Here is a 228629-nt window from a genome sequence, read left to right as displayed (position 1 = left end):
CTACTGCACCGTCATTTCGACCGGGCGATCCGCAGCGGGTTTGCGCGGCTGCGACTTCTTCTCCTGTAGCGAATCAGGCGCGGGCGCGTCTATTGCGCCGAGCACTGGAGTAGCGCCCGGAGTCCCGGGGCCAATGAATACGTTACGGAGTGCCGGCCGGCCGCACACCGCACTGCGGGATGATCTTCGCGTCCGGCCGGATCGTCCTTACGGATGACGCTACGTGCTCCTGTCCGGCCCTAGCGGCCTCTCCCTGTCTCTCGTGGTGTCACGGTCACGAGTCGCGAGAGGTCGGTGCCTGGCGCGGCGAGTCGGTCCACGGTTTCGAAGACGAACTGTTGCATGGCCGCTGCCGCGGCCGAGGGTGGGACGTCGGTACGCCGGGCGAGGTTGACAGTTCGGGTCAGCTGGGGGCTCACCAGGCGGGTGCTGTCCAGCGTGGGGCGGTCGATGACCACCATGGCCGGAACCACGGCCACCCCCAGCCCCCGTTCCACGAATCGGAGCACTGCGTCCATTTCGGCGCCCTCGACGGCGATCGTCGGGGTAAGTCCTGCAGCGGAGAATGCCGCGTCCGTGGCCACGCGCAGGTCGTAGCTGCGGTTGAACGCGACTTGGGGGATCTCCGCCAGTTCCGCCAGGGTGAGCTCGGCCCGGGTCGGGCTTTCACCCCGTTGCTCCTGCCCGTGTCCTGGCATCGGGGAGCCTGCGGCTGAGATCACCACCAGTTCCTCGGAAAGCAGGGGGATCAGCTCGGTGCCGGGTACGGATGGTTCGGACCCGCGGGTGACCATCAAGGCAAGGTCCAGTGCGTTCTCGTTCAAAGCGTCCACCAGGGAGCGCGAGCCGCCCTCGGTGATGTGCAGATCCACTCCTGGATGCGCGGCCCGGAAGGCCGCCAGCACGTCGGCAACCAGTGAGACGCAGAGGGTAGGCGGGGCGCCGAGCCGGACGTGGCCGCGCCGAAGCCCGGCCAGTTCATCCATCTGCTCGCGGGCGAACCGCGCGTCACCCAGCATCCGCCGCGCGATGGGCAACAGCACCTCGCCTGCGTCGGTCAGCGTCACCCCGGCCGGTCCGCGGCGAAAGAGTTTGGTGCCGACGTCGGCCTCCAGCGCGGCGATCTGCCGGCTCAGGGACGGCTGGGCGAGGAAGAGCTCCTCGGCGGCACGGGTGAAGTGGCCGTTCCGGGCCACGGCCTCAAAGGACGACAATTGCTCGAGTTTCATCATAGCCTTTTCGCATCAGTTCTATCCAGACAATGCATTGGACTCATGATAGCCGCCTTCCTAGCATGGAGATATGAGCACAAAGCACGCCCCCGAGCGACTGTTGTCCACCTCTGTCCTCGTCATCGGTACCGGTGGCGCCGGATTGCGCGCCTCGATCGAACTGGCGCAGCGCGGGGTCCAGGTGCTGGCGGTGGGCAAGCGGCGCAAGCACGACGCCCACACCACGCTGGCGGCCGGCGGCATCAACGCCGCGCTGGCCACCATGGATCCGGAGGACAGCTGGCAGCAGCACGCCGCCGACACCTTGCGCGAGTCCTATTTCCTGGCCGATCCGGCCATCGTGGAGACCGTGGCGCGCAATGCCGCCGGCGGCATCGAGGACCTGGAGAGGTGGGGGATGCCCTTCGCACGGGAGGAAGACGGGCGGATTTCCCAGCGCTTCTTCGGCGCCCATAAGTACCGCCGAACTGCCTACGCCGGCGACTACACCGGCCTGGAGATCCAGCGCACCCTGATGCGCCGCGCCGCCGAACTGAACGTGCAGATCATTGACAGCATCTACATCACCCGCCTGCTGGTGGCCGACGGTACCGTCTTCGGCGCCTACGGGTTCGACGTCGTGGACGGCACGCCCGTACAGATCCACGCCGACGCGGTGATCCTGGCGGCCGGCGGACACACCCGCATCTGGCGCCACACCTCCTCCCGGCGCGACGAGAACACCGGCGACTCCTTCCGCCTGGCTGCCCTCGCCGGAGCCCGGATCCGGGACGCCGAGCTGGTCCAGTTCCACCCCTCCGGACTGCTGGAGCCCGACGACGCTGCCGGCACCCTCGTCTCCGAGGCAGCACGCGGCGAAGGCGGCATCCTCACCAACGCGCTCGGCGAGCGCTACATGGAGCGCTACGATCCCGAGCGCATGGAGCTGTCCACCCGCGACCGGGTGGCCCTGGCCGGGTATACGGAGATCGCCTCGGGCCGGGGAACCGAGAAGGGCGGGGTCTATCTGGACGTGTCCCATCTGCCCCGGGAGGTTATCCTGCAGAAGCTGCCCCGGGTCTACCGCACCTTGATCGACCTGCAGATGGTGGACATCACGACCACGAAAATGGAGATCGCCCCGACCGCGCACTACTCCATGGGCGGGGTTTGGGTGGCCCCGGAGGACCACGGCACCGGCGTGCACGGGCTGTACGCCATCGGCGAGGCGTCCTCGGGCCTGCACGGGGCGAACCGCCTGGGCGGAAACTCGCTGATCGAGCTGCTAGTCTACGGACGCATCACCGGCGGGCACGCCGCAGAGTACGCCGCCTCCCGCACCACTGTCCGCCGGGACCCCTCCGCCGTCGAGTCCGCCCGCGCCGAGATGCAGACCCTGCTCAGTGAGCGCGGGACCGAGTCAGCCCGGCGGCTGCAGCGCGAAGTGCGCAACCTGATGACCGAGCACGCCGGCGTCGTGCGCACCGGGCAGGGGCTGCAGGACGGCCTGAACAGGCTCGCCGCCCTCGAAGAACGCGCGCGGCACGTCACCGCGCACCCGGACATCGCCGGGTTCGACGACCTGGCGCACGCCTACGACCTGCTGGGCTCGCTCCTCGCGGCCCGGGCCACGCTCGAGTGCGCCCTCGAGCGGCGTGAGACGCGGGGCTGCCACAACCGTGCGGACTTCCCCGAGATGGATCCGTCACTGCAGGGCAACTTCGTTTGGTCCCCTAGCGAGGGAGTCAGCTTTGAGGCCCTGCCCCCTGCCCCGGACTCCTTCCGGTCCCTGGCCCAAGCCGACGCCGACGACTCGATGGCCGGCAAACTCGTCGAGTAGCCCTGACCTGCCGTCAGCCGTCATCAGTGGAGCGTTTTGGGGCATGAGTGTGCCGAGGGACGGACCTGGACGGCAGGCGCCAAGGACCTCCGGCCTCGGGCATGCCGGGGGCGGCGGGGCGAAGCCTACACCTGAGCCTTGGGGATCATGATCCACAGCGCGATGTACACCAGTTCCCCGATACCGACCAGTCCGAAAATCACGAACGCGAGACGCACCAGCAGTTTCGGCAGGCCGAAACGAGCGGCCAGGGCCGCGCAGACGCCGGCGATCAGCTTGCCGTTCCGGGGACGAACCAATACAGCAGCCATGGCCACAGTCTAGTAACCGGACCCGCTTTCCCAACAGCATCCCGCGGCGGAAACGGCCCGGAGGTACCGATCCCGCTTCCCGGATGTTTCCAGCACGGTCACTTCTTGCGGGCCGTGAACAACAGGTACTCCCATTCCATCCGGCCGCCGCCGAGATCGTACCGGCTGGCCAGTTGTTCGAGTTCCTCATCGAGGGCCTGGACCCGGTCCGGTTGGTCCGCGATGAACCTGTACGTGTTGATAGTGGGCCCGTAGCGGGCCTTGAAGAAGTCGCGGAACTCCCCGGCGGTGGCGAACCTGTCGACCGTCAGCTTTTCCCGCCGGGCGAGGACGTCGGTGGCCCGGTCCCCGAACAGGTCCAGCACGTGCTGCTGGTTGCCCCAGAGCGGCGGGGGTTGCGCCCCCGGAGGAGGCGGGGGTGCGTAAGGCCTCATGGTCGCAAACATCTGGCCAATGAAGCCTTCCGGCGTCCAGTTGGCGAGGGCGATCGTGCCGCCGGGCCGCAGCACGCGGACGAGTTCGTCGGCACTCGCCTGGTGGTTGGGGGCGAACATGATCCCCACGCAGGAGATCGCGGCATCGAAAGTACCATCCCCGAACGGGAGGTTCTCGGCGTCGGCCTCCAGCCAGTCCACGGAAACCCCTGCCTCTTCGGCCAATCGGCGCCCCTGCTCAAGCAGCTCGGGAGTGAGGTCCGCCGCGGTGACCTGGGCCCCGGCCTGGGCAGCGGGGATGGCCGCGTTGCCGGAACCGGCCGCAATGTCTAGAACACGGTCACCGGGCTGAATGCCGCTGGCCCCGACGAGAGCGGCGCCCAGCGCCGGGATAACCTCAGTAGCGACGGCGGGATAGTCGCCGAGGGCCCACATGGCCCGGTGCTTTGCCTTGATCCCCGAATCGTCTGGTTGATTGCTCATTGCCATTGGCTCCTGCGATTGAAGGCCCCTCGTTTTGGGGTTCTTCAAGGATGGGTCCGCGCCCGGGAAATTTCCAGCAAAAGATCCGGACGCGGGCGCCCGGTGGAGGCCGTGGGCGGAAGCGCCTAGGTCCGGGCCCGGCGCTGCTCGCGGGCGGCCGGGGCGGTCAGCAGCGAGGCGACCATCACCGCGGCCACGGCCAGCAGGGCGTTGCGGAGGCCCACCTGTTCGCCCAGGAACCCGAGGAAAGGCGGTCCGGCCAGGAACGCCACATAGCCCAGGGTCGAAACCACCGACACCCGTCCCGCGGCCCGGGCCGGGTCGTCCGCGGCCGCGGACATGCCCATCGGAAAGCCCAGGGCTGCGCCGGCTCCCCAGAGCACCGCCCCGGCAAAGGCCAGCGGCAGGTTCGGCGCCAGCACAAAGAGCAGCAGGCCGGCCAGTGCCGTGCCCAGGCTGACCCGCAGCACGGCGACGCGTCCCCAGCGGTCGATGAACCGCCCGCCGGCCAGGCGCAGCACCGTCATGGTGGCCACGAAGACCCCGAACATGACGGCGCCGGTCGCTTCGGTGGCGCCGAGCCCGACGACGGTCGCCTGGGCGATCCAGTCGTTGGCGGCGCCCTCGGTCAGGGCTGCCCCGAGGACGACGACGCCGATCAGCACCGTGCGCCGCTCCCGCCAGGCGGCGAAGCGGCCGGGGCGGGCACCGCCGTCGTCGTCATGCTGGGGGCGGTGGGGCAGGAAGGCCCGCGGCACCACCCAGGTCGCGACCGCTACCACCACGGACAGCACCGCCAGATGGGTGGCCAGCGAAACCCCGAGCACGGAGAGCCAGGCGCCGATCATGGCGCCTGCGAACGCGCCCAGGCTGAAGGCGGCGTGGAACTTCGGCATGATGGTGCGCAGCAGTTTCCGCTCCACGTCGGCGCCTTCGATGTTCTGCGCCACGTCCCACCAGGCCACGCCCACGCCGTAGCAGAACAGCGCCGCGGCGGCGGCGGGAAAGGAGCCGGCCGCCAACGCCGCGGCGAGGCCGGCCGCGCTGACCGCTGCGATCAGCCCGCCGGCCCGGACGCTGTTGGCCGTGCCGATCCTGGCGGCAAGGGGGCCGGCCAGGGGCAGCGAGATGACCGAGCCGAGGCCGAGGGCCAGCAGCAGCGCGCCGATGCTGCCGGCGCTGATGTCCAGCGTCGCCGCGGCGGCCGGGATGCGGGCCGCCCAGCTGGCGAAGACCAGCCCGTTGAGCCCGAAGATGGCGAAGGTCGCGTAGGTGGCGGCCCGGACCGGGCGCGGCGGTTCGTAGGGGCGGCGCTTCGCGGCCTTGCTCCCCTCGACGTTCCCCTCGACGCCGGGCGGTTCAGCGCTCCCGGACAACACGGTCCTCGTCCCACACCGGGGTATCGCTCTCGTAGACCCGGCCGTCGGAGCCGAACACCAGGAAACGGTCGAAGCTGCGCGCGAACCAGCGGTCGTGGGTGACGGCCAGCACCGTGCCCTCGAACGCGTCGATGGCCTTCTCCAGCGCCTCCGCGGAATGCAGGTCCAGGTTGTCCGTCGGCTCGTCGAGCAGCAGCAGGGTGGCACCGGAAAGTTCCAGCAGCAGGATCTGCAGCCGTGCCTGCTGTCCGCCGGAGAGCGAGTCGTACAGCTGTTCCGCCTGCCGGGCCAGGCCGTAGCGGTCCAGGACGGCGGCCGCGGCTTCGCGCCCCAAGCCGGAGCGGTGGTCGTCGCCGCGGTGCAGGATGTCCACCAGGGACTTGCCCAGCAGGTCCGGGCGGATGTGGGTCTGCGCAAAGAAGCCGGGGCGGATCCTGGCCCCGAGCTTCACGGTGCCGGTGTGCGGCACGTGGGCGATCCGGACTTCCGAGACGGGCAGGTGCTCTTTCTCCGGGTCGGTGCCGCCGCTGGCCAGCAGGCGCAGGAAGTGGGACTTGCCGGAGCCGTTGGATCCCAGCACGCCCACGCGGTCGCCGAACCAGATCTCGGTGCTGAACGGCTTCATCAGCCCGGTCAGCTCCAGCTTGGTGGCCACCACGGCCCGCTTGGCCGTGCGCCCGCCCTTCAGCCGCATCTGCACGTTCTGTTCGATCGGCACGGCCTCCGGCGGACCGGCCTCGAGGAACTTTTGCAGCCGGGTCGTGGCGGCGTGGTATCGATTGGCCATGTCGGAGCGGAACGCGGCCTTGTTCTTGTACATGTTCACCAGCTCTTTGAGCTTGGCGTGCTCCTCGTCCCACCGCTTGCGCAGTTCTTCGAAGCGGGCGTTGCGGTCGTCCCGGGCCTGCAGGTAGCTCTCGAAGCCACCGCCGTGGACCCAGGCGGTGGCCCCGAGGGCGCCGGGTTCGAGGGTGACGATCCGAGTGGCCGCATTGGCCAGCAGTTCACGGTCGTGGCTGACGAACAGCACTGATTTCCGGGATTCCCGCAGCTTTTCTTCCAGCCAGCGCTTGCCGGGCACGTCCAGATAGTTGTCCGGTTCGTCCAGCAGCAGCAGTTCGTCCGGGCCGGCGAAGAGCGCTTCCAGCACCAGGCGCTTCTGTTCGCCGCCGGACAGGGTCGATGCGGTGCGGTGCTGCGCGCGGTCGAAGGGCACGCCCAGGGCGGCCGTGGTGACCTCGTCCCAGACGGTCTCCTGCTCGTAGCCGCCGGCGTCGCCCCAGTCCGCGAGCGCCTGCGCATACCGCATCTGGGTGGGCTCGTCGTCGCGCTCCATCATGGCCAGCTCGGCTTCGTCCACGGCCCGTGCCGCGGCGGCGAGTGCCGGCGGGGCGGCGCCGACCAGGAGGTCGCGGACCGTGGTCCCGTCCCGGACCTGGCCGACGAACTGCCGCATGATGCCCATGGCGCCGGAGCGCGCCACGGCGCCTTCGTCCGGGGCAATGTCGCCGGCGATGATCCGCAGCAGGGTGGTCTTGCCGGTGCCGTTGGGTCCGATCAGCGCGGTTTTGGCGCCGTCGCCGACCTTAAAGCCGACGCCGTTGAGCAACTGGCGGCCGTCGGAGAGGAAATAGGTGATGTTGGAGACGTCGAGATGGGCCACGGACCCAGTCTGTCATGGTCGCGGGCATACGAAATGGCTCAAAGTCAGGCCTCCCCATTAGCCAACTCACTTCGAGCCATTTCGTGTGCGGCATCGGATCCACCGCCCTAAAGCGCGTCCCCCCAACTGGGATCCGGATGCCGCCGCCTCCGGTGTGGTCTCCCGTTCCGGTTGCTGACACCTTCAATCATGATCCCGGCGGCTTCGGTATGCCAGATCAATCCACCCTAGTTAGGAAACCCTAGGGTGCTGCGGGGCTAGCCCGGCAGCACCTCAGTCCTGCCGGTCCAGCACGGCCGCCAGGTCCTTGCGGGAGGCAATTCCCAGCTTGGCGAACGACCGGGACAGGTGCCACTCCACCGCCTTGATGGTGATGAACAGCTCCGCCGCAATCTTCCGGTTCGTGAGTCCCCTGGCCGCCAGGGAGCAGACCCGGTACTCGGCCGGCGTCAGCCGGTCGGCCTTGTTCTCCGCGACCAGCGGCAGGCGATGATCCTGCTGCGCCAGCAGGTGGGTCATGCGCCGTGCCACCGCGGCGGCCCCTATCCGGTTCCCCAGGACCAGTGCCTTGCGCGCCGCCGCCAGCGCTTCCGTCCGGAACGCCAGCAGCGCGTCGCCCTGCCCAGGCTGCAGGCAGATCTCGGCCAGGTCGGCCAGGGCCAGCGCCAGCTGGTAGCGGCCCTCATGGGCTTCGAGCAGGGCGATGGCTTCGCGCAGCATGACGACGGCGCTCGGCCCCGGCTGGGCCAGCGCGGCGGCCCGCAGCACGGTGCCGGTCAGGCGCGGGGCGCCGAAGGAGCGGACCTCCTGGAGCAGTTCCGCGGCCACCGCGGAGGCGTATTCGGTCTGCCCGGCGCGGGCGGCGGATTCAATGGCGCTGCGCGTCCACAGATTCAGCGTCGGGCCCAGGCCGGCGCCGAGGTCCATGGCGGTGGCGAAGTACTCGAGCGCCAACTGGTGGTCCCCGTGGCCGGCGGCCACCACTCCGTGCAGCTGCAGCGCCATGGCCTGCACCAGCGGCACGCGTTCTTCCGCCAGCGGGACCCGTTTCAGCAGGGCGTCGGCGGCGGCAAGATCGTCACGGGCCAGGTAGACCTCGGCCAGCGTCACGCAGGCTACCTCCAGATACGTCCGCCAGCCGGTGTCTGCCGCCTGCATGCTCGTTTCCAGGTCCATCTGGGCCAGCCGCAGCCGCCCCCGGTTCAGATGGATGGCCCCGCGGCAGTAGGTCAGGGTGGCGTTCGCCATGGGCGAGGAGTTGGCCCGCGCCTCGGCTATGGCGGCGTCCAGCAGCTCAAGGGCCGCGGCGTCCTGTTCGGAGCCGTTGAGCGCACCCGTCGCGTAGTTGATGATGTTGGACTCCGCGCCGACTTCCGCCAGCAGCTTTCCGCCGGCGCACGCCCGCAGCGCCAGCTCGCCGCTGCGCTTGGCATCCGTTCCGGTCACGGTCAGCCGCAGCGCCTCCTGCACCAACAACAGCCGGTCGCTCGGGCCGTCTTGCGCCGGGTCCTGCGCCAGGAGGCTCGCCAGCTCCTGGCCGTACTGCGTGGCGAACTGCAGTTGCTGGAACCCTGCCCCTGTCGCCAGCGCAACGACCCGGCGCCGGAGCTCGGTGTGCGGGTCGTCGTCGTTTTCCAATTCGCTCAGTGCCTGGCTGTAGTAACGCGAACTTTCCTCCACCCGGTTGATCGAATACCGGGCCTCGGCGAAATCCAGCAGCAGCTCCACGCGCGCCCGGGTGCCGTGGGTCATGGCCAGCGCCCGCCGTCCCAGGGCCTCCGCCTCCTTGAGGTGGCCGGCCGCCTGATGGGCCAGCGACGCTTCAATCACGATCCGCCGCTGCAGATCCGGTGCCAGCCCGTTCTCCGCCATGGCCCGTTCGATGAGCCGGACGGCAAGCTCCGCCGCGCCGATGCGGCGGGCGCCGCCGGCGGCATCGAGCAGGATTTCGGCCGAGGCGGGGTCGGTGCCAGGCCTGGTCGCCAGGAGATGGCCCGCCACTACTGCGCTCTCGCTGCCCTGCGCCATCAGGGCGGCCGCAGCCTGGCCGTGCAGTTCGGCCTGCCGGTCGGGCTCCAGCGTGGCGAGCACCGCTTCGGCCACCAGGGCGTGCTGGATCCGCGGACGGGGACGCAGGGAGCTCAGGAACCGCGCGGCGGCAAGGCGCTTCAGCACCGGGGTCAGTCCGGCCACCGGCAGCCCGGTCATGCGTGCCAGGAGCTGGTGGCTGGCGTCCTCCCCCAGGACGACGACGGCGTCCAGCACCGCGCGCTCGGTCGCCGAGAGCCGGTTGAGGCGGTCTTCGAGCACCGCGGCTTCCGCGCTGACCTTATTGACGCCCGCGCCGTCGAGCCCTGCCCCGGCGCCGTCCTCCAGGAGTTCGTGGACATAGAACGGCAGTCCTCCCGCCGCCGCATGGATGCGCGCCGCCACGGCATGATCCGCGGCGGGCCTCCGGTCGGCTGTCCACTCTGCCACGGCCTGGCGGTCCAGCGGTTCCAGCGGCCAGTGCACGCGCCCATCGGCACGGGAGGTACCGCCGCGGGCACCGCGGTCGTCGGCACCCAGCAGCAGGGAGTCCGCCCGGATACCGTCGCCGCGCTCCGCACCCTGGCCGGTACGCACCCCGCGCAGGAGCAGCAGCGGGGCGTCGATCAGCAGGCCCGCCATGTCGGACAGCGACTGGAGCGAGAGTTCATCGAGCCACTGGGCGTCGTCCACCACGGCGGCCACCGGTCCCTCCTGGGCCAGCGAGCGCAGTACCCAGGAGGCGGAATAGGTCAGGGCGTCCTTGTGCAGCGGGCCGCCCGCGTACGTCAGGAAGGTATGCAGCACCCGGCCCTGCCCGTCGAACGGCGGGCCCTGGTCCGGCACCTGCTGGGCCAGCGGCGCGAACCACTGCCAGAACATGGACCCGGGCAACGAGCGGCGGGCGGCGCCGGCGGCGCGCAGCAGTTTCCAGCCGCGCGCGGAGGCATCGGCGCACACCGTCTCCAGCAGGGATGTCTTGCCGATTCCGGACGGGCCGCTGACGGTCAGTTCGATGCTGCGCCCGGATTCCACAGCAGTGGCGAGGTCGCGCCACTGCGCCACCTCCCGGTCACGCCCAAACAGCCGTGTTTGTGCCACTCCTTGATCCTAGGACGCCGGCGGGACAAATTCGACGTTTCAGCGCCGTTCTTCGGCCACGCAGCGGTTGTGCAGCTCGCCGATTCCCTCGATCCGGGTCACCAGGTGCGCCCCGGCGGAAATCCATTCCCGCGGTTTCCGGGCCAGTCCCACGCCGGCCGGGGTGCCGGTGGCCAGCAGGTCGCCGGGTTCCAGGGTCATGAATTGGCTGACGTAGGACACGAGCTGCGCGCAGGAGAAGATCAGGTCCGAGGTGTTGCCCGACTGCTTGACCACGCCGTCCAGCTCGCATTCCACCGCCAGCCCCGCTTCCGGATCCAGCTCGTCTGCCGTGACGACGACGGGGCCCACCGGCGTCATCCGGTCCCAGTTTTTACCCTGGAACCATTCCGAGGTGCGGCCCTGCCAGTCCCGGACCGAGACGTCGTTCATCACCGTGTAGCCGGCGATCGCGTCCCGGGCTGCGGCCTCATCGGCGTGCCGGACGCGGGAGCCGATCACCACGGTCAGCTCGGCCTCCCAGTCGATCTTCGAGCTGGCCGCCGGCAGCACCACGTCGTCCGTGGGGCCGACCAGCGCGTTCGCGTACTTGGTGAAGATCGTGGGGTACTTCGGGACCTCCTGGCCCACTTCTTCGGCGTGGGCGTAATAGTTCAGGCCGGCGCAGAGGATCTTGCCCGGGTGCAGGATCGGCAGCTGAAGCTCCGACGCCGCGGGCGCCGGGCCCGGCTCCCCGGAGAGCGTGCGCCAGTCCCCGCGCTGCAGCAGCTCTCCGACGTCCCTGGCCGGCAGGTATTCGGTGGCGTCGCCGTCCTGCCGGAACGCCTGCGTGGTCCCGTTCCGCCGTACTGTCCCCAGACGCATCTGTACCTCCTTGCGGCAGCCGTGCACCGCCGTCGTTATGTTGTTGGGCTCCGATGGCAGCCCTCTTTGCACGATATACGGTGCCGCCACGGCTCACGGGAAGGCTGCGTCGGGACGGTCAGCCGGCATCCTGCACCAGCGGGCTACCTGCCCGCCCGGGTCCACTCGAGCAGGCGCTCCACCGGCCAGGTGGTGATGATCCGTTCGGCCGGGACGCCGTTTGCGGCCGCCCGTTCGGCGCCGTAGTGGAGGAAGTCGAGCTGACCGGGCGCGTGGGCATCGCTGTCGATGCTGAACAGGCAGCCGGCGTCGAGGGCCAACTGGATGAGCTCGTCCGGAGGGTCCTGCCGCTCGGGCCGGGAGTTGATTTCGACCGCAACGTTGTTCTCGGCGCACGCGGCGAACACGCGCCCGGCGTCGAACTCCGACTGCGGCCGCGTTCCCCGTGATCCCTTGACCAGCCGCCCCGTGCAGTGGCCCAGCACGTTGGTGCGCGGGTTCTCGATGGCGCCGAGCATCCTGCGGGTCATGGTGCCCCGGTCCGACCTCAGCTTGGAATGCACGCTGGCGACCACCACATCCAGCCGGTCGAGCATCTCCGGTGACTGATCCAGTTCGCCGCTCTCCAGGATGTCGGCTTCGATCCCGGTCAGCACCCGGAAGCCGTCCGCTCCGGCGTTGATCTCCGCGACCAGCTCGAGCTGCCTGGCCAGCCGCTCCGCGCTCAGGCCATTGGCAACCGTGAGGTTCGGCGAGTGGTCGGTCAGGGCGAGGTAGTCGCGGCCGAGCCAGCGGGCGGCATCGGCCATGGCTTCCGGCGGCGAGCCGCCGTCGGACCAGTCGCTGTGGCTGTGCAGATCACCGCGCAGGGCCTGGTGGAGCTCGCGGCCGCCCTCGGCCAGGGGCGCGGCGGCGCGCTCCCGCACCTTCGCCAGATAGTCGGGGACCTCGCCGTCGACCGCTTGCTGGATCACCACGAAGGTGCTGGAACCGATCCCTTTCATGCTCTTCAGCCGGCCGGTGCGCGCCCGCTCGGCGAGTTCGCCGGGATCCAGCCCGCCGGCGACCGCGGCTGCCCTCCGGAAAGCCTGCACTTTGTACGTTGGGGCGAGTTCGCGCTCCAGCCAGAAGGCGATTTCGTTCAAGGCGGCGACAGGATCCATGGGACCATCTTCCACTGGCACCGCCCGCTGATCCATGGCTTACGGTCTCAGGACCGGGACAGCCAGTCCGAATTGCTCCCGCAGGGCCAGCTCGGCGGCGCGGTAGCCGGCCATGCCGTGCACGCCCGGGCCCGGCGGTGTCCCAGCCGAGCACAAATAGACGCCGTGCAGCGGGGTCTGCCAGGGCTTCCGGCTCAGCACCGGACGCGCCGCGAGCTGCGGCAGGCTGACGGCCCCGGTCCCGAAGTCGCCGCCGACGTAGTTGAGATTGTAGGCCTCGTAGTCGGCCGCGGACATGCTGGCCGAATCCACCACGAGGTCGGTAAACCCGGGGGCGGCGCGCTCCAGCGCAGCGGTGATGACCGGCTCCATGTCCCGGGTGGAACCGCCCGGAACGTGGCAATAGGTCCAGAGCACGTGGCGCCCCGCGGGTGCCCGGGACGGATCGACCACGGCGGGCTGCGCCGTCAGGATCACCGGGTCCTCCGAGTGCCGGCCCCGGGCAATCTCCCGCTCGGAGGCTGCCATCTGTTCCCGTGTCCCGCCCAGATGCACGGTGCCGGCCCGGCGCAGGTCCGGATGGGTCCACGGAACCGGCCCGGACAGGATGTAGTCCACCTTGGCCGCCCCGGGTCCGTAGCGGAAGCGCCGCAGGGCGCGCGCATAGCGGGACGGGAGCCGGCCGCCGGCCAGCCGCAGCAGCTCGGTGGGTGAGGTATCCAGCATCACTGCCTCGGCGCCGGTCAGCTCGGCGAGCGACGCGACCCGGTGCCCGGTCTCCAGCCGGCCGCCGTGGGCCCGCAGGTCCTCGGCCATGGCGTCGATGATGGCCTGTGATCCCCGGGCGGGCAGGGGGAAGCCCACGGCATGGGCGAGCGCGCCCAGCATCAGCCCCGCACCAGCGGACGAGAGGCGGCGCACCCCGCCGGTCGTGTGTGCGGCGACGCCGGTCAGCAGCGCCGGTGCGAACTGTTCCTTGAAGCGCAGGTTCCAGGCGGGTGAGCCCTGCTCCAGGGCGCGGAGCCCGTACCGGAAGGCCGTGACCGGGCTCGCGGGCACCTGGAGGAGCTGGTCCATGGTGAACTCGAGCAGCGCGTCGGTCCGGGCGACGAGCGGCTCCATCAGCTGCCGGTACGCGCCGCCGTCGGCCCCCAACCCGTCCACGGTCCGGTCGAGGTCGCGATGGGCGACCGCCGCGGCGGCCCCGTCGATCACCTGGCCGTAGGAGACGTCCGGCACCAGCAGTTCGATCCGCTGGTCCAGCCCGAAGTCCCGGAAAAACGGCGAGGCCGCGGCCATCGGATGCACCGCGGAGCAGACGTCGTGCCAGTGGCCCGGCTCCATCAGCTCCAGCGTGCGCGAGCCGCCGCCGGGCGTGGCTGCCGCTTCGAAGACCGTGACGCCGAGGCCCGCGCGCGCCATGATGACGGCCGCCGCCAACCCGTTCGGCCCGGCGCCGACTACCGCTACGTCCGTCACGTTGGATCTCCTTCACGCTGTGGCTTCCACCTTGTGGCCTGCGCGGCCTCACCGGCAATGCCAGGCCAGATGGAAGGCCGCCGCCACGCTTTTATGCCTGGCGGCGCATATTCGCCCTGCCCGCTCGTCTTGGCGGCCGGCGGACCGGCACCGCGGCCCCTGGTGCCGCCCGGCAGCGGCAGCGTGAACCTGTCGGGCGCCCCGTTGTAACCCCCGCCCTGCGGGTCGTCGGTGCCCACGCGGCGGACCGGATCATGCTCCGGCGACCAGATGGCCCGCACCACCTTCCCCGCCATGTATGCCGTTGCTGCAACATGAGCGATGACGGCCAGCACGTAGTACGGGGCGTCCAGATTGCGCGCCGCTTCGCCGCCGCTCGTCACCTGGCCCAGATGCATCCAGACGGCCCACCAGTGCATGGCCTCGAAAAACTGCCAGATCAGGAAGTCGCGCCACCGGGGATGCGCGAGTACGGCCAGTGGCACCAGCCACACCACGAATTGCGGCGAGTAGACCTTGTTGGTGAGCACGAAGGCGGCCACCACCAGGAAAACCAGGGACGCCATCCGGGGCCGCCTCGGCGCCGCCAAGGCCAGGAGCGCGATGCCCGCGCAGGCGGCCGCAAACAGGAGGAAGGAGGCGGTGTTGATGAATTCGGGGCTGAGGACCGGCAGTTGCTGCCGTTGCGCCGTCAAGTTGTAGGCGTACCAGATCGACGAATGACCGGCTTCGCGTTGCCGGCTGTAGTCGAGGAAGTGGAACCAGCCGCCGAAGTCCCGCAGCATGAACGGAAGATTGACCGCCAGCCAGGTCGCGGCCGCCGCCAAGGCGGACCGGGCCAGGGGGCGGTACCTGCCGGTCCGCACCGCCAGCAGCAGGATGGGCCCCAAGATCAGCACCGGATACAACTTGAGCGCCGCGCCGAGGGCGATGAACACCCCGGCCAGGACCGGGCGGCGCCGTGCGAAGGCGAGCATCGCCAGGGCGGCCAGCATTGCGGCCCAGAGGTCCCAGTTGATCGTCCCGGCGAGCACAATGCCCGGGGCCAGCGCCACCATCGCCGCGTCCCAGGGCCGCCGGTGGCTCATCCGCGCCGTCGCGATGACGGTGACCAGCCAGACCACGGCCACCAGGGTGGCGTTGATATCGAAATAGGCCAGGGCCCGTTCCGGGGACGCGCCCTCGCCGGGAACCAGCCACGCCGTCGCCCCGGCCACCAGCCCCAGCAACACGGGGTACTCGAAGGAACTTCCCGCCGTGACGAACGGCATCACACCTTCGGCGAGGCCGCGGGACTCGAACAGCACCGGCCAGTCCGAATAGCAGCCCATGTAGAAATAGTCCGGCAACTCCCACCCGGCCAGCCGGCACGGCGTTTTGACCACGACGGAAAGCAGCGCGGCGAGCGTGGTCAAGATGATCAGCACGCGCTCCACGGTGAAAAATCCGGGCGAGACCAGGCCCGGGGCGCTGTGCCGGCCCAACGGTCCGCCCACCATTTCGGTGAACTGCCTCAGGAGCGGGTCGTTACGGCTGGGCACCACTATGCGCAGCGGCATGCGGCGCGAAGAGCGGGACCCGGGCATGGTCCAAGACTACTGTCGGCGGCACCATCGGCCACAGATCCGGGTCCGTGCGGCAGGTTACCCATTTCGTCCGCTGTTGCACGCCTTCCCGTAACCTGGTCCACCCCCGGCCGTTACCGGTGCTTCCTACCGTGACTCCAATGAGTTACAACGATCCGCAGGAAGTCCTGGTCGTCATCCCGGCCCGCGGCGGTTCCAAAGGGATCCCGTTCAAGAACCTGTTGCCCGTGGCCGGGCGGAGCCTCGTGGCCCGCGCCATCGACAGTGCGTTGGCGGCCCCGTCCGTGACCGACGTCGTCGTCAGCACCGACCATCCGGACATCGCGGCCGAAGCCGCACGCTGCGGCGCCCGCGTCGTCATCCGCCCCGCGGAGCTTTCCGGGGATACCGCCACCAGCGAATCCGCCGTGCTCCACGTGCTCGCCACGCTGCCCCGGCCCCCGGCGGTCACCGTCCTGCTGCAGTGCACCTCGCCGTTCATCGAACCGGAGCACCTGGACCGGGCCGTCCTGGACGTGCTGGAGGACCGCGCCGACGTCGCCTTCTCCGTCACCGAAAGCCACGCGTTCCATTGGACGCTTGACGACGACGGTGCCGTCACCGCCGTCGGGCACAGCGCCGACGTGCGGCCCCGCCGCCAGGACCGCCGGCCGCAGTACCGCGAAACAGGGGCGTTCTACGCCATGCGCACCGAGGGTTTCCTCGAACGCGGGCACCGCTTCTTCGGCCGGCTGAAGCTGCAGGAAGTGCCCGCCGGGCAGGCCGTCGAAATCGACTCGCTGGAAGACCTCGACGTGGTCCGGGCACTGTCCGGCCGGGCGGGCGCGCCGGTGGCCGGCGCGGTCGACGTGGACGCCCTGGTCATGGACTTCGACGGCGTCCACACCGACGACCACGCCTTCGTGAATGCCGAAGGCGAAGAGTTTGTCCGCGTCAGCCGCGAGGACGGCATGGGAATTTCCCGACTGCGCAGCACCGGCATTCCGCAACTGATTTTGTCCACCGAACGCAACAAGGTGGTCAGCGCCCGGGCCGGAAAGCTCGGCATCGACGTCCTCCAGGACGTCTCGGACAAGGCCGGAGCGGTCCGCCAGTGGATATCCGCCAACCGGCTGGATCCCGACCGGGTTGCCTACGTGGGCAACGACGTCAACGACCTGCCCGCCATGGGCGTCGTTGGTTGGCCGGTGGCTGTGGGCGACGCCCGCGCCGAGGTCAAGGCTGCGGCACGGACCGTGCTGCAGCATCACGGCGGCGAAGGTGCGGTCCGCGAAATCTGCGAACTCATCCTCGCCGCCCACAGCGGTGCCGCCGACGAGCGCCGCCGGCAACAAGCCACCACAGCAGCAACAACAGAGAGAGTGCACTGATGACTACCGAAGCTACCGTTTCCGCCAATGTTCCCGCCGGTTCCCCGGCGCCCGTCGCGATCGGCGACGTGCAGGTCGGTGCCGGACAGCCGGTTTACGTGATCGGCGAGATCGGCATCAACCACAACGGCGACATCGAGATCGCCAAGCAGCTGATCGACGTCGCCGCCGAGGCCGGCGCGAACGCGGTGAAGTTCCAGAAGCGCACCCCGGAGATCTCCACCCCCGCGGACATGCGGGACAAGATGCGCTCCACCCCGTGGGGCGAGATGACCTACCTGGACTACCGGTACCGGGTCGAGTTCGACATGCCGATCTACCAGAAGCTGATCTCCCACGCCGCCGACCGGGGCCTGCACTGCTTCGCCTCGCCGTGGGACGTGCCCTCCGTCGCGTTCATGGAGGAAGCCGGCGCGCTGACTCACAAGGTCGCCTCCGCCTCCGTGACCGACCTTGAACTGCTCACCGCGCTGCGCGAGACCGGCAAGCCGGTGATCCTGTCCACCGGCATGTCCACGATCGAGCAGATCGACAAGGCCGTGGAGGTTCTGGGCACGGACAAGCTGATCCTGATGCACGCCACCTCCACCTACCCGCTGCCGCCGGAAGAGGCGAACCTGCGGATGATCACCACGCTGCAGGAGCGTTACCAGGTGCCGGTCGGCTACTCCGGGCACGAACGCGGCCTGCAGATCTCGCTGGCCGCCGTGGCCCTGGGCGCCGTGACGGTGGAACGGCACATCACCCTGGACCGGACCATGTGGGGATCGGACCAGGCGTCCTCGCTGGAGCCCAAGGGCTTCGAGGCGCTGATCCGCGACATCCGGATCCTGGAAGAAGCCATGGGCGACGGCGTCAAGCGCGTCTTCCCGGGCGAACTGGCACCGCTGTCCCGCCTGCGCCGGGTGGACGGCTAACCACACGTCATGAACCAGCCATTACTGAGCGTCATCATCCCGGCGAAAGACCAGGCCCCTTTCATCCGCGACGCGATGACCAGCCTGACCCGCCAGTTCGATGATCCCTCGGTCATGGAAATCATCGTCGTCGATGACGGTTCCACCGACGGGACCGGGGAGCTGGCCGCCGCCTTCACCGGCCGGCTCCCCGGCCTGCGCATCCTCCGCAACGACGCCGCAACCGGCCTGGCCGCGGCCCGCAACAAGGGGCTGGACGCCTCCACCGGACGCTACATCGCCTTCTTCGACCCGGATGACTGGTACGCGCCCGGCCACCTGTCGCGCATCACCGCCGAGATCAGGGAGCTGGGGGTGGACTTCCTGCGCGTGGACCACATCCGGCACGCCAATGGAATCCGGACCATTCATCGCGCGCCGCAGGCTGTGCGCGGCGTTGCCCTCGATCCCCGCCAGGACATTGGTCCCATCGACGCCTCGAGCATGGTGGATTATCCGTTCGCGCCCTTCGGCATCTTCGACGGCGCGCTCAAGGAGGCCGGGCTGCTGCACTTTGTGGACGGCCTGCATACCGCCGAGGACCGTCCCTGGATCTGGCGCCTGCATCTGCAGGCAACCTCCTACGCGGTTTCGGACCAGTTGGGTGCTTTCTACCGCCGGGGCGTCGCCACGTCCTTGAGCCAGATATTCGACCGCAGGCAGTTGGATTTCCTGCGCAGCTACGCCGAGGTCTTCCGGCTGGTGGCCGCAGACCGCGAGGCAGACCGCTTTCGGCCGAAAGCGATCCGGCAATTCCTGGCCATCGCCTGCCATCATCTCGACCGGTCGGACTCGATGTCCAAAGCTGTCCGCCGGGAACTGACGTCCGGGATCCGCGCTGCCGTGGCCAGCCTTCCGACCCCCGCCGTCAGCGCCTGTCTGGCGGCCCTGGACAAGAACCGGCGTCAGAAGCTGGCAACAGCGATCGGAACAGTGAAGTGAAAGAACTCTTCGTCGTATCAACCCTCTACCAGGTCGTCTCGCTGGCCGCGGCCGTGGACGACGGGACCGTGCCCGAGACCGGCGCCGAACGCATCCTCGTGTTGACCAACAACGCCATGATTCCGGAGATCACTGTCCCGTTCCACGAGTCGCCGGGCTTCACCGAAGCCGCCCGCAGGTTCGACCGCGTGGTGGACCTCAGCAAGCTGCTCTGGCCCCGGCGGCCGGGGCAGTTCAATCCCCGCGAGCAAGACCTGGATCTATGGCAAAAGCTGCTGCGCTCGGAATGGGATCTGGGCGACGATCCGGTCCACCTTTATGTCGAGTCCATCCAGGTCAACCCTGCGGTTGCCCTGGCCCGGACCTTCGCCCGGGCCGCCGTCTCAGTACATTCGGACGGCCTGATGAGCTACGGCCCCACGCGCAACCCCGTCCCGCTGGCCGTGGCCCAGCGGCTCGATTCCCTGCTGTATGTGGACCTTGTTCCGGGGCTGCGCCCGCAGTTGTTGCGGGAGCACGATCCCAAGCTGCTGCCGGTGGATCCGGCCTCCCTGCGTCGCGCCATGGAGGAGTTGAACCGGTCGGTGCCGCCCATGGTGCTTCCGGTGTCCCAACCGGAGGCCGCCGGAAGCGCGCTGCTGCTGGGCCAGTACCTGTCCGAGCTCGGAATCCTGTCGGCCGAGGAAGAAGTGGCGCTGCACCGCCGGATGATCGAAAAGGCCATGGAGCGGGGGCTGCGGCACTGCATCTTCAAACCCCATCCCAGCGCCGGCCCGGGAGCCGTGCGCTCCGTCCAGTCGGCGGCCGGGGACCTCGGTGTACAGCTGGATATCCTGGAGTCCTCCGTTCCCGCGGAAGTAGTCATGCAGCGTCTTCAGCCGCAGTTGGTGGTCAGCTGTTTCTCCACCGCCCTCATGACCGCCAAGTACCTGTTCAACATCGATGCGGCGGCCGTAGGAACCGAGCTGCTGCTGGAGCGGCTGACTCCGTACGAAAACAGCAACCGCGTGCCGGTCACCATCATCGACGCGATCCTGGAACAAAACGTCCAAGCCCCGGACCAGGAGGCGGCAGACACTCCCCCGGCCCGCCGCCTGCAGCAACTGGTCGAGGCCGTCTCCTACTGCATGCAGGCCGATACGCTGGCAGCAGGCCGCCGGAGTGCGGAGACTTATCTGCACCACATCCAGGACGGACCCCATATGCGCTACTTCAAGCGGCGGCGGCTGACCAAGCTTCAGCTGCCGGGCGGATTGCCGCCGGCCGTGGCCGCCCACCCGCTGGCCAAAGTCGGGCGGCTGGGCCGGCGTGTGGTCCGCAAACTCCGGCCACGGGTCGCCCCGTGAGGCTGGCGCCATGACGGAAACAGCGATCACCGCGGCGTTCCTTCCCCAGCTCGGGCCGGCGGCGGACGGCCGTCCAACCCGTCCGCCCGCCAGGTCCAAGACGCAGTGGGGGCGGCGCCGGAGCGAACTGGTGCGCCCGCGCTTCGGCCGGGCTGCCGTCTGGGCCGAGTCCCCCTTGCAGTTGCTCAGCGCCGTCGAGGCACACGGTGCCGGCCTGCTGGGACAGGAAACGCTCATCTACCCCCGCAGCGATGCCGTAGGCATGGACAGCACACTGCAATCGTTGATGGAACAGGTGCCGAGCGGCGTCCGGTTCGCGCCGCCGTCGGCCGCCCTCCCCGCCGTGCGCAACAAAAAGCTCGACCGCTGGGTCACCGGCGACGCCTACTCCGGCAAGGTCCAGGCGGAACTGTTGCGCGGCGTCGGCGCGGACGAACTGGTCATCGTGGACGACGGCCTGGCGACGCTGAGCCTGCTGCACATGCTGGTCAGCGCGCGACCCGTCCCGCTGATCCGGCCGCGGGCCGTGCCGACCACCCGCCGCAAGGCGCTGGGCCTGGCCACCTGGTGGACCCTGCGCCGGATGGCCAGCCAGGGCCGGCTGCTGGTGTTCACGGCCTTGGCCGTGCAGCCGGCAGTGGAGAAGAAGTTCCGGGCCCTCGGCGGGCACTTGGAACGGCACCGTTTCGAGTGGCTGGGCACCCAGCCTGTCACCGAGAACATCAGCGAACCGACCATCGTGGTCGGTTCGGCCATGCCCGCCGACGGACTGATCCGGGCGGAGCCATACCTGGACTGGGTACGGTCACTGACCGACGACGGCCCGGTTGCGTATTTCCCGCACCGCCGGGAACAACCGGAACTGCTCAGCGTCCTGGCGGAGCATCCGCTGATCCACGTCAAGCAACACACGATCCCGGTGGAAATGCGCCTGCGCGGCCTGCGGCCCGGGCAGGCAGTCCGCGCCCTGCCCTCTACGGTACTGGCCTCGCTGCGCCTGATCCTTGCCCCTTCCGGCGTACCGCTGAAGGGGCAGCCGGTACCGCACGACTGGTGGCTGCCCGAGACAACGGAGGAACTGCGCCGGCACCTGAGCAGCTCCCTGTGTGACGGAGGCAAGCGATGACGGCGGATCCTCGGCAAGCCGCCGTACCCGCGGCCGACGGGCACCACCCGGTCCAGCCGTTCCGTCTGCTGGCAATTGCCGACAGCGACTCCTACCTGAAGTTCGCCTGCGCCACGCTGGAGACCGTCGGTGCCGGGTGGGAGCGAGAGGTGCTGCTGGTGCGCTCCCCCATCCTTCCGACACTGGAGCAGACCCAGGCTGCTACGGCCGGGACGTTCCTGGCCGGCAAGGCGCCGCGGGTGATCCCCGCCTCCGGCTTGCGGGCCGCGCTGGCCGGCGCCGACATCGTGCTGGCAGCAGCCACCGGACCCATCGTGGAAGAAATTTTCACCCAGGCGTCCCGGATGCCGCAGCGGCCGGCACTGGTGTCCGCGCTGCCCGGCGTCGCCTTCCCCGCGACCCGCAAGGCGCTGAACTACCGGGCGCTCGGCGACGCGTTCATCACCCACAGCCACGCCGAATGCCGGGCGTTCAGCGACTTGGCCGACGCCATGGGGCTGTCCCAACGGATCCTGGTTTCACGGCTGCCGTTCCTGGCCTCGCCCGGCCGTCCGGAGCCGCAGCAGAAGCCGCTGGACTCGGTGGTGTTCGCGCCCCAGGCCAAAGTCCCGGTGGAGCGCGAGCAGCGCGTCGCCATCCTGCAGGCCCTCGCGGCGTTGGCCAGGCGGCGGCCGGAGCTGTCCGTGCGGGTGAAGCTGCGGGCCTGGGCGGGCGAGCCGCAGACGCACATGGAGCAGTACCCGTTCGACCAGTTGTGGGCGGACCTGGTCGCGGCGCGGGCGGTGGGCGGGCACGAACTGCAGTTCTGCACCGGCCCCATGTCGGAACAGCTCAGCGCGGGAGCGGCCATGGTGACCGTCAGTTCCACCGCGGCCCTGGAAGCGCTCGACGCCGGCCTGCCGGTGCTCATCCTGGACGACTTCGGACTCTCCGAGCAGATGTTGAACAAGGTGTTCGACGGTTCCGGGCTGGTCGGCAACCTGCAGGACCTGGTGGCCGGCCGGTTCGGGCACCCCGACCCGCGCTGGCTGCGGGACAACTACTTCCACGCCCAGTCGGTGCGGCTGGATGAATTGCTGGCCAGCTTCGCGGCGCGCGCCCGGGCCGGGAAGCTGGCGACCGATCCGGAGCGCCTGGCCGCGGTGCAACGCCGCAAGCTGCGCGCCAGGCTGCGCACCGTCCTGCCCGCGCCGGCTCTGAGGCTGGTGCGCCGGCTGCGCAACGCCCGGCGGCAGCCCGCCTGAGCGCCCAAACCACTCCGCGCACCTGCCCGGGAATGGACAAACCCGCTGATGTGTTGAAACACGGCGTAGACTGGATAGGCTGCCCGCCATCGGCGCGGCGGCCATACAGAAGTGTTTCGAAGGAGAACCGTGGCAGAGAACCCCATCCGGGTAGCGATCGTCGGTGTTGGAAACTGTGCGGCCTCGCTGGTCCAGGGCGTCCACTACTATCGTGGCGCCGACCCGAGCGCAACGATCCCCGGCCTGATGCACGTCAAGTTCGGCGCCTACCACGTCGACGACGTGGAGTTCGTCGCCGCATTCGACGTCGACGGCAAGAAAGTGGGCCTGGATCTGGCTGACGCGATCGGCGCCAGCGAGAACAACACCATCAAGATCGCCGATGTTCCGGCCACGGGCGTCAAGGTCCAGCGCGGCCACACCCTGGACGGCCTGGGCAAGTACTACCGCGAGACCATCGTGGAGTCCGACTACGAGCCCGTGGACGTGGTCGCTGCTTTGCGCAAGGCCAAGGTAGACGTCATGGTCTGCTACCTGCCGGTCGGTTCCGAGAAGGCCGCCAAGTTCTACGCACAGTGCGCCATCGACGCCGGCGTCGCGTTCGTTAACGCCCTTCCGGTCTTCATCGCCGGCACCCAGGAATGGGCCGACAAATTCACCGCGGCCGGGGTTCCGATCGTCGGCGACGACATCAAGAGCCAGATCGGTGCCACCATCACCCACCGCGTGATGGCCAAGCTGTTCGAAGACCGCGGCGTGGTGCTGGACCGGACCTACCAGCTGAACGTCGGCGGCAACATGGACTTCAAGAACATGCTCGAGCGCGAGCGCCTGGAGTCCAAGAAGATCTCCAAGACCCAGGCCGTCACCTCCAACACTTCGGCCGTGCTCGGCGACGACGACGTGCACATCGGCCCCTCGGACTACGTGTCCTGGCTGGATGACCGCAAGTGGGCGTTCGTCCGCCTCGAAGGCCGCAACTTCGGCGACGCCCCGGTCTCGCTTGAATACAAGCTCGAGGTCTGGGACTCCCCCAACTCGGCCGGCGTGATCATCGACGCCATCCGTGCCGCCAAGATCGCCCTGGACCGCGGCGTCGGCGGGCCGATCCTCTCGGCTTCCAGCTACTTCATGAAATCCCCGCCGGAACAGTACGACGACGACACCGCCCGCGCGAAGGTCGAAGCCTTCATCCGCGGCGACTCCGACCGCTAAGACACCGTAAGAACCGGGGCCGGCCTGAGGCCGGCCCCGGTTCTTCTTTTTGCCAGCCGGCGGCGGCTTCCGGGTAGATTGGGCTCATGGCCGTCCCCTCCCTGTCCCCCGCCGGGAAGCTCGGAGGACCGACCCCCCTCCCCCGCCGCAACTACGCGCTGGACATCCTGCGCATTGTCAGCATCGTCGGCGTGGTGGCCATTCACTCGTTCGGTGAGCTGGCCGGCGACGATGACCGCCGCCATCAACCGGACTGGGTCTGGGCGGCGATCATCGACATTGCCTTCATCTGGGTGGTGCCGGTCTTCGTCGTCATTTCCGGCGCGCTGGTGCTGGCGCCGCGGACGCACGCGGAAGGCGCCATGGCGTTCTACCGCAAACGCGCCCTGCGGCTGCTGCCCGCCCTCGTGGCCTGGCACCTGGCCTACATCTTCCTCGGCAGCCACCTGATGCTCGGGCGCGAACTCGAACCGGTCGCCGTGCTGGTGTCCGTCTTCGACACCCACGTGTACCCGCACCTGTACTTCCTGTGGCTGATCCTGGGCCTGTACCTGGTGGCACCGCCGCTTGCCCGCTACCTGCAGCGGGTGACGTTACGACGGGCGGCCGCCGCGACCGGCGGCGTGCTGGTCCTGACGCTGGCGCTGTTCAGCCTCCAGGCCGCCAGCATCCAGTACGAGTGGGGCTGGCAGTACCCCTGGAACATCCTGACCCAGTGGTTTCCTTACCTGGGATACTTCATGGCCGGCTGGGTGCTCACCCAGGTGCGCCTCCCGCGCGGTGCGGTCGCAGCGGCGGGGGGCGCCGCCGTCGTGCTGTCCGTTTTCAACATCTGGCACTGGATCAACCAGGATTCCACGCCGCTGCTCAACATCATCACGCCGTCCAGCTACGTGGGGCTCGGTGTCACCGCGGCAGCGTTGTGCATCTTTGCCTCGGTATACCACCTGCTGGCCGGGTGGCAGCCGCCGGGCTGGCTGGGCCGGATGCTCGTCCAGCTGTCAAACGCCTCCTTCGGCGTGTTCCTGTGCCACTACCTGTTCCTGACGTGGCTGAGCTTCCACGTCTTCCCGGACCGCGAGCCGTCGCTGCCGCTCTTGTTCCTGAAGTTCTCCGTGGCCACGGCCTGCTCCTTCGCCCTGACCCTGGTTGCGTTGCGGACGCCCGTGCTGCGGCGGTTGTTCTAGGCCGATGCGGCGGTAGCAAGCCGAAGCGGCCGTTCCAGGCCGAGGTGCAGTGCCCGGCCGAAGCCGCGCAGGGGCTAGAAGAGTCCGGTGATGACGCCGTCGTCGTCCACGTCCATCCGGCCGGCCGCCGGTTCCTTCGGCAGGCCCGGCATGGTCATGACGTCGCCGGTCAGCGCCACGATGAAACCCGCCCCGGTCTTTGGGATCAGGTCCCGCACGGTGATGCTGAAGCCGCTCGGCGCCCCCAGGATCGAGGGGTTGTCGGTGAAGGAATACTGCGTCTTGGCCATGCACACCGGAAGCTTGCCCCACCCGTTCGCCTCGATTTCGGCCAGCCGCTTGCGGGCCGGGCTGGTGAACTCCACGTGGTCCGCCCCGTAGATTTGCTGGGCGATCGTCTCGATCTTTTTCTCCACGGTCAGGTCCAGGTCGTACAACGGGGAGAACGACTGCGGCTGCTGCAGGACGTGGGCCACCTTCGCGGCCAGCGCATCGCCGCCGGGGCCGCCGCCGCCCTGGCCCCAGACATCGGCAATAGCTGCTTCAACGCCCTTCTGCCGGCACCAGCCCAGCACCCAGTCGAGTTCTTCCGGGCTGTCGGTGGTGAACTTGTTGATGCCCACCACGGGCGTGAGTCCGAATTTGAGCGCGTTGTCCACGTGGCGCTCAAGATTGGCGATGCCGGCCTGCACGGCGTCCAGGTTCGGTTCCTTCAGCTGCTCCTTGGGGATGCCGCCGTGCATTTTCAGCGCCCGGATGGTGGCCAGCACCACGATGGCGGACGGCGCGAAACCGCCGGCGCGCGCCTTGATGTCCATGAACTTCTCGGCGCCAAGATCGGACCCGAACCCGGCTTCGGTCACCACGACGTCGGCGAGCCGGCGGGCGGTCTGCGTGGCCAGCAGCGAGTTGCAGCCGTGGGCGATGTTGGCGAACGGGCCGCCGTGCACGAAGGCGGGCGTGCCGGCGATGGTCTGGACCAGGTTCGGCTTGATCGCGTCTTTGAGCAGCATGGCAAGCGCGCCCTGCACACCCAGGTCTGCCACGGTGACGGGCTTGCGGTCGTAGGTGTAGCCGACGGTGATCCGTGACAGCCGGGCCTTCAGGTCGGCGAGGTCGGACGAGAGGCAAAAGACCGCCATGACCTCGGAGGCGACAGTGATATCGAAGCCCGCTTCCCGGGGCACCCCCTGCGTCGGCCCGCCCAGTCCGATCACTACCTGGCGCAGCGCGCGGTCGTTCATGTCCAGCACCCGCCGGAACGTCAGCCGGCGGGGGTCGATGCCCAGCGCGTTGCCCTGGTAGATATGGTTGTCCACCAGCGCCATCAACGCGTTGTTCGCCGAGGTGATGGCGTGGAAGTCTCCGGTGAAGTGCAGGTTGATGTCATCCATCGGGAGCACCTGCGAATAGCCGCCGCCGGTTGCCCCGCCCTTCATGCCCAGGATCGGGCCGAGGGAAGGTTCACGGATGGCCACCATGGTCTTGTGCCCGGCCCTGGCCAGGGCGTCCGCCAGGCCCACCGTGAGCGTGGATTTGCCTTCACCGGCCGGGGTGGGCGACATAGCGGTCACCAGGACCACCTGGCCGCGCGGTTCCTTGTGGCCCTCCCCCAGTTTGGCGGGATCAACCTTCGCCTTGTAGCTGCCGTAGAACTCGAGAGCGTCCGCCGGGATGCCCGCGGCGTCGGCTATGTCGGTAATGGGCCGCAAGGTGGCGCGCCGGGCAATCTCCAGGTCGGTCAGCGGAGCCGGTTCAGACATCGTCGTCCTTCTTCCTTCGCATAAGCCAAACAGGCGGCAGCGCCGCCACAGCCAACGTATCAGCCAAGAAGGCCGTCGTCACCGGTCTCGTCGGGGGAGAAGCGAAGCCGCAGAACGAAGCCTGGTGAGCTGGCAGGAAGCAATGATGCGAATCGCCGCACCTTGGATCTCCCAACTCTTCGGTCGCCAACAAAAATGGCCTGCCGCGCGATGATCGCGCGGCAGGCCATTTCCGTTTTTATTTGCAGCCGTTAGCGGCGGACAGCCCGACGACCGGACAGGCTTTCTGCTACACCGATCAGAAGCACCGCAGCAATGACGGCGACGATGAATCCAATCACGTTCAGTTCGAAGATGTCGCCGGTGCCCAGCAGGTTCGCGATGACACCACCAATGATTGCTCCGACTATGCCAAGCAGCAGCGTGGCCAGGAGCCCTAGGTTCTGCTTTCCGGGCTTGATAAGGCGGGCAAGTGCGCCGATAACCAGCCCTGCAATGATGAAACCGATCATGTTGCCTCCTCAGGTTGCGATGAAACCACAATAAGCATACTTAGTGATCGGTTGCAAAACGTTTCATCTGATCGGCATCGGTCAGGCGTCGCTCAGATGACGCTGCCGCGCTGCCTCCGGGACGGTGGTCATCAATGAAACACCGCAGCACTGAATCATCGACAAATGCTTAGGGCGGAGGTGATTAAAGGCCGAGGCCCGCGCCTCGGAGCAACCCGGGCGCGGGCCTGAAGCTACATCGGGTCCAATGCGACTCATCGGATCCTCCTCGCGGATGTGTCCCCTACAGGACGGCGTATTTATTTTGCACTTGCCGGCTGGAACTCAGCGGATGAACTGCCGGTGCGACAGCAATTCGTCGCGCACCTGTTCCAAGCGCTGTTCGTCAACACGCACGTTCTGTATTCGTTTCCACAGCGAGACGCTCTGGCGGAGCTTGCGGATCATGGCATTCACCTCCTGCCTGGCCAAGTAGCTCGGCATGCCCGCTTCTTCTGCGGAGCGCTTCCCGCTGTCCTGCGCCGGCCCGGCGGAACCCGGGCTCCCGGCATCGACACCGGCATCGCCGGGACTGTCGCCGCGGGTGTCCAGGTCGCGCAGGCTTCCGGCGGTGATCACCTCGCCGTGGCCGCGCTGCTCCCCTTCCCGGGCCTGCGTTGGCTCGGGTGGGCGGATGGATCGTTCCGGTGCAGGCAATACGGCTGCATCCAGCGGTTTCATGAGGGGTTCCTCTCTGGGATCGGCGGAATTTTCTTCGGATTGGGTTGGATTTCGGGCAGGACGCATGGCGGTATCCATGGGGATTGCCGTTGCCGGGGCGGGGCCCATGGCCGTGCTCGAAGCAGCAGCGGAGGTCGCCGCGGCGGCAGCGGGTAATGCGGTAAGAGTGCTATAGCGAAGTCCTCAAGGCAGAAGGTGAGGCCTCCGCGCGGGAGAGCTAGAGAAGAGCGGTGATCGACATACGGCAGCGGATCAAGACTTGAACCGGCCCAATCAGCGAAGTTCTAATGCGCAGAAATGGCGGAGGCGGGTCGTCGGAGCGCGGCGAAGGAGTTAAACACTCCGCCCGGCGTCTTGGTTATATTCACGATTCCCACCTCCCTTTCCTCATAGCGCCAATAGATGTGTCCGAGTTGAAGCCCCTGATTGAGAAAGTTCAATCGGACTCGTCCAACGTACCCGATTGCTGCTGCTTCTGCCTAGCCACGCCAGGGAACTTATTGCGCATTTCCCCGTTGCACCGGCGTGTCGCCCGCAACACGCCGCATAACGACGGCAGCGCCCCCCTTGAGACGGCGGGCTGCCCCTGTCAAAGGCCCACCGGTTCGGTTCTCGCCTTGGCTGGCTGCGCCCCCGGATTATCGCCCGTTCCGGAAGCCGGGCAGGGTTCCTAGACTGGACCCGGATGCGAGCACCCACCCCGACGGGACAACGGCATGGAAAATGGAGTTCCGCCAGGACCTGTTAACGGACCTGCGGCCTCGAAGGCCCCGGCCCGCATCAACGAACTTGATGCCCTGCGGGCCTTCGCGCTGCTGGGCATCCTGTGCGTGAACATCTGGTACTTCGCCGACCCGTACGCCGTCACGGGCGGCTCGAGCCCGGAGTTCCAATCCGCTGCGGACACCGCGGTGTGCTTTGCGGTCAGCCTCCTGTTCGAGGCCAAGTTCTACATCCTGTTCTCCTTCCTGTTCGGCTACAGCTTCGTCCTGCAGTGGGCTTCCGCCGTGGCGGACGGCCAGTCGGTTGTCACCAGGACCGTGCGCCGGGCAGCCGGCCTCGTGGTCCTCGGGCTGCTACACGGCCTGCTCCTGTTCCACGGGGACATCCTGCTCGCCTATGGCCTGCTGGGCCTGGTGCTGCTCTGTACCCGGACGCTTCCCGCGCCGGCCGCAGCCGCGGCCGGCGCGACAGTCATCGGCTGCATGGGAGTGTTCATCGTGCTGCTGGGACTGGTCTCGGCAGCCGCGGGGCCATCCGGCGGCAGTGCCGCGGCGGGGGCCGCCCCGGCGTTCGGGCTGGCCGGCTCTCCCGCCGACGTTCTGGCCCAGAACGCGTCGCTGTACCCGCTGTCGCAGCCCACTGCCGTGCTCCTCCAGGGCCCGATTGCCCTCGGCGCGTTCTACCTCGGCATGTCGTGTGCCAAAGCACGGCTCTTTGAGCACGGCATCGCAGAACGCACACTCCGCCGCATGGCTTTGGTGGCGTTGCCGGCCGGGCTGGCGGCTTCTGCGTTGCAGGCGTGGCTACAGCATTATGTCGGCGGTGCAGCCATGACCGTGGTGGCCTTCGGCATTTCCACGCTGACGGCGCCGCTGCTGACGGTGGGATACGTCGGTGCGCTGCTGCTGTCCTTCCGCACTGCGGCCGGACGTGCCCTGTGCACCGTGCTGGCCCCCGCCGGCCGCCTGGCGCTGACCAACTATGTGGGACAGTCCGTGCTGATGGGCCTGGTCTTCACGGGCTTCGGGCTGGCGTTGACCGGCCGGTTGGCCCCGCACGCGGTGCTCGGCGTGGCGGCGCTCCTCTTTGTGGCCCAACTGCTGGCCAGTGCCTGGTGGGTCAAGAGGTTTCGGTACGGGCCGCTGGAGTGGCTGCTGCGCTGCCTCACCTACTGGCGGCGTCCGGCCATGCTCCGTTAGAGGTTCCAGCCTGCGATCGCGGGCGTCTTCTTGTCCCAGCCCAACCGGCAGACGGCAGCGGTTTCCAGGACAAAGTGCCGGCCCGCGACGGGTTCCAGACCCAGCCAGCGGGCGGCAAGCACACGGAGGAAATGTCCGTGTGCCACCAGCAAGACCTGCCGGGGCCCTGGCGGTTCGGACGAAGGGGTCGGAAGCGAAGGCGTGGGAGCGGTGCCGCCCCCCGGATTCTGGCCGTCGAAGGGAGACCCTGCCGTGCTGTCCAGCACCTTGGCGATCACATGGTCGGCGCGATCTGCCACCTCTTGCAGGGACTCGCCGCCGCGGACGCCGTGGGTCCAGATCAGGTACGAGGGATCCTTGGCCCGGATGGCGGCGCTCTGAAGACCTTCATAGTCTCCGTAATCCCATTCATGCGCCTCGGCCACCACCTCAGCATCCGGGTAGCCGGCAAGTTCGGCCGTCCGGCGGGCACGCACCAAGGGGGAGGTCAAAACGGTGTGGAACCGGACTCCCGCCAGCTTCACCGCGGCGTCGCGGGCCTGCTGGACCCCGGCCGGAGTCAGCTCCAGGTCGGCCAACCCGGTGTACCGGTGGTCGCGCGACCACTCGGTTTCGCCGTGGCGCATCAGCCACAACACCGGAAAATCATGCGGACCATCCACAGTCATGGCTAAGCCTGCTCCGTGTATTCCGGCTGGCCGCGCCACCAGGCCAGCAGTTTTGCTTCTGCCTCTTCCTGCGCCGCCGGACCGTTCTCCAGCCGCTCTTCCAGCAGGAACTTGTAGGCGCGGCCGACCAGCGGGCCGGGCTTGATCCCGAGCAGCGCCATGATCTGGGCTCCGTCCAGGTCGGGACGAACGGATTCCAGTTCCCCCTGCTCCTTCAGCGTGGCAATCCGCTGCTCCAGGTCGTCATAGGCAAAGGCGAGCCGCTCCGCCTTGCGCTTGTTCCGCGTGGTCACGTCCGAGCGCGTCAGCCGGTGCAGCCGCTCCAGCAGTGGTCCGGCGTCGTTGACGTAGCGGCGGACGGCCGAATCCGTCCACCCCGCCTCCCCGTAGCCGTAGAAACGCATGTGCAGTTCGACCAGCCGGGACACCGCCTTGATGGTCTCGTTGTCGAAGCGCAGCTTCTTCATCCGCTTGGCGGTGAGTTTGGAGCCCACGACGTCGTGGTGGCGGAAGCTGACCGCACCGGAGGGTTCGAACCGACGGGTAGCCGGCTTGCCGACGTCGTGCATCAGGGCGGCGAACCGCAGGACGAAGTCCGGACCCGGCACCGCGCCGTCGTCGTCCGTCTCCAAGGTGCAGGCCTGCTCCAACACGGTGAGCGAATGCTGGTAGACGTCCTTGTGCCGGTGGTGCTCATCGATCTCCAGCCGCAGCGCCGCGACCTCCGGCAGCACGTAATCCGCCAGGCCGGTGTCCACCAGCAGGTCCACACCGGTGCGCGGGTCCTTGCCGTTGATCAGCTTGGTCAGTTCGTCGCGGACGCGTTCGGCGGAGATGATCTCGATCCGCCCGGCCATGTCCGTCATCGCGGCCGCCACCTCGGGTGCCACGGTGACGTTGAGCTGGGCGGCAAACCGTGCCGCACGCATCATCCGGAGGGGATCATCGGAGAACGACGCCGACGGCGCGCCCGGGGTGCGCAGCAGGCCAGCGTGGAGGTCCTTGACGCCGCCATACGGATCCACCAGTTCCAGCGACGGCAGCCGCAGGGCCATGGCATTCATCGTGAAGTCGCGGCGGAACAGGTCGTCCTCCAGGGACGTTCCGAACGCCACCACGGGCTTGCGGGAATCCGGGTCGTAGGCCTCGGCCCGGTAGGTGGTCACTTCGATCATGTGCTGGCCCTTGCGCAGGCCGATGGTTCCGAAGTCGCGGCCGATCTCCCAGAACTTGTCCGCCCACTTCTTGACGACGGCGATGGTGGCATCGGGATCGGCGTCGGTCGTGAAGTCGAGGTCCGGGGAGATCCGGCCCAGGAACAGGTCGCGCACCGGGCCGCCGACCAGCGAGAGTTCGTGGCCCGCTGCTGCGAACAGTTCTCCCAGTTCGATCACAACGTCCGGCAACGGCAGGGACGGGACGCTGGAACCGGGTGCTGATGCGAACTGCGAACCAAAAAGGTGAACCATAGTGACTTAAGCGTGCCAGATGCCGGGCGCGATGTTTAACAAAGTCCCGGCGGCTCGGCCCCGGCATCATCGGGCCGTTACAAAAATCGTTAGAGTGGACTGCATGGCACACCCGGTTCCGAGCGCCCCGAAGCGCACCCCGCTGACAGCGTCAGTGGGCAGCGCCGCGCCCGGACACCATTCGCTGCCCACCGTGGAGGAGATATCGGCCGGCGGCGTGGTGGTCGATACGTCGACCCCGGACCTGAACGTGGCGATCATCGCCCGCTTCAACCGCGGCGGCCGGCTTGAGTGGTGCCTCCCGAAGGGCCACCCCGAGGGCCGGGAGACCAACGAAGAGGCCGCAGTGCGGGAAGTCGAGGAAGAAACAGGGATCAAGGGGCGCGTGCTGGCCACACTGGGCAGCATCGACTACTGGTTCACCGTCAGCGGCCACCGGGTCCACAAGACCGTGCACCACTTCCTGCTCGAGGCCACCGGCGGCCTGCTGACCATCGAGAATGATCCGGACCATGAGGCCGTAGACGTGGCATGGGTTCCGCTGGCGGAGCTGGGCCGAAAGCTGTCCTTCCCCAACGAGCGGCGGATCGTGGACCTGGCCCGGGAAGTCCTGCCCGGGCACCTGTAAGCCCGTGCGCCGGGTCCGGCGATCCGCCCGGTTTCAGGTGAGAACATAGAGGACGATGTCCGAGACCCAGACCCCCTCCCCCAGCGCGCCCGCGCAGCACAGCACAGCCAAGTCCAGTGCCATCATGGCGGCCGGGACCATGGTGTCCCGCGTCCTGGGATTCGTCCGCACCGCCCTGCTGGCGGTCGCGATCGGCGCCAACACGACGATGGGCGACATCTTCGAGAAGGCCAACACCATCCCGAACATCATCTACCTGCTGCTGGCGGGCGGGGTGTTCAACGTGGTGCTGGTGCCGCAGATCATCAAGGCCAGCCAGAAGAGCGACGGCGGCGCGGACTTCGTCAGCCGCCTGCTGAGCCTGACGCTGCTGGTGCTGGCCGGGATCGCGCTGCTGGCGACGCTGCTGGCCGCGCCGATCATCACCGCCCTGACCCGGGACTGGACCCCGGTGATGCTGGAACTGGGCACCGTCTTCGCCATCTGGTGCCTGCCGCAGATCTTCTTCTACGGGCTGTACGCCGTGGTGGGCCAGGTGCTCAACGCCCACGGCCGGTTCGGCTGGTACATGTGGGCCCCTGCCCTGAACAACGTCGTCGCCATCGGCACGCTGGGGCTGTACATAGCCCTGTACGGCCGCTACCTGCCCGCCAAGGACGACCCGGAGCTTTGGACCAGTGACCAGACGATGGTGCTGGCCGGCGGCACCACTCTGGGCATCGTGCTGCAGGCACTCATCCTGTTGTGGCCACTGGGACGGCTGGGGCTGGGCCTGAAGCTCAAGCTTGGCTGGCGCGGCATGGGCTTCGCAGCCACCGGAAAGGTCGCGCTGTGGAGCCTGGCCACCATGGTCATCGCCAACTCCGCGTATCTCTTCTATGGGTCGATCGCCTCGGGCGCCACGGCCGCGCGCGCCGAGCTGGCCGGGTCCGGCGCCTCGGTCCCCGGCGAGTACGCCCTGAATACCGCCCAGCTGATCGCCATGCTGCCGCATTCGGTCTTCGTCCTCTCGGTGGCCACGGTGCTGTTCAACCAGTTGTCCCGCCAGCAATCCATCGGTGCGGTGGACGACGTCCGGCACACCGTGAACTCGGGGCTGCGCACCATCGGTGTCGCCAGCGTCTTCGGGTCTGCCGCTGTGGTTGTGCTGGCCGGGCCGCTGGCCCGGCTGTTTGCCGGATCGGGCCCGACAGCGGCGGCCTCCGCGGCGTCGATGGGTCAAGTCCTCGCCATCCTGGCGGCGGGCATGCCCTTCATGAGCATCTATTTCTTCCTGGGCCGCGTGTTCTATGCGGAGGAAGACGCCAGGACGCCGTTGATCATGCAGGCGATCTGCTCCGGCGCGTCGGTGGTGCTGGCCGTGCTGATCGCCTGGTTGATTGATCCCACCTGGGTGGTCTACGCGCTGGCGCTGCTGTTCACGGTGTTCCACGTGGTCTCGGCGGTCCTTGCCCACTACTTCGCCCGCCGCCGGCTGGGCGACTACGGCGCGGGCCGCGTCGTGGATACCTACATCCGCCTCGGTTATGCCGGACTGGGCTCCGGTTTAGCGGGTGCAGCAGTGCTGTGGCTGTTCGGCGGTTACGCTACCGGCGGATTCGCGTGGCAGTCCATCGTCGCCGCCATGGTGACCATCGCCGTCGTCGGAATGGTCATGGCCGCGGTTTACCTGCTGCTCCTGCGCGCGCTTCGGGTCGACGAGCTGCAGGAGTTCCTGCGGCCGATACTTAAACGGTTGCCCGGACGCGCCTGACAGAAGCGGGTATCGACTCCGGCACCGGCTAGCATGGAAACCAAATTATCTAGTCACGGGCACCTGCCCAGGACATTCGCCGGGAGGAACTAGTGCCGCAGCCAGTTGATGTGGGCATGCTGCTTGGTGGCCGTTACAAGGTCACTGCCCAAGTGCTTGCCTCCGCAGAAAACGATTTGGTCCTCGACGGCGTGGACCAGGTGCTCAACCGGCCCGTCAGCATCCTGGTGGCAGCACCGGAGAATGCCAGCCAGGTCGCCATGAGCGCCCGCGAAATCGCCACCGGCGAGCGGTTGGGAAACGTCCAGGTGCTGGACCTCGGCAATGCCGACGGGTTCACCTACCTGGTGACCAACGAGGCGCAGGCGGCCGACCTGCTGGACTTGGTCATTCAGCAGGACGCACCGTATGTGGAGCCTTTCTTCACCGACACACTCGGTTCCGAGATCTTCGGCCAGGCGCGCTCCACCGAGCCGGAGCCGTACGAGGACGAATATGAGGACTACGACGACGAGCCTCGGCAAAGCCTGCGCGAGAGGCTGAATAAACTCGACCTGCCCAAGTTGGGCAGGAACGGGGCCGAAGGGATCAAGACCCGGTTCGGCGCCCGTCCCGAAGCAGCGGCCCCCGGCGCCGGGTCCGCTGCCGGAGCTGCGGCCGCCGCGGCAGCTGCCGGCGCCAACGTGCCGCCGCCTCCCTCGGCGCCCCCGGCCCCACGGGTCGCGAGCCCCTCCACGGCTCCGGTCTCGCGGCAGGCTCCGGCGGCTAGCCGGCCGGCTGCCGCCCCGGCTCCGGCAGACAAGCCCAAAGTCAGCTTGTGGCCGGGGGACGACGACGAGACCGGTGTGCGGTCAGCCGGCATGTTCCCGTCTGCTGCCCGCACCGGCAGCGAACCTGCGGCGGACGACTACGAGTACGACGAATATGACGACGAGGAACGCAACAGCCCGCGGTCGTCCCGGTTGTTGGTGGGCGGATTGCTCGCCGTCTTGTTGGTGATCGCGATCGTGGTGGCGGTGAGCCAGCTGAATCTGTTCCGCGGCGGCCCGGTCGCCGGCGGCTCGCAGGCCGGAAACGAAACCGCGGCCGCGTCCGGCCCGGCAGAGACCGGCGCGGCAGAAGAAACGGCGGCTCCGGCCGACGAAGTCGTCGAGCCGGTCATCGCTGGACTCACGCGCCAAGTACCGGACCTGCCGGAACTGGACGTGGAGAACGACGGCAAGCTGCCCGAAGCCATCGACGGCAACCCCGCCACGTACTGGGCAAGTTACCAGTACGCGTCAGACCAGTTCGGCGGTTACGCCGGAAACATGGCGCTGGTTGTCGAGTTGGAAGAGTCCTCAAACATCAGTTCGGTGGTGTTGACGCAATTGAGCGGCACCGGAGGAAACTTCTCCGTGCTCCTGAACGATGAACCGACGTTGGACGGGGCCGACCAGGTCGCGCAGGGAAGCTTCACGGCACAGAAGACCACGATTCCGGTCCCTGAACAGGATGGCGCTGCCCCCAAGGCGCAGTACGTCCTGATCAACTTCACGCAGTTGCCGAGGCTGTCCAACCCCATGGGCGGCATGCCGTTCGGCATCCGCATGGCGGAGATCGAGGTCTCCTAGCCCGTCCGGGAGGCGGCTGCGCCGCCAGCGTGCGGAATAAGCCGGGGGCACGCGCCGTTGACACAAGTGCCGGGCTAACCGCCCCCTGGGGTGGCCGGCCCTTAGGTTTACATCAACATCAGAGGAAGAGGTTCGCAGGCAGTGAGCACAGATACCACACCGTCCGTCCGCGACGTCATCATCGTTGGGTCCGGTCCGGCCGGCTACACGGCAGCTGTTTACACCGCGCGTGCCAACCTCAAGCCGCTGCTCATCGCCAGCTCCGTGGAGGCAGGCGGCGAGCTGATGAACACCACCGACGTGGAAAACTATCCCGGGTTTCCTGGCGGCATTTTGGGTCCGGAGCTGATGGAGAACTTCCAAAAGCAGGCCGAGCGCTTCGGCACCGAGATCCTGTTTGAAGACGTCACAAGCCTTGAACTCGAAGGTCCGGTGAAGAAGGTCACCATCGGTACGGGCGAAACCTTTCTGGCACGGTCGGTGATTATCTCCACCGGTTCCGCGTACCGTGAGCTAGGACTACCGGACGAAAAGCGCCTCGCCGGCCACGGTGTCAGCTGGTGCGCAACCTGCGACGGTTTCTTTTTCAAGGGCCAGAACATCGCGGTGATCGGCGGTGGCGACTCGGCCATGGAAGAGGCCCTCTTCCTGACCAAATTCGCCGAGTCCGTCACGGTGGTGCACCGGCGGGACACCCTGCGTGCCTCTAAGATCATGCAGGACCGTGCCCTGGCACACGAAAAGATCAAGTTCGTATGGAACTCGGAAGTCGTAGGCCTCGAAGGCGACACGAAGGTCACCGCCCTGAACCTTAAGAACACCGTCGACGGCTCCGAGTCAGTGCTGCCTGTAACCGGGGTCTTCGTCGCCATCGGCAACGATCCCCGGGTTTCCCTGGTCAAGGATCAGCTGGAATTGACCCCCGAGGGAACCATCGCCGTCGAGGGCCGGTCGTCCCGGACCTCCCTGCCGGGCGTCTTCGCCGCCGGCGACGTTATTGACCCCACCTACCGCCAGGCCATTACCGCCTCGGGCAGCGGCTGCGCCGCTGCCATCGATGTGGAACACTATCTGGCCGAGCGCGCAGACACCTTGGCCGGCGTCGCCGAACCCGCAACAGTCTGATTTTGTTGGAGAAGGAGAAAACAGCATGAGCAACGCAAAAGATGTCACTGACGCTACTTTCGACGCGGATGTCTTGCAGTCCGCCAAGCCCGTGATCGTCGATTTCTGGGCAGAGTGGTGCGGCCCGTGCCGCATGCTCTCGCCGATCCTCGATGACATTGCTGCTGAGCATTCCGACAAGGTAGAGGTCGTCAAGCTCAACGTGGATGACAACCCCGCCACGGCAGCCCAGTACGGCATCACGTCCATCCCTGCTGTCTATGTCTTCAAGGACGGCGCGGTGGCCGCGACCTCCATCGGAGCCAAGCCGAAGCAGGTCATCGAGCAGGAATTCGCTGAGTTCCTTAACTAGCCAGATGGAAAACGACGCTGCGGACCAGAGCCTGCGCCGTTCAGACATAAGTCGACGCGTAGTAGCCCTTCGTGAAGGGCTACTACGCGCTGGCGTTTCCATGGCCTATTTGGCTCCGGATCAAGTAAACAACCCAACGGTCTTTGACGACCATGTGGATGCGGCCGTACGCACTTTCCAGCAACACCGGGGGCTGATGGTCGACGGGGTGGTCGGCCAGGAAACCGAGCGAGCCCTGGCGGAGGCTCAGTTCAAGCTCGGGGATCGTCCGCTGACGTTCACGTTGGATGCATCGCCTCTTCGGGGCGATGATGTCACCGAGCTGCAGCGCCAGTTGTCTTTCCTCGGCTTTTACTATGGTCACATTGATGGCGAGTACGGGGAACGGACCTACCACGCCGTCCGCGAACTGCAACTGAATCTGGGGCTCGAACCTTCCGGCGTCGCCGACCAACAACTGGCTGCCTCGATGGACCGAATTAATCGGACGATCAGTCCAAGCCAGGCGTTTTCACTCCGCGATTACGAACGACTCAACCAGGCCTCTGCGGCGCTGCGCGGCCGGACTATTACGATCGCTCCCGGCTCTGGCGTGGAGCACTGGGCTGACATCCCCGACGTTGCCTCGGGCCGCCGCCTGACGGAGAAACTCGTAGCCAGCGACATCGCCGGCCGCGTGAAGAAGATCCTGACCGAACTCGGCGCCAGTGTTGAAATTGTTGAAAAACAAGCACAAGACGGCGTAGACCGCACAGACCTCATCAAGAGGGCTTCCCCGAGCTTGAGCATTGCCATCCACTGTGACTGGTTGCCGCAAGAGGCAGCCAACGGCGTCAGTGCGTTCTTTTGGGGCCGTCCCGAATCAGGTGAAGTCCGGTCCCCCATTGGGCACCGTGCCGGTGAACTTATCCTGAAGGAGATCGTGGCTCGCACGGGGTCTACGAATCTGGGCATTCACGGTCGAAGCTGGGATATCCTGCGCCTCCCCAGCACACCGTCCGTTCAGCTCGATCTTGGTTACTTAAGCAGCCCTTTCGACTCCCCTCGCCTGGCTGATCCTATCTATCGGCAAGTCTTGGCCGACTCCATCGTCATTGCGATTCAGAGGCTCTATCTGCTGGAAGAGGACGACGAGCCGACGGGCACCCTGGCGCTCGATGACGTCCTGCGGTTTAACCCGGGCACCTGACACCCGGTCGGCTGCGTTGCCCTGTTTCACGTGGAACAAGGTCGGGTTTCATGTGGAACACGGGCGGGCGCTGTCTCCCTCTCGGCCACGTTTCACGTGAAACAACAGCATTGCTACAAGCCGCGGCATCGTCTTAACTCGCGCCCACCTGCCGCCGCATGTGTTCCCAAAGTTTTGGGCTCGCGTGGGGCCGCGCCAGCTACCATCAATCAGGGACGCATATTCGGCATATCCGGATACTTGGAGCAGCCGACCGGCCCGATTGGGGCTTGATCCTGGCCCACATGAGTCTCGACTTCTCCATGGAACTACGTCATCTTCCTTGACCGAAGTCAGGGCGCCGGATCCGGTCACTGAGCGTGGCTCACCCGCTCCCCAGAGCTGGGCGGTCCTAGTGGATACTGGCGCACGCGGTCATGCCGCCGCTAATCCTCACTTCGTCTAAGAAGGGCGCTGCCCCTTCACCGATCCGGTTACGCATCTACAGGCGAAAACCAGAACCGTACACGGATGCGTCACATCGTTCCGCGTGAAATTGTCACTAAGTGCGCCGGTGGGGGTATTCCCAAAGCCGCAGCATTTCAATCACTCACATGGTGGCACCGGTCGGTGTATGTCGAAGCTGCAGCCGGCGGCCTGGGGCTCGCAGTTTGGCTCGGTGCAGCGCGCGAACGTTTGCTTGTGGCTCGATCCTGCGCGCAGTCGTTCAAGATGAGTCAATAGGAGGGCCGACACCATGGGGTCGGCGACATCGCCTACGCGTCCAAACACGCCGTGAGTGCGCCCTGGCCTCAGCGGATTGATAATTGATCAGGCCAAACGGCGACAGATGGTAGCAAGTTTCACGTGAAACACCTGGCCCAGTCATGTGTGCGACTGCGAGACCTCCCCCGAAGAGTCGCAAAGCAGTGGCTCCGCCTTTCGGAAAGCCCTCCCCCGTGAGAACCTGGCGCTCCCGAAGCCCGGCCTTCCCCAACCACCTATGTACGATCCGACGCCAGCTGGAAGGCCGGTGTGTCCCACCAGTCCCCTTCTGTTTGGGCCCCGGCGAGCATCCCCTTCGTCCGCCACCCGCCGCGCTGCTGTGAAAGGCTTCCGGCCGCTGCACAATCCCTCCGCCGATACGACATGTGCATGACCTGTGAGGGTGCGGCCTGATACAACCGCGCCCGGATCGTAATCGACCTGCCGCTGGCGCGCGATCCAGCTAGATCCTGTGGCGAGTCGCTTGTTACACGTGAAACCATCCACCAAACAGCCGCTGGGGCGCCGTCGCAGCCACCTTGATACAGATACATCTCTGCCCAGTGGTGGTTTCACGGGAAACATCCCTCTTTCATACGACAGCAAGACGGATGACTTGTACCTCATCGTCAGGCCGCAGCAGCTGAATCCGAGAACGTCCTTTGTGCTGGAAGAGTCCCTTGGTCCTTTGGTCCGGCGGTCCGAGTCATTTGCCTGGGGCTTGGAGGAGATCACCGATCAATCACGAGACCACGTTCCCCGGTTTCACGTGAAACATTGGCCATGCGCAGCGGTTGGGTGAGTTGTGGGACGCGTTTACACTACTTCGACCACGCAACATGTGCTCGCACGTGCTGCCATGCCGCGATGATCTCGGTCTGGGGCAGGACAGGAGCGCGCATCTTTCTACCGGCTCCGGCACAAAACCGCGAGTGTGAGGTACCTGCGCCCCACTGTCCCCAGTTGGTTGGAAGGTCCGAACCCTCTGACCGCTCCTTTTGGTCGAAATGGATGGCCACGATCCAGGCTCTCTCCGATGACATCCCGAGTCCTGGGTACTGCAAGCGCACCTCCTGTAGCGACACCTCCGACGCGGTCTGGAGAGCTACCGGTTCCGGTGCGTGACAGCATCGACACTCGCGGCGGCGGTAGACATGGAGGATTGTAGCCCGTTGCCAGAACGACTCAGCCAGCAAGGGGCGGCGCCGCGCCGTTCTGGGAGCAGGTAAGCAGGTCCCACCTTCCCCTCCCGCTGGCGTCCATAGCCGAAGGCCGGCCACCTCTGTAAAGCTTCCCGTGAAACCCACCGTCCCCTTGCACTTAGTCGACACGAAAGCAGGAAACGAATAGCGCTGGCACAAGGTCACTGGGTGCCCTGCCCCGCATCCTAGGGAAGGGTGCCTCACGGACGGCAGGTGCTGGCGCTTCCATTGCCAAGCGTTGGTGCCCTACGGGCAGTGCAGTGCCGCTGCTCCTCCGGCGGACGGCTCGGCAGGTATACTTCCGGCACGCCTCAGGCGGACCGAACGCTAGACAAAGTGGCGATCATCCGTGCGCTTGCTAAGCCTCGAGACTGCAGAGGAGGCACTCCACGGAGGTGCCGGCAGTTTCACGTGAAACACGCCGAACCGTGTTCACTGACTGGCCGCGCGGCTGCCGCAAGCAAAAACGCGTAGTCCTGGCGATAGCCGGACGGACACGGGTGGGCCCCTTGTCCATAGCCACCTTCCACGCGGTCGGCGTGCCCGGGCCCGCGTCCCCCGTGCCCAAGCCACCAGCGAACCAAAACCGAAGGGTGGCCATGCCCCACAAGTTTCACGTGAAACACACTGTCCATCTGCGCTTTATCCCCCCGGCAAGTAGAACAGGATTAGCGCCGGCACTAAGTCACTCGAAGCGCATCCGTCTCTACGAAGGATTTCTCACCGACGGCCGGTGCTAGCGGTTCCACTTGCTGCGCGTTTGGGCCCTACAGGCTGTGCAGTGCCGCTGCTCCCCCCGGCGAACGGCTCAGCACGTGAACTCGCGCGCGCCGTGTGGCTGGACGCTGGGCACAGTAGCGATTTCTCGTCCGCGTGCTAAGCCTCGAGCCTGCAGAGGATCCTCGCCATGTGGGCCGGGCTGCTTCACGTGAAACCCGTTCTCTACGTTCTCTGGCTGGCCCCGAGCTCAATCGTGTGCTGAGATCAAAGCTTCATAAGGGGTTCATCGTCGGATCTCGTCCGAAGAAGTGTTTGACGCGGTCGAACGGGTTACCCAGTAGAGAGTGAAGGCCCTGGCGATAGTCGGACGGACAGTGTCGCCCCCTGTTCCCTAGCCACGATCCACGCGGTCGGCCTGCGCAGGCCAGCGTCCGCTGTGCACAAGCCACCAGCGAACCAAAACCGAAGGCTGGCCACGCGCCGGGGTTTCACGTGAAACACACTATCCATCTGCGCTTTATCCCCCCCGGCAAGTAGGACACGATTAGCGCCGGCACGAAGTCACCCGACGCCCATCCATCTCATGGCGAATGATGTATCGCAGACGGCCGGTGCTAGCGGTTCCACTGCCTTAGCGGTGAGGCTCCACGGGCAGTGCAGTGCCGCTGCTCCCCCGGAGAACGGCTCAGCACGTGAACTAGCGATGCGCGCCAGGTGGACTGGCCGCTAAGCACAGTACCGATCTCCCGTCCGCTTGCTAAGCCTCGAGTCTGCAGAGGATCCTCGCCAAGTTGTTCCGGGCGGTTTCACGTGAAACACGTTCTCTACGTTCTCTGACTGTACCCGAGCTAAGTCATGTGCTGGAACCAAAGCTTCATAAGGGGTTCATCGTCGGATCTCGTCCGAAGAAGTGTTTGACGCGGTCGAACGGCTTACCCAGTAGAGAGTCAAGGCCCTGGCGATAGTCGGACGGACAGGGTCGCCCCCTGTTCCCTAGCCACGTTCCACGCGGTCGGCGCGCGCGAACCCGTGGACGATACCGACTCTCTTCTGAACGGGGGTTAGCCGCGGTGGGTTTGGGAGGGGACCCTCACCCTCGTCCAAATCCAACGCTCCCCTACAGTTCCTATGCCTTGCGGTCGCTAAGAGCGATAGAAATGGGCCCCGTCCTGCGGAACGGAGCCCATTGTTTCACGTGGAACGCAGGCTATGACGCCGTGGGGTTCAGTACGTCCATGATGCGGTTCAGGTCGTCGACGCTGGCGAACTCGATGCTGACACGTCCCTTCTTGGCGCCCAAGGTGATCTTTACGCTGGTATCCAAGCGGTCGGACAGGGAGGTAGCAAGGTAGTCGAGCCGCTCGTGCCGAGCTCCTTCGCGCGGCTTGCTTTCCCGTTTGGGCCGGCGTACTCCGTCACTCAGGGAAACAATTTCCTCGGTCGCGCGAACGGAAAGGCCCTCGGCGACAATGCGCTGAGCCAGCTTTTCCATTTCTCCGGGATCGACGAGTCCCAGGAGGGCACGGGCATGGCCAGCGCTCAATACGCCGGCGGCAACTCGCCGCTGGACGAGCGGAGGAAGCTTCATCAACCGCAAAGTGTTGGAGACCTGCGGTCTCGAGCGACCGATGCGGTCCGCTAGTTCATCATGAGTACAACCGAAGTCATCAAGGAGTTGCTGATAGGCCGCGGCCTCTTCGAGCGGATTCAGCTGGCTCCGATGGAGGTTCTCGAGCAGCGCGTCCCGCAACAGGTCATCGTCGGAGGTGGACCTGATGATCGCAGGAATCGTTTCCAGGCCGGCGGCTTTGGTGGCGCGCCAACGGCGTTCACCCATCACCAGCTCGTACTGTGCGCCACCATCATCGGAGGGACGCACGACGATCGGCTGGAGGACGCCGATCTCGCGTATGGAGTGCACCAGCTCCGCCATGTCTTCCTCGTCGAAGACGGTGCGAGGCTGTTTACGGTTCGGCTGAATGGCGGAAACAAGGACTTCGGCAAAGGTAGCACCCGGAACCTCGACGAGGTCGACTGCTCCGGCCGTTTCACGTGAAACGGACACGACGTCCGAGCCTGAGTCAGACTCGAGTGCTTGCCTATCCTCCGACTCTGTCACATTCTTAGCCTTTGCGGACGTGTCCGGGTGCCCGGCAGCGCCGTTGCCGCCCGTCCGCAGAGATGCGCCTTCCGAATCGCCCTTTACGGTTTTCTTCGCCGCCGGCTTCTTGGCGGTGGTTGTCCCGACCTTGCGAGGGGCCCGCAGCACTTCGGCTACCTGTGCGGCGCTCGATCCTGTCACCGTCTCGGAGTCGGTCGTCGTGAGGACTTCGGTGTCCCCCTCTTCCCTCCTGCTGGAAGCGGGAAAGAAAACGTCTACGGGGCGCTGGGTCCGGCGCTTCGCGGAAGCGGCCTGCCCCTCCGTTGGCTCGGTCTCCTCACTTGCCGGAGCGCTGGGAATCAACGCGCCCAGGCCTCTGCCCAAGCCGCGACGTTTCTCACTCATCTGGACCCTCTTCCGTCATGCGCCGAGCTGGCATGCGCCAGCTCGCTTAAGGCGTAATTCTACCGTTGCGGTGCGGCTTCACAGTTACTTGCCGCGCTCGGCGATTTCGGCTGCTGCCTCTTGATATGACAGGGCCCCGCTGGACGACGGATCATAGGTGATCACCGTCTGCTGGTAACTCGGAGCCTCCGAGATGCGAACCGATCGCGGAACGACTGCACTCAAAACTTCGTTCGGGAAGTGCTCGCGCACCTCGGCTGCAACCTGGGCTGCAAGGTTTGTGCGTCCGTCGTACATCGTCAGCAAGATGGTCGAAACTACCAATCCAGCGTTTAGGTGCTTTTGGATCATCTCGATGTTCTTGAGGAGCTGGCTCAGCCCTTCCAAGGCGTAGTACTCGCATTGGATGGGAATCAGTACCTCTTGGGCTGCAACGAAAGCATTAACGGTCAGTAGGCCCAGACTGGGCGGGCAATCGATAAACACATAATCCAGCCTGGGCAGTCCGGCGGCCTCCCGTTCCTGCGCGTAAACCTCGATGGCGCGGCGCAGGCGTTGTTCACGGGCCACCAACGAGACCAATTCGATCTCTGCCCCGGCCAAGTGAATCGTGGCGGGTGCGACGATAAGGTGGGCGATATCGGGGCATTGCGCGATAACGTCCCCCAGCGGCATATCGTTGATCAGCACGTCGTAAATACTGTCGACTTCAGCGTGATGCTCGACCCCGAGGGCCGTTGAAGCGTTGCCCTGCGGGTCGATATCGATGACCAGTACGTTGAGACCGGCCGTAGCCAGGGCCGCTGCGATGTTGACCGTCGTCGTGGTCTTGCCAACCCCACCCTTTTGATTGCTGACAGTCAAAACCCTGGTATGAGCGGGCCGGGGAAGCTCCTTGGCCTTCAGCCTCTCGCGCCTGCGGTTTTCGCTCGCCAGTTCCTGCGCGAGAGGTGTGCTTTCGTCGATCGAATCCATAACGTTTGGAACCGTAGCCTCTATCTTCATGTTGGAGTTGGCTATTTCAGCCTCGTTCCCAGGGGAGGTTTCACGTGAAACAGGACCGCTATGGGGGTCAAGCGCAACCGGGTTCGGTTGTTTGGTTACTTCGTGATGCGACGATTCTTCGGCTTCGGTCCCCGTGAAACCCGACACCGTGTTGTTGATCGCCACTTGGATTCCGCCCGCTTTCTCTGTCCGCCACCGGCCACTCTTAGCCTATCGTTGCGCGGCCGGATTCACGGGTGTTCCGTGGGTGTGTGGAGCAATAGGTCAAGCAGCAACCCGGATGCGCACCACCGTCGTCGGCTCTTCCAAGAGATCGTCTCCTACGGTCAGGACCTCTGTTTCACGGCCGCCGAGCTTCCTGATGACCTTTTCAGCCTTCTGGACTTCATCAGCCGCGCTGCGGCCCTTGATGGCCAGCATCTCGCCGGTGCCGTGCAGCAGTGGAATGGAAAGGCGGGCGAGCTTGTCGAGAGCCGACACTGCTCGAGAAGTCACGACATCCGCTGCGACTTCGTCCCCCGCAAGTTCGGCTCGCGTCCGCAGCACTGCGACATTGTCGAGTCCGAGATCCTCAATGACTTCATTGAGCCAGGCGACCCTGCGCTCCAACGGTTCGATCAGCGTCAACCGCAGGTCAGGCCGCGCCAAGGCGAACGTCAGTCCTGGCAGGCCGGCCCCGCTTCCTACATCCGCAACCGCGGCGTCGCGCCCGATCAAGTTTGCGACGACGGCGCAGTTCAGGACGTGCCGGTTCCACAACCTCGGGACCTCCCGGGGGCCTAGCAAGCCTCGTTCGATGCCGGAAGTGGCCAAGTGCGCAACGTATCGCTCCGCCAGGCCCAGGCGTTCACCAAAAACGGCGTGAGCCGCTCTGGACTCCGCCACGCTCATTTCAACTACGGACATACCTCTGCCTATCAGACCGATCCGCCGGACAAGGTCAGGACTCCACCGACACCACGATGTGCCGGTTGGACCCCTCGCCCTCGGATTCACTGATCAGCCCGAGTTCAGCAACGGCGTCATGGACGATCTTGCGTTCGTACGCACTCATCGGCTCGAGCGCCACGTCACGGCCTGTTTCCTTGGCTTCGGCGACGGCGTCTTCGGCGATCTTAAGCAGTTCTTCGCTACGGCCTTCGCGGTAGCCGGTGATGTCCAGAACCAGGCGGGAGCGGTTGCCGGTGGTGGTTAGAACGGACAACCGGGCCAGCTCCTGCAGTGCTTCGAGGACCTCGCCGTCAGGGCCCACCAGAGCCTTGAGCGCGTCGTTGTCTTCCTCTTCGGAGACGATCGAGATGTAGGTGCGGCCGTTACGGACCTCAATGTCGATGTCCCCGTCGATGTCCGCGATGTCGAGGAGTTCTTCAAGGTAGTCCGCAGCTACATCTCCTTCTTCCTCCAAGCGCTTGGCGGAATTCGATACAGCGTCCTCCTGCTGTTCGTCCGCCGCAGCCGCGTCGTCGGAAAGTTCTTCGGTCACTTCGGATACGCTTTCGCTGCTCATTTTTTCTTCCTGTTCTTACGCTGTGGCTGCTGGCGCTGGCCTTTCACCTCTGCTGGGGAATCGGCCGCGGGCGCCTCGGTCTTCCGCTCGCCCAGCAGCGGTACCATCGGCAGGCCCTTCTTCGCACGGCGTTCGGCAAGTTCGCGGGCAGCCTGCGAACCCGGGGTGGGCATGCGCCGGATCACGAAGAACTGCTGCGCCATGGTCCATACGTTGGTGGTTGTCCAGTAGATCAGCACACCGATGGGGAAGTTGATGCCGCCGATGCCGAACACGAGAGGCAGGATGTAGAGCATCATCTGCTGCTGCTTCATGAACGGGGACTGCATTGCTTCGGCGGACATGTTCTTGGCCATGATCTGCTTCTGCGTGATGAACTGCGACGCAGTCATCGCCAGAATCATGATGATCGACAGGATGACCACAGAGACTTGCTGGGCGCCCCCTCCACCGTGCAGGAGGGACGCGGAAAGCGGCGCACCGAAAATGGACGAATCGTCGAACTGACGAATGAGGTCAGGTGATAGGGCGCCAATCCCCTCGCCGTTCTCGCTGGCGCGCGAAGCGTTGTTCAGCACGCTGAACAGCGCAAAGAAGAACGGCATCTGTACCAGCATCGGCAGGCAGGCCGAGAACGGGTTGGTGCCGTGCTTCTTGTACAGCGCCATTTGCTCCTGCGTCATGGCCTGACGCGAGAGCTGGTCGGTTTTTCCCTTGTACTTCTGCTGCAGCTTCCGGAGATCAGGCTGCAGTGCCTGCATCCCGCGCTGGGCCTTGATCTGCTTGACGAAGACCGGAATGAGGGCTGCGCGGATTACCAGCACCAACCCGATGATCGAGAACGTCCACGTCCAGCCGTTGGCCGGATCCATCCCAAGCCAGGAGAAGCCGGCGTGGAATGCCCACAGGATCCCGGAGACGACCCACGTGAACGGGGTCAGGATGGTGTTTAAGAAGTCCATTACTGATTTGCTCCTCGGGCCGCGCCGCGGCCTTCATCGTCGGCCGGAATGAGTGGGTGGTTAAGCTCCACGATCCGGGGGATTCTGGAAGGGTTCTCCTGCAGCCACAGGTTGAAGGATGCAGACGCCGGAACATGGTCTACGCCGCCCGGGTTCCAAGGATGGCACCGGAGCAGGCGGCGGACGGCCAGCCAACTGCCCTTGGCGGCGCCATGGACCGTCACGGCTTCCAATGCGTACGCGGAACAGGACGGGAAAAAGCGGCAGACCTGGCCGTACAGGGGCGAAACGAGTTTGCGGTACACCCGCAGCAGACCGATCAACGCATACTGCGCAGGACTCATGGTCCTCCTGGGCACGGAAGAATGAGCGGGAACAGGTACGTCATGGGCGCAGGCACTCATTCGGCTCTTCCCTTCTCTCCGTGCGCAGCTTCTGCTGTGGCGGTGCGCGTTAAGGTCAACTTGCCGAGGGCGGCCTTGAGAGCCTTCCGGTAATCCAGTTCCAAAGCCGTGAAGTCTGCGTTGGCAGCTGCCGGAAGGGCCCGCACAACCACGGTGATCCCTCGGGAATACTCATTCTCCCTTAACCCGGCTGCTGCCAGTTCCCGCAGTCTTCTTTTAACGCGGTTGCGGATGACGGCGTTCCCCACGGCCTTCGAGACGATGAAGCCAAAAGATGCCGGGCGGGCTGGGTCTGCTGCCGCCGCATATAACACTAAGTTCCGGCGCCCTGAGCGGGCGCCGGAACGTACAGTTGTTGAGAAGTCCGCCGATGCGCGCATCCGGTGCTGGCTGGGAAGCATGCGCTACCCAGCCGGCCGAAAAACACCGCTGCGGGAACTGAACCTCACAGCCGGGTCGACAAACTGGCTATTTAGGCCGACAGTTCGGTGCGGCCCTTGCTGCGGCGTGCGGCCAGAATGGCGCGGCCGGCGCGAGTGCGCATGCGAAGGCGGAAGCCGTGCTTCTTGGCACGACGGCGGTTATTCGGCTGAAAAGTCCGCTTGCTCACGGTGGTTACTCCAAGACGATCGACAGATGCGGTTGGACCCATTGCAACAAGGGGGAAGAACAGGTCGGCGCTCTATATGGGGTCTATTCCATTGCCAGGGCGTTGGACGCACGAGGACAACAAAGTAGACATGAAGGACTAGTCAACGTTAGGCGATGGCGGTGAGTACCGTCAAACCGGCTGTCTCGGCGCCCGGGCGTTTCCGTGGATAACGCCTGTGGACAACTCTACGCCAAGGGCGCTTTGAGTGGTCCTGGCGCCTCCCTGAAGTGGCGTCCACAGGGCCCTGCATCCCAACTGTCGTCCAGCAGATTCATGCTCTACTCTTGGCAGGAGCCCCTTATCCACTGTCTGTGAATAAGTCTGTGGATTTCGGGCGGGCTGTCGGCAAATGCCGAAGCATGCTGAGCATTTCTGAGGGGTACTACGTGGACACGGACCAGATAAATGACGTCGGAAGTTCCTGGCGCAAAGTGGTCCGGACGCTGGAACAAGACGACCGTGTCTCACCCCGGCAGCGCGGCTTCATCGTCTTAGCGCAGGCCAAAGGCCTGATCGGCACAACGCTGCTGGTGGCGGTCCCCAACGAACTGACCCGCGAAGTCTTTCAGTCGCAACAGCTCAAAGACCCGCTCCACGATGCACTGTTCGAAGTCTTCAAGGACGACATCCTCTGCGCTTTCAGCGTCGACACGGATATGGCTCCGCAGGCGGAACCGGAACCCGAACAAGAGCCCCGTCCGGCCCCGGCGGTCGTGCGGAGCGAGTCGCTGCCCCAGCCGGCGGCGCAGGCCGCTTCCCCGGAACTGGGCAGGCTCAACCCGAAGTACATTTTCGACACCTTCGTCATCGGTTCATCCAACCGCTTTGCCCATGCCGCGGCCGTCGCGGTGGCCGAAGCACCGGCCAAGGCGTACAACCCCCTCTTCATATATGGCGACTCGGGCCTCGGGAAAACCCACCTGCTGCACGCCATCGGGCACTATGCGCGCCATCTCTACAACAGCATCCGCGTCCGGTACGTGAACTCGGAAGAGTTCACGAATGACTTCATCAACTCCATCCGCGACGATGAGGGCGCCAGCTTCAAGCAGCTCTACCGCAACGTCGACATCCTGCTGATCGACGACATCCAGTTCCTGGCCAACAAGGATGCGACGCAGGAAGAGTTCTTCCATACGTTCAACGCCCTCCACAACCACAGCAAGCAAGTAGTCATTACTTCCGACCTTCCGCCGAAACAGCTCTCCGGTTTCGAGGAGCGCATGCGGTCCCGGTTTGAGTGGGGGCTGCTGACGGATATCCAGCCGCCGGAACTGGAGACCCGCATTGCGATTCTGCGCAAGAAGGCCATCAGCGAGGGGCTGTCCGTCCCCGACGAGGTCCTCGAGTACATCGCCTCGAAGATTTCCACCAACATCCGCGAGCTCGAGGGCGCCCTGATCCGCGTCACCGCGTTCGCCAGCCTGAACCAACAGGCAGTCGACATGGGTCTCGCCGAGATAGTCCTCAAAGACCTGATCACTGACGAAGGTGCCCAGGAGATCACGTCGGCCACGATACTTGGACAGACCGCCGCGTATTTCAAGCTCAGCATGGAGGAGCTGACCAGCAAGTCCCGGACCCGGACGCTGGTGACGGCCCGCCAGATCGCCATGTACTTGTGCCGGGAACTGACCGACATGTCCCTGCCGAAGATCGGCCAGGAACTCGGCGGCCGCGACCACACGACCGTCATCCACGCCGACCGGAAGATCCGCGAGTTGATGGCGGAGCGTCGGGCGATTTACAACCAGGTCACGGAACTGACCAACCGCATCAAGCAGCAACAGCGCGAAAGCTAGCCTCTCTGGGCCCGGCGGCCTCCTTCCGTGAACTACACCGATGAAATTAACAGGTGTGGATAAGGCTGTGGATTCTTAAGTGGAGAACCGGTGGTCTTAAGAGGAAAACCACCATGCACCCTGTGGACGCCCGAAATTCCAAGGATCTTCGTCCACAGGCACCCGGTGCCGGTTACGGACGCCCTGCACATGTTGTGAACAGCCAACTTCCGCCAAGGGGAAGGGCCAACCGGGGTTTTCCACAGTATCCACAGCAGTTATTAACACTACGAATCCCATTTCTTGAAGTTCTTCCAAATAACATTTGACCCTGTCCCGGTTCCCACGCATCGTGCCGAATCGGCTCTCCCGGACGTCGTCGCACTCTCGGTGCGCAATGACGGTTGCTGCGGCTAAGCTTGCACAAAGAATCGATGCCATCTGCTTCAACCCGGTGCTCGCAGTCCCACGCACTGCACCCGGCCAGACGCAGGCGGTCTTCCCCGGCATGTTCGTTGTGAAAGGTGGCTTACTTCAGTGAAGTTCAGAGTTGATCGGGATGTTCTGGCGGAAGCCGTGACATGGACAGCCCGTTCCCTGTCACCACGTCCGCCTGTCCCCGTTCTGTCGGGCCTGCTCATCCGGGCCGAAGGCGGCATGGTGAGTCTTGCCAGCTTCGACTACGAGATTTCCGCCCGGCTTCAGATTCCGGCGGACGTCACTGACGAAGGCACCATCCTGGTCTCCGGACGCCTTTTGGCCGACATCTGCCGAAGCTTGCCGTCGGCACCTGTCGATATCGAAACCGACGGATCAAAGGTCGCTCTCTCCTGCCGCAACAGCCGGTTCAACCTCGCCACCATGCCCGAAGGCGATTATCCGGAACTCCCTGCCCTGCCCGATGTCAGCGGCGTTGTGGACGGAGAGGCGTTCGCCCAGGCTGTCAGCCAGGTCATCATTGCGGCGAGCCGTGACGACACCCTGCCCATCTTGACCGGTGTCCGGATGGAAATCGAAGACGATTTGATTACTCTGCTGTCCACCGACCGCTACCGCCTGGCCCTCCGGGAGCTGTCCTGGCGCCCGACGACGCCGGGCATTTCCACCAGCGCGCTGGTCAAAGCCAAGACCCTGAGCGAAGTAGCCAAAACGTTGGGTGGTTCGGGCGACCTGAACATCGCGCTTTCGGACAATAGCGAACTCATCGGTTTCGAAAGCGGCGGACGCCGCACCACGTCGCTGCTGGTCGATGGTGACTACCCCAAGATCCGTTCGTTGTTCCCGGACAACACCCCGATCCATGCGACAGTCGAAACCACGACGCTGATCGAAGCCGTCCGCCGTGTTTCGCTGGTGGCCGAGCGCAACACTCCGGTCCGTCTGGCCTTCACTGATGGTCTCCTGACCTTGGACGCGGGAACCGGCGAAGACGCCCAGGCGTCGGAGGCGATCGAAGCGTCGCTCTCCGGCGACGAAATCACCGTCGCCTTCAACCCGCATTACCTGTCCGAAGGCTTGAGCGCCTTTGACAGCAAGTACGTCCGGTTTTCCTTCACCACGCCCCCGAAGCCTGCGGTCATATCGGCCCAGGACGACCTCGAGGGCGAAGACAAGGAAGACTACCGGTACCTGCTCATGCCAGTGAGGTTGCCCAACCAGTAATTTGATCCCACCGACCCATGGACGAGAGGAAAGAGTGACTGGGATGCACATCGGACTGATCGGCTTGGGCCGGATGGGTTTTAACATGCGGCAGCGGCTCCGGGACGGCGGCATCGAGGTGACCGGCTATGACCGGAACCCGGAGGTCAGTGACACAGCGACCGTTCATGAAATGATCCGGGCGCTGCCCGGTCCGCGCACCGTGTGGGTCATGGTGCCCGCCGGCGAGGTCACCGACACGGTCATCACGGAGCTGGCCGGTAAGCTCTCCGCCGGAGACCTGGTGATCGACGGCGGCAACTCGAAGTTCACCGAAGACCAGAAGCACGAAGCCCTCCTGGCCGAAAGCCGGATAGGTTTTATCGATGTCGGCGTGTCCGGCGGGGTCTGGGGCCTGGCGAACGGTTATGGCCTGATGGCGGGCGGAGCCAGCGAGCTTGTCCAGGCAGCGATGCCGGTCTTCGACGCACTGCGGCCGGAGGGCCCGCGGGAGGAAAGCTTCGCCCACGTGGGTGACGTCGGCGCCGGCCACTACGCCAAGATGGTGCACAACGGGATCGAATACGGGCTGATGCAGGCGTACGCCGAAGGGTACGAACTGCTGGAAGCCAAGGACATCATCAAGGATGTTCCGGGCACTTTCCGGGCCTGGCAGAAGGGGACGGTGGTCCGCTCCTGGCTGCTGGACCTGATGGTGAAGGCGCTCGAAGAGGACCCGGGGTTGAGCCAGGTCAGCGGTTACGTCGAGGATTCCGGCGAAGGCAGGTGGACCGTCGAGGAAGCCATCGAGCACGCCGTCCCGGCCCCGGCCATTACCGCTGCGCTGTTCGCACGGTTCGCGTCGCGCCAAGATGATGCGCCCGCGATGAAGATGGTGGCCGCCCTCCGGAATCAATTTGGCGGACACGCAGTCAGAAAGCCCGCACAAGACCAGTCCGGCCCCCGCAACGAGTCGAAGTAGCTGTAACGCATTGTTTGTTGAATACCTGTCCCTCACCGATTTCCGCACCTACCCGCAGCTGGACATCGCCCTGAAGCCCGGCATTACGGTGTTTGTCGGAGCCAACGGGGTCGGCAAGACCAACATCGTCGAGGCCATCGGCTATCTTGCGTCGCTCTCATCACACCGGGTCAGCAATGACGCACCGCTCATCCGGTTCGACAGCCAGCGTTCGCTGGTGCGGGCGCGGGTGGACCGCGGCGGGCGCAGCACCTCGCTGGAGCTGGAAATCACCGCGGGCAAGGCCAACAGGGCGCGGATTAACCGTGCCAACCCAGTGCGCGCCCGGGAGATCCTCGGGCACCTGCGCACGGTGCTCTTCGCCCCCGAAGACCTCGCGCTGGTCAAAGGCGACCCGTCCAGCCGGCGCCGCTTCCTGGACGAGCTGCTGGCCAGCCTGGTTCCGCACCACGCGGCCACCCGCAGCGATTTTGAACGCGTCCTCAAACAGCGCAATGCCCTGCTTAAATCGGCCCGCGCCAGCGGACGGTTCACCGCCGCCCACGAAGCTACCTTGGAGGTCTGGGACCAGCACATGGCACAGGCCGGGGCCGCCCTGCTGAAAGCACGGCTGGAACTGGTGGACCTGCTGCAGCCACACCTGGACGCCGCGTATGCCGCCCTCACCGATGGGTCCAAGCATGCGGCCGCCGTCTACCGATCCACCATCCACAGCCAGCTATCGGATGACGGCGAGGTGGAGAACGACGGCGGGGCGGGGCTTCCGCCGTTGGCAAGCCTGGGTATGGCCGAACTGGCGGACCTCTACCTTGCCGCCTTCAAACAGCAGCGCAAACGGGAAACGGAGCGGGGCGTCTCGCTGGTGGGACCACACCGGGATGAGTTGGAACTGTTGCTGGGACCGGCGCCGGCCAAGGGCTACGCCTCGCACGGCGAAACCTGGTCGCTGGCGTTGGCCCTCCGGCTGGCTTCGTACTACGTTTTCTGCGACGACGATGCGACTCCGGGCGCGACTCCTGTCCTGATCCTGGACGATGTCTTCGCCGAACTGGACAACCAGCGGCGGACCAAGCTCGCGGGCATCGTGGCCGGCGCCGAACAGGTGATCGTCACGGCTGCGGTGGCCGAAGACATCCCCGAGGCCTTGGCGGGAGAACAGTTCATGGTAGTGCCGGGAGGCGTGGCCAATGGCCAGGAAACCGCCTGACCGGGCCCAGCCGCAGGAGCCGGCAGAGCCGGTGGGACGTCGGCCGGACCTGCCCGATCCGGCGGTGCCTCCCCTGGCCGCGGGCCGGGCCGGAGCTGAGGCGTCACACGACGAAGGCGCTGTGGAAGACCTGGACGCCGCGAAAGCCGTCCTGAACCGGGTGCGCCTCGCGGCAGCGGCCCGCGGCGACGTGCGCACCCGGGCCAACAGCCGCCGTCGCCCGTCCAAGGGGGCACGGCCTGCCGGGGGGTCGCAGGATTTCGGCCGCGACCCCCAGGGGGTGGGGCGCGTGTTCGACCGGTTCGTCGCAGAACGCGGTTGGAACTCCCCGGTGGCAGTCGGGTCGGTCATTTCGCGGTGGGATGAATTGGTCGGCGCGGACATCGCCGCCCATTGCCGCCCGGAAAGCTTCGAGGAAACCACGGTGCAGGTCCGCTGCGACTCAACGGCCTGGGCCACGCAGCTGCGTTTGCTCAGCAGCGCCCTGCTGAAGCGCTTCGATGAAAAGCTGGGCCCCGGCGTCGTCACCAAAATCCAGGTCCTGGCGCCGGCAGCGCCCAATTGGCGCAAGGGCAAGAGGTCCGTCGGCGGCCGCGGACCGCGGGACACCTACGGCTGATTTCGCCCCTCACAGGATGCCCGCGGGAAGCAGCGGGCCCGCGCTTGCTTAGACGGCGTGTAGGGCGCTGGAGACGTCCGCGGACATACACCGTCCCATCGGGCACCCGGCGGCGGCGTCAAAACCCGGTTTCCGTGCCGCATAGAGCTATGTTCGTGCAGGATTCACCGCCCCGACACGGTAGAATTGACTAGGCGGCGCCCGTCCTCTTACCGGAAGGGCGCCGACACACGAGTCCCCCGGACGGAACACAAGGAGTCAACGGCAACTGTGGCAGAGGACAATGAGCTGGAAAACACCGGCGCAGAACCCCAAATGACAGAGGGCAACGACGGCAAGCACTACGACGCCAGCGACATCACCGTCCTTGAAGGCCTGGAAGCCGTCCGCAAGCGCCCGGGCATGTACATCGGTTCCACCGGTCCGCGCGGGCTGCACCACCTCGTTTATGAGGTCGTGGACAACTCCGTCGACGAAGCGCTGGCCGGCTACTGCGACACGATCAACGTGACGCTGCTGGCCGATGGCGGCGTCCGGGTGGTGGACAACGGCCGCGGCATTCCCGTGGACATGCACCCGACCGAGGGCAAACCGACCGTACAGGTCGTCATGACCATCCTGCACGCAGGCGGCAAGTTCGGCGGCGGCGGCTACGCGGTCTCCGGCGGCCTGCACGGCGTGGGCATCTCGGTGGTCAACGCGTTGTCGGCCCGCGTGGAGACCGAGATTCGCCGGCAGGGCTATGTCTGGCACCAGTCGTTCGCCAACGGCGGCCTGCCCGTGGGCGACCTGCGCCGCGGCGAGGAGACCACCGAGACCGGGACCTCGCAGACCTTCTGGGCAGACCCGGAGATCTTCGAATCCACCGAATTCGACTTCGAAACACTGCGCGCCCGGTTCCAGCAGATGGCCTTCCTGAACAAGGGCCTCAAGATCGTCCTGACCGATGAGCGCCACCCGGAAATCCACGCACCGGACGCCGAGGACGTGGACCTGGACACGACACCGGGCACCGAGGTCGAGACCACGGCGGAACACCGCCAGGTCGTCTACAAGTACGATCACGGCCTGCTGGACTACGTCACCCACTTGAACTCCTCCAAGAAGGTGGAAGTCATCCACCCCGAGGTGATCGCGTTCGAGACCGAGGACACGGACCGCAAACTCTCGGTGGAAGTTGCGATGCAGTGGACCACCTCCTACTCGGAGAGCGTCCACACCTACGCGAACACCATCAACACCCACGAAGGCGGCACGCACGAAGAAGGCTTCCGCGCCGCGATGACCTCGTTGATCAACCGCTATGCACGCGAGAAGAACCTGATCAAGGAGAAGGAAGAAAACCTCACCGGCGACGACATCCGCGAAGGCCTCACCGCCGTCATCTCCATGAAGCTGGGCGAACCCCAGTTCGAGGGCCAGACCAAGACCAAGCTGGGCAACTCCGAGGCCAAGGGCTTTGTGCAGCGCGTGGTCACGGACGAACTCGGCGACTGGCTGGAGCGCAATCCCGGACCGGCCCGCGACGTGATCCGCAAGTCGATCCAGGCCTCGCAGGCCCGGCTGGCCGCACGGAAAGCGCGCGAATCCACCCGGCGCAAGGGGTTGCTCGAATCCGGCGGCATGCCCGGCAAGCTCAAGGACTGCTCGTCCCGCGATCCATCCAAGTCGGAAATATACATCGTGGAGGGCGACTCCGCAGGCGGCTCAGCCGTCCGCGGCCGGAACCCGGAGACCCAGGCCATCCTGCCGCTGCGGGGCAAGATCCTGAACGTCGAGCGGGCCCGGCTGGACCGCGCGCTGGGCAACGCCGAGGTCCAGGCCATGATCACCGCGTTCGGCGCCGGCATCGGCGAGGACTTCGACGTGGAGAAGGCCCGGTACCACAAGATCGTGCTGATGGCCGACGCCGATGTGGACGGCCAGCACATCACCACCCTGCTGCTGACCCTGCTGTTCCGTTACATGCGCCCGTTGATCGAGAGCGGTTACGTCTACCTGGCGCAGCCGCCGCTCTACCGGATCAAGTGGTCCAACCACCCCCACGACTATGTCTTCAGCGACCGTGAGCGGGACGAAACCGTCCGCCGCGGCCTGGCGAACAACCAGCGGCTGCCCAAGGAGAACGGCATCCAGCGGTACAAGGGGCTCGGCGAAATGGACTACACGGAGCTGTGGGACACCACCATGGACCCGGAGCACCGGACACTGCTGCAGGTGACGATGGAGGATGCCGCCGCCGCGGACCAAACCTTCTCGATCCTGATGGGCGAAGACGTCGAATCCCGGCGCACCTTCATCCAGCAGAACGCCAAGGATGTCCGCTTCCTCGACATTTAGCCCCCGCCGCAGCCGGCCGGTGAACGGCGGCACGCGGCGGCCGACCGGGCCGCACCAAGGTTTTGACGCAAAGGAAACTTAAACGATGAGCGACGAAGAGACGCCCGACCTGCCCGAAGGCATCGGCGATGAGCCGATCGAGGGTGAAATCCTGACCGACCGGGTGGAGCAGGTCGACCTGCAGACCGAAATGCAACGGTCCTACCTGGACTATGCCATGGCGGTCATCGTCGGGCGCGCCCTGCCGGACGTCCGCGACGGCCTCAAGCCGGTGCACCGTCGGGTGCTGTACGCGATGTTCGACGGCGGCTACCGCCCCGAGCGTTCCTTTAACAAGTGCGCCCGTGTGGTGGGCGAGGTCATGGGCCAGTACCACCCGCACGGCGACATGGCCATCTACGATGCCCTGGTCCGCCTGATCCAGGACTGGACCATGCGTTACCCGCTGGCGCTGGGGCAGGGCAACTTCGGCTCGCCCGGCAACGACGGTGCAGCCGCCCCCCGGTACACGGAAACCAAGATGGCGCCGCTGGCGCTGGAAATGGTCCGCGACATCGACGAGGACACCGTCGATTTCCAGGACAACTACGACGGCAAGAACCAGGAACCGACCGTCCTGCCCGCCCGCTTCCCGAACCTGCTGGTCAACGGTTCCTCGGGCATCGCCGTCGGCATGGCCACCAATATTCCCCCGCACAACCTGCGTGAAGTCGCCGACGGCGTCCAGTGGTACCTGAACAATCCAACTGCCAGCCGTGAAGAACTCCTCGAAGCGCTGATCCAGCGGATCAAGGGTCCCGACTTCCCCACCGGCGCGCAAATCCTGGGCCATAAGGGCATAGAGGACGCCTACCGCACCGGCCGGGGCTCGATCACCATGCGCGCCGTGGTCAACGTGGAGGAAATCCAGGGCCGCACCTGCCTGGTGGTCACGGAACTTCCGTACCAGGCGAACCCGGACAACCTGGCCATGAAGATCGCCGAGCTGGCCAAGGAGGGCAGGGTCGCCGGCATTGCCGACCTGCGCGATGAGACCTCTGGCCGCACGGGCCAGCGCCTGGTGATTGTGCTCAAGCGCGACGCCGTGGCCAAGGTGGTGCTGAACAACCTCTACAAGCACACCTCGCTGCAGGAGAACTTCGCGGCCAACATGCTCGCGATCGTCGACGGGGTGCCCCGCACCCTGACCCTCGACGCGTTTATCCGCCACTGGGTCACGCACCAGTTGGAAGTCATCGTCCGGCGCACCCGCTTCAGGCTGCGCAAGGCCGAGGAGGAAGCGCATATCCTGCGCGGCCTGCTCAAGGCCCTGGATGCACTCGACGAAGTCATCGCCCTGATCCGCGCCTCGTCCACCACGGAAGAAGCCCGCGACGGCCTGATGCAGTTGCTGGACATCGACACCGACCAGGCCTCGGCCATCCTGAACATGCAGTTGCGCCGGCTGGCCGCGTTGGAACGGCAAAAGATCCAGGACCGCCACGCCGAACTCGAGCGGATGATCCAGGAGTTCAACCGCATCCTCGCCTCCGAAGAAGCCCAGCGCAACATCGTCAGCGAGGAACTGGCCGAGATCACCGGCAAGTACGGTGACGACCGCCGGACCCAGATCATGATGGGCTACGGCGGGGACATGAGCATGGAAGACCTCATCCCCGAAGAGGAAATGGTCGTCACCATCACCCGCGGCGGGTACGTCAAGCGCACCCGCAGCGACAATTACCGCTCCCAGCAGCGTGGCGGCAAGGGTGTACGCGGCGCACAGCTCCGGGGCGACGACGTCGTCGAGCACTTCTTTGTCACCACGACGCACCACTGGCTGCTGTTCTTCACCAACCTGGGCCGGGTGTACCGGGCCAAGACATACGAACTCGCCGAAGGCGGCCGCGACGCCAAGGGCCAGCACGTGGCGAACCTGCTGGCCTTCCAGCCGGACGAGCACATTGCCCAGGTCATGGACCTGAAGGATTACCAGCAGGCCCCCTACCTGGTGCTGGCCACCAAACGCGGCCTGATCAAGAAAACCCGGCTGGAGGACTACGACACGAACCGTTCCGCCGGCGTCATCGCGATCAACCTGCGCGACGGCGACGAGCTCGTCTCGGCGCGGCTGGTCGCCGAGACCGACGACATGATGCTGGTTTCCCGGCGCGGCCAGTCCCTGCGGTTCACCGCGACGGACGAGGCGCTCCGGCCGATGGGACGGGCCACGTCCGGCGTGACCGGCATGAAGTTCCGCGAGGACGACGAACTGCTGGTGGCCGGCGTGCTGCGCGAGGACTCCTACGTCTTCATCGTGACCGCGGGCGGTTACGCCAAGCGGACCAAGGCCGACGAATACCGGGTGCAGGGCCGCGGCGGCTTGGGCATCAAGGTGGGCAAGTACCAGGAAGAACGCGGGCATCTGGTCGGTGCACTGATTGTGCAGGAGGAAGACGAGGTGCTGGTGGTGATGGAAAGCGGCAAGGTGGTCCGCTCCTCCGTCGCCGGTGTCCCCGTCCGGGGCCGCGACACCATGGGCGTCATCTTCGCCAAGCCGGATAAGAAGGACCGCATCATTGCCGTGGCCAGGAACTCCGAACGCGGCCTGGGCGGCGACGAGGAAGACACCGAGGCGTCGGACACGCCCCAGGGTCCCGAAACCGGCGCCACAACCGACGCCGAATCTGCGCAGCAGGCAAACGATGAAGTACCGTTGGACGCAGACATGACGCAGTCCGCAGCCGAATCGCCGGCGCCGGAAAACGGAGGTAATGAGTGAGTACACCTAAAACGCCACGGCCGGGTACGCGCCCGCAGCCGGCCAACGCGCCTCGGGCTACCACTCGCAACGGCGGCACGCCGGCCCGCCCGGCCCAACGGCCGGCGGGCAGCGGGCAGCGGCCGGCCAACGGCGGGCAGCGCCCGGCCGGCCAGGCCGCCCGCCCGGGACTCGTGCGACCGGCCCCGAAGGCCAAGGTCCGCCGTGCCCGCCTGCTGGTCAGCAAGGTCGACCCGTGGTCGGTGCTGAAGATGGCCTTCCTGCTCTCCGTTGCCCTGGGCATCGTCACCGTGGTGGCCTCCATCGTCCTCTGGACTACGCTGGACATCACCGGCATCTTTGACCGGGTCAACGGGCTCCTGACGGAAGTAGCGGGCACCGAGGGCGGCGGATTCGATCTGCGGTCCTATGCTTCGCTGGGACAGGTCGCGTCCTTCGCCACCATCATCGCCGTCGTCAACGTGGTCTTGTTGACTGCTCTGGCGATGCTGTCCGCGGTGCTCTACAACATCTCGGCGACGTTGGTCGGGGGCATCGGGGTCACGCTGACGGACGACTGAGCCGATTTGAAGTTCCGGCCCGGCGTACTGTAAAGTCGTATCTCGGCCCGCAAGGGCAGGGGGCGTATAGCTCAGGCGGTTAGAGCGCTTCGCTGATAACGAAGAGGTCCCAGGTTCAAGTCCTGGTACGCCCACGGATTGACTGATCCCACCGATGTCGGGAGGACACCGTGAAGAAGTTGCTGCTGATGGCAGCCGCGGCCGCGGGTGTCTTCGTGTACAAGAAGTGGCAGGAATCCGAAGCGGAGAAAACCGCATGGAGCCGCGCGACCGATAAGGTCGAGTGACTCAAACATCGGCCGGGCTGACCGGCCGGACCCTCCGGGGGCATGGCGCAATTGGTAGCGCACCTGCTTTGCAAGCAGGGGGTTAGGGGTTCGAGTCCCCTTGCCTCCACCGGATTGAAGAATAGAGGAGCCAGGCGTTTAGAACGCCTGGCTCCTTTGTTTTCCCAAGTCAGAAGCGGTTTTGGCTGCAGTAAACCGGATCTTTTGGTCTCATGACACAACTCGGGGACAACGCTTACCTGTAGTGAAATGGTGAATTTTGGTAGTAGCAAGTGTTGGGTATTGTGTGCCCCGTGTGCCCCGGAATCCTGCGGAATGTGGTGCCTCGATTTGCCTCGGTGCGCCCAAGGTGCGGCCGACACAGACAGAAGCCCGAAGCTAGAGCTCGGGCGCGCCGACATCGACCCCGCGGGCAGATTGCAGAGCCGACATCAGGCGGTTGGCGTTCGCGGGGGAACTCAACAGGTAGCTTGTCTCCACCAGAGCGTCGAACTCGTCCTTCGACATCAAGACCGCGGATCCACGCTTGGACACGATCTCGATCTCGGTGCGGTCGAGGTTCTGCACCAGGTCTGATGAGGTCAACGGCGATGGCACCGACCCTGATGCGGTTGAAGGCGATGAACTGGTCCGGTTCTAGCAACTTCTAGCCGGTTACAGGAAAAACCCAATAACCCGCTATAACTTCCAATAACCTGTCGCAATGATGCGGTCCCCACCGCTGCGGGGCTCTAGAGCTCATGCGCGACGGTCTCGACCCCGCGGGCAGAGTACGTGGACCTTCATTCAAGGTACGAATCCTCGGCGGCCGTCAAGCCCTAGTCTTGGGTCACGTATTAGGGTGGCCGGGGCCTCCACAGCGGTCGGCCGGGTTGCTCGAAGCGAAAAGTGGCCCGCGTTCGCCGACGAACTCCATCGGTAGCCCGTTTCCATCCAAAGCATCTCGTGGATCTCGCCGTTGTAGAACCTGTGCTGTGGGCTGTTGCGCACGGTTATAGCCGAAAACATATCCACATGTGGAGAAGCTTGTGGAGAACGTGTGTTCGATAATGTCCGAGCTGCTGTCCTCAAATTGAGAGGCGTCGGTTCCGCAGATTCCTGAGCGTAGAACGCGAATGAGCGCCTCGCCGTCCGCACGCTCATTGGCGATATTGGGCGTTCAACATGCTTGGATTGTGGCCATGGCGCAATTCCCTAGTACTGCAATCGAGTATGCGGCCGGAAGGGGACACCCAGAACATCCGCTACTGTCCGCTTCGGACTCGCCAAATGCGCGAATACCTTGCGCAGACTTCAGCACATGGCTGCAACATCAATTGAGAAGCGGCGGTGAGAGAGCAGTAATTGCCTACGTGCTCCAGATCGTAGAAGCGAATCCTGGAGTGGGCTTTGCCTTCGGTAATGAGTTGTCTCGCAAGGAGGCAGAGGCGCTGCTTTTGATCCGGCGCGACGAACTACCCGCGACTCCCCCTTGGTGGGCCGAAAGTTGGATCGGGCAGATTAGGGCGCTGTTAGACGCACGGCTCGCAGGTCTGGCCGGCCTTGGGGCTGTAGCTGGTCTCGAACTGCGCACCACAATGGTGACCTTGCTACCCCGCGGGCCCGTCGGTAAGTTCGCCCTTCTTCCCGTCTCCGATCAGTTGGTGCCGTACCTCTCTGCCGCCATGTCTCCACACGAGGTGCAACTGACCGACGCGCCTTTCGCGGTCGACCGCGCTAATGACCATATTCGCAGGATGCAAGAATTCGCGCCCGCGTCGGATTGGACGTACGTCAATCCCCTGACAGCGGACGAAGCCATCCCTCCTCCTGTCCTCGACACCGCCATGGCTCGTCGCGTCGCTAGCTTGCCCCTGGGGACACGTGCCCATCTCGCTGACCTAGCACGCAGGGCTTCCCTACGTGGCCCCGCATGTGCATCCACGTTCAAGCCGTTCTACGAAACGCGAAGTCGCGGATACGATTCCGCCATAGGGATAAAGATCCTTCATCAACAGGGCCTCCTGAAAGTCGTGACCGACGCCGGGACGGTTAGAAGCGTTGTCGCCATGGAACGGTTGAAGTCGGACTTGCAAGAGATTCTGAACAAGGCGGGTGTCAAGTACGCCAAGTCAGCCCCCAAAAAGCGGCTCGTTGAACTCCTTGAAACCCACGCCCCTGAACAAATCGACATTCTCGTGGAAGCGCAGGATGGCGGGGTCTATGAGCTCACTGATACTGGCCGGACCCTTGCAGGTTGGATACTCGCGCGCGCGAAAGCTACGAGCCATATGTGGGCAGCGTGGCTGGCGGCTTACATTGCCCCGTCCGTTGAGGCGCAAAGTGACTGAGGCCTCACGCATGCTTTCTTTTGAAGCCCGCGGAGTGGTGGAGTGCGACATAGTTCAGAAGCCGTATTAGGGTCGACCATAGTCGACCAGAGGGGATATTGGATGGAACCGGGACTGCCAGAGTCTCAGGGAAGTTCGGCAGCAGGGATGCGAGTCAACTCGACGAAGACACAGTGCCCTGAGTGCGGCACCTCGACACGCATCAGCCGCAAGTCCGGCCGGCTCTACTCTCATCAACCGTTCGGCTCGCTGGAGGCATGCGCGGCTTCCGGAGCCCTGCTCGGGCCTGAGGAAAGAACCGAAGTTAGTGTTCCTCCCCTTAAATACCGGCCTAAGAGTCGGCCACCCGAGCCCTTAGCTGACATTCATGGTGAATCTAAGAGTGTTCGAACAGTGAGCGGCGGACTACCCGGAACGAAGCGACGTTGAGGTTACTGCCAACACGGCATCGGTCATCGCCGGCTGGGACCCCGACAGCACCTTCTGGGCGACGGACATCGCACGTGAATGGGAGGGCCCGCGACAGGCATGGCAACGAGAACCCGGCAGCGACTCCTGGACGCCCCTTTAATCCGACTAGTGGTTCCGGTTCATTTCCTGGGACCACCCAGAGGAACCGAGAGAATTCGTCTTAACAACGGGTCCTTAATCGAGACGCGGACGCCGCAAAGACGCCAGGGAATTTGCGGCGTCCCCGGGCTCTGCTGGGCATCAGTCCGACTGGATCGTTCTCCGTTACGAAGGCGCGGGAACCTGCGACCCCAGCGAGCTAGCCTATGCGGGCATCATCGACGGGATGTGGACAAGCCGATAGAGGCCACCGCGCCTCAATCGAGGTAGCCCGCTAAAGAGCCAGTCCGGGCACGCCCCTACATGGCGACCGGGCGATGCGTACGGGCATTCACGACGACAGGGCCCTCACCGGCCTTCAGGATTGCCGGGCTAGAAGGGTTCCTCTCCGACCAACCGAGCTAAGCCGATGCTTTGGCCGTCGTGGAATCGGGCATAAAGCACAAATCTTCGTCCGTCCGCCCTGTTATTGGCCCAGTCAAGGGCTTCATGAACGTCACGCACGCCGGTGAGCAGCCACTCGTCGCTTCCGTCAGCCACCACCCGGCCACCTCGATCCTTGATAGGCCCCCAAAAATCGACCCGGTAATCAGGGTTCGCTTCAAGGGATGGCTCAACTCGCGGATCGACTGGACTTGCCTCCATTTTTTGGGGTCCTGTTCTCGAGGGTGTTCACGGAAGCGTACTGGTGCGGCACCCGATGGGAAGAAAGGCGTAGCACTTGGAGTGCCCGTTTAGAGCCAGCACCGGCGGTTCCATGCAACCAAAGCCCCAGAGTCCCCAAAAGCATGGGATGGACCAGCGAGGCGGACTCGCCGACCGTGACAACTAAAAGGTAGAGGAAGCCGGCCCCGCACAGCGCCACACGGGGACCATGATTACGTGCAGATGGGGGCACCAGCACGTAACGCACGCAGCTAGACTTTCCGGCGCCGTTGGGCCCTGCAAGCAGATGCAGCAGCGGCATCAGCCGTGTGCCTGGCGCACGACGACGTTGCCTTCTTCGTCGAGTTCCGAGTACGACTCTCCGGCTGCCGTGAACTCCGCTTCGTAGTTTAGCCCCTCGCGCAGAGCCGTCACGCGCTCAGCCCATTCCTCGCGGACGATCGCCTGCTCCTGCTCGCCGAGCGAGTCATAGGATTCGGCGCCGGCGAGGACCTGGACAATCGCGCGGTGGTTCACCCGCGGTGGCATCTCCAGTTCGCGGCCGATGCGCGCCCAGTGCGCGATCTGCTGCGGCACCGTGCGCGAGGCGATATGCGCCGCCGCGACGGCGGGCTCATACACGTCCGCGGGGAGACGGATCGGCTGGCTGGCCCTGATCATAAACCCATGGTAGCTCCGTGCTACCGGTTCACCTGCCTGATCGCGACGCCAGCACCCTCCCGTGGGTACAGCGGCCGCCCGGGTTCATTACTTCACCGCCCATAACATAACGGACATTATGTTGTGGACGAACCTCTGAGAGAGGAGCGGAGCCCCGACCTATCATTGGCCTCGTTCGGACCGCTTGGGTAATCCTCCGCACACAGGTTCCGTCGCCTCTACTGCGACACGAACCCCGAACCCGAACCTGCTGCAGAAAATCAGAACGCTTCTCCTGCGCAGCGGCCCGCCCGCTGGACAGAATGAGCGCTCACTGAATGCGCCCGCTGCTCTTCGCGTAGGCCAGACCGCGCTCAAGCTGCAGGTTAGCAGTCTTGCTGCCCCTCTTCCGCCCGAACCGTTCCAAGACGCGACGCCGGAGCTCGGCGTCGAGCAGTGATCCGTCGTCTTTCAGAACGGACATCGCCGCATTCGCGATCTCCACGGGAGAGATCTGATCGAAGGAGCGTTGGGCCTCGCTGCTGGTGCGGTGGATCAGCCACTGCTCGCGGTTGATACCTTCAGCCCACACGAAACCGTCTGAATCCAACGCGACGGAAGCCTTGGGGATCTGTGCCAAGATGCGCTTCATGCGGGCCGGTGCTAGGCGAGAGAACCCGAATCCTAGGCCCACCAGACGAGCAACTCGGTCTTGGTGGACCGGCCCCTCTGCCTCAGCGATGTCTTCCACAAGGCTGCGTACGCTGTCCTTAACCCGGTTTGTGCGCATCGAATCGAGGTCTTCCTGCTCGCCGACGACAACGGCCGTCCAAGGTTCGTATTCAATGGCGCCATAGTACGACTCCGGAACGCGCCCGACACCTGCCGGCTCCTCCTGATTCGGCCCCGGAGACGGGACCTTTCCCTGCTCCGCCCCGGGAGACGTGGTTCCTCCGTCTGCTTCGAGCAATTCTTCGATAAGGGCTGTGCGAAGGTCTGATGCCTGCGCGGCGCGTTCCTCGTCCCCGATGTGCGCCAGGACGGTCCGGACTGTGTCGACGGCATGGAGCGCATCGAACACCTCGAACTCGCCGCCGTGGGACAACCTGTTGCGCACGATCCGCAGCACTGACCCGTACGAGCTCAACGTGCGGTTCCTGTCGCCCTCGTCGAACGGATAGCCCAAGCCACCCAGCCGTTCGGTGATCATACGCAGCTGCAGCGACGGGTCCTTCCGCGAGTAGGTCCAGTCGTCCTTGCCTCGCATCTTGTCCAGTTCCTGCAGGACCGAGGTCCATTCCAAGGACCCAAGAACCGGCTTCATTCGCTCTTCAATGAACGGATCAAGGCCACTGCCCAGCAGTTGCATGGCGTGGTGCACATATTTCGTCGACATTCGTCGTCCCCCATCTTTTGTGACCGTCTAGGTCGACACGGGCGCTCGGGCCCCTCACATCTAATATATTTCCTCTTACTCAGAATATATGTCAAATACATTGACCCTGTTCGAAAAGTGAGGCATGCTTAGAGCTATACAAGTACTACATGGAGAAGGTATGGAATACAGTCACAGGCCCATCAGGCTGCTGCTCAACGCACAGTTGATCCGCCGCGTCGACGAGGTCATAGCTTCAGGTGCGGGAGGATTCGCGACACGCGAAGAACTCATAGAAGAGGCCCTCAACTCCTACCTCTTGGAACTTCAAGACATGGACCGCTTATCTGTTGGATCCTCCAAGGAGATATCCCTTGGAATCGCTCTTCGAAAGGAGCCAGACATCCTGCGGGTGCAGGCCAGATCGGGAAGGGTACCCACTAGGATCTCATCGCCGCCGCCGGGATTTGCATCGAAGGGAGACGAGACCCTGGTGGAGGACGTTCCGCTGCTCGGACTGCACAATCGGGATTGGCCTTCCCTATGGGCCTTGAGTCGACTGGCGCACCTCGCGGCCAGCGGCCCTGTTTCCTTCCCCGACTACTTGGAAGCAGTTACTGCGGAAGCTTGGCAGCTAGCCGCGTCCCTGCAGGAGGAGTTGGGTGCCCATGCCAAGGCCGCTACCCAAATGCTGCCAAAAAACATCCTGAAGAAGCAGGCCGCTGACGCTGGATTCCAGAACTTCGCCATCGGTTCCCTATCCAATAAGCCTTTTCGGCAAGGGCTGCATAAGGCGACGGGTCCTTTGCCCGCATGGCGGGCCATTGCATTTTTTATAGGTGACGGGGAGGTTCAGGCTGCGCTGACAGAACAGGGCTGGGAACTCCTTCAGATCGTTGAGGGGCTAGACCCTGAACAACCTCACAACCGCCAAGTAGCTGAAGCCTTCTTCAGATACCTTCGAGCCAATTCCCCCGCCGACTGGTGGGGGTTCAAAACCGTGCTAGGCGAAGTATCACGGATGCCTACCCGTGATGCCCTTCTCGTGTCCATGGGCGCGGCCCGGGAGTGGACCCCTTCGATCGCCTCATCGGCGACGCAGGGATACATCGCCCGTTGCCGCGAATGGGGATTGGTTGAACCTAAACTCGTGAGCGGGACCTATCGCCTTACAGAATTCGGAAAGGAAACTCTTCACAATGTCTAGTGTTGCAATTCCGGCCTGGCGTTTCGTCAAGCACCATCCCGAGGCTAAGTCCCGGGATCCGCTCCAGTCGGAGCTGCTAAACCAAGAGTCGTTCAAGCCGGCTGATGCGCTCGTCAGGGAAAGCATCCAGAACTCCCTTGATGCCAAGCTCCCTGGGTGCGATCAGGTCCGCGTCCGGATCCACGTTTCGGGAACCGCCGGAAGTCTCAGCCCACTCGAGGCTTCCCCCTACTTCCAGGGCTTTTGGCCTCACGTTGCTGAGTGTGAAAACGGTGGCCAAGTCGCTTCCGATCTGGAAAAGGGTCGCTGCCGTTTCGTCGTCATCGAAGACTTCGGCACCTGCGGCCTCACGGGCGACCCCGCCGCAGCGCGCGTGCAGGAGGGAGAAACCAACAACTACTACTACTTCCTGCGGGCCGAGGGCATTTCTGGGAAGAGCGCAGGCAACCTGGGACGGTGGGGCGTGGGAAAGTACGTCTTTCCCAAGACCAGCGGCGTAAACGCCTTCATTGCACTGACCAACCGAGTGGACGATCCCGGCAATAGCTTGCTCGTCGGCCAATCGGTCCTGATGAACCACACCTTGGACGGAACCGACTACGACCCCGACGGATGGTGGGCGAAACCCGGAGAAGGCATCCAGATGCCGATCACCGATGCTGGACTCATCTCCGAGACGAAAAAGCGCTGGAACATCTCCCGTACCAACGAGTCCGGGCTGAGCATCGTCATCCCCTACGTGGAGGAGAGTCTCGGAGGCATCGACTTCCTCCGCGCCGTCATCCGGGCCTATTTTGGAGCGATTCTCGCCGGCGGCCTAGTTGTTGAGGTCGATGATGTGGAGACCGGGGACGCTGTGACGCTGACCAAGGACAACATCTCGGCTCTTGCGGAGACCTTCTTCGAAGGATCCGAACGCGACAAGATCGTCAGCGAAATCCAGCTGTTGAAAGCGCGGAACTCCATCCCGGCAGAGCGTCGCTTCACCACCGGGACCGTCTCGGGGCAGCTAGGCGGAGGATGGTCCTCGGCGACAATCGATCCGGAAACTGCCAATGCGATCCGGAAGCAGCTCGAAGGCGGCCAGCCCGTCGAAGTGACCGTCCCCCTCGAGTTGCGGTTGAAGGGACAGTCAGGCAATCCCACGTCCACCCATTTCCATGTCCTGTTGCAGCAGGACGAGACCCTGCGTCAGAAGCCTCTCTTCCTGCGTCGAGGAATCGTAATTTCCGATGCCTACCGCTTCAAGCTGCCAGGTGTCCGCGCCATCTGTTTGGTGGACGACGGGCCCCTCACCAAAATGCTCGGCGACGCGGAAAACCCGGCCCACACCACGTGGACCGACAACGACAAGATCAAGGCGCGCTACATCCGGGGTGCAGATGTCCTCAACTTGGTCAAGCAGGCCCCACATAAGATCCACCAGCTCGTTCTGGACGCCGCGCTGGAAGAACAACGCATCATCTTCTCGGACATCTTCGCCGCACCTCTCGAGAACCCCAAAACCGGACGCAAGAGCGGAGGCGGGCCCGGCAAACCAGGCACCACGACCAGGCGCAAGCCTCCGGGTGGCGGCAATCCTAAGCCGCGAGGCCAGTCGTTGATCGTCTTGGACCGCGAGGACTCCGGAGGATTCTCCATCACGCCCACCGAGCACGGACGCATGGGGGAGCTGAAAAGAGTGGAACTTGCCGTCGGTTACACAACACGACGCGGCGACGCGCTAGCCAAGTGGACAAAGGACGACTTCGAGTTGTCCGCGCTGTCGCCGGCCATCTCCGGTGGCAAGCTCGCCAAGATCAGTGGAAACACCTTGACCGCCATGGTCAGCGACGCGGCGAACTTCAGACTCACCGTCACGGGCTTCGACACCAATCGGGACCTGACCATCCGCACAAGGGGGTACTCCAAGTAATGGCGACGCTTAACTTCACCGGACGCCTAGAGATTGACCGGTCAAGGATCCGGCTCCGGCTCCGGGAAGACGATGGAAAGATCCTGTTGGATGTGCACTCCATTGATCTTTCCGACCTTAACCTGCCGTCCACAGCCGAAGTCGCCGTGGAAGCCTACCGACAGACAATCAAGGTCCGCGTATCCTGTGGGTCGATTGCAGCGCCCGAGCACCCCCAAGATGTCCACCTCGACGCTTTTGACGTCATCGACAACATCCAGTTGCGACTCCGTGTCATTGGAACGGAAGGTGATGCGCATGGGAAGGTCCTCGCCGTCGCCGACCGCCTTCGTGGCGCCGGAAACGACGACGAAGCTTCCGCCGAGCCGCTCTTGAAGCTGCAACGGGCGGAACTCGGAGAACGGGTTTGGAAGTTCGACCTCGACGACGACCAGCCGATCCTCTACATCAACAAGTACCTGGAAAACCACGACCAGCTGATCCATTCAGCTCAATTCAAGGCCCTGGTCCTCCCCGAGTTCTTCCGCCACGTCGCCCTATGGATCGCGCGGAACCGGGACGATGCCGACGATCCGAATTCCACGATCAGCCATTGGCTGCTTTTCTGCGAAAGCATCGGTGTGGACCCGTCAGATCTGGATTCGGAAGACGGTGACTTGGGTACCTCCGACGTCATCGACGAATGGGCGACGGAAGCCGCCACAACGTTCGCGTCCCACATCGGCGCCCTTTTCCTGTTGAACAGCCCCACGGAACCCGAGGAAGACGAAGAAAATGCGTGAGATCCGCCGCTTCAACGAGATGGGCTTGGCTGCGGCCCGAGAGCTGTTGGACAAACTCCGGCAGGGAGATAGCGCCGATATCGAGGCGCTCTTGAAGAACGATGAGTACACAACTCTGATCACGGATGCCGTCAGTTACGACGTCGTTCACTTCGAAAACAGGATGGAGGCAGCGCGGTTCTTCTTCGAACTCTTGGCGCCAGTTTTCGAGAAACAACCCGATCTGGAACTGGACGCGGGTTTGTGGTCTTGGCTGGCCTTTAAGTGGCTGCCCATACTTGCGCCGGCAGACCCGATCACCGGGGATCGGACGGTGCGAGCCGCGGCCTACTACATCCTTAACCCGCACGACTACAAGACCTACTACCGGCATTACTTCTCAGGACCGTACCGCATTTACAAGGCACATCAAGAGCATCCTGAGGAGGCTTTTGGTGTCTTGGCCACGCCGGTGAACAGCCCAGGCGAAGTGGTCGAACAAATCGCGTCGAATCAAGAAATCGTCAGCAACTCGACATTGCTGGGCGTGGTTACACGCCTGTACGTGGATACCAACACAAACAAGCTCAAGAGCGGGTCGGGCGGCAGCAAGGGGGGGTCTCCGCGCCGCCTAGCGGCAGTCTTGGCCCAGTTCGATCTGACGTGGGATACGTACGCCATGACACCGGACGAGATCATCAAGCTCCTCCCCAAAGAATTCGCCAAGTTCAAGTCCTGACCAAGCGTGGCAGACGGGCCACACTAGAAAGGTTGCAGCCGAATGGAAATGCGCCGTAGGGCCGCTGGGCCTCTCACGGCCGGTGAAGTCGCCGCCCGCATAGGTCTGCACACGAAAACATTGCGGCAAAAACTGCGCGATGGCGTTGTGGAAGGCCGTTTGGACCAAGGCCGTTGGGTCGTCGAAGAGGCTGAGCTCATGTCCTACGTGGCGCAGGCGGGATAGGCGACGCTCGGGGTGGTGAAGTAGCTGCCGACGAGGCCATCGATGGCCGAGCGGCAGGGAGAGCTTCATCTTCGGTTGTCGACGCGGAACCTATGGCGGAGCGGGAGACGGAGCGCAATAGTGCATGGCTCTCCTTGCTGTGGGAGAGAACCGCGCGTTTGGAAGTAACGACGGATACAAGGACGAACCTGAAAGACACTACAGGTGGGACGACACCGTGGCTAACCACGGCCTGCGGCAAGGCCCACATCAAGGAACGTAAGACGATGCGTTTGGAGGATCGGGGCCGGTCAGGACAGGCTGCTCCCCTCTAATCGGCCATGACCCAGGTCAATCAAACGTCCGCCGTTCACGGGCCTTGATTTCGATGAGAAAGTCGTCGAGGCCCAGCAACCACTGCTGCTGCGCCATGGTGAATCCCTGCTCATGCAGTTCGCGGGGGATAACGAGCTGGAGGCGCTCGGCCCGCATCTCCGCCGTCTGGTCTTCGGAGATGGCTGGTTGAAGGGTGAGAAGATGTTTGTCCGGGATGCGATCCGCCTCGTTCAGGACCTGCCGCCACCTGTCTTTGAGAGTGGTTTTTGATCCGAGCATCGCCAAGCGGGCGGGTGGAAAGCTCCGGTCCTCATAGGCCTCCTTCGAGGGAAACAGGAAGTCCGGTTCTTTTTTGCCTTCCGTTTTGGCTTTCTTCACATACTGGACTGCGTGGGCATCGAAAATTGCCGCGAGGTGTTCCTCAAGGGAGAGCCCGGCCCGTGACTTTCGCCGGTTGTGCACTGACAGGGAAAGCTTGAGAAAGGCATCAACATCCACGCTTCCGTCATCGCCCAGGAAGCCTTTGGCGATGCTTTCCCCGATCCGGTGCTTCTCTAAGGTCCGGAACAGCCGATGTTCCATAGTGACCCAACGCAGCAGAGTGCCATCCGGGTCTTGAACGGGGTCGGAATCCCTGACAATCGAGCGAGCGAAGGCAGCGAAATCCTGGGTTGAAGGCCACAGCGTCTTGGGGAATTTCGCCAGGATTGAATCTAGAAACCGGTCATCGCCTAAGTCAACGTCGATGCCCAGCAAGGCCAGCAGTTCCTCGCTCGCCACTTCCTCCCGCTCCGGTTGCTTACCCATATCCGTGGCCACGAACAGGGATTCGCTTGTGTTCTGGACGGCAAAGATCCATTGGAGCTGCCGAAGGATCGTCGAGCCTTCCCGTGCGATCACCAAGATAAGGTGCCCGCTTTCTTCCTTGGCCAGGAAGAGAGTGTCCCCCGCTTTGGCACGGTAGATGATATGTTCGGCCTCCGCGAGATACAGAAGCCGGTACTCCGACGAACGCGTGGGGTGGCTCTCACGCGTGTCGTACCAAGTCAAGGACGTTTCGAAAAGCTCCGGCATCTCCTCCACTTCGTCATCGAGGTACGCCATTCTAGTCGGCAGGTAATTCTTTCCGACGGGTGTGCCCAGCAGATCCCGGAAGGCCTTGCTGCCATTAAACTCGTGCTGATTGGACGAGAGTTTGTTGACGTCGACGTCGGCCAGGACCTTGACGGCGAAGCCTTGGAAATAGTCCCCAATGTTGATCATGGCTCAGGCTGCTGCCTCGGCCACAGCGGTTGTACGAGAATCCTGATGCCCGCCGACTGCTTCTAGTTCCGCCTGCTCGGCATCGAGGATGGCTTTGACCTGCATCAGGTGCGGTTTCATGATCCGGGCCACCTCTTGAAAGACAGGCATGACGACGCTGTTGCCGAACTGCCTGTATGCCTGTGTATCCGACACCGGGATGACGAAAGAGTCATCGAACCCCATAAGGCGGGCGCATTCACGCGGCGTGAGCCGGCGCGGACGCTGCCCTGGCTGCTCAACCAGGATTTCCGAGCCGTCCTTGTGGTAACGGGCGGATAGGGTGCGGGTCCGGCCTTCGGAGTTGACGAGCCCGAAGCCGAACCCGTTCCCAGCAGCTTTGTGCTTCTTGGCGTAATTCTGCAGGTACGCCCACAGGTTCTCTGTCAGCGTGAACTTGTCGTTGACCTTATTCTCTGCGTGGTTGAAGTATTTGTCGCCATCGTGCGGCAAGACAGGTTCGGTGCCGTCGGTGCGGTGCAGGATGTCTCCGAGTTTGTGGCTCGTCTTATCCGGCAGGACTAAGTCGTCCCAGGTGAACTCGGTCTTCCTCGCAAATCCGATGATGATGATGCGCTCACGGTGCTGCGGAGTGAAGTGTCCGCCGTCAATCACCTTCTCGTAGACGTCGTAGCCCAATTCGTCTCGGAGGACTTCCATGATGATCTTGAAGGTGTTGCCACGGTCATGGGACTTCAGGTTTTTCACGTTCTCCAGCACGAATGCCGCGGGGCGGGTCGTTTTGATGATCTCTTTGAGTTCGAAGAACAACGTCCCTTGGGTCGGGTCTTCGAAGCCATGGGGGCGTCCGAGTGAGTTCTTCTTGCTCACACCGGCGATGGAGAACGGTTGGCATGGGAACCCACCGAGCAAGACATCGTGAGGGGGAACGATGCCTTGCTGGCCGACGATATCCCCGATGAACTCATGCCCGTCGCCGAAGTTCACCGTGTACGTCTTCTTGGAAAAGGCATTCCATTCCGACGTGAAGACGCACTGGCCACCATGCTTCTCGAAGCCTTGGCGGATGCCGCCGATCCCGGCGAAGGTGTCGATGAAGGTGAAGTCCGGGTTCTCGTGGAGTTGAATCGAGGAGGGCGTCAGCAGCGACTCCAACGCCGCCCCAACGAAAGGTTTAGGGGTGTTCTCACCGGTAGCCCATCGGGCAATCGTCCGGGTGTCCACGCCAAGCGCTGAGGCCAGTTCGGTCTTCTTGAACCGCTCCAAAGCATGGTTAAGGAGAGCTTGAACCTGTTCCGGAGAATGTGTCGTCATGGCGACATGTTGTCAGGTTTCTGACCCAGAACGCGGGAGGCGCGCCGACCGAACATAAATTCGATTAGTGGGCTGAGCATACCCCTTCTCAGACCAACTGATTTCGCGAAGCATTGCGGGAACTCTCCTTCCCTCCGAGGCCCATCCAGCGCTGCGGGAGAGCAGCGAAGTGCAGCTGATCCTTCGACCAGGTCACTGCTTCCCATGAAGCAGGCAGCCGGGCGGCAACCGCTCCCTCGCCCCCTCGAGAAAGTCCGGGAGGATCGGAAGAGGTTCTTACCTTGCGGGGATCAGATGGAAGCCTATCCCCGTCGTGGCTGATGATGATGCGGTGGCCGACAGCATCCAAGGGTTCACGGCAGGGCAGGCCTTCCCTGCCCGGCTCAGTATCGGGGCCGTCGAGCTGTATCGGGGCTGTCGAGCAGGACACGGATCCTGTGGAGGACGGCCTCGCGCTGGGCTAGGTGAGGCGGTTGGCCCGTTCGGGCAGGATGAAGGGTCCGGCTTCGCCAAGAGGCACGGCTGCGTGGGCTACATTTCCAAATCAGCGGACAGTCGGCTCACCCTTCGCTTAAATCGAATATCTGTTCTATTTTTAACGCATGGATCGGGACGCCTTGGCCAAACTTGCGGCCCGTTACATTAAGCGGGCCGAGCCGGTGGCGCTGACCCCGGAGGAACTGGACCTCGAGCACTGCAAAGTGACCCGCGTGGTGCCCGGCATGCCGGTGTGGGCATGGATCAGGTTCCCTGGTTCGGCCGAGCTGGTCGCCGGCGAGGCCTTCGGCTGGACGCCGCGGGCGGTGCAGGTCACGTGGACGGACGCTGGGGTACGCCGGGTGACTTGGGTGTGGGCATCGGCCGTGCAGCGGCGAAACGATCAGGTACGGAAGACAGCTTTGGGAGACAGGACGGCAAGGGCCAATGAGGGCGCTACAGGAAAAAGCAGGCCAGCGAACGCTCAATGATCCGGTCGAAATTCGCTTCACGCCACGAGGCGTGCCGTTGGCGGTGCGCTGGCGGGGCCGCCTGTGGCCGGTGGCGGCCGAGCCGGTGCAGTGGTTTAGCCGCTGGAATTGGTGGGAATCCAATCTGCCTGCCGGGCGCGGGCAGGGCAACATTGTTGACATCGAATTCTGGCGCCTGCCGGTGCGCGCCACCTCGACGTCGCCATTGCGGACGCTGGAGGTACGCAAGCATCCGGGCTGGGATGGCTGGCATCTGGTTCATGTGTCCGACGAAGAGTAAGTGTCAACAACTCCAATCCTGCCACTGCGGCGGAGCAGCAGCGCAGTAACTATGCAGCAGTCATGCAGTTGAAGCGCACCACGAACATGGTTACAACGCAGTAACGATGCTGTGGGACCAGATTTGCCAAACACTAAGACTGCACCAACGCAGAAGCTAATGCGCAGTAGCTACGCGGGTGCAGCAGAGTAGCTACACACCAGCAACAGCTACTAAACGTATGTGCCCCTGGTTCCCCGGAGACTGATCGCGACCGCCGTGTCCCAGATTCTGATCCTCTGCAGCAAAGCCAACCAGTAACATGTCTCCAAGAACAGGAGGCAGACATGGCCGTCACAGCCAGCGAAGCCCGGCGGGACCTTGACCATCTCATTGAACGAGTCAACCTCGACCGCAATGCAGTAGAGATTGTGTCAAAGCGTGGGTCCGCAGTGCTGATGTCGAAAGACGAGTACGACTCGTTGGTGGAGACACGCTATCTGCTGGGGTCACCCAATAACGCCCGCCGTCTCATGCAGTCCCTGGAATCCGCCCGCGCGGCCGAAACCGTCGAGAACGAGCACACGGCTTGGCCCGGTTAGGCCGGAGGCCGCGCCGTGAACTGGACACGAACATGTTTGAGCTCCCCACGTGGAAGCACGGCGGTCAGTATGCCGCCGCCCGGTAATTCAGCGCCGATACCGTAAACGAACGGGTCTGTATCGACCTCCACGCCGGACACCTCGACTCCATCGACCAGAACCTTGACCTGCCCATTGATCATTCGGTCCGTCACTGGTGGCGCGGGATCTTCCCAGGGTCGGTCGCTCAGCCCCAGCTCCCGCCGGTACTGGTTCGTGAGGATGTAGTTGACGTGATCGACCAACACCTTGCGGGCCGAATAACGCTCGGAATAGTCGCGGTGCCAGGTGGTTCGCACGGCCTCCCACAACTGCGGGTACCGCATTCGCTCCACCTGCTCGACCAGCCAACCCGGCCGCGGCCAGGGCGGAATATCCTCGATCGCCCTGCGTGTCTCCTCGTCGAGGTCTGCAAGGTTAATGGCGTCGGAGCGGTCATACGGGTTCCGCCAGAGTGCATAGCTGACGGCAGCGGCCATCTCCGTGTATCCGTGCGCGTTCTGACCGTACGCCAGGGCGACGTCATTTGTGTCCTCCACCGAGGGCTGGGGCACCAGCCCCATCACCGGGATGGGCATGAGTTTCAGCTGCTCAGCCCTCTCGACACGAGGGTCGGGAGCGTCCTCCGGGAGAAGTCCAGACACATCCATGGGCCGATTATGTATCACGCTGAGTGCGTCCGGTAGGGCCAGCTTCTACGCATCCGGCACCACGGGCATTATCGTCACGGCGGAACTGCCTGACCAGTGGCGGCAGCGTCAGCCCGGACAGCAGCTTTACCCGCGGCGAGGACTCGCGCCCGAGCTTGTCATCCAAGGTGACTTTGAGCCGTGCCGCGAGGATTTCCCGACGCAGCGTGGAGAGCACCTGGGCCCTATCAGAGGGGTCGTACGACCTGCGAACAGACTTTGCAGTCCGCCCGACCGATGCAGACTCACCGTACTCGGCAACGCCAGCGCTGCGCGGAGACGCGTCCGTTGACTCTGAGGGGTTAATCAGGGCTCTGACGTCCTCGATCAGCTGGTCGATGGCCTCGTCTTGCATCCCCGTGGACGATGCCTGCCAGACTGCATCCAGCATCGCCTTTTCTTGGGTATCGGCCATCTCGCTCTTCGCCAGAGCGCCGAGCATCTTGAGGCCGTAGTCGTTCATCCTGACGTTCTCGGAGACTGTTGCTTCCAGCGCCCACTGCGTGCGCGTCCACCATTCAGAACTGGCGGCTGGGTCAACCTTCGGTTCCGGCATTACGGGTGTCTCCATCCGGGCCGTCAGCGCCCCTTTGGAGTGCCGGCGAGAGAACAAGCGAACAACGAAGACCACGACAACCGCCAGAAGTACCGTGCAGGCGCAGGCGGCTGCCCACGGCACCCACGACCCAGAAATTGACGACGTCAGTCCTTGCGCTGAAAAGGAAGTCCCGTTGGCTATTCTCGCTGTCCACTCTTCGTTCACGCCTTGCCGCCTTCGTGTTCGTTCCGGTCGTCATGACTGGATTTCGTCGTCCAAGATCTTCGTTATTGCCTCAAGCCGTTCTGGGTCCACCGGACCCAATGTCCTGGCGGCGAAAGCGCGTACTTCGGCCAGTCTCTTGAGCCGCACCTGTGGAAGCATCACTTCCACTTCTGCAGGAAGCTCTGCGTCCTCGTGGAGCAAGTACTCGGGGTCGATACCGAATACCGTCGCGATGGCCCGCAGGCACTCGTCCGGGACATACTGAACCTTGCCGTTCTTGAGCAGCGACCACCGGCTGCGGGAGACGAAAACGCCGGCCTTCCGGGCACCGTCCCGGATCGTGGAGTATTCAAACGGCTGCCCGGACTCGTCCATGATGGCGTCCAGAAGTAGATTGATCTTCTGTGCAAGCATTTGAGCTCGCCGGAGTTCCTCCTCTTGAGTGGGCTTTTGTTGGACAGCGGAGCGGGAGGTAGCGGTCGTGATGTTCTCCTCCACGGTCAGCGGTTCCTCTGTCGGCTGGTTGTGCAGTTGATGGAGGTCAACGGCGTCGATGTGAGCCGCTATGATCGGTCCGAGGTAGTCGGTGCCGGTGATTTGGAGGGTGCTTAGGATCTCCTTCAGCTTTGCACTCCTTTCCAAATCGAGCTTTACGGTGAACGTATGACGGGGACCCTTGTGAGGCCTGCCTATCGGTCTTTTCTGCTGTTTCTGTTGTTTCGCGTCGTCTTGCACGGCCCAAGTATTCCCAATTTCCGGCGTCGAAAATGGCCCCGTTCGGGGCTTGGTCGACCGCGTTAAGTACTCTTTCCTCATAAACCAGGCAGAAGCGGGAGACGGAGGTCACAAAAGTTCTGAGACGCCGTCCGCGTGTCTCGTCATGCACCGCACCGCCGTCAGCTGTTGTTGGTGATCCGCCCGGTGCCAATGGAAGTCTCACCTCTCATAGAGGGACCTTCGTGCTGGCGATGCAGGTCGGCAACCTGGCTGGAGAACTTCGCGGCGTCGATCTTCCTCTGCATCTTCAGACTCCGGTCCTTCCACTGCTCATAGCCGGGCCCGCTGTAGCGGCCAAGCGCCTCGCTGTCGCGGCGCTGGTGAGTGTTTTGAAGCAACCCGGAAAGTCATCCGACTAAAACCTCCCACGGGAAGAGCAAACGTCACTATGATGTTCGGGCGTTATAGCGTGACGGACCTTCTGCAAACCGTCAGAACGAACCATCGCGACTCGCGGCGCGGATGGCCGACGGCATCGCAGTCACGTGCGGGACGGAACTTTAGGACGCGAATCGGTCTGCCTTCAGTAGCCCAGCAGCGAGTGTTCTTCGCTCTGCTCCTTGGCCCGGATAGACTCGCCGAATATGCTTGATCAGCCGCAGCGCCCGGTCGCGGGCCGGTCTGCCGAAGCGATTGGAGTGGCCATGGGGCTGTTCGATGTCTTCCGAAACAAGTCCTGGGAAGAGGATGACGCCTATCACGGAGACACACCTCCGTGCCCGCGCTGCGGGACATCCTTGACCAAGCGCTACGTGTACTCCGAGATGTACTGCGAGAACTGCAGGTACGGGCTTGACGATGAGGGCGATGACCACAGCGGTGAGTCCTTGAGCGTGTACGACGCTGCGGACATCTGGGCGTCTCACGGGAAAGATGACGACTACACCTTCGGTTACTCCGAGGCTGCGCTCGAAGAGGCTCTGCGCAGCTGACCCACCTTTACGGGGTATCCACGATGGATGCGTCGTGTTTGTGTCGTAGCTCCTGACCACGGTCACGACGAGTGTCGCCGTCTACTGGCACACTGAGGTCATGCCTCGAATTACCCTCACCGCTGGAAACGACTTGGTCCAGCGTCTCGCTGGTGAGACTGATCCGGTACGAGCGGTCATCGAGCTCATCTGGAACAGCCTTGATGCTGACGCCAACGAAGTGTCGGTTACTCTCGACCGCAATGCCGCTGATGGCATTGTCGGCGTCACCGTTCGCGATGACGGCCTCGGTATGAGCCCGGAACGAGTCGAGCAAGACTTTAAGTGGGTAGGGAACTCCTGGAAGCTTGGTGCGCGCGTTACCGAGCGTGCGAAGCGGCCTCTGCACGGCAGGCTGGGTCAGGGGCGTCTGCGCGCCTTCGCGCTGGGAACCCGCATCACATGGGAGACCGTCGGTCAAGACGCAACGGGTGCGTTCAAGAAAACTCGTGTGTCGTCGACGATTGACCACCGCAATGACTTCTCGGGCCCCGATCCCGTCGATGCCCAAGGACCGACCTATACGGAGTTCCGAGCTGAAGGTCGAGACTCACTTGGAAGGCTCGAGGGAGACTCTGCGCGGCCGCGCATCGGTGCTGCCCTTGCTCTGCATCTGCTTACTTTCCCGACGATCGACGTCTCGTATGACGGCGTGAAGATCGACCCCGCCGCGAGCATCGAGCGCGAGACGACGCACGAGCTGAGCTGGTCCTATGACGGTGTTGAGCACCAAGCCGCGCTGAAGGTCGTTGAGTGGCGGGATGTGAAAGGCCGGACGCTATATCTCTGCGACGAGAAGGGCGTTCCGGTCGATGAGACGCCAATCGGGCGCTTCGCCGACTTCAACTTCGCCGCCTACGTGATGTGGGACAGCATGGCGCAGCATGCCAACGAGGTGCTGCTCGTCGATATGGAGCAGGAGACTTCATTGCTCGGTTCCCTGATGCAGGTCGTGGACTCTACTCTTGAGGATCACTTCGAGGCTCGCCGCGCTGAGCAGCGTCGCGAGCTCGTTGACCGCTGGAAAGAGACCAAAGCATACCCTTACGAAGGCGATCCCACCTCGGACGAAGAAGTGGTCGAGCGAGCCACCTTCGATGTCGTGGCAACCGCTGTACGCCGGCATATCCCCAAGAAGCGAGGTCAGGAGAAGCTGACGCTGGGGCTCCTCAAGGACACGCTCCAGCGGAACCCCGATGGAGTGAAGACGCTTCTTGATCAGTACGTCGGGCTCACCGAGGGCGAGAGTGAAGAGCTCGATCGACTGCTTGAGCGCACGCCGCTCTCACGGCTGATTCGGGCGACTACGGACGTGACCGACCGCCTGGACTTCCTGAGCGCTCTTCGTGAGATCGTCTTCAATCCCGAAACCAAGGGGCTTGTCAAAGAGCGAGACCATTTGCACAAGATTCTGGAGCGCGAGAGTTGGGTGTTTGGGGAGCAGTTCAACATGATGAGCTCGGAGATAGGTCTCACCCGAGCGCTCGAGCAACACCTCAGCATGCTTGGGCGTGAGCGGGAATCCTTCATGAAGGTCACGAAGACCGACGGCAGTCAGGGCCGGCTCGACCTGATGTTCTCGCTGGCGGCACCCGAGCACGAAACGAAGCGGCACCTCGTTGTAGAGCTGAAGGCCCCATCTGTGGTTGCGTCGTATAAGGAAGCCAACCAGATCAAGGGCTATGCGCGCGCCATCGTCGAGGATCCACAGTTTGCCGGCACTCACACCGTCTGGGACTTTGTGCTCGTCGTTAACGACTACAACAACGATGTGCGGCGCGACATCAATCAGCGTGGTCGTGAATCGGGGCTGCTCGATGAGTCCGAGCTCGACCCGAACTCCCCGCTGCGCTACAGAGTCTGGGTGCGTCGCTGGTCTGAGATCCTCGAGGTCGCCGACCAACGCTTGCTCTATTACAAGCGCGGCCTGCAGCACGATGCTTCACTCCTCGACGTGAAGCGATATCTACAGGAACACCACGCAGACGTACTGCCGGAGGGGCTGTTCTCGGAGGAAGGCGCCCGAGCTAGATCGGGGTCCTCCTCTCTGGTCTCTTAATCTGCGGCGACGTCTGCCAGTGGCTGCACGCACACGATGAGCGCAAATCACAGGTTTCTACCTGCCTGAACTCGATGGAGTTCCGTCATGGAATATCGTCTGCGAACCAAGGCAAGAAGTAGTCACTAGCGCGGCAGGAGAGGGAGCCGTGAAGGGCTGCGAGTGACATTGCGGCCTCGGCCTAGGGCTGCCTTCGAGGACGACTGGTCGTGGTGGCCACCCGGGCTCATATCAGAAGGTGAAGCGGCTCGTTGCTGTCTCCATGACCAAGCTGTCATTGGCGATGTATGCCGCCGTGCGGGGTTTGGGTAGCGCAATTATCCTGCCCTCGAAGCGGTCAAGGTCGAAGACGGCGCAGGCAGTCCGGGTATCCATGAGGACGTGACTGCCGAGAAGCTGGGGAAGGCCGCCTGCATCGATGAACGTGCAGTCCGCCTCTCCACTACCCCGGCCCGCCCGGAAAAAGAACGAGCCGGAGCCGCCTGAGATGCCTTCGTTGGTCTCATGCAGAACACGCGGCACCCACGGTAGGACCCACGAATCGATGAGCTCACCAGTGAACGATAGATGCAGCAGCAACCCTGAGTAAGCGCCGATGTACAGTCCTTGGCCATCGGCCGCCAACTGCACGAAGTAAGCCCAGTCAGGTTTTGACGACGAGGCCAGAAACGAGCCATAGACCTCAGAGGTCCTCTCGTCATCCAAGTGGAAGGCAGCGATGACGTCCCCGTCGAACGAGTAGACGAAGACCTTGTTAATCACGCTGACTACGAGGCGCTCTGTAGCCAGCGAAGCGTGAACGGACCGGACGGCTGAGGACGTCTTCAGCCCCCTTTCTCCGAAGCTGCGCAACGTACCCCTTACCTCAGGTGTCGCAAAGAGACTGAGCGCCAGCACCTGTTCGGCATCGGGGGTGTAGATCCGCGCGACTGAATCCCGGTCAAAGGAGATGCCGCAGTCCCCTTGGGGGTTTGACCGGAGTCGGGCATAGTAATCGAGATCCACAATCGGCCCCGGCGACCCGTCTGGGTTGAGCACAGCCGTGGGGACGCAAAGTGAGCCGTCGGTTCTCTTGTTGACCGTTACGGCTTGAAGCCATGTCCTGCTCCCGACGGACACTGACTCCGACTTGCGCGTCCTCCTCAATTCCTTCGGCACCGGGGTCTCTTCCGGCGCGGCCAGAGGCCAGTTGTCAAGGGACGGGACACGCTCCGCCGGAACGTCCCAGATCCGGTCTTTCAGGTGCTCCGGCCGCTTCAGCAGTACCGACTCAGCGAGGGGTCTTCCTTTCCGGAAAGCTACCGGTTTCGGAGCTGGAGGGGCCGGTTCGGGGGTGCTGCGGTGAAAGAAGACTTTCTGACCCTGGGACTCCACGTTCAGGATTTTCGCGTCACGCATCGCGCGCCACACGGACCGGAGCCGGACCCGGTCTTCGGGTGAGAAGACCCTGCGGACCTCTTTGATGTCGGTGACCTCGTTAGCCGCAACCATCTCAGAAACGGTCTTGACGATGCGGAGGTATTCGGCACTGCACGGCTCTGATTCCTCCGCACCGTATAGGCCGCAGAAGCTGTCGAGTACTTCCAGGGAACCCATATCTGCGCGGACCGCGGCAAATGCAAAGGCTTCCTGGCTAAGAAGCGGGTAGAAAAAGTAGGTGGTGACGCCTTGGGCCCTGTCATAATCGGACACCTGCCGGTCACGGAGCTCCCGCCAGTACGCAGGCATCCGGGAAGGATCCTTCTCCGCGGCCGGTATCTCGGCTGGCATGAGGCTGACGGCGCGATGGAATGCGGCCGCAGCGGCGGAAGGCTTGGAAGCATCCAGCGCGGCTTGCACCATTTCCCAACAATTCCAGTACGGATGAAGTGGCGTTTGATCCCCAGTCGTAGTCACAGGCCCATTCTGGCAGATGAACGGTGAGGGACTGGATTTGTCGATTTCGGACTCAGCCGCGCGGTTCTCTAGCGTCTCGTAGACATCTCCTAGATGAGACGAGACCTGTTCACCGGCGTTTTGCCGGTGAACGGGTCTCGGAATGTTGTCTCAGAAGGTTCAGCCTCGGGTTGGGGTTTACGAGACGCCGGCTGCCGATCGGTGCCGGTAGTAGGTCGCCTTCGACCACCCGACCGTCCGGGCGGCATCGACGACTCCGAGTCCCTCGGAGCCGATGAGGTGCTTCACCGTCCGGAGGTTCAGCGCGACCTTCTCGGCGTCCGGGGCCGGACGGCCGAACTTCACGCCCCGGGCCTTGGCTGCATCGACGCCGGCCTGGACGCGTTCCTGAATGAGTTCGCGCTCGTACTCGGCGAAGGTCGCCATGAGGCTGAGCATCAGACGGCCCTCACGGGTAGACGGGTCAATGCCGTCCGAGAGAGACCTCACCTCAACTCCCCGGTCGAGGAGGTCCTTCACCGTCGTGATGACGTCGATCATCGACCGTCCAATGCGGTCGATGCGCCACACGACGAGTTCATCACCCTCGCGGAGCCGTCCGTCGAGGTTCGTCCATCCCGAGCGGGACCTGGCTTCCTTGGAACCGGAGACCTGGTCGGAGAAGATCTGCTTCGCACCAACGCCGACATCAATGAGTGCCCGGCGCTGAAGGTCGTCGTCCTGCTTGTCCTTGGTCGATGTGCGGGTGTAGCCGTACTTCATGATGGCTCCTTTCTGGGAAAGTTGGTCAGGACGCTGCCTGGAGTTGGTCGCGCCAAGCTTTTTTAATGTCGGGACGCGGTGACGGAAGGGTGATGAGATCGGGGTAGCCGGAGTACGTCCTTCGCAGACGCAAGGCCCATTCGAAAGACTGCTGATCGCCATCTGCCGCATGGTATTCGGGGACGGCGAGCTGCCGGCCTACTGATGAGATATCGCGGCGGTGGTCCATGATGTCCTTACGAATTTGGGGCATGATCTCCTCGATATCGGCGTCATCAGGCTCAAGGCACAGGGCAATTTCTGCATATGCCAGCACCGCCCCCAGATGTGTCAGCTTTCCGTCCTCACGAACGTACTCGGAAGAAGTCAGGCCGAGCTTTCTTGCATAGCTGGTTGCGTGGGAACTGCGAGTCGAACGAGAGCCCCTGACCTTGTTCAACATTGCGATCATGTCGATCAAGTCTTCACGCTCGCGTTCGGCTTCTTTGGCGGCAACACGTTCCTGGTACTCGGGGGTGGCTTGCTCTGCTTTGAGTGCGGCTTCGCGAGCTGCATGTTCCTCGGCCAGCTGACGGGCCTGTGCTTCGCGTTCAGCCCGCTCAGCGGCCTCCCGCTCAACAGCGGTCTGGCGCGCCTGCTCGGCCTGTTCTGCGGCGAGGCGCGCCCGCTCGGCCTGTTCTGCCTGTTCGGCTTGCCGGCGCTCCTGGTAATCCCTGAGCTCGGTTGCTTCGGCGTCCTGTTGCTTCCACTCGGCTGCCTGGCGCTCCAGACCGGCCCAGTAGCTCGTACTCTTGGCCAAGTAAATCTTCTTGTTCTGACGATGTACGTCGCGGGCTGTCAGTTCGCCTGCGAGCACGCGCTGGGAGAAACGGTCGATTACGGTCAGACGTGCCGGGCGCTCAGGGTCGATATTCTCCCGGGCATTGAGTGCATCCACTTCGGCACGCCAGTCCCAGCCCGGTGTCGCGATCATTTCGTCGTCGCTGTACCGGGCCTTGCCGAGCGCCTGCTGATTAGGGTGCTCATGGGTGTTGTACCGGGCGCCCCGTACCATGGCGAGCTTGCCGCGGTCGGTGCCGGGTTCATCCGGGTGGACGATGAAGGGCTCTACGATGACCGGCACCGGGAACATGCGCTGGATCGCCGCAGCAGTGCGCTGGGTCTTCGAGTAGAAGAACAGTTGGCCGTGTCTCTCGGTGCCGGGGTCGCGGTCATGGATCGCGCCGTGTGCCCGGTCGTTCAGGTAGGACATGACGAACTCTTCGATCATCTCCCGGGTCAAGGCGTTGGACACGATGGACCAGCCACGGCAGCGGGCAGGCTTGCGTGCAGTGGAGCGGGTGGTGTTCTTGGACATGTGCTGATGTCCTTTCCGAAACCCCGGTTGCCACCGGAATTTCTCCGTTTTTGGGTGGTGTTGGTGGTGGGCACTGCCCGGATGTACTCACTTTTTCCCTGGCGTACTCACTTTTCTGAAGCGTGCACTCAGTTTTTGTGGAAAAAGTGAGTACGGATCGGAAGGCAGGAAGTGCAGAAATATGGGGAAGCAGGATGCTCAGACGTACTCACTTTTTCGGCTACCAAATCAAGCCGAGTACGAGCGCGCACACGCAGATCCCTGTGATTCCGCTGGTTAACGGAGTCTCGAAGGTGAAACGTACTCACATTTGAGGTGTCGCTATCAGGAGCTGGCTGCCACAGACTTACGCGCGATGATTCCGCGGTACACGTCATCGCCTCTCCTTCCGCCACAGGGGCCACCGCGGCATCCTGGCGACCTTCCATGTAGCGACCAATGAAGCGGTCCACCTGGCTCCGGCGAAGAGCCCGTAAGCGACCACGGACAGACCACTGACGACCGCCAGCCAGCGCCCGATGCCGAGCCATACGCTGCCGTCTACGTCGGTGGCCCATTGCACTCCGGCGAAGAGTCCGGCGATGACCATCCAGATCCCAGAGACGACCGTCGCCGCCGGCAGGAGTGTCAGGAACATTGCGGCAGCTGCCGACCAGAGCTGGCGATCGGCCAGCCTCGCGGTGCCCGCCATGATCCGCTCGGCACGTTCGTTCGCAGCGGTCAGGCTGGCGGTGACGACCGTGGAAGCTTCGCCGGCGATCTGCTCGACTGCCTTTTCGATCTGTTGACCGGCGCGCTTCTCGATGTGCTGAAGTGCCGCTCCGGCGCGGCTGACGAGAGCCTTGTTCTCGTCAGCCTGAACCTGGAGCCCTTCAATCGCCGAAAGCAGGGTCTGGCGATTCCTCTGCGCTTCGAGAATCAAACTCTGCGAGGCGGCGCTGAGCTTCTTTCCGTCGAGACTGCGCGAGAACTCGGCGAGCGTCTTCTCGATCTCGCTCAACCTGTTCCCGATACTCGTGATCTGCTGCAACATGCTGGCGGAGGGCTGTGAGGTCGACGGCAGGGCCTTCTGCAGTTCGTCCTTGACCGACTCCTCGATGATGATCTGCAGATACGTCTTCAAACCGTTCACGGCCTTCGTCTGCGCGTTCACCGCGGCGATGACCTCGGCGTTTGACGGTGCCGACGGAATCGACGGTGTCGAGTTCTGCTGCCCCTGACGGAGCTGGTCCGCGAGTCTCATGAGTGGTGCCTTTCTGCTGGTTCTGCTGGTGAATGTCGAAGATGGCCGTGGCCCCTTCGGCGGTGAACTCCGGTGTAAGAACCGAAGCTTTCTTGCGGCCGAGCTTGCCGTTATCGGAACGGCGCATCTTGTAGCTCCACCCGTCGCGATGGGTAACGGCGAGCGTGATGCCGTGCTCTTCGAGCACCCGTTCGTATGCCTGCTGATTGACCGAGCGGGGATCGGAGAGCGCCATGTAGACCTTGTCGCCGAGGGTTTGTTCGAACCCGCCGGACGTGAAGGCTTCACGGCGGAGCTCCCAGTCGGGCTTGGGCTGCTCGGGGTCGGGGAGCACGCGCAGTCCCTCGTCGCGCATGAGGTCGTCGTTCAGCTGCCGGAGGCCGTGTTTCCAGCTGGTGTAGCGCTGGAGAGACTTCCCCGTGAGGTTGTCGTGATTGGCTACAAGGATGTGCGCGTGCGCGTGGCGACCTGCTGAATCCGCGTGCACCACGATGAGGTAGTCAGCAGTATGCATCCGCTCGGCGGACTTGACCGCGACGTCGCGAACACCGTTGAGTTCGTCCTGGTCGGTGACATCGAACTCGTCGGGAGCGAATGCGAGGACGTAGGTCTGGAGCTCGAGCTTGCGGCCATGCACACGAGCCATCATCTCGGCTCGTTCAATGAACGCCGCCGGCGAGGCATCATGGTCGCCGGCGACAGAGATCGCGAACGCAGCGGCACGGGTCCGGCCGGACTTGATGAGTTCGGCCCGGCGCTCTTTCGAGTTCCCGTAAAGGACGTAATTCACCGCACCTGCCGCATCACGGGAAGACCGGACGTTGATCGTGCTCATGACGATGTCCGATCCCCGAGCGACGCGCGCACGTCATTGACGGCGACCTGCACCTGGCGGAGCAGACCCTCATCGACCGCCGGGACGTTTCCGGAGTGGACGGCCCGCAGGACCTGATTGAGGTTCTGACCGACCCTGCGGAGCTGATCCACAGCCAACGCAAGCTCCGGCTGAGGCGACGCAAGCGCCGCCAGATGCATCCGTGAGATCTCATCCCTGCGGGCGTCCAGAGCATCAAGGACGACCCCGCGCACCCACGCACTCGGCTTGACGCCGAGCACGCGGGCACGGCGCCGGATCGCTTCGCGCTCCGTCTCCGTGAGCCGTACGTCCAACGAGACCCGGCGACGCTCACGGGTAGTCTCGTTGGACGTACGGCTGTGCCTACGCGGGAGGGACAACGGATGCAGGCCAGCAGGGTATTTGTCGGACATTTCGCTGACGCTCATGTTCTCCGAATACCGCCGGCCCTCGTCCTCGGTCGCTACGCTCCCTGCGGGCGAGGGGGTGGTGAGACCCGCTTCGCGGTCATTGGGAGTGGCAGAGGAAGCCTCCGAGAACCCGCTCTTGAGGAGTGAAATCTGCTCCTCGACGAACAGCATTGCGTCCAGGCGCAGGCCAGTCACATGTCGAGATCCGGGCGCTCCCACTTCAACCGGTCTTCTGTTGCCCGTGCCTGGGCTCGTTTGGCGTGCGGCGCTCATCGAAGGCCACTACCGCGGGGTGCGGCATCGGATGCGCGGTTCAGGCGCGTATTGGAAGCAGCGACAGTGCTGGGGACCCGGGTTCGGCCTCCAGCGACGCCGACCATTGGAAGGGCCCTCAGCTGGGGGTTCCCCAGATCACGTGGCCTGTTCTCACGTTCGCGCATCCAAGCATTCAGGTCCTCGGGGTCGATTCGCCAGCGCGCGGCCTTCTCAGGGCCGCCGACGTTGATCGCCCGGAGATCGCCCTTGGCGATGAGCTGGCGGATCCACCAGGGAGTCACGCCTGTCACCAGCGCCGCGTCCTTCACTTCTAGGAGTGCGTGTTCACGGCCGATGCTGTCGAGGATGCTGGACAGGGTGGTATGTACGGTGCATTGCATAACGGTGCCTCTCGGACTTCGAGTGAAGATCCGATGCCCGTACGCGTCCGGCGTACCTCGGCCCCGTACGGCCTTGTGGCCGGTTTTGCTCGCCTCGTTCGAGACGCGCGCAGTTCATTTTGCTGCGCATTGACGGTATGGCTCCGCGGGAGCCTGGCTTTTGTAGTGTATCAAATTGGTAGCAGTTTGTAGTAATGTGTGGTGGGTGAAGACCTCTACAACTCATCCAGAGCTCGATTTGCCGGCAGAGAGCACGATGCTCAAGGCCGCCTATAAGAAATCAGGCCTAACCGTTGCTGACCTCGCATCTGCTACCGGACTAAGCGTCGGGGCCGTGCACATTGCGCTGAACGGCATCCGGTACCGCGACGGCAAGGCCAAAATCGCGATCCCGCCGGACCGCACGCTGGTCAAGCTGGCTTCCGCGCTGCGCATCCACCCGGACGTCCTCCGCGTCCATGACCGCGCCCGCGCGGCCGACCTGCTCGTCGAAGCCAGTCGAGTCGAGTCCGGACAGGAGGTCACCTTCGCATCCGAGCAAGAAGCCCAAGCAGCCGTGGCCGCCCGCTCTGTCCTTGCACGGCAGATCCTCGCAGTGTTCTCGGATGAAGAACTCCTTGCTGAACTCGAGCGCCGTGACCGTAGCGAGCAAATTCTCATGAACCGCCAGGCTGAGGCGGACATCGCCGAGACCCTGACGACCGAAAGGTGGCCACTATGACGGTCCACGACCTCTGGGCAGGCCTGTCCAAGGCTGAAGTCGCGCAGAAGCGTGCACGCAATGCACCGCGCTGGCAAAGGAGATGGCGGGAGGGTGTCGGCCGGGAAGCACCTCAGCGCAAGCAGTCGTACAGAGAACACCAGAAGGCCCAGGCGTACCAGGACGACGCCAACCAGATGGGTCTTCCCAAGGCTCGTGCCGTACGTGCAGGCTCAGTGACAGTGGGAACTCTCCTGGACCGCCATCTGGCTGCGAAGGCAGACCCCGACAGCTCTCCGAACACTGTCAGTACTGATCTTCACCACGCAGCGGGCGTCCGCGAAGCGTTCGGTGACCGCGTGGTTTCGACCCTAGATACCACCGAGATCGAGATCTGGTCGCGGCGCCCTGGCCTGGCTGCATCGTCGCGGAAGAAGCAGGTCGAGATCCTCCGGGCAGCCTTCAAGCGAGGCGTCCACGACAGGCTCGTTGACGCCGACCTCACCGAGGGCATAGTCGTGTCCCTCGGCCACGTGGAACGCCCTTATTGGTCGTCCGAAGAGCTTATGGCCGTCATCACGGCCACACCGAAGGTCGTCGACAAGGCGCTCCTGGGGGTGCTGGGTCTGATGGGAGTGCGTTCCGGCGAGGCCCGGTCGCTGCTTGTCGGACACCTGATCGAAGGCAGGCTCTGGGTAAGGAATTCGGGGTCCGGCACGGACACGACCAAGACCCGGGCCAGCCGACGCAGGCTCCCGGTGCCTGAGGCCGTGCTGCCTTGGCTGCTTGAACATGCCTACGGACGTCCAGTGTCGGCTTATCTGTTCGAGAGCCCCCGCAAGCCGGGCCAGCCGGTCGGGAAACGGTATGTGTACGACGTCGTCACCCGCGGCGTCACCCGGGCGAACTCGGGCCGAGCCGAAAAGATCGCCCGCATCAACGTTCATGGCCTCCGGCACACGTTCGCCGCCATCGCGCTCTCCGAGGCCGGTGGCGACATCCTGTCTGTCAGCCGGGCCTTGGGGCACTCCAAGCCATCGACCACACTCAACGAGTACGGCCATCTGGCTCCCGCGGGACTCGAGCCGCTCATGGGCAGGATCGACGAGCTCGTAGGTGGAAAGGGGACGTCGGCGTGGCGCCAGCCTGATGACCTGTGCCATCCGGATGCGGCGCACGGGATGCTCGAGTTGCGGTCAGCGGCCACCGGTTAGGAATTCCTGGCTCCATTTCCGACTTCGATACACCCTTTCCAAGTGACTTTGCCAAAGTCACGCGGTCAATCTACGGCGCACTTCGGCGACGACGCGGAAAGAACCTCTTTGTCGGTCGTGAAAGGGTTCGGAATCGACCTCAGATCGCACTGAACTCACAGCACTCGAATATGGTGGGGTGCATGGACGCAATCCTTGAGCGACGTGCCGTCGGAGACATCGCGGGATCATTCTTCGTTCCCGCGTACCAGCGCGGCTACCGGTGGGGAACCGAGGAGGTCGGGCGCCTGCTCGACGATATTTGGGCGAGTAACGGCGACCCCTACTACCTTCAGCCAGTCGTCGTGAAGCCGATGGGGGATGGCAGATGGGAGTTGATCGACGGCCAACAGAGGTTGACCACCTTGTTTCTTATATTTCAGTACATGCGGAGTGAGGGCCTACAGAACGCCGGTGCAGGATTCACGATCGAGTACGAAACACGAAGCGGAAGCGCAGATTTTCTGAGCAATCCGACGGAAAAGCGGCGACGCGAGAACATTGACTTCCATCACATATTCGCCGCCTACGCGCACATAGACCAATGGTTCGATCAGTACGGGCACCGTAAGCAATGGGCCGCGAACCGGTTCTACGATTACCTTTTCGAATCCGTCCGAGTGATTTGGTATGAAGCTGCAAAGAACCTTGACTCCATCGCTCTCTTCACGCGATTGAACGTTGGACGGATTCCGCTCTCGGATGCCGAACTCGTTAAGGCCCAATTGCTCGCCAAACTCCAGCATCGTGCGGGTTTCTCTGACCGCAGCGAGCAGACCGCAGCTCAGTGGGACCAGTTCGAACGTGAACTCCGAGTACCGGAGGTTTGGTCGTTCGTGACCACGCTTCGCGAGGATGAACCGACACGAATTAGCCTAATCTTGGATACTCTCGCGGATCGTCGCGGAGGCACACCATCCGGCGGGCACCGGCCGCGGTACTACACGTTCGAGACGCTGCGGCCAATGATCGACGATGACCCGCAAGCATTCTGGGACGACGTGGTTAAGCTGCATTCTCTCATCGTCGGCTGGTACGAGGATCGCGACATCTTCCACAAGGTGGGCTACCTAGTGGCGACCCGTAAACACACGTTCGCGGGCCTCCATGAAGCAGTGACCGGGCTGACTAGGCCCGAACTCCAGGCTGTGCTCGATGAACTCATCGCCAAGCACTTGGACCTCACGGCTGGCCAAGTCGCTGACTTGGACTACCAGAAGTCGGGTTCGAAATGCTCGGACGTCCTCCTCCTGATGAATGTAGAGACAGTCCGCCTGCGATCCGACTCTACCGAGCATTACTCGTTCCATGCGCACTCACGGGGCGTCTGGTCGCTCGAACACATACACGCGCAGAACGCCCTTGACCTCAAGCGCGACGCGAAAGTGTGGACCGAATGGCTTCGGCTTCACCGCGGTGCCATCAGCAACGTTCCGAGTATCGACGAGGACCAACGCAAGAACCTCTTGGCCGAAATCGATGGCGTCCTCGCGGCGATAGCTGACCCTCGGATCGTCGCGTTGGGCACCCAGTTCGATCAGATCAAAGCACTCGTCGAGACTGCGCTAACTGAGGGGAACGCTGAAGGCGACGACGGCGTGCATGCGATTTCCAACCTTGCGTTGCTTGCGAGCGGAGATAACAGTGCCCTGTCGAACTCGACATTCGAGGTGAAGCGGAGGGAGATCATTGGTCGCGACAAAACGGGCTCCTACATTCCCCCTTGCACCCGCAATGTGTTCTTGAAGTACTACACCGACGCTGACCACCAACAGATCCATTTCTGGGGGGTCCAGGACCGGGAGTCGTATCTGGACGCGATTCTCGCGGCGATTCAGCCGTACCTGAGGCGCGACCCTGAGCTGAACGAAGAGGAGTTCGTCGCGTGAAGGGACACAAGACTACATTTGCCGGGATGTTCGGTTACGCGGCGGGTGAAATGCCGAGCGTCGCGCGAATCGAGATTCCCCTCATCCAGCGAGACTATGCGCAAGGTAGACCCGGGGCACTCGTCGAGACGATTCGCCATGATTTCCTTGATGCACTCATCGGGGCGGTTGGAGGCGGCGAACCCTTGGATCTCGACTTCGTTTACGGGGAGATAGAGGACTCGACGCTCAAACCGTTGGACGGACAGCAACGCCTTACGACGCTCTTCCTCCTGCACTGGTACCTCGCGGCCCGAACCGATCGACTCGGTGACGCGGAAGGAATCCTCAAGCTGACGTACGCGACCCGACCGACAGCTGAGCTGTTCTGTCGGCAGCTCGTGAACCCGCAGCATCCACTGACCGACGACTTCGCAGTGCCATCCCAATGGATCACCAACCAGTCGTGGTACCTATATGCATGGCGGCACGATCCGACGGTCCAGGCGATGCTCGTCATGTTGGACGCCATCCACGATCGACTCGGCCATGGGGACCTCGATCTCGGGGTGGCCTGGTCGCGTCTGGTCGACGAGGATCGGCCGGCGGTCTCGTTCTACTTCCTCCCCATCGATGACATGCCTTCCGGAGACGAGCTGTACATCAAAATGAACTCCCGCGGGAAACCGCTGACTGGCTTCGAGACCTTCAAGGCCCGATTCGAGAAGCTACTAGGGGACGAGACCGACGCTGAGAGGTACGACCGCATCATTCAGAAGATCGATGGCGCTTGGACTGACGTCCTGTGGCGGTTTGACGGCGGCGACGACGTCATCGACGACGAATTTCTTCGGTACTTCGAGTTCGTGGTCGACGTGTGCGAGTGGCGGGACGGTGAGACCATGCAAAGCGCGACCCTGCTCGAGCGCACGGAGCGGGCTTTCGGGCCCGCTAATCCAAGCAGTGAAGCGCACCTGGACTTCCTGGAACACGCGTTCGACACTTGGGTGGGTGTTGACGACGTCCGCGCGGTGTTCGCTAGCGTTTTCACAGAGTCGGAGAGCGCACAAACGGCCGCCGACCAGGAAAAGATCCCGCTTTTCGACACCACCGACATCAACCTGTTTGCGGCCTGTTTGCGCCGGTATGGCCTTAAGAGCGGGCGGAACCGTCAATTCTCCTTGGCGGAGACGCTGTTTCTGCTCGCTGTGCTTGTCCATCGGCAGTACCGGACCGATGATTTCGCGACGCGGGTTCGCGTGTTGCGCAACCTCATCGACCTAGCTGATGACGAGGTCCGTGAAGCTCGCATGACCGACCTAGTTCCAGGTGTCGAGCTCTTGATCAAAGGTGCGCCCCTCGAGGAGCTTCGGGGTTTCAACCCCGATCGAGTCCGTGACGAGCAGGCAAAGGAAGCGTTCAACGGCACTGATCTAGAGATAGTGATTCATCGCCTTGAAGATCATCCTCTTCTCCGTGGCCGAATCTTCGCGTTCGATCTTGAACCAGCAACGCTTCCGGCGCGCGCCAAGGCATTCGTACGCGTTACCCAACCGGAGGCGTGGGGACTCTTCGCTGCCGCACTGCTCGCAAAAGGTGACTATGGCTTCGACCTCGGCAACGGGCGTGTCAGACAGTTCGGAACAGGCGCGGTGAACCAGGCGTCTCGATGGCGGGAAGTGTTCTCCCACTCCGGCCGTGGGAGAAACAGCGAACTGCGTTCGGCACTTGCCGATCTACTTGACGAGGTCTCAGCCTCCGACGAACCCACGCTGAGCAGCCTGGAGCGCGCTGCCGCTGAGTTCGTCGCCTCCCGTCGCGCATCAGGCAGGCTCGACTGGCGCTATTACTTGGTCGCCTACCCAGCAATGCGCGAAGGCCAAACGGGGATCTACTACGGCGAACACCAACCCACTCGGGGGATCTGGGGCTACTCGATGTGTATGCTCCGCACAGCCTCGTTGACAGGAAGCGCCCTTTACCGAGACCCTTACCTACTCGCGATTTATCGCGCCAGCGCGGTCGAGGACCGGCTTATCGACCCTTGGTTTCGAGGTTACGAGACGGCGCCGCGGTGGCTTGAGCTCTCGCGGAGCGGCGGCGGCATCCGATGCGTCGAAGAAGGCTTCCAACTGGCAGCGCCGCAGGACGCCGACGCCTCGAGGCGCTTTCACGCTATCTGCCGGGAGTACGGCGCCACAGGTTCGGGGTTCCTCCCCATCCGGCAAATTGAGGTAGACGGAGAACTGATCGATGCGGAGGATCGGGTCGGCGTAGGTGCCGCGCTCATGCGGGCGTTGGTCGAAGCGGGAATCTGAACTCAACAGCCTGCCGCGGTCATCGCCGAGTGCTAGGAGGCGGAGAGTTCCTATCCCGCGAAACGACCTGGCCTAGAATCAGCGGACCTTCTTGAGTGCGACGAGGAAGCTTCGCGCTGCCGAAGATGTGTTGTCGGTTCGCTGGGCGGTGGGATTCTGCCGAAGCGGTATCGAACAAGAGCAAAGCCATGTGCCTCGGACAGGTGCGCCCCAGATGCGCCCCAGTCTGGAAAAAGTTGCTGATTAATCAGCACAAACGGCTCCTGCCACCATGCTTTGCAAGCAGGGGGTTAGGGGTTCGAGTCCCCTTGCCTCCACCGGAGATACGAGGCCCCGATCTGCGGATCGGGGCCTCGCTGCGTTCGCTCCCGCACCGCCTCCGCGACGGGCTGGGGATTTAACCGGCTCGCCCCTACGCTGAAGGTGTGATCATCTTCCTGGCCACGCTGGCTGTGCTCGGCATCTCCGCGTCCGGCCCCATCATGGCTGCCACTGCCGCCCCCGCCCTGGCCATCGCGTTCTGGCGGAACATCATCGGCGCCGTGGTGATGGGAGTACCGTCAGCCATTGGCCGCCGCCATGAGTTCAGGAACCTGACGACGTCGGACATCGGCTATAGCGCGGTGGCGGCCGTCGCGCTGGCACTCCACTTCGCCTGCTTCATCACCGCCTTGCAGCTGACCTCGGTGGCGGCGGCGACTGCGTTGGTCTGCCTGCAGTCGGCGTGGATCGTCCTGTTCAACCGGCTGCGGGGCATTAAGGCGTCCCGGCTGATCTTGTGGGGTGTTGGCCTCGCGTTCGCCGGCGTACTGGTGATCTCCGGGTTCGACCTGCGGCTCTCCAGCGAGGCGCTGTTGGGCGACTTGCTCGGCCTGGTCGGCGGGGCCATGGCCGGGATTTACACGATGGCTGGCAGCCGGGTGCGGCGCCGGCTCTCGACCGGGCCGTACACCACCATCTGCTACGGGTTGTGCGCACTCATCCTGCTGGCCATGGCGCTGGCCTTCGGGCAGCCGCTCGCGGGGTTCCCGCCGGAGGCGTGGGCCGGGATCCTGGGCGTGACCGTGGTTGCCCAGTTGCTGGGACACTCGGTGTTGAACCATTTGCTGGCCGTCTTGAGCCCGCTGGTGGTTTCGATGATCATCCTGTTGGAAATTCCCGGAGCTGCGGCGCTGGCGGCCGTGTTCCTCGGCGAGTCCCTCCCGTGGGGCACCTACGGGGGGCTCGCACTGATCTTGGCGGGCCTGGCCGCCGTCGTGCTCTCCCAGAACCGGGCGAGGGTGCAAGAACGCATCCCGGCGCCGGAAGCCAGCGGACACGGGAGGGAATAACGGCTACAGGCCGCCGCGCGTCACGCGGACCTGCGTCCGGGCCTGGTGGACCCGGCGCAGGAGCTTTGCAGGGTAGTAAACGCTCATGAAAATCAGCATGGGCACGCGCGCCATGCGGCGGTCGATCTTGTGGACGTTGTACGTCCGGTCGAAGCGCGTGACGTAGTACCGGTAGTCCTTGGGCGAGTCTTCCAGCCGCCGGGCAGACATTCCGCTGATCATTTCCGGCACGTACTGGATCCTGAGCGCGTGGTCGGCCAGATGCACGGAGATATCGATGTCCTCGTGCATCTCGTCTGCTTCATCGCGGCAGACCTCGTTGCGGATAATGTCCCAAGCCCCGCGACGGATCGCCATGTTGGAACCGAAGAGGAAGTGGTACTGCTTCTTGGCCAGTTTCAGGACGAAGCGGCGCAGGCGGTCGTCGGCCTGGAGACCGAAGCGCCGCATCGGCATGTCGTAGTACAGCACCGGACCGGTGCACGCCATCACTTCCGGGTCGGCGAAAGCCGCCTGCACACGCTCAACCCAGTCAGGTTCCAGGACGGAATCCGCGTCAATCCGGCCCAGGATTTCCCCGGTGGCATGGTCCAGCCCGAAGTTGCGGGTGGGGATCAGGCCTTGCTCCGCATCCTGCTCAAGCAGGATCAGCGAAACCTCCGGGTATTCGTCCTGCATCGCGCGGACCAGGTCGGCCGTCCCGTCCGTCGATTTATTGTCCACGACTATGATTTCCCACGGTGCCACTGACTGGCACACCGCGGCGTAGATGCATTGGCGGATGACCGACTCTTCATTGAAGGCCGGGATGACAATCGACACGCTGGGCGCAGCACTTCTCACGGCATGAAATCTATCAGCCCGCCCACCGGGAGGCAGGGAAGCCGCGTCATGAGGGGATCGGCCAGGAAAAACGAATGGGAGCTCCCCCACCGGGGAGCTCCCATTACTGAGTGTGCAGAAGGAAAACTACTTCTTGGTGTCCTTCTCGGCGGCAGCGTCGGCAGCTTCGGCTGCCTTCTGGCCGGCCGCGCGCGCGGAGCGGGTTGGAGCGCTGCCGGTCGCCTTGGCCGTGGCAGCTGCGGCTTCGGAACCCTTATCGGCGGCAGGCGTTCCCGCTGCGGTATCCGAGGCGGCGGGGGCTGCAGCGTGCTTGGCTGTTGCGGTGTCGGCAGCCGAGGCGGTACCTGGCGTGGTTGAGGCCGAGGCCGAGGTCGACGGAGCGGGGGTCGACGGAGCGGTGGTCGTGGAGGTTTGACCCGGAGCCGGAGTCGAAGCCGTCGGCTGGACCGGCGTCTTCCACGGATCCTCGACCGGCCGGGCAGCGCGCCATGCCGCCACACCTGCCGTCGCCGCCGCGGCCAGGATGCCCACGATCAGCCACCCTTTGCCGCCACCCGACTTCTGCTGCCTCTTCAACTCCTTGGCCGCCTTCCTGGCGTGCCCGGCTGCTGCCTTCTGGGCTTTCCTGAGGCCCCGCTTGGATCCGCCTGCCTTGATGACGGCGGCCTGGACCGATACGGGCAGCGCGGTCTTATCCAGCGTCTTGGCAACCTGGTCCGCGGTCGCGCCGAGCCGGGCGGAGACGGACGGAATGTACTCGCCGACCACTTTGTCCCGGGCGTGCGTGATGGCGGGGGCGGCCCGGTCCAAGGTTTCCTGAATGCGCGGCGTCGCCTCATCCACAACGTGGGAAATCTTCGGCGCGAGGCTGTCCAATCCATCCTGGATCCTCGGCGTGACAGTGACTACTGAGTGGGAAAGATCCTTGGCGGCCTTCTGCAATCCCCCCTGGATGCGCGGTGAAGTGGTCTCAATCCCCTTTTCGATCCGCGGGATAACCCAGTTCCGCGCGGCTGCCATCTTGGGAGAGGCCCAGTCCTTGGCTGTTCCCACGAGGACAAAAACATTGCCTTCTGCGTCGTGGGCTATTCGTTTGGTCTTCTTCACTACTACCTCCCGGAAATGGTGACGGTCGTTCATCAGCCTACTTCCTGCACTTGCAGACGGCTATGCCGTCGGTGAAACGCGCAGGATTTTCACTCATCGCGGAACCGGCCGCTGGCGGGAACCGACGGGAATCGCCGTGGAAGAATGGTGCCATGACTGCTATCGCTACAGCTAAAGCCACTATCCACACCAACCACGGCGACATCGTGGTGAACCTGTTCGGCAACCACGCCCCGAAAACCGTCAAGAATTTCGTCGGGCTGGCCGCCGGCGAGATCACCTGGAAGCACCCGCAGACCGGCGAAGAGACGAACGCCCCGCTCTACGACGGCGTCATCTTCCATCGCATCATCAAGGACTTCATGCTCCAGGGCGGCGACCCGCTGGGCCAGGGCATCGGCGGCCCGGGCTACCAGTTCGACGACGAGATTAACCCTGAACTGAACTTCAACGAGCCCTACAAGCTGGCCATGGCCAACGCCGGCATCCAGGGGGGCCGCGGCACCAACGGATCGCAGTTCTTCATTACGACCGTTCCCACCACTTGGCTGCAGGGCAAGCACACGATCTTCGGCGACGTCACCGACGAAGCCTCGCGTGCCGTCGTCGACTCCCTCAACGCGGTGGCTACAGACCAGCGGGACAAGCCGCTGGAAGACGTGGTCATCAAGAACATCACTGTCGAGCAGCTCTAAGTTGCCTATTGTCCCCGCCCGGAACCCGGGCGGGGACCTTTTTCCCAGCAGGAGCGCCTTAATGTCCTACGGAATGCCGGCCGAACCGCCGCAGACCGATGTCCCCGTCTGTCCGCGGCATCCGGACCGCGTCTCCTATGTGCGCTGCCAGCGCTGCGGTCGCCCGGCGTGTCCGGAATGCCAGCGCACGGCGTCGGTCGGCGTCCAATGCGTTGACTGCGTCAACGAAGCGGCGCGCAGCCTGCCGACTGTCCGTACCGTCTATGGCGGAGCCGCGGCGGTCGGCCGGCCTATGGTCACGCTGACCCTGATCGGCATCTGCGCCGCTGCCTATTTGCTGCAGTGGGTTGTTCCCGGCTTTACCGAAGAGTTCCTATACGCGCCGGTCTACACCCTTCCGAACCCGATCTACGCGCCGGAACCGTGGCGGATGATCACCTCGGCTTTCCTGCACTCGCCGAACTTCCTCCTGCACATTGCCTTTAACCTCTACGCATTGTGGATCTTGGGCCGGCACCTGGAGCCCTTGCTGGGGCGGCTGAGGTTCCTGGCGCTGTACCTGCTTTCCGGCTTCGGGGGTTCGGTCGGCGTGCTCCTGCTTTCCGCCCCCAACATCCCCGTGGTTGGCGCCTCCGGGGCGATCTTCGGTCTGTTCGGCGCACTGTTCATCGTGCAACGCCAACGCGGCGGCGAGGTCAAATCGCTGTTGGTGCTGATCGGCATCAACGCGGTGCTCGGCTTCGTTGTCTCCGGCATTGCCTGGCAGGCGCACTTGGGTGGACTGCTGGTCGGCGCCTTGTCCGCCGTGGTGCTGGCCTACGCGCCGAGGGGGAAGAAGCGGAGCATGGTCCAGTTCACGGGGCTCGGCGCCATCTTGCTGGTGCTGGTCGCGGTCACCGCCCTGAGGGCGCTGACGTAACCCAGGAAGGCTTCCGCCAAGGGCGGGCAGGAACAGTGTCCTACGTGGACGCAGTACCTGCCCGCCCTTCCTCTTGTCCCCCTGTACGGATTCAACCGCACGCTGTCCCCATCCTGTGGGCGAACTGTGGAAAGATCTGATTCCACATCCCGGGTGAAACGATGTTATCCACAGCAGTTATGCACAGTGAGGATAAGTTACACACATGTAATTCCACAGGTGTGGATAACGCGATGACAGTCGACAAATGGCTGAGGAGGGAGTAATCCCCAAAGTTATGCACGTCTGTGGATAACTTCGGTCTACAACTGTGAAAACGTGGACAACTAAGGCTGCAGCCCCTGCAGGCAGGCAAGCACTACAGTGGAAATGCGAAACAATCGGCCGACCGAAGACATATGCAGACCCTGCGGCCCGGCCGTCAGGTAGCCTAAAAATCCGGTCCCCTCGCTCGACCAGCCACGGGGCCCGCGCGGCCGTCCCGGAACCCAGGCGATAGTCGGAACGAATGCGCCGCGCCCGATGGCCTCGAGAACGGCCGGCCGCGGCCTCTCGGAGGACCTGCTTCCTGTCGGGCCTGTCCCAGGCCGGGCCACTCATGCGCCCTCCCGTGAAGGGAAGGAACAACAGAAGGAAACTACGTGACTACCGAAACTGGCAACTCCGCACGAATCGACCTCACCCGCGAGGAGATCTTCAGCGCCCACGAGGGCGGCAAGCTGCAGATCGGCCTCACCGCCCCGCTGGAGACCAAGCGGGACCTTTCCATCGCCTATACACCGGGCGTGGCCCAGGTCAGCCGTGCCATCAACGCGGATCCGGAAATGGCCGGGAAATACACGTGGGCCTCGCGCTTGGTGGCAGTGGTCTCCGATGGCACCGCGGTGCTGGGATTGGGTAACATCGGCGCGGCTGCCTCGCTCCCGGTGATGGAGGGGAAGGCTGCCCTCTTCAAGCAGTTTGCCGGCCTGGACTCCATTCCGCTGGTACTCGAGACCACCGACGTCGACGAGATCATCGAGACCCTGGTGCGGCTGCGTTCGAGCTTCGGCGCCGTGAACCTCGAAGATATTTCGGCGCCGCGCTGCTTTGAGCTCGAAGCCCGTCTCATCGAAGCCCTGGACATGCCGGTCATGCACGATGACCAGCACGGCACCGCGGTCGTAGCCCTTGCTGCGCTGACCAATGCCGCCCAGGTGGTCGACCGCGAGCTGGCGTCGCTGAAGGTGGTGATTTCCGGGGCGGGCGCGGCGGGCATCGCCGTCGCCGAAATCCTGCTGGCCGCCGGGGTTGCCGACGTGACGCTGCTGGATTCGCGCGGCATCATCCACAGCGACCGCGGCGATTTGACCGGAATCAAGGCCGCCTATGCTGCCCGCACCAACCCGCGCGGGGTGACCGGCGGCAGCGCGCAGGCGCTCGACGGGGCAGACGTGTTGATCGGGGTTTCCTCCGGCACGATCCCGGAAGAGACGTTGGAGAAGATGTCCGACGACGCCATCATTTTCGCGCTGTCCAACCCGGATCCGGAAGTACACCCGGATACGGCCGCGAAGTTCGCGAAGGTCGTGGCGACCGGCCGCAGCGATTTCCCCAACCAGATCAACAATGTCCTGGCTTTCCCGGGAATCTTCCGTGGCGCACTGGACGCCGGTGCCCGCCGCATCACCTCCGCCATGAAGGTCGCGGCGGCGGAGGCAATCGCCGGTATCGTCGGGGAAGACCTCGCGGCCGACTACATCATTCCCAGCCCGCTGGACCCCCGGGTCGCCCCGGCCGTTACCGCTGCCGTGATGGCCGCGGCAGACGCCGGCTGACCGTCCGGCGGCCGCCGTCCTGCCAGGAGCCCGTTCCCGTATCCAGGGCGCGGGCTCCTGCCCCATCTGCCCCGGCGGGCAGGCTTCAGAGCCACCTGTTGCGCCGGAAGAACCAGTAAAGCCCGAGGGCGGTCAGGAACATCAGGACCAGCGACATCGGGTAGCCCAGCGGCCAGTCAAGCTCCGGCATCACGGTGAAGTTCATCCCGTAGACCGACGCCACCAAAGTGGGGGCGAAGAGTATGGCGGCCCACGACGAGATGCGCTTGACCTGTTCGTTCTGCGCAACGCTGGTTTCGGTGAGTTTCTGCGCCTGAAGGGTGGAGCTGAGGCTCAGGGCGTTCTGCAGGACGGCCCGGAAGGCGTCGACGCGCTCGTTCAGCCGGATCACATGGTCCTCGACGTCACGCAGGCCGCGGGCCACCTCAAGGTCCAGGGCAGGATCGTCGGTGCCTCGTTCGAGGACGGTGATCATGCCCTGCAGCGGCTGCAGGGCACGCTGGAACTCGATGACCTCGCGCAACAGTTCGTAGATCCGTCGTGAAACGTCTGGATCGCCGCCGAAGAGCTGGTCTTCGATCTCGTCGATGTCGTTCTCCAGGCCGTACACCACCGGTTCGTACTCATCGACGACCTGGTCCAGGACCGCGTAGAGCGCCGCCTGCGGTCCGGTTGCCAGCAAATCGGGCACGGCCTCCATCCGTTGCCGGACGTGCGCCAAATCCGGCGACTCCGCGTGCCGGACGGTGATCAGGAAGTCCCGCCCCATGAAGACGTGCAGTTCGCCGAACTCCACTTTCTCCGTCTCGTCGATGTAGCGCGCGGGCCGGAGTACGGTGAACAGCGTGCGGCCGTATTGTTCCAGCTTGGCGCGCTGGTGGCCCCGCAAGGCGTCCTCCACGGCCAAGTGGTGCAGGTCGAACTCCGCTGCCACAGCGGCCAGCTCCGGCTCGCTCGGCCGGTAGAGGCCAATCCAGGCCATGCCCGCGTACCGGTGCAGTTCGCTGAACGTCTGCTCCAGGGTTTTGGGCGTGGCGGCACGGACGCCGTCGACGTAGATGCCGTTATCGACCAGCATGACTGCCTACGAGCGCCACCTGGTCGTCATCAGGAAGCCGGCGATGGCGATACCGAAACCGATCATGATGTTCCACGACCCTGCTGCCGGCAGCGGCCAGGCCCCCTGCGTGATGTAGAAAACGATGATCCACAACAGGCCAATGATCATGAGGCCGAACATGACCGGTTTGAACCAGACGGCGTTGGGCTTATTGCCCTTGGCGGTCAATTCCTCGGGACGCCGTTCGGTCCTCTTGCGGCGCTTCGACTCGGGCACAGATCCTCCGGGGCATAAAGGGGTGGTTGGCACTGCCTGACCGGGGCCGCAATCTCCATGCGAGTCCGCCGCCGCCGGCCGTCTAGCTGTTTAGTCTAGCCAATGTATGTGACGTTCGCCGCCGCGCATTTGCCGGGATCACCGCGCGGGACCGATCATGGAGTGAGTGCTGCTGAATTGCCGCTTGGCTCCTGGTCCCCTGACGGGGCGCCGGCCGGCTCCCGCAGCCTCCTGTCCCGGAACAACTCCACGATTGGCACGACCGTCACATGAGCAAGACTCCGCGCATCCTCGTCGTCGACAACTATGACAGCTTCGTCTACACCCTGGTCGGTTACCTCCAGGAACTCGGCGCGGAAACGACTGTGGTCCGCAACGACGACGTCACCCTCGAGGAGGCGGTGGAACTGGCCGCGGCCCGCGACGGCGTGTTGGTCTCCCCCGGCCCGGGAACGCCGGCTGAGGCGGGCATCTGCATCGAGCTGATCCGTTGGTGCGGCCGGGAAGCGAAGCCCATGTTCGGCGTGTGCCTGGGCCACCAGGCGCTGGCCGAGGCCTATGGTGCCACCGTCACCCACGCTCCGGAATTGATGCACGGGAAGACCTCCCACGTGACGCACGGCGACCAGAACGCCTTCGTGGGTGTGCCGAACCCGTTCACGGCCACCCGCTACCACTCGTTGGCAGCCGTGCGCAGCACCATCCCTGCCGAGCTGGAGATTACCGCGGAGACCGACAGCGGAGTCGTGATGGGGCTGGCGCACCGGAGCGCGCCCCTATGGGGCGTGCAGTTCCATCCCGAATCGGTGCTGACCGAAGGCGGCTACCTGATGCTCGGCAACTGGCTGGAGTCCCTCGGTGCGGAGGGCACGGCCGAACGCGCTGCCACGCTCAGCCCACTCATCACCCACTGAGCCCTCCGGGACGGGACCGCCCCGGAGGGCCGGTCCCCTCTACCGGTTGGGCTCAGTCGTTGCCGTTGCCGTTCCCATTGCCGCGGCCGTTCCCGCTGCCGTTGCCGGAGTTGTTCCCGCTGCCGGAGCCATTTCCTTTGTTGGAATCCTCCGGGTCGGACGTCGCGGTCTCCGAGGGCTCAGGTGCAGGCGGTTCAACGGTGACCGTCAGGACAATGTCGGTACCCTGTTCGACGTCCGTTCCCGCTTTAACGCTCTGGCCGACGACGGTGCCGGGCGCGACCACCTCGTTGTCGACCTCTTGCACCCGGTAGGGCAGGGCGACGGCCGCGTCTTCCAGCATCGTGCCGGCTTCTTCGAGAGTCTTGTTCATCAGGTCGGGAACGCGCACCATGCCGTTCGAGATGACCAGGTCCACCGTGGAGCCGGTCTTGACCTTCTCGCCGGGAGCGGGCTTGGTGGTCACCACATTCCCGCGCGGCAGGGTGGCGCTGTTCGCCGGAACGTTTTCCCCCGGCTCCAGACCCAGGTTCCGGAGCTTGTCCCGTACCTCGGCTTCGGTGCGGCCGGCCAGGTCCTTGGGAATGGTGGCGAATTCGCTGCCTTGGGAGATGTAGACCACGACTTGGCTGCCCGGTTCCAGCTGTTCTCCGACGTCCGGATCGGTTCGGGTTGCCATGCCCGCCTCGACGTCGTCGCTGAACTCCTGTTCAACCCGTGGCTGGAGGTCCGCTGCCCAGACGGCGTTGGTAGCGGCGTTCTGGTCCATCCCCGCCACGGCTGGAACGGCAACCGTATCCGGGACGGCGTTCTGCACCAGCATGTTGTAGACGTAGTAGCCCCCGCCCACCAGCACCAGCAGCAGGGCAATGATCAGCGTGACAATCCAGGCCCGGCGCTTGGCCCGGCGTTCGGGTTCGATGTCCTCTTCGGTGCCCACGGCCAAGGCTGTGGGAAGATGCCCGCGGTCATAGGAGGCGGTGTCCGGTCCGGCGTCGTCGTCGGGTGGGTAGGCGGTGTGGGATAGTTCCGGGGATTCGTCAGACACGGCCTGGGCCTGCTGCGTGATCAGTTCCGTGGCGGGAGCCAGTGCGGGGAACGCTTCCGTTGCCGCCCCGGCCGCCTGGTGCGACGTCCCGGCCAGGGCCGCACGCAGCGCGTCCGAGAATGCCGCGGCGGTCTGGAACCGGTCGGCTTTGTCCTTTTGGAGCGCATGTTCCAGCACGGAATCCAGCGCAGGAGTGACGTCCGGGTTGAAGCGGCTGGCCGGTTCGGGGAGTTCGCGGACATGCTGGTAGGCCACGGAGACCGGGCTGTCACCGATGAAGGGCGGACGGCCGGCAAGCATTTCGTAGAGCAGGCAGGCGGCCGAGTACAGGTCGCTGCGCGCATCCACGGCTTCGCCCCGGGCCTGCTCGGGGGAAAGGTACTGCGCGGTCCCCAGGACGGCCTGGGTCTGCGTCATCGTCGCTGCCGAATCGGCCAGCGCCCGTGCGATGCCGAAGTCCATCACCTTCACGCTGCCGTCCGGCGTGACCATGACGTTGGCCGGCTTTATGTCGCGGTGCACGATGCCCGAGCGGTGGCTGTATTCGAGCGCGGCCAGGACGCCGAGGGCATAGCGGACCGAATCCTCGATGCTCAGCTCGCGGGCCTTGATGAATTCACGCAGCGTCCGGCCCCGGACGTACTCCATCACGATGAACGGGACCTTGACGTCGTGCGCCGCACCCCCGGGTAGATCCATGTCCCCGGTGTCGTAGACGGCAACGATTGCCGGGTGGTTCAGCCCGGCCACCGCTTGGGCTTCGCGCCGGAACCGGGACTGCAGCATCGGGTCGCGGGCGAGGTCGGCGCGCAGCTGCTTGACCGCCACCGAGCGGCCCAGGCGGATGTCGCGGCCCAGCAGCACATCGGCCATCCCGCCGCGTCCGATGAGTTCACCCACCTCGTAGCGGCCAGCCAGAATGTGCGGCGAGTCCACTGGTTGTCGTCCTTCCATCAAACCGGCCATGATCCGGTCACGGTTTACCGCCGCGCGTGTCGGGAGCGGAGGTCGGCAGGCCCTTGGCATCCGGGGAGCCCGTCTCCGTCGGCGCCGGGGTTTCTTCTTCCGGACCGCTGGAGACCACGTAGCTGACCGTGGACCCGGGCGGGACGTCGCCGCCGGAGGGCGAGAGGCTGAGCACGGTGCCGGCCTCTTCATCGCTCGGCTGTTCGCCGGACTTCTGCGGAACCAAGCCCACGTCGCTCAAGGCTTTTTGTACCTGCTGCTCGGATTGGCCCACCAATCCGTTGGGAATGGTGACCGTTCCAGGGCCTGTGGAATATACGACGGTGATCCTTTCGCCCTCGGGAACGGTGCCGGTCGGGGCGATATCGATGACCGTGTTTTCCGCTGCTTCGTTCTCGACTGGTTGCGGAACCACTTGGTAGCCCATGTTTTCGAGCTCGGACCGGACCTCGCTAAACGGCCGGCCCAGGAATGCATTGGCTGACAGCTGGTGGCTTTCCACCGTCGGCGTTTGGGTCGGTGGTTCCTCGGTCTCGTCTTCGGTTGGCGCGGCGGAGGTGGTCTTCGGCGCCGACCGTGTCGCCGAGCTGGAGGCGGCCGGCGACGACTCCGTGCCGCCGGTGGGGGTCAGCATGGGCAGCAGGATCGCGCCGGCCACGGCGAACATAATCAGCAGGATCAAGCCGACCAAGGGCCAGGTCCAGGGACTGCGTTTCTTCTGCTGGCGGCGCGGTGTTTCGTCGGGCTCGTCGTTGTCCAGATCCTGGTCGGTCCAGTTCCGTTCGGCGCCAAGGCTCGCTGCTTCTGCGTCGTCGACGGCAGGCAGCTGGGATGTCCCGGCGCTGACGGCGCGGGTCGGAGCCGTTCCGGCGGCGGGGACCGGAGCAGTCATCAAACCGGTGCTGTCGTCGCCTCCGAACAGCAGCATGCCCGGGACAGCTGCTTCGGCGGCCCGGATGTTGCCGGCACGGATGGCGTCGGCCGCCTCGGCGAGCTTTTCCGCGTTGGCCGGCCGGTCGGCCGGGTCCTTGGCCAGCATGGACATCAGCAGTGCGCGGACCGGCCGCGGCAGGGACTCGGGCAACGGCGGGGGAGTGTCGTTGACCTGGGCCAAGGCAATGGCGATCTGCGACTCCCCGGAGAACGGCCGGGCACCGGAGAGGCATTCGTAGCCGATGACGCCGAGCGAATAGATGTCGCTCTGTCCGGTGGCAGTCTGTCCCGTCGCCTGCTCCGGCGCCAGATACTGGGCGGTGCCCATGACCTGGCCGGTGGCGGTCAGCGGAACCTGGTCGGCCAGCCGCGCAATGCCGAAGTCGGTGATCTTGACCCGGCCTTCGGGCGTGATCAACAGGTTTCCGGGCTTGACGTCGCGGTGTACCAGGCCCTGGGCGTGGGCGACGGCAAGCGCCTTGGCCGTCTGGGTGATGATGGACAGCGTCCGGTCCGGTGATAGCACGCGCTCGCGCTCGATGATGGCCGAGAGCGGATGGCCGGGCACGAGCTCCATCACCAGGTAGGCGGATCCGGCCTCTTCGCCGTAATCAAAGACATTGGCAATACCGGTGTGGTTCAGCAGCGCGGTGTGCCGGGCCTCGGCTCGGAAGCGGTTGAGGAAGCCCGGGTCGCCCGTGTACTCCTCCTTGAGGACCTTGATGGCGACAATGCGGCCCAGGACCTGGTCCTGCGCCTTCCAGACCTCACCCATGCCGCCGATAGCGATACGTTCAGTGAGCTGGTACCTGCCGCCTAAGGTGATACCCGAGGTAGGTCTCACTTATTTAACACCGCCTCTAGGAGTTGCCGAGCACTTGGACTTGATAGTGAAGAACCGGTAGTCACATCGACGTCCTCGAAGACGACTGATACGACGGCCTGGGGGTCATCCGCCGGCGCAAATCCGGTGAACCACGAGTTGTTTCCTTCTTCGCCGGCCAGCAGTTCTGCCGTCCCGGTCTTGCCGGCCACCTCGACGCCCGGAATGGCGGCCCCGCCGCCGATGCCCCGGCTGACCACATTGACCATCCAGTCCTGGATCAGCTGCGCGTTGTCTGCGGAAAGCGAACGCTGCAGTTCTTGGGGCTCGGGGCTGTCCATGACGCGCAGGTCGGGCGCGCGCACCGTGCGCACGAGGTTCGGCTTCATCAGCACGCCGTCGTTGGCGATGGCACTGGTCGTCATGGCCACCTGCAGGGGGGTCACGCGGACGTCGTACTGGCCGATGGCCGACTGGGCGAGCAGGTCATCGCTCATGCCGGTCGGGAACTGGCTCGCGGTGACATGGGTCGGGATCTGGTAGGACTCGCCGTATCCGAACTTGGCGGCCTGCTCTGCGATGGCGTCTTCGCCCAAATCCATGGCGATCTGCGCGAAGGGCGTATTGCAGGATTGCTCCAGGGCGAAGGAAAAGTCGGCGGTGGTCCGGGCTGCACAGCCGCCATTGAGGTAGTTGGGCAGCTCGACGTTAGTGCCGGGAAGCGGCAGGGACGGGGGGTTGTCGAGCTTGCTGTCGGCGTCGTACTGGCCCGACTCCAAGGCGGCAGCGGCTACGACCAGCTTGAACACGGAGCCCGGGGCCAGCAGGCTCTCGGTCGCCGGGTTGGTGAACGGAGACAGGCCCGGCACCTTCTCCAACTCGGCCATGTTCTGCGTGACCTCTTCGGTGTTGTGCCCCGCCAGCGCGTTCGGATCGAAGCTGGGCTTGGAGACCATCGCGAGGATGTTGCCGGTGTCCGGCTCCATCACCACGATCGAGCCCTTCACGCCGTCGGGAATCAGGTCCCAGGCCAGCTGCTGCAGCTCGGGGTCCAAGGTCAGCTCCACGGAGGCGCCCTCGACCTGGCCGCCGGAGAACATCTGCACGATCTGTTCGTAGAAGAACTCGTCGCCGGAACCGGAGAGCTGATCGTTCATCGCCGACTCCATCTGCGTGGAGCCGTACACCAGCGAGTAGAAGCCGGTGATCGGCGCATAGAGCGCGGGTTCGTTGTAGACGCGCTGGTAGGCGAACTCGTCGTCCGATGGAACCGACTCGGCGATCGGATCGCCGCCCACGAGGATGGCGCCCCGGTTCTTGTCGAAGTCCTTGTAAATGGTCCGGCTGTTCCAGGGGTTGGCATTCAGGTTTTCGGCCTCGAAGAACTGCACGACCGTGAGCGATCCAAACAGCAGCGCGAACATCGCGATGGCGACGATCCAAGTATTGCGGATGGCTTGGTTCATGGCTGGATCACCTCCGTGGATCCGGTGTTCCGTCCTTCGGTCTGGTTGCGGCGCGACGGCCGGACCCCACCCGGAGGACGTCGGCCGGCGGCCGGTCCAGTCAGGGCAGGGCGGCGTGCCGCGTCGGAAATCAGCAGCAGCAGGGCGACGATCAGCCAGTTGGCCAGCAGCGAAGAGCCGCCGGCGGCCAGGAACGGTGTGGTCAGGCCGGTCAGCGGGATCAGGCGGGTGACGCCCCCGATCACCACGAAGCACTGCAGCGCCAAGGTGAACGAGAGCCCCGTCGCCAGGAGTTTGCCGAAGGCATCCCGGCTTCCCAGCGCCGCCCGGATGCCACGGCTGACCAAGAGGATGTAGAGCATCACGATGGCGCTGAGCCCGATGAGCCCCAACTCCTCGCCGAGTGCGGCAATGATCATGTCGCTGTTCGCATAGGTCACCAGGTCAGGCCGGCCTTGCCCGAGGCCCGTGCCGGTGAGCGCGCCGCTGGCCAGCCCGAACAGCCCCTGGACGATCTGGTGGCTGCCGCCGATCCGGTTGTAGACCTCGGGGTCGAACGCGTTGATCCAGCCGTCAATACGTGCGGTGACGTGCGGGAACAGCTGGAAGGCCACGACACCGCCCACCGCAATCATGAGCAGGCCGATCAGGACCCAGCTGACGCGGCTGGTGGCCACATAGATCATGGCCATGAACAGGCCAAAGAACAGGATCGAGGAGCCCAAATCCCGCTGGAAGACCAGGACGCCGATGCTGACCAGCCAGGCCACCAGCATGGGGCCCATGTCCTGCCAGCGGGGCAGCTGCAGCGGGCCGATCTTCTTGCCCGCGAGGAGGATGAGGTCGCGGTTCGTGGATAAATACCCAGCGAAGAATATAGCGAGGGTGATTTTCGCGATTTCGCCCGGCTGGAAGGTGGCGAACCCCAGGTTCACCCAGATCCGGGCACCGTTGATTTCCATCCCGACGAACGGCAGCAGCGGCAGGACGAGCAGGATGGCGCTGGTGATCAGCGATATATAGGTGAAGCGACGCAGGACGCGGTGGTCGCGCAGCAGCCAGATAACGGCGACCACGACGGCGATGGCGACGCCGGTCCACAGGAGCTGGCGTCCCGCGGCGGTGTCGTTGTTGGCGATGTCCAGGCGGTGGATCATCGCCAGCCCTAAGCCATTCAGGGCGGTCACGATTGGAAGTATTACCGGGTCGGCATATTTGGCGCGCAAGCGCAGGACCACGTGCACCACGAGGACCAGCACCACCAAGGTGCCGCCCTGGGTGAAGAAGTCGCTGTCGAAGGCCCGGTCCTGGTCGAGCCCTACCAGCATGTTGGCTCCGATGCCCACAATCAAAGCCAGCACGAGCAGGAGCAGTTCGGTGTTGCGCCGGGAACGGGGCACTGTCTGGATGTTACTCATGGCTTATCCACCTACACATTCCGGTGGCACGGTCGGTTGGGGACTGGCCAGCGGTCCCGGAGTCGCCCCCGGCGAACCGCTGGGCCGGTCGGTCGGCACCGCACTGGGGCTGGGTTCGGGTGTCGGGCAGTTCCGCTGGCTGCTGATCCGCAACTGTTCCACGATCTCCTCGGCGTGCCCCAGGTCCCGTGCTGAGATGCTCGAATCCAGCCGCTGCTGTTGGTAGGCGGGCAGGCTGTCCAGCGGGATGTTGTAAACCGTGTCCACATGTGAAAGCGCTATCGGCCCGAAGTTCTGTGAGACGCCGTTGAAGATGGCCACCCGTCCGTCGGCCGAGGCAACGAAATACTGCGTCTGCGTCCACAGGTAGCCGAACCACATGACCGCTACCAGCAGCAACGACATGACGGTCAGGAATGCCGGGATCAGCCATGGCTTGCGGGCCGGCACGGGGGTCTCGGCGTCGGGCGTTTCCGGTTCCTCCGGAGCCTTGTGGGTCAGCATTGCGGCCGCACGGCGCTTGTTGGAGTGGGCCGTGACGATTGGAATCTGTCCGGTTTCGGTGGCCAGTGCCGCGGCACCCACCAACACATGCGGACGGGTCTCCAGCTCCCGGCGGATGGCGTCGGCGCGGATTGCCTCGTGCGGTTGCAGCTGTTCGTCGGCGGCGGCCGTCCCCGCTGCGGCCCCCTCGGGAGAGGCTCCGGCGGCGGGTGTCGGCACCGGGACAGGGGAGGCGACGCCGTCGTGCTTCAGGGCTGATGCCTTCGGCCGTTCCGCGGCGAGGCCAAAGGAGGCGGTATCGGTTTCCTCGGGGGCCGCTTCGGCGACTTCGACCATCACGATGGTCACGTTGTCCGGGGAACCGCCGTCAAGCGTGAGGTCCACCAGTTCATTGACGGCGTCCTGCAGGGTGGGCGCGTTGCGCACCACCGACTCCACCACACTGTCCGGCACTACGGCGTTGAGTCCATCGGAGCAGAGCAGCCACTTCTCCCCCGGCTCGGCCTGATGGCTGGCCAGGTCGAGTTCGGGACTGGCATCGACGTCGCCCAACACGCGCATCAGCACGTTGCGGTGCGGGTGGATCTCGGCCTCCGCGGGAAGGAGCCGGCCTTCGTCGATGAGCCGCTGGACGAAAGTGTGGTCGACGCTGACCTGCTCGAAGGTGCCGTTTTTCAGCCGGTAGGCACGGGAATCGCCGATATGGGCGAATTCGAGCTTGTCGTCATGCAGCAGCAGGGCCGTGACGGTCGTGCCCATGCCCGCCAACTTGGGACTGGTCTGCACCAGTTCCGAAAGAATGGAATTGGCGGTCTGGATTTCGTCCGCCAGCACATTGGCCGGATCCTGATGACCCGGGCGGTCCAGGTGGACCAGGTCCAGCACCGTGGACGCCGAGGCCACGTCACCGCCGGCATGGCCGCCCATGCCGTCGGCAACCACGGCGAGATAGCGCCCGGCGTAGGCGGAATCGTCGTTTTTGGACCGCGCCTTACCCACGTCAGACCGCGCTGCATAGCGCAGAACCAGAGCCACCGTCAGGGCCTCAACTCAATGACCGTCTTGCCGATCCGAATGGGAACGCCGGGGTCAACGGGCAGCGCCCGCGTCAGCTGGTTCTCGGCCAGGTAGGTGCCGTTGGTGGAGCCGAGGTCTTCGATGAACCAGCGGCTGCCCTGCGGAAAGAGCCGGGCGTGCCGGCCGGAGGCATAATCGTCCTCCAGCACCAGCGTGGCTTCCTGGGCCCGGCCCAACAGGATGGGACTCGCGGCCAGTTCCAAGGAGTGCCCTGCCAGCGGCCCTTCCGTGACCACCAGGCGGCGCGGAGCCACCCTGGGAGCCGGAGCGTCCGCCAGTTCGGGATTCTTGCGGACTTCGCGCGCGGTGGGGGAGCCGGTGCGGCTGCGCTTGCCGATCTGCAGGTCCCGCCGCAGGGCGGAGACGATGCTGATGATCATGATCCAGAGCAGGATCAGGAAACCGAACCGCAGCGCGGTGACGACAAGCTCGCCCATTAGGCCCCGCCGCCCCGTGTCGGCAGCAGGCGGAACGTAATGCGGGTGCGGCCCATCGTGATGACGGAGCCGTCGGTGAGGTCAATCTGGCCGTTGATCTTTTGGCCGTTGACATAGCTGCCGTTGGTGGAGCCGAGATCCACGGCCACAGCCGAGCCGCCTTCGGTGCGGATCTCCAGATGGCGCCGCGAGACTCCGGTGTCGTCCACCATGATGTCGGCTTCGGAGGAGCGTCCGAGCACGATGGACGGCGCGTTGAGCGAGTAGCGCTGCCCGTTGATTTCCAGCACGGGCGTCAGCAGGGTGGGCTGGCGCGACGGCGCCGCGGGGGCGCTGCGTTGCGCGGGCTGCTGGTGGTGGCCGTCGGATTTCACCACGGTGGCGTGGACTTCGAAATCGCCGCCCTTGAGTTCGCCGTCCTTGGTGAAGGAAACGCGGACCGGACCCTGCAGCGTGTACTTCTGGCTGTTGACGTGGCGGATGACCACGTCGCACAGTTCTTCGGCCAGGGTGGCGCCCCATTGTTCTGCCATGGCGTAGTCGGAATCGCCCAGCCTGACGTCGAAGACGTTGGGAGCCAGCGTGCGGCCCTGGGCCAAGGTGATGGAACCGTTGTCCAGTTCGCGGCGCAGGCGGCTTGCAATCTCCACCGGCTGCACCTGGCCTTTGCCGCCGACGGAGAAGGCGCCGCGGACCATCTTCTCGATGCCGCGCTCCATACTGTCCAGAATGCCCATCGGGCCGCCTCCTCCCAGAGTTGTGGTCAGGTGTGCCCCGCTGCTACAGCGGACAGGGCACACCTGTCTGGCGATTCTTCCCTTCGATACTACTTGGGCGTGTCCCAAAAGGCCCCATTCAGCAACGATGGCCGCGGGCGCGGCGGCGCCACCGTGTGGTGAACCTCACCGCCATGGAAGCATGACGGCGGCGCGTGGCGCCCGCTGCGCAGGCCCTCCGATCCCCGTCAACGTGCGGTAACTCGGGTGCCGGCGCCCCGATTGGGAATTTGGGACTGTTTCACGCTACTATTGATCTCGCTGTTCTTGAGGAAAGCGAACCGGGAAATCGGTTGGCTGACCACGGGGGCAGGCGAACTGCGCGCGAGTGGCGGAACGGCAGACGCGCTGGCTTCAGGTGCCAGTGTCCGAAAGGGCGTGGGGGTTCAAATCCCCCCTCGCGCACGCAGAGCAAGAGCCCCGGTCTTCGGATCGGGGCTCTTGCCGTTAACGCGTAAGCCCCGGCCCTTCATCGAAGGCGGGCGCTACTTCAAAGGCGGGACGACGGCCGGTTGACGTCCCGCCGGCCGGTAGGCGCTGCCCGGACCGGCAGTGGCCAGCGCCGGCGGATCAGCCTTGTTTGCCGGCTGCCTTCACGCGCTGCTCTTCGGCGCGCACGGCGGCAAACGAGGCGCGTTCTGCCACCAGCCATTCCGGCGGATCCTGCAGCAGGGCGGTGATCTCCGCCGTCGTCAGCGGTTCAGTGATGCCGCCGCGGGCCAGGCCGGAGATGGAGACGTTGAGTTTACGGGCTACCTCCGGCCGCGGATGCGGACCGTTGCGGCGCAGGTCGGCAAGCCATTCCGGCGGATCCGACTGCAGCTGGTTAAACTCCTCGCGCGAGATCAGGCTGTCCTGGAACTCCTGCGGGGCCGCGGGCAGGTAGATGCCCAGTTTCTTGGCGGCCGTGGCCGGTTTCATGGATTGTGCCGATTTCGCGCTCATAAGCCCAGCCTAGCCGCCCTGCGCTACGGTGATGAAGTGCAGGATGCAGACCAGGAGCCGACGACCACGGCCCAATTGGCCGGACTGAAGGTCGGCTACGTCCCGGGCGTGACACCGGGGAAGTGGACCCGCCGGTGGGCGGAGCGGCTGCCCGACGTCCCGCTGACCGCCTTCCAGTGCGGCGAGGAGGAGCAGACAGCCATCCTGCGCGACGGCCGGGCCGACCTGAGCTTCGTGCGGCTGCCGGTGGACCGGGAGGGGCTGAGCGTGATCCCGCTCTATACGGAACTGCCCGTGGTGGTCGCGCCGAAGGAACACGATGTTGCCCTCTACGACGACGAAGTCCCTTACCAAGAGATCGCGCACGAGAACTTCCTGGACCCCGGACAGACGGGCGGCGCCAAGACCGGTATCGAGGTCGTGGCGTCCGGGGCGGGGCTGATGATCCTGCCGATGTCCGTGGCCCGGCTCTACAACCGCAAGGATGTGGTGTACCGAACGGTCACCGACCACCCCGAAACGCAGATCGGCCTCGCATGGCTCACCGACCGGACCGAGGCCGCCATCGAGGAATTCATTGGGATTGTCCGTGGCCGCACGGCGCGCAGTTCGCGCCAGCCCTCGGTGCAGGAACAACAGGGCAAGGGCAAGGGCCGCAAGAACCCGGCCAAGAACGACGGCGGAGCCTCCGGCGCGGGGAAGGGCACCGCTGCGGGAAAGGGCTCCGGATCGGGGCGGGCTCCGGGAACCGGCAAGGGCGCGGGCAAACCGTCCGGCCAGGGCAAAGGCAGGCCAGGCGGCGGCCGCACACCCAAGGGCCGCGGGCCGCGGCGCGGCCGCCGGTAGCAACTGCACCTGCATGCCGTGTTCCCTGCGGCGTTGGCTAGGCTTCAGATATGACCGTGAGCAGCCCTGACCACCTGGACGATACCGAACTCGCGGCCTGGCTGGTGCGCGCCGCAGGAACGCTGGCCAACGGAATGCGGTCGGGGGTGACCACGTTCGAGGAGAAGACCAGCATCTCCGACGTCGTCACCGCTGCAGACCACGCCGCGGAGAAACTGGTCGTGGACACGCTGCGGCAGCTGCGGCCGGAGGACGCGATCCTGGGCGAGGAAGGCTCCAGCCACGAGGGAACCTCCGGCCGGACCTGGGTCATCGATCCGGTGGACGGCACTTACAACTTCTTCACCGGCGGGCACTACTGGTGCTCCGCGCTGGCGCTGACGGATGACGCCGGAGCCCGGCTGGGGGCGGTCTACCACCCCGCCGAGGACGTCCTGTGGATCGGCGGACGGGACCTGCCCACGACCCGGAACGGCCTGCGCGTGGGCGAAATCGCCAGCGCTCCCTTGGCGGCCAGCTGCGCCGCGGCGTACCTGCACCACACGTACTTGCGCGATGAAGCCGCGGGCGAGCCGTACTTGCGCACTCTGCTGGGTTCGGCCACGTACCGTACCTGGGGATCGGCGTCGTGTGAGCTGGCGGCAACCTCCGCCGGAATTTTCGGCGTCTGGTACCAGCAAGGGCTGCCGGACTGGGACTGGCTTCCGGGCAAGACCCTGGTCGAAGCGGCAGGCGGTTCCACCGCTGTCCTGGAGGTCGGTGGCTACCGCTGGTCGGTGGCCGGGGGACACCAGCAGGTGGCGGACGTGGTCGCCCTGCTGAGGGGATGACCACGTCCCGTTCTGCGCGTGCCCTTCCGTGGCATAGTGGGGCTGTGGAAAAGACCTATGAAACGATCCAGCTCGAATGCCTCGGCGAATTGGCCACCGTCGTCATCAACCGCCCCGAGTCGCTCAACTCATTGAACACGCAGGTAGTGGCGGACCTGGCACAATTCGTCGCGGACATCCGCTCGCCGGAGGGCGGGGAAGTTCGCAGCGTCCTGATCACCGGTGCCGGCGGTAAGGCCTTCGCCGCCGGCGCAGACATCCGCGAACTGGCCTCCATGGGACCGGCGGAAGCAGAAGCACACAGTGCAGCCATGCAGGACCTGACGCGGCTGCTGGAGACCCTGGACCTTCCCGTCATCGCCTGCGTCAACGGGTTTGCGCTGGGCGGAGGCTTGGAACTGGCGCTGGCCTGCGACTTCATCTATGCCACGGCCAACGCGAAGTTCGGCCTGCCGGAAGTCGGACTGGGCCTCATTCCTGGCTTCGGCGGGACAGTCCGGCTGCCGCAGCGGGTTGGCCCCGGAATGGCCAGGGAACTGATTTTCACGGGCCGCAGCATCGGCGCCGAGGAAGCCCTGCGGCTCGGACTGGTCAACGCCGTCTTCCCCAGCAAGGACGACATGCTCGACGCCGCCGCCGCCACCTGCCGGGAGATCGCCGCGAAGTCTCCCGCCGCCGTCGCGAATGCGAAGCGTACGGTCGATGCGGCCCTGGGCCGTCCCACCGCTGACGGGTTGCAGGTGGAGCGCAGGGCTTTCGGGCAGGCCTTCACGACTGTTGACTCGCGGATCGGCCGGGATGCCTTCCTGGCCAAGGAGGCGCCCGCCTTCACCGGGCACTGAAGGCGGGCGCGGGCAGGGGTTGATCAGCGACGGCGGCGCCATGCCGGATCGTACTGGGTGGCCAGCCGCGCCAAGGTCAGTCCCGCCAGCAGCAGGCCGACGTCACGGCGCGCCACGTGGTAGAACCCTGACAGCGTCAGCAGGTTGACGATGATGCCCGCCAGCCAGAGGGAAACAATGTAGGCGCCGTAGCGGGGCTTGAGCCAGACGATCATGCCGGCGGCTATTTCCACCACGCCAACGATCAGCATGGCGGTGTGGGCGCTGAAGGGCAGCAGGTTAACGATCCAGGGCGCTCCCGGTGCTGCTTGAAAGTCAATGGCCTTGCTGTTGCTGCTCCGGATCCCAAGGTTCTGTCTGGGTCAATCTCTTGGCCAGGGCAGGGCCGCCAACGCCGGCGATGACCGACCGTTCGCCGACGATGACCAGCAGGCTGCGCGCGCGGGAGAACCCGGAATAGAGCATCTCGCGCGCCCGCTCCGGATCGCCGAAGCCGTTGACTGCCAGTACCACCACCGAGCGTTCGAGTCCCTTGAAGCCAAGCACGTTGCCGTAGAACACGTCGTCGTCAAAAAAGGCGTCCCAGTATCCGTGCCAGCCCAGTGCATCCACCGCCTGCTGATGGGCCGGATGCTTGCGCTTTGTGGTCAGCAGCGCAACCTGCTGCGGGGCCCAGCCTTCACGCTCGAGCAGCTGGGCAACCGCATCGTCGGCCCGCGGGATGACGGTTCCGGCCGTCGCCTCCACCAGCCGGATGCGTGGGCCGGAGAGGCCCCGCGGAATCGCCAGTTCGGTGGACAGCGCGCCGCAGAGTGCCGCGATCTGTTTGGTATTCCGAAGGTTTTCATTCAGTACGAGGGGAGGCGCTTCAATCGGCGGCCGGCCGTCGCGGCCGAAAAGGCGCTGGTCTTCGTCCATGAACACATACAGGCCCCCGGCGGCAGGTTCCTTCAGGCACTCCCGGACGGCCTCCCACCACAACGCACCAAAATCTTGGCCCTCGTCCACGACGATCGCGTCGAAGAGTTCGTGGACCGGCTGGTTCTTGGCCAGCCGTTTGAGCGTCCGGGGGAGGTAGTGCTCGTAGTACTGGTTGGTGAGCAACCGGGGGTCCAGCGGATGGTGCGCGGCCCAGCGGACCGGCAGGTCATAGAACATGCCCACGTGTGCCGGGCGTTCGGCCGGCTTCCACCCGGCGGTCTCGTTTTCGAAGTACCGGGCCAGGCCGCGGCTGGAGCACAGCAGCGCCACCCGCTTTCCGTCGCGGGCCAACCGCCGGGCTTGTTCCAACGCAAGCCAGGTCTTGCCGGTGCCTGCGCCGCCGATCACGCGTGCCCGCGGCTGGTCCTTCAGGACATCAAGGATCGCCGATTGGTCCCGGGTCATCTGCTCGGCGCGGCTTTCGTGCTCGGCCGCCGCGGAGAGGGCACCATCGTCCGGCCGGGGGCGCGTCAGCCATGCCAGGATGCGGTCGGCGATGTCCGGCGCGGTGTCGCCGTCCCCGTCGCCGCAAAAGTTGATGGCTTCCCGGACGGTGTCGTCCGGATACTTCAGGTCCTGGCTGCCGATCACCATGGAACGCCTGAGGCCGGGGATGTCCCAGTGCCGCGGCAGCCAGGTATCCGGAAAGGCCAGCAGATGGGCGAAGCGGACCTTCCGGCTAAGCCCTAAGTGTGAGCCGAGGTAGCGCTGGAGCATGTGCCGGGCGTCCTGGACGTGGACCAAGGGGTCTTTGATGCGGCGCTGCCGGCCGTTCCCGGACTGGAACCACTGGCCCGCGTCGTAGCTGATCTGCCCCCCTTTGACCTCGATGGCCGCGATGCCGACGCCGGGCCAGACAACCAGCAGGTCGATCCGACGGGCGGTGCCGTTTTCGACGATGTTGACCGAATGCAGCAGGGCGGCGGACGGCGGCAGCGTACGCTTCAGCGCCTCCCAAACCTGCCGTTCGGCAGGCTGGTCCCGGCCGAACTCAGGCTGTTCCGGAAAACAGCGCGGCATACCGCCCCCTCAACATCAACGCAGTGGTTTACCACACAGACTACCCAATGCGGGTCATCGGCCCTTTCGCCCCGGAACGCCGGGGCCGTTGCAGCACTCCCTCGCGTGCCGTGTCGGTGTGGCCATTCATTGCCGCGCCACGGGCCGTTCTGTAGCGTTAATGCCAAGTGGCAACCCTGAACGCGGGGGCCTGCGCCGCCGTTCCCCGGGTGGAATGAGGATGATCATGGCAACCATAGAAGAAACGGTCGAGATCGCCCTGCCCGCTCACAAGGTTTATGACGAGTGGCTGCGCTTCGAATACTTTCCCTCCTTCATGCACGGCTTGAAGTCCGTAATCCGGACGTCCGACACGACGCACCATTGGGTCACGAAAGTCGGCGGCGTGCAGCGCGAATTCGATACGGCCGTGACCGAGGATGAGCCCGGACAGCGGATCGTGTGGAGGAGCGAAGGCGGTGTCAGGCACAGCGGCACCGTGACGTTTGGAAGAATCGACGCCGACACAACGTCAATGCACGTTCACATCGATTGGGAGCCAAGTTCCCTGCTGGAGAAGGCCGGTTCCGGGCTGGGATCGGACCACCGGGAGGTGCGCAACGAGTTGTGGCGCTTCAAGACCTTCGTCGAGTCCGGAGGATCGGAAGTGCACGAGCCGGGCAACCAGCAGTTTTACGGCGGAACCTTTGCCGGCGGATTTCCTCCGGAAGCCTCGGCCCAGCCGGACATACCGCGCAACGAGGATGCCAACGCCTACAACCGGGAACCGGACGTCCAGGAGCCGGAGGACCGGGCGGGTTCGGGCAGCTAGTCGGCCGCGTGGCGTGGCGCCGCTCCGGCTTGCGGCCGCCGTCAGGAACGGGCGCTGATCCGCTCCACGGAATCAACGGCGCGCCCTGACAGCTCCTCGGACAGCGGCGCGCTCTTGGCGGAGTCCGCCGCGTCGTTCTGGCCTTCGGGGCTCAGGACATACTGCGCAAACGCCTTGACCAGGTCAACCTTCTCCTGGTCCTCGTACGTGGTGCAGTAGATGTGGTAGGAGACCAACATCAGCGGATAGGCGCCGGGGGCAGTAGTCGTCCGGTCCAATTCCAGGGCCAGATCGTACTCCGGCCGCCCCTCGACGGGTTTTGCTTCGTCCAGCGCCTTGGCTGCCGCTTCTGCGCTCACCGGAACATAGTCCTCGCCGACCTTGAGGTTGACCTTGCCCAGGGGAGCCCCGACGGCGGAATCGTCTGCATAGGTCACGGCGCCTTCCGTGCCGGCCACCATGCTCACAACGCCCGTAGTGCCCTGCGCGTTCTCGCCGGCGTATTCTCCGGGCCAGGTGTCGCTGGGCTCGGGCGTCCAGACATCGGGGACCACGGCGTGCAGGTACTCGGTGAAGGTCTCCGTGGTGCCGGAGTCCTCCGAGCGGTTGACGGGAGTGATCGCAAGATCGGGCAGCTCGATGTCAGGATTGTGCTCCGCGATGGCGGGGTCATCCCACGACTGGATCTCGCCTTGGAAAATTTTGGCAATGGTTTCGGCGTCCAGATTCAGTTCGGTGATGCCCGGAAGATTGAACGCCACGGTGATGGGCGAGATGTAGGCCGGGACGTTGAAGCCGCCGTCCGGGCCGCAGACCTTGCGCGACCGTTCCACTTCTTCGTCGTCCAAGTACGCGTCCGAGCCGGCGAACTCAACGGCACCGGCCAAGAAAGCGGTGCGGCCCGCGCCGGAGCCGTCCGGCGAGTACTGGACCTGCGCGTCGGAGTGGAGCAAGCCGAAGCCAGCCACCCAGGCGTCCATCGCCGCGTTCTGGGACGATGCTCCGGCACCTGTCAGGGTGCCGGACAGGGAGGAGCCCTGCCGGGCGGCGGCTTCCTGGGCCGGACCCAGCGGGTAGTCGGATCCGCAGGCGGCCAGGGACAGGGACATCAGGGCGGCGGTACCAAGGGCGGCCGCGCGGCGTTTCAACTCAGGCATCCGCACTAGCCTACCCGTGCGGCGGCGTCAGTCCCAAGGGGCTACCTCCCGTCGAGGTCCTTGACGGCGGGGCCTTCCAGTACCTTTCCGTCCGCACTGAAGCGGGACCCGTGCAACGGGCAGTCCCAGCTGCCTTCGGCGTCGTTCCAGGACAGCACGCCGCCCAGATGCGTGCATACCGCGCTGACCCGGTGCGTGGCGGAGTTCATGGTACAAATGCCCACCGGTCGCGAATTTTCCCGCACCACCGTGCCCTGGCCCTCCGGCGGTGCGGCGTGGGTGGTGCGGGTCAGCCCGCCCAGCCATCCGGACAGCAATTCCAAACCGACGGACAAATTGGTGCCGGCGGTGCTGGCGGCGTCCCGGCCGGAGATGCGTGACTTATAGAGATCCTTGGCCCAATGATTGTCGCCGCCCAGGATGGAGGCCGACAGCGCCAGTGCCGCCGCCACGCCGTTGGTCATACCCCACTTGTTGAATCCGGTGGCCACCATGATGCGCTTTTCCCCGGGCAGGATCGGACCCACATAGGGCACCGCACCGGCCGGTTCATAGTCCTGCGCCGACCAGGTATGCGTAGGCTGGGCACCCGGAAAGTGCTGTTGGGCCCAGCGGAGCAGGTCATCGACCAGGCCCCGGGTATGGCTGTGGCGGCCGACGACGTGGCCATTGCCGCCGGCCAGCAAGACCTCCCGGTCGCCGTGGCGGGCGGTCCGCAGCGAGCGGGTCGGCGCGTCAATGGACAGGTACATCCCGGACGGGATCCGCCCGGGGACGGTGAAGGCGGCGGCGTAGGAGCGCATGGGCTTGAGCACGCTGAAATGTCCACCCCGGTTAAGCATGGGCGTGCCGGTGGCCAGCACGAGAATTCCGGTCTGAACGTCGCCCAGCCCCGTGCGCACGGTGATGTTTCGCGGCCCCGCCCCGGCACCGCCGTCTTCCGCGCGGCCGACGCCCGTGACCCGCATGCCCTCAAAGACCAGGCCTCCGCGGCTGCGCAGTTCTGCGACCAGCGCGGCCAGCAGGTGCATCGGATGGATCTGGGCCTGATCGGCCAGCCGCAGCATCCCGGTGACCTCGAACGGCAGCTCGCCGGCGCCGGAGACGGTTTCGACCGGCAGGCCGGCGGATTCGCTGGCGCGCTGCTCCGCCGCGAGATCCTCGGCGCCCTGGGGGGTGGTGGCGTAGGTGAACGCATCACGCCGGTCGTATTCCACCCGGTGTTCGTCGCAGTACCGCAGGATCCACGCCTGGGATTCCTGCTGGGCGGCAACATAGGCGGCGGCTGTGCCGGAATCGTGATGGTTCGCGATGCGCGACAGTTGGCTGCCCTGCAGCAGGGATACCTTGGCGGTCGTATTGCCGGTGGTGGCGGCCCCGACGGACCGGGCCTCCAGCACGGCAACCCGGTGTCCGGCCCTCGCGAGCAGCACGGCAGTGGTTAGACCGGTGAGCCCGGCTCCGGCCACCACCGAGTCGAACCCGGTTTGGCCGGAGTACGCGTCAACGGGAACTTTTTGAGCGGTATCGAGCCAGAGTGAATGCATGATGCTGTCCTTTCGGCCGGTGGTAGTACACACCACACCCTGCCCCTGCTGGCGCGTCAAGACCCAAAGTGCGGGTGCACCTGACAGGATGGAAGCAACGACGACCGGCGGAAGGCGGAGGGCATGAAAACTGCGGTGCTGATGATCGACTTGCAGAACGCGTACTTCGAGGACCCTGCCTTGGCCAAGCGGCAGGAAGCCGTGGTGGAGTCAGCCAATCTGTTGATCAGGACCGCGACGGCGGCGCAGGTGCCGGTGCTGCTTGTTTACACCCAACACCGCAGGGACCGCTCAACCTGGACCCTCAGCATGCTCGACGATGACCAGGGATTTCTGTTCGAAGGGACCGAGCAGGCCGAATTCCTGCCCGGGCTGCAGACCGAGGGCCTGGAGCGCATTCTCAAGACACGCGACAGCGCGTTTTTTGGTACGGACCTGGCCCAGCGGCTGCGGGACGCCGGGGTGGAACGCCTGGTCCTCGCCGGCGTGGCGACCCACAACTGCGTGGCGCAGACGGCAGCAGATGCTTTCGCCCACAACTTCCGCGTGGTCTTCGCCAAGGACATGATCGCCTCGACCAATGAGGACTATGCCGGCTCCATGCTGCAGATCCTCAGCGATGAGTACCGCCAGCCCGTGCTGGGCCGCGGGGCGCTGGCCGAATTGCTGGCGGGCGCGCGCCAAGGCTGAACCTGCTGCAGGCTCACCCTTCCGAAAGCAGGTGGCACCAAGAATCCGTCAATGTTTCCAGGCACACGTCGCGATCCATGATCCAGCCCGTGCGGATCCACCGCTGCGAGAGGTATTCCAGCTGGCCGAAGGCGAGGACGCAGCGGACCTGCCGGCTGGCCGGGTCGAACCGCCCCGACCGGTCCAGCCCGGACGTCATGTCCGCGGCCACATCACGGAACCAGTCCTCCATCACCTTCGCGACCTCAGGCTCGACCGGGGCCGCCTGATAGACGGCATGCAGGTAGGGGCGCGTTGCTTCCCACTGGTCGAATTTCCGACTGATCCAGGTGCGGACCAAGTCCCGGGTACCCAGTTCCACCACGGTCGATAGGACCGGGTCGTCCACGCTGGTGAGGATGGAGTCGACGGTCTTCACCACGTCGCCCATCAGCTGTGCCTTCGACGCGAAGTGCAGGTAGAAGGTGGTCCTCGTGGTGCCGGCCCGGGCGGCAATGTCGTCGATAGTGGTGGCCGCGTAGCCCTTGGCTTCAAAGAGCTCCAGGCCGGTGTCCAAGAGAAGTTGCCTGGTCTGCTGTTTCTGAGCCTCGCGGAGTGTTGCCATGCCACACAGAATAGCCGGTGGCCGTGCCCCCTTCGGACCACGCCGAGCTGCCCTGCGGATTTCCGTCGCACCGCTGCCCTCATCCGAAGCCGTTTTGCGGATTTTGCACACAGGGCGCTGAGACGACACAACAGGTTGTCACTTGACACTGTGTATTCCGAATCAATACTGTTAGCCCCATCACGGTAATCCTGTCGCGTGCGTCACAGCGGGACGCGAAGAGGCGGGGACTCTGCGGCAGGGCTTCGTCGAACAACCTTTTGCTACCAGCGCGGACGGATGCGACTGCCACGACGAGGCCCTGGACCGCCAAGCACCACCCGTTCACCACATCGCTCACACCATGACAAGGAAGTTTCATATGAGCCAGAACCAGGGGACCCACACGCCATCGCCGCAGGCCTATCCACCGCCCCAGGCACCGCCAGTGGAAGTCGCGCCCGCGCGCACCAAGGGCACTATGGTCGCTGCCTCGTTGGCTGTCATGGTGGCGCAGATCGCCAATGCGCTGCCCGGCGCGCTTAACGGCGAATTCCAGCTCACCTTTAACACGTTCGGTTCCCAGCTCACCTGGATCACCGCCGCGTTCATGATTCCTGTGGTGGTTTTCGAGCTGACCTTCGGCGTGCTCGGCGACAAGTACGGCCACCGCAAGCTCGTCGTGGGCGGCGCAGTGCTGGTCATGATCGGTTCGTTGATCTGTGCCATTTCCCCCACGGTCCAGGCCATGTGGATAGGCTCGGCCATTAACGGGTTGGGTGCGGGTGCGATTTTCCCCGCATCGCTGGCGTTGGTCGCGTCGGTGGCGCGCTCCATGCAGGAGCGGGTGCGGGGCATCGCCATCTGGGCGGGCTTCCTCTCCGCAGGTTCCGCCCTGTCGCCACTACTGGGCGGCGTGTTTGCCGGCTTCGGCTGGTGGCGCGGCGCCTACGCGGTGGTGGTGTTGGCGGCCCTCGCCGCGCTGCTGCTGACCGCTCTGCGCTCCGCCGAGGCCAAGGTGGCCCGGGAGCGCAGGCTGGATATCTGGGGCCAGATCACCTTCGCACTTGGCCTGATCCTGGTTCTCTTTGGGCTGGTGCAGGGTCCCGAGGACGGCTGGACCAGCACCCATGTGATGGCCGCCCTCGCCTCCGGGGCAGTGCTGCTGGCGATCTTTGTGGTCATCGAACTGCGCGTCGATTCCCCGCTGCTTGAGCTGAGGCTGTTCCTGAACCGCCAGTTCGCCATCGCGTCGATCGTAGCCGTGGTCGGCATGTTCGCTTTCCTCGGCGCCTGCTTCTCCACGAGCATGTGGCTGGGTCCGGTCCAGCACCAGAACCCGCTGTACCTCGGCCTGCTGTTCCTGCTGCTGCAGGGGCCGGCATTCGTGTTGATCCCCGTGCTGTCACGGCTGCAGAACCGCGTCTCGTCCCGCTGGCTGATGACCTTCGGATTCCTGGCCATGGCTGCCGGCGCAATGATCAACTCCAACGCCGATGTCACCAGTCGCGACGTGACCACTTTCATCCTGCCGTCCCTGCTGGTCGGACTTGGTTTCGCCTTCACGCTGAGCCCGATGACCGCCATTGCCGTGAACTCGGTGCCGCGTGAGATGACCGGCATGGCCAGCGCCACCACCAACCTGCTGCGCGACCTCGGCTTCGCGCTCGGACCGGTTCTGGTGGGTGCCATTGCCCTCTCCACCGCCGGCGGAAAGCTCATGACCTCCCTGCAAACGTCCGGTTTGGCTCCCGACCAGCTGGGTCCGGCGATGGGCATTGCGGAAGCGGGCGGTCCGATCGCGCTCAACAGCATCCCCGAGGGCGTTCCCGGATCGGGCGGTAGCCAGTTCGCCCTCGAGGCCTTGGGCAGTGGATTCACGCAGGCCTTCCTCGTGGTTGCCATCGCGGCCCTGGCAGCGGCGTTGCTCAGCTTTTTCGGGTTGCACGGCGTCAAGGAAACCGAACCGGACGCAGGGGCCCCGGAAACGGCCTCCTAGCACCGCCGACGCGGAGTACGACCGAAACGCAGGAAGCCGGCCATCCAGTGCGGGATGACCGGCTTCCTCTCTGGTGCAGGCGGGAGCAACCGGACCTTAGTGGTCGGCGTTCTCCGGCAGCCGCCGAACGAACGGAGCGCACACGACGGCCACGAGGCCGAGGATGCCGCCGACCGTGAAGGCGACCCGGACGCCGTCGACCAAGGCTACGTTCTCGGCGATGCCGCTGGCTGCCGCCGCCGCCGTACCGATGGTCATGGCGGCAACGAGAACCGCGGTACCCGCTGCGCCGGCCAACTGCTGCAGGGTATTCATGATGGCGCTGCCATGGCCGTACTGCTCACGAGGCAGGGCGCCCAGGGCGACGGTCATCAGCGGGGTCATCAGCATGGCCATGCCGATGCAGAACACCGTGTGAAAAACGACGATCGTCGTCACCGGGGTATCAACATGGACGCTGCCCAACAACCACTGGCCGCCGGCCAGCAGGAAGGCGCCGGGAATGACGATCGGCCGGGGGCCTACCTTGTCGTAAATACGGCCGACGATCGGGGAAACGATGCCTTGGATCAGGCCGCCGGGCAGGAGGGCCAGGCCGATGGTCAGCGTGCTCAGGCCCATGCCGTTCTGCATGAAAATCGGCATGACCATCACTGTGCCCAGCATCGTGGCCATGGCGATCATGACGATGATGACCGAGATGCGGAAGTTGTGCACCTTGAACGGACGGAGGTCCAGAAGGTCCGACTCGGTCTTGCGCAGGGCACGCTGGCGCCGAATGAAAAGCACCAGGGCGACGGCACCGACAACCAGCGCGACGACCGGGGCCCAGGCGCCTTCCATCAGGTTGGCGATGGAGGAAAGCGCATAGACGATGCCGCCGAAGGCGAAGGCGGAGAGGATGACCGAAAGGACATCCAGCGGAGCCTTGCGCGTCTCCTTGCCGGTCTTGATGGCAATGACGCCGAAGAGGAAGACGATGATGGCCACCGGGACCATCAGGCCGAAGACCCAGCGCCACGTCAAGGAGTTAATGACGGCGCCCGAGAGGGTGGGGCCGATGGCCGGAGCCACGGAGATGACCACGGAGTTAAGGCCCATGACGGTGCCGCGGTGCCGGACCGGCACGGAGGTGAGCGTGGTGGTCATCAGCAGCGGCAGGATGATGGCCGTGCCGGCCGCTTGGACGATGCGCGCAATGAGCAGGACCGCGAACGTTGGGGCGACGGTTGCCAGCGCCGTGCCGACGATGAAGAGCAGCATCGCACTGACGAAGAGGCTCTTTGTGGTAAAACGCTGAAGCATGAAACCGGTGGTCGGAATGACGACGGCCATCGTGAGCATGAAGCCGGTGGTCAGCCACTGCGCGGTGGTGGCCTGGACGCCCAGGTCCGCCATCAGGTTGGGCAGGGCGACGGTCAGCACAGTCTCGTTGAGGATCATGATCAGCGCTGACAGCACGAGTGCGGTGATCACGGCGGCAACGCGCTTGGGCGAGATCCTCTCGGGCTCCACGGCCTCTGCCGCCTCCACCTCTCCGGGCGGAATTTTCTCCTCTAGGACGTCTTTCATGGACACCTTTTCTGGTCGTTTGAGTTGCAGGCAGACATGGCCAGCTAATACTTACAAAACTATAAGTATAGCGGCAAAAGCCTAAGAAAGCGTGAGCGACGGTGCTGGGCTAGTCCGGCTCGTTGATCAGTGCCGCAAGGCGCTGGAGGGCGGGCAGGCTGGCAGCAACCTGCTCCTGTTCGTGGGGGTGCAGCCTGGCTGCCGCCGCCCCGAGTGTTTCCGCCCACGCGGTTTCCAGCAGGATCCTGATCCGCTGGGACTCGTCAGTGGGGTGCAGGGTCACATAGCGCTTGTCCGCCTCGTCGCGTATCCGCGTCACCAGCCCGCGCGCTACCAGTTCGCGCAGTTGCGTACTGACGTTGCTGAACTGGCGGTCAAGCCTGGCAGCAACCTCGGCCACTGTTATTCCGGGGTGCGCTTCGATGACCCGCATGATGTCCACCAGGCCGTTGGGCAGCAGCGGGACGCCGGAATTTTCGTGGGACTTTCGGCGGACATCGGAGGAGATGTCGATCAAGGCCACCGCCAGATCGCGGTTGTCCTCGACGGCTTTCCGCGCCTTGCCGTGCTCCGTTGTTTCCATTCCACAAGCATAAGAGGCGCGGTAAGCACCTCCGGCCGTGATGTTCAGGGGCCTGTTCATCACGGCCGGAGGATGTCTTACGCTCCGGGTGAGGGAGGGGCCAGCCAGCAGCGGGCGCCGCTGGGGCGTCAGTTCGCTTGGTCTCCCGCCGTGCAGGCGGTGAACGGCAGGACCAGTCGCGACCGGTGGGCGGCGTCGCGGTAAATCTTGTGCGTTACCGGGCGTCCCACCGGGAGGTGGAAGGCGTCCGGCGGCAGCAGTGCGTTGTGCTCGTCGGCCAGCGGCTCGCCGTTGGAAAGTTCGGCGACCAGCCGGTGTCCCGGCTTGAAGGTGTTGGCGAACGGGTAGAGGCGCAGGACATACTCCTCGATCTTCCCCGGCTCCACCGGCACGGCACGGGTGTGCGGGTGGATCGGGCTGCCCTCGCTGGTGCGCTCCTCATCGAGCTCGCGGTGCGAGGCCTTGAGGTAGCCGGTGGTGATCAGCTGGCGCTTGCCGTTCGGGGCGTAGTCCCACAGGCGCAGGATGAAGTTCGAGTCCGGCTGGTCGATTTCGGCGAAGATGTGCGCCGCACCGGTGCCGATCATCTCCGTGTCCTCCTCGAACGGCCCCGTGCTCCAGCTGAGGATCTCCACCTTGTCGGTCACCGTCAGCGGCGCCTGGTAGAAGCCGTCCGGGGCCGCGTACTCCACGCCCATCAGCTCCGGCTCGGCCGACAGCTTGTGGCGCGGGCGCAGGTACAGGGACTTGTACTCGATCTCCTTCGGCGGCCACTGGTCCGCCTCGACGGTCTCGCGGGAACCTTCCACGAAGACGCTCACGGCCGGCTCGTCCATCACGCCGTTGTCGATGCCCTTGATCCAGTAGTCGTACCAGCGGAACATCTTGTCGTGCTCCTCGATGAAGGGGCGCGACTGCATGGGCGGGTAGGGGCCGATGGTCAGCTTCTTGGGGCCCTTGAGCGAGTTGTACAGCTCGATGGTGCCGTCCATGGTCCAGCCGCGGCCCTGGTCGATCTGCAGCCAGACCGGAATGTCGATGTTCGGAGCGAGCGTGATCGGGTTGCGCTCCTCGTACCATTCGCCGTCCAGCTCATTCATGACAATGTCGAACCAGGCTTCGTGGTTCTTGGGGTAATGCAGCACGTGGACCAGGTTCGGCCAGGCGGCGACGTCCGGGTCCTCGAGGCGCTTGGCGACCAGCTTCTTGAGCTCCTCGGGGGAGTATTTTTCGATCATGCGGGACTTGACGTTGTCCGTGAAGGCCCAGCCCGAGTCTCCGCCGCGGCCTTCGCGGGCGGCACGGGGCATGAACCACATGATGCCGCCGTGGTAGGTGGTTTCGTAGAAGTCGTAGTGGCCGCCGCTGACGAAAATCGCTTTCAGGTGGGGCGGGCGCTCGGCCGCAGCCAACACCTGCATGGAGCCGAAGTAGGAGATGCCGACCATGCCGACGTTGCCGTCGCACCACGGCTGTTCGGCGACCCATTCGATGAAGTCGTACGCGTCCTGGCCCAGCGATACGCCACCTGCGTTGTAGTTGCCGATGTGTTCGCCGCCGGAGTCACCGGAGCCGCGCAGGTCGCCGATGACGTGGACGTAGTCCTCCTTGACGATGCGGGCGATGTCGCCGGCCTCGATGCAGCCGTCCCACATCGGACTCGGACGCCGCTGCGGGGGGGTGGTCAGCGCCAGCGCCTGCAGCTCCTTGCCGTACGGGCTCAGGGCCACCAGTGCCGGCCGGGGCTTGTCCTCAAGACCCTGGTAGGTGTCCGCGGCGAGCTCGACGCCGTCGCGCATCGGGATCCGCAGGTCCTTGCGGATCTTGATCGTCTCCCCACCGGCATTCCACGTCGTGAAATCAGTCATGAGTGTGCACTTCCTTGTCAACGTTCGAGTGCCAGGCATCCCGCCGGCAGACTCGCTCTTCAGAGCGTGACTCGATTATATTATTATAATAAAGTTCGGAGCAAGACGATGATGTCGCACCGGTCCCGGCCTGCGGCACTGAAAGGCCGGCGGGGCAGAGGCCCCGCGCCGCCGGCGCCGTACCATCAGGACCGTGAACGGGTCCCGGAGCTGAGGAGAGAACAATGACGCAAGAAGTGACAATCCATCCGCTGGTGTCGCCCTGGGGACGCTTTGGTCTCTACAGCTTCTTCATCGACGCGCCCGAGCCGGCCATCGTCGACACGGGCATCACCACGTCACCGGTCGAGGGCATGGTGCCGGAGCTGGAGAAGCTGGGCCGGCGCATCGAGGACGTCAAGTGGATCCTGCTGACCCACGGCCACATCGACCACCTCGGGGGTGCCCATGCCCTCTGGGAGCTCACCGGCCGGAAGGCGAAGGTTGTCATCCACCAAGCGGACGCCCCGTTGCTGCGCTCCCGGCAGGCGCACGTGCAGAACTACGTCGATGTCCGCCAGCAGTACCTGGACAACCCGAACGCCATCGAGGAGCAGGCGAGGGCTGCCGGGCATGCCATCTCGGGCGAGATGGAGCCGGACATGCTCCTGAAGGGCGGCGAAACCCTCAGCCTGGGCGGAGATGTTACGGTCTCCGTGCATCACATCCCCGGTCACACCGCGGGCTCCGTGGCCTACGTGGTGGACGGGCAGAACGCGGTGTTCGTGGGCGATTCCGTCCAGGTGCACGGTGCCGCCAACCACTTCCCGGCTTATGAGGATCCGGACGCCTACCGGGCCAGCCTCCGGTACCTGCGCGACGAGATCCGCCCCGAGCGCCTGTACCTTGGCCACCCCTACCGCAACACCGAGGGCGTGCCCTTCGACATCGGGATGGACGGCACCACGGCCCGGCAGGCCCTGCAGGAGAGCCTGGACATCGAGGCCCGGGTCCGCGATGCCGCCCGCCGGTCGTTGGAGGGCGGCCTGCAGGAGACCGGCTCGCCCTATTCGCCGTTCGCCTCGGTGGCCGAGGAACTCGGCTATACCGGGGACCCGACGCTGGAGCCTTCGCCGTTCTTCACGACGCTGCACGGCTACCGCAAGCTGTACGGCAAGAACGCCTGACGGGCTCCACCACACCAAAACAACGACGGCGGCGCGCACCTTGGGGTGCGCGCCGCCGATGCGTGTGGGGCGGGTGGGGTCAGCCCCGGTTCAGGAACTCGCCCGCCTCCTGGTAGGCCCGGTACATTTCCGGGATCCAGAAAAAGTTCTGGACGAACCCGTGGTTGGCGCCCGCGTAGCGGCTGACGGTGGTCTCCACGCCGGCGTCCTTCAGGCGCTGGCCGTAGAGCTCGCCCTCGTCACGCAGCGGATCGTACTCCGCGGTGATGATCAGTGCCTTCGGCAGGCCGGCGAGGTTTTCGCGCTTGATGGGGGAGACCAGCGGATCTGCCGGGTCCGCGCCGCTCTCAAGGTAGAAGGAGTTCCACGGCTTCAGGGCCGGGGTCTCCAGGCCATAACCGGTGGCGTTCTCCCGCAGCGAGCCGTAGCGGTCCTCGTCGAAGTCCAGGTCCAGCGAGGGGTAGAACAGGATCTGGTGCGTGATCCGATCGAAGCTTTCGTCGTGGGCCATCGCCGTCACCGCGGCCACGAAGTTGGCCCCGGAGCTGTCGCCGGCCAACGCCAGGTTCTTTCCGTCCCAGGCCAGGCTCCCGCCCTGCTCGGCGGCCCATCGGACCACCCCGTAGCATTCCTGCAGGCTGGTCGGGAAGGCGGCCTCCGGTGCCAGCTGATAACCGACGGAGATGACTTTGTGGCCGCTCTCCTTCGCCAGCGCCCGCGCGACGTGGTCGTGCGTCTCGAGGCTGCCGGAGAAGAACGCGCCGCCGTGGAAGTACACCAGCAGCCCGTAGGACGCGGCCTCGGCCGGGGTATAGATCCGCACCGGGACCTCGCCCGCCGCAGTGGCTGCAACGGTGTCCTCGACGGCGGTCAGCGGCAGCCGCTCCTCCAGCGGCGCGACGAACTGCAGGTCGCCCGCGCGCTTGGCCTCGGGGTCCGGCCGCGTGCCGTGGTCGAACGGCGGCAGCGTGGCGAGGAGTTTGCCGATCTCGGGGTGGATGGTCACTCGACACCCGCCCCCTTCTCGAAGGACGTGGTCTCCGGGAAGGAGTCACCGATGTCGAACGGCTTGCGGGAGATGTCCTGCAGCACGTCGGTGATGGGCTTGCGCTTGGCCTGGTAGGTGCGCAGGGCCTCCTGCAGGTCGGAGCCGTCCTTGATGGCGTCGGCCAGCCAGGCGGCATCCTGCATGGCGGAGTTCGCACCCTGGCCCTGGTGGTGCAGCATGGCGTGCGCGGCATCGCCAACCAGGGCGACGCTGTCGGTGTGCCAGTTGGGCTGCTTGTCGATGTCGTAGACGCCGCGGTTGGTCATCGAGGCGATGTCCAGTTCCTGGCCGATCTTCTGTAGGCGTTCGTCGAAGCCCTCCAGCAGCGCTCCGATGTACTCGTGCGTGACCTCCGGTGCCCAGGCGGTGTCGTCGCTCGGTGCGGTGATGTCGAAGGACACCTGGTTGCGGTGGCGCAGCGGCAGGAAGTACACGGTAGTGCCGTTCTGGCCGACGTAGACGCGGAAGTTGTCGTTCTCCACCAGGCCGTAGGCAGCGTCGGCGGAGATGACGGCGCGCATGGCAATGGTGTGGGAGAACACCGGCTGGACTTCACCGAAGATCTGGTTGCGGACGCTGGACCGGATGCCGTCGGCGCCCACCACCAGATCGGCGGTGACCTCGACGCCGTTCTCGAACTTCACGGTGGCGGAGTTGCCGTGATCGGCGATGCTGATCATCTTGTGGCCGATGTGCACGCGCTCGGACGGCAGGAGGCGCAGGAGGGTCTCGATGACGTCCCCGCGGTGGACCATGCGGCAGTGGTTGACCTGGGCGTACTCGTTGATGCCCGGCCACGGGTCGCGGGCGATGAGCTCGCCGTTGGCCTGGTAGACCTCGATGGCCTCGGAGGGGGCGGAGACCTTCTCGAACTCTTCGAACACGCCCCACTTGCGCAGTACCTCGACGGTCGGCGGGCGCAGGCCGATGCCGGCTCCTACTTCACCAAGCTCGGGGGCCTGCTCGTAGACGTGCACGTCGGCGCCGAGCTGCAGCAGTGCCAGGGCAGCGGAAGCGCCGGCGTAGCCGCCGCCCACAACGGCAACCTTCAGGTTCTGGATGTCGGAAGTCTGCATTGTTCTGTGTTCCTTCACTGGACGCCGGTGCAGGCGTCCTCGGGGTGAATGGGTTGGGTTGGGATCCGCCGCCGTCGTCGTAGGCGGCAGCGGAGCCGGCGCGTGGCGCCGGATGGAGGGATGCGGGTCAGGCCTTGATGGAGAGGAAATCGGCCGGGTTGTCCTCGAGGAGGAGCTTGATGGTGGCGTCGTCGATGCCGGCGGCGCGCATGTCCGGGATCATGTCGTCGAAGATGTAGTTGATGGTGTGGCCCTTCACGCCCGGCCAGCCCAGCGGGCTGCAGTTGGCGTCGGCCGAGACGAGTAGCTTGTCCGCGTAGCCCTTGTTCACGAGCTTGACGAAGTGCTCCATGCGCTCGGCGCGTTTGCGGCCCCAGAACGGCGGGTCGGGCAATTCGAGGTCGTAGCCGAAGGTGTCGAAGCCAATGCGGCCGCCCTGCTCGTAAATCCAGTCGTGTGGGGTGATCGGGGCGTTCAAGCCGTCGTCGGCGTGGCCGAAGAGGACGCGATCCAACGGAAGGCCCTCTTCGTTGAAGATGTTCACGGCGGGCTCGGGATCGATGGCCAGATGCGTCAGGATCGGCACGCCGGTGATGACGGCGGCGCGGGCTGCGGCGCGGTAGATCCGCTTGTCGAGTTCGGTCATCTTGCCGCCGCGGCTCACACCGACCTTGATGACGCCGGCCTTTGCGCCCGTGTTGCCGATCCCCACGGTAATCTCGTGGATGAACACCTTCGCCAAGTAGTCCACCGACGCCCGCGCGAAGTGCGGCAGGGCGGTGTCCCCGCCGACGAAGCCGGTGCAGGCCACGATGTGCACGCCGGTCTTGGCGGAGAGGGACTTGTAGTAGTCGACGTCGCGGCCGTTGCAGATGCCGGTGGCGTCCACGAAGGTGCCGCCGCCGTTCTCGCGGAACTGGCGCAGCTTCGGCACGGTTTCCTCGTAGGCCTGCTCCGGCGACTTCCACCATCTCGTGTCGAGTTCGGAGCCGGGCATGCCGTAGCCGATGTGTTCGTGGACTGCCACGATTTCCAGTTCTTCAGCCGGGATGGTTCCCAGCACGGTGTTGACCTTGGTCATTCCTTCACCTCAGGAGTTTCGAAAGCTTGTTGATGGCGGGCCGCGGTGCTCAGCGCACAGTCAGCAGGTTGCGCGGATTGTCCACCAGGATGCGGCGGGCGTCGTCGTCGCCCAGGCCCAGTGATTTCAGGAAGGGGACGAAGGTGGCCAGGACGTGGCTGAAGGGCAGGTCGTAGTCCGGCTGTCCCTTCGCCACGCCGATCGCGTTGGACGAGAGGATGACCTTGTCCGTGTGGCCGGCCTTGACCAGCTCGAGCACCAGTCCGGCCCGCTCGCGGTCGGTGAGGTAGTCGCCGTCGTCGTCCAGGCCCACGTGGTCCAGGCCCACGAACGCGCCGCGGCGGGCCACCTCAAGGGCGGCACCGGCGGCCGCGGCGTCCCGGCGGTCCAGGCCGCCGAGGAGTACCCGCCCGGCGGGCAGTTTCTCGTCCAGGACGACGTCGAGGTCGTGCAGGGCGTCGGCGCCGTAGCGGATGGAGACCGGGACGCCGGTGGCCAGGGCGGTCCGGGCCGCCCCGCGGAACAGGCTCTCGTCGGTGGGGGTCATGCCCTCGCGGGTGGCGGTGGTGGTGACCAGCCCGGCGGCTCCGCGGCGCTCGACCCGCGGGACCACCATGCCCTCGCTGACTTCCTTGGAGAAGAGGTCGGCAAACTTTTCGGCCGGCCACGGGGTGGGCGGGTTGGTCTGCGGGGTGAGGAAGTAGCCGCCGAGCATTTCCTCCGGACCCATGCCCGTGGACGCGATGATGTGCACGCCGGTCGAGCGCGAGAGCGCCTCGAACAGCTTCACGTCGCGGCCGTGGAACATGCCGGTGCTGTCCACGATGGTCGTGCCGCCGTGCTCGCGGAAGTCGGTGAGCTTGGCGGCCAGGACCTCGAAGATCTCCGCCCGGTCCATGCTGATGTCCGGGGCGTACTGGGCTCCCGGGACCACCGAGAGCAGGGCCTCGTGGACCGCGACCACACCCAATTCATGGGCGGGAACGGGGCCAAGAACAGTATTGGCCGTCTGGTGGGGGGTTGTCGTTGTATCCGTCATTGGCACAACCTTTCGTCTGACGCCACGCCATGGCCGACGTCACGCGGGGAAGGATCATGCACCGCGACCTCTGGATTCATTCCTCGCCGAAACCGGTGCAGGCGGTAGTAAACGAAGGAGGCAGTCCATCGAGAGGCCTGACGTCCGCTAAGGGCCGCGGCCTCACGCTTTTGTGACCTTGATTACCTGTCAACTAGGTTTACACGATGTCATGCCAAAGTCAAGGCAAACAACCTTGAAAACATCCCTGGTTGGGGGCGGGAAGCGGGTGGATTTCCCGCACGGCCGCCGCTACTGGCTGGTGCTGAACCGGTACTTAAATTTTTCTGCCTGATGCACTGCGGAGCGCCATCCGGCGGGCAGGTCACCCGTGGTGAAGAAGATGGTCTCGATGACGAGCAACGGGCTCCCCAGGCCCACCCCGAAGGTCGCCGCCTGTTCGGCAGTGGCCGCAGTTGCCCAGGCTTCGTGCTCGGCGCGCACGTGCGCGATGCCGAACCTTTTCTTGAGAAGTTCGAAGGCGGAGCCTTCGTCTTCCAGTTCCGCGGCCGTGGGGCTGAAGTCCTCAGGCGCCCGAATATAGACGTCGGCTTCGACGAGAGGCTCGCCCTCGACCGAGATCAGGCGCGTGAAATGCAGGAGCCGTTCGTGCGCTTCGAGCCCCAGGAGGTCCCGAATCCGGCCCGGCGGTTCCACCCGCTCGATGCCGGCGACTTTCCCCGTCGGATGCAGCCCGCTCTCGGAGAGGTATTGGTACAGGGCCCCCGACCGCACGTCGGCCGGCCGCTGGACCCTGGTGCCGACGACCGGGAACGTCCCCTTGCCTTGTTTCCTGTAGATGTACCCCTCGCTGGCAAGCTCCTGGAGTGCCTGCCGGATGGGCGCCCGGCTGACCTCGAATCGGCTGAGCAGCTGCGCCTCGGTCATGGGCTTCCGGGGATCCGCGATCCCCTCGGCTATTTCCCGGCGCAGGATTTCCCGAATCTGCCGATACAGGGGTATCCCGGACGAGGTGTCGAGCTCGCCATATGCCATGAGTCTTCTGTTCCTCCACGTAACTGGTCACCGGGTTTGCCCTGCAGGAAGTCAACCACAGAACACAATTCATTGAGGAGACGGCAGCCCTAGCCCGCGGGTAGCGTGCGAAGTAGCCTGAGGTGACTACCGCCAGGAGGGACGTGCCATGGACCAGGACATCCAGCAGTACATCAGCGCGTTGGTCGAGAAGGAACAACAACTGCGCGACTCCGCGCCGGAGGAGCCGGACAAGGCCGCAGCCCGCGCCGCCGAGCTGCGCCGCCTGGAGGAGCAATTGGACCAGTGCTGGGATTTGCTGCGCCAGCGCCGGGCCAAGCGCAAGGCGGGCGAGGACCCGGGCGAAGCAGAGACCCGGCCGGTCGGGGAAGTGGAAAACTACCGTCAGTAGCCGCACGGAACGCCGGGGGAGCGGCCGCGCCCCGACGTCGTGCCGCACTGATGGCGCGTCAGGCGCCCTTCGACGCCTCGGACTTGGAGCCGGACTTCTTCTTGGACGAGGAGCCGGCCGAAGACTTGGCCTCCCGGTTCTTCTCGACGCTGCGGCGCAGTGCCTCCATCAGGTCCAGGACCTTGCCGCCTTCTTCCTCTTCGTCCGTGCCGAAGGTCTTTTCCGTGTCCAGCGCCTCGCCCTGCTCCAGCTTCGCCTCGATCAGGGTCCGCAGCTGTTCCTGGTACTCGTCGGTGTAGTCGCCGGGCGTGAAGTCGGAGGAGAACGACTCCACCAGGGCGGCGGACATCTCCTTCTCTTTCGCAGAGATCCGCACCGTTTCTTCCAGCGACGGGAAACTGGCCTCCCGCACCTCGTCCTCCCACAGCAGGGTCTGCAGCATCAGCACCTTGCCGCGGACACGCAGTGCCGCCAGCCGGGTCTTCTGCCGCAGCGCGAACTGCACGATGGCCGTCCGGTCCGTTTCTTCCAGGGTCCGCCGGAGCAGGACGTAGGCCTTGGTGGACTTCGAATCCGGCTCCAGATAGTAGCTGCGGTCGAACATGATCGGATCGATCTGGTCGCTCGGGACGAACTCGACCACTTCGATCTCGCGGCTCTTTTCGACCGGCAGGGACTTGAAATCCTCGTCGGTGATCACCACGGTGTGCTCACCGTCGTCGTAGGCTTTGTCGATGTTCTGGTAGTCGATGGTCTTGCCGCACACCTCGCACCGGCGCTGGTAGCGGATGCGCCCGCCATCCTTGTCATGGACCTGGTGCAGGCTCACGTCGTGGTCTTCGGTGGCGCTGTAGAGCTTGACGGGAACGTTGACCAGCCCGAACGCCACCGCGCCTTTCCAGATGGCTCTCATCCCACTAGTGAACACCCGCGGGCGGTACAAAGCCAGAGGCGGGGCCCTAGCCAAGCGGCCACCCGGCGGACAGACTGGCGGTATGGCCAGCCAGAAATCCAGCCAGAAGGAGACCGTAGCCGTTGACGGACACCGGCTCAGGCTGACGAATTTGGACAAGGTGCTGTACCCGGAAACCGGGACCACCAAGGCGGACGTTATCGCCTACTATTCCGAGATCGCCGAATACCTCGTTCCGCATGCGGCGGACCGGCCGGTCACGCGCAAACGCTGGGTCCACGGCGTCGGCACGGCGCAGGAACCGGGCGAGGTGTTTTTCCAGAAGAACCTGGACAAGTCCGCGCCGGATTGGGTCATGCGGCACACCATCGAGCACAAGAGCAACACCAATGTGTACCCGCTGGCGAATGACCGGGCCACCCTGACCTGGCTGGCGCAGATTGCGGCCTTGGAAATCCACGTTCCGCAGTGGAAGTTCGGCCCGCGCGGCAAGATCAACAATCCGGACCGGATGGTGCTGGATCTGGACCCGGGGGAAGGGGCCGGGCTGGCGGAGTGCGTCGAAGTGGCCTTTTTGATCAAAGACATCCTGGAGGGGATGGGGCTCGACCCGCGGCCGGTAACCTCCGGTTCCAAGGGCATCCACCTTTACGCCGGGCTGGACGGCAAGCAGACCTCGGAGGACGTTAGCCAGGTGGCGCACGAGCTGGCCCGCCTGCTGGAGGCCGACCGCCCGGACCTCGTGGTCAGCGACATGAAGAAGGCGCTGCGCACGGGCAAGGTGCTGGTCGACTGGAGCCAGAACAACTGGGCCAAGACCACGATTGCCCCGTACTCGCTGCGCGGCCGCCCGCACCCGACCGTGGCGGTACCTCGAACCTGGGCCGAGCTGGAAGACCCCAACCTGGCGCACCTTGATTTCCGCGAGGTGCTGGAGCGCGTCAAGGAGATAGGCGACCCGCTGGCCGGCATGGCGGGAGGCACCGCGGACGAGCAGTCGTTGCAGGAAGCCGCGGAGCCGGAGTCGGACCGGCTCAGCGTGTACCGTTCCATGCGCGACCCGGACCGGACGCCCGAACCGGTGCCCGCGGCGATCGAGCCGCGGGAGTCGGACGATGAACCGGTTTTCGTCATCCAGGAACACCACGCACGCCGACTGCACTACGACGTCCGGCTGGAGCACGACGGGGTGATGGTCTCCTGGGCCGTGCCCAAGGGACCGCCGGTCTCGACCGGCAAGAACCACCTGGCCGTGCACACCGAGGACCACCCCATGGAATACGCCACCTTCGAGGGCACCATCCCCAAGGGCGAATACGGCGCCGGGGAGATGACCATCTGGGACAGCGGCACCTACGACGTGGAGAAGTGGCGCGAGGGCAAGGAAGTCATCATCGTGCTGCACGGGCGCGCCGACGGCGGCCTGGCGAACGACGGCGGACCCTCCGGTCCGCGTCGGTACGCCTTGATCCGCACCGGCGGCGGGGACGGCAAGGACAATTGGCTGATGCACCTGATGAAGGACCAGCCGCGTCCTGCCGCCGGGACAGCACAGGACGGCGGGTCCGGGCGCCAGTCCAAGCGGGCCGCCGGCACCACGGTGCAGCCGGTGGACGCCGGCACCGCGGGCCGGGACGCCGGGCCGCCGCAACCGGTGAAACCGATGCTGGCCGTCCAGGGCACCGAGGCCTCCATCGACGAGGACGAGGGCTGGGCCTACGAAATGAAGTGGGACGGAATCCGGGCCGTCGCCGTCGTTGCCGACGGGGACGTGCAACTTGTCAGCCGCAACGGCAACGACCTGACCAAGACCTACCCGGAACTGGCGGACCTGCCCGACCATGTCCTGGCCCAAACCGCGGTGCTGGACGGCGAGATCGTCGCCCTCGATGCCAAAGGGCGGCCGGATTTCGGCCGCCTGCAGAACCGCATGAACCTCACCAGGAAAGCAGACATCGAGCGCGCGGCCGCGAAATATCCGGTGGAGTACTTCCTCTTCGATTTGCTGGAACTGGACGGAACATCGACACTTGGGCTGGAATACACCCAACGGCGGGAAATCCTCAAGGAAGCGGTGGAAACGCCGGACGACGGACACATCCAGGTGCCGCCGGAGCTGGACGCCAGCGTGGCGGAAGCGGTCGCAGCCAGCCGGGAGGTCGGCCTGGAAGGCATCATCGCCAAACGCACGGACAGCAACTACGCGCCGGGCCTACGGACGAGGAGTTGGATCAAGATCAAGAACCAGCTGACGCAGGAAGTGGTCATTGTGGGCTGGCGGCCGGGCAAAGGCTCGCGCGCCCGCAAGGTCGGCTCGCTGCTGGTGGCCGTGCCCGACGGCGTGGAGCTGAGCTACCTCGGCCGCGTCGGTTCCGGCCTGACGGAGCGCGAACTGGCCGAGATCGGTTCCCGGCTGAAGAAGATGTCACGCAAGACCCCGCCGCTGGAGGGCGTGCCGTCGGCCGACGCCTCCGACGCGCACTGGGTGCGGCCCGCGCTCGTCGGCGAGGTCCAGTTCAGCGAACGCACCGGATCCGGAAAGCTTCGCCACCCGGTCTGGCGGGGCTTCCGGCCGGACAAGAAGCCGTCGGATGTCGTGGTCGAAATCCCGCAACTTGAGGCCTGACGCGCGGAGCTGCCGCTCAAAAATTTTTACCCTACCCCTATCATTCTGCCGATGAATCGTTAGTCTTTACCAAGGGGAACTTCTGGGGGGAAGTTTCGGGGGATGTTTCTTGGGGAAGAAGGCAGAACCGCATCATGGGGAGTTCATTTAAGCCGACTATTCGCGACGTTGCCGAGCGGGCCGGAGTCTCGCTGGCAACCGTCTCATACGTCTTGTCCGGCCGGCACGGGGGTTCAACGAGGATCAGCGAACCGACCAAAGCCCGGGTGATCGAGGCGGCCAAGTCGCTGGGGTATGTGCCCAACCACGCCGCCCGGGGCATGCGCCGCGGGCGGACGGACACCGTGGCCGTCGTGGTGGAAAACCTGGATTCGGCCTGGGACCGGCAGCTGGCGGAGGTTGCAAACCGCGTGCTGCCGGAGCACGGGTACCGGGTGGTGGTCCTGCTGGGCCAGGAGGCGTGGCGGAACTTCATGCTTTCCGGCGGCGCGGACGGGGCCATCTTGGGTTTCAGCACGGAAACGCCCGAGGAAGACCACACCCTGCGCGATCTCGCCGACCGGGGCGTGGCGCAGGTGGTCGTGTCGCAGTTCCTGCAGCCTGACGGCTTCGACGTGCTGTCAGTGGACGCAGAGGTCGGCATCGCCGAGGCGGCAGCGTATCTTGCCGCCAGGCACCGCCGCATCGCTGTGTTGCACCGGGGCGGGCCCGCTCCGGGCCCCCGGGGTACCCGGCTGGGATTGTTCCGGCAGGCGATGGCCGACCTCGGTGCGGAGCTGGACGAGAACCTGATACGGGCAACGCATGGGTCCTGGCGTGAATCCTACGAGGAGACCGGCGCGCTGCTGAAGTTGGCCGATCCGCCCACCGCGTTCTTCACGACGGCGGACCTGGAGGCCCTGTGCGTCTCCGGTTCCGCTACCGCGGCTGGACTCCGGATCCCGGAGGAGATGGAGATCATCGGCGTCGACACTTCGGATCTGGGACACCACTCCGACCCGCCGCTGAGCTCGGTGGGTCCCGAGCCGCTGGTGGGCACCGTAGTGGACCTGCTGATCGACCGGCTGGAGGGGCGCGCCTCCGCCGGCGGGCGCCTGGTGCCGGCGCCGTGGAAGCTGAACCACCGCGGGACCACCGTGGCGGGGATGCCCGGTGAAGGCAACGCGGAAGGCTCGGACGAGGTGGAAGACAGCGTCTCCAACGGGGCGCCTTAGCAGCGGGCTAAAGTGCAGGGATGGAGTGTACCCGGCACAGCTACGGCCCGGATCCCAGCCAGTATGCGGAACTGTACCTGCCCGCCCGGCGCCGGCACGCCGCCGTCGTCGTCATCATCCACGGCGGGTACTGGCGCGCCGCCTATGGTGCCGAGCTCGGACGCCCGCTGGCCCGGGACCTCGCCGGCCGCGGCTGGGTCTGTTGGAATGTCGAATACCGGCGCGTAGGCAACGGCGGCGGCTGGCCGGAGACGTTCGACGACGTCGCCTCCGGCATCGACCGGCTCGCCGATGCGGCGCAAGAGTCGGGATTCGCGCTCGAGCGCGTGGTGGGGCTGGGCCATTCGGCCGGCGGCCAACTGGCGGTGTGGGCCGCCGGACGGGGCCGGTTGCCGTCGGAGGCCTCCGGCCTGCGGGTGCCCGGCGCGCCTCCGCGGGTGGAGTTCGACGCGGTGCTCAGCCAGTCCGGGGTCCTGGATGTGGCGCGCGCCCACGAGCTGCGCGTGAGCGACGGCGCGGTCGAAAACCTGCTCGGGCGGCCGGAGGGCGCGGACGCAGATGGGGCGGATCCCTACCGGCTCGCCGATCCCATGCGGAACGTGCCGCTGCCGGTCCCCGTCTACGCCTTCCACGCTGACCAGGACGCCGACGTGCCGAGGGAGCTGTCCGAGAACTATGTCGCCGCCGCCCGCTCCGCCGGCGGGACGGCCGAACTGGTGCCCGTTCCCGGGGACCACTATGCGCTCATTGATCCTGCTTCTGCTGCGTTTGCACGCATCCGCGGGGTGCTGGCCCGGCTGGGCTGAGCCGTGCCGCAACCGTCGGCGCTCTGCTACGTTGGCACTGTGCTCACGGTCATAGGCGAAGCGCTGGTGGACGTAGTCCGCTCCGACACGAGGCCGCCGCGCATGCACGTCGGCGGCAGCCCGATGAACGTGGCGGTGGGCCTGGCCCGGCTGGGCCACCCGGTCCAGTTCGTCGGCCGGTACGGCAAGGACCAGTTCGGGGACCTGGTACACGGCCATCTGCGCCGCAACTCCGTGCTGGTGCCGCTGGATCCGGATGGGTCGCCGACCAGCACCGCCACCGCCACCCTGGACCCCACCGGTGCGGCCCATTACTCTTTCGACCTGCTCTGGGAACTGCCGGATCTCGACAAGACCCGGCCCCGGCTGCTCGACGAGACGGTCTGGCTGCACACCGGCTCCGTCGCCACCATGCTGGAGCCGGGCGCCCACACGGTGTTCAGGACCGTCCAGCGGGCCCATCCCCGGGCCCTGGTCAGCTACGACCCGAACTGTCGGCCCACGCTGATCACCGACCGGGACTTCGCCCGGCGGCAGGCCGAGAAGTTCGTGGTGCTGGCCGACGTGGTCAAAGCCTCCGATGAAGACCTTCGGTGGCTGTACCCGGACCGCGCCGTCGAGGACACGGCCCGCGCGTGGTTGAAGCAGGGGCCGGCCGCAGTGGTGGTCACGCACGGGGCGAAGGGCAGCTGGGGAGTGGTCCGCGCCGGGACGGCCGAGGTCGCGGCACGCGCGGCCGTGGTCGTTGACAGCGTGGGCGCCGGCGACGCGTACATGTCGGGGCTGCTCGATGCGCTGCTGAACGCAGGGTTCTCCGGCTCCGCCCGGCGCGAGAAGCTGCGGGACATGGCATCCTCCACCCTCGAAGACGTGATGGCGCACGCTGCCCGGGCGGCAGCCGTCACGGTATCCCGGGCAGGGGCGAATCCGCCCCGCCGCGACGAGTTGGGCTAGCGCCGCCTCCGCCGCCGGCCAGACTCCTAGACTGGTGCAATGCGCCTTATCGCCAGCGACCTCGACGGGACCATCATCGGCCGGGACGGCAAAATCAGCCCCCGCACCGTCCGGGCGTTCCGCAGCGCCGCGGCCGCGGGAGTTGAGATCGTGTTCGTGACCGGTAGGCCTCCGCGCTGGCTGACTCCGCTGGCCGAACAGATCGGCCACCGTGGCCGGGTGATCTGCTCCAATGGCGCCGTGGTCTACGACCTGGTGTCCGAGCGCGTGCTCTCGGCGCAGACGCTGCCCTACGCGAATATCCTCGAGGTGCGCCGGATCATCCTCGGCCTGCATCCGGCGGTGACGTTCGCGGCGGAAACCACCGAGGGTTTCCTGCTGGAACCGAACTTCCTGCAGCCCGGCTCGGTGGAACTTCTGGAGGGCACTTCGCCGGAACTGCTGCCGGAAAGCTTGCGCGGCACCGACGCGGTCGTGAAGCTGCTGGCCCGCGGCACGGACATCGACCCCGACGACTTCTTGGCCGAGGTGGCCCCGGCGGTGGGGCATCTGGCTGCGGTGACGCATTCCGCCCCCGGCAACCCGCTGCTGGAAATGGCGCGGCCGGGACTCAACAAGGCGGTGACCCTGGCCGAGTACGCCGGTTCCCTGGGCATTGGTCCGCAGGACGTGGTGGCCTTCGGCGACATGCCGAACGACATCGAGATGCTGCGGTGGGCAGGGGCCGGCTACGCCATGGCCTCGGGCCACCGCACCGCCCTGGAAGCAGCTCCGTTCCGCGCCCCGGCGTTCGCCGAGGACGGCGTCGCCCAGGTGATCGAGGAGCGGCTGGCGGGCCGGCGGCAGGCACCGCAAGGGGCCTGACCGCTGTCTGGGTCGCGGGTCAGGAGCCTCGCTCCGCTCCGGCAGGCGCCGCTCGGCGCCGGGTTTGCGGACGCTCGGCCAGATACCGGCGGGCAAACCAGCTGGGGCCCACGCTCCGGTCCCGCCGGGGCGGATCCACGTCCGCAACGATCAGTTCTTCATACTGGCCGGCCTCGGCCGCAACTCCCGTGTCCGGCGCTGCGATGAAGCTGCCGCCGGGGCCGCTCCAGGCCACCGCCGGTGCGGATGCCCCCCGGCGGGCCAGTGCACGGAACCAGCAGTCCCGCCCGCTACTGCCGCCGGGCACTAAGAGCAGTTGTGCGCCGTCGTCGGAGACCGCTCGGCGGGACCTGCCGCCGGCGCCCGGGGCGATGGCGGCGGCCTCGTCCTCCCTGGCCAGGCCGATGAGCAGCCCGTCCAGCGGCACGACCGCGGCAGCGTTGGTGCAGGCTTGGAGGCCGCCGGTCGCGTCGAACAGCCAGAGTTCGGCGCTGTTGCCCTCGCCAAGGGCGCCGGCCGCCACTGCGACTCGATGCCGCGCCGCGAGACTGCCCAGCTCGCGGCGTAAATCCGGGCGGAACCCCGCGGGAAGCACCAGCAGCTGCGCGCCCAGCCCGGCGGCCTGTTCCAGCCACCGCCGGCATCGCACCCGCGCCCCAACGCCGTGCAGCCCGGCAGCCTGCACCAAGGCAAGACGCATCGGTTCCTCCTCATCGGCGGTCGTGGCGGGGCCGGTAGAGTACCGACTGTGAGCAGTGCCAGCCCGTACCTCAATCCTACGTTTCCCGGTTCCGGGCAGGACCGGCCCCTGGCCATGTCCCACCGGGGATTTTCCTTGGACGGGCGGGAGAACTCGATGGCGGCGTTCCGCGCGGCAGTCGGTCTCGGCTACGCCTACCTGGAGACCGACGTCCGGTCCACCCGCGATGGCGTGCTGGTGGCCTTCCACGACCCGACGCTGGAGCGTACGACCGACGGCCGCGGGGAGCTGGCGGCGCACACGGCCGGCCAGCTGGCGCAGGTGCGGATTTCCGGCGAGCCGATCCCCACGTTCGAGGAATTGCTGGCCGCCTGGCCGGACGTGAACCTCAACGTGGATGTGAAAGACATGGCGGCCGCCGACGAATTGGCCCGGTTGATCGAAACCTACGACGCGCACGACCGGGTGCTGGTGGCATCCTTTTCCGACCGGCGCCGCTTCCGCGTGCTGCGTGGGCTAAGCCGCCCCGTCGCCGGCTCCGGCGGCGTATATGCAACGTTGGCAATATACCTGCTGGGGTATCTGGGGTTGGCCGGCTGGCTGGCCCGGCTGGTCCGTGTGCACGCGGTGCAGGTGCCGGTGAAGTACGGTCCGTTTGCAGTGGTCACGCCCGGGTTCGTGCGGCGCTGCCATCGCGCCGGACTGCAGGTGCACGTGTGGACCATCAATGATCGCGCGGAGATGGAACGGTTGCTCGCACTGGGAGTTGATGGAATAGTCTCTGACCGCGCGGATATTCTGGCCGAGGTGATGGCCGAACGCGGCAGTTGGCCGCAGAGGGAGTCTGCATGAAGGTCTTGATTGCACCGGACAAGTTCAAGGGAACCTTGTCGGCTGCCGAGGCGGCTGCGGCAATGGCCGAAGGCGTGCTGCGGGTCTACCCGGACGCCCACGTGCAGCTGCTCCCGGTGGCCGACGGCGGAGAGGGCACCTTGGAAGCGGCCCTCGCCGCCGGTGCCACCGAGCACACCGAGCGCGTAGTTGGTCCGCTGGAGCGTGAGGTCACCGCATCCTGGGCCCTGCTGGAGCGGCCGGACGGCAAGACTGCCGTCATCGAAACCGCGCGGGCGTCCGGCTTGCTTCTTACCGAGCCCAGCGTGCAGTCGGCGCTCACGGCCCATTCCTACGGGTGCGGCCAGCTGATAGAAGCGGCGCTGAATGCCGGCGCCACCGAGATTGTGTTGGGGGTTGGCGGCTCCGCCATGACCGACGGTGGGTCCGGCGCCCTCCGCGCACTCGGCCTGAAGATCCTCACCGGCGGCGGCGCCGAAGTCCTGCTCGGCGGCGCCGCCTTGGCGACCGCTGACCACCTGGACACCTCCGGCCTGGACCCGCGTTTGGCGGAGACCGTGATCCGGGTAGCAGCCGACGTATCGAATCCGCTGTACGGCCCCGACGGGGCGGCGCACGCTTTCGGTGAACAGAAGGGCGCCGACGCGGTCTCGCGGCGGTTGCTCGACGAAGCGCTGCAGCGGTGGGCCCAGCTGCTGCTGCAGGCAACCGGCCGCGACGTCAACGTGGCGGGCGCCGGTGCGGCAGGCGGCTTCCCGTCCGGTTTCATGGCGCTGGCCGGTGTGCGGCTGGAGCGGGGTTTCGACGTCGTCGCCGATCTGGTGGGGCTTGAGGCTGCCTTGGCGGATGCAGACCTGGTGCTGACCGGCGAGGGGACGCTGGATCGGCAGTCTGAATTCGGAAAAGCGCCGCTCGGCGTCGCCGGGCGTGCCCGGGCACGGGGCATCCCTGCCGTCGTCGTTGCCGGGCAGATCGATCTGGCGCCGGACCAGTTGGCCGAACACGGCGTGCACGCGGCCGCCAGCGTGGTCGAGGCGGCAGGCAGCCAGGAACAGGCGATGGCCCAGGCCGCGCGCTATGTCACGTTGGCCACGCAGCAGGCGCTCGAAGGGGCTTGAGCCCGAGGACCCCGCCTATCATGAGGGCATGAGCAGTACCGTCGTCCCGCCGCCCTCGGCCGTCCGCCAAGGCCTTCTCCGCACCCTCGTCCTGTGGCTCGCTCTTCCGATGGCGGTGCTGGTGCCGCTTTGGGTGGTGGCCGGACGGGTGCTGTTTGGCATCGGCGGCCACATGGTGCTCTGGCTGGGCATCAGCCTGGGCCCAGTGCTGCTGGTCCTGCTGTTGCTGACCGGCGTGAAGCTGATCGAGACCGCGCGCCGGGGCGTGCTGCTCCCGGTGCGGGCCGCCGTGGTGCCGGCGCTGGCCTGGCTGCTGGCGCTCGCCTTCGGTTTCACCGTCCCGGACTTCGGCGGGGGCGCCGGAGAGGGCGCGTCCATCATGTCGCTGCTGGCCGGCCCGTCCGCCCTGGGGATGTCCACCGCGCTGTGCAACCCGTGCGGGATCATCGCCGTCGGGCTGGCCATAGCGGCCACGGTCCTCGCCTACCGCGCCGCGGGCGCTGCCCGGCGCGGCAGCAGTGGCGACGGCGCCTGACGGCCACCGGGGCCGTTAGCCGGCCACCACCAGGACGGCGGCCAGCCCAAGCCGGCGCACGGCTGGCCGGTTGGCCGCGCGACGATGGATGCGGCGGTGGCGCTGCCGCGGCCATGCTATTCGGTCGGGGCGGAGGGGGGAACGAATCCGTCCTGTCCGGGTTCGTTCTCGTACTCCGGGTCCTCGCTTTGGCGGTATTCGCCGTCCGGGCTCAGGCCGGGTACCTGCTGCCCTGCATTGAGCAGGCTGGAGGTGTAGTGCTCACCGTCGAACTTCGCGGCAGAGTCGTTCTCCGTCTCCGGGACGCCGATGTCGTCGCGCAGATGCTCGTCGTCGGGCAATTTGTCTTCATCACGTTGCTGGCTCATGGGTCAAGCACACCACCGCATCCACCCCGGCACAATGGGGGAGGGCAGCCCCGCGGCGACGGGCGGGCCTGTCCACCGTGCCCCGCCGGATTCATGTCTCGCCCGCTTGTCCGCCGGACGCCTGGCGGCAGCCCGCACTCGGTGGTCAGCTTTCGTGGCGGAAACCGAGCTTGATGGTCACCTGCCAGTCGGCGACCTTGCCTTCGTTGAGGTGGCCACGCACGGACTTCACTTCGAACCAGTCGAGGTTGCGCAGCGTCTTGGAGGCTTCGGCGATGGCGTTGGTCACCGCGGCATCTATCCCGTCGGGCGACGTACCCACAATTTCCGTGACGTTGTAGACGTGGTTGGCCATGCTTTCCTCCTCGTGACATCCCCCGGACCGGACGCCGCGGGAGCGATGCCTGCAACGCTAGCCCCACGGTCCCTCACGGTCTAGGGCGCGGCGGTCCTGGCCCCGGGCGCGCACACAGGTGGCTGCCGTGCGGGTTGATCAGCCGAGCTTGGACGGCCTGACGCCCTGGTCTTCCACGGAATCCACGGGCTCGGTGTGGCGCCAGCGGGCCACCGCACTCATGCCGTGGAAAATGAGCAGTGCCGCTGCCGACCCCAGCGCGATGCCTTCGAACTGCAGCTCGCCTACCGTCCATGTGAAGTTGGCGATGCCGATCACCAGGGCAACCCCGGCCACGGAGAGGTTGATGGGGTTGGCGAAGTTCACGCGGTTCTGGACCCAGATCCGCACCCCGAGGATGCCGATCATGCCGTAGAGGACGACGCCGGCACCGCCCAGGACGCCCACCGGAACGGTGGCGATGGCGGCTCCAAACTTCGGGAGCAAGCTCAACAGGACGGCGACAATGCCAGCCACCCAGTATGCGGCGGTGGAGTAGACCTTGGAGGCGGCCATCACGCCGATGTTCTCGGCGTAGGTGGTGGTGCCGGAGCCGCCGCCGCTGCCGGCCAGCACGGTGGCCAGGCCGTCTGCCATCAGTGCGCGGCCGGTCACGGGGTCAAGATCCTGCCCGGTCATCGCGGACACGGACTTCACGTGGCCGATGTTCTCTGCGACCAGGACCAACACCACGGGGAGGAACAGCCCGATCAAGGAGATGTGGAATTCGGGCGCGTGGAATTCGGGCAGACCGATCCAGGCCGCGTCATTAATCGCGGAAAAATCCACCTCGCCCCGGAGGATGGCCACCACGTAGCCGACCAGCACGCCAATCAGGATGGACAACCGGCCCAGCAGCCCGCGGAACAACACCGTGACGAGCAGGATCGCGGCGACGGTGACCAGCGCCGTCACGGGCCCTTTCTCGAAGTTCTGCTTGGCGGCCGGTGCCAGGTTGAGCCCGATCAGCGCCACGATGGCTCCGGTGACCACCGGCGGCATCACCACGTTGATCCAGCGCGTGCCGGCTTTGTGCACCACAACGCCGATCAGGAAGAGCAGGGCACCGGCCATGATGAGGCCGCCGAGCGCTCCGCCCATTCCGTGCTGGTTCATGGCGGCGCCGATCGGTGCGATGAACGCGAAGCTGGAGCCCAGGTAACTGGGCACCCTGCCCGCCGTGATGATCAGGAACAGGATGGTGCCCACGCCGGAGAACAGCAGCGTAGTGGACGGCGGGAATCCGGTCAGCAGCGGGACCAGGAAAGTGGCGCCGAACATGGCGACCACGTGCTGGGCCCCGATGCCCATGGTGCGCGGCCAGGTGAGCCGCTCCTGAGGTCCTACAACCGTGCCCGGTGAAATGTTCTTGCCGTCGCCATGCACGGTCCAACGGAACGGGGAAGACTTTGCAGGCGTGCTCATGGTGGGCCTCTTCGTGGGGGAGTCAGCGGAAAAATGTCCGGGGGACATCCTACCGCCGGAACACCGGTGCCGGGTCGTGCCGACCGTTCGCACGCGCGGCCGGGGGCCGCCCCTGGCACGATGTCAGGCGATGACGGCGTCCACGATCGCCTTGGCCTCCGCCTGCACCTGCACCAGATGGTCTTGGCCGCGGAAGGATTCGGCGTAGATCTTGTAGACGTCTTCCGTGCCCGATGGCCGGGCCGCGAACCACGCGTTGTCGGTGGTGACCTTGAGCCCGCCGATCGGTGCGCCGTTGCCCGGCGCTTCGGTCAGCTTGGCGGTAATCGCCTCGCCGGCCAGTTGCGTGGCGGTCACGTCGGCGGCGGAGAGTTTCGCCAGCGCTGCTTTCTGCTCCCGGGTCGCCGCTGCGTCGATCCGGGCGTACGACGGCGCCCCGAACTTCTCGGTCAGCCCTGCATAGAGTTCGGAAGGCGAGTTTCCGGTCACGGCCATGATTTCGGAGGCCAGCAGCGCCAGCAGGATGCCGTCCTTGTCCGTGGACCACGGCTTGCCGTCGAACCGCACGAAGGAGGCACCGGCCGACTCCTCGCCGCCGAAAACGCCTTCGCCGGAGAGCAGTCCGGGCACGAACCACTTGAAGCCCACGGGAACTTCCACCAGCTGCCGGCCCAGGCCGGCCGCCACCCGGTCGATCATCGAGGAGGACACCAGCGTCTTGCCCACGGACGCACCGGCCGGCCAGTCCGGCCGGTGCCTGTAGAGGTAGTCGATGGCCACGGCAAGGTAGTGGTTGGGGTTCATCAGCCCGGCATCAGGGGTGACAATTCCATGGCGGTCTGCATCGGCGTCGTTGCCGGTGGCAATGTCGAAGTCGGCGCCGCCGCCGCGCACGGCGTTGATCAGCGAGGCCATCGCCGACGGCGACGAGCAATCCATCCGGATTTTCTCGTCCCAGTCCAGGGTCATGAACGCCCATTGCGGGTCCACCGCCGGGTTGACCACGGTCAGGTCCAGCCGGTGCCGCTCGGCGATGGCGGCCCAGTAGTCCACCGAGGCCCCGCCCATCGGGTCGGCGCCAATCCGCACGCCGGCGGAACGGATGGCGTCCAGGTCCAGTACCCGCGGCAGGTCGTCCACATACGCGCCCAGGAAGTCGTACGTCCCGATGGCCCCTGAGAACCGGGCTTGCCCCACTGTCATCCGCTTGACCCCGCGCAGGCCGGCCTCCAGCAGTTTGTTGGCGCGGGCGGCAATCCACCCGGTGGCATCCGAGTCCGCGGGGCCGCCGTGCGGCGGGTTGTACTTGAAGCCGCCGTCGCCGGGCGGGTTGTGCGAGGGGGTGATCACGATCCCGTCGGCCTGGGCATCCGGATGGGCTGCGTTGTGGGTGAGGATCGCGTGGCTGACCGCCGGCGTCGGGGTCCACCCGGTGCGGGAATCGACCAGCGCCGAGACGCCGTTTCCGGCCAGTACCTCGAGGGCGGTGTCCTGGGCCGGGTCCGAGAGGGAATGCGTGTCCTTGCCGACGAACAGCGGTCCGGCGATGCCCTGCCCCGCGCGATACTCCACGATCGCCTGCGTGATGGCGGCAATGTGGTCCTCGTTGAAGGACGCCTTCAGGCTGGAGCCGCGGTGCCCGGAGGTACCGAAAACCACGCGCTGGGACGGGTCGGCCGGATCGGGCTTGACGTCGAAGTACGCGTCGCGCAAGGCGGTCAGGTCAACAAGGTCGCTGGGAAGGGCCACTGTGCCCGCACGGTTTGCCATGCCTCCAGCATGCCAAAAAACCACGGATCCGTGGCGGTTGCGTGACGGATCCGACCCGATGGGCCCCGATCTTCCCGCGCGCCTAGACTGGAAGCAGCACCGCAGCTGCGCAGCAGCGAATCAATCGCAGGGGGAATCAACATTATGTCCGGCACGGAGAACAGGCCGCCCTTCAACGACCCGAAGCACCCGGGTTGGTACACGGATCCCAACGCAGGCCAGGCCTTGCCCCAGCCGCCGTCGCTGCCCGAAGCGGCGAACCCGTACTCGTACCAGCCCGGCCCCGGCGCGCAGCCGTACACCGGCCAGCAGCCGTACGGCGGACCGGACTACAACCAGCCGATGTACTACACGCCGCAGGCCGAGCCGAAGGGCCTGAGCATCGCGGCGCTGGTGCTGGGCATCGTCTCCGTGGTGACGTTCGGCTTCATGCTGGTCCCGCAGGTCCTGGCCATCGTGTTCGGCCACATCGCGCTGGGCAAGGAGCGTGCCGGCCGTACCCTCGCGCTGGCCGGCCTGATCATGGGCTACGCGGTCACCGGCATCTGGTGCCTGCTGATCTTCATCGGCGTTCTCAGCGGACTGTAGATCCGTCCGCAACCACCCATAACGACGGCGATGCCCGGGCCGGATTGAATCCCCGCCCGGGCATCGCCGTCGTTGTTGAGGCCGGTCCTAGCGGATGCCGCCCATCATCTTCTTCAGCGACGGCACGGCCGCAGCCAGGCCGACGCCGAGGATGATCGCCGTCACGCCGATGAAGCCGAAGTACGGGGCTTCATTGGCCGGGTCGTAGTAGCCGGCCAGGATGCCCGCCAGCGTGGTGCCCAGCGAGATGGAGAGCAGGAACAGCGCCACCATCTGGGTCTGGAAGGCCTTCGGCGCCAGCTTGGTGGAGACCGAGGAACCGGTCGGGGAGAGGAACAGTTCCGCCATGGTGAACAGGAACAGGATGCCGACCATGGCCAGCAGCGGGGTGGAGTTGGCGCCCCCGCCGGTGAGCGGGATGAACGCCAGGAACGCCAGGCCCATCACGACCAGGCCCAGGGCGAACTTCAGCGGCGAGCTGGGCTGCTTGGGGCCGAGCTTGGTCCACAGGGCAGCGAAGATGCCGGCGAAGATGATGATGAATACCGGGTTGATGGACTGCACCCAGCTGGCCGGCATTTCCCAGCCGCCCAGCGTGCGGTCCAGCTGCTTGTCCGCGTACAGGGCCACCACGGTGAACTGCTGCTGGAACAGCGCCCAGAACGCGGCGGAGGCGATGAACAGCGGGATGAAGGCGTAGACGCGCTTGCGCTCCACGGCGTCGACCTGCTTGCTGGAGAGGATCACCACGAAGTACACCACGGCGGCGATGATCGCCAGCCAGGCCATGATCGGGGCCAGGTTTGAGGCGGTCACCAAGCCGAAGGCCACCAGCAGCACCATGACGACGACGGCGGCCACGGCCGCGGCGGCGACCTTGCCGTAGTTGCCGCGCGGCAGCGGGTTGGCCACATGGTGCGCGGCCTCGGGCAGGTTCTTGCGGGTCAGGGCGTACTGGGTGAGGCCGATGGCCATGCCCAGCGCGGCCAGGCCGAAGCCGTAGTGGAAACCGAGCTCCACCTGGGCCAGGCCGGTGAGCAGCGGGCCGAAGAGGCCGCCGATGTTCACGCCCATGTAGAAGATGGAGAAGCCGGCGTCGCGGCGGTCGTCCTTCAGGCTGTAGAGCGAGCCGACCAGCGAGCTGGCGGTGGCCTTGAGGCCGCCGGAGCCGATGGCCACCAGGATCAGGCCGATGGCCAGCCCCACGCCGCCCGGGATCAGGGCCAGCGCGATGTGGCCCAGCATGACCATGATGCCGGTGTAGAAGAGGACCTTCTCGGACCCCAGGATGCGGTCGGCCACCCATGCGCCAAGGATCGAGGAGAGGTACACGCCGCCGCCGTAGGCGCCCACCAGGCCGGTGGCAATTCCTTCGTCGATCCCGAGGCCGCCCTCGGCGACCGAGTAGTACATGTAGTAGAGCAGGATGCCCTGCATGCCGTAGAAGGAGAAACGCTCCCAGAGTTCTACGGAGAACAGATTCGCCAGCATCCGTGGATGCCCGAAGAAGGTTTTGCCGGTTTGAGTGGACTGTTTTGTTGTTTCCGGCTGCGGGTTCCCGGACTGCACGGTATTGCTCACGGTGTTCTATTGTGACAGTCCGCTACATGTATTGTCATATTCTGCGCCCGGGACGGCGCCGCGTGTTAATGCATATCCGCAGGTCGGGCCGGGGTTCAAGGATTCATCGGGCGCTCTCCAGTTGCGCAGCGGCGGCCAGCAGCACCGCCTCGGAGCCGGGCTTGCCGATCAGCTGGACGCCCATGGACAGGCCCTCCTCGGTGGTGCTGACGGGAACCGCTATGGCGGGCAGCCCGCACACGTTGACCAGCGAGGTGTACGGCGAATATTGGCACTGGCGCATGTAGTCGACGTCCGCGCTGTTGGAGGTGTACCAGCCCACCGGCCGGGGGGTCTGGGCCAGCGCCGGCGTCAGAACCAGGTCGTACCGGCCGAACTGTGCCCGGGTGTCGTCCTGGAAACGCGCCAGCGCGGCCAAGGCTTCCGGCAACGCGTCGGCGCGCTTCAGGGCCCGGCGCCGGAAGGAACGCGTGAGCGGCATGAGCTGCGGTTCGCGGCCGGCCGGCAGCTCCAGCCGGTTCAGTCCGGAGGTCCACACCGTGGCAAACGCCTCCGGGTAGCGGTTGTCATAGCGGATTTCCGCTTCCTCGAGCGCGTGGCCCAGCCCCAGCAGCAGCTCCACCGCCGTGTCCAACGCCTCGCGTGCCTCCGGCTCCAGCGACAGCGGATAGGCGGACTCGAACGGAGAGTCGGTGCTGACGCCGATCCGGAATCGTCCTTCGGCGCGTAGCGCGGCGGCCAGGAAGCCGGGTTCCCCCGGGAAGGCCGCGCGGGCGTGCGGTTCGTCCGCCATGGCGTCCATCAGCAGTCCGGCATCCGCCGCCGTGCGGGCCAGGGGCCCGGCGACCACCAGCCGGCCGGCGTCGTCTCCGGTGGTGCCGGCCGGGAGCCGGCCGCGGCCGGGTTTCAGCCCCACCAGCCCGGTGGCGGCCGCCGGGATCCGGACCGAGCCGCCGCCGTCGGAGCCGGGGGCGAAGGGCAGCATGCCGGCGGCCACGGCAGCGGCGCTTCCGCCGGAGGAGCCGCCCGGACTCAGCGCGGGGTCCAGCGGGTTGCGGGCCGGCGGCGCCACACGGTTCTCGCTGTAGGAGGTCAGGCCGAATTCGGGGACCTGGGTCTTGCCCAGGCTGATGCTCCCGGCGGATTCGAGTACGTCCACCAAGGGGTGGTTGGCCAATGCCGGCCGGTGCTCCAAAGCCGCGCTGCCGTGCGTGGTCGGAACACCGGCCACATCCGTGAGGTCCTTGTAAGCCACCGGCAGGCCGTGCAGCCGGCCCAGGGTCCCGCCGCGTGCCTGATGGTCGTCCGCGGCGCGTGCCTGTTTGAGCGCCTGGTCGGCCGTGACGGTGATGAAGGCGCCGAGCCTTGGATTCAGGGCGTCGATGCGTTGGAGGTAGTGCTCCGTCAGTTCGCGGGCGGACAGTTCGCCGCGGGCCACGGCGTCGCGCTGGGCGACAGCCGACAAGTCATGCAAAGCAGTCATCGCCCGTAAGCGTAGCCCTGCCCGGCGGTGCGGGCTAATCCCCGCAAGCCACCGGCGCGCCGGCGCGGCGCCCTGCCCGTGTCTGCGGTGGCTGCCGCGCCGCCGTTCCCGCCCGCCCGTTCAGCCGAGGAACCTGGCCTCGATCGGTTCCTCCACCGCGACGGCTTCGGGCCCGTCGCCGGCCTGGGCTGTCACGCGGTAGGCCAGTTTCCCGTCGGTCTCGCTGACCGCCTCAGCCAGTTCTGTGCCGCGGTAGACCAGCCCGACGCCGTCGTCGGTGCAATGCGTTTCGCCCAGGATCCCGTCCGCCACGAGCCGGTGCACCAGCGGCCGGCGCTGCGGTTCCGAGTCGTAATGGACGCCGTTGTCGTAGGGCAGCAGTGCCAGCCCGTTCGTGACCGGCCGCAGCTCGGGGCCGAAGGAGTCGGTGGTGCCGCCGCGGAACCAGCAGATGGAGCCGGCGGAGACCCCGGCCAGGACCACGCCGGCCTGCCAGACCCGTCTGAAAATGTCCTCCAGCCCGTGGACCCGCCACACGGCCAGCAGGTTTGCCACCGAACCGCCGCCCACCCACACCACGTCCTGGCCCAGCAGGTGCTCCTCGATGTCCGGGACATTGGGCATGGTGAACAGGTTCAGATGGCTCAGGCCGTAGCCGGCACCCCTGGCCGCCTCGTCCAGCTCGGCTTGGAACCAGCGCTGGTCGCCCCCGGCGGTGCCCAGGTGGACCAGCTTCGGTGCCCGCCCGGCGGGACCCGTCAGTTCGACGGCGTAGTGCACCAGGTGGTGGAACGCGATCCGGCTGCGAACGCCGGCCTTGATTCCGCCGGACGTAGCGAGGATGGTCGGCTGGTCTGCGGCCATGGGTGCCCCTGTCTCATAAGGTGCGGCGGACGATCCCACTATAGGCTTGGAAAGGGGGCAAATCGGGGGTACGCCCGGAGCAGGAATTAACCAGCGGCGGCAGGGCCTGCCGCGGATAACGGAGGTTGCCATGAGCGATGTCGAGAACGTGGATGTCAACAGCGTCGGCGGCGACGCCACCATTCTGGACGTGCGCGAAGACTACGAATGGGAAGCCGGACATATAGCAGGCGCCGTGCACATCCCGCTTAACGAGCTGCCCCTGCGCCTGGAGGAGCTGGATCCCGACGTGGACCTGCACGTGGTGTGCCGCAGCGGCGGGCGGTCCTTCCGGGCCGCCGAATGGCTGATCGGCAACGGATACTCCGCAGTGAACGTCGACGGCGGGATGGGTGCCTGGCTGGACGCCGGCAAGCCGATCGTCTCGGAGAACGGGCAGGAGCCCCGGGTCCAGTAATGGCAGGCGTCTATACCTTCCTGGGGCCGGAGGGAACGTTCACCGAAGCTGCCCTCCTCCAGGTTCCAGGGGCGGCTGACGTGCGCCGGATTCCGGCCGCGAGTGTCGAGGCCGCCGTGGACGCCGTTCGTGCGGGCGAAGCCGGCGCGGCCATGGTTCCGATCGAGAACTCGGTCGAGGGCGGCGTCAGCGCCACGCTGGATGCCATCGCGGGAGGCGAGCCGCTGCGGATCATCGGGGAGGAACTGGTGCCCATCCGGTTTGTGCTGGCCGTCCGGGCCGGCATCGAGCGGGGAGACGTCGCGGTGGTGTCCACCCATCCGCATGCCTGGGCGCAATGCCGTGCCTGGTCCGCAGCGAACATTCCCCAGGCGGAATACGTTCCCGCCTCCTCGACGGCGGCGGCAGCGGTGGGCCTGCTGGAGCCTGCGGCCGGCTACGATGCGGCGATCTGCTCGCCGCTCGTGGCCCGGCAGCGCGGCCTGCAGGTGCTTGCCGAGGACATCGGCGACATTCCGGACGCCGTCACCCGGTTCGTTCTGGTGAGCCGGCCCGGTGCCCTGCCCGCGCCGACCGGCGCCGACAAGACCACGCTGGTGGTCCCGCTGCCGCAGGATCATCCGGGGGCACTGGGGGCCATCCTGGAACAGTTCTCCAGCCGGGGCGTGAACCTGAGCCGGATTGAGTCCCGCCCCACCGGCCAGTTTTTGGGAGATTATTTCTTCAGCCTCGATGCCGAAGGCCACCTGGCCGAGGAGCGGGTCGCCGACGCCGTCCGCGGGCTGCACCGGCTCAGCCCGGGCATCCGGTTTTTGGGCTCCTACCCGCGCGCCGACCGACGCGGACTGACGGTTCCGCGCCGCAACCAGGACGAGGCGTTCCGGCAGGCCGACCTATGGGTGCAGGACCTGCTGTTGGCCGGTTGACGGTTCCGCCGGGCTGTCGGCCCGCGGTTATGGTCAGTATGCTGAGGAAAATCGCACCTGCGACCAAAGATCGGAGCACCATGACGCAGCAGAACGACAGGGACCAGTACCAGGACGGGGAGCCGACGCCGGTGGAGGCGCTCAACCAGACCCCGAGCGAAAACCGCGCGGGCGACCTCGGGGACCAGGGCAATGACCTGCGCTTCGCCGAGGAGCAGCAGCTGATCGACCAGCAGGCGGCCGGCGAGTTCCCGATCCCCCGGGACGAAGACCTGCAGCAGCCGGATGCAGATGTTCCGGCGCTCGAAGCAGACGAACAGCCCATCGACGTTCCGGGCGAGGAACTGCACAACACGGACCGGGCCGATGCCAGCGACGACCCGCTCAACACCGGGGGCGACGACACGTAAACGCCGACGATGCCTGAACGCCGCAGCGCCCCGGGCGGACGCCGGCCCTAGGCCGCCGCCCGGCCGCTGCCGGCGGAGGGGACCGACTCGGTGCGCACCGCCAGCGACCGCGGCCGAACTTGAACGGTCAGCGACGTGACCGGCCCGGACGGATCGCCGTCGAGCTGGCTTCCCATCGGCTGGTGCGCGGTGATGCGGACCTTCCGCCCGCGGTGGTACTCGATCACCGGAATCGGGGCGCTGTGCCGCACCAGCGTCTTGGCGGCGATCCACAACCAGCCGATCGCGCTGCGCGGAGTGAGTACCACGATGTCCAGTTCGCCGTCGTCGATTTCCGCGGTGGGGATGAAATCGATGCCCGCCGGCAACTTCCCGCAGTTGGCCAGCAGGATGCTGCGGACCCGACGGGGTTGGGCCGGCCCGTCGTCGATGCTGACCATGACGCGCTTCCGCTGGCCGGCAAGGTGGCGGACGCCGGCTTCCGAATAGGCCATCCAGCCGAACCGGCGTTTCAGGTCGTCACGGGTGTCGGCCAGGACGTCGGCATCCACGCCGATGCCGGCGATCACCAGGAAACTTTCCTGCGACCGTTCGCCGGTCGCCTCGTTCTCCAAGGTGATGTCAGCGGTGTCGATCTTGCGGATGACCCCGTGCAGGGCCACGTGGATGTTGGCCCGCAGGGCGCTCGGCTCGAGGCCCAGGTTGCGGGCCAGCAGGTTTCCGGTGCCCAGCGGCAGCACGCCCATCGGCACCTGGGTGCCGGACAACTCCGAAGCAACCACCCGGATCGTGCCGTCTCCGCCGCCGGCGATCACCACGTCGGCACGCTCTGCGATGGCCCGCTTGGCTTGTCCGTGCCCCGGGTCCCCGGGCGTGGTTTCCAACACCAGGGGCGGGCTCCAACCGGCCGCTGCGCAGGCTGCTTCCACCTCCCGGCGGGCCTCGGCGGCCCCGTTCTTGACCGGGTTCAGGATGAATACCACGCGCTGGTCTGGCAGGCCCGGGGACGGCACAGGAGCGGCCGGCACCGCTTTCCGGCGGCGCCCGAACATGCGGCGGAGGCCCGGCCATCCCACCACCAAGGCGGCCACCGCCGAAACGATGATGAGGGCGGGCGTCCATTCGGCAGTCATGTTGGTCATAGACTATCCAGCCCCGCCGCTTTGGCACATTGGAGGCCCCGATCGGCGGCGGGGGCCGCGGATCGAGGCCGGAAAGCCTTTTTCGGTACCCTTAGCAGGTGATCGATGTAAACGAACTCCGCGCCAATCCTGAGATTTTCCGTGCCTCCCAGCGTGCCCGGGGCACCGACGAGTCGGTGGTCGATGCCGTGATCGCCGCCGACACCGCCCGCCGGGAAGCAATCAACCACTACGAGGGACTGCGCGCCGAACAGAATCTCTTCGGCAAGAAGGTGGCCCAGGCCAAGGGCGAGGAGAAGGCAGCGCTCCTGGCGCAGGTCAAGGAGCTGGCAGCATCGGTCAAGGAAGCCCAGGCCGCATCCGATGCCGCCCGGAACCAGCAGGAAGCGCTGCTCCGCAGCATACCCAACCGGATCGAAGACGGTGTTCCGGCCGGCGGCGAGGACGACTTCACCGTGGTCAAGACAGTCGGCGAGCCCCGGGACTTCGCCCGGGACGGGTTCGAGCCGAAGGACCACCTGGCCATCGGAGAGCTGATCGGCGCCATCGACATGGAACGCGGGGCAAAGGTCTCGGGCTCCCGCTTCTACTTCCTCAGGGGCGTGGGTGCCCGGCTGGAGATTGCCCTGATGAACATGGCGCTGGACCAGGCCATATCCAACGGCTTCATCCCCATGATCACCCCCACCCTGGTCCGCCCCGAAACCATGCAGGGGACCGGCTTCGATGTGGAGCACGACGACGAGATCTACCGTTTGGAGCGGGACAACCTGTACCTGACGGGCACCTCGGAGGTGGCACTCGCGGGGTACCACGCCGACGAAATCCTGGACCTGTCCAGCGGACCGACGCGGTACGCCGGCTGGAGCTCCTGCTACCGGCGCGAGGCCGGTGCCGCCGGCAAGGACACCCGGGGCATCATCCGCGTGCACCAGTTCAACAAGCTGGAAATGTTCATCTACTGCCAGATTGAGGAGGCTGCCGACGAGCACGCCCGCCTGCTCGCCTGGGAAGAAGAAATGCTGGCCAAGGTGGAACTGCCCTACCGGGTGATCGACACCGCCGCGGGAGACCTGGGCATGAGCGCGGCCCGCAAGTTCGACTGCGAGGCCTGGGTGCCCACCCAGCAGGCCTACCGGGAGTTGACGTCCACTTCCAACTGCACGACCTTCCAGGCCCGCCGGTTGAACATCCGCGAACGCCAGGCGTCCGCGGACGGCGAAAAGAAGGGCACCAGGGCAGTGGCCACCCTGAACGGAACCCTGGCCACCACGCGCTGGATCGTTGCCATCCTCGAGCACCACCAGAACGCCGACGGCTCCGTGAACGTGCCTGCCGCACTGCGGCCCTACCTGGGCGGCATGGAGGTCCTGCCGGTGCTCTCCTAGCGCGCCGTTCCGCGCCGCGGCCGGCAGGTGGGTGCCGTTGCGGCCGGATGGCGTTCACCGGCACTTCATTCGCCCGTAGAAAATTTCCTACCCGTGCGTATGCCGCCCATGTTTGACTAGGGACATGACAACTACAGCTGATAAGGCTAACGCTGGCACCGACGACCAGCGGATTGCTACAGAAGATATGACAAACGAGAAGAAGAACGCGGCCCGGCGCCACAACTTCGTGGAAAACGGGTCCCGCAAGCTGGTGGCGCTGGACGTGGACGGCACCTTGGTCAACCACGACGGCCACATGAGCGATGCCGTGCGCGAAGCGGCGCGCGCCGTCGTCGACGCCGGCCACGAGGTGGTCGTCTCCACCGGGCGGTCCCTGAATGCAACGCTGCCGATCATCGAGCTGATCGGCGTCACCAAGGGGTATGCCGTCTGCTCCAACGGCGGTGTCACCCTCCGGATCGACACCTCGCTGGAGGACGGCTACGAGGTGATCGACCGGGTGACGTTCAACCCCGGACCGGCCTTGCGGGTGATGCGGTCCAAGCTGCCGACTGCCAAGTTTGCGCTCGAGGACGAAGAGGGCAATTTCCTGGCCACGGAGCGCTTCCAGGACGCCAGCTTTGGGATCGAGGCCATGGGCGTCGACTTCGAGACGCTGCTGGACTCCACGGCCGTGCGCGTGGTGGTTTCCAGCGCCGAAAACACTCCCGAGGAGTTCAAGGAGGCCATCGACACCGCAGGGCTCAAGGGAGTGACCTACTCGGTGGGCTGGACCGCGTGGCTGGACATCGCGGCCAACGGCGTGACCAAGGCCAGCGCGCTGGAATCCCTGCGCCGGAAGCTGGACGTCGAGCCGACGCATACTGTCGCCATGGGCGACGGCCGCAACGACATCGAAATGCTGGACTGGGCCGCCCGCGGCGTCGCCATGGGACAGGCACCCGAGGAGGTCGTGGCCGCCGCCCGCGAGGTCACGGGAACCGTGGAGGAAGACGGGGCGGCAGCCGTGCTGCGCAGCCTGCTGGACTGAGGAGATGGAGATGCCCGGGTGGAACCACCCGGGCACACCGGTTCCCGCCGGCCGCCTGGCGGTCCGGTGCCGCTCCTCAGGCTCCGCTGATGCCGAAGAGGCCGATGACCAGTGCCATGACCAGGAAGGTCACGAGTTCGTGCACGATGTTCAGTACGGTCAGCCCAACCGGCCGGCCTTCGAAGGCATCGTGCGTTGCGAAGCGGGCGGCGGTGAAGCCGGCCCAGAGGATGATGGCGGTCAGCACCGTGTTCCACAGGAAGTTGCCGCCGTAGAAATCCTGCGCAATGGCCGCCGAACCCGCCAGCACCCACGCGCTGATCAGGCTGACGACCACCGTGATGATGATCGGGCGTACGGCGTCTTTGCCCTCCCCGGGGCTGACGTTGGCGACCCTCATCCAGTAGTTGCCGAAGACCTTCGGCATGTACCAGACAGATCCGACGATCAGGGTCGAAAGGGTGGCCACGATGACCGCCCAGATGTTGATCTCCGGAACCATATGAATACTCCTTTGTCGTTGTACCACTGACGGAGGCGGGCGCCGTCTCCCTCGGAGTCTAGACGCCCCGGCCGTTGTTACCGTAACGAACGGGGCGAGTCAGCCGGGCGGCGCGACGGCGGGCAGGGCGGCGGGTCCGTGGACAAGGTCCAGCAGCCGGGCGGCTGCCGGGCGGCAGGCCCACTCCTCCACCCAGTGCGAGCGGACCACCGCCTTGCTCACGGCCTGGCTGGTGATGCCCAGTTCTTCGGCGATGTACTTCTGCTGGCCGCGCGCTCCCGGCGTCATCAGGTCCAGCACCTTCCACTCCGCGTCGGTGCGGGTGGCGACAATCCGGCCGATGAGCCGCAGCACGGCTTCTGCTTCCGCCGCGGCCTCCGCATCGGGGCCGGACACGGCCAGCGGAACGCGCTCGCCGGTTTTCTGTGCACGGTTCACCGCGCGGCGTGCGTAGACCAGGCCGAGCCCATCGGCGTCCTTGACGTCCCGCGGAAGCGGCGGCCGCAGTTCCCCCACGCCGATTCCCACATGCCAGCGCCGGCTGCGCAGCGCGATCAGGGCCGCGTCGACGGCCGTGGACGGCTGCTCGACGGCGCCGATCGCTTCGTCGCCGACGGACCGCTGGAAGGGGATCGCCGCGGGCAGGTGGCGCAGCGACCTGATCAATTCGGGCACCAGGTCGCCCACCTCGCGGGAATCCCGCTGGTTGATGGTGAGCACGTACATGGCACCAGTATTGCGCCCGTCCGGGCAGGAACAACCGATTCCGGTTGGCTGGTGTGTCCTGCCGCCAGCAGCTCCGGCGCATGCAACAGCGGCCCGGACCTGGGAGGGTCCGGGCCGCAGCCGTTGATCCCGCCGGTTTCCGGCGAGGTTCAGTTCAGGCCCGGCGTGCCCGCCCTGCGGTACGCCGCGCCGGAACCTTAGCCCTGGTCTGCGAAGCGCCGGATGGAGGCTTCCAGTTCCGCCTCGGCGGCGGCGCGGTCGGCCCAGCCCTCGGCCTTGACCCACTTGCCCGGCTCCAGGTCCTTGTAGCGGGTGAAGAAGTGCTCGATTTCCTTGACCAGGAACTCCGGCACGTCGGAAAGCTCCTGGATGTGGTCGAAGCGCTTGTCGGCCGGAACGCACAGCACCTTGGCGTCGCCGCCGCCGTCGTCGGTCATGTTGAAGACGGCAATCGGGCGGGATTCGACCACGACACCCGGCAGCAGGTCATAGTCCTGCAGCATGACCATCGCGTCCAGCGGATCGCCGTCTTCGCCCAGCGTTTCCTCGAAAAAGCCGTAGTGGGTGGGGTACTGCATGGAAGTGAACAGCACCCGGTCCAGGCGGAGGCGGTGGGTTTCATGATCGATCTCGTACTTGACCCGCGAACCCTTGGGGATCTCGATGGTGACGTCATGCTGCATGGCTTCGCTCCTTGGAGGCGTTCAGAATTTTTTGCTGCGGCGCCGCCGATGCACAACCGTGGCCCGGCGCCAGACTACGCTTAACGATATAGGTCATGCCCTTCCGCGCTGGCATCGGGGTGGGAGCTGGGCGTTCGCAACACTTCAAGATCCGCGGGAGGGGCAGCATGGGGCGTGGCTTCCGCGTGCTCACCTCCGGGCTGCTGGCAGTGGTATTCGCCGTGCTGGCTGTCCCCGCCGCATTCAACCTCGCCCAGGCCATCGAATGGCCGGAGCCGGAGCCGGTCATCCGCACCCCGGCCGCGCAGCTGCCGCCCACCGAACTGGCGGACCCGCCGGCGGCCGAACCGGCCGGCGAGGCACCGGTGCCGGATCCGGCCGTGCTGGGTCCCGCCCTGGACAGGGCATTGGCGTTCGACGGCGCCGGCGGCTTCACCGGGATCGTCACCGATGCGGCCACCGGCGACGTGCTGTACGACCAGGCCGCCGCCGAGCCGCTGGTTCCGGCGTCCAACCTGAAGCTGCTCACCGCCGTCGCCGCACTCGATACCATCGGTGCCGACCGCCGGTTCACCACTTCGGTCAAGCGCGGCGGCGAACCGGGCGTGGTGTACCTGGTCGGCGGCGGCGATGCCTTGCTGGGCGCCGGGGAATCCAACCCAGGCGCGGTCTGGGGGGAAGCCGGGCTGGCAACGCTGGCAGCCGAAACCGCCGAACAACTCGCCGCCGACGGGTACACCGGTGAACTCTCGGTGGCGGTGGACGACTCCCTCTACTCCGGGGCCGCCATCAGCGCCGCCTGGGACCCGGGCGACGTGAAGAACGGCGAAATCTCCGCCGTGTACCCGCTCGCCCTGTACGCCGGGCGGGAACAGGCCGACGGCGGCGGCGACCTGGTGCCCGATGCCGCCGCGCTGGCGGGGGCAGCGTTCCGCGACGCGCTGGCCGAAGCCGTGGCCGGGCAGGAACTCACCGTGAGCGGCGCGGTGGCACGCGAAGCGGCGCCGGCGGACGGGGCCGTGCTGGCCGAGGCGAAATCCGCCCCGGTGGCCGACCAGGTGGCCTACATGGTGCGGCACTCGGACAACTATGTGGCCGAGGTGCTGGCGCGCAATACCGCCGTGGCGGCCGGGAAGCCCGGCTCCTTCGGCGGCGGAACCGAGGCCGTCCGCGAGGCGGTGCAGCGGCTGGGCATTCCGGTGGAGGGCATGGTGCTCGCCGATGCCAGCGGACTGTCGATGGAGAACCGGGTCAGTCCTGCGCAGTTGGCCGCGGCGGTCAGGCTGATGGCCTCCTCCGAGGATGCGGACCTGCGGGCCGGCATCGGTTCCCTGCCGGTCGCCGGCCTGACCGGCACCTTGTCCGGGCGCTACCTGGAAAACAACCCCGCGGGCGCCGGACTGGTCCGGGCCAAGACCGGCACGTTGAACACCGTGACGTCGCTCAGCGGCTATGTGGCCAGCGCCGACGGACGCCTGCTGGTTTTCGCTTTCGTGGCCAACGGCCTGAAAGGTTCGACCGACGCCGCCCGCGTGGCCGCCGACCGGGCGGCGACCGTGCTGGCCGGCTGCGGCTGTCGCTAAGCCGCAGCGGGCAAACCGGGCGCTGCTGAGCTGCTGCCGCGCAGCCCCGGCCGCAGGGCCGCAGCCGCGGGGATGCCTCCAATCGATGCCCGCCGGTAGTGACCGGCTCGCCGCTGATGTGATCTGATGGGACGCATGGACAGTAGCGCACCGACCCCCAGTGAATCCGGCGCCACCCCAGGGCCCGTCCCTCGGCTGGTCAACTGGGAACTGGCCGCGTCCACGGCAGCCACGCTGACGCCGGCCGGCCCCCGGATGAAGGCCGCTGAAATGCGCGCCGCGGTCGCGGAAATGCGCCGGCTGGCCGAAGAATCGGTGGACCACGTGCACCGCATCACCGGGTTGGAGGCGGCCCGCGACCTGCACGACTCCGACGTGCTGATCATCGACCGCGCCGCCTGGTCCAAGGCAAACGCCCGCAGTTTCGAAGTCATGCTGGCCCCGGCCATCACCGCGCTCGCCGAGAAGCGCCCGGATCAGCTCAAGAACGCCACCACGGCCGTGGGCAGCGTGCTCACCGGCACCCAGATGGGCGCCATCCTCTCCTTCCTCTCCAGCAAGGTGTTGGGCCAGTACGACCCGTTCTGCTCCCTGCTGCCCGGCGGCCCGGCAGCCGGGCGGCTGATGCTGGTGGCGCCCAACATCGTCACCGTGGAGCGGGAACTGAATGTGGTGCCCTCCGACTTCCGCCTGTGGGTGTGCCTGCACGAGCAGACCCACCGGGTTCAGTTCGCCGCGGCTCCCTGGCTGCGCGACCACATGATGGAGCAGATCGGCGGGCTCTCGTCCTCACTGGTGGAAAAAGCGGACACGCTGGGCGAGCGGCTGCAGCAGACCGTCAAGGCCGCCGTCGCCGCGGCCAAGGACAGCGGAAAGGACGACGGCGGAGGGCCGGGTTCATCGCTGAAGGGCTCCCTCCTCGACCTGGTCCAGGGGCCGGAAGAGAAGGCCGTTTTCTCCCACCTGACCGCCGTGATGAGCCTGCTGGAGGGCCACGCCAACGTGGTGATGGACGCGGTGGACTCCTCGCTTGTCCCGACGGTGAAGACCATCCGCCAGCGTTTCAACGCGCGCGGCAAGAGCCGCGGGGCGCTGGAGAACTGGGTCCGCAAACTCATGGGGCTCGATGCCAAGGCCCGCCAGTACTCCGACGGCGCCAAGTTCGTCCGCGCAGTGACCCGGCAGATCGGCATGGAGGGTTTCAACACCGTGTGGGAGCGTCCCGAAAACCTGCCCACCGAAGAGGAGATCCACCACCCCGATCTGTGGATCAGCCGGATGGACCTCAGCCGCCCATGAGCGGTGTCGCCGCGGACCGGCGCAAGCCCCGGTTGCACCCGCGTGTGGCGGACGCCCGGCACCAGTTGCGGCAGGCGCTGGAACAATTCGGGCCGCCGGCAGCGACGGCGGAGACCGCCGAACCGCAGCTGTTGTTGGTGGCCTGCAGCGGGGGACCGGACTCGCTGGCCCTGGCCGTCGCGGCGGAATTCTTCAACCGGCCGGCGCGCAACGGCGTCCGTCCTTACCGGGTGGGGGCCGTCGTCGTCGACCATGGCCTGCAACAGGGCAGCGCGGAAGTGGCCGACGGAGCCCGGCTGCAGCTCGAATCGCTGGGACTTGCCCCGGTCCAGGTCCGCCGGGTAGCCGTGGAATCGGCCGGCATCGGGCCGGAGGCAGCCGCCCGGACGGCACGCTACGCGGCGCTGGATGCCGCCGCGGCGGAACTCGGGGCAGCTGCAGTGCTGCTGGGGCACACACTGGACGACCAGGCCGAGCAGGTGCTGCTGGGCCTGGGCCGCGGTTCGGGCACCCGGTCGTTGGCCGGCATGCCGGTGAAGCGGGGCCGGTATCTGCGCCCGTTCCTGTCGCTGCGCCGGGAAGACACCGAGGAGGTCTGTGCGGTCGCCGGCCTGCAGCCCTGGCACGACCCCGCCAACAGCGATCCACACTACATGCGTTCGCGCATCCGGACCCGGGTGATGCCGTTCCTGGAGGACGAAATGGGCCCCGGCGTCGCCGAGGCGCTGTGGCGGTCGGCACAGATCCTGGCCGCCGACGCCGACTACCTGCAGGCGCAGGCAGCCGAGGAATACCGCCGGCTGCGCGTGGCGACGCCGGACGGGCTGGAGCTGCCGCGGGAAGGCATGGAACAACTCCCGGCCGCCATGAAGCACCGCGTGATCGCCCTGGCCGCCGCGGAACTGGGCGGTGAAAACCCCAGCTACGAACGGCTGCTGGCGGCCGAATCGCTGCTGCGGCGCCAAGGTTCGGCCGGCCCGGTGCAGTTGGCCGGATTCGTCAGTGTCTACCGCCGGACTGCTGCCAATGCGGTTCACCAAGATGGCACCGGCTATGGCAATCTTGTGTTGAGAACAACTGGCCGCAGCCCCGGCCAGACAGACCGCTAGACCCGGGAGCATGTGGTGGATTCCAACGACGTCCAGGCAGACCTCAAGCACGTCCTCTACACCAAGGAGCAGATCCAGCAGCGCGTCGCCGAGCTGGCTGCCCAAATCGACAAGGACTATGAAGGGCGCGACCTGTTGATCGTCGGCGTCCTCAAGGGCGCGGTGATGGTCATGGCCGACCTGGCCCGGGCACTGCACAGCCACGTCAAGATGGACTGGATGGCCGTCTCCTCCTACGGCTCCGGCACCCAGTCCTCCGGCGTCGTGCGGATCCTGAAGGACCTCGAGACGGATTTGATGGGCAAGCACGTGCTCATCGTGGAGGACATCATCGACTCGGGCCTCACCCTGTCCTGGCTGAAGACCAACTTGATTTCACGCGGTCCCGCCAGCGTGGAAATCTGCACCCTGCTGCGCAAGCCCGATGCCGCCAAGGTGGAAATCGACGTCAAGTACGTCGGCTACGAGATCCCGAACGAATTCGTGGTGGGCTACGGGCTGGACTACGCCGAGCGCTACCGCAACCTGGACTTCATCGGCACCCTGGCACCGCACATCTACGAATAACCGCCGCACCGCCCGCCGCGGGTTAGGCTACGCCGAGAGGGAACTTATGCCCTCCGTTGAGCGTGAAGGAAGACGGACGGTGTATAGCTGTAGTAGCCCACGGGCTGCCATCACGCGCGGACAAGCAGGAGGGACGGGCGCAAGCCCCCAAGTCGCATGAAATTGAAGAACCTTTTCAAGGGACCGATCATCTGGATTGTCCTGGTCCTGGTCATCCTCCTGATCGCCGTGCCCAATTTAGCCGGTCCGCAGTCTTCACGGGTCGACACCAGTGTGGGACTTGAACTGCTGCAGGACAACAAGGCGGAACAAGCCCGGATGAACGACGGCGCCCAAAGCGTCGACCTCACCTTGCGCGAAGATCTCGTCATCGACGACGCCAACAAGGGCAAGTCGATCACCTTCTTCTACAGCCGCGACCGTGGCCCGGACATCGTGGACGCGATCAACGCCTCCGACGTGGACACCTTCACCGACCAGCCGGTGGAGAACAACTGGTTCATGAGCTTCATCAGCCTGATCCTGCCCATCCTGATCATCGGCCTGATCTTCTGGTTCCTGCTCACGCGAATGCAGGGCGGCGGCTCCAAGGTCATGCAGTTCGGCAAGTCCAAGGCGAAGATGATCACCAAGGACATGCCCCAGGTGACCTTCGCCGACGTCGCGGGCGTGGACGAGGCCGTGGAGGAACTGCACGAGATCAAGGAATTCCTCTCCGAGCCGGCCAAATTCCAGGCCGTCGGGGCCAAAATTCCCAAGGGCGTGCTGCTCTACGGTCCGCCCGGCACCGGCAAGACCCTGCTGGCCCGCGCCGTGGCCGGCGAAGCCGGCGTGCCGTTCTTCTCGATCTCCGGCTCCGACTTCGTGGAAATGTTCGTCGGCGTCGGCGCCTCCCGCGTCCGGGACCTGTTCGAACAGGCCAAGACCAATGCGCCGGCCATCATCTTCGTGGACGAAATCGACGCGGTCGGCCGTCACCGCGGCGCCGGCGTGGGCGGCGGCAACGACGAGCGCGAACAGACGCTGAACCAGCTGCTGGTCGAGATGGACGGATTCGACGTCAAGACCAACGTCATTCTGATCGCCGCCACCAACCGCCCCGACGTGCTGGACCCGGCGTTGCTGCGCCCGGGCCGCTTCGACCGGCAGATTGCCGTCGAGGCCCCCGACCTGGAGGGCCGCCACCAGATCCTGCAGGTGCACGCCGCCGGCAAGCCCATGGCGCCGGGCGTGGACCTGCGTTCCCTGGCCAAGCGTGCGCCCGGATTCACCGGTGCCGACCTGGCCAACGTGCTCAACGAAGCCGCACTGCTGACCGCGCGGTCCAACGCCCAGCTGATCGACGACCGGGCGCTGGACGAAGCCATCGACCGCGTGATGGCCGGGCCGCAAAAGCGCTCCCGCGTGATGAAGGAGCACGAGCGCAAGATCACCGCCTACCACGAAGGCGGACACGCCTTGGTCGCGGCCGCGCTGCGCTACTCCGCGCCGGTCACCAAGGTCACCATCCTGCCCCGCGGCCGCGCGCTGGGCTACACCATGGTGGTGCCGGAGGACGACAAGTACTCGGTGACCCGCAACGAACTGCTGGACCAGCTCGCGTACGCCATGGGCGGCCGGGTGGCCGAGGAGATCGTCTTCCACGATCCGTCCACCGGCGCGTCCAATGACATCGAGAAGGCCACCGGAACCGCCCGGCAGATGGTCACCCAGTACGGCATGAGCGAACGCGTGGGTGCCGTGAAGCTGGGCCAGGGCGGCGGCGAGCCGTTCCTGGGCCGCGACATGTCGCATGAACGCAACTACTCCGACCACGTCGCCTTCGTGGTGGACGAGGAAGTGCGCCGGCTGATCGACGACGCCCATGACGAGGCCTACGCCATCCTGACCGAGAACCGTGACGTGCTGGACCGGCTGGCCCTGGCCCTGTTGGAACGCGAGACGCTGAACCAGCGTGAGATCGCCGAGATCTTCCATGACCTGCGCCGCCGCGAGCTGCGCGACGTGTGGTTGTCCAAGGAGACCCGTCCGGTCCACAACATCCCGCCGGTGGTGTCGCGGCGCGAGCGGGAAGCTGCCGCCAACGGCCAGCAGCAGGAAGGAAGCCATGCGGCCGTGATCGTGGACCCGAACCCGGCCGGCGGGGACCTGCCCGGGGATGACGGCCGAAGCGGCGTACCCGGCGCCAGCAGCTAGGATCACATACGTGACCGAATACGATGACGTTGTCGCCGAGCTGGATTTTGACCCGCTGATCGACCTGCCCAGGATCGAGAAGGCGGTGCGCGAGATCCTGATCGCCGTCGGGGAAGATCCTGACCGCGAAGGCCTGCGGGACACCCCGCAGCGGGTCGCCCGTTCGTACGCGGAGGTGTTTGCCGGACTGCATCAGGACCCGGCGGACATCCTCGGCACCACCTTCGACATCAACCATGAGGAAATGGTGCTGGTCAAGGACATCCCGTTCTATTCGACCTGCGAGCACCATCTGGTCCCGTTCCACGGCACCGCCCACATTGGCTACATCCCGTCCCATGACGGTAAGGTGACTGGGTTGAGCAAGCTCGCCCGCCTGGTGGAGATCTACGCCCGGCGCCCGCAGGTGCAGGAACGCCTCACCACGCAGATCGTCGAGGCCATGGTCAAGTACCTGGAGCCCAAGGGCGCGATCGTCGTCGTCGAATGCGAACACATGTGCATGTCGATGCGCGGTGTCCGCAAGCCGGGGGCGAAGACAGTGACCTCGGCCGTGCGCGGCCAGTTGCGCGAGCAGGCCACCCGAGCCGAGGCCATGAGCCTGATCCTCGGACGTTAGCGAAAAGAAGAGACGGTACACCTAGATGGATTCACTCGCCGCAGTCCCCGGAACCGGCCCCGCCACGTCGCCACTGCCCGTGCTGCGCAAGGCGCGTGAGCCGAAGAAGTTTGCGGACCTGCCCACCGACCGCGCCGTCGTCATGGCCATCCTGAACGTCACCCCGGATTCGTTCAGCGACGGCGGCGACCACGCCAACAAGGAAGCGGCGATTGCCTACGGGCTGAAGCTGCTGTACGGCGGCGCCGACATCATCGACGTCGGCGGTGAGTCCACCCGCCCCAACGCCGATTCGATCACCCCCGAAGAAGAGCAGAAGCGCATCCTGCCGGTCATCGAGGCACTGGTCAAGGCCGGCGCACTGATCAGCGTGGACACCATGCACGTGGACACGGCGGCCAAGGCGCTGGACGCCGGGGCGGCCATTGTCAACGACGTCTCCGGCATGACCCATGACCCGGACATGCCCTCCCTGGTGGCCGAGCGGAAGGTCCCCTACATCCTGATGCACCGGCGCGGGGATGCCCGGGACGTCGATCCCAAGGCGGACTACCAGGACGTGGTGTCAGAGGTCCTCGCGGAGCTGACCGAACTGCGCGACAAATTCGTCGCCGCCGGCGTAGCGCCGGAGCAGATCATCCTGGACCCGGGACTGGGCTTCTCAAAGAACGCCGAACACAACTGGGAGCTGCTGCGCGCCACGGACCGGATCGCGCAACTGGGGCACAAGGTGCTGGTCGGCGCATCCCGCAAGCGGTTCCTCGGTTCCCTGCTGACCACCGCCGGCAAGGCCGCCGCACCCAAGGAACGCGATGAGGCCACGCTGGCGGTCTCCGCGCTGGCCGCTGCCAACGGCGCGTGGGGCGTGCGCGTGCACGACGCCGGCGCCTCGCTGGACGCGGTCAAAGTCGCCGCCGCCTGGACCAAGTAGGGCGCGACGTGACGCCAGCACCTCCGGCACGGCCGGACCTCATCAAGGTTTCCGGCATCAAGGCCGTGGGCTACCACGGCGTGCTGGAGCACGAGCGCCGCGACGGCCAGCCGTTCATCGCCGACGTAGTCCTGCACACCGATATTCGGCCCGCTGCGGCCGACGACGACCTGGCGAAGACCGCAAACTACGCCGAGCTCGCCGACCAGGTGGAAGCCATCATCACCGGTGAGGCGCTGCAGCTGATCGAAACACTGGCCGAACGGATAGCGGACCACGTGCTGCGCACGTTCGCCGTGGCGGCGGTCGAGGTCACGCTGCACAAGCCACAGGCACCCATCCAGGTGGAATTTTCCGATGTCACGGTCAGCATCTACCGGGAGCAGCCATGAGTGTCCGCGCCGTACTGGCGCTGGGCAGCAACCTCGGCGCACGCAGTGACACCCTCTCGCACGCGGTGGCGGACCTGGTGGACACCCCCCACGTGCGGCTGCGCGAAGTTTCGGCAGTGGTGCAGACCAAGGCGGTGGGCGGTCCCGAGGACCAGCCGGATTACCTGAACATGGTGCTTGAGGTGGAGACCGACCTGGATCCGCACCAGCTGCTGGCCCACTGCCAGGCCGTGGAAAACAAGCACCACCGCACCCGCGAAGTGCGGTGGGGGCCGCGGACGCTGGACGTGGACATCATCACCTACGGCGACCTGACGCTCAACGACGAGGACCTGATCATCCCGCACCCGCGGGCGCATGAACGCGCCTTCGTGCTGGCCCCCTGGGCCTGGATGGACTCGAGCGCCACGCTCAACGGCGTCCCGGTCGGCGAACTGGCGAAGGCGGCCGGTGACCTGGACGGCGTGGAACCCTACGAATCCGAGCCGTTCGAAGCCGGTCAATAGTGTCCGGCGGGGTGGGGGCTTCGTGAGGACCATCAGATACCGCTGGCTGGCGACCATCGCCGTCGTCACCGCCGTGCTGGGATGGCTGGGGAACCTGGTCGCCGCGCGCGGCGGGCTGCCGGTGCCCGTCCTGCATCTCTCCTCGCTGGTGACGATGGCCGCCATCGCCGTTTTCACCCTGGTGCTCGGCCTTAAGGTGCGCCGCTGGCGCAACGGCAAACGGGACAAGGAGCTGAATCCGGTACTCGCGGCCCGCACGCTCGTGTTGGCGCAGGCCTGCGCCTATGCCGGGTCGCTGATCTTCGGATGGCACACCGGCATCATGGTGGACCAGCTCATGCTGCTGCTGTACCGGCCGGGCCTCGGGGCGCTCCCGGCCGTGCTGGCTATGATGGGCGGTGGCTTGGCCATGGTGGTGATCGGGCTGGCGGTGGAGCGTTTCTGCAAGCTTCCGCCCGAGGACACCGAAGCGGCCAAGGACAACGGTACCGAGGCCCAAGGCGAGGGGGAGTATGCCTAGCGAAGCGATCGATCCGGCCGGCATCAGCTGGATCCGGGTCTCGCCCAAGTACGTCACCGTGAGGCTGGTCAGCTGGGCCGTTTTCACGCTAGTTGTCGTTGCCCTGCTTTCCACCCCGCTCGTCCTGGTGCTGACCGGCTTCTGGCCCGGATTCCCGGCGTGGCTCGGCTGGCTGCTGAGCCTGGGCACGCTCGCGCTCTGCGTCTGGGCCGGGCTCTTGATTCCCCGCCAGGTCAGGGCCATCGGATATGCCGAACGCGATGAGGACCTGCTGATCAGGCGCGGACTGTTTTTCCAGCGCGTCATGGTGGTTCCCTACGGCCGGATGCAGTACGTGGATGTTGGCGTGGGACCGCTCGAGCGGGCCTTCGGCCTGTGCTCGGTGAAGCTGCACACTGCCAGCCCGCAGACCAACGCCGGCATTCCGGGAGTACCGGCGGCTGAAGGAGCCCGGCTGCGCGAACAACTCTCCGACCGCGGGCAGGCAAGGCTGGCCGGGCTATGACCGTCCCCGGCAGCAACGGGCAGGCCCCGCTGCCCGGGCAGGGGCCGGATGCGCCCGGCGAAGTGGTGCCGGCCTCCCAAGGGGTGCCCCTGACACCGGACGCCGCCGGCACCTGGCACCGGGTGCACCCCATCTCGCCGCTGGTCCGCGGCTGGATAGCGCTGGCGGCGATCGCCTACTTCTTCGGCCGGGACTGGTTCGAGGCCATGTTCCGCGGGGACGAGTTCTGGGGACTGAGCGGGGGCCGCGCCGTCTGGACCGTGCTGATCATGGTTGTGATCGCCGTGCTGCTGGTGGGTGGGTTCTTCCTGTCTTGGTGGTTCACCCGGTACCAGGTCACCGATGACCATGTCCGCGTAAACTCCGGCGTCCTGTTCCGCCAGCACCGTCAGGCGCGGCTGGACCGGGTGCAGGCGATCGACGTCATCCAACCGCTGCTGGCACGGATTTTCGGCTTGGCCGAATTGAAGTTCGAAGTGGCCGACGCCGGCGAATCGGCCGTGCGCCTGGCCTACCTGCCGCTGGCGTCGGCGCAGCAGCTGCGCGCCACCATCCTGGCCCGGGCCGCCGGCTTGCGCAGCGATCCCGGCCACCCGCAGGAAGCCGTGGCCGAAGCCCCCGAACAGCAGATCCTGGCCATCCCGGGCGGCCGCATCCTCGGCGCCGCGCTGCTTTCCGGAACCACGGTGTTCCTGCTCATCATGCTCATCGCGGCCGGGCTCTCGACCTTTGTATTCGACGCCGCGTTCGGCCCGGCCTTCCTGGTCCCCGCGGCGTTCGGCGTGGTGGCCGGCTACTGGTCCACCTTCAGCACCGGCTACAACTTCCGCGCAGCCATCTCCCCGGACGGCATCCGGCTCCGCTACGGCCTGCTGGAGACCCGGGCGCAGACCGTCCCGCCCGGCCGCGTGCAGGCAGTGGAAATCATGCAGTCCCCGCTGTGGCGCTTCAAGGGCTGGTACCGGATGCGCGTGAACGTGGCCGGCTACGGCCTCAGCGCTGAGAACGCGGGCGCCCGCACCACTTTGCTGCCGGTGGGCACGCAGCAGGAAGTCATGCAAATGCTGGCCCTGGTGCTCCCCGACCCGGGCACCGAGGACCCGTTCACCGTCTTCGGGGCGGGCCTGGACGGGATCGCGGCCAGGGACCCGGACGACGCCGGTGCCTCCGACGGTGGATTCGTCACCTCGCCGCGGCGGGTGCGTTGGCTGTCCTGGCTGACCTGGCGGCGCAACGGCTTCGCCGTCACCGGGACCGCCTTGCTGGCCCGCAGCGGCCGGCTCTGGCGCAGCCTCTCGGTGGTGCCGCACGAGCGGACCCAGTCCATCGCGCTGCACCAGGGCCCGCTGGCCCGCCGCCTGCGCGTGGCGGACCTGCGCCTGCACACGACCGCCGGGCCGGTCACGCCGGTGATTTACCAGGTCGACGCCGACACCGCCCGCCGGCTCTTCGACGAGCAGTCGGTCCGGGCCGCCGCGGCCAGGCGCCGCAGTGTGCCGGAGCGCTGGCTGGAAGCCCGGGGAGCCGGGCCAGGTCAGGTACCGGAGGCGGCCGAAGGGCGCCAGGACGGCGACCGCGGGCCGGCGCGGCAGGACGAACCACAGCGGGAGAGGGAGGGCCGAGATGGCGGGCAGGAGTAGGCCCGGGCGGTTGGGCATCGGCGTGATCGGCGCCGGCAAGGTCGGTGCCGTCCTCGGTGCCGCGCTGCGCGGAGTGGGGCACGCCGTGGTCGGGGTGTCCGCGGTGTCCGAGGACAGCCGGGAACGGGCCGAGAACCTGCTGCCCGGCGTTCCGGTGCTGCAGATTCCGGAAATCGTGGAACGGGCCGAACTGGTGCTGCTGGCGGTACCGGACGATGCGCTGCCGGAGCTGGTGGACGGCTTGGCCGCGGCCGGGGTTTGGCAGCCGGGCCAGCTTGTGGTGCACACCTCCGGACGCTACGGCACCGCCGTGCTTGCGCCGGCACGGGCGAAGGGCGCCATCCCGCTGGCCATCCACCCGGCCATGACGTTCACGGGCATGAGCCTGGACCTCGCCCGGCTCAATGACTGCAGCTTCGGGGTGACTGCCGAGGCCACGGTGCTGCCGATCGCCCAGGCGCTGGTCGTGGAGATGGGCGGCGAACCGGTGGTCATCGCCGAGAAGGACCGTACGCTCTACCACGCCGCCCTGGCGCACGCCTCGAACCACCTGGTGACCATCGCAGCCCAGTCGGCGCAACTGCTGGCGGAAGCCGGCGTGGAGCAACCCGACCGCGTGCTCAGTGCGCTGATGCGGGCTTCCCTGGAGAACGCGCTGGCCTCCGGGGAAGCGGCCCTGACCGGACCGGTGGCCCGCGGCGACGCCGGCACCGTCCGCAGCCACCACGAAGCCTTGCTGCGCCGCGAAGTGGATTCGGGCGGCACCGACATCCGGCTGGCCTACGAGGAACTGGCCCGCGCAACGGCCCAGCGCGCCCTCCGGCGGGGCCTGCTGAAAGAGGCCCGCGCAACCGAGATTTTGGACATCCTGGCCCAGTCCCGTTCGGAGGAGAACCCGTGACCACCCGCCCCCGCCTCGTGAAGACCCACGCCGAACTGGAGGACGCCACGGCCGGCCTGCTGGCGGGAGCCGGGGCCGCCGGGCGGCCCTCGCTGGGACTGGTACCGACCATGGGAGCGCTGCACGCCGGCCACGCCGCGCTGGTGCGCGCCGCGCGGCAGGCGTGCGACGTCGTCGTGGTTTCCGTGTTCGTGAATCCGCTGCAATTCGGCGAGCAGGAGGACCTGGACCGCTACCCGCGCACGCTGGAGGCCGACCTGGACCTGCTGGCGGCGTGCGGGGCAGACGTGGTGTTTGCGCCCGCCCTGGAAGAGGTCTACCCGGACGGCGAGCCGCTGGTCAGGATCTCCGCCGGCGCGCTCGGTGCGAAGTTCGAGGGCGCCTCCCGCCCGGGCCACTTCGACGGCGCCCTCACCGTGGTGGCCAAGCTGCTCCACTACGGGCTGCCCGCGGCGGCCGGTGCAGCCGACTACCGCGCCTACTTCGGCCAGAAGGACGCGCAGCAGCTCGTGTTGGTCAAGCGCATGGTGGCCGACCTGAACTTCCCGGTGGACATTGTGGGTGTGCCCACGGTGCGCGACGACGACGGGCTGGCACTCTCCAGCCGCAACCGTTTCCTGAACGAGGCCGAGCGGGAAGCGGCGCTGGTGCTTTCCCGCAGCCTGGCCTACCTGCGCGGACAGGCCGACCGGCACGAGCCGCTGGACGTGGACGGCGCGTTGGCCATGATCGGGTCGGTCCCGCTCATCCAGCTGGACTATCTGGAAGTGGTGGATCCCCGGACGCTCGAGCCGCTGGCCTTTAACTGCAGGGAAACCCCCTTCACCGGCGAGGCCCTGGTGCTGGTGGCCGCGAAGGTCGGTCCGGTGCGGCTGATCGACAACGCGCAGCTCGGCTACTGAAAGCCCCGGGACGAAGCCCCGGGACGTTTGGCTGGCCCGGCCCCGGTACCGGTACCCTTAACTACCGTGACCCGCGATAATTCCCCCACCCCACATCCCGCAGCCGAGGCTGCCGACGCCTCCGAGCAGATGCATGTGCGCATGGCCAAGCGCGCCAAACTCCTGGAGCGCGGCGTCGAGGCCTACCCGGTGGGCGTGGACCGGACGCATACGCTGGCCGACGTGCGTGAAAAGTACGGCCACCTCGAGGCAGACGAGACCACCGGCGACATCGTCGGAGTGTCCGGGCGCGTGGTCTTCATCCGCAACACCGGCAAGCTCTGCTTCGCGACCCTGCAGGAAGGCAACGGGGTGCGCCTGCAGGCGATGTTGAGCCTGGCGAACATCGGCGAGGAAGCGCTCGCGGACTGGAAGGCGCTGGTGGACCTGGGCGACCACGTGTTCATCCGCGGCGAAGTCATCAGCTCCAAGCGCGGCGAACTGTCCGTGATGGCCGATACCTGGCAGATGGCCTCCAAGGCGTTGCGACCGCTGCCCGTGCTGCATGCCGGCCTCAATGAGGAGACCCGAGTGCGCCAGCGCTACGTGGACCTCATGGTGCGCGAGGAAGCACGCCGGATGGTTTACACCCGTGCTGCCGTCATCCGCTCCATCCGGGAGACCCTGCACTCCCACGGCTACGTGGAAGTGGAGACCCCCATGCTGCAACTGGTCCACGGAGGCGCGACGGCCCGTCCCTTCGAGACACACCTGAATGCCTTCGACCAGGACATGACCCTGCGTATTGCCACGGAGCTTTACCTCAAGCGCGCGGTGGTCGGCGGCATTGACCGGGTCTTCGAGATCGGCCGGATTTTCCGCAATGAAGGCGTTGACTCCACCCACAGTCCCGAATTCACCACGCTGGAAAGCTACGAGGCGTATGCCGACCAGTTCGTCATGGGGGAGCGCATGAAGGAAATGATCCTGAATGTGGCCGACACCATAGGCACGCGGGTGATTGAAACCCCGCAGGGCACCATCGACCTGAATGGGGAATGGCGCTGGCTGGGCGTCTATCCCGGTTTGTCCGAAGCGGTGGGCCGGGAAATCACCCCGCAGACCGGCGGCGAGGTGCTGCGCGAAATTGCCGAACAGCACGGCGTGAAGATCGACCCGAAGTGGGACACCCAGAAGGTAGTCGTGGAACTGTTCGGCGAAATCGTCGAGCCGACGCTGCTGCAGCCGACCTTCGTTTACGATTACCCGCCGGCAGCGCAGCCGCTCGCGCGCAACCACCGGGACAATCCGGAGCTGATTGAGGCCTGGGACCTGATCATCGGCGGAATGGAACGCGGGACCGCGTTCTCGGAGCTGATTGATCCGGTGATTCAGCGCGAACGCCTGACCGAGCAGTCGCGAATGGCGGCGGCAGGAGACGAGGAAGCAATGCAGCTGGACGAAGACTTCCTGCGTGCCCTCGAATACGGGGCGCCGCCGATGGGCGGAATCGGACTGGGCATCGACCGATTGGTGATGCTTTTCACCCAGGTGGGAATCCGCGAAACGATTCTGTTCCCGCTGCTGAAGCCGGAGCTGGGCTGAGCATGGAATATCTGTGGGTACTTGCGCCGTCGCTGGGTGTCGGGCTTTTGTTCTATTTCGTGATGAAAGCCATATTCAACGCGGACCGGAAAGAACGCGAAGCGCTGGCCGAGGCCGAGCGCGAAGCCGAAAGGCGCGCGGCCGAAGGCCGCGAGGAATAGGGGCAGGCCCCGGGCAAGCATCAATTGTCCGGGGTTTTTCCTTTAATCACATTCGCCCGCGGCATACCGGCATTTCCCTCATAGTCAAACCCGATATGCTTCATGCCGGATTGCAGGCTGACCGAATCCGGCTGTATTGCCTTGAAATGGAGTGTGGGACATAATAAGTATGGTTCGGATTATTCCGGACATATTGAAACACCCACCCAAAGGAGCCTTCTGTGGCGCAAGAAGTAAAAATCATTCTGGTTGATGATCTGGATGGTGGCTCGGCCGATGAAACGGTCCGGTTCAGCCTGGATTCCAGCAGCTACGAAATTGATCTTTCTTCATCGCATGCCGAGGCGCTTCGCGACGCGCTCAAGCCGTACATTTCTTCCGGCCGGAAGATTCCTGCTCGGGGCTCCAAGGCCGCCAAGCCGGCCGGCGGCACACGCAACCAGGACGCCTCGGCGATCCGCGCGTGGGCACGGGAGAACGGTTACAACGTTAGCGATCGCGGACGTGTGCAATCCGAAATCATCGAGGCCTACAAGGCCGCCCACGGGGGATAACGGGCGGCCCGTTCCACACGGGCAGATCGATCGGCGGGGCGGACAGGCAACTGTCCGCCCCGTTTGCCGTCCTGTGGGGGGCATTACCCCTAGGGCGAACAGGCCGCACAACGGCCATCCGGCCACGTAGCATCAAAGTACGCAGTAGCTAGGAGTGTGCGAGATGTTTGAGAGATTTACCGACCGTGCCCGTCGCGTTGTCGTGCTGGCTCAAGAAGAAGCCCGCATGCTCAACCACAACTACATCGGCACCGAACACATCCTCCTCGGATTGATCCACGAGGGTGAGGGCGTTGCCGCCAAAGCACTGGAGTTCCTCGGCGTCTCGCTGAATGGCGTTCGTGAGCAGGTCCAGGAGATCATCGGCCAGGGCCAGCAGGCTCCGAGCGGCCACATTCCGTTCACGCCGCGCGCCAAGAAGGTGTTGGAGCTGTCGCTGCGCGAGGCACTTCAGCTTGGCCACAACTACATCGGTACCGAGCACATCCTGCTGGGCCTGATCCGCGAAGGCGAAGGCGTGGCCACCCAGGTGCTGGTCAAGCTGGGCGCCGACCTCAACCGCGTGCGCCAGCAGGTCATCCAGCTGCTCTCCGGTTACCAGGGCAAGGAGCCGGTCACCGCCGGCCAGCAGCAGGAGGGCACTCCTGCCGGATCGGTGGTACTGGACCAGTTCGGCCGGAACCTCACACAGGCTGCGCGTGAATCCAAGCTCGACCCGGTGATCGGGCGCGAGCACGAGATGGAACGCGTCATGCAGGTGCTCTCCCGCCGCACCAAGAACAACCCCGTGTTGATCGGCGAGCCCGGCGTCGGCAAAACCGCCGTCGTGGAGGGCCTGGCCCAGGCAATTGTCCGTGGCGACGTGCCGGAGACCATCAAGGACAAGCAGCTCTACACGCTGGACCTGGGATCCCTGGTGGCCGGTTCCCGCTACCGCGGCGACTTCGAGGAGCGGCTGAAGAAGGTCCTGAAGGAAATCCGGACCCGTGGCGACATCATCCTGTTCATCGATGAGATCCACACCCTGGTGGGTGCGGGTGCCGCCGAGGGCGCGATCGACGCAGCCTCCATCCTGAAGCCGATGCTGGCACGTGGCGAACTCCAGACCATCGGTGCCACCACCCTGGACGAGTACCGCAAGCACATCGAGAAGGACGCCGCGCTGGAGCGCCGGTTCCAGCCGATCCAGGTGGAAGAGCCGTCCGTGGAGCACGCCGTGCTGATCCTCAAGGGACTGCGGGACCGCTACGAGGCGCACCACCGTGTGTCCATCACCGACGGTGCCCTCGATGCCGCCGCGCACCTGGCCCACCGGTACATCTCCGACCGCTTCCTGCCGGACAAGGCAATCGACCTGATCGACGAGGCCGGGGCACGGCTGCGCATCCGCCGGATGACCGCACCGCCGGAGCTCAAGGACATCGACGAGCGCATTGCCGAGCTGAAGAAGCAGAAGGAATCGGCCATCGATGCCCAGGACTTCGAAGGCGCTGCCACGCTGCGGGACAAGGAAGGCAGGCTGCAGGACGAGCGGGCCGAGAAGGAACGCGCCTGGAAGTCCGGCGACCTGGACGAGATCGCCGAAGTGGACGAAGACCTGGTCGCAGAAGTGCTGGCCAACTCCACCGGCATTCCCGTGTTCAAGCTGACCGAGGAAGAGTCCAGCCGCCTGATGCACATGGAGGCCGAGCTGCACAAGCGCGTGATCGGCCAGGACGAGGCGATCAAGGCCATCTCGCAGGCGATCCGCCGTACCCGTGCCGGCCTGAAGGACCCCAACCGTCCCTCCGGCTCGTTCATCTTCGCCGGCCCCACCGGCGTCGGCAAGACCGAGCTCGCCAAGGCCCTGGCGGAATTCCTCTTCGGCGAGGAAGACGCGCTGATCACCTTGGACATGTCCGAGTACTCGGAGAAGCACACGGTCTCGCGGCTGTTCGGTGCCCCTCCGGGCTACGTGGGCTACGAGGAAGGCGGTCAGCTGACCGAGAAGGTCCGCCGCCGCCCGTTCTCCGTGGTGCTCTTCGACGAGGTGGAGAAGGCACACGCGGACCTGTTCAACTCGTTGCTGCAGATCCTCGAGGACGGCCGCCTGACGGACAGCCAGGGACGCGTGGTGGACTTCAAGAACACCGTGATCATCATGACCACCAACCTTGGCACCCGCGACATCTCCAAGGGCGTCATGACCGGTTTCCAGTCCGGCACGGACACCAAGACCGGATACGAGCGGATGCGGGCCCGGGTCCAGGATGAGCTCAAGCAGCACTTCCGGCCCGAGTTCCTCAACCGCGTTGACGACACGGTGGTCTTCCCGCAGCTGAGCGAGGAAGAGATCGTCCAGATCGTGGATCTGTTCGTCGAGCGCCTGCGGAAGCGGCTCGCGGAGAAGAACCTCAAGATCGACCTGACCGACGCGGCCAAGGTGCTGCTGGCCACCCGCGGCTACGATCCCACGATGGGTGCCCGGCCGCTGCGCCGGACCATCCAGCGGGAGATCGAGGACCAGCTCTCCGAGAAGATCCTCTTCGGCGAGTTCCACCCGGGCGAGACCATCCACGTGGACGTCGAGGGCGAAGACGACGCGGCGACGTTCGTCTTCAGCAGCACCGGAGCACCCAAGGCAATCGAGGGAGTCCCGGACACCCCGGCACTGTCCCAGTAGCCTGCACTGCACTGCGCAGGGAGAACCCCGGCTTCGGCCGGGGTTCTCCCGTTTAACCGGACGGGCCGCATCGCGTAGCAAAGCCGCGAATTGCCCCCGCCTTCTGTGATCGGGAACACAAGTAGTGTTTACTGAATCCATGCGTTCTGAAGCAGTTACTTCCGAAATGCGGCCCGAGCTGCCCACCCAGCAGGCCGCCGCCACCCCGTTCCACGACCTCGACCGCTTCATCGCGATGCCGCGGCTGGGGTCCCTGGCCCTCAGCCCGGACGGCAACCGGCTGGTCACCTGCGTCAGCGTGCTGAACCCTGCCTCCACCGAATACGTTTCCGCCCTCTGGGAGGTCGATCCGGGCGGTGAGCGCCCGGCACGCCGGATCACCCGCAGCTCCAAGGGCGAGTCCGGGGCGGCTTTTGCCCGCAACGGCGACCTCTACTTCACGTCCGCCCGGCCCGATCCCGAGGAGTCGGCTGAGGAACCGGTCCCGGCCCTGTGGCGCCTGCCGGCCGCCGGAGGCGAAGGCCGCATGGTTCTGTCCCGCCCCGGCGGAGTCGCCGCGGTGCGCTGCGCGCGGGACGCTGACACCGTGGTGGTCGACGCCCAGGTCCTGGGCGGGGCCGCCGACGAAGAGGACGACGCGAACCGCCGCGCCGCGCGGAAAGACAAGAAAGTCTCGGCGATCCTGCATTCCGGGTACCCGGTGCGCTTCTGGGACCACGACCTGGGTCCGGGGCAAAAGCGGCACTTCGTGCTCGAGGGCAACGCGGAGGAGGCAGCCCGAACCTTCACGGTGGACGACGAGCTTAAAGGCCGGCTGCGCAACATCACCGGCTGGGCGGGAACCGCCTTGCTGGAAACCGCCGCCGAGCTGAGCCCGGACGGCGCCACCCTGGTGGTCAATGTCCGCCGGCCGCAGGCGCGGGGCGACGCCCGGAGCGTGCTCGCCGCCGTCGACACAGCCACCGGCGTCCAGCGGATCCTGCTGGAGAGCCCGGACACCGACTACGCGCCGGGCCCGGTCAGCCCCGACAACCGCACCGTGGTGGTGGCCTGCGAGTCCGTCTCCGGGCCCGAGACCATTCCTTCCGTCACCCTGGGACTGCTCCCGCTGGCCGGCGGTGAGTTGCGTCCGCTGGCCGCCGACTGGGACCGCTGGCCCAGCCCCGCGGCCTGGCTGCCCGACGGTTCGGCCCTGCTGGTCACCGCCGATGACGGCGGCCGCACGCCGGTGTTCCGCATCGACGTCGCGACGGGCGCCGTGCGCAAGGTGACGCACGACGACGCGGCCTACACCGACGTCGTGGTCAGCCCGGACGGGCAGTTCGCCTACGCGCTGCGCAGCTCCTACCTGTTTCCGCCCGAGCCGGTGCGCATCGACCTGTCCTCCGGCGAGGCCACGGTCCTGCCGTCGCCCGCGCCCCGCCCGGAGCTGGGCGGGAGGCTGGAAGAGATTACGACGACGGTGGGCGCCGGGGGCGCAGACATCGCGGTGCGTGCCTGGCTGGCCCTGCCCGCCGATGCATCCGCGCAGAAGCCGGCGCCGCTGGTGCTGTGGGTGCACGGCGGCCCGCTCGGCTCGTGGAACGCGTGGAGCTGGCGCTGGTGCCCCTGGCTGCTGGTGGCGCAGGGTTACGCGGTCCTGCTGCCGGACCCGGCCCTGTCCACCGGCTACGGCGACGACTTCATCCGGCGGGGCTGGGGGCAGTGGGGGCAGGCACCCTTTGAGGACCTGATGGCCATCACCGACGCCGCCGTGCAGCGGGAGGACATCGACGGGACGCGGACGGCCGCGATGGGCGGTTCCTTCGGCGGCTACATGGCCAACTGGATCGCCGGGCACACCGACCGTTTCCGGGCCATCGTGACGCACGCCAGCCTCTGGGCGCTGGACCAGTTCGGGCCGACGACGGATGTTTCCCCGTACTGGCAGCGGGAGATGACGCCGGAGATGGCCCTTGAAAACTCCCCGCACCTGCACGTGCAGAACATCAACACCCCCATGCTGGTGGTGCACGGCGACAAGGACTACCGGGTGCCGATCGGAGAGGGGCTGCGGCTCTGGTACGAACTGTTGTCGCGCTCGCAGCGGGCCGCCGGAGCGGACGGGAAGACCCCGCACCGGTTCCTGTACTTCCCGGACGAGAACCACTGGGTGCTCTCGCCGCAGCATGCTCGGATCTGGTATTCGGTGGTCTGCAACTTCCTCGCCCGGCACGTGCTGGACCAGGAGAGCGAACTGCCGGCCGAACTGGGGCTTTAGACTGACTGGGTGACCGACGCCTTCAGTATCCGCCCCGCCCGCACCTCCGATGTCGTCCAGATCCGCCGGCTGGTCAAGCCGTTGGCCGACAAACGGGTGCTGCTGGAGAAGGAGGCGGTGGCGTACTTCGAAGGCATCCAGGAGTTCCGGGTCGCGGAGACGCCGGCGGGTGAAATCGTGGGCTGCGGCGCCGTGCACGTCATGTGGGAGGACATCGCCGAGGTGCGCACGCTGGCCACTGCAGCGCACTGGCGCGGCAGGGGAGTGGGCCGGGCCCTGCTCGACGAGCTGATCGCCGCTGCCAAAGACCTGGGCGTCAGCCGCGTGTTCTGCCTCACCTTCGAGGTCGACTTCTTCACCCGGCACGGTTTCGAGGTGATGGCCGACCAGTCGGTGGTGGACCCGGAGGTGTATTCCGAATTGCTGCGTTCCACGGACGAAGGCGTGGCAGAGTTCCTCGACCTGGCCCGGGTCAAGCCCAATACCTTGGGCAACACCCGGATGATCCGCAGGCTTTGATCGGCAGTCCGTCGACACGTTCCGCTCCGGCCGCCTAGGGTGGAGGCGTTGGGGAGGGAACAGCCGGCCCCCCGCGCCGGCGCGACGGTAAGGATGACCATGGGTGTGGGAGATATCCTCGGCGGCGACAACGCAGAGCAGCAGGACGGCTCCGCCAAACTGCAGGGAGACAAGCTGGACGGCCTCAAGGACAAGGCCGGCGACGTCGTCGACGACCATCAGGAGCAGCACAGCGACGGCGACGACCAGTAGGCGGGGACTAGCAGCCGCCGCGCGGCTGCACTGGCGCCCGAGGGGCGGGCCGGAATCGTTTTCTATCCGGGGAGGGCGATGCCGCTGCCCGAGGTGACGGCCAAACCGTCCGCGATCAGCCCGTCCAAGGCACGGCCCAACTGTTCGTCGCCGGCAGGCAGCGCGCGCAGTGCCGCGAGCGGCGTCCGATAGGCCGCAGGCAGTTCGGCCAGCTCGACGCCGCCGAGCAGGACCTCGCGCGGGACCGGGGCCTCGGCCTCGCGCAACACGGCCATCATGGCGCCGCGCACCTGCCGGTCGGTGCCCGCCCACGCCTGGCCCTTGGGCACGTAGTGGGCTTCGGGCCGGCCGGCCTTGACCCAGGCGCAGCGGTCCAGCACCGGGCAGGCATCGCACTGCGGCGATCTGGCCGTACAGATGAGCGCGCCGAGTTCCATGACGCCGGCATTCCACTCCTTGACGCCGTGGACCGGCATCAGCTGCTGCGCCGTTCGCATTTCGGCGGCATTCAGCGACGGTGCGGGCAGGGCGGCTCCGGTGACCAGCCGGGCATGCACGCGGCGGATATTGGTGTCCACCACCGTCTCCGGCAGCCCGAACGCGAAGGAAGCCACGGCGGCTGCGGTGTAGGTTCCGACGCCGGGGAGCTGCAGCAGGCTGGCATGGTCATCCGGCACGTGGCCGCCGTGCCGGTCAACGATGGCAGCAGCTGCGGCATGCAGGCGCAGCGCACGGCGCGGATATCCCAGCCTGCCCCAGGCCCGGACCGCTTCTCCGGCCGGATCGGCGGCGAGGTCGGCCGGGCGCGGCCAGCGGCGCATCCACTGCTCCCAGACAGGCAGCACCCGGACCACGGGGGTCTGCTGCAGCATGAATTCGCTGACGAGGATGCCCCAGGGGCTGCAGTCCGGGCGGCGCCAGGGCAGGTCCCGCGCGCTGGCCGCGAACCAGGTCCGGATACGCGAATGCAGCAGTTCGGCGTCAGCCGGTTCGGTGGACGGTGCCGGTGCGGCGGCGGGGCGGGGCATGGAACTCCTACGATGTGACCAACCAATACTGTACTGCCCGGCGTGGTGGTGACGGCGCGGGCCGGTGCTGTCCTTAGCCTTAAGGCATGGCAGGAAACGGCACATCCGGCACCCGCGGGCGGGCTCCCGTCCGGCGGCCCAGCCCTGCCGTTTACCGCCGCCGCCGTTTGGTGGTGCTGGCCCTGGCCGTGATCGTGCTGGCGGCCCTGGTGGCGGCCGGATTGTGGGTGGGCGGCCTGCTGGGCCGGGGAGAGCCGGAAGCAGCGGCAGAGGCACCGGGACCGGCAGCCGCCAGCCCCGCACCCGCCAGCCCCGCCTCCCCGGGCACGGCAGGCTGCGAGGACGCGGACGTCGTCGTCCGGGCCGAAACGGACGCCCCGGCCTACGGGAGCGGGGAGAACCCCACCCTGATCATGGAGGTGGCCAACGAGGGCAAGGTGCCGTGCGAAGTCAACGTCGGCACTGACGCCATGGAATTCCTGGTCACCAGCGGGGAGGACCGGATCTTTTCCTCGAAAGACTGCCAGGTGGACCCCGAGCCGCTGATGATGACCCTTGAGCCGGGCAAGGCCGAGCAGGCACGTTTCGTCTGGGAACGGAACCGCACAGCCCCGGGATGCACCCCGATGGAAGCCAACCCGCAGCCGGGCACCTACGTCCTGGTCACGAAGCTGGACAAAAAATCCAGCGACAAGACCGTGTTCGAGCTGCGCTAGCGGACGCCGGGGGAATCAGAGGAACCGGTCCAGGAGGCTGGTTTCGGCGATGCGGGAGAGGCCTTCACGGATCACGCGTGCCCGCTGTTCGCCGATGCCGTCCACGGCCATCAGGTCGTCGATATTGGCCGCCATCAGCGACTGCAGGCCGCCGAAGTGGTCGACCAACCGGTCCGCCACCGCCCGCGGCACCGACTTGACTGCGGCCAGCAGCCGGTAACCGCGCGGCTGGACCACGGCGTCGAGGGAATCCTGCCCTACCTGGATACCGATCACGCTGGCGACGCGGCCCAAGTCGATCAGATCGTTCGCGGTGAAACCGCGCAGCGTCTGAAGGGCGGCGTCGACGTCGATGCCGCCCTTGATGTCGGCGTAGTCGCGCAGGATCATCTCGCTGTCCGGACCGAGCCCCGAGGTCAGTTCATCCAGCTGGAGCGAGAGCAGGCGCCCGTCGACGCCGAGTTCCAGTACGTACTGGGAGATCTCGTCGGAGATGCGGCGGACCATTTCCTGCCGCTGCAGGGTCACCGCCACGTCCCGCACGGTGACCATGGCTTCGATTTCCAGCGCGGACAAGGAGCTGGTGACCTGGTCCAGCCGGGCGCGGTATCGCTCCAACGTGGCCAGCGCCTGGTTGGCGCGGGCGAGCACCGGTTCGGAGCCCTCGAGCACGTGCCGGATGCCTTCCACATACAAGGCGATGATCTGCATCGACTGGCTGACCGAAATGACCGGCAGCCCGGTCTGGATGGCGACCCGTTCGGCGGTGCGGTGGCGGGTGCCGGACTCCTGTGTGGGAATCGACGGGTCCGGGACCAGCTGCACGGCAGCCTTGACGATGTTCGCGGCGTCCTTGTCGCAGACGATGGCACCGTCCATCTTCGCCAGTTCGCGCAGCCGGGTGGGGGAGAAGTCGATCCCGATATCGAAGCCGCCGCTGCTGATCTTTTCCACCTGCTGGTCGTGTCCGAGCACGATGAGGGCACCGGTGCGCCCGCGGAGAATCCGTTCCAACCCGTCGCGCAGCTGGGTTCCCGGAGCTACACGGGCCAGGGTCGCCTTAAGGGCGTCCTCGGGGCTCTTGACCATGGGGGAGTTTCCTTAGGGCCGGCGGGCATGGGGGACGAGGCCGTCGTCCGGACGGCCTCAGGCTCCATGATAAGGCCGGACCCCGGCTATTCCCCTCCCGGCGCTTAGCGGAACAGCGTGGACAGCGCTTCGGAGACGGTATGTACTTCCTTGACGGTGAAGCCAGCCGGCACCTGGCCTGCGCCGTCGGGAGAAGCCGGCACGATCGCGTGCGTGAACCCGAGCCGTTCGGCCTCCTGGATCCGCCGCCCGATTCCCGGCACCGGCCGCACTTCGCCGGCCAGGCCCACTTCACCGAAGGCGATCAACTGCGCGGGGAGCGGCTGATTGGTCTTCGCCGAGGCGATGGCCAGCACGGTGGCCAGGTCCGTGGCGGGTTCGCTAAGCCGGACCCCGCCCACCGTCGCCACGTAGCTGTCGTCCTTGTGCAGCGACATCGAGGCGCGGCGCTGCAGCACGGCCATCATCATGGCCACACGCGAAGAATCCAGCCCGCTCGTGGCACGTCGCGGCTGCGCGTTGGAGGTCTCGGCCAGCAACGCCTGCACCTCGGCCACCAGCGGCCGCCGGCCCTCCAGCGTCACGGTGATGCAGGTGCCGGAGACCGGGTCCTTGGTCCGGGACACGAACAGGCCGCTCGGGTCGGTCAGTCCTTCGATGCCGCCCTCGGTCAGGTCGAAGCATCCCACCTCGTCGGTCGGACCGTAACGATTCTTGACCGCACGCACCAGCCGCAGGCGCGAATGCCGGTCGCCGTCGAACTGGCAGACCACGTCCACGAGATGCTCCAGCAGGCGCGGCCCGGCGATCGAGCCGTCCTTGGTCACATGCCCCACCAGGATGGTGGTCATGCCCTTGCGCTTGGCGGCGTTGATCAGCGAGGCCGCGACCTCACGCACCTGCGTCACCCCGCCGGCGGCGCCCTCCACCGCGCTGCTGCTGAGCGTCTGTACCGAGTCGACGATCAGCAGCGCCGGCTCCAGCTGCTCCACATGCCCCAGCGCGATGCCGAGGTCTGTCTCGGCGGTCAGGTAAAGGTTGTCAGCCACCGCGGAAATACGTTCGGCCCGCAACTTCACCTGGGCCGCCGACTCTTCGCCGGTGACGTACAGCACGTCCCGGTCCAGCCGGGCCACCCGCGCGGCAACATCCAGCAGCAAGGTGGACTTGCCGATGCCCGGTTCGCCGGCCAGCAGGATGACCGCACCCGGGACCAGCCCGCCGCCGAGCACCCGGTCGAGTTCGCCCACACCGGTGGCCCGGAAGGCCGCGGTGGTGGCATCGACGTCGGCGATTCGTTCCGCGGGCCGGGAGACGGCGGCTGCGGCCGTGGTGCGGGCCACCACCTGGGTGGCCTCTTCAACCGTTCCCCACGCCTGGCACTCGCCGCACCGGCCCACCCACTTGGCCGTGCTCCAGCCGCACTCGGCGCAGCGGTAGGCAGGGGCCTTGGACCGGGTCTTGGTGCTCATGCACCCACAGTAACCGGGGCGGCGGACAATCAGAGTCTGGGCAGGTAGGACGTGGCGTCGTCCCCGTTGAGCCCGGCGGCCTTGAGCAGGTCAACCATGAGCGGCCGGAAGACCAGGATCAGGCCCTCGCCCTCCATGGTGGCAACGCCGAGGGTCTTGGGGTGCAGGCGGGTGGCAATCTCGGCCAAATCGTTCCGGGCTCCGGAGAGCCGGCGTTCGCGGGCGCCCGGGTCCCGGTCGGAGAGCCCGGAAGCGAGGATCTCGACGGCGTCGGCGGTCTCCTGAAGCACTTCGGACAAGCACGCGATCGCCTCGTCGGACATGGCTGCATGGTTGATCACGGACGTCAGGCGCCGGGAGAAGACCCGGCTGTTGCGCATGGCCAAATCCGCCATCTCAGCAGCATCCTGCAGGTCCCCCACTTCGTCCCGGTGGCGGCGGTAGGCCGGTGAAATGCGGGCGACTTCCCGAGCCGAGCCGAAGCTGCCGCGGACGTCGTCGATCAGGTTTTGGCTGGCCCGCGCCCGGACCAGGGCGTGCCAGGCCTTGGTGGAGTCGCTGTGGGCGAGGGCAACGGAACACTCGCGCAGTACCGAGGCGAGCTCATCCAGCAGCGTCTGCAGCTTGGAACGCGGTTCGGAGCGCGGATCGCCCGGGATCAACATGGTCACGATCATCGCGAAGGCGCCGCCGATGACGGCGTCGAGGCTGCGGGTGAACGGCCCCCCGTCCGGGGCGGGCAGCAGCACCACCAGCACGGACTGCAGCGCCATCTGGGTGGTGAAGATGGTGCCGCTGTCCAGGAACCGGGCCAAAAGGATGGATACCAGCAGCACCAGGGCCGCCTGCCAAATGCCCGGCCCGAGGAAGTGCAGCAGCAGATCGCCCACCGCGATGCCCAGCGTGCAGCCGATGGCGACTTCGAGCACTTTGCGCACCCGGGGTCCCTTGGAGAAACCGAGCGCAATGATGGACGAGGTGGCGGCGAACAGCGGGCCTTCGTGGCCCAGGACCTGCTCGGCCACTACATAAGCGGCTACGGCGCAGAAGGTGATCCGCACCGCCGGCATGACCGAGGACTTGCTGCGGCTGAAGCCGGCCCGCCCGCGTTTGCGCAGGAACGACCGGGCCTGTGCCAACCGGGTGCCTGCGCTCATGCTCCCAGTCTAGGCGGGGCCTGACGGGCCCCCTGCACGGCCGCGGACCCCTGCGCGGCAGCGGCCCTTAGTATGAGTGCGCTCACAAAGGCAAGACCCGCACGCGGTCGGTTAGCAAACTGTCCGGTCTTGTTCACCTTGCGTTCACTTTCACCGTGCACATTCTTTACGTGGCGCCCATAGCCTCGAAGGAGCACGACGTCAGGGCGGATTTACGTCCGGTCGTCCTGATCCGTTCTCACCCTGAAAGGGACCATACACGTGAAGGCATTTCGCATCGGCCGCGCGGCCGCCGTCCTCTCCGTTGCAGCGCTGGCGCTGACCGCCTGCGGCTCCGACAACGCCACCGGCAGCCAGGCCGCTGCCGGCAGCACCGAGACGGCAGCAACCGTTTCGGGCACGCTCTCCGGCGCAGGCGCTTCCTCGCAGGATTCCGCCATGCAGGCCTGGATTGCCGGCTTCGGCGCGCAGAACCCGGAGGCCAGCGTGCAGTACTCGCCGGACGGCTCGGGTGCCGGCCGCGACGCCTTCCTGGCCGGCGGCGTTCAGTTCGCCGGCTCGGACGCCTACATGGACGAGGAAGAATGGGAGCAGGCCAAGGAGGTCTGCGGCCCCGACGGCGCCATGCACATCCCCGGCTACGTCTCCCCGATCGCCGTGGCGTTCAACCTCGAAGGCGTGGACTCCATCAACATGGACGCCGAGACCATCGCCAAGGTCTTCCGCGGCGAAATCGCCAAGTGGAACGACGAAGCCATCGCTTCGCAGAACGAGGGCGTGGAGCTGCCCGACACCCCCATCACGGTGGTCCACCGCTCCGACGAGTCCGGCACCACCGAGAACTTCGTGGAGTACCTGGCTGCCGCAGCCGGCGACGTCTGGACCGATGAAGTCTCCGGCGAGTGGCCCGCCAAGCTCCAGGCCGAGAACGCACAGGGCACCTCCGGTGTGGTTTCCGCCACCACCGCGACCAACGGGGCCATCACCTACGCCGACGCTTCGGCCGTCGGCGACCTGGGCACCGTGAAGGTCAAGGTCGGCGAGGAATACGTCGAATTGAGCCCCGAGGCCGCTTCCAAGGCCGTGGAGGCAGCCACCCCGGTTGAGGGCCGCGGCGACGTGGACATGTCCCTGGACCTCGATCGCGACACCACCGAGTCCGGCGCCTACCCCATCGTGCTGGTTTCCTACCACATCTACTGCTCGACATATGCTGATCAGAACACCGTGGACCTGGTGAAGGCCTTCGGCAACTACGTGATCAGCGAAGAAGGACAGCAGGCCGCGCAGGACTCGGCCGGCAATGCGCCGATCTCCGAGACCCTGCGCGAGCAGGCCAAGACGGCTATCGACTCCATCTCGGTGAAGTCGTAGCCCTCACGAAGTCCGGTTGGCCCCGCGCCGTCGCAGTTTGACGCGCGGGGCGCAGCCGTGTTCCGGCCGGGGCGAAATTGCCCGGACGGAACGAAGCCGCAAGACTGGCAGAACAGCTAGACGAAGTACAGAACCCGAAGGGTTGTGAAGTGTCCCAAACATTGACCGAGACCGGCCAGGGCCGCGCCGGCGACAAGGTCTTTTCCGGCCTCGCGCTTGCCGCGGGGTGCCTGATCCTCTTCGTGCTGTTCTGCGTGGCGGCATTCCTGCTGTGGCAGGCCCTGCCGACGTTCGGGGCAGACCCCGCCGATATTTCCGGCGGAAACGGCTTCTGGGGCTACATCTGGCCCATCGTCATCGGTACGTTGATCGCCGCGGCGATCGCCCTGCTGCTGGCGACCCCGGTGGGCGTGGGGGTCGCGCTTTTCATCTCCCATTACGCACCGCGGCGGCTCTCCCAGGGCCTCGGCTATGTGGTGGACCTCCTGGCCGCCATCCCCTCGGTGGTCTACGGAGCCTGGGGCATGACCGTGCTGGCCCCCGCGCTCGTCGGTCCCTACACCTGGCTGGCGGAAAACGCCGGCTGGATCCCGATCTTCGAAGGACCCGCCAGCCAGACCGGCAAGACCATGCTGACGGCCGGAATCGTGCTGTCCGTGATGATCCTGCCGATCATCACCTCGCTCAGCCGCGAGATCTTCCTGCAGGCGCCCAAACTCCATGAGGAAGCGGCCCTGGCCATGGGGGCCACCCGGTGGGAAATGATCAAGATGGCCGTCTTCCCGTTCGCCCGGCCAGGCATTGTCAGCGCGGTGATGCTGGGCCTGGGACGCGCGCTCGGTGAGACGATGGCGGTGGCCATGGTGCTCTCCGGCGGCGGGCTCATCGCCAGCCTGATCAAGTCTGGCAACCAGACGATCGCCGCCGAGATTGCGCTGAACTTCCCTGAAGCGTACGGGCTGCGGTTGTCCGAACTGATCGCCGCCGGCCTGGTGCTGTTCGTCATTACCCTGGCCGTGAACATGGTCGCCCGCTGGATCATCAGCCGGCACAAGGAATTCTCGGGAGCCAACTGATGTCCAAACTGCTCACTGACACCCCCGCCCCGACCAAGCGCAATACGCTCACCAAGAACCAGATGCCCGGCTGGGCCATCTGGGCCGTTGCTGCCGGCTCGCTCATCCTGGGCGCCGCACTCTCGTCGCTGATCGGTTTCGGCCTGGTCTCCTGGGCGTTGTTCTCAGCGGTGATCTTCGTGATTGCCGGCTACGTGGTGACGCTCTCGGTGGAGGGGTCGCGCAAAGCCAAGGACCGCTTCGCCACCAACCTGGTCTTCGCGGCGTTCATCATCGCGGTCGTGCCGCTGATCTCCGTGATCTGGACCGTGCTGCAGAACGGCGTCGCCGGGCTGAACTACAACCTGGTCTTCACGTCGATGAACGGCATGACCGGCATGATCGACAACGAGACGACCGCCAACGGCACCGACGTGCTCGGCGGCGCCTACCACGGCATCGTCGGCACCCTGCTGATCACCCTCTGGGCCACCATCATTTCGGTGCCGATCGGCCTGCTCACGGCGGTCTATCTGGTCGAATACAGCAAGGGCGGCCCGCTCTCGCGCGGCATCACCTTCTTCGTGGACGTCATGACCGGCATCCCGTCGATCGTGGCGGGCCTGTTCGCTGCCGCGCTGTTCGGGCTGATTTTCGGCCCGAGCACCCGCACCGGCTTCGTGGCCGCCGTCGCCCTCTCCGTGCTGATGATCCCGGTGGTGGTCCGCTCCACCGAGGAAATGCTCAAGATCGTCCCGAACGAGCTCCGCGAAGCGTCCTACGCGCTGGGCGTGCGCAAGTGGCGCACCATCCTGAAGGTTGTGGTGCCGACGGCGATTTCCGGCATCGCCTCCGGCGTCACCCTGGCCATCGCCCGCATCATCGGCGAGACAGCCCCGCTCTTGGTCACCGCGGGCTTCGTGAACAGCATCAACTGGAACGTGTTCGGCGGCTGGATGACCACCCTGCCCACGTTTATCTACCGGCAGCTGATGAACCCGACCTCGCCCACCAACGTGGACCCCAGCGTGCAGCGTGCCTGGGCCGCTGCGCTGATCCTGATCGTCTTCGTGATGCTGCTGAACCTGATTGCCCGGCTGATCGCCCGCATCTTCGCCCCCAAGACCGGCCGCTGAGCCAGAACCAAAGAGAAGGAAACCCCCATGTCCAAACGCATCGACGTCAAGGACCTGAACGTCTACTACGGCAACTTCCGGGCGGTGGAAGGCGTCAACATCAACATCGACGCCAAGTCCGTGACAGCTTTCATCGGCCCCTCCGGCTGCGGCAAGTCCACCTTCCTGCGCACGCTCAACCGGATGCACGAAGTGCTTCCCGGCGCCCGGGTGGAGGGCGAAGTCCTGCTCGACGGGGACAACCTCTACGGCCAGGGCGTGGACCCGGTGACCGTGCGCAGCCAGATCGGCATGGTCTTCCAGCGCCCCAACCCGTTCCCCACCATGTCCATCCGCGACAACGTGCTGGCCGGGGTCAAGCTGAACGACAAGCGGATTTCCAAGTCGGACGCGGACGCGCTGGTGGAGAAGTCGCTGACCGGCGCCAACCTGTGGAACGAGGTCAAGGACCGGCTGAACAAGCCCGGCTCCGGCCTCTCCGGCGGCCAGCAGCAGCGTCTGTGCATCGCCCGCGCCATCGCGGTGTCCCCGCAGGTGATCCTGATGGACGAGCCCTGCTCGGCGCTGGACCCCATCTCCACGCTGGCCATCGAGGACCTGATCGAGGAACTCAAGACGGAATACACCGTGGTCATCGTCACCCACAACATGCAGCAGGCGGCGCGCGTGTCGGACAAGACGGCGTTCTTCAACATCGCCGGCACCGGCAAGCCCGGCAAGCTGATCGAATACGGCGATACCCCGTCGATCTTCAGCAACCCCACGCAGAAGGCCACGGAAGACTACGTCTCCGGCCGCTTCGGGTAAACCCGTCCCACAACCAGGACGACGGCGGTGCCACCCCCCTTGCGGGCGGGAGGCGCCGCCGTCGGTGTTTAAGAACGTCCCCGCCGGAGGGCTAGAGCATCGGATCCAAGGCCAGCAGCAAGATGGCTCCAACGAGCGAGGTTGCCAGCAGGGTCAGCACCCAGGTGGCCAGCACGCGGCTGGCCACCCGCCAGCGCACGGCGTGCATCCGCTGCGTGGACCCGGCGCCCAGAATGGCCGCCGTCATGGTGTGCGTGCTGGAGAGCGGCATGTGCAGCCCGATGGCACCGACGAACAACATTGCGGAGCTCACTCCCTGCGCGGTGGCGCCGTGCAGGGGATCAATCCGCACCAGCCGCGACCCGAGCGTGTGCGAGATCCGCCAGCCGCCGAAGAGCGCGCCCACGGCCAGCAGTACCGCCGCGAACAACTGCACCCACAGGGGCATCTGGTCGTCGGAGGCATAGCCGGCCGCGGCCAGTCCCAGCAGCACCACGGCCATGGTGCGCTGCCCGTCCTGCAGGCCGTGGCCCAGCGAGAAGGTGCCGGCAAAGACCGCCTGGGCCAGCCTGGTGGTCCGGCCGACCTCGCGCGGCGTCCGGTACCGGGCCAGCCACGTCAGCGGGACGATCGCCAGGTAGGAGAGCACGAACGCCACCAACGGCGACAACAGCAGCGGCAGGATCAGCTGGCCCCAGATCGGGTTTTCCGTGGCACTGATGTTTTCGCCGCCCAACAGGGTGGATGCCGCCCCCGCCCCGATCAGGCCGCCGAGCAGCGCATGCGTGGACGACGACGGCATCCGCTGCCACCACGTGAATACTCCCCAGGCGCAGGCGCTCAGCAGCCCGGCCAACAGGATGCCCAGCCCGGACCGGCCTTCGGGCAGGCCGATCCATCCGGTACTGATCACCAGGGCCAGGGTGCTGGAGATCAGCGCACCGGCCAGGTTGCAGACAGACGCGAGCACGACGGCGACACTCGGGGTGAGCGCGCGGGTGCGCACCGAGGTGGCCACAGCGTTGGAGACATCATGGAAGCCGTTGATGAAGGCAAAGCAGCCGGCGAAAGCAACCACCAGCACCAGGAGGAACAGCTCCACCTACGATTCCTTGACCAAGATCTGGCCTACGTGGTGGGAAGCCTGGCGCAGTGTCTTGGTGGCGGCTATCAGCTGGTCGGCCACGTCGCGGTGCCGGGCCAACGTGGCGCCCTTGTGCTCGGACAAAAGCTCCGAGACCCACACCCGGTGGGTGCGTTCGGCCCGTTTGGCGAGCCGGACCATCTCGATGCAGTACTCGTCGAGGTCCTCCAGGGAGTTCAGCCGCGGCATGGCGTCGCGGGTCATCTCCGACATCCGCGCGATGACCTCCAGCTGCTCCGAGGCCCGGGTAGACAGGCGCTTGACCCGGTTGAGTGCGATCAGTTCCGCGGCGCCGTCAAGGTGTTCAAAGGTGTGCACCAGATGCAGCGAAAGCTGGAACATGTCCTCGCGGGGGAGCGGATTGACGAAGCTGGTACGCAGCGTGGTCAGCAGTGCAAAGCGCAGCCGGGAGACGTTGGCGTCGCGGTCGTGCAGCTCTTCGGAGAGCTTGTCGTAGTCGTCCGCAGGCGCCCCGAGGATCTCCGAGAGGGTCTTGACTCCCGCCATCAGCTCGGATGCTGTCTGGGCGAGCAATTCGAGGCTCTTGGTGTCCTGGGGGAAGAGGCTTAGCTTCATGTCACCGGCGGTTTTCTCACTGGTCCGTACGGCGGAAGGGAAGCATCCGCCGTGCCTAGATTAGCGCCTCTTCGCGAACAAAAATTAATGGTGCCGAACTGGGAGCGCCTCTCGGCGGAAGGCCGCTCGAGGCGGCTAAGAGTTGGAGCCCGGGGCTGCCACAGTTCGACACCACCTTCAGTTTTCTACGCCTCACAGCGGATGTCAACAGCCCCGAAAAACCGTGGAAAAACGTGTCAGCACAAGATATCTGTGGTACACGCGCGCGTCGTTCCGGGCGGGTCTTCTCCGGACGGGCCTGCCGTATCCGGGGGCGCCGCTGCGGGCGCCAGGGCGACTGCGGAAGGCTCGTTGGCGGTAAGCCCCGAGATGCCGCACCGGCAACCAGCCGAGCCCGCCGCGCAGCCAAGGCGAAGGCGGTCAGGCCGAGAGGTACCTGGGGCACCTAGTCCAGTTCGCTCGCGCCCCAGGTGAAGGCGCCGGGCCGTGAGGCGTGGCAGGCCGCTAGTCGAGCTCGCCGCGCCGCCAGGCGACCGCGGCCGCTTCCAGATCCTCGGCGGTCTTCACGAGCCGGTGCGAATTAAGCGTCAGTTTGGTGGCATGGTTCTCGTTGGCAGACTCGGCAGAGTCGGCGTGGTGGGTCTGACCCAGCGCGACGATCCGGCAAAAGGCCGCCGACCGGTCAAGGGCCACGTCGAAATCACCGTCGAAGGCGCCGGAGAGAATCGTGTCGGCCATGACGCGGACCTCGTCGGCGCCGGGCGGTTCAGCCACGCCGGCGATGACCTTGGACACTTCTGCCGATGCCGTCCCGGCCTTGAAGTAAGCCGCCAGCTTGTCCGGGTGGGCCTGGGCCGCGGCGCGCAGGGCGTAGAGCCGCCAGAGCGCGCCGGGCAGGGAGCGGGCAGGGCTTTCGGACCACATTTCAGCAATGGCCTCGAGCCCCTGTTGGTCTGCCAGCTTGACCAGCCTCTCGGTCACCTCGGGATCATCGGAGCCGCGCCCGCGGTGCACCAAGGCCTGGGCCGCGAGGTGGGCGGCCTCGGAGACACGTGCCGGGTCGGCGCCCCCGGCGAAGTCCTCAAAATCCAACGGGGCAAAAGGCTTCGGCTTATGCGGCCGGGGGACATCGTTTCCGTTGTTCGGGCTCATGTCTCGACCTTACTCCCGCCTCAGACGCCGGTACAGAGAGGGGTTGCTGCCCGGCCCTGGGACGTTCCGGGGCAGCCAGCAAGGCGGCACCTGAGCGGATTCGGGTGCGCGGTGGTGGGTGCGATAAACTGGGAACTGGCCAAATCCGACCTCGTCAGGGTTTTAACCTTGGGCAGAGCGGACTGGCTGGCGGGCCTTTAGCTCAGTTGGTAGAGCATCGGACTTTTAATCCGCGGGTCGCGGGTTCGATCCCCGCAGGGCCCACCGCGAAAGCGGCTTCGACTGGTTGTTTGCCGGTCGGAGCCGCTTTTTCCATGGCGTCCCGGCTTACAGGCTGAGTCAGCCGCCCACGTCACGCAAACTTGTCCACGTTCAGGCCAAACTGTCCACGTCTTGGCTATCCACAGGCGCGTCCTGCGCTTATATCTACAGGCGCTCCAAAACATGGACAACGGCACGACGGCGCTTCTTCCCCGGCGCCCTAAATGGCTGCAGCCTGCTCGACTGACCGGATCGGGGGGCCTCCAGTCGGCGCGCCGGGTAACTTGCCTCCGGGGCTTCCCGTACGGCGTGGAGAAGCCCGGCCGCGGGCTCGTGCCGAGGCGTGGATAACGGCTTTTCGGGCGCTCCTTGCACGCCTGGTGCCACAGTTTTGGCTAGCCGTCACAAAGCAAATGTCACGAAATGGTAACGATGAGACGGCGCCCGGGCACCGCCGTCGTTGTTCCGCCGAAGCGCAACTGGCACAAGGGATCCGGCGGAATCGGGCCTGGACGGCACAGCCCGCGAAAGCGTCCCAATCCTTGTCAAGTCGGGGAATGTCAGGTTGATAACGTCTCTGATCTCGTTACGTTTGAGGGGATGGTTGAAGAACTAGCAGAAACCCAGACCAGACCGAGGATCGAAGCAAGCTTCCGTAAACCAACCCTGAACGACGGGCAGTCCCTGTGGCGCATGGCCAGGGATTCCCAGGTCTTGGACCTGAACTCGTCCTACTCCTACCTGCTGTGGACCCGCGACTTCGCCGAGACGTCGATTATCGCCACAGTGGACGGCGAACCGGCCGGTTTCATCACCGGCTACATGCGCCCCGGCGAACCAGGCACTTTGATGGTGTGGCAAGTGGCCGTGGACCGGCGGTTCCGCGGCCGCAGGCTGGCGGCGGACATGCTGGACCGCCTGGCCGGACAAGTCTTGGCCGAGCGGGTGGAAACCACCATCACAGCGGACAATGAGGCCTCCGTCCGGCTGTTCGCCGGCTTCGCGTCGCGCCGCGAGGCGCCAATGGAACGCGAACCGCTCTTCACCGAAGAGCTCTACCCGGACGGGCACGACACCGAGTACCTGTTTCGGATCGGGCCGCTCAATTAATCCTGCCGGCGTTCGCCGCCGGCCAAGCACCACCTCCACCAACGCACATCCGCATGAATCGACCTGCGGCTGCTGCGGCGCTGTCCCCTACCCGGGCCGTCCGCTGCCGCACTGAGGAAGGAAGCGTATTCCATGACTGACATTTTCGAGACCCTTGAGTCCGAGGTCCGCGGTTACTGCCGCAGTTGGCCCGCCGTGTTCACCCGCGGCGAGGGCAGCACCCTGACCGCCGAGGACGGAACCACCTACCTGGATTTCTTCTCCGGCGCCGGTGCGCTCAACTACGGCCACAACAACCCGAAGCTGCTGCAGCCTCTGCTGGAGTACCTGGCCAGCGGCGCGGTCGTGCACTCGCTGGACATGAAGACCCCCGCCAAGCGCACGTTCCTGGAAACCTTCCAAGAGGTCATCCTCGAGCCGCGAAACCTCGACTACAAGGTGATGTTTCCCGGCCCCACCGGCACCAACACCGTGGAGGCCGCCCTGAAGCTGGCCCGCAAGGTGACGGGCCGCCAGCACATCCTCTCCTTCACCAACGCGTTCCACGGCATGACGCTGGGTTCGCTGTCGGTGACCGGAAACTCGATGAAGCGCCGGGGCGCGGGCATCCCGCTGACCAATAGCTCCAAGATCCCCTACGACGACTACTTCTCCGGCGAAACCACCGATTTCCTGTGGCTGGAGCGGGTGCTGGAAGACAGCGGCTCGGGCGTGGACAAGCCCGCGGCCATCATCGTGGAGACGGTCCAGGGCGAAGGCGGCCTCAATGCCGCCCGGGCCGGCTGGTTGCGCGGCCTGGCTGACCTGTGCAAGAAACACGGGATCCTGCTGATCGTCGACGATGTGCAGGCCGGCTGCGGCCGCACCGGGACGTTCTTCAGCTTCGAGGAAGCCGGCATCACCCCGGACATCGTCTGCCTGTCCAAGTCCATCTCCGGCTACGGCCTGCCGATGGCGCTGACGCTGTTCCGTCCCGAGCTGGACGTCTGGGGCGCCGGCGAGCACAACGGCACCTTCCGCGGGCACAACCCGGCCTTCGTGACGGCTACCGCGGCGCTGGAGACCTACTGGCGGACCGGCGAGTTCCAGAAACAAATCCAGGCCCGGGCCGTGCAGCTGCACGAGGGCCTGGAGCGGATCGCGGGCCTGGTGGAGGGCGCCAGCGTGCGCGGCCGCGGCCTGCTGGCCGGGGTCAAATTCCCGGATGACGAGACCGCCGGGAAGATCGCCGCGGTGGCCTACGAAAACGGCCTGCTGGTGGAAACATCCGGCCCGGAGGGCGAAGTGGTGAAGCTGATGCCGGCCCTGACCATCAGCGCAGCCGAACTGGACCGCGGCCTGGATCTCCTGGTCGACGCGACCCGCGCGGTGACCGCTGTGCCGGAGCTGGTCGGAGCCCTCTAGGGCCCGTCGGCCGCACGCTGGCGCGCGCCGGCCGCACCCTGGCGCCCGCCGCGCCGTGTGGCCAAGCCGCCCCTGCACACCTTTAACGAAACTTCCTGACCCCACCTGAGGAGTACCGATGCTTGTTACCAACCTGAACGACCTGAATGACACCGACCGCGACGTAAAGTCCGAGACCTGGCGGAGCCGCCGCATGGTGCTGGCCGGGGAGGGCGTGGGCTTTTCGTTCCACGACACGGTGATCTACGCGGGCACCACCTCCACGTTCCACTACGCCAACCACATCGAGGCCGTCTACTGCGTCCAGGGCGAGGGCACGCTGACCAACGAGGTCACCGGCGAAGTCCACGACCTGCGGGACGGAACCATGTACCTGCTGGACGGGCACGAGAAGCACACGGTCCGCGCCACCACCGAGTTACGCATGGCCTGCGTGTTCAACCCGCCGGTCACCGGCCGCGAAGTCCACGACGAGAACGGCGTCTACCCGCTCATCGAGGCCGAGCCGGCCCACTGACTCCGGCAGCAGGCGGGCCCAACCGGCAACCTTGCCGTCCGCTTCATCGGCGCGCCGGAATTCACCCGGCCGGCCGGTAGCACCGGGATGCCGCCAGTGAACTGACGTGATGCAACGACGGCGGTGGCCCGCCTTCCGCAGCAACCCTGCGGACGGCGGGCCACCGCTTTTTGCACGCCCGAGGTGTTGCCGGGGAAGCCTGGTGCTAGCCGGCCAGTTGCGGGAGATCGTCAGGGAGGTCGCCGTGGCGGGCGTGGCGGAAGTCGGACGCCGCCAGTCCTGCCGCCACCAACACAAAGCAGGCAGCCGCCACCCAGATGATCGGCGAGTAGCCCCACGCATCGGCTGCCAAGCCGCCTAGCGGCGCCCCAATAACGATCATCGCGCGGTTCATGGACCGTGTGGTGGTGTTCATTCGCGCTTGGAGCCGGTCCGGTGTGAGGGCCTGCCGATAACCCATCTCGTTTGCGTTCTCGGCACCCATGGCGAGGCCACACAGTAACTGTCCGACGGCGACGATGAAGATTGCCTGGCCCGGTCCCTCCATGAATGAGGCCATCGCGATGATCGCCCAGGAGACAGCCATCGAAGCCCGGCAGACGATCACCACGAGGCCGGCTCCCCAAGACAGGCCCCACCGGCTGGAGAATGACGCACCAATCAGGGCGCCTACCCCGGCGCAGGCCAGCACCGCACCGAATTCGAAGGGGCCGAGGCCCAAGCCAAGCAGCGCATAGGGAACGAAGACGGTCACTAGCACGCTGTTGGCAAGGAACCAGCCGTGTGTTGAAAGAGTCAGCGGCCCGAGCATCCGATGCCGGTAGGTGAAGCGCAGCCCTTCGACGATGTCGGCCCACAGGCTCTGGCCGCCAGTGGTGGCGGGTGGGGCCGGTTCCGGAGTCTTCAACAGACCCACCACAACTGCCGAGTAGAGATAAGTCATCGAGTTCACCAAGACCGCCAGCGGCGGTCCCAGCAGTCCGACCAATCCGCCGGCCAAGGCCGGTCCCGATGCCTGGGCCACGGACGCACTCTGGTCCAGCCGGGCGTTGGCCGCGAGCAGTGCCTGTTGCGGAACCAACCGCGGCAGGAACGATTGCGATGCAGAGTCATTGAGCAGCGACAGTACGCCGAAGCCGGCCACGAAGGCGACCAGGACCGGCAGCTCCAGACGGTCCAGCAACCAGAGCAGCGGAATAAGGCCCAGCAGCAGCCCGCGGCCCAGATCCGTGCCGATGAGTACCGGGCGACGTCGGCCCCGTTCCATCAGCGCCCCGACCAGAAGGCCCAGCACGGCGTACGGCAGCCAGCGCGCGGCGTTAACCAGGCCCACTTCCACCGCCGTCCCGCCGAGCGTCAGGACCACCAGTACCTGCAGGGCCACGGTGGTGAAATACGCGCCGAACTCGGAGACGGTCTCGGCGGTCCACCACGCGAAGAAGCCGGGGAGCCGGAAGACGTCCTTGCCGCGGCCTTCGGGGGTCATCCGAACAGTCTGCCAGCGCCGCCGCCGGGCTCGCCAAAGGACCCGCCGATCTCAGCTTCCGGCAGCCAGCACTTTACCCAGCACGAGTTTGGTTCGACCGCGGCCCAACCCACACCAGCAAGAAGCCTGCGCACCAGGTAGCCGGGAATCCTCGGGACGGAGATGTGCACCAACTCTATAGGGGGTGGGATTGGTGGTTAATGGTTGCCGCGTCCGCGAGGTGCAATGCACAATGCAGTAACGGCAGCGGTCGACGGGGACGGGGCATACCGATGGCAACAAATTCACGGACCGAGCCAAAGCGAACCGTGCTGAAGGAAAAGTCGGGCACGTGGACAGCAATCCTGATCTGGGTCTCCGCTGCAGCGGCGCTCGTGTTGCTGTTCGCCCAGTCGCAGGAAGAATCCCTCCTGCGGTGGATAGTGTGGCCTTTGGTGGCGGCTTCGTTCGCCTACATCTTCCTGTGGCTTCCACGCCTTGCCTATGATGACGACTCCGTTCTCATCACCAATAGCTTTCGGTCCCATGCCATTCCCTTTGCCGTCGTCGATGACGTCAGCGTTGGCAGTGCCTTGAAGATCAGGACCGGGGCCAAGACCTACACAAGCTGGGGTGCGCCCTTTCCTCAAAATGCGCGGGCCGCCGGCAACCAGCACAGTGCGTCAGTGGGACCGGCCACGATCACCCCTTGGGACCGAACTACCTCTTCCGGCCAACGGCAGGGGCTGGAGCAGCATCCGCTAGTCCGAGCGTGGACAAGATCCAGGTCCAGCCTCCTGAATTCCGAACCGCCACTCGGACCTGCAGTCGTCACCAGTTGGAACACAGCGGCCGTTGCGGTGGCTGTCCTGTGCGTCCTCTTGCTCTGCGGACAGCAGGTCGCGCTCGTGGTACTCAACAGCTGAGAGCAGTTCTGCCACGCTGCCCTTTGCTACGGAAACCCCTCGCGATTTCGCTACTCACCGGCATTCAGCTCGATTGCAGTGGCAGAATGCATTAACTGCTACCGATCGAAGGGGACCGAGTGGCCATCAAGGACAAGCTGGCAGGCGCACGGCGCAAACTGAAAAGGATTGCGGCGCGGGCCGGGCAGTTTCGCGTGCGCGAGAGTGACTCCGGGCCAACGGCCAGTGCGCAGACCGCGCGGGTGGCTGTGGTGATCCCGGTGTTTAACGCGCTGCCCTACCTGAAGGAACTGCTGGAGTCGCTGGCTTCACAGGACATGGACCCGGCGCTCTTCGAGGTCATCGCCGTGGACGACGGCTCCACCGACGGCGGAGGCAAGCTGCTGGACGAGTACGCCGCGCGGCATCCGAACTGGCGGGTCATCCACCAACAGAACAGCGGCTGGCCGGGAAAGCCCCGCAATGTGGGGATCGCCGCCAGCAGTTCCGACTACGTTTTCTTCTGCGATGCGGACGACAAGCTGGGGCCCGAAGCGCTGCGCCGGATGGTCGAGTTCGCCGACAAGCACCAGGTCGACGTGCTGGCCCCGCGCATGGTCGGAATCGGTGGCCGGCGCGTACAGTCCTCGCTCTTCGCCGAGACCGTGCCGGACGTTTCGGTGCGCAGAATCCTGGGCACGCTCTCACCGCAAAAGCTGATCCGGCGTGAGCTGCTGGATACACACGGCATCCGCTTCCCGGAAGGCAAAATTCGGCTGGAAGACGGCATGATGCTCACCCGCTGCTATCTGGCCTCCCGGAGGAACGCGATTGCGGCCGACTACGACTATTACTTCATCCGCACCCGCGACGATGGAACCAACATCAGCTCCGAGCGCGCCATCCCCGAGGGGTACACCGGATCCGTCGCGGAAATCGCGCGGATCATCAAGGAGAACCATCCGGACCCCGAGCATGCCGAGCTTCTGGTGCTGGACCTGTACCGGCGCAAACTCCTCCGCTTCTACGTGCCCGCCCGGTACCGGTCTATGTCCCCGGGCACGCGGCAGCGGTGGGTGGCGGCCCATGCTGCCTTCGTGGACCAGCACATTCCGGAACGACTGGAAGAACAGCTGACATTTCCCTACCGGCAGCGCTCGCAGCTCATCCGCAGCCGGGATGCGGAAGGCCTGTTGAAGCTGACGGCCACCGAGGAAGCGCTGAAAGCGATTCCGCGGGCCCTGCTGCCCCAGCTTGACGGGGAGTCGGTGTCATTGGGGCTGGTGTTCGAGCCGGCGGCAGAGTACGAATCGGTCAGGCTGCTGGCACGCGCCCGCGGGACCGAAGACGAGGTCGGCTTTGCGGTCAGGCACGACGGCGGCGCCTACCGTGCGGTAGTGCCTCGGAGTGAGCTGGCCGGCCTGGGCGCGGTGCTGGTGGATCTGTTCGTGCAGCTCCGGTTGGACGGCATAGACGGTCCGGCCCGCAGGATCCTGGCACCGGAGCAGGGGCTGCCGCTCATTTCCGGAGGCCTGCGCGCCTACGCCACAGTCCATGGAAACCTCAGCTTGGACCAGCGCCGGTAGCACGCGGCGCCGGGGGAGGCACCGGGGCCAAGACTCAGGCCGTAATCTCCCGTGCCGTTGCCTCCAGGACTTCCCGGAACGCCAGGATGGCCGGCCGGTTGGCAGAGCCGCGGCGGACTGACGTGAAGACCGTGCGCCGCGGAAGGCCCGGCAGGTCCAGCAGCTTGCACGTGGTGTCCCGGCCGGTCCACACCAGGTCCGGCATGAACGCCACCGCATTGCCGGACTCTATCAGCCGGATCTGCGCCTGCAGGTCGGCCGTTTCAAACCGCACATCCGGCTCAAATCCGGCCTGGCGGCACGCCTGCTCCGCCCAATGCCGGGAAGCTGCGCCGTGCGGCTCCATCACCCACGGCAGCCTCCGGGCGTCGTCGACGGAGGCGACGGTGGTTCCGGCCAAGGCGGAGGGCGGTACCGCGAGTCGGATGGCGTCGCTGGTCAGTTTCTGGCGGTCCAGTTCCGGATGGTGCGGTGCCGCGTGGCCGGGGTATTGCTCGGCCACGACCAGGTCGAAGTCGCGCGCCCACGTTTCGTACAGCGCCGTCTCCGGTTCGCGCTGGACCATCTCGATCCGCACATCCGGGTGCCGCTGCCGCATGGCGGTGAGGGCCTCCGGCAACAGGGCCAGTGCCGCGGATTGAAACACCGCCAGCCGGACGGTTCCGGTCACCGTGGTCAGCGACGCCGCCAAGTCCGTTTCGGCCCGCTCGAGGGTGGACAGCAGCGACTCGGTGTGTCCGACGAGGATCTCGGCCTGCGGCGTGAGCTGCACGCGGCGTCCGGCTTTTCGCAGCAGCGCCACCCCGGCTTCCTTTTCCAGCAAGGCCAGCTGCTGGGAAACGGATGACGGGCTCAGGTTCAGCGCGGCGGCCACCTCGGCCAATGTTCCGCGGACTTTGACCTCGCGCAGCAGCCGCAGTCTCCGGACATCCAGCACGGCAACTCCATCCATCAGGAAAACCAATGATTATCAGTCGGAAAAGATCGCTTTTACTTCACGAAGTCTAGTCCCATACTGGTCCTGACTGAGCATTGCAATTACGTTGAAGGGACAGATGCTGCCGTGACCGATTCCCTGAAGGAGGCTCCGGTGCAGACCACTCACCTGGCCGAAGAGCAGATGGCAGACCTCGCCGCCGACTCCATCAAACTGGTCCGCCACTGGCTGACCGAGGCCGAGAAGGTCCCCGCCGACGCCTCCGCCCGACAGCTGGCCGGCGTCCTGAATGACCCGAACGGGTTGGATTTCACCGTGGGATTCGTCGACGGCGTGATCCGGCCCGAGGACCTGAGTGTTGCCGCCCGGAATTTGGCCGCGCTGGCACCGAAGGTTCCGTCCTTCCTGCCCTGGTACATGCGGGCTGCCGTGCGCGTGGGAGGCACCGTGGCCCCGGTCCTCCCGCACGTGGTGATTCCGGTGGCCCGCCGGGTGCTGCGCGAAATGGTGGGCCACCTGATCGTGGACGCGACCGACGCCAAGCTCGGCCCGGCCATCGCGAAGATCCGCCGGGAAGACGTCCGGTTGAACATCAACCTGCTGGGCGAGGCCGTCCTGGGAAGCCGGGAGGCGGAGCGCCGGCTCGAAGGCACCAAACGGCTGCTGGCCCGCGACGACGTCGACTACGTGTCCATCAAGGTTTCCTCCACCGTGGCACCGCATTCGCACTGGGCCTTCGACGAGGCGGTGGAGCACGTCGTCGAAAGCCTGACGCCGCTGTACCGGCAGGCCGCCGGGTCCCCGAAGCCCAAGTTCATCAACCTGGACATGGAGGAGTACAAGGACCTGGAGATGACCATGGCGGTCTTCACCAGGATTTTGGACAAGCCGGAGTTCGAGCAGCTGGAGGCCGGCATTGTGCTGCAGGCCTACCTGCCGGACGCGCTGAAGGCCATGATCCGCTTGCAGGAATGGGCCGCCGCCCGCCGTGCCCGCGGCGGCGCCGCGATCAAGGTGCGCGTGGTCAAGGGCGCCAACCTGCCCATGGAGCACGTGGAAGCGTCGCTGCACGGCTGGCCGCTGGCCACCTGGGGAACCAAGCAGGATTCGGACACCAACTACAAGCGCGTGATCAATTACGCCCTGCATCCGGACCGGATCGGCAACGTGCGGATCGGCGTCGCCGGGCACAACCTGTTCGACGTCGCGTTCGCCTGGCTGCTGGCCAAGCAGCGCGGCATCGGACACCTCGCGGGGGCCATCGACTTCGAGATGCTGCTGGGCATGGCCCAGGGCCAGGCCGAAGCGGTGAAGAAGGACGTCGGGTCGCTGCTGCTCTATACCCCGGTGGTCCACCCCGGCGAGTTCGACGTGGCCATCGCCTACCTGATCCGCCGGCTCGAAGAAGGCGCCAGCAACGAGAACTTCATGTCCGCGGTCTTCGAGCTCAGCAAGAACGAGCACCTCTTCGAGCGCGAGAAGCAGCGCTTCCTCGCCTCGCTCGAGAATCTCGACGACGACGTCCCGGAACCGAACCGGCAGCAAGACCGCACCAAGCCGGAACCCGCCCGGCCCGTCGATTCCTTCGACAACATCCCGGACACCGATCCGTCCCTGCCCGCCAACCTGGCCTGGGGCCGGGAGATCCTGTCCCGCGTACCCGGCTCAAAGCTTGGCATCGACACCGTCGCCGCCGCCGAGGTCAAGGATGAGGCGCAGCTGGAGCAGGTGATCGCCACGGCCGTCGAGCAGTCCAAGAGCTGGGGCGCGATGAGCGGCGCCGAACGTGCCGAGGTGCTGCACAGGGCCGGCGACAAACTGAATGCCAACCGCGCCCGGCTGTTGGAGGTCATGGCCGCCGAGGCCGGCAAGACCCTGGACCAGGGAGACCCGGAGGTGTCCGAGGCCGCCGACTTCGCGCACTTCTACGCCGAGTTGGCGCGCATGCTGGACACGGTAGACGGCGCTGAATTCGTTCCGTCCAGGCTGACCGTGGTCACCCCGCCGTGGAACTTCCCGACGGCGATCCCCGCCGGAGGCGCACTTGCGGCGCTGGCCGCGGGCTCCGCCGTCGTGATCAAGCCTGCCAAGCAGGCGGCCCGCACCGGGGCCGTGATGGTGGAAGCGCTGTGGGAGGCGTTGGACGAAGCCGGGGTGCCGCGCGATGTCCTGCAGCTGGTGCAGCTGGGCGAGCGCGAACTGGGCCGGCAGCTGATCTCGCACCCGGACGTGGACCGCGTGATCCTCACCGGCGCCTACGAGACCGCAGAGCTGTTCCGCTCCTTCCGCCCGGACCTGCCGCTGCTGGCCGAGACCTCGGGCAAGAACGCCATCATCGTCACGCCCAGCGCCGACTTCGATCTGGCCGCCAGGGACGTTGCCTACTCCGCGTTCGGCCATGCCGGGCAGAAGTGCTCCGCGGCCTCGCTGGTGATCCTGGTGGGATCCGCCGCCACCTCGCCGCGCTTCCGCAACCAGTTGGTGGACGCGGTCACCTCCATGAAGGTGGGCTATCCCCAGGATCCGGCCACCCAGATGGGCCCGGTCATCGCCCCGGCCGACGGCAAGCTGCTGGACGGGCTGACGACGCTGGGCGCCGGCGAGAGCTGGCTGATCCGGCCTGAACAGCTGGACGGGACCGGCAAGCTCTGGAGCCCGGGCGTGCGCACCGGGGTGAAGCGCGGCTCGCGCTACCACCTGACCGAGTTCTTCGGACCGATCCTCGGGGTGATGACCGCCGAAACGCTGGAAGAGGCGGTCGCCATCACCAACGACATCGAGTACGGCCTGACGTCGGGCCTGCATTCGCTGGACCGGGACGAGCTGGACTACTGGCTGCAGAACATCCAGGCCGGCAACCTCTACGTGAATCGCGGCATCACCGGCGCCATTGTGCGGCGCCAACCCTTCGGCGGCTGGAAGAAGTCCTCGGTGGGGGCCGGAACCAAGGCCGGCGGTCCGAACTACCTGATCGGACTCGGCGACTGGGAGACCGCGCCGTCAACGGCCACCCCCGACATTGAAGGCGCGGCGGCGAAGCTATTGGAGGCGGGCCGGCGTGCGGGCAAGGCGCTGTCCGCGGACGAGCTCGCCGTGCTGGAGCGCTCGCTGCGTTCCGATGCGGCGGCCTGGGCCGCCGAATTCGGCGTGGCCAAGGACGTGTCCGGCCTGACCGCCGAGCGCAACGTGTTCCGCTACCTGCCGGTGCCGGTCACGGTCCGGCTCTCCGACGGCGAGCCGCTGGCCAAGCTGGTCCGCGTGCTGGCCGCCGGCGTGCGGGCGGGATCCGAGGTAACGGTGTCCACCGCCGTCGAGCTTCCCGCGGCGTTGCAGGCAGTGGCCACGGAGTTGGATCTTGCCGTGGCGGTGGAGGACGACGACGCCTGGCTGGCCCGGGTGCCGCGGCTAGGCGCCGGGCGGATCCGGTTGATTGGCGGGGATCCCAAGGCGCTCGCCGTCGCCACCGGCGGGCGGCCGGACGCGGCGGTCTATGCCCACGACGTCACCGAAGCCGGCCGGGTGGAGATGTTGCCGTTCCTGCACGAGCAGGCCGTCAGCATCACCGCGCACCGCTTCGGAACGCCCAACCACCTGGCCGACGGTCTGATCTAGCCGGTGGCAGCCCACCCGGGCGGCGGTGTATTTGCACCGCCGCCCGCGTGTGTCAGGCTCGGGCTATGGCTGACAACCTCTCTTTCCAGCTGAACGAGGATCTCAGGCGCTACGAGGTGCTGGCCGCCGGGTCCCTGGCCGGGTACACCGAGATTCAGGCACACGGCGGAACCGTGGCGTTCACCCATACGCGGGTGTTCGATGAGTTTGCCGGCCGGGGCCTCGCCGGCAAGCTGGCACGCCATGCGCTGGACGACGTGGTCGCCGACGGGAGGAAGATCGTGCCGTACTGCGAGTACATTGCGGATTGGCTGCACAAGCATCCGGAGTACGAGCCGCACGTCGAGTGGCCCGAAAGCCCCGAATAGGATCCGGCAGACGCAATATGCCGGGTTCCCGCCGCCTGGCGGGTGCGGTCAGGGGTGCCGGCGCATCCAGCTGACGGCGTGCAAGGTCAAGGTGCCGGCGACGGTGAGCAGCCCGGCGATCAGGACCATGGGGGCGATGGAGGTCAGGACGAAAATCCACGGCGGCCCGTAGATGCCGGTGGGGCCGAGCATGGCGTCCATCTCGATGAAGTGCGGTGCGATCGAACCCCAGACTCCGAACCCGGCCAGCCCCAGGCCCAGCACCCACATCGCCGCCAGGAACGGATTGACCTTCCAGCGGTTCGGCGCCGCTGCCGTCCCCGCCGTCACGACGGCGTCGGGCGGAATGACTTCGGCAATCCCGGTCGCCTGGGCTGCGCCGTCGGCGCTCAGGTCCGTCGCAACGGTCGAATTCGTTGCGGCCGTGGAGGATGCGGGGTTCAACCGGACCTCCGGAGTGGTGACGGGCTGGGGAAGCCGGGCCGCGGCCGGCCGGGCCGCCGTCCGCGGAGTGCCGGCCGCTTCACCGCCGCGCTGGTAGATCGCGTCGTACCGCTGGTCGAACTGTGATGCGGACATGGTCCCCCTTCTCGCCGGCCTTTGCTTGAATCTACCGGACGCCGGGCGGCGCTGTTAGGCTGTGCGCCATGGGAATTCTGATTTTCGAGTAACCAGGTCTTGGACCGGTCAAGCCGACAACCAAACAAGGCTTGCTGAGGCTGTACCTCGCGAGTGGTTCCCTGATCCCACCCCCGCTCTCACCCGGATGATGCTCCGGGTATTGTGGCGTCTCCAGTCTCTACGACTGGTGCGGCGGACCAGTTTCCAGCAGGCTCCTGAAATATCGAAGGAGAGCCATGACTGACATCGATCCGCGGGCGCATAAGCCCGCCGAATCCCGTGAACTAAACATCCACCTCGCTCCGGCCGCCGCGGCCAAACTGACCGAGGAGCAACAGGCGAGGCTGGCCTCCCGCCGTGCGGCGAATGCCGGCGACCTGGCTGGCTGGCACAGCATCGGCAACAGCCACAAGCCGAAGCACGCCAGCGGCCGGCAGGGACCGCCCGAGAAAAAGGTCCGCTGGTAACACCTGCCGGCAGAGCGCCGACCAGTGCCCCGGTGGAAGATTCCGCCGGGGCACTGCCCTGTTTCAAGGTGCGCCGCCTGTTCCAAGGTGCGCCGCCGTGTTGAAGGCAAGCCGGTCCTGCGGATGGCGCCCGGGGAACCGGGTGCCCTGTGCCTTATATAGGGTGGCAGGAGGGCGCCCGAGCGGGCGGAGCTAGGGGAGGAATACGCTATGAGGCCCGACGTGCGGCGGATGTTGCTGATCCAGGCCGGCAACGTCCTGCAGTTCGCCATCGCCGCGGGCGTCGTCGTCGTGGCCGTCGACACCATGACAGCCTTCTCACTGGGCTTGCGGCAGGCCCCGGAGGGCGGCGGCACCTTGGCGGGCTTCGCCCTGGCCGGCGCCATCGCCGTCGTCGTCCTCGCGGTTTTTGCCTACCGCTGGACGGCCCGCGGCGAGCGGTATGCGCCGTTGTTCGCGGTGCTCGGCTGGGCCGTGCTCTGGCTGCCGCTCAGCCTGACGCTGGGCATGGGCGGCGAGGACGGTGTGGGCCTGGCCTACCTGGCCACGCTGGTGTGCGGGGCGGGCATTGTCCTGTCCCTCGTGGCGCTGGGCAGCAAGAAACCCCGTTGATCGCCGACGGCGGGCCTGCCCGCGGGCCGTGGGGCGCGGGCAGGCCGTGCCTCAGCCGGAATGCTTAGAGGCCGCGGGTTTCGTCCCGCCGGACGGTCTCGCCCGTGTTCGGATCCTCGACGCGGCGGCTTTCCGTCACGCGGTGCTCGCGGCGTGGAATGGCCATGATGATGGAGATGATCAGGCCGAGCACGCCGACACCCATCAGGATCCAGCCGATCAGCGTCAGGTCGATGAAATCCACGACGTCAGCAACGGCGAAGGCCAGGATTGCGCCGATAGCAATCAAGGCAATTGATGATCCGATTCTCATAGCCAGCAACTCCTTTGGGTTGGGCGGCCGGCGCAGCAGGCGCTGCCTCCGGCCGTCGTACAGGAAGTACGCGGTGCTTTGTCAGCATACTTGGTGTTGGGAGGAACGTCCCGCAACCGGTGACTTACGCTTAAGGCCGGAACACCATCACGGTGCTGATTGCTCCAGGAGGGTTTGTGGCCAGAGGACGGAAGATCAATCCAGCCATGCGCGTCGCCGCCGATGCGGCATTCGACAAGCACGGCAACCCAAAGCCCGGCGTAACGACCGGCATCATGAAGGCGCTCGACGTCCAGCGGCCGCTGGTACTGGCCCACTTGGACCGGCTGCGGCGCAAGAACCCGGACGCAACGCCGGCCGAGCTGGCCGCGAAGTTGGAAAAGAAATACCTGGCCGCGGTGACCACTGGCGGTGCCGCGGTTGGGGCATCCGCCGTCGTACCGGGCGTCGGCACGGTGGCGGCACTGGGCCTTTCCGCGGCGGCAACTGTGGGCTTCCTGGAAGCCACTGCCCTGTTCGCCCAGTCGATCGCCGAACTGCATGGCATCGATACGGAGAACCCGGAGCGCTCCCAGGCCATGGTGATGGCCATCTTGATGGGCGACGAGGGCAGCTCCCTGATCAAGGAGTTCGCCGGGCAGGCCGGCGGCCGCGGCGGAAATCCGTCGCGGGCCTGGGGAAACGCGGTGGGCAGCAGCATGCCCTCCGGCATGGTCAGCTCGCTGGTGGACAGCATGAAGAAGCGTTTCCTGACCAAACTGCTGGCCAAGCAGGGGACGGCGATGCTCGGCCGGGCGGTTCCCTTCGGCATCGGCGCTGCGGTCGGGGGTGCCGGCAACCACGTGATGGGCCGGCGCGTCATCGACGCCACCCGGACCGCCTTCGGGGAGCCCCCGTTGGTGCTGCCGATGTCCCTGGTGGAGGATTTAACCGACAACCGGTACCGGCTGGGCGAGCTGCCGGCGGTGCCCGGCCGGGTCGCCGCCGGCATGCTGGAGAGGCTGCCCGGCCGCAGGCGGAAGGCGCCGGCGGCCCTCGAGGCGTCCGCTGACCAGGACGGCGACGCCCGCGGCCGCTCCGCCGGCGGACCCGTCGAGGAGGGAACCGGGCCGTGACAGCATCCGGCAGCCGACCTGCCGGCGGCGGCGATGCGGTACGCGGAGCTGAATCGGGGGGCCGGCCGGGCATCGACCTGAACAGCGATCTCGGTGAATCGGTCGACGGGCGGCTGATGGGCGACGACGCCGCGATGTTTCCGCTGATCACCAGCGCGAACATCGCCTGCGGCTACCATGCCGGCGATGACGAGACGATGCTGGGCAGCTGCCGCCGCGCCCTGGAACACGGGGTGGCGGTGGGCGCACACGTTTCCTACCGGGACCGGGCCGGATTCGGCCGCCGGACCCTGGACGTCGCGGCGGCCGACCTGACCGCCGACGTGGCTGCCCAACTCGCCGCCCTCGACCGGATCGCCCGGAGCGCGGGAGCACGTGTGGCTTACGTGAAGCCGCACGGCGCGCTCTATAACCGGATAGTCCACGACCGTAGCCAGGCCGCGGCGGTGGTGGAAGCCATCGGCGCCTTCGACCCCCGGCTTCCCCTCCTGGGGCTGCCCGGATCCGCGGCGCTTGAGCTGGCGGCCGCCGCCGGACTCCCGGTGTTCCGGGAGGCGTTCGTGGATCGCGGCTACCGGGCGGACGGAACGCTAATTCCGCGCGGCGAGCCCGGCGCCCTGCTGGAAGACCTGGAGCAAATTGCCGACCGGGCCGTGGACTTCGCCCGTAGCGGAGCCGCGGATTCGCTCTGCGTCCACGGCGATACCCCGGGCGCGGTGGCGATGGCGCGGCTGGTCCGGGAACGGCTGGCCGCGGCCGGGATCCCCCTGCGTCCCTTCACGGGTGCGGCCCGCAACGGGGCCGGCCACCGCCCGCCCGACGCCGGCGATTCCCGTGCCGCCGGCGCGGCACCCGTTCCCTTTCCCTCCGCGCCGCCCACCCCTGGACGGTAGGGTGCGGATCCTGCCCTTCGGCGCGGCCGCCCTGCTCGCCGAATTCGACACCCTCGACGACGTCCTCGCGCACTACAACGCCCTCAAGGTTGCGCCGCCGCCAGGCGTGACGGAGCTGGTTCCCGCGGCCCGCACCATCCTGGTGACCTTCGACGAACCGGCGGCCGCCGACGTCGTCCGCCGCTGGCTGGAACACACCCCACCGCACGACGGCGGCGCACGCACCACCGGCGACGAGGTCACGGTTGAGGTGGACTACTCCGGGGAGGACCTGCCGGAGGTGGCGCGCATCCTGGGCGTGAGCGAGGCCGAGGTAATGCGGCGGCACCAGCAGTGCGAATGGAGTGCCGCCTTCACCGGCTTCGCGCCGGGCTTCGCGTATCTGGTGGCCCCCGGGAACCCGCTGCAGGTACCGCGGCTGGCCGAACCGCGGACCCGGGTGCCGGCCGGATCGGTCGGCCTGGCGGGCGAGTTCACCGGCATCTACCCCTCCGCGTCGCCCGGTGGATGGCGGCTGATTGGCAGGACCGATGTACGGATGTGGGACGCCGCGCGGGAGCGGCCGGCGCTGATTTCGCCGGGAACGCGCGTGCGGTTCAGGGCGGTGTAGCCGGTGATCACCGTGGTCACGGCGGGACCGCAACTCCTGGTGCAGGACCTCGGCCGGCCGGGCCATGCCGCGATCGGGCTGAGCCCGTCCGGCGCACTGGATCACCGGGCACTGCGCACGGCCAACCGGCTGGTCGGAAACCCCGAAACCGCGGCCGGGCTGGAGCTGCTGCTGGGCGGCGCTGTCCTGCAGTTCGGCGCCGACACGGTGGTGGCGGTGACCGGGGCCTCGGGCAAACTTTCGGTGGCGGGTTCGGCGGTCCCGGCGGCGAAATCCCCGGCAGCGGGCCGGCCGCGGAAGGACCACCCGGATCTTTACCGGCCCTTCCGTGTCCGTGCCGGCCAGCGGCTGGAAATCGCCCCCGCCGCGTCCGGGCTGAGGTATTACCTGGCGGTGGTCGGCGGCATCGTGGCCGACACCCTGATGGGATCGGCGGCCACGGATCTGCTCTCCGGCATGGGGCCGGCTCCGCTGCGGGACGGGGACGTGGTGGAGACCGGGGCTGTTCCACCGGCCGAGGAAACCGGTTTGAACGCGCGGACCCGTTCGAACGTCGCCGCCGCGCTCGCCGGTACTGGCCAAGGACCCGCCGCGGGCGAAGCGCCCGTTCCCGGCCAGCGGCCCGCCGTCGATTCCCGCTGGACGCCGGTGCCGCTGCCGCCCGCCGCTGCCGTGACAGTGCGGCTGCGCCCCGGGCCGCGGTTGGATTGGTTCACCGCCGACGCGCGCCAGCGCCTGGTGCTGGGCCATTGGACGGTCAGCGCCGAGAGCAACCGGATCGGGCTGCGCCTGCTGGGCCTGCCGCTGCAGCGCGCGGTCGACCGGGAACTGCCCAGCGAAGGCATGGTCACCGGCGCGGTGCAGGTGCCGCCGTCGGGCTTGCCCACCGTATTCCTGGCCGACCATCCGGTGACCGGCGGCTATCCCGTGCCGGCCGTGGTGGAAGCGGCCGACCTCCCGCTGCTGGCCCAGACGCGGCCCGGCCAACGGCTCCGCTTTCTCTGGGCGGGCTAGGAGCCGCGCGGCGGACCTTGCGCTCCGTTTCGGGCTAGTGCTCCGGTTCAAACCGGAGCACTAGTCACGAACTGGAGCGGATGCTCCACAGGGAGCCTAGCGCCGGCTAGCCGAAGACGGCGGTGGCCACCGTGAAGATCGCCAGCCCGGCCAGGGAGCCGACCACGGTGCCGTTGATCCGGATGAACTGCAGGTCGCGGCCCACCTGGAGTTCGATTTTCCGCGACGTCTCCTGCGCATCCCAGCGCTCCACCGTTTCGGTGATCACGGCGGCAATTTGCGAACGATAGGTGCGGACCAGGTACCCGGCGGACTCCTCGATCCAGCCGTCGATCTTGGCGGCCAGCTCCGCGTCGGTGGCCAGCCGGTGGCCGAAGTCCCGGACCGCCCGCTTGAACGTCAGGCTCAACCCACTCTGGGGGTCCTCCACCGCCTCCAACAGGGCGGTCTTCAGCGTCTCCCATGTGCGGGCCGCCAGTGAACGCACTTCGGGGTCGCCCAAGGCGTTGTGCTTGATCGCTTCCACCCGCGCCATCATCTCCGGATCGTGCTGCAGGTCCTGCGCCAGGGAGTTCAGGTACCCGTCCAACTGCTGGCGCATCGGATGATCCGGGTCGGCCTGCACTGCGATGAGGAACTTGTACAACTCCAGATGCACCTTGTCGCCGACCAGCGAATCCAGGAACGGCGGGACCCAGGTCGGTGAGCGGTCCGATACCAGTCGCGCCACCGTGTCCTGGTTGTCCAACACCCAGTCGGCGGCGCGGTCCAGCAGCAGATCCACCAGCTTCAGGTGGTGTCCGTCGCGCAGCAGGTGCTCGGCCAGCCGGCCCAGCGGCGGCCCCCACTGCGGGTCGATCAAGTGCCGGCGGGCCAGTGACTCAATCAGTTCCTGCACGTCCTCGTCATTGAGGACCGTCAAGGCTCCGCGGATCGCCGTGGCGCCCTCGCGGGCAATCCGTTCGGTGTTTTCCGGCCGTTCCAGCCAGAGACCGGCCTTCGCAGTGATCCCCAGGGAGCCGATCTTGGCCTTGACCACGTCCTCGGCCAGGAAATTCTCTTCCACGAACTGGCCCAGGCTCGCGCCGATCTGGTCCTTGCGGCGCGGGATGATCGCGGTGTGCGGAATCTTCAGCCCCATCGGGTGTTTGAACAGTGCGGTCACGGCGAACCAGTCCGCGAGTGCGCCCACCATTCCGCCCTCGGCCGCGGCCCGGACATAGCTCAGCCACGGGTAGCGGTCCTGCAGCGCGAAGGACACCACGAAGACCACCGCCAAAACCAGCAGCAACCCCGTGGCGAGCAGTTTCATCCGCCGCAGGCCAGCGGCACGGACGCTGTCCGGCAACACGGAAACCTGGCTTGTACTGCCTCTCGGCGCGCTTCCCGGGATGTTTTGCGCCGCGTATCCGGCCGTCTGCCCTTCCACCGTTTCAGGTGCGACGCCGCCGCCCGTCTGAGTGCCCATGTTGCCTCCGAAACCGAATTGCCGAACGATCATCGTTCGTTCACCCATCAGTCAACCCTACGGCGGGTCCGGATGTCCGGTCATCGCGTACGGTGAATTTATGCACCAGAGGATCTACGCCCACCGTGGTTCCAGCGAGCAGTACGCGGAGAATACGAGGGCCGCTTACCTGCAGGCGATCGCCGACGGCGCCGACGGGATTGAGTGCGACATCCACCTGACCAAGGACCGCCGGCTGGTCTGTTTCCACGACTTCACGCTGGACCGCACCTCCACCGGTACCGGCAACGTGTCCGATCACACGCTGGACGAGCTGCTGCAACTGGACGTCAGTTCGTGGAAGGGCACGCCGATTCCGGCCGAGTACGGCGGCACCGCCGACCAACTGGTGACGCTGGACGACCTGGTGGACCTGATGCGGGAAGCCGGCCGGCCGCTGGGCTTGGCCATAGAGCTCAAGCACCCCAGCCCGTACGGGCAGGAGCTGGAAGACGAGGTGCTCAAGTACCTGATGGCGGAGGGCTGGGATCCGGAAACCTCCCGGCTAAACAACATTCAGCTGTCCTTCATGAGCTTCCACCCGGACGCCGTGAAATACCTGGCCGACCACATCCCCGGCCAGTATCTCTGCCAACTCCTGGACGACATCGACGCCGAGGAACTCAAGGCCAGCCTGATGATGGGCGAGTTGACCGTCGGCGCCGTCGCCGTACTGCTGCGGCGGGCGCTGTCCGAAGGCGAAGGGCTCATCGAAGCGCACCGCGTCGGGTGGGCCGGACCCGGCGTGGACTACGTGCGCTCGCATCTGCCGCTCATCCGCCGCTGGCTCGACGCCGGCACGCAGTTCCGCGTCTGGACGGTGGACGATCCGCAGGACGTGGAGCTGTGCCGGGAGTTGGGCTTCGGCGAAATCACTACCAACCGGCCGGCCGCGGTTCGCAGGCAGCTGCAGGCCGCGCCGGCCTGAAAAATTGCCGTTGCCGCAACCGGGGTCCCGTGTGATTGAGTGGAGAAATGGCATCTCCAATTGAGGACTACGCACTCATATCGGATCTGCACACGGGAGCCTTGGTGTCCCGGTCCGGAAGCATGGACTGGCTCTGCCTTCCCCGCTTCGACTCTCCCTCCGTCTTCGGTGCGCTTCTCGGGTACCCCGGGCACGGCCGCTGGCTGCTGGCCCCGGACGGTGCGCATCCGCAGGGCGGGGAACCGATGGGGGCGGAGGTGCACGGCAAACCGGGCAAGGACCCGTTGGAAGTCCAACGCAGCAGGCCGCCGGTGTCCACGCGGGAACAAGATGAAGCAGTGTCGGCAGCCCCGGGGAACCCCGGGCGGTCCGCGACGGACGAGGCCGGCAAGACTGCCGCGGTGAGGACCGGGGCCGCGGAAGCCGGACAAACCGGCGACGCGGCCGGCACCGCCGAGGCCGGCGCATCCGTGGGAGCCACTAGCGCCACGGAAACCGGCCCATCCCTGGCCGCCACCGGCGGCACCGGCGGCCCGACGACGGCAGGGCAGGGGACCGCACGCTCGACCATCACGGACACCTTGTCCCGCGGCGGCGTTGTGTCGGCACCGGCCCGCACCGAGGCTGCGGGAGACCGCAACGACACCACGGTTGCCGTAGAGGGCGCGGAGGCCGCACAGGCCGCACAGGCAGCAGAGGCGCCGTCCGCCGTCGTCGTTGAACGCTCGTATATTGAGTCGACGTTTGTGCTGCAGACCCGCTGGAAGAGCGACACCGGCGAGGCGCTGGTGACCGAGTTCATGCCGGTGGGCGACCGCCGGGCATCCCTTGTCCGCAGGGTTGAGGGCCTTTCCGGCGAAATGACCATCCGGCAGGAGCTGATCATGCGGTTCCACTACGGGGACGTGGTGCCGTGGGTGAACCGCGTGCACGACGAAACTACCGGCCGGGAATCGATCGTCGCCATCGCCGGCCCGGACGCGCTGGTGCTGCACGGGGAGCACCTGCCGCACGCCGCGAACCGCCGGCACGAAGGCGAATTTACGGTCAAGGCCGGCGAGACGGTCGACTTTGAACTGTGCTGGTTCCCGTCCCACCGGACGGTGCCGCCGGGGATCGACGTCGATGCCGCGCTGGCGGAAACGGTGCAGTACTGGCAGGACTGGTGTTCACGGTTCCCGCCCCAGGGGGACTACCACGGCATCGTCAAGCGTTCCCTGCTGGTGCTGCGCGCGATGACGCACGAGACGACCGGCGGGATCGTCGCCGCGCCGACTACCTCGTTGCCGGAGTCCTTCGGCGGGGAACGGAACTGGGACTACCGCTACGTCTGGCTGCGCGATGCGGCGTTGACGCTCGAATCGATGATGACCCACGGCTACGAAGACGAGGCGCTGCAGTGGCGCAACTGGCTGCTGCGCGCGGTGGCCGGCGATCCCGAAGACCTGCAGATCATGTACGGGGTGGCCGGGGAACGCGACCTGGAGGAACGGATCATCCCGCACCTGCCCGGCTATGAAGGGTCGGCACCGGTCCGGGTGGGAAACGGCGCGGTGGGCCAGTACCAAGCGGACGTGATCGGCGAGGTCATGGTCGCGCTGGAGAAGCTGCGCAACATGGGCGGCACCGAGGACCATTTCTCCTGGCCGCTGCAGAAGGCCATGCTGCACTACATCGAGAGGCACTTCGACCAGAAGGACCAGGGCATCTGGGAGATGCGCGGCGAACGGAAGTACTTCACCCACTCCCGGGTGATGATGTGGGCGGCGTTCGACCGCGGTGTGCGGGCGGTGCAGGAGCACGGCCTGGACGGCGAAGCCGAGCACTGGGCGGAGCTGCGCGACACGCTGCGCGAAGAGATCATGGAGCACGGCTTCAATCGCGAGATCAACTCCTTCACCCAGACCTATGACGGCACCGAGGTGGACGCCTCGCTGCTGGTGCTGCCGCAGGTGGGCTTCGTGAAGTACGACGACGACCTGATGCTGGGTACCGTCGCCCGCCTGGAGCGGGAGCTGGTGGATGCGGACGGATTGATCCTGCGCTACCGGACCGAGTCGGGGCTGGACGGGCTGGCTCCGGGCGAGCACCCGTTCCTGGCCTGTTGCTTCTGGCTGGTGGAACAGTATGCCCGCTCCGGGCGGATCGGCGACGCCCGCGACCTGATGGACCGGCTGGTCGGTTACGCGAACGACCTGGGGCTGATGGCCGAGGAGTACGACACGGTGAACAAACGGATGGCCGGCAACTTCCCGCAGGCGTTCTCGCACCTGGCGCTGATCCGTGCGGCGGACGCCATCAACGGCCACGCGCAGGAAGCCGTGTAGCCGCAGCCGCTTCCCCGGCCGTGTCCACAGTTTCCACAGAGGTATCCACGGCTGGGGGCGGGGCGCTGCGGCAGCCTTCCCGGCTACTGTAGACGGGTGAAGTTTCTCCAGTCCCCGGCCGTTAAAGTGGGGCTGTCCATCTCCATCGCCACAGGGCTGTACGGGGTGTCCTTCGGCGCGCTGTCGGTGGCATCGGGGCTCAACCTCTGGCAGACCATGGCGCTGAGCCTGCTGCTGTTCAGCGGCGGCTCCCAGTTCGCCTTCATCGGCGTGATCGGCGGCGGCGGTACCGGCCTGGCCGCCATGACGGCCTCCGCCCTGTTGGGTATCCGCAACGGCATCTATGGCATGCAGATGAACGCCCTCGTCTCGCCGTCCCGCTGGTGGCGGCCGCTGGCCGCCCACGTGACCATCGACGAATCCACCGCCACGGCGTCCGGCCAGGACGACCCCGGCGAGCAGCGGCGCGGTTTTTGGACCGCCGGCGTGGGCATATTCCTGCTTTGGAATCTATTCACCCTGGTGGGCGCCTTGGCCGGCAACGCCTTGGGGGATCCGAGGCAGTGGGGCCTGGACGGAGCCGCCGTTGCCGCGTTCCTGGCGCTGCTGTGGCCGAGGCTGAAAGGCAAGGAACCGGCTGCCATTGCGATTGCCTGCGCCCTGGCCACCCTGCTTGCCGTACCGTTCGTGCCCAGCGGCGTGCCCATCCTGGTGGCGGCGGCGGTCGCGGCTGCCATCGGCTGGTTCACCCACAAACCCATTCCGGCCGGCATGGCGCCGGACATCGAGCCCTACGAGGAGCCGTATTCCGAGCACGACGGCCCCCGCACGCTCGCCAGGTCCGAGCGCCGGGCCGCGGGACGCGACGACCCGGCCGGCACCGGGGACGGAAGGGAGACGCCATGAGCCTGTGGATCTGGATACTGGCCGCCTGCCTCATCTCCTACCTCACGAAGCTGGCAGGCTATCTGGTGCCCGCCAAGTGGATGAAGAACCAGCGGATGTCCCGGGTCGCCGCCACCATGACCATCGGGCTGCTCGCTTCGCTGACCGTTGTCAACGCCTTCTCCACCGGCCAGCAGTTGGCGTTCGACGCCCGGGTCGGGGCCCTGCTGGCCGCCGCCGTCGCCCTGCTGCTGCGCGCGCCGTTCCTGGTGGTGGTCATCGCCGGTGCCGCCGCGGCCGCGCTGCTCCGCCTGGCCGGCTGGGGGTAACCGCGGGCGGACCGCAACCGCGGAAAACGGCTTAAGGCAGATTGACGACGGCGGTGCGCACCGCCGTCGTCAATCTTGCAGCTAAGGGTCAGTCTGCGATCTTGGCGACCAGGCGCCCGACGACTTCGCCCTTCTTGAGCTTCTCCAGGCCCTCCGGGATCTCCTCGAAGGTGATCTCGGTGATGGTCGGAGTGAGCTTGCCGGTGGCGAAGTAATCGTAGACGCCCTGCACGTCGTCCCTGGTGCCGCCCTGCGAGCCGACCAGGGTGACCTCGGAAAGAATCAGGGCCTTGGTGCTGATGGTCGATTCCAGCCGGCCCATGCCGACCTGGACCACTCGGCCGCCGCGGCGGACCGTCTCGATGGCCTCGGCGGTGGTTGTGCCGAAGCCGGCAAAATCAACGATGACGTCCAGGCCGATCTCCTTGAACTCGGCGATGGACTTCGCCACGTCCTTGGCGCCGATCTCCTTGGCCTGGTCCCAGATCTTCTCGTTGACCTCGGCGATGTAGACGTCGGCGCCGGCCAACACGGCCACGCGGGCGCCAATGGAGCCCAGGCCGCCGAAGCCGATGATGCCGACCTTGTCGCCGGCCTTGACCTGACCGTTGGCGATGACGGCGTGGTGGCTGGTCATGCCGGCATCGGTGCCGGCCGCGCCCTGGGCGAAGCTGACGTTATCCGGGATGCGGACAAGGGCCTGCTGGTCGATGGCGGTCTTGAAGGAGAAGCCGCCGTCGAAGGCGTAGCCGGGAGCGCCGGCCGGGGTGGTCGGGCAGCAGCCCACGCGGTCGCCGACCTTCCAGTCGGTGACGCCTTCGCCGACCTCGGTGATGACGCCGGCAACCTCATGGCCGAGGGTGATGGGGCGCTTGGCCAGCGTCGAGAGCCAGCCCTCGTCCTCAAGCATGCCGACATCGGAGTGGCACAACCCGGCCGACTTGATGTCGATGACGACGCCGCCGGGTGCGGCGGTCGGCTCCTCGACTTCGTTCAGTTCAAGCGGCTCGTGGGTATTGGTGAACTGCCAGGCTTTCATGGGGTCTCCTTTGGCTTGGCGCGGATGGTGGCATTCCGCAGGCAACCGGCGGAACGGTGCGGCGGAACGTGCGGGTGCGAACCCGCACGTCCAGTTTAGCTCCAGGACGCGCCATTTTTTATGCATATGCATGTAAAGTGCGTCACGTACAGTGCTGCCTGAGGCCTCCCGGTTGCGGCAGGTGACACCGGACCTGTGCGCCGGCACGGGTGCTGTGGAAGACTGAGGCCATGCTTGTAGCCTTCTCTGTTGCACCCTCCGGGGTGCCCGTCGCCGGTCCCGCACCCCATGACGCCTCGGTCCATGACGCGGTGGCCGAGGCCGTCCGGATCGTCCGGGAATCCGGGCTGCCGAACCATACCGACGCGATGTTCACCACCATCGAGGGCGAGTGGGACGAGGTGATGGCCGTGATCAAGCGTGCCACCGAGGCCGTGGGCCGTCACGGATCCCGCGTGTCGCTGGTGCTCAAGGCGGACATTCGTCCGGGATACTACGGCGAGCTCAACGGCAAGGTGGACCGGCTGGAGGCTGCCATCGCCGAGCAGGAGCAGCAGTGACCGTCCAGCCGGGCATGCCGGACGTCGATGCGGCAGCGGCGTGGACCGCCGTCGAAGACTACCTGACCGTCACCTTGGTGGGGGAGGACCCGTCCCAGGTCGCGGCCCGGGAGGGGGCCGCACAAGAAGGCCTGCCCGCGATCGAGGTGAGCGCAACCCAGGGCAAGCTGCTGATGCTGCTGGCCAGGCTGACCGGTGCGCGCAAGGTGCTGGAGATCGGCACGCTCGGTGGCTACAGCACCATCTGGTTGGCCCGCGGACTGCCGGACGACGGCGAGGTGGTCAGCTGCGAGTACGAACCGCGGCACGCCGAGGTGGCGCAGCGGAACCTGGAGGCCGCCGGCGTCGCGGAGAAAGTCAGCATCCGGGTAGGCGCGGCGCTGGAAACCCTGCCGCAACTGGCCGACGAGAATGTCGGGCCGTTCGACTTGGTGTTCATTGACGCGGACAAGGAAAACAACCGGCACTACGTTGAGTGGGCCCTGCAGCTGACCCGTCCCGGCAGCCTGATTGTGGTGGATAACGTGGTCCGTTCCGGCAAGGTGCTGACCAACGGCGGCGACGCCAGCGCGGAGGACCGCGACATCCGCGGTACCCGCGATGCACTGGCGCTGCTGGGCTCCGACGAGCGCTTGGACGCCACCGCGATCCAGACCGTGGGCGGCAAGGGCTGGGACGGCTTCGCGCTGGCGCTGGTCAAGTAGCCGATGGCGCGGCGAAGCACCCGTGCCGAGACGGCACGGGAGCCGGAGGCGTCAGGCGGGCCCGCCGAGGGACGCTACGAAATTTCCTCCGGGATCGCCGAGCTGGTCCGCGAACCCGATTCGGCGGACAGCTGGCTGTTGAAGATCAACGGCGTCCAGTCCTCCCACGTGGTGGTCGGCGATCCGATGCGGCTGGACTTCGAATACATGCGCTGGATGGCGGCGCTGATCGCATCCCGCTGGGGCCCCGAGGCACGGCTGCGGGCCCTCCACCTGGGCGGCGGAGCGTGCTCAATGGCCCGCTACCTGGCGGCCGCCTACCCGCAGGCGCGGCAGGTCGTCGTCGAGATCGACGCGAAGCTGGCCGACCTGGTGCGCCAGTGGTTCGACATCCCGCGTGCGCCGTTGGTGCGCATCAGGGTGGGCGAAGCGAGGGCGGTCACCGAATCACTGAGCGAGGACAGCCGGGACCTGTTGGTCCGCGACGTCTTCTCCGGCAGCGAGACCCCGTACGGACTGACCACGCTGGAATTCACCCGGGCGGCGCGGCGCGTCCTCTCGCCCGGCGGGATCTACCTGGTGAACTGCGGCGATACGCCCCAGCTGGCCGGTGCCCGCGAGGAGGCCGCGACCATCGGCGAGGTGTTCGAGCATCGGGTGATCATTGCCGATCCGCCAATGCTCAAGGGCCGCCGGCACGGAAACGTGGTGATCGCGGCCAGCGACCAGCCGCTGGGAACCGGTCCGGGACTCGTCCGGGAGTTGCTGCACGGTGCCGTGCCGGCACAGCTGTGGGACGGGCCGAGGGTAGAGAAGTTTTGCAGAGGATCGGCGATCCGGCAAGACCGGCCGGCCAATTAGGGGCCTTTCCCGGAACGTTATGACTTCGGCCGGAAATTGTTTGTAAGATGGACACGAACGGCCGTGCAGCGGCCGTACTAGGCCCGGGAGTGAGCCGCTTGCGGCTGGCTCTCCGGAGGCAGGCATAGAAAGAACGGCTTCGACACTATGGATGGTGGCTGGAGCGCTATGTCTGCTCAGCCGGATTCGATCCGGCGCCGGATGCCGGGTGCTGACAACCTAATCCCCCCAAGTTAGGTCCAGTGCCCGGCATCTCGGTCATTAATCCTTTCACCGCGTTTGACCGCCGGTCCCCTTCCCCAGCAGCTCGGCTTCCCGGCTGCGGGTCTCGCGCCTGAGCGCATCAACGACCGCCGCCACCGCCGGCTGCCGCAGCGACTCCGGACGTGCCACCAGCCAGTAGCCGAGCCGCTCCTCCAGTTCCCCCGGCAGGATGCGGACCAGATCCGGGTGGCGGTTGGCCATGAAGCAGGGCAGCAGGCCGAGGCCGGCACCGGCGCGGGTTGCCTCTACGTGGACGAACACGTTGGTGGAACCCAGGGCGGTGGCCATCGCCGGCAGCAAGCGGCGCGCGGCGTCGAGATCGTCCACCTGCAGCATGGAGTCCACGAAATAGACCAGCGGGTGGTTCATGGCCGCGCGCACGCTGTCCGGTGCGCCGTGTTCCGCCAGATAGTCCCGGGAACCGTAGAGGCCCAGCACATAGTTGCCCAGCCGGATGGATCGGGCACGGATAACCTGCGGCCGCCCGACGACGACTTCGAAATCCAGGCCCGGCCGGTGTTGCGAGGCCTGGCGGGCGGCGGTAACGATCTCCACGCTGAGCCTGGGATGGTGCTGCTGCAGGCGGGCAATCGCCGGGGCGGCGACGAACGCGCTGAAACCGTCGGTGGCGGACATCCTCACGACCCCGGCCAACCGGTCGGCCTGATCCGGCGTGCGCCCGAGCTCCGTCAGCGATTCTTCGATCCGCTCGGCCACCGCTGCCGCCTTGCGGCCCAGGTCGGTCAGCTCCCAGCCGCCCGGCGCCCCGGAGAACACGCGGCCGCCCAGGGCCTTTTCGACGGCGGCGATGCGACGGGAGACAGTGGTGTGGTTCAGGCCCAGGTTTTCGGCCGCCGAGGTATACCGGCCGGTGCGGGCGACCGCGAGGAGGATGATCAGGTCGTCCGGCTTGGCGGACTGGGGCGCGGGAGGCATATCTGCATCTTTGCAGACCATGCCTGCAAAGTTTGTCATTGATGCACATGCGGGACCGGGGAATACTCGGCTACGTCTGATTGTGACCACACTCACAGCGTGCGGGGGGAGTCCGGCGGCAAACGCCGCAGTATCCGCACGCCATGCAAGGAGAATGATGAGCGCCCACGCTACCCCCACCGGACCCGGATCCGGCACGACGCACGAGTCGCCGCCGTCGGTCCTGCGCAAGGTCGTCACCGCTTCCATGGCCGGCACGGTCGTGGAATGGTACGAGTTCTTCCTCTATGCCACCGCGGCCACGCTGGTTTTCGGTGCCCTGTTCTTCCCGAATGCGGGCACCGAACTGGACGCGATCATCGCCGCCTTCGTCACCTTCGCCGTCGGCTTCATTGCCCGGCCGCTGGGCGGGATCGTGTTCGGCCACTTCGGCGACAAGCTGGGCCGGAAGAAGCTGCTGCAGGTGAGCATCATCCTGATCGGTGCCGCCACGTTCCTGATGGGCTGCCTGCCAGGGTTCGACCAGATCGGCTACTGGGCACCGGGCCTGCTGGTGGTGCTGCGGTTCGTCCAGGGTTTTGCCATCGGCGGCGAATGGGGCGGCGCGGTCCTCCTGGTGGCCGAGCACAGCCCGGCTGCCAAGCGCGGCTTCTGGGCGTCCTGGCCGCAGGCGGGTGTGCCGATGGGCAACATGCTGGCCACGGTAGTGCTGTGGGTGATGTCCGGCATCCTCTCTGAGGCCGAGTTCCAGGCCTGGGGCTGGCGCGTTGCCTTCTGGCTCTCTGCAGTCATCGTGCTCGTCGGCTACTACATCCGCACCAAGGTCACCGAGGCGCCGATCTTCCTGGAAGCCCAGGCCGAGTCTGCCAAGGTGAAGTCCACGTCCTACGGCGTCGTGGAAGTGATGAAGAAGTACCCGCGCGGCGTGTTCACTGCCATGGGGCTGCGCGTGGCGGAGAACATCATCTACTACATCGTGGTGGCCTTCTCCATCACGTATCTGAAGACCGTTCACGACTTCGATGTCACCACGGTGCTGGGCCTGCTGATCCTGGCGCACGCCTTCCACTTCGTCGTGATCCCGTTCTACGGGCGCCTGTCGGACAACATTGGCCGCCGCCCGGTCTACATGGCCGGCGCCGTGCTGTCGGGGGTCTGGGCCTTCGTCGCCTTCCCGATGTTCGACACGCAGAACCCGATCATCATCCTGGCCGCGATCTTCCTGGGCCTTGCCGTGCACGGGCTGATGTATGCGGGGCAGCCGGCCATCATGGCCGAGATGTTCCCGACCCGGATGCGCTACTCCGGTGTCTCGCTGGGCTATCAGGTGACGTCGATCTTCGCCGGTTCGCTCGCCCCGATCATCGCTTCCACGCTGCTGAAGGACTTCGAGCACTGGCTGCCGGTTGCCTTGTACCTGGTGGTCGCTTCGGCCATCACCGTCGTGGCAGTGATCTTCACCCGCGAAACGAAGGGCGCCTCCCTGCGCGACCTGGACCGGGCCGACCTGGCACGCACGGAAGCAGAAGTGCGGGCCCAGGCCTAGACGCGACGGCGCAAGCCAAGCGAGTAAAACCGAAGGGACCGGTGCCACCCGTTGCGGGCGGTACCGGTCCCTTTCGCCTCGGCTGACCTGCGGTCAGCGGAAACCGATGAGCTGCTCGACCGGGCCCATGCAGAAGAAGAGCACGAAGGCCGCGGCCACCGCCCACATCAGCGGGTGGATGTCCTTGGCCCGGCCCTGGAACGTGCGCACCAGCACATAAGCGATAAAGCCCGCGCCCAGGCCGTTGGCGATCGAATACGTGAAGGGCATGAGCGTGAACGTCAGGAAGGCGGGGATGGCCACGCCCCAGTCGGACCAGTCGATCTTGCCCACCTGCGACACCATCATGAAACCGACGACGACGAGGGCCGGCGCCACAGCCTCGAACGGCACCAGCGAGATCAGCGGCGTGAAGAACATGGCCACCAGGAACAGCAGGCCGGTGACAACGTTGGCCAGGCCGGTGCGCGCGCCTTCGCCGATCCCGGCGCCGGACTCGACGTAGATCTGGTTTGAGGAGACGGATCCCGCACCGCCGGCGATGGCCCCCGCGGCGTCGACCAGCAGCACGCGGTCAACATGCGGGATGTTGCCCTCTTTGTCGGTCAGCCCGGCCTCGTTGGCCAGGCCGACCATCGTGCCCATGGCGTCGAAGAAGATGCTCAGCAGGATCGCAAACGCCAGCAGGGAAGCGGCCGTGACACCCAGCGTCCCGAAGGCACCGAAGAGGCTGGCCTGGCCGATCAGGGACAGGTCAGGCAGTCCCACCCAGCTGCCGCTCGGCAGCTCGGGCACCACCAGGGACCATCCCAGCGGATTGGGGCCGTCGGGACCCATCGACGGGCCGACGTCGGCTACTGCCTCGATGACCACCGCGAGCACGGTCGCGGCGATGACGCCGATCAGGATGCCGCCCTTGACCTTCTTGACCACCAGGGCGATCGTCAGGATGAGGCCGAAGACGAAGACGAGGATCGGCCAGCCCAGCAGGACGCCGTCGAACCCGAGCCCAACCGGAACGGTGGTGCCCGCTGCGTCGGGAATGCGGCGGATGAAGCCGGCGTTGACCAGGCCGATCAGGGCAATGAACATGCCGATGCCCACCACGATGGCGGTCTTGAGGCTTTGCGGCACGGCGTTGAACACCGCGGTCCGGAAACCGGTTAGGACCAGGATCAGCATGGTGATGCCGGAGAGGATCACCAGCCCCATCACATCGGGCCAGGTCAGGCCCGGGTTGGTGGCAACGGTGATGGCGATGAAGGCGTTGACGCCCAGGCCCGTAGCGAGGGCGAACGGGTACTTGGCCCACGCCCCCATCACGATCGTCAGCACGCCGGCCACGAGGGCCGTGACCGCCGCGACGCGTTCGGCGCCGAGCATGGCGCCGGTTGAATCGGCGCCGCCCAGGACCAGCGGGTTCAGCACCACGATGTAGCTCATTGCGAAGAACGTGGCCAGGCCGCCGCGGATTTCGCGCGAATAGTTGGAACCGCGCTTGGTGATCTCGAAGTAACGGTCGAGCACCGAAGTCTTGGCGGCTACTGCTCCCTTTTGGGGCATAGGGAATGTCCTCCACAGGTAAGTGGTATGGTCGGGAATTTCCCCAAAATTCTAGCCCCTACGGCACGCGGCGGCGTACGACGCCGCTGTTCCCCGCCTTCCCGAAGTCAGGCGACGGCCGGCCGGGAGGTGGAAGCGATGGCATTGCCGGCCACTTTCGCCTGCCGAATGATCTCCCGCGTGCTCGGGGCCAGCAGGTCCGCCACGCCGACCAGGTAGAGGCTGATCGCTTTCAGGACGGAGGCAAGGTTTTCGCCGGCCGCGATGCCCAGGCTTCGGAGCAACCGGCGCATCTGGTTTTGCGCGCAGCCCGTCAGGACGATGGAATCGGCTACGAGCAAGCCGTTTTCGGTGCGGATCACCCACTTCTGGTCCTTGTCCCTGCTGATCGCGGGGGCCGCGCGGGTATCCAGCGGCGTGGACGCATCCGCCGGTGCCGCGGGCGCTGTTTTTTCCGACGTCTTGGTGACGCCGCAAACGTGGGTGCTGTGGCGGATGTCCAGCGCGTGACTGGCGGCGTACGCCTGCAGCAAGCGCAGCAGGTCGTTGCGTTCGCTCCGGTGCGCCGAATCAGCCAACGGGGACCGGCGGCCGTGGTCGGCCGGCTGGGGGAGCAACCCCTCCACGACGATCGATGACACGCCCTGGCGGCTCAGTTCACTAGCCACGGCCAGCCCGGGCAGCCCGGAACCGATGACCACCGTGGTGGTGTATTCGGTAGGCACTTCTGGTACGGAAACGCCACTCACTGCACGGACTCCTTGGACGGTAGGGAGAACCTCGGACGGCGACGGACCGCCCGCAAACGCATTGTGAAACTGTTATTTAACACAATTTTCATCGAAGCCTACATAACTTTTCGGCCACTGAGAA

The 228629-nt window shown here is 66.1% G+C and carries 204 protein-coding genes and 4 tRNA genes; 116 read left to right on the top strand and 92 right to left on the bottom strand.

Annotated elements, in window-relative coordinates:
• Positions 1-239 precede the first annotated feature (239 nt).
• Positions 240-1229, bottom strand: a complete 990-nt coding sequence (locus AC5RVS_RS03140) for a LysR family transcriptional regulator (RefSeq protein ID WP_494107305.1) — start codon at positions 1227-1229, stop codon at positions 240-242.
• A gap of 73 nt (positions 1230-1302) precedes the next feature.
• Between AC5RVS_RS03140 and AC5RVS_RS03135 the strand changes: the two genes are divergently transcribed.
• Complete coding sequence (locus tag AC5RVS_RS03135; RefSeq protein ID WP_494107067.1) at positions 1303-3051, top strand: L-aspartate oxidase; 1749 nt, start codon at positions 1303-1305, stop codon at positions 3049-3051.
• Positions 3052-3176: 125 nt separating this feature from the next.
• Here the strand turns inward: AC5RVS_RS03135 and AC5RVS_RS03130 are convergent, their stop codons facing one another.
• From AC5RVS_RS03130 to AC5RVS_RS03090, 9 genes are all read right to left on the bottom strand, one after another.
• On the bottom strand, positions 3177-3362 hold the full coding sequence (locus AC5RVS_RS03130) for a PspC domain-containing protein (protein ID WP_494107066.1): 186 nt from the start codon (positions 3360-3362) through the stop codon (positions 3177-3179).
• 98 nt (positions 3363-3460) lie between these two features.
• A complete protein-coding gene (locus tag AC5RVS_RS03125; RefSeq protein WP_494107065.1) occupies positions 3461-4279 on the bottom strand; it encodes a class I SAM-dependent methyltransferase in 819 nt (272 codons plus the stop codon).
• A 125-nt stretch (positions 4280-4404) separates the two neighbouring features.
• Entirely contained in the window at positions 4405-5535 is a 1131-nt protein-coding gene (locus AC5RVS_RS03120) for an MFS transporter (RefSeq protein ID WP_494107304.1), read from the bottom strand.
• 103 nt (positions 5536-5638) lie between these two features.
• A complete protein-coding gene (locus AC5RVS_RS03115; protein WP_494107064.1) occupies positions 5639-7321 on the bottom strand; it encodes an ABC-F family ATP-binding cassette domain-containing protein in 1683 nt (560 codons plus the stop codon).
• Positions 7322-7594: 273 nt separating this feature from the next.
• Complete coding sequence (locus tag AC5RVS_RS03110; protein WP_494107063.1) at positions 7595-10450, bottom strand: helix-turn-helix transcriptional regulator; 2856 nt, start codon at positions 10448-10450, stop codon at positions 7595-7597.
• A 39-nt stretch (positions 10451-10489) separates the two neighbouring features.
• The gene (locus AC5RVS_RS03105; protein WP_494107062.1) at positions 10490-11314 is read right to left on the bottom strand and encodes a fumarylacetoacetate hydrolase family protein; all 825 of its coding nucleotides are present in this window, start codon (positions 11312-11314) and stop codon (positions 10490-10492) included.
• A gap of 143 nt (positions 11315-11457) precedes the next feature.
• The gene (locus AC5RVS_RS03100; protein ID WP_494107061.1) at positions 11458-12477 is read right to left on the bottom strand and encodes a PHP domain-containing protein; all 1020 of its coding nucleotides are present in this window, start codon (positions 12475-12477) and stop codon (positions 11458-11460) included.
• Between the two features lie 39 nt (positions 12478-12516).
• Positions 12517-13956 (bottom strand): phytoene desaturase family protein, encoded by a 1440-nt coding sequence (locus AC5RVS_RS03095; RefSeq protein ID WP_494107060.1) that lies wholly within the window; start codon positions 13954-13956, stop codon positions 12517-12519.
• Positions 13953-15542: a glycosyltransferase family 87 protein gene (locus AC5RVS_RS03090; RefSeq protein ID WP_494107059.1), complete on the bottom strand. Its 1590-nt coding sequence runs from the start codon at positions 15540-15542 to the stop codon at positions 13953-13955. The genes AC5RVS_RS03095 and AC5RVS_RS03090 overlap by 4 nt, the downstream gene beginning before the upstream one ends.
• 140 nt (positions 15543-15682) lie before the next feature.
• Here AC5RVS_RS03090 and AC5RVS_RS03085 point away from each other — a divergent pair, with 140 nt between their 5' ends.
• From AC5RVS_RS03085 to AC5RVS_RS03050, 8 genes are all read left to right on the top strand, one after another.
• Positions 15683-16912, top strand: coding sequence for a cytidylyltransferase domain-containing protein (locus AC5RVS_RS03085; protein ID WP_494107058.1), 1230 nt, complete (start codon positions 15683-15685; stop codon positions 16910-16912).
• Positions 16912-17829, top strand: a complete 918-nt coding sequence (locus AC5RVS_RS03080) for an N-acetylneuraminate synthase family protein (RefSeq protein ID WP_494107057.1) — start codon at positions 16912-16914, stop codon at positions 17827-17829. The genes AC5RVS_RS03085 and AC5RVS_RS03080 overlap by 1 nt, the downstream gene beginning before the upstream one ends.
• 9 nt (positions 17830-17838) lie before the next feature.
• Positions 17839-18810 (top strand): glycosyltransferase, encoded by a 972-nt coding sequence (locus AC5RVS_RS03075; RefSeq protein WP_494107056.1) that lies wholly within the window; start codon positions 17839-17841, stop codon positions 18808-18810.
• Complete coding sequence (locus AC5RVS_RS03070; RefSeq protein WP_494107055.1) at positions 18807-20156, top strand: polysialyltransferase family glycosyltransferase; 1350 nt, start codon at positions 18807-18809, stop codon at positions 20154-20156. Before AC5RVS_RS03075 ends, AC5RVS_RS03070 begins: the two co-directional genes overlap by 4 nt.
• Positions 20157-20166: 10 nt before the next feature.
• Positions 20167-21282 (top strand): hypothetical protein, encoded by a 1116-nt coding sequence (locus tag AC5RVS_RS03065; protein ID WP_494107054.1) that lies wholly within the window; start codon positions 20167-20169, stop codon positions 21280-21282.
• Positions 21279-22526, top strand: coding sequence for a DUF6716 putative glycosyltransferase (locus tag AC5RVS_RS03060; protein ID WP_494107053.1), 1248 nt, complete (start codon positions 21279-21281; stop codon positions 22524-22526). Before AC5RVS_RS03065 ends, AC5RVS_RS03060 begins: the two co-directional genes overlap by 4 nt.
• 129 nt (positions 22527-22655) lie before the next feature.
• The gene (locus AC5RVS_RS03055) at positions 22656-23741 is read left to right on the top strand and encodes an inositol-3-phosphate synthase (RefSeq protein WP_493988348.1); all 1086 of its coding nucleotides are present in this window, start codon (positions 22656-22658) and stop codon (positions 23739-23741) included.
• 86 nt (positions 23742-23827) lie between these two features.
• A complete protein-coding gene (locus AC5RVS_RS03050) occupies positions 23828-24928 on the top strand; it encodes an acyltransferase (RefSeq protein WP_494107052.1) in 1101 nt (366 codons plus the stop codon).
• A gap of 74 nt (positions 24929-25002) precedes the next feature.
• Here AC5RVS_RS03050 and AC5RVS_RS03045 read toward each other — a convergent pair whose 3' ends face one another.
• The 3 genes from AC5RVS_RS03045 to AC5RVS_RS03035 all read right to left on the bottom strand — a co-directional run bounded on the left by AC5RVS_RS03045 (position 25003) and on the right by AC5RVS_RS03035 (position 27923).
• On the bottom strand, positions 25003-26691 hold the full coding sequence (locus AC5RVS_RS03045) for a formate--tetrahydrofolate ligase (RefSeq protein ID WP_494107051.1): 1689 nt from the start codon (positions 26689-26691) through the stop codon (positions 25003-25005).
• Between the two features lie 251 nt (positions 26692-26942).
• A complete protein-coding gene (locus AC5RVS_RS03040; RefSeq protein ID WP_493988351.1) occupies positions 26943-27203 on the bottom strand; it encodes a GlsB/YeaQ/YmgE family stress response membrane protein in 261 nt (86 codons plus the stop codon).
• A 324-nt stretch (positions 27204-27527) separates the two neighbouring features.
• Positions 27528-27923 (bottom strand): hypothetical protein, encoded by a 396-nt coding sequence (locus tag AC5RVS_RS03035; RefSeq protein ID WP_494107050.1) that lies wholly within the window; start codon positions 27921-27923, stop codon positions 27528-27530.
• A gap of 716 nt (positions 27924-28639) precedes the next feature.
• Between AC5RVS_RS03035 and AC5RVS_RS03030 the strand changes: the two genes are divergently transcribed.
• Complete coding sequence (locus AC5RVS_RS03030; RefSeq protein WP_494107049.1) at positions 28640-29845, top strand: DUF418 domain-containing protein; 1206 nt, start codon at positions 28640-28642, stop codon at positions 29843-29845.
• Here the strand turns inward: AC5RVS_RS03030 and AC5RVS_RS03025 are convergent.
• Together AC5RVS_RS03025 and AC5RVS_RS03020 are read right to left on the bottom strand one after the other, a co-directional pair.
• Positions 29842-30513, bottom strand: coding sequence for a histidine phosphatase family protein (locus AC5RVS_RS03025; RefSeq protein WP_494107048.1), 672 nt, complete (start codon positions 30511-30513; stop codon positions 29842-29844). The genes AC5RVS_RS03030 and AC5RVS_RS03025 overlap by 4 nt on opposite strands.
• Positions 30514-30515: 2 nt before the next feature.
• Positions 30516-31982, bottom strand: a complete 1467-nt coding sequence (locus AC5RVS_RS03020) for a CCA tRNA nucleotidyltransferase (protein WP_494107047.1) — start codon at positions 31980-31982, stop codon at positions 30516-30518.
• Between the two features lie 103 nt (positions 31983-32085).
• On the opposite strand from AC5RVS_RS03020, the gene AC5RVS_RS03015 reads away from it, so the two are divergent.
• From AC5RVS_RS03015 to AC5RVS_RS02990, 6 genes are all read left to right on the top strand, one after another.
• Positions 32086-32610, top strand: coding sequence for an NUDIX hydrolase (locus tag AC5RVS_RS03015; protein WP_493978228.1), 525 nt, complete (start codon positions 32086-32088; stop codon positions 32608-32610).
• Between the two features lie 55 nt (positions 32611-32665).
• The gene (gene murJ / locus AC5RVS_RS03010) at positions 32666-34363 is read left to right on the top strand and encodes a murein biosynthesis integral membrane protein MurJ (RefSeq protein ID WP_493988356.1); all 1698 of its coding nucleotides are present in this window, start codon (positions 32666-32668) and stop codon (positions 34361-34363) included.
• A 92-nt stretch (positions 34364-34455) separates the two neighbouring features.
• Positions 34456-35976 carry an ABC transporter substrate-binding protein gene (locus AC5RVS_RS03005; RefSeq protein WP_493988357.1) on the top strand — a complete coding sequence of 507 codons (1521 nt, stop codon included), beginning with the start codon at positions 34456-34458 and terminating at the stop codon, positions 35974-35976.
• 141 nt (positions 35977-36117) lie between these two features.
• Positions 36118-37101, top strand: coding sequence for a thioredoxin-disulfide reductase (trxB, locus tag AC5RVS_RS03000; protein ID WP_493988358.1), 984 nt, complete (start codon positions 36118-36120; stop codon positions 37099-37101).
• 25 nt (positions 37102-37126) lie between these two features.
• Positions 37127-37453, top strand: a complete 327-nt coding sequence (gene trxA, locus AC5RVS_RS02995) for a thioredoxin (RefSeq protein ID WP_493978232.1) — start codon at positions 37127-37129, stop codon at positions 37451-37453.
• A 4-nt stretch (positions 37454-37457) separates the two neighbouring features.
• Positions 37458-38642 (top strand): N-acetylmuramoyl-L-alanine amidase, encoded by a 1185-nt coding sequence (locus tag AC5RVS_RS02990; protein WP_493988359.1) that lies wholly within the window; start codon positions 37458-37460, stop codon positions 38640-38642.
• 3873 nt (positions 38643-42515) lie between these two features.
• Here AC5RVS_RS02990 and AC5RVS_RS02985 read toward each other — a convergent pair.
• The 8 genes from AC5RVS_RS02985 to rpmH all read right to left on the bottom strand — a co-directional run bounded on the left by AC5RVS_RS02985 (position 42516) and on the right by rpmH (position 48302).
• Positions 42516-43814: a ParB/RepB/Spo0J family partition protein gene (locus AC5RVS_RS02985; protein WP_494107046.1), complete on the bottom strand. Its 1299-nt coding sequence runs from the start codon at positions 43812-43814 to the stop codon at positions 42516-42518.
• Positions 43815-43898: 84 nt separating this feature from the next.
• Positions 43899-44834, bottom strand: coding sequence for a ParA family protein (locus AC5RVS_RS02980; protein WP_493988894.1), 936 nt, complete (start codon positions 44832-44834; stop codon positions 43899-43901).
• Between the two features lie 249 nt (positions 44835-45083).
• Positions 45084-45710, bottom strand: coding sequence for a 16S rRNA (guanine(527)-N(7))-methyltransferase RsmG (gene rsmG / locus AC5RVS_RS02975; RefSeq protein ID WP_494107045.1), 627 nt, complete (start codon positions 45708-45710; stop codon positions 45084-45086).
• 49 nt (positions 45711-45759) lie between these two features.
• On the bottom strand, positions 45760-46326 hold the full coding sequence (locus AC5RVS_RS02970; RefSeq protein WP_494107044.1) for a Jag family protein: 567 nt from the start codon (positions 46324-46326) through the stop codon (positions 45760-45762).
• Positions 46323-47288, bottom strand: a complete 966-nt coding sequence (gene yidC, locus AC5RVS_RS02965; RefSeq protein ID WP_493988363.1) for a membrane protein insertase YidC — start codon at positions 47286-47288, stop codon at positions 46323-46325. Before yidC ends, AC5RVS_RS02970 begins: the two co-directional genes overlap by 4 nt.
• Positions 47288-47632 carry a membrane protein insertion efficiency factor YidD gene (yidD, locus tag AC5RVS_RS02960; protein WP_494107043.1) on the bottom strand — a complete coding sequence of 115 codons (345 nt, stop codon included), beginning with the start codon at positions 47630-47632 and terminating at the stop codon, positions 47288-47290. The genes yidC and yidD overlap by 1 nt, the downstream gene beginning before the upstream one ends.
• Before the next feature lie 56 nt (positions 47633-47688).
• Positions 47689-48093: a ribonuclease P protein component gene (gene rnpA, locus AC5RVS_RS02955; protein WP_493988365.1), complete on the bottom strand. Its 405-nt coding sequence runs from the start codon at positions 48091-48093 to the stop codon at positions 47689-47691.
• 71 nt (positions 48094-48164) lie between these two features.
• Positions 48165-48302, bottom strand: coding sequence for a 50S ribosomal protein L34 (gene rpmH, locus AC5RVS_RS02950; RefSeq protein ID WP_127513203.1), 138 nt, complete (start codon positions 48300-48302; stop codon positions 48165-48167).
• Positions 48303-48703: 401 nt separating this feature from the next.
• Between rpmH and dnaA the strand changes: the two genes are divergently transcribed.
• The 11 genes from dnaA to AC5RVS_RS02895 all read left to right on the top strand — a co-directional run bounded on the left by dnaA (position 48704) and on the right by AC5RVS_RS02895 (position 60631).
• Positions 48704-50146 (top strand): chromosomal replication initiator protein DnaA, encoded by a 1443-nt coding sequence (gene dnaA, locus AC5RVS_RS02945; protein ID WP_494001200.1) that lies wholly within the window; start codon positions 48704-48706, stop codon positions 50144-50146.
• Positions 50147-50662: 516 nt separating this feature from the next.
• Complete coding sequence (gene dnaN, locus AC5RVS_RS02940) at positions 50663-51787, top strand: DNA polymerase III subunit beta (protein WP_493988367.1); 1125 nt, start codon at positions 50663-50665, stop codon at positions 51785-51787.
• A 34-nt stretch (positions 51788-51821) separates the two neighbouring features.
• The gene (gene gnd / locus AC5RVS_RS02935; RefSeq protein ID WP_494107042.1) at positions 51822-52748 is read left to right on the top strand and encodes a phosphogluconate dehydrogenase (NAD(+)-dependent, decarboxylating); all 927 of its coding nucleotides are present in this window, start codon (positions 51822-51824) and stop codon (positions 52746-52748) included.
• A gap of 10 nt (positions 52749-52758) precedes the next feature.
• On the top strand, positions 52759-53955 hold the full coding sequence (gene recF / locus AC5RVS_RS02930) for a DNA replication/repair protein RecF (RefSeq protein WP_494107041.1): 1197 nt from the start codon (positions 52759-52761) through the stop codon (positions 53953-53955).
• Positions 53936-54574, top strand: coding sequence for a DciA family protein (locus tag AC5RVS_RS02925; RefSeq protein WP_494107040.1), 639 nt, complete (start codon positions 53936-53938; stop codon positions 54572-54574). Before recF ends, AC5RVS_RS02925 begins: the two co-directional genes overlap by 20 nt.
• 315 nt (positions 54575-54889) lie before the next feature.
• Positions 54890-56914, top strand: coding sequence for a DNA topoisomerase (ATP-hydrolyzing) subunit B (gyrB, locus tag AC5RVS_RS02920; RefSeq protein ID WP_493988895.1), 2025 nt, complete (start codon positions 54890-54892; stop codon positions 56912-56914).
• Between the two features lie 85 nt (positions 56915-56999).
• Positions 57000-59675: a DNA gyrase subunit A gene (gene gyrA, locus AC5RVS_RS02915; protein WP_494107039.1), complete on the top strand. Its 2676-nt coding sequence runs from the start codon at positions 57000-57002 to the stop codon at positions 59673-59675.
• Positions 59672-60235 carry a DUF3566 domain-containing protein gene (locus AC5RVS_RS02910; RefSeq protein ID WP_493988372.1) on the top strand — a complete coding sequence of 188 codons (564 nt, stop codon included), beginning with the start codon at positions 59672-59674 and terminating at the stop codon, positions 60233-60235. Before gyrA ends, AC5RVS_RS02910 begins: the two co-directional genes overlap by 4 nt.
• A 60-nt stretch (positions 60236-60295) precedes the next feature.
• A tRNA-Ile gene (locus tag AC5RVS_RS02905) sits at positions 60296-60369 on the top strand.
• A 36-nt stretch (positions 60370-60405) separates the two neighbouring features.
• On the top strand, positions 60406-60522 hold the full coding sequence (locus tag AC5RVS_RS02900; protein WP_494107038.1) for a DLW-39 family protein: 117 nt from the start codon (positions 60406-60408) through the stop codon (positions 60520-60522).
• A gap of 36 nt (positions 60523-60558) precedes the next feature.
• Positions 60559-60631: transfer RNA gene (locus tag AC5RVS_RS02895), tRNA-Ala, on the top strand.
• A gap of 269 nt (positions 60632-60900) precedes the next feature.
• On the opposite strand, the gene AC5RVS_RS02890 is transcribed toward AC5RVS_RS02895, so the two are convergent.
• Positions 60901-61107: a type II toxin-antitoxin system Phd/YefM family antitoxin gene (locus AC5RVS_RS02890; protein WP_494107037.1), complete on the bottom strand. Its 207-nt coding sequence runs from the start codon at positions 61105-61107 to the stop codon at positions 60901-60903.
• Between the two features lie 767 nt (positions 61108-61874).
• Between AC5RVS_RS02890 and AC5RVS_RS02885 the strand changes: the two genes are divergently transcribed.
• Positions 61875-62852, top strand: coding sequence for a hypothetical protein (locus AC5RVS_RS02885; protein ID WP_494107036.1), 978 nt, complete (start codon positions 61875-61877; stop codon positions 62850-62852).
• Between the two features lie 1536 nt (positions 62853-64388).
• On the opposite strand, the gene AC5RVS_RS02880 is transcribed toward AC5RVS_RS02885, so the two are convergent.
• Positions 64389-64748 carry a TA system antitoxin ParD family protein gene (locus AC5RVS_RS02880; protein WP_494107035.1) on the bottom strand — a complete coding sequence of 120 codons (360 nt, stop codon included), beginning with the start codon at positions 64746-64748 and terminating at the stop codon, positions 64389-64391.
• Positions 64749-65058: 310 nt separating this feature from the next.
• Complete coding sequence (locus AC5RVS_RS02875) at positions 65059-66123, bottom strand: DUF3320 domain-containing protein (protein ID WP_494107034.1); 1065 nt, start codon at positions 66121-66123, stop codon at positions 65059-65061.
• A gap of 160 nt (positions 66124-66283) precedes the next feature.
• Between AC5RVS_RS02875 and AC5RVS_RS02870 the strand changes: the two genes are divergently transcribed.
• Genes AC5RVS_RS02870 through AC5RVS_RS02855 form a run of 4 tightly spaced genes read left to right on the top strand, consistent with a single transcriptional unit; the run spans position 66284 to position 70724 of the window.
• Positions 66284-67309 carry a ribbon-helix-helix domain-containing protein gene (locus AC5RVS_RS02870; protein ID WP_494107033.1) on the top strand — a complete coding sequence of 342 codons (1026 nt, stop codon included), beginning with the start codon at positions 66284-66286 and terminating at the stop codon, positions 67307-67309.
• The gene (locus AC5RVS_RS02865; protein WP_494107032.1) at positions 67302-69224 is read left to right on the top strand and encodes a hypothetical protein; all 1923 of its coding nucleotides are present in this window, start codon (positions 67302-67304) and stop codon (positions 69222-69224) included. The genes AC5RVS_RS02870 and AC5RVS_RS02865 overlap by 8 nt, the downstream gene beginning before the upstream one ends.
• Positions 69224-70006, top strand: coding sequence for a hypothetical protein (locus AC5RVS_RS02860; RefSeq protein WP_494107031.1), 783 nt, complete (start codon positions 69224-69226; stop codon positions 70004-70006). The genes AC5RVS_RS02865 and AC5RVS_RS02860 overlap by 1 nt, the downstream gene beginning before the upstream one ends.
• Positions 69999-70724 (top strand): hypothetical protein, encoded by a 726-nt coding sequence (locus AC5RVS_RS02855; protein WP_494107030.1) that lies wholly within the window; start codon positions 69999-70001, stop codon positions 70722-70724. Before AC5RVS_RS02860 ends, AC5RVS_RS02855 begins: the two co-directional genes overlap by 8 nt.
• Positions 70725-71279: 555 nt before the next feature.
• Here the strand turns inward: AC5RVS_RS02855 and AC5RVS_RS02850 are convergent.
• Both AC5RVS_RS02850 and dcm read right to left on the bottom strand, forming a co-directional pair.
• Positions 71280-72527, bottom strand: coding sequence for a type II restriction endonuclease (locus tag AC5RVS_RS02850; protein WP_494107029.1), 1248 nt, complete (start codon positions 72525-72527; stop codon positions 71280-71282).
• 3 nt (positions 72528-72530) lie between these two features.
• Positions 72531-73841, bottom strand: coding sequence for a DNA (cytosine-5-)-methyltransferase (gene dcm / locus AC5RVS_RS02845; RefSeq protein ID WP_494107028.1), 1311 nt, complete (start codon positions 73839-73841; stop codon positions 72531-72533).
• A 924-nt stretch (positions 73842-74765) separates the two neighbouring features.
• On the opposite strand from dcm, the gene AC5RVS_RS02840 reads away from it, so the two are divergent.
• Positions 74766-75089: a hypothetical protein gene (locus AC5RVS_RS02840; protein WP_494107027.1), complete on the top strand. Its 324-nt coding sequence runs from the start codon at positions 74766-74768 to the stop codon at positions 75087-75089.
• A gap of 326 nt (positions 75090-75415) precedes the next feature.
• A complete protein-coding gene (locus AC5RVS_RS02835) occupies positions 75416-75670 on the top strand; it encodes a type II toxin-antitoxin system Phd/YefM family antitoxin (protein WP_494107026.1) in 255 nt (84 codons plus the stop codon).
• On the opposite strand, the gene AC5RVS_RS02830 is transcribed toward AC5RVS_RS02835, so the two are convergent.
• The 4 genes from AC5RVS_RS02830 to AC5RVS_RS02815 form a co-directional block, all read right to left on the bottom strand.
• The gene (locus tag AC5RVS_RS02830) at positions 75667-76359 is read right to left on the bottom strand and encodes a hypothetical protein (RefSeq protein ID WP_494107025.1); all 693 of its coding nucleotides are present in this window, start codon (positions 76357-76359) and stop codon (positions 75667-75669) included. The two genes, AC5RVS_RS02835 and AC5RVS_RS02830, sit on opposite strands and share 4 nt — an antisense overlap.
• 7 nt (positions 76360-76366) lie before the next feature.
• Positions 76367-77161, bottom strand: a complete 795-nt coding sequence (locus AC5RVS_RS02825; RefSeq protein ID WP_494107024.1) for a hypothetical protein — start codon at positions 77159-77161, stop codon at positions 76367-76369.
• A 30-nt stretch (positions 77162-77191) separates the two neighbouring features.
• Positions 77192-77896: a helix-turn-helix domain-containing protein gene (locus AC5RVS_RS02820; protein WP_494107023.1), complete on the bottom strand. Its 705-nt coding sequence runs from the start codon at positions 77894-77896 to the stop codon at positions 77192-77194.
• Positions 77897-78057: 161 nt separating this feature from the next.
• Positions 78058-78276, bottom strand: coding sequence for a hypothetical protein (locus tag AC5RVS_RS02815; protein WP_494107022.1), 219 nt, complete (start codon positions 78274-78276; stop codon positions 78058-78060).
• A 246-nt stretch (positions 78277-78522) separates the two neighbouring features.
• Between AC5RVS_RS02815 and AC5RVS_RS02810 the strand changes: the two genes are divergently transcribed.
• Both AC5RVS_RS02810 and AC5RVS_RS02805 read left to right on the top strand, forming a co-directional pair.
• Positions 78523-78870: a hypothetical protein gene (locus AC5RVS_RS02810; RefSeq protein WP_494107021.1), complete on the top strand. Its 348-nt coding sequence runs from the start codon at positions 78523-78525 to the stop codon at positions 78868-78870.
• A 100-nt stretch (positions 78871-78970) separates the two neighbouring features.
• A complete protein-coding gene (locus AC5RVS_RS02805) occupies positions 78971-80968 on the top strand; it encodes an ATP-binding protein (RefSeq protein ID WP_494107020.1) in 1998 nt (665 codons plus the stop codon).
• Between the two features lie 231 nt (positions 80969-81199).
• On the opposite strand, the gene AC5RVS_RS02800 is transcribed toward AC5RVS_RS02805, so the two are convergent.
• From AC5RVS_RS02800 to AC5RVS_RS02775, 6 genes are all read right to left on the bottom strand, one after another.
• Positions 81200-82810 carry a hypothetical protein gene (locus tag AC5RVS_RS02800; RefSeq protein ID WP_494107019.1) on the bottom strand — a complete coding sequence of 537 codons (1611 nt, stop codon included), beginning with the start codon at positions 82808-82810 and terminating at the stop codon, positions 81200-81202.
• A 231-nt stretch (positions 82811-83041) separates the two neighbouring features.
• Complete coding sequence (locus tag AC5RVS_RS02795; protein ID WP_494107018.1) at positions 83042-83626, bottom strand: recombinase family protein; 585 nt, start codon at positions 83624-83626, stop codon at positions 83042-83044.
• A 25-nt stretch (positions 83627-83651) separates the two neighbouring features.
• Entirely contained in the window at positions 83652-84983 is a 1332-nt protein-coding gene (locus AC5RVS_RS02790) for a hypothetical protein (RefSeq protein ID WP_494107017.1), read from the bottom strand.
• A gap of 872 nt (positions 84984-85855) precedes the next feature.
• Entirely contained in the window at positions 85856-87061 is a 1206-nt protein-coding gene (locus AC5RVS_RS02785; RefSeq protein WP_494107016.1) for a relaxase/mobilization nuclease domain-containing protein, read from the bottom strand.
• The gene (locus AC5RVS_RS02780) at positions 87058-87663 is read right to left on the bottom strand and encodes a plasmid mobilization protein (RefSeq protein WP_494107015.1); all 606 of its coding nucleotides are present in this window, start codon (positions 87661-87663) and stop codon (positions 87058-87060) included. Before AC5RVS_RS02780 ends, AC5RVS_RS02785 begins: the two co-directional genes overlap by 4 nt.
• A gap of 98 nt (positions 87664-87761) precedes the next feature.
• The gene (locus tag AC5RVS_RS02775; protein ID WP_494107014.1) at positions 87762-88148 is read right to left on the bottom strand and encodes a helix-turn-helix domain-containing protein; all 387 of its coding nucleotides are present in this window, start codon (positions 88146-88148) and stop codon (positions 87762-87764) included.
• Positions 88149-88353: 205 nt separating this feature from the next.
• Between AC5RVS_RS02775 and AC5RVS_RS02770 the strand changes: the two genes are divergently transcribed.
• From AC5RVS_RS02770 to AC5RVS_RS02750, 5 genes are all read left to right on the top strand, one after another.
• Positions 88354-88869, top strand: a complete 516-nt coding sequence (locus AC5RVS_RS02770; protein ID WP_494107013.1) for a helix-turn-helix domain-containing protein — start codon at positions 88354-88356, stop codon at positions 88867-88869.
• Entirely contained in the window at positions 88866-90062 is a 1197-nt protein-coding gene (locus AC5RVS_RS02765; RefSeq protein WP_494107012.1) for a tyrosine-type recombinase/integrase, read from the top strand. The genes AC5RVS_RS02770 and AC5RVS_RS02765 overlap by 4 nt, the downstream gene beginning before the upstream one ends.
• Before the next feature lie 182 nt (positions 90063-90244).
• The gene (locus AC5RVS_RS02760; protein ID WP_494107011.1) at positions 90245-91990 is read left to right on the top strand and encodes a DUF262 domain-containing protein; all 1746 of its coding nucleotides are present in this window, start codon (positions 90245-90247) and stop codon (positions 91988-91990) included.
• Positions 91987-94287, top strand: a complete 2301-nt coding sequence (locus AC5RVS_RS02755; RefSeq protein ID WP_494107010.1) for a DUF262 domain-containing protein — start codon at positions 91987-91989, stop codon at positions 94285-94287. The genes AC5RVS_RS02760 and AC5RVS_RS02755 overlap by 4 nt, the downstream gene beginning before the upstream one ends.
• A gap of 425 nt (positions 94288-94712) precedes the next feature.
• The gene (locus AC5RVS_RS02750) at positions 94713-95618 is read left to right on the top strand and encodes a DMT family transporter (protein WP_494107009.1); all 906 of its coding nucleotides are present in this window, start codon (positions 94713-94715) and stop codon (positions 95616-95618) included.
• Between the two features lie 3 nt (positions 95619-95621).
• On the opposite strand, the gene AC5RVS_RS02745 is transcribed toward AC5RVS_RS02750, so the two are convergent.
• Together AC5RVS_RS02745 and AC5RVS_RS02740 are read right to left on the bottom strand one after the other, a co-directional pair.
• Positions 95622-96461, bottom strand: a complete 840-nt coding sequence (locus tag AC5RVS_RS02745; RefSeq protein ID WP_494107008.1) for a glycosyltransferase family 2 protein — start codon at positions 96459-96461, stop codon at positions 95622-95624.
• 126 nt (positions 96462-96587) lie between these two features.
• Positions 96588-97601 (bottom strand): hypothetical protein, encoded by a 1014-nt coding sequence (locus AC5RVS_RS02740; RefSeq protein WP_494107007.1) that lies wholly within the window; start codon positions 97599-97601, stop codon positions 96588-96590.
• A 119-nt stretch (positions 97602-97720) separates the two neighbouring features.
• On the opposite strand from AC5RVS_RS02740, the gene AC5RVS_RS02735 reads away from it, so the two are divergent.
• The 3 genes from AC5RVS_RS02735 to AC5RVS_RS02725 all read left to right on the top strand — a co-directional run bounded on the left by AC5RVS_RS02735 (position 97721) and on the right by AC5RVS_RS02725 (position 100999).
• Complete coding sequence (locus tag AC5RVS_RS02735; RefSeq protein ID WP_494107006.1) at positions 97721-98263, top strand: peptidylprolyl isomerase; 543 nt, start codon at positions 97721-97723, stop codon at positions 98261-98263.
• A 61-nt stretch (positions 98264-98324) separates the two neighbouring features.
• On the top strand, positions 98325-99182 hold the full coding sequence (locus tag AC5RVS_RS02730; protein WP_493988401.1) for a rhomboid family intramembrane serine protease: 858 nt from the start codon (positions 98325-98327) through the stop codon (positions 99180-99182).
• Between the two features lie 641 nt (positions 99183-99823).
• Positions 99824-100999, top strand: a complete 1176-nt coding sequence (locus AC5RVS_RS02725) for an NAD(P)-dependent malic enzyme (protein ID WP_493988402.1) — start codon at positions 99824-99826, stop codon at positions 100997-100999.
• Between the two features lie 85 nt (positions 101000-101084).
• On the opposite strand, the gene AC5RVS_RS02720 is transcribed toward AC5RVS_RS02725, so the two are convergent.
• Both AC5RVS_RS02720 and AC5RVS_RS02715 read right to left on the bottom strand, forming a co-directional pair.
• Positions 101085-102077: a magnesium and cobalt transport protein CorA gene (locus AC5RVS_RS02720; RefSeq protein ID WP_494107005.1), complete on the bottom strand. Its 993-nt coding sequence runs from the start codon at positions 102075-102077 to the stop codon at positions 101085-101087.
• Positions 102078-102083: 6 nt separating this feature from the next.
• Positions 102084-102335: a cell division protein CrgA gene (locus tag AC5RVS_RS02715; RefSeq protein ID WP_493988404.1), complete on the bottom strand. Its 252-nt coding sequence runs from the start codon at positions 102333-102335 to the stop codon at positions 102084-102086.
• Positions 102336-102604: 269 nt separating this feature from the next.
• Between AC5RVS_RS02715 and AC5RVS_RS02710 the strand changes: the two genes are divergently transcribed.
• Positions 102605-103249: an aminodeoxychorismate/anthranilate synthase component II gene (locus tag AC5RVS_RS02710; protein ID WP_493988405.1), complete on the top strand. Its 645-nt coding sequence runs from the start codon at positions 102605-102607 to the stop codon at positions 103247-103249.
• A 52-nt stretch (positions 103250-103301) separates the two neighbouring features.
• Here AC5RVS_RS02710 and pknB read toward each other — a convergent pair whose 3' ends face one another.
• Genes pknB through AC5RVS_RS02675 form a run of 7 tightly spaced genes read right to left on the bottom strand, consistent with a single transcriptional unit; the run spans position 103302 to position 112658 of the window.
• On the bottom strand, positions 103302-105233 hold the full coding sequence (pknB, locus tag AC5RVS_RS02705) for a Stk1 family PASTA domain-containing Ser/Thr kinase (RefSeq protein WP_494107004.1): 1932 nt from the start codon (positions 105231-105233) through the stop codon (positions 103302-103304).
• A 37-nt stretch (positions 105234-105270) separates the two neighbouring features.
• Positions 105271-107040, bottom strand: a complete 1770-nt coding sequence (locus tag AC5RVS_RS02700) for a protein kinase domain-containing protein (protein WP_494107003.1) — start codon at positions 107038-107040, stop codon at positions 105271-105273.
• The gene (locus AC5RVS_RS02695) at positions 107037-108485 is read right to left on the bottom strand and encodes a peptidoglycan D,D-transpeptidase FtsI family protein (RefSeq protein WP_493988408.1); all 1449 of its coding nucleotides are present in this window, start codon (positions 108483-108485) and stop codon (positions 107037-107039) included. Before AC5RVS_RS02695 ends, AC5RVS_RS02700 begins: the two co-directional genes overlap by 4 nt.
• Positions 108482-109903, bottom strand: a complete 1422-nt coding sequence (locus AC5RVS_RS02690) for an FtsW/RodA/SpoVE family cell cycle protein (RefSeq protein WP_494107002.1) — start codon at positions 109901-109903, stop codon at positions 108482-108484. The genes AC5RVS_RS02695 and AC5RVS_RS02690 overlap by 4 nt, the downstream gene beginning before the upstream one ends.
• 3 nt (positions 109904-109906) lie before the next feature.
• Positions 109907-111442 (bottom strand): PP2C family protein-serine/threonine phosphatase, encoded by a 1536-nt coding sequence (locus AC5RVS_RS02685; RefSeq protein ID WP_494107001.1) that lies wholly within the window; start codon positions 111440-111442, stop codon positions 109907-109909.
• 2 nt (positions 111443-111444) lie between these two features.
• Positions 111445-111921, bottom strand: coding sequence for an FHA domain-containing protein FhaB/FipA (locus AC5RVS_RS02680; protein WP_494107000.1), 477 nt, complete (start codon positions 111919-111921; stop codon positions 111445-111447).
• On the bottom strand, positions 111921-112658 hold the full coding sequence (locus AC5RVS_RS02675) for an FHA domain-containing protein (protein ID WP_494106999.1): 738 nt from the start codon (positions 112656-112658) through the stop codon (positions 111921-111923). Before AC5RVS_RS02675 ends, AC5RVS_RS02680 begins: the two co-directional genes overlap by 1 nt.
• Positions 112659-113019: 361 nt before the next feature.
• Between AC5RVS_RS02675 and AC5RVS_RS02670 the strand changes: the two genes are divergently transcribed.
• Positions 113020-113102: transfer RNA gene (locus AC5RVS_RS02670), tRNA-Leu, on the top strand.
• A gap of 165 nt (positions 113103-113267) precedes the next feature.
• Here AC5RVS_RS02670 and AC5RVS_RS02665 read toward each other — a convergent pair.
• Positions 113268-113618, bottom strand: coding sequence for a DUF5997 family protein (locus tag AC5RVS_RS02665; protein ID WP_493988896.1), 351 nt, complete (start codon positions 113616-113618; stop codon positions 113268-113270).
• A gap of 60 nt (positions 113619-113678) precedes the next feature.
• On the opposite strand from AC5RVS_RS02665, the gene AC5RVS_RS02660 reads away from it, so the two are divergent.
• Genes AC5RVS_RS02660 through AC5RVS_RS02650 form a run of 3 tightly spaced genes read left to right on the top strand, consistent with a single transcriptional unit; the run spans position 113679 to position 116160 of the window.
• The gene (locus tag AC5RVS_RS02660) at positions 113679-114488 is read left to right on the top strand and encodes a LysR family substrate-binding domain-containing protein (protein ID WP_493988413.1); all 810 of its coding nucleotides are present in this window, start codon (positions 113679-113681) and stop codon (positions 114486-114488) included.
• A 50-nt stretch (positions 114489-114538) separates the two neighbouring features.
• Positions 114539-115318, top strand: a complete 780-nt coding sequence (locus AC5RVS_RS02655; protein WP_494106998.1) for an inositol monophosphatase family protein — start codon at positions 114539-114541, stop codon at positions 115316-115318.
• Positions 115319-115362: 44 nt separating this feature from the next.
• Positions 115363-116160 (top strand): enoyl-CoA hydratase/isomerase family protein, encoded by a 798-nt coding sequence (locus AC5RVS_RS02650; protein ID WP_494106997.1) that lies wholly within the window; start codon positions 115363-115365, stop codon positions 116158-116160.
• Positions 116161-116183: 23 nt separating this feature from the next.
• On the opposite strand, the gene AC5RVS_RS02645 is transcribed toward AC5RVS_RS02650, so the two are convergent.
• Both AC5RVS_RS02645 and AC5RVS_RS02640 read right to left on the bottom strand, forming a co-directional pair.
• Positions 116184-116411: a hypothetical protein gene (locus AC5RVS_RS02645; RefSeq protein WP_494106996.1), complete on the bottom strand. Its 228-nt coding sequence runs from the start codon at positions 116409-116411 to the stop codon at positions 116184-116186.
• Positions 116412-116475: 64 nt separating this feature from the next.
• On the bottom strand, positions 116476-118161 hold the full coding sequence (locus AC5RVS_RS02640) for a nuclease-related domain-containing DEAD/DEAH box helicase (protein WP_494106995.1): 1686 nt from the start codon (positions 118159-118161) through the stop codon (positions 116476-116478).
• Between the two features lie 226 nt (positions 118162-118387).
• Here AC5RVS_RS02640 and AC5RVS_RS02635 point away from each other — a divergent pair, with 226 nt between their 5' ends.
• A complete protein-coding gene (locus AC5RVS_RS02635) occupies positions 118388-118972 on the top strand; it encodes an SRPBCC family protein (RefSeq protein ID WP_494106994.1) in 585 nt (194 codons plus the stop codon).
• A 41-nt stretch (positions 118973-119013) separates the two neighbouring features.
• On the opposite strand, the gene pstS (AC5RVS_RS02630) is transcribed toward AC5RVS_RS02635, so the two are convergent.
• Positions 119014-120129, bottom strand: coding sequence for a phosphate ABC transporter substrate-binding protein PstS (pstS, locus tag AC5RVS_RS02630; RefSeq protein ID WP_493988419.1), 1116 nt, complete (start codon positions 120127-120129; stop codon positions 119014-119016).
• A 41-nt stretch (positions 120130-120170) separates the two neighbouring features.
• A complete protein-coding gene (locus AC5RVS_RS02625) occupies positions 120171-121676 on the bottom strand; it encodes an FAD-dependent oxidoreductase (RefSeq protein ID WP_494106993.1) in 1506 nt (501 codons plus the stop codon).
• Between the two features lie 123 nt (positions 121677-121799).
• Between AC5RVS_RS02625 and AC5RVS_RS02620 the strand changes: the two genes are divergently transcribed.
• Positions 121800-122366, top strand: a complete 567-nt coding sequence (locus AC5RVS_RS02620) for a cysteine hydrolase family protein (protein WP_494106992.1) — start codon at positions 121800-121802, stop codon at positions 122364-122366.
• Between the two features lie 13 nt (positions 122367-122379).
• On the opposite strand, the gene AC5RVS_RS02615 is transcribed toward AC5RVS_RS02620, so the two are convergent.
• Complete coding sequence (locus AC5RVS_RS02615) at positions 122380-122970, bottom strand: TetR/AcrR family transcriptional regulator (RefSeq protein WP_494106991.1); 591 nt, start codon at positions 122968-122970, stop codon at positions 122380-122382.
• 361 nt (positions 122971-123331) lie between these two features.
• Here AC5RVS_RS02615 and AC5RVS_RS02610 point away from each other — a divergent pair, with 361 nt between their 5' ends.
• Positions 123332-124948 carry an MFS transporter gene (locus tag AC5RVS_RS02610; RefSeq protein ID WP_494106990.1) on the top strand — a complete coding sequence of 539 codons (1617 nt, stop codon included), beginning with the start codon at positions 123332-123334 and terminating at the stop codon, positions 124946-124948.
• Positions 124949-125044: 96 nt separating this feature from the next.
• On the opposite strand, the gene AC5RVS_RS02605 is transcribed toward AC5RVS_RS02610, so the two are convergent.
• The 3 genes from AC5RVS_RS02605 to AC5RVS_RS02595 all read right to left on the bottom strand — a co-directional run bounded on the left by AC5RVS_RS02605 (position 125045) and on the right by AC5RVS_RS02595 (position 128971).
• Positions 125045-126520 carry an MDR family MFS transporter gene (locus AC5RVS_RS02605; RefSeq protein ID WP_494106989.1) on the bottom strand — a complete coding sequence of 492 codons (1476 nt, stop codon included), beginning with the start codon at positions 126518-126520 and terminating at the stop codon, positions 125045-125047.
• 109 nt (positions 126521-126629) lie between these two features.
• The gene (locus AC5RVS_RS02600; protein ID WP_494106988.1) at positions 126630-127103 is read right to left on the bottom strand and encodes a MarR family winged helix-turn-helix transcriptional regulator; all 474 of its coding nucleotides are present in this window, start codon (positions 127101-127103) and stop codon (positions 126630-126632) included.
• A 128-nt stretch (positions 127104-127231) separates the two neighbouring features.
• Positions 127232-128971: a CocE/NonD family hydrolase gene (locus AC5RVS_RS02595; RefSeq protein ID WP_493988426.1), complete on the bottom strand. Its 1740-nt coding sequence runs from the start codon at positions 128969-128971 to the stop codon at positions 127232-127234.
• Positions 128972-129195: 224 nt separating this feature from the next.
• On the opposite strand from AC5RVS_RS02595, the gene AC5RVS_RS02590 reads away from it, so the two are divergent.
• Complete coding sequence (locus tag AC5RVS_RS02590; protein WP_494106987.1) at positions 129196-130137, top strand: MBL fold metallo-hydrolase; 942 nt, start codon at positions 129196-129198, stop codon at positions 130135-130137.
• Between the two features lie 79 nt (positions 130138-130216).
• Here AC5RVS_RS02590 and AC5RVS_RS02585 read toward each other — a convergent pair whose 3' ends face one another.
• From AC5RVS_RS02585 to AC5RVS_RS02565, 5 genes are all read right to left on the bottom strand, one after another.
• Positions 130217-131143 carry an alpha/beta hydrolase gene (locus AC5RVS_RS02585; RefSeq protein ID WP_494106986.1) on the bottom strand — a complete coding sequence of 309 codons (927 nt, stop codon included), beginning with the start codon at positions 131141-131143 and terminating at the stop codon, positions 130217-130219.
• Positions 131140-132261 (bottom strand): FAD-dependent oxidoreductase, encoded by a 1122-nt coding sequence (locus tag AC5RVS_RS02580; RefSeq protein WP_493988429.1) that lies wholly within the window; start codon positions 132259-132261, stop codon positions 131140-131142. The genes AC5RVS_RS02585 and AC5RVS_RS02580 overlap by 4 nt, the downstream gene beginning before the upstream one ends.
• A 127-nt stretch (positions 132262-132388) precedes the next feature.
• A complete protein-coding gene (locus AC5RVS_RS02575; RefSeq protein WP_494106985.1) occupies positions 132389-133342 on the bottom strand; it encodes a phosphotriesterase family protein in 954 nt (317 codons plus the stop codon).
• Between the two features lie 49 nt (positions 133343-133391).
• Positions 133392-134381, bottom strand: a complete 990-nt coding sequence (locus AC5RVS_RS02570; RefSeq protein WP_494106984.1) for a phosphotriesterase family protein — start codon at positions 134379-134381, stop codon at positions 133392-133394.
• Positions 134382-134672: 291 nt separating this feature from the next.
• Positions 134673-135416, bottom strand: coding sequence for a GntR family transcriptional regulator (locus AC5RVS_RS02565; protein ID WP_494106983.1), 744 nt, complete (start codon positions 135414-135416; stop codon positions 134673-134675).
• A 148-nt stretch (positions 135417-135564) separates the two neighbouring features.
• Between AC5RVS_RS02565 and AC5RVS_RS02560 the strand changes: the two genes are divergently transcribed.
• The gene (locus AC5RVS_RS02560; RefSeq protein WP_493988433.1) at positions 135565-135807 is read left to right on the top strand and encodes a DUF2630 family protein; all 243 of its coding nucleotides are present in this window, start codon (positions 135565-135567) and stop codon (positions 135805-135807) included.
• Positions 135808-135865: 58 nt separating this feature from the next.
• Here the strand turns inward: AC5RVS_RS02560 and ku are convergent, their stop codons facing one another.
• Positions 135866-136720: a non-homologous end joining protein Ku gene (ku, locus tag AC5RVS_RS02555; protein WP_494106982.1), complete on the bottom strand. Its 855-nt coding sequence runs from the start codon at positions 136718-136720 to the stop codon at positions 135866-135868.
• An 82-nt stretch (positions 136721-136802) separates the two neighbouring features.
• On the opposite strand from ku, the gene AC5RVS_RS02550 reads away from it, so the two are divergent.
• The 5 genes from AC5RVS_RS02550 (at position 136803) to AC5RVS_RS02530 (ending at position 143184) form a co-directional block, all read left to right on the top strand.
• Complete coding sequence (locus AC5RVS_RS02550) at positions 136803-139346, top strand: ATP-dependent DNA ligase (RefSeq protein ID WP_494106981.1); 2544 nt, start codon at positions 136803-136805, stop codon at positions 139344-139346.
• Positions 139347-139480: 134 nt separating this feature from the next.
• A complete protein-coding gene (locus AC5RVS_RS02545) occupies positions 139481-140560 on the top strand; it encodes a LacI family DNA-binding transcriptional regulator (RefSeq protein WP_493988436.1) in 1080 nt (359 codons plus the stop codon).
• A gap of 20 nt (positions 140561-140580) precedes the next feature.
• Entirely contained in the window at positions 140581-141366 is a 786-nt protein-coding gene (locus AC5RVS_RS02540; RefSeq protein ID WP_494106980.1) for an alpha/beta hydrolase, read from the top strand.
• Between the two features lie 39 nt (positions 141367-141405).
• Complete coding sequence (locus AC5RVS_RS02535; protein WP_494106979.1) at positions 141406-142320, top strand: carbohydrate kinase family protein; 915 nt, start codon at positions 141406-141408, stop codon at positions 142318-142320.
• 39 nt (positions 142321-142359) lie between these two features.
• A complete protein-coding gene (locus AC5RVS_RS02530; protein ID WP_493988439.1) occupies positions 142360-143184 on the top strand; it encodes an HAD family hydrolase in 825 nt (274 codons plus the stop codon).
• Positions 143185-143203: 19 nt separating this feature from the next.
• On the opposite strand, the gene AC5RVS_RS02525 is transcribed toward AC5RVS_RS02530, so the two are convergent.
• Positions 143204-143884, bottom strand: coding sequence for a hypothetical protein (locus tag AC5RVS_RS02525; RefSeq protein WP_494106978.1), 681 nt, complete (start codon positions 143882-143884; stop codon positions 143204-143206).
• A gap of 48 nt (positions 143885-143932) precedes the next feature.
• Here AC5RVS_RS02525 and AC5RVS_RS02520 point away from each other — a divergent pair, with 48 nt between their 5' ends.
• Genes AC5RVS_RS02520 through AC5RVS_RS02510 form a run of 3 tightly spaced genes read left to right on the top strand, consistent with a single transcriptional unit; the run spans position 143933 to position 146389 of the window.
• Positions 143933-144736: a glycerophosphodiester phosphodiesterase family protein gene (locus tag AC5RVS_RS02520; protein ID WP_494106977.1), complete on the top strand. Its 804-nt coding sequence runs from the start codon at positions 143933-143935 to the stop codon at positions 144734-144736.
• On the top strand, positions 144733-145854 hold the full coding sequence (locus AC5RVS_RS02515; RefSeq protein WP_494106976.1) for a glycerate kinase: 1122 nt from the start codon (positions 144733-144735) through the stop codon (positions 145852-145854). Before AC5RVS_RS02520 ends, AC5RVS_RS02515 begins: the two co-directional genes overlap by 4 nt.
• A 28-nt stretch (positions 145855-145882) precedes the next feature.
• Positions 145883-146389, top strand: coding sequence for a hypothetical protein (locus AC5RVS_RS02510; RefSeq protein WP_494106975.1), 507 nt, complete (start codon positions 145883-145885; stop codon positions 146387-146389).
• A 116-nt stretch (positions 146390-146505) separates the two neighbouring features.
• Here the strand turns inward: AC5RVS_RS02510 and AC5RVS_RS02505 are convergent, their stop codons facing one another.
• From AC5RVS_RS02505 to pgm, 4 genes are all read right to left on the bottom strand, one after another.
• Complete coding sequence (locus AC5RVS_RS02505; protein ID WP_494106974.1) at positions 146506-146757, bottom strand: hypothetical protein; 252 nt, start codon at positions 146755-146757, stop codon at positions 146506-146508.
• A 145-nt stretch (positions 146758-146902) separates the two neighbouring features.
• Positions 146903-147112, bottom strand: coding sequence for a dodecin (locus AC5RVS_RS02500; RefSeq protein ID WP_493988445.1), 210 nt, complete (start codon positions 147110-147112; stop codon positions 146903-146905).
• A gap of 138 nt (positions 147113-147250) precedes the next feature.
• Positions 147251-148576 (bottom strand): uracil-xanthine permease family protein, encoded by a 1326-nt coding sequence (locus tag AC5RVS_RS02495; RefSeq protein ID WP_494106973.1) that lies wholly within the window; start codon positions 148574-148576, stop codon positions 147251-147253.
• 123 nt (positions 148577-148699) lie between these two features.
• Positions 148700-150346, bottom strand: a complete 1647-nt coding sequence (gene pgm, locus AC5RVS_RS02490) for a phosphoglucomutase (alpha-D-glucose-1,6-bisphosphate-dependent) (RefSeq protein WP_494106972.1) — start codon at positions 150344-150346, stop codon at positions 148700-148702.
• A 144-nt stretch (positions 150347-150490) separates the two neighbouring features.
• On the opposite strand from pgm, the gene AC5RVS_RS02485 reads away from it, so the two are divergent.
• Positions 150491-150934 (top strand): DUF4190 domain-containing protein, encoded by a 444-nt coding sequence (locus AC5RVS_RS02485; RefSeq protein ID WP_494106971.1) that lies wholly within the window; start codon positions 150491-150493, stop codon positions 150932-150934.
• Positions 150935-151021: 87 nt separating this feature from the next.
• Here AC5RVS_RS02485 and AC5RVS_RS02480 read toward each other — a convergent pair whose 3' ends face one another.
• From AC5RVS_RS02480 to AC5RVS_RS02470, 3 genes are all read right to left on the bottom strand, one after another.
• Complete coding sequence (locus tag AC5RVS_RS02480; RefSeq protein ID WP_493988449.1) at positions 151022-152515, bottom strand: peptide MFS transporter; 1494 nt, start codon at positions 152513-152515, stop codon at positions 151022-151024.
• Between the two features lie 103 nt (positions 152516-152618).
• Positions 152619-153998 carry an amidase gene (locus AC5RVS_RS02475; protein ID WP_494106970.1) on the bottom strand — a complete coding sequence of 460 codons (1380 nt, stop codon included), beginning with the start codon at positions 153996-153998 and terminating at the stop codon, positions 152619-152621.
• Between the two features lie 120 nt (positions 153999-154118).
• Positions 154119-154862, bottom strand: coding sequence for a Type 1 glutamine amidotransferase-like domain-containing protein (locus AC5RVS_RS02470; RefSeq protein WP_494106969.1), 744 nt, complete (start codon positions 154860-154862; stop codon positions 154119-154121).
• Positions 154863-154992: 130 nt separating this feature from the next.
• Between AC5RVS_RS02470 and AC5RVS_RS02465 the strand changes: the two genes are divergently transcribed.
• The 3 genes from AC5RVS_RS02465 to AC5RVS_RS02455 all read left to right on the top strand — a co-directional run bounded on the left by AC5RVS_RS02465 (position 154993) and on the right by AC5RVS_RS02455 (position 156655).
• Positions 154993-155319: a rhodanese-like domain-containing protein gene (locus AC5RVS_RS02465; protein ID WP_493988452.1), complete on the top strand. Its 327-nt coding sequence runs from the start codon at positions 154993-154995 to the stop codon at positions 155317-155319.
• Positions 155319-156245, top strand: a complete 927-nt coding sequence (gene pheA, locus AC5RVS_RS02460) for a prephenate dehydratase (RefSeq protein ID WP_494106968.1) — start codon at positions 155319-155321, stop codon at positions 156243-156245. Before AC5RVS_RS02465 ends, pheA begins: the two co-directional genes overlap by 1 nt.
• An 80-nt stretch (positions 156246-156325) precedes the next feature.
• On the top strand, positions 156326-156655 hold the full coding sequence (locus tag AC5RVS_RS02455) for a hypothetical protein (RefSeq protein ID WP_493988454.1): 330 nt from the start codon (positions 156326-156328) through the stop codon (positions 156653-156655).
• Positions 156656-156702: 47 nt separating this feature from the next.
• Here AC5RVS_RS02455 and AC5RVS_RS02450 read toward each other — a convergent pair whose 3' ends face one another.
• Positions 156703-157797, bottom strand: a complete 1095-nt coding sequence (locus AC5RVS_RS02450; RefSeq protein ID WP_494106967.1) for a diacylglycerol/lipid kinase family protein — start codon at positions 157795-157797, stop codon at positions 156703-156705.
• Positions 157798-157895: 98 nt separating this feature from the next.
• Here AC5RVS_RS02450 and serS point away from each other — a divergent pair, with 98 nt between their 5' ends.
• On the top strand, positions 157896-159185 hold the full coding sequence (serS, locus tag AC5RVS_RS02445) for a serine--tRNA ligase (RefSeq protein ID WP_494106966.1): 1290 nt from the start codon (positions 157896-157898) through the stop codon (positions 159183-159185).
• 250 nt (positions 159186-159435) lie between these two features.
• Positions 159436-160218, top strand: a complete 783-nt coding sequence (locus tag AC5RVS_RS02440) for an HAD family hydrolase (RefSeq protein ID WP_494107303.1) — start codon at positions 159436-159438, stop codon at positions 160216-160218.
• Positions 160219-160294: 76 nt separating this feature from the next.
• Here AC5RVS_RS02440 and AC5RVS_RS02435 read toward each other — a convergent pair whose 3' ends face one another.
• The 3 genes from AC5RVS_RS02435 to AC5RVS_RS02425 all read right to left on the bottom strand — a co-directional run bounded on the left by AC5RVS_RS02435 (position 160295) and on the right by AC5RVS_RS02425 (position 162129).
• The gene (locus tag AC5RVS_RS02435) at positions 160295-160720 is read right to left on the bottom strand and encodes a DUF1761 domain-containing protein (protein WP_493988457.1); all 426 of its coding nucleotides are present in this window, start codon (positions 160718-160720) and stop codon (positions 160295-160297) included.
• A 99-nt stretch (positions 160721-160819) separates the two neighbouring features.
• Positions 160820-161446: a hypothetical protein gene (locus AC5RVS_RS02430; RefSeq protein WP_494106965.1), complete on the bottom strand. Its 627-nt coding sequence runs from the start codon at positions 161444-161446 to the stop codon at positions 160820-160822.
• Positions 161447-161643: 197 nt separating this feature from the next.
• Complete coding sequence (locus AC5RVS_RS02425) at positions 161644-162129, bottom strand: inorganic diphosphatase (protein WP_493988459.1); 486 nt, start codon at positions 162127-162129, stop codon at positions 161644-161646.
• A gap of 167 nt (positions 162130-162296) precedes the next feature.
• Here AC5RVS_RS02425 and dacB point away from each other — a divergent pair, with 167 nt between their 5' ends.
• The 21 genes from dacB (at position 162297) to AC5RVS_RS02320 (ending at position 183791) form a co-directional block, all read left to right on the top strand.
• A complete protein-coding gene (dacB, locus tag AC5RVS_RS02420; protein ID WP_494106964.1) occupies positions 162297-163712 on the top strand; it encodes a D-alanyl-D-alanine carboxypeptidase/D-alanyl-D-alanine endopeptidase in 1416 nt (471 codons plus the stop codon).
• Between the two features lie 135 nt (positions 163713-163847).
• Positions 163848-165011 (top strand): zinc-dependent metalloprotease, encoded by a 1164-nt coding sequence (locus tag AC5RVS_RS02415; protein WP_494106963.1) that lies wholly within the window; start codon positions 163848-163850, stop codon positions 165009-165011.
• Positions 165008-166120, top strand: a complete 1113-nt coding sequence (gene tilS, locus AC5RVS_RS02410; RefSeq protein WP_493988462.1) for a tRNA lysidine(34) synthetase TilS — start codon at positions 165008-165010, stop codon at positions 166118-166120. The genes AC5RVS_RS02415 and tilS overlap by 4 nt, the downstream gene beginning before the upstream one ends.
• A gap of 15 nt (positions 166121-166135) precedes the next feature.
• Positions 166136-166687 carry a hypoxanthine phosphoribosyltransferase gene (gene hpt, locus AC5RVS_RS02405; RefSeq protein WP_353916673.1) on the top strand — a complete coding sequence of 184 codons (552 nt, stop codon included), beginning with the start codon at positions 166136-166138 and terminating at the stop codon, positions 166685-166687.
• Positions 166688-166843: 156 nt separating this feature from the next.
• Entirely contained in the window at positions 166844-168883 is a 2040-nt protein-coding gene (gene ftsH / locus AC5RVS_RS02400; protein ID WP_493988463.1) for an ATP-dependent zinc metalloprotease FtsH, read from the top strand.
• Positions 168884-168941: 58 nt separating this feature from the next.
• Positions 168942-169502, top strand: a complete 561-nt coding sequence (gene folE / locus AC5RVS_RS02395; RefSeq protein WP_493988898.1) for a GTP cyclohydrolase I FolE — start codon at positions 168942-168944, stop codon at positions 169500-169502.
• Positions 169503-169527: 25 nt separating this feature from the next.
• On the top strand, positions 169528-170433 hold the full coding sequence (gene folP, locus AC5RVS_RS02390) for a dihydropteroate synthase (protein WP_493988464.1): 906 nt from the start codon (positions 169528-169530) through the stop codon (positions 170431-170433).
• Between the two features lie 8 nt (positions 170434-170441).
• The gene (folB, locus tag AC5RVS_RS02385) at positions 170442-170825 is read left to right on the top strand and encodes a dihydroneopterin aldolase (RefSeq protein ID WP_494106962.1); all 384 of its coding nucleotides are present in this window, start codon (positions 170442-170444) and stop codon (positions 170823-170825) included.
• Entirely contained in the window at positions 170822-171331 is a 510-nt protein-coding gene (folK, locus tag AC5RVS_RS02380; RefSeq protein WP_493988466.1) for a 2-amino-4-hydroxy-6-hydroxymethyldihydropteridine diphosphokinase, read from the top strand. The genes folB and folK overlap by 4 nt, the downstream gene beginning before the upstream one ends.
• Positions 171332-171353: 22 nt before the next feature.
• Positions 171354-171851, top strand: a complete 498-nt coding sequence (locus AC5RVS_RS02375) for a DUF3180 domain-containing protein (protein ID WP_494106961.1) — start codon at positions 171354-171356, stop codon at positions 171849-171851.
• Positions 171844-172356 (top strand): PH domain-containing protein, encoded by a 513-nt coding sequence (locus AC5RVS_RS02370; RefSeq protein ID WP_494106960.1) that lies wholly within the window; start codon positions 171844-171846, stop codon positions 172354-172356. Before AC5RVS_RS02375 ends, AC5RVS_RS02370 begins: the two co-directional genes overlap by 8 nt.
• The gene (locus AC5RVS_RS02365; protein WP_494106959.1) at positions 172353-173996 is read left to right on the top strand and encodes a PH domain-containing protein; all 1644 of its coding nucleotides are present in this window, start codon (positions 172353-172355) and stop codon (positions 173994-173996) included. The genes AC5RVS_RS02370 and AC5RVS_RS02365 overlap by 4 nt, the downstream gene beginning before the upstream one ends.
• Positions 173980-174897 (top strand): Rossmann-like and DUF2520 domain-containing protein, encoded by a 918-nt coding sequence (locus AC5RVS_RS02360; protein WP_493988470.1) that lies wholly within the window; start codon positions 173980-173982, stop codon positions 174895-174897. Before AC5RVS_RS02365 ends, AC5RVS_RS02360 begins: the two co-directional genes overlap by 17 nt.
• A complete protein-coding gene (panC, locus tag AC5RVS_RS02355; protein WP_494106958.1) occupies positions 174894-175799 on the top strand; it encodes a pantoate--beta-alanine ligase in 906 nt (301 codons plus the stop codon). The genes AC5RVS_RS02360 and panC overlap by 4 nt, the downstream gene beginning before the upstream one ends.
• A gap of 66 nt (positions 175800-175865) precedes the next feature.
• A complete protein-coding gene (lysS, locus tag AC5RVS_RS02350) occupies positions 175866-177383 on the top strand; it encodes a lysine--tRNA ligase (RefSeq protein ID WP_494106957.1) in 1518 nt (505 codons plus the stop codon).
• Positions 177384-177385: 2 nt separating this feature from the next.
• Positions 177386-177544 carry a hypothetical protein gene (locus AC5RVS_RS02345; protein ID WP_493978318.1) on the top strand — a complete coding sequence of 53 codons (159 nt, stop codon included), beginning with the start codon at positions 177386-177388 and terminating at the stop codon, positions 177542-177544.
• A gap of 221 nt (positions 177545-177765) precedes the next feature.
• Complete coding sequence (locus AC5RVS_RS02340) at positions 177766-178098, top strand: histone-like nucleoid-structuring protein Lsr2 (protein ID WP_493978319.1); 333 nt, start codon at positions 177766-177768, stop codon at positions 178096-178098.
• Between the two features lie 163 nt (positions 178099-178261).
• Positions 178262-180760, top strand: coding sequence for an ATP-dependent Clp protease ATP-binding subunit (locus AC5RVS_RS02335; protein ID WP_494106956.1), 2499 nt, complete (start codon positions 178262-178264; stop codon positions 180758-180760).
• 166 nt (positions 180761-180926) lie between these two features.
• The gene (locus tag AC5RVS_RS02330; protein WP_494107302.1) at positions 180927-183020 is read left to right on the top strand and encodes a S9 family peptidase; all 2094 of its coding nucleotides are present in this window, start codon (positions 180927-180929) and stop codon (positions 183018-183020) included.
• 9 nt (positions 183021-183029) lie between these two features.
• Positions 183030-183539, top strand: a complete 510-nt coding sequence (locus AC5RVS_RS02325) for an amino-acid N-acetyltransferase (RefSeq protein WP_493988474.1) — start codon at positions 183030-183032, stop codon at positions 183537-183539.
• A 99-nt stretch (positions 183540-183638) separates the two neighbouring features.
• On the top strand, positions 183639-183791 hold the full coding sequence (locus AC5RVS_RS02320; protein WP_493988475.1) for a hypothetical protein: 153 nt from the start codon (positions 183639-183641) through the stop codon (positions 183789-183791).
• A gap of 62 nt (positions 183792-183853) precedes the next feature.
• Here AC5RVS_RS02320 and AC5RVS_RS02315 read toward each other — a convergent pair whose 3' ends face one another.
• Positions 183854-184819, bottom strand: a complete 966-nt coding sequence (locus tag AC5RVS_RS02315) for an HhH-GPD family protein (protein ID WP_494106955.1) — start codon at positions 184817-184819, stop codon at positions 183854-183856.
• Positions 184820-184905: 86 nt separating this feature from the next.
• Between AC5RVS_RS02315 and AC5RVS_RS02310 the strand changes: the two genes are divergently transcribed.
• Complete coding sequence (locus AC5RVS_RS02310; RefSeq protein WP_494106954.1) at positions 184906-185535, top strand: hypothetical protein; 630 nt, start codon at positions 184906-184908, stop codon at positions 185533-185535.
• Between the two features lie 15 nt (positions 185536-185550).
• Here AC5RVS_RS02310 and disA read toward each other — a convergent pair whose 3' ends face one another.
• The 3 genes from disA to AC5RVS_RS02295 form a co-directional block, all read right to left on the bottom strand.
• On the bottom strand, positions 185551-186624 hold the full coding sequence (gene disA, locus AC5RVS_RS02305) for a DNA integrity scanning diadenylate cyclase DisA (RefSeq protein WP_493988478.1): 1074 nt from the start codon (positions 186622-186624) through the stop codon (positions 185551-185553).
• Between the two features lie 104 nt (positions 186625-186728).
• Complete coding sequence (gene radA / locus AC5RVS_RS02300; RefSeq protein ID WP_493988479.1) at positions 186729-188096, bottom strand: DNA repair protein RadA; 1368 nt, start codon at positions 188094-188096, stop codon at positions 186729-186731.
• A gap of 29 nt (positions 188097-188125) precedes the next feature.
• Entirely contained in the window at positions 188126-189253 is a 1128-nt protein-coding gene (locus AC5RVS_RS02295; protein ID WP_493988480.1) for an FUSC family protein, read from the bottom strand.
• A 261-nt stretch (positions 189254-189514) separates the two neighbouring features.
• On the opposite strand from AC5RVS_RS02295, the gene pstS (AC5RVS_RS02290) reads away from it, so the two are divergent.
• The 4 genes from pstS (AC5RVS_RS02290) (at position 189515) to pstB (ending at position 193625) form a co-directional block, all read left to right on the top strand.
• Positions 189515-190627: a phosphate ABC transporter substrate-binding protein PstS gene (pstS, locus tag AC5RVS_RS02290; protein WP_493988481.1), complete on the top strand. Its 1113-nt coding sequence runs from the start codon at positions 189515-189517 to the stop codon at positions 190625-190627.
• Between the two features lie 149 nt (positions 190628-190776).
• Positions 190777-191703 carry a phosphate ABC transporter permease subunit PstC gene (gene pstC, locus AC5RVS_RS02285; protein WP_493988482.1) on the top strand — a complete coding sequence of 309 codons (927 nt, stop codon included), beginning with the start codon at positions 190777-190779 and terminating at the stop codon, positions 191701-191703.
• Positions 191703-192818 (top strand): phosphate ABC transporter permease PstA, encoded by a 1116-nt coding sequence (gene pstA / locus AC5RVS_RS02280; protein ID WP_493988483.1) that lies wholly within the window; start codon positions 191703-191705, stop codon positions 192816-192818. Before pstC ends, pstA begins: the two co-directional genes overlap by 1 nt.
• A gap of 27 nt (positions 192819-192845) precedes the next feature.
• Positions 192846-193625, top strand: a complete 780-nt coding sequence (gene pstB, locus AC5RVS_RS02275) for a phosphate ABC transporter ATP-binding protein PstB (RefSeq protein ID WP_493988484.1) — start codon at positions 192846-192848, stop codon at positions 193623-193625.
• 91 nt (positions 193626-193716) lie between these two features.
• Here pstB and AC5RVS_RS02270 read toward each other — a convergent pair whose 3' ends face one another.
• The 3 genes from AC5RVS_RS02270 to AC5RVS_RS02260 all read right to left on the bottom strand — a co-directional run bounded on the left by AC5RVS_RS02270 (position 193717) and on the right by AC5RVS_RS02260 (position 196497).
• Positions 193717-194727: an inorganic phosphate transporter gene (locus AC5RVS_RS02270; RefSeq protein WP_493988485.1), complete on the bottom strand. Its 1011-nt coding sequence runs from the start codon at positions 194725-194727 to the stop codon at positions 193717-193719.
• Positions 194728-195345, bottom strand: a complete 618-nt coding sequence (locus tag AC5RVS_RS02265; RefSeq protein WP_493988486.1) for a nuclease PIN — start codon at positions 195343-195345, stop codon at positions 194728-194730. It lies immediately after the preceding gene.
• A 504-nt stretch (positions 195346-195849) separates the two neighbouring features.
• Positions 195850-196497, bottom strand: coding sequence for a hypothetical protein (locus AC5RVS_RS02260; RefSeq protein WP_493988487.1), 648 nt, complete (start codon positions 196495-196497; stop codon positions 195850-195852).
• A gap of 191 nt (positions 196498-196688) precedes the next feature.
• Between AC5RVS_RS02260 and AC5RVS_RS02255 the strand changes: the two genes are divergently transcribed.
• The 4 genes from AC5RVS_RS02255 to AC5RVS_RS02240 all read left to right on the top strand — a co-directional run bounded on the left by AC5RVS_RS02255 (position 196689) and on the right by AC5RVS_RS02240 (position 199789).
• Positions 196689-196761: transfer RNA gene (locus AC5RVS_RS02255), tRNA-Lys, on the top strand.
• A gap of 597 nt (positions 196762-197358) precedes the next feature.
• On the top strand, positions 197359-197868 hold the full coding sequence (ectA, locus tag AC5RVS_RS02250; RefSeq protein WP_493988488.1) for a diaminobutyrate acetyltransferase: 510 nt from the start codon (positions 197359-197361) through the stop codon (positions 197866-197868).
• Positions 197869-198000: 132 nt separating this feature from the next.
• Complete coding sequence (gene ectB / locus AC5RVS_RS02245) at positions 198001-199272, top strand: diaminobutyrate--2-oxoglutarate transaminase (protein WP_494106953.1); 1272 nt, start codon at positions 198001-198003, stop codon at positions 199270-199272.
• A gap of 118 nt (positions 199273-199390) precedes the next feature.
• Complete coding sequence (locus tag AC5RVS_RS02240) at positions 199391-199789, top strand: ectoine synthase (protein WP_494106952.1); 399 nt, start codon at positions 199391-199393, stop codon at positions 199787-199789.
• A 205-nt stretch (positions 199790-199994) separates the two neighbouring features.
• Here the strand turns inward: AC5RVS_RS02240 and AC5RVS_RS02235 are convergent, their stop codons facing one another.
• Positions 199995-201275: an MFS transporter gene (locus AC5RVS_RS02235; RefSeq protein ID WP_494106951.1), complete on the bottom strand. Its 1281-nt coding sequence runs from the start codon at positions 201273-201275 to the stop codon at positions 199995-199997.
• 272 nt (positions 201276-201547) lie between these two features.
• Here AC5RVS_RS02235 and AC5RVS_RS02230 point away from each other — a divergent pair, with 272 nt between their 5' ends.
• Complete coding sequence (locus AC5RVS_RS02230) at positions 201548-202180, top strand: hypothetical protein (protein ID WP_494106950.1); 633 nt, start codon at positions 201548-201550, stop codon at positions 202178-202180.
• A 119-nt stretch (positions 202181-202299) separates the two neighbouring features.
• On the top strand, positions 202300-203745 hold the full coding sequence (locus AC5RVS_RS02225) for a glycosyltransferase family 2 protein (RefSeq protein ID WP_494106949.1): 1446 nt from the start codon (positions 202300-202302) through the stop codon (positions 203743-203745).
• 34 nt (positions 203746-203779) lie between these two features.
• Here AC5RVS_RS02225 and AC5RVS_RS02220 read toward each other — a convergent pair whose 3' ends face one another.
• Complete coding sequence (locus AC5RVS_RS02220; RefSeq protein ID WP_494107301.1) at positions 203780-204682, bottom strand: LysR family transcriptional regulator; 903 nt, start codon at positions 204680-204682, stop codon at positions 203780-203782.
• Positions 204683-204865: 183 nt separating this feature from the next.
• Between AC5RVS_RS02220 and AC5RVS_RS02215 the strand changes: the two genes are divergently transcribed.
• Together AC5RVS_RS02215 and AC5RVS_RS02210 are read left to right on the top strand one after the other, a co-directional pair.
• A complete protein-coding gene (locus AC5RVS_RS02215; RefSeq protein ID WP_494107300.1) occupies positions 204866-208294 on the top strand; it encodes a bifunctional proline dehydrogenase/L-glutamate gamma-semialdehyde dehydrogenase in 3429 nt (1142 codons plus the stop codon).
• Between the two features lie 65 nt (positions 208295-208359).
• Positions 208360-208662 (top strand): GNAT family N-acetyltransferase, encoded by a 303-nt coding sequence (locus AC5RVS_RS02210; RefSeq protein WP_493988494.1) that lies wholly within the window; start codon positions 208360-208362, stop codon positions 208660-208662.
• A gap of 48 nt (positions 208663-208710) precedes the next feature.
• Here AC5RVS_RS02210 and AC5RVS_RS02205 read toward each other — a convergent pair whose 3' ends face one another.
• Positions 208711-209241, bottom strand: coding sequence for a hypothetical protein (locus AC5RVS_RS02205; RefSeq protein ID WP_493988495.1), 531 nt, complete (start codon positions 209239-209241; stop codon positions 208711-208713).
• A 278-nt stretch (positions 209242-209519) separates the two neighbouring features.
• Between AC5RVS_RS02205 and AC5RVS_RS02200 the strand changes: the two genes are divergently transcribed.
• Positions 209520-209750, top strand: a complete 231-nt coding sequence (locus tag AC5RVS_RS02200; RefSeq protein ID WP_494106948.1) for a hypothetical protein — start codon at positions 209520-209522, stop codon at positions 209748-209750.
• A gap of 210 nt (positions 209751-209960) precedes the next feature.
• Positions 209961-210362, top strand: a complete 402-nt coding sequence (locus AC5RVS_RS02195) for a hypothetical protein (RefSeq protein ID WP_494106947.1) — start codon at positions 209961-209963, stop codon at positions 210360-210362.
• A 64-nt stretch (positions 210363-210426) separates the two neighbouring features.
• On the opposite strand, the gene AC5RVS_RS02190 is transcribed toward AC5RVS_RS02195, so the two are convergent.
• Positions 210427-210675, bottom strand: a complete 249-nt coding sequence (locus tag AC5RVS_RS02190; RefSeq protein ID WP_494106946.1) for a DUF6458 family protein — start codon at positions 210673-210675, stop codon at positions 210427-210429.
• A 176-nt stretch (positions 210676-210851) separates the two neighbouring features.
• Here AC5RVS_RS02190 and AC5RVS_RS02185 point away from each other — a divergent pair, with 176 nt between their 5' ends.
• The 4 genes from AC5RVS_RS02185 to AC5RVS_RS02170 all read left to right on the top strand — a co-directional run bounded on the left by AC5RVS_RS02185 (position 210852) and on the right by AC5RVS_RS02170 (position 214307).
• Entirely contained in the window at positions 210852-211790 is a 939-nt protein-coding gene (locus tag AC5RVS_RS02185) for a hypothetical protein (protein ID WP_494106945.1), read from the top strand.
• Positions 211791-211861: 71 nt separating this feature from the next.
• Positions 211862-212683, top strand: a complete 822-nt coding sequence (locus AC5RVS_RS02180) for a LamB/YcsF family protein (protein ID WP_494107299.1) — start codon at positions 211862-211864, stop codon at positions 212681-212683.
• Between the two features lies 1 nt (position 212684).
• Entirely contained in the window at positions 212685-213293 is a 609-nt protein-coding gene (locus AC5RVS_RS02175; protein WP_494106944.1) for a 5-oxoprolinase subunit B family protein, read from the top strand.
• A 3-nt stretch (positions 213294-213296) separates the two neighbouring features.
• Positions 213297-214307, top strand: coding sequence for a 5-oxoprolinase subunit C family protein (locus AC5RVS_RS02170; RefSeq protein WP_494106943.1), 1011 nt, complete (start codon positions 213297-213299; stop codon positions 214305-214307).
• A gap of 106 nt (positions 214308-214413) precedes the next feature.
• On the opposite strand, the gene AC5RVS_RS02165 is transcribed toward AC5RVS_RS02170, so the two are convergent.
• Positions 214414-215619 carry a DUF445 domain-containing protein gene (locus AC5RVS_RS02165; RefSeq protein WP_493988903.1) on the bottom strand — a complete coding sequence of 402 codons (1206 nt, stop codon included), beginning with the start codon at positions 215617-215619 and terminating at the stop codon, positions 214414-214416.
• 256 nt (positions 215620-215875) lie between these two features.
• On the opposite strand from AC5RVS_RS02165, the gene AC5RVS_RS02160 reads away from it, so the two are divergent.
• The 4 genes from AC5RVS_RS02160 (at position 215876) to AC5RVS_RS02145 (ending at position 220283) form a co-directional block, all read left to right on the top strand.
• Positions 215876-216742, top strand: coding sequence for a glycerophosphodiester phosphodiesterase family protein (locus tag AC5RVS_RS02160; protein WP_494106942.1), 867 nt, complete (start codon positions 215876-215878; stop codon positions 216740-216742).
• Positions 216743-216789: 47 nt separating this feature from the next.
• Complete coding sequence (locus AC5RVS_RS02155; RefSeq protein WP_493988503.1) at positions 216790-219069, top strand: glycoside hydrolase family 15 protein; 2280 nt, start codon at positions 216790-216792, stop codon at positions 219067-219069.
• A 96-nt stretch (positions 219070-219165) separates the two neighbouring features.
• On the top strand, positions 219166-219975 hold the full coding sequence (locus AC5RVS_RS02150; RefSeq protein WP_493988504.1) for an AzlC family ABC transporter permease: 810 nt from the start codon (positions 219166-219168) through the stop codon (positions 219973-219975).
• Positions 219972-220283, top strand: coding sequence for an AzlD domain-containing protein (locus tag AC5RVS_RS02145; protein WP_493988505.1), 312 nt, complete (start codon positions 219972-219974; stop codon positions 220281-220283). Before AC5RVS_RS02150 ends, AC5RVS_RS02145 begins: the two co-directional genes overlap by 4 nt.
• A gap of 88 nt (positions 220284-220371) precedes the next feature.
• Here the strand turns inward: AC5RVS_RS02145 and AC5RVS_RS02140 are convergent, their stop codons facing one another.
• Positions 220372-221322: a zinc-binding dehydrogenase gene (locus tag AC5RVS_RS02140; RefSeq protein WP_493988506.1), complete on the bottom strand. Its 951-nt coding sequence runs from the start codon at positions 221320-221322 to the stop codon at positions 220372-220374.
• 230 nt (positions 221323-221552) lie between these two features.
• Here AC5RVS_RS02140 and AC5RVS_RS02135 point away from each other — a divergent pair, with 230 nt between their 5' ends.
• From AC5RVS_RS02135 to AC5RVS_RS02125, 3 genes are read left to right on the top strand one after another with little or no spacing between them, the layout of a single operon-like run.
• Positions 221553-221882, top strand: coding sequence for a thiamine-binding protein (locus tag AC5RVS_RS02135; protein ID WP_493988507.1), 330 nt, complete (start codon positions 221553-221555; stop codon positions 221880-221882).
• Positions 221883-221896: 14 nt separating this feature from the next.
• Entirely contained in the window at positions 221897-222586 is a 690-nt protein-coding gene (locus tag AC5RVS_RS02130) for an O-methyltransferase (RefSeq protein WP_494107298.1), read from the top strand.
• Between the two features lie 3 nt (positions 222587-222589).
• Entirely contained in the window at positions 222590-223447 is an 858-nt protein-coding gene (locus AC5RVS_RS02125; RefSeq protein ID WP_494106941.1) for a spermidine synthase, read from the top strand.
• A gap of 270 nt (positions 223448-223717) precedes the next feature.
• Here AC5RVS_RS02125 and AC5RVS_RS02120 read toward each other — a convergent pair whose 3' ends face one another.
• On the bottom strand, positions 223718-224647 hold the full coding sequence (locus tag AC5RVS_RS02120) for a LysR family transcriptional regulator (protein WP_493988509.1): 930 nt from the start codon (positions 224645-224647) through the stop codon (positions 223718-223720).
• A 157-nt stretch (positions 224648-224804) separates the two neighbouring features.
• On the opposite strand from AC5RVS_RS02120, the gene AC5RVS_RS02115 reads away from it, so the two are divergent.
• Complete coding sequence (locus tag AC5RVS_RS02115) at positions 224805-226193, top strand: MFS transporter (protein ID WP_493988510.1); 1389 nt, start codon at positions 224805-224807, stop codon at positions 226191-226193.
• A 93-nt stretch (positions 226194-226286) separates the two neighbouring features.
• Here AC5RVS_RS02115 and AC5RVS_RS02110 read toward each other — a convergent pair whose 3' ends face one another.
• Together AC5RVS_RS02110 and AC5RVS_RS02105 are read right to left on the bottom strand one after the other, a co-directional pair.
• Entirely contained in the window at positions 226287-227756 is a 1470-nt protein-coding gene (locus tag AC5RVS_RS02110; protein WP_494106940.1) for an NCS2 family permease, read from the bottom strand.
• A 107-nt stretch (positions 227757-227863) separates the two neighbouring features.
• Positions 227864-228505 carry an FAD-binding protein gene (locus AC5RVS_RS02105; RefSeq protein ID WP_494106939.1) on the bottom strand — a complete coding sequence of 214 codons (642 nt, stop codon included), beginning with the start codon at positions 228503-228505 and terminating at the stop codon, positions 227864-227866.
• Positions 228506-228629 lie beyond the last annotated feature (124 nt).

The organism is Arthrobacter sp. Y3221048 (genome assembly GCF_059092685.1).
The sequence above is the reverse complement of the archived record's forward strand: the minus strand, read 5'-3'. Positions and strand labels throughout refer to the sequence as shown.

Bases quoted from the DNA above. Each gene is read 5' to 3' on its own strand.
- ectA (WP_493988488.1), top strand. From the start codon at position 197,359: ATGGTTGAAGAACTAGCAGAAACCCAGACCAGACCGAGGATCGAAGCA.
- AC5RVS_RS02110 (WP_494106940.1), bottom strand. From the start codon at position 227,756: ATGCCCCAAAAGGGAGCAGTAGCCGCCAAGACTTCGGTGCTCGACCGT.
- AC5RVS_RS02575 (WP_494106985.1), bottom strand. From the start codon at position 133,342: ATGACCAAGGTCAACACCGTGCTGGGAACCATCCCGGCTGAAGAACTG.
- AC5RVS_RS03075 (WP_494107056.1), top strand. From the start codon at position 17,839: ATGAACCAGCCATTACTGAGCGTCATCATCCCGGCGAAAGACCAGGCC.
- AC5RVS_RS02970 (WP_494107044.1), bottom strand. From the start codon at position 46,326: ATGAGCAGCGAAAGCGTATCCGAAGTGACCGAAGAACTTTCCGACGAC.
- AC5RVS_RS02365 (WP_494106959.1), top strand. From the start codon at position 172,353: ATGACCGTCCCCGGCAGCAACGGGCAGGCCCCGCTGCCCGGGCAGGGG.
- pgm (WP_494106972.1), bottom strand. From the start codon at position 150,346: ATGGCAAACCGTGCGGGCACAGTGGCCCTTCCCAGCGACCTTGTTGAC.
- AC5RVS_RS02795 (WP_494107018.1), bottom strand. From the start codon at position 83,626: ATGAAGTACGGCTACACCCGCACATCGACCAAGGACAAGCAGGACGAC.
- trxA (WP_493978232.1), top strand. From the start codon at position 37,127: ATGAGCAACGCAAAAGATGTCACTGACGCTACTTTCGACGCGGATGTC.
- AC5RVS_RS02790 (WP_494107017.1), bottom strand. From the start codon at position 84,983: ATGTCCAAGAACACCACCCGCTCCACTGCACGCAAGCCTGCCCGCTGC.
- AC5RVS_RS02450 (WP_494106967.1), bottom strand. From the start codon at position 157,797: ATGACCAACATGACTGCCGAATGGACGCCCGCCCTCATCATCGTTTCG.
- AC5RVS_RS02760 (WP_494107011.1), top strand. From the start codon at position 90,245: ATGGACGCAATCCTTGAGCGACGTGCCGTCGGAGACATCGCGGGATCA.
- AC5RVS_RS02765 (WP_494107012.1), top strand. From the start codon at position 88,866: ATGACGGTCCACGACCTCTGGGCAGGCCTGTCCAAGGCTGAAGTCGCG.
- AC5RVS_RS02295 (WP_493988480.1), bottom strand. From the start codon at position 189,253: ATGAGCGCAGGCACCCGGTTGGCACAGGCCCGGTCGTTCCTGCGCAAA.
- AC5RVS_RS02190 (WP_494106946.1), bottom strand. From the start codon at position 210,675: ATGAGAATCGGATCATCAATTGCCTTGATTGCTATCGGCGCAATCCTG.
- AC5RVS_RS02625 (WP_494106993.1), bottom strand. From the start codon at position 121,676: ATGCATTCACTCTGGCTCGATACCGCTCAAAAAGTTCCCGTTGACGCG.
- AC5RVS_RS02360 (WP_493988470.1), top strand. From the start codon at position 173,980: ATGGCGGGCAGGAGTAGGCCCGGGCGGTTGGGCATCGGCGTGATCGGC.
- AC5RVS_RS02505 (WP_494106974.1), bottom strand. From the start codon at position 146,757: ATGAGCCAGCAACGTGATGAAGACAAATTGCCCGACGACGAGCATCTG.
- AC5RVS_RS02200 (WP_494106948.1), top strand. From the start codon at position 209,520: ATGACTGACATCGATCCGCGGGCGCATAAGCCCGCCGAATCCCGTGAA.
- AC5RVS_RS02430 (WP_494106965.1), bottom strand. From the start codon at position 161,446: ATGTACGTGCTCACCATCAACCAGCGGGATTCCCGCGAGGTGGGCGAC.
- AC5RVS_RS02810 (WP_494107021.1), top strand. From the start codon at position 78,523: ATGCTTGATCAGCCGCAGCGCCCGGTCGCGGGCCGGTCTGCCGAAGCG.
- AC5RVS_RS02195 (WP_494106947.1), top strand. From the start codon at position 209,961: ATGAGGCCCGACGTGCGGCGGATGTTGCTGATCCAGGCCGGCAACGTC.
- AC5RVS_RS02515 (WP_494106976.1), top strand. From the start codon at position 144,733: ATGAAGGTCTTGATTGCACCGGACAAGTTCAAGGGAACCTTGTCGGCT.
- AC5RVS_RS02500 (WP_493988445.1), bottom strand. From the start codon at position 147,112: ATGGCCAACCACGTCTACAACGTCACGGAAATTGTGGGTACGTCGCCC.
- AC5RVS_RS02605 (WP_494106989.1), bottom strand. From the start codon at position 126,520: ATGAAAGACGTCCTAGAGGAGAAAATTCCGCCCGGAGAGGTGGAGGCG.
- AC5RVS_RS02570 (WP_494106984.1), bottom strand. From the start codon at position 134,381: ATGACGGATACAACGACAACCCCCCACCAGACGGCCAATACTGTTCTT.
- AC5RVS_RS02160 (WP_494106942.1), top strand. From the start codon at position 215,876: ATGCACCAGAGGATCTACGCCCACCGTGGTTCCAGCGAGCAGTACGCG.
- AC5RVS_RS03085 (WP_494107058.1), top strand. From the start codon at position 15,683: ATGAGTTACAACGATCCGCAGGAAGTCCTGGTCGTCATCCCGGCCCGC.
- AC5RVS_RS02145 (WP_493988505.1), top strand. From the start codon at position 219,972: ATGAGCCTGTGGATCTGGATACTGGCCGCCTGCCTCATCTCCTACCTC.
- AC5RVS_RS02475 (WP_494106970.1), bottom strand. From the start codon at position 153,998: ATGACTGCTTTGCATGACTTGTCGGCTGTCGCCCAGCGCGACGCCGTG.
- AC5RVS_RS02880 (WP_494107035.1), bottom strand. From the start codon at position 64,748: ATGATCAGGGCCAGCCAGCCGATCCGTCTCCCCGCGGACGTGTATGAG.
- AC5RVS_RS02260 (WP_493988487.1), bottom strand. From the start codon at position 196,497: ATGAGCCCGAACAACGGAAACGATGTCCCCCGGCCGCATAAGCCGAAG.
- AC5RVS_RS02775 (WP_494107014.1), bottom strand. From the start codon at position 88,148: ATGCAATGCACCGTACATACCACCCTGTCCAGCATCCTCGACAGCATC.
- murJ (WP_493988356.1), top strand. From the start codon at position 32,666: ATGTCCGAGACCCAGACCCCCTCCCCCAGCGCGCCCGCGCAGCACAGC.
- gyrA (WP_494107039.1), top strand. From the start codon at position 57,000: ATGAGCGACGAAGAGACGCCCGACCTGCCCGAAGGCATCGGCGATGAG.
- dcm (WP_494107028.1), bottom strand. From the start codon at position 73,841: ATGACGACACATTCTCCGGAACAGGTTCAAGCTCTCCTTAACCATGCT.
- AC5RVS_RS02130 (WP_494107298.1), top strand. From the start codon at position 221,897: ATGCCGGACGTCGATGCGGCAGCGGCGTGGACCGCCGTCGAAGACTAC.
- pstS (WP_493988419.1), bottom strand. From the start codon at position 120,129: ATGCCTGAGTTGAAACGCCGCGCGGCCGCCCTTGGTACCGCCGCCCTG.
- AC5RVS_RS02720 (WP_494107005.1), bottom strand. From the start codon at position 102,077: ATGCTGGTCGATAACGGCATCTACGTCGACGGCGTCCGTGCCGCCACG.
- AC5RVS_RS03140 (WP_494107305.1), bottom strand. From the start codon at position 1,229: ATGAAACTCGAGCAATTGTCGTCCTTTGAGGCCGTGGCCCGGAACGGC.
- AC5RVS_RS02240 (WP_494106952.1), top strand. From the start codon at position 199,391: ATGCTTGTTACCAACCTGAACGACCTGAATGACACCGACCGCGACGTA.
- AC5RVS_RS02115 (WP_493988510.1), top strand. From the start codon at position 224,805: ATGAGCGCCCACGCTACCCCCACCGGACCCGGATCCGGCACGACGCAC.
- AC5RVS_RS02370 (WP_494106960.1), top strand. From the start codon at position 171,844: ATGCCTAGCGAAGCGATCGATCCGGCCGGCATCAGCTGGATCCGGGTC.
- tilS (WP_493988462.1), top strand. From the start codon at position 165,008: ATGAGCGGTGTCGCCGCGGACCGGCGCAAGCCCCGGTTGCACCCGCGT.
- AC5RVS_RS02645 (WP_494106996.1), bottom strand. From the start codon at position 116,411: ATGCTGATCGTTGGCGTGGTGGAAATAGCCGCCGGCATGATCGTCTGG.
- AC5RVS_RS02265 (WP_493988486.1), bottom strand. From the start codon at position 195,345: ATGAAGCTAAGCCTCTTCCCCCAGGACACCAAGAGCCTCGAATTGCTC.
- dnaA (WP_494001200.1), top strand. From the start codon at position 48,704: ATGCTGAGCATTTCTGAGGGGTACTACGTGGACACGGACCAGATAAAT.
- AC5RVS_RS03040 (WP_493988351.1), bottom strand. From the start codon at position 27,203: ATGATCGGTTTCATCATTGCAGGGCTGGTTATCGGCGCACTTGCCCGC.
- AC5RVS_RS02545 (WP_493988436.1), top strand. From the start codon at position 139,481: ATGGGGAGTTCATTTAAGCCGACTATTCGCGACGTTGCCGAGCGGGCC.
- AC5RVS_RS02135 (WP_493988507.1), top strand. From the start codon at position 221,553: ATGCTTGTAGCCTTCTCTGTTGCACCCTCCGGGGTGCCCGTCGCCGGT.
- AC5RVS_RS02230 (WP_494106950.1), top strand. From the start codon at position 201,548: ATGGCAACAAATTCACGGACCGAGCCAAAGCGAACCGTGCTGAAGGAA.
- pstA (WP_493988483.1), top strand. From the start codon at position 191,703: ATGTCCAAACTGCTCACTGACACCCCCGCCCCGACCAAGCGCAATACG.
- AC5RVS_RS02800 (WP_494107019.1), bottom strand. From the start codon at position 82,810: ATGGTGCAAGCCGCGCTGGATGCTTCCAAGCCTTCCGCCGCTGCGGCC.
- AC5RVS_RS02525 (WP_494106978.1), bottom strand. From the start codon at position 143,884: ATGCGTCTTGCCTTGGTGCAGGCTGCCGGGCTGCACGGCGTTGGGGCG.
- AC5RVS_RS02465 (WP_493988452.1), top strand. From the start codon at position 154,993: ATGAGCGATGTCGAGAACGTGGATGTCAACAGCGTCGGCGGCGACGCC.
- AC5RVS_RS03025 (WP_494107048.1), bottom strand. From the start codon at position 30,513: ATGACTGTGGATGGTCCGCATGATTTTCCGGTGTTGTGGCTGATGCGC.
- gyrB (WP_493988895.1), top strand. From the start codon at position 54,890: ATGACAGAGGGCAACGACGGCAAGCACTACGACGCCAGCGACATCACC.
- AC5RVS_RS02785 (WP_494107016.1), bottom strand. From the start codon at position 87,061: ATGAGCACGATCAACGTCCGGTCTTCCCGTGATGCGGCAGGTGCGGTG.
- AC5RVS_RS03015 (WP_493978228.1), top strand. From the start codon at position 32,086: ATGGCACACCCGGTTCCGAGCGCCCCGAAGCGCACCCCGCTGACAGCG.
- AC5RVS_RS02805 (WP_494107020.1), top strand. From the start codon at position 78,971: ATGCCTCGAATTACCCTCACCGCTGGAAACGACTTGGTCCAGCGTCTC.
- AC5RVS_RS02985 (WP_494107046.1), bottom strand. From the start codon at position 43,814: ATGAGTGAGAAACGTCGCGGCTTGGGCAGAGGCCTGGGCGCGTTGATT.
- AC5RVS_RS03020 (WP_494107047.1), bottom strand. From the start codon at position 31,982: ATGGTTCACCTTTTTGGTTCGCAGTTCGCATCAGCACCCGGTTCCAGC.
- AC5RVS_RS03065 (WP_494107054.1), top strand. From the start codon at position 20,167: ATGACGGAAACAGCGATCACCGCGGCGTTCCTTCCCCAGCTCGGGCCG.
- AC5RVS_RS03045 (WP_494107051.1), bottom strand. From the start codon at position 26,691: ATGTCTGAACCGGCTCCGCTGACCGACCTGGAGATTGCCCGGCGCGCC.
- AC5RVS_RS02335 (WP_494106956.1), top strand. From the start codon at position 178,262: ATGTTTGAGAGATTTACCGACCGTGCCCGTCGCGTTGTCGTGCTGGCT.
- AC5RVS_RS03130 (WP_494107066.1), bottom strand. From the start codon at position 3,362: ATGGCTGCTGTATTGGTTCGTCCCCGGAACGGCAAGCTGATCGCCGGC.
- AC5RVS_RS02205 (WP_493988495.1), bottom strand. From the start codon at position 209,241: ATGTCCGCATCACAGTTCGACCAGCGGTACGACGCGATCTACCAGCGC.
- AC5RVS_RS02675 (WP_494106999.1), bottom strand. From the start codon at position 112,658: ATGGGCATTCTGGACAGTATGGAGCGCGGCATCGAGAAGATGGTCCGC.
- AC5RVS_RS03105 (WP_494107062.1), bottom strand. From the start codon at position 11,314: ATGCGTCTGGGGACAGTACGGCGGAACGGGACCACGCAGGCGTTCCGG.
- AC5RVS_RS02735 (WP_494107006.1), top strand. From the start codon at position 97,721: ATGACTGCTATCGCTACAGCTAAAGCCACTATCCACACCAACCACGGC.
- AC5RVS_RS02470 (WP_494106969.1), bottom strand. From the start codon at position 154,862: ATGGCCGCAGACCAGCCGACCATCCTCGCTACGTCCGGCGGAATCAAG.
- AC5RVS_RS02550 (WP_494106981.1), top strand. From the start codon at position 136,803: ATGGCCAGCCAGAAATCCAGCCAGAAGGAGACCGTAGCCGTTGACGGA.
- pheA (WP_494106968.1), top strand. From the start codon at position 155,319: ATGGCAGGCGTCTATACCTTCCTGGGGCCGGAGGGAACGTTCACCGAA.
- AC5RVS_RS02215 (WP_494107300.1), top strand. From the start codon at position 204,866: ATGGCAGACCTCGCCGCCGACTCCATCAAACTGGTCCGCCACTGGCTG.
- AC5RVS_RS03135 (WP_494107067.1), top strand. From the start codon at position 1,303: ATGAGCACAAAGCACGCCCCCGAGCGACTGTTGTCCACCTCTGTCCTC.
- AC5RVS_RS02990 (WP_493988359.1), top strand. From the start codon at position 37,458: ATGGAAAACGACGCTGCGGACCAGAGCCTGCGCCGTTCAGACATAAGT.
- yidC (WP_493988363.1), bottom strand. From the start codon at position 47,288: ATGGACTTCTTAAACACCATCCTGACCCCGTTCACGTGGGTCGTCTCC.
- AC5RVS_RS02510 (WP_494106975.1), top strand. From the start codon at position 145,883: ATGAGCAGTACCGTCGTCCCGCCGCCCTCGGCCGTCCGCCAAGGCCTT.
- AC5RVS_RS02120 (WP_493988509.1), bottom strand. From the start codon at position 224,647: ATGCCTCCCGCGCCCCAGTCCGCCAAGCCGGACGACCTGATCATCCTC.
- pstB (WP_493988484.1), top strand. From the start codon at position 192,846: ATGTCCAAACGCATCGACGTCAAGGACCTGAACGTCTACTACGGCAAC.
- ku (WP_494106982.1), bottom strand. From the start codon at position 136,720: ATGAGAGCCATCTGGAAAGGCGCGGTGGCGTTCGGGCTGGTCAACGTT.
- AC5RVS_RS02690 (WP_494107002.1), bottom strand. From the start codon at position 109,903: ATGAGTAACATCCAGACAGTGCCCCGTTCCCGGCGCAACACCGAACTG.
- AC5RVS_RS02860 (WP_494107031.1), top strand. From the start codon at position 69,224: ATGGCGACGCTTAACTTCACCGGACGCCTAGAGATTGACCGGTCAAGG.
- AC5RVS_RS02540 (WP_494106980.1), top strand. From the start codon at position 140,581: ATGGAGTGTACCCGGCACAGCTACGGCCCGGATCCCAGCCAGTATGCG.
- AC5RVS_RS02125 (WP_494106941.1), top strand. From the start codon at position 222,590: ATGGCGCGGCGAAGCACCCGTGCCGAGACGGCACGGGAGCCGGAGGCG.
- ftsH (WP_493988463.1), top strand. From the start codon at position 166,844: ATGAAATTGAAGAACCTTTTCAAGGGACCGATCATCTGGATTGTCCTG.
- AC5RVS_RS02310 (WP_494106954.1), top strand. From the start codon at position 184,906: ATGGCAGGAAACGGCACATCCGGCACCCGCGGGCGGGCTCCCGTCCGG.
- AC5RVS_RS02235 (WP_494106951.1), bottom strand. From the start codon at position 201,275: ATGACCCCCGAAGGCCGCGGCAAGGACGTCTTCCGGCTCCCCGGCTTC.
- AC5RVS_RS02840 (WP_494107027.1), top strand. From the start codon at position 74,766: ATGAGGGCGCTACAGGAAAAAGCAGGCCAGCGAACGCTCAATGATCCG.
- AC5RVS_RS02635 (WP_494106994.1), top strand. From the start codon at position 118,388: ATGGCAACCATAGAAGAAACGGTCGAGATCGCCCTGCCCGCTCACAAG.
- AC5RVS_RS02615 (WP_494106991.1), bottom strand. From the start codon at position 122,970: ATGGCAACACTCCGCGAGGCTCAGAAACAGCAGACCAGGCAACTTCTC.
- AC5RVS_RS02425 (WP_493988459.1), bottom strand. From the start codon at position 162,129: ATGCAGCATGACGTCACCATCGAGATCCCCAAGGGTTCGCGGGTCAAG.
- AC5RVS_RS02925 (WP_494107040.1), top strand. From the start codon at position 53,936: ATGGCCAGGAAACCGCCTGACCGGGCCCAGCCGCAGGAGCCGGCAGAG.
- AC5RVS_RS02595 (WP_493988426.1), bottom strand. From the start codon at position 128,971: ATGACTGATTTCACGACGTGGAATGCCGGTGGGGAGACGATCAAGATC.
- AC5RVS_RS02530 (WP_493988439.1), top strand. From the start codon at position 142,360: ATGCGCCTTATCGCCAGCGACCTCGACGGGACCATCATCGGCCGGGAC.
- yidD (WP_494107043.1), bottom strand. From the start codon at position 47,632: ATGAGTCCTGCGCAGTATGCGTTGATCGGTCTGCTGCGGGTGTACCGC.
- AC5RVS_RS02580 (WP_493988429.1), bottom strand. From the start codon at position 132,261: ATGCAGACTTCCGACATCCAGAACCTGAAGGTTGCCGTTGTGGGCGGC.
- AC5RVS_RS02835 (WP_494107026.1), top strand. From the start codon at position 75,416: ATGGCCGTCACAGCCAGCGAAGCCCGGCGGGACCTTGACCATCTCATT.
- AC5RVS_RS02455 (WP_493988454.1), top strand. From the start codon at position 156,326: ATGACGCAGCAGAACGACAGGGACCAGTACCAGGACGGGGAGCCGACG.
- AC5RVS_RS02640 (WP_494106995.1), bottom strand. From the start codon at position 118,161: ATGCCGCGCTGTTTTCCGGAACAGCCTGAGTTCGGCCGGGACCAGCCT.
- AC5RVS_RS03030 (WP_494107049.1), top strand. From the start codon at position 28,640: ATGGAAAATGGAGTTCCGCCAGGACCTGTTAACGGACCTGCGGCCTCG.
- AC5RVS_RS02665 (WP_493988896.1), bottom strand. From the start codon at position 113,618: ATGAAACCGGCCACGGCCGCCAAGAAACTGGGCATCTACCTGCCCGCG.
- AC5RVS_RS02435 (WP_493988457.1), bottom strand. From the start codon at position 160,720: ATGGTTCCGGAGATCAACATCTGGGCGGTCATCGTGGCCACCCTTTCG.
- AC5RVS_RS02655 (WP_494106998.1), top strand. From the start codon at position 114,539: ATGACCGTGAGCAGCCCTGACCACCTGGACGATACCGAACTCGCGGCC.
- AC5RVS_RS02600 (WP_494106988.1), bottom strand. From the start codon at position 127,103: ATGGAAACAACGGAGCACGGCAAGGCGCGGAAAGCCGTCGAGGACAAC.
- AC5RVS_RS02830 (WP_494107025.1), bottom strand. From the start codon at position 76,359: ATGGATGTGTCTGGACTTCTCCCGGAGGACGCTCCCGACCCTCGTGTC.
- radA (WP_493988479.1), bottom strand. From the start codon at position 188,096: ATGAGCACCAAGACCCGGTCCAAGGCCCCTGCCTACCGCTGCGCCGAG.
- AC5RVS_RS03100 (WP_494107061.1), bottom strand. From the start codon at position 12,477: ATGGATCCTGTCGCCGCCTTGAACGAAATCGCCTTCTGGCTGGAGCGC.
- AC5RVS_RS02780 (WP_494107015.1), bottom strand. From the start codon at position 87,663: ATGCTGTTCGTCGAGGAGCAGATTTCACTCCTCAAGAGCGGGTTCTCG.
- AC5RVS_RS02680 (WP_494107000.1), bottom strand. From the start codon at position 111,921: ATGGGCGAGCTTGTCGTCACCGCGCTGCGGTTCGGTTTCCTGATCCTG.
- AC5RVS_RS03125 (WP_494107065.1), bottom strand. From the start codon at position 4,279: ATGAGCAATCAACCAGACGATTCGGGGATCAAGGCAAAGCACCGGGCC.
- AC5RVS_RS02740 (WP_494107007.1), bottom strand. From the start codon at position 97,601: ATGAACGACCGTCACCATTTCCGGGAGGTAGTAGTGAAGAAGACCAAA.
- rsmG (WP_494107045.1), bottom strand. From the start codon at position 45,710: ATGAGCGTGGCGGAGTCCAGAGCGGCTCACGCCGTTTTTGGTGAACGC.
- folP (WP_493988464.1), top strand. From the start codon at position 169,528: ATGGATTCACTCGCCGCAGTCCCCGGAACCGGCCCCGCCACGTCGCCA.
- AC5RVS_RS02875 (WP_494107034.1), bottom strand. From the start codon at position 66,123: ATGTCGACGAAATATGTGCACCACGCCATGCAACTGCTGGGCAGTGGC.
- AC5RVS_RS02345 (WP_493978318.1), top strand. From the start codon at position 177,386: ATGGAATATCTGTGGGTACTTGCGCCGTCGCTGGGTGTCGGGCTTTTG.
- AC5RVS_RS02610 (WP_494106990.1), top strand. From the start codon at position 123,332: ATGAGCCAGAACCAGGGGACCCACACGCCATCGCCGCAGGCCTATCCA.
- AC5RVS_RS02590 (WP_494106987.1), top strand. From the start codon at position 129,196: ATGACGCAAGAAGTGACAATCCATCCGCTGGTGTCGCCCTGGGGACGC.
- dacB (WP_494106964.1), top strand. From the start codon at position 162,297: ATGGGGCGTGGCTTCCGCGTGCTCACCTCCGGGCTGCTGGCAGTGGTA.
- AC5RVS_RS02165 (WP_493988903.1), bottom strand. From the start codon at position 215,619: ATGAAACTGCTCGCCACGGGGTTGCTGCTGGTTTTGGCGGTGGTCTTC.
- AC5RVS_RS02730 (WP_493988401.1), top strand. From the start codon at position 98,325: ATGTCCTACGGAATGCCGGCCGAACCGCCGCAGACCGATGTCCCCGTC.
- ectB (WP_494106953.1), top strand. From the start codon at position 198,001: ATGACTGACATTTTCGAGACCCTTGAGTCCGAGGTCCGCGGTTACTGC.
- AC5RVS_RS02620 (WP_494106992.1), top strand. From the start codon at position 121,800: ATGAAAACTGCGGTGCTGATGATCGACTTGCAGAACGCGTACTTCGAG.
- AC5RVS_RS03080 (WP_494107057.1), top strand. From the start codon at position 16,912: ATGACTACCGAAGCTACCGTTTCCGCCAATGTTCCCGCCGGTTCCCCG.
- AC5RVS_RS02850 (WP_494107029.1), bottom strand. From the start codon at position 72,527: ATGATCAACATTGGGGACTATTTCCAAGGCTTCGCCGTCAAGGTCCTG.
- disA (WP_493988478.1), bottom strand. From the start codon at position 186,624: ATGGTCAAGAGCCCCGAGGACGCCCTTAAGGCGACCCTGGCCCGTGTA.
- AC5RVS_RS02415 (WP_494106963.1), top strand. From the start codon at position 163,848: ATGGACAGTAGCGCACCGACCCCCAGTGAATCCGGCGCCACCCCAGGG.
- AC5RVS_RS02155 (WP_493988503.1), top strand. From the start codon at position 216,790: ATGGCATCTCCAATTGAGGACTACGCACTCATATCGGATCTGCACACG.
- AC5RVS_RS02710 (WP_493988405.1), top strand. From the start codon at position 102,605: ATGAGCAAGACTCCGCGCATCCTCGTCGTCGACAACTATGACAGCTTC.
- AC5RVS_RS02565 (WP_494106983.1), bottom strand. From the start codon at position 135,416: ATGGCATATGGCGAGCTCGACACCTCGTCCGGGATACCCCTGTATCGG.
- AC5RVS_RS03060 (WP_494107053.1), top strand. From the start codon at position 21,279: ATGACGGCGGATCCTCGGCAAGCCGCCGTACCCGCGGCCGACGGGCAC.
- rnpA (WP_493988365.1), bottom strand. From the start codon at position 48,093: ATGCTTCCCAGCCAGCACCGGATGCGCGCATCGGCGGACTTCTCAACA.
- AC5RVS_RS02330 (WP_494107302.1), top strand. From the start codon at position 180,927: ATGCGGCCCGAGCTGCCCACCCAGCAGGCCGCCGCCACCCCGTTCCAC.
- AC5RVS_RS02865 (WP_494107032.1), top strand. From the start codon at position 67,302: ATGTCTAGTGTTGCAATTCCGGCCTGGCGTTTCGTCAAGCACCATCCC.
- AC5RVS_RS02140 (WP_493988506.1), bottom strand. From the start codon at position 221,322: ATGAAAGCCTGGCAGTTCACCAATACCCACGAGCCGCTTGAACTGAAC.
- AC5RVS_RS02320 (WP_493988475.1), top strand. From the start codon at position 183,639: ATGGGTGTGGGAGATATCCTCGGCGGCGACAACGCAGAGCAGCAGGAC.
- AC5RVS_RS02210 (WP_493988494.1), top strand. From the start codon at position 208,360: ATGGCTGACAACCTCTCTTTCCAGCTGAACGAGGATCTCAGGCGCTAC.
- AC5RVS_RS02870 (WP_494107033.1), top strand. From the start codon at position 66,284: ATGGAATACAGTCACAGGCCCATCAGGCTGCTGCTCAACGCACAGTTG.
- AC5RVS_RS02485 (WP_494106971.1), top strand. From the start codon at position 150,491: ATGTCCGGCACGGAGAACAGGCCGCCCTTCAACGACCCGAAGCACCCG.
- folK (WP_493988466.1), top strand. From the start codon at position 170,822: ATGAGTGTCCGCGCCGTACTGGCGCTGGGCAGCAACCTCGGCGCACGC.
- AC5RVS_RS02855 (WP_494107030.1), top strand. From the start codon at position 69,999: ATGCGTGAGATCCGCCGCTTCAACGAGATGGGCTTGGCTGCGGCCCGA.
- AC5RVS_RS03035 (WP_494107050.1), bottom strand. From the start codon at position 27,923: ATGAAACCGCTGGATGCAGCCGTATTGCCTGCACCGGAACGATCCATC.
- AC5RVS_RS03090 (WP_494107059.1), bottom strand. From the start codon at position 15,542: ATGCCCGGGTCCCGCTCTTCGCGCCGCATGCCGCTGCGCATAGTGGTG.
- AC5RVS_RS02315 (WP_494106955.1), bottom strand. From the start codon at position 184,819: ATGCCCCGCCCCGCCGCCGCACCGGCACCGTCCACCGAACCGGCTGAC.
- AC5RVS_RS03050 (WP_494107052.1), top strand. From the start codon at position 23,828: ATGGCCGTCCCCTCCCTGTCCCCCGCCGGGAAGCTCGGAGGACCGACC.
- AC5RVS_RS02695 (WP_493988408.1), bottom strand. From the start codon at position 108,485: ATGAACCAAGCCATCCGCAATACTTGGATCGTCGCCATCGCGATGTTC.
- AC5RVS_RS02495 (WP_494106973.1), bottom strand. From the start codon at position 148,576: ATGAGCACGCCTGCAAAGTCTTCCCCGTTCCGTTGGACCGTGCATGGC.
- AC5RVS_RS02560 (WP_493988433.1), top strand. From the start codon at position 135,565: ATGGACCAGGACATCCAGCAGTACATCAGCGCGTTGGTCGAGAAGGAA.